Here is a 226129-nt window from a genome sequence, read left to right as displayed (position 1 = left end):
GTAGCACGCCGAGGACCTCGGGGGACGCGGCCCAGCCGCCGGAGAGGGCGACGGAGGCGACGATCGCCGTAGCCGGCGGGCACCGGCGGGCCACCGCGGACAGGACGAGCACCTGAGCAGCGTGCGCGACAGCCACCTGGCCGTGGGTCAGGCCCTGCTCGTGGACCAGGCGCTGGTAGGCGTGAGATCGGTGCGCCTGCGTCAGTGGCGCACCTGCGCTGGCTCGCCGCGTGAGCGTGACGAGTGCATCCGACACGTAGGGCGCGAGGGGGAGGATGGTCCTCAGACCGTCCTTCACCCCTCCGGTCGTCGCGGCAGCAGCGATCATCGACCCGATGAGATAGCTGCCCGAGTCCCCGAGGAAGAGGCGTGCGACGGGCGCGTTCCAGGGCAGGAAGCCCATGCTGACGCCGGCCACCAGCGTGCCATGGAGGGCGGTGCGCGGAGCAGCGGTCGCGTGCAGGCCCCAGGCGAGCCCGGTCAGGGCTGTCATCGCGTTGATGCCGTCCATGAAGTTCACGACGTTGACTGCGAGCACGTAGACCGGCGGACCTGCCAGGGTTGCCTGGGCACCGCATCCGCTCGCGACGAGCCCTGCGACGGCCTGGGCTCCGAGCCGGACGAAGGGTGGGACGTCGCCGAGGTCGTCGCCGAGACCCACCGCGGTCAGAGCCGCGACAGCGAGGATCTGACGCGCGCCCGGGGCTGCCGTGTCGCCGCGTGTCCTCGACAGGAGCAGACCGGCGGTGATCCCTGCGGCGCACGCCACGCCGCCTGCCCTGGGGACGGGCACGACGTGCGAGGAGCGGGAGTTCGGGTGGTCGAGCATGTCGGCCCGCACGAGAGCAGATCGGATCGGCAGCGCGGCTGCTGACGTCGTGACGGCCGCGACCGCACCGACGAGGCCAGCCGACCTGGCGCGACTCGAGATCATCGCCCCTGTCCGCGAGTCCAGCCCGCCGTCTGGTCGAGGACGACACCGGGCGGCTCCTCCATCCAGGTCCGCGCCTGCTCCGGGGTGGCCTGACGCAGACGCACGAGATGATCGCGGGCCATCGCCGGGGCGAGGACACGCGACACCCTCGGGTGGCCGGAGTCGAGGATGGCCTCGTCCTGTCCGAAGAGCTGCTCCCGGAGCTTCTCGCCGTCACGCAGACCGGTGTAGACGATGTCGATCCCGGTCCGCTCCGAGAGGCTGATGAGAGTTCTCGCCATCTCGTCGATCTTCGCCGGCGTGCCCATGTCGAGGACGAGCACGTCGCCGCGTCCGCCGAGTGCTGCCGCTTGCAGGACCAGCTGGCAGGCCTCGTCGACGAGCATGAAGTAGCGCTCGACGTCGGGGTGCGTGACCGTGACTGGCCCACCTCGCTCGATCTGGCTGGCGAAGACGCCGACGACCGAGCCCCGCGAGCCGAGGACGTTGCCGAAGCGCACGCTGACGAACGTGCCGCGTCCACGCCTGCCGTACGTGGAGGTGAGGCGCTCGGTCAGTCGCTTGCTGCGACCCAGGACGCTGGTGGGATCGGCCGCCTTGTCGGTCGAGATGTTGACGAAGGTGTCGACGTCGTGCTCACGTGCTGTCTCCAGGACGTTGAGCGTGCCGAGCACGTTCGTCTTCCACGCCTCGTCGAGAGAGCGCTCGAGGATCGACAGATGCTTGAGAGCGGCGGCGTGGAAGACGATCTCAGGCTGGTGAGCAGCGAAGACCTCGCGCAGTCGACCACGATCGCGGATGTCGGCGAGGACGACGTGATCACCCTCGAAGAGCCCGCGCCCGGTCATGCTCATCTGGGTCGCCTGCAGGGCGGTCTCATCACGGTCGAGCAGCACGAGAGCGGCGGGCGCGTATCGCTCGATCTGCCGGCACAGCTCGGAACCGATCGACCCTCCGGCCCCGGTGACGAGCACGCGCCTCCCCATGACGGTCCGGGCGACCGCTGCGGTGTCGAGCTCGACAGGGTGGCGACCGAGCAGGTCGCGCAGGTCGATGCTGCGCAGGTTACGGGTGCTGGGGCGGCCGACGATCTCCGACATCGGCGGGAGCACGAGGATGTCGAGCCCAGCCTCCTCGGCACGGTGCCTGAGGTCGACGAGCAGGTCGGGGGCGGCGCTCGGCACGGCGACGGCCAGCGTGGTCGCGCCCGCGCGGAAGGCGACCCCGGCGAGATCCTCGCGCCGACCACGGACCCTGACCCCGTCGATGCGCAGTCGCTTCTTGCGCGGGTCGTCGTCGAGGAGAGCGACCGGGAGGAGACCCTGGTCCGGGTCGCGGAGCATCGAGCGCACCAGCTGGTGCCCACCCTCGCCGGCTCCGAAGATGACGACCCTGCGCGAGTCGGGTGCATGATCGGCGGAGTCGAGCGAGCGGATGACGAAGCGGGCGCCGAACATGCCGACCAGCGCGATGGCGGCCGCGGTGACCGGGACCGTCCTGGGCACGAAAATCGGCTGCGCGAAGAAGTTGGCGACGAAGAGGACCGCCGCGACGAGCACGATCAGCTTCGTGAGGGCGTAGACCTCCTCGAACGAGCCGGACTGGTGGCGCACGAGGTACGGGCCGAGCACGAAGCCGAAGACCAGGTGGATGACTGCGGCGGCGAGCGCCGTGATGATGAGACGGTCGGTGTCGACCCGCCCGAGGTCGAAGTCGTAACGCAGGACGGTTGCCGAGACGATCGCCACCGACCAGATGCAGGTGTCCGTCACGACAGCCACGAGGCGTCGTCGGGGCCCTCTGCGGGCACGCGCACGAAGCGGGGCTGAATCAGGCACAGTCCGATCCTCCCCAGGTAGATGCTGTGCATATCGACCGGGAGTGATTGTGGCACACGTTGCAGAAGTGGTCTCCTGCTCAACGACTTTCGAGCAACCCCAAGAGGTACTGGCCGTAGCCGCTCTTGATCAGCGGCTCGGCGCGCTCGCGCAGACCGTCGTCGTCGATGTAGCCCATGCGCCAGGCGACCTCCTCGGGGCAGCCGACCTTCAGGCCTTGCCGGCCCTCCAGCGTGCGCACGTAGTTGCTCGCGTCGTTGAGCGAGTCGAAGCTGCCGGTGTCGAGCCACGCCGTGCCGCGGGGGAGGACCTCGACCTGCAGGCGACCCTCCTCCATGTACCCGCGGTTGAGGTCGGTGATCTCGAGCTCGCCACGCGCGCTCGGGCGCAGAGCGGCGGCACGGTCGACCACCCCTTCGTCGTAGAAGTACAGACCCGGCACCGCGAGGTCGCTCCGCGGACGGGTGGGCTTCTCCTCGAGGCTGATCGCCCTCCCTTCGCCGTCCACCTCGACGACGCCGTAGGCGGTCGGGTCGGCGACGCGGTAGCCGAAGATCGCAGCCCCGTCGATCTCGTGGTGGCGCCGTAGCTGGGTGCCCAGACCCGGCCCGTAGAAGATGTTGTCGCCGAGGACGAGGCCCGCCTTGCCACCGGCGAGGTGGTCGTGGCCGATGACGAAGGCCTGCGCGAGCCCGTCGGGGGAGGGCTGCTCCGCGTAGGTGAGGTTGATGCCCATCTGCGAGCCGTCGCCGAGCAGCCGGTGGAAGCCGTCGGCCTCGTGGGGGGTCGTGATGAGCAGGACGTCCTGGATCCCCGCGAGCATGAGCGTCGACAGCGGGTAGTAGACCATCGGCTTGTCGTAGACCGGCACGAGCTGCTTGCTCGTCCCGAGCGTGATCGGGTGCAGTCGCGAGCCGGTCCCCCCGGCCAGGATGATGCCGCGCATGACACCACCCTAGGTCGGGGGCGCCTATCGCAGGCTTACTTTCCTCAGCTCCTCACCCGCTGGGTAGAGCAGGTCGTCCCCGTCCACGACGAGCTGGGGCAGGGAGACCCCACTGTCCACGATGGTCTCTGACCGACCCGTCGCCGGGTCCACGGCGTAGATGCTGGTAGAGGTCTGCAGGTAGAGGGTCCCGCCGTGGATCACCAAGGCCGAGGAGTTGTACGTCAGCTCGTCTCGCTGTGGCTCGGTCGTGACGTCGACCCGCCTCTTCACCGCCCCGGTGAGGGGGTCCAGCTCGAAGAGAGTGCCGCCCTGAGCGGCCCAGACCGATCCAGACGGGTCGAAGACGACTGCTCCGAAAGCCTGTGCGCCCGGTGCAGGTGAGGTCTCCCAGATCTTGACCCCCCTAGCGGCGTCGTACGCGAAGACGGTCGCGCTGCTGGCAGAGGGCTGCGTCCCCAGACCTCCCCACCGTGACGTCCCACCGACGACGACGTCACCCATGGCCGACAGGCTCACCACTGACTGCTCGGGTACGACGTCTCGGACGAAGCGGACGGTTGCGTCGGACTCGATGATCCCGAGGCCACCACCGAGCACTCCGAACTTCGGGATTGTGCCGAAGAAGACACGGTCACCTCCAGTCGCCCACGCACGAGGTCTGTCCTGCTGAGCAGCGCCCCCGAGGTCTGCGATGACCTTTGGGTTCGTGCCGTCCACCCACTCACGGGTGCGGTCGTACTGGAAGACCTTAGCGCCGCTGTACGAACCCAGATATTGGTAGCGCCCGTGCGCCGCGGTGCCCTCGATCTCACCGATGATGCGAGCGCCGCCCTTGACGGGTCTCCGTGGAAACTGGCTCTTCGCGCCAGTGCGGAGGTTGACGATGGACAGGCTCCCTCCTCCGTACCCGCCGACGAAGATCCGGCCCGGGTCGCCGTTGGACACGGACTTGATCGTCATGGGCACAGGCAAGAGCGTGATCGGGTACGTGGTCGCCACCCCGGTCGAGGGATCGATGGAGGTGATCTCGTCGCGCCTGGGGTTGTAGACGAGGAGTCGGTCGCCTGTCGACCCACCCAGCGTCGTGTGAACCACGTGCGTGTCCCGCCCGCTGACATCAGCGGTTCGGTGGACAGGACGCGATTCACCCGACTGGGCGTCGACGGCGGTCATGCCGCCGCCGTTGACGTAGTAGAAGTCTCCCGAGCTGCCGACGGGGGATGGGGCCACGCGTGCATCATTCGACGGGACGGTCCAGGTGCGGCGCCACAGGTCGTACAGGCGGCGTTGCGGGGGCTGAGACAGGCCAGAAGTGGTCTTGCCAGCGGGGATCTCGACTGAGAGAAACCGTCCGAGCAGACGCATCTCCCCGATGATCCCGGTCTCGATCGGGTCCGGCAGCGGGATCTGCAAGCGATCAGCGGGGTCGTCGATCGAGATCCGGACGATCCCGGGTCTCGAAGGCCCGACCGCCACGTAGACGAAGCGGCCGTCTGCTACGACGCGGCGTGCGTACTGAGCGCTCGCTCTCACCTGACCGAGATTGGTGATCCGCGACGACTGAGGCTCCACACGCCAGAGCTCTGCGTGCGGGTAGCTCCCGCCCCATACGACGCCGTCGGTCCCCACTTCGAGGGTGAAGACGTTGCTTGCTCGGGGAGTCACCGGCCCCAGGTCGACAGCCGAGATCTGTCCGGGGGTGTAACGGTAGAGGTGCTCGGTGTTACCGCCTGCATATATGCGGCCCTGGCGGTCGACGACCAGCGCCTCGCCCGTCGACATCCCCGGTAACCCCACCGAGCTGTCGACGTGATTGCTCTCGACGTCGACGACCTGCAGGCGCGCAGGACTGCCCGAGACGACCACCGCGAGCTTGAGCCGCCCCTCGACGACGAGCGCTGCGCTCGTCTTGGTCTGCGGGACGGCGTCCACCGGGGTCTGCCATCCGTTGGCGATCACGGCAGTGGACTGCTGCATCGCGGGCCCAGTCGTTGATGCTCGTGACGCCCCGTAGGCCCCAAGTGCTACGACGACCGCTGCGGCGACTCCGAAGGTGGTTCGCCGTCGGGCGGAGCTGAGGCGCGCCACTACTCGATGCACGTCAATCTCCGTCGCTCGTAGTCCAGGCCCTGGAAGATGCTACGTGGACCACCACGCAGATGCGCCCTGCGTCCCGCGTGAAGGGGGAGGTCAGACCCGCTGGTCCTCGCGGGCCTCGTCGTCGCGGATGTCGCGGAAGTTGAGATAGCTGTAGACGAGCATCGCCGCGGCGATGACGCCGGAGGCGATGAGGGAGCCGCCGGTGCCCCAGCCGCCGGGGAGCCACCACTTGGCGTCGAGGGGCCACCACGACGGGACCGGGGGCTGCAGGCCCCACACGACGCCCGCGCCGACGAGGAAGACGATGAGCAGGCCCGACAGCGCGATCCGGCCCCAGCTCGAGACGCTGTCGGCCGCGGTGCGTAGGGCCGCCTTCTTCACCGGCTCGAGCCGGCGCTCCGCCCACTCGTACTGCGTCGCGAGCAGCGCCATGCCGGCGAAGAGGGCGAGCAGACCCGGGCCGGGCAGGAAGAGCGCGGCGATGCCGACGAGCACGAGCAGCCATCCGGCGATCTGGATGGCGACCTTCTTGATCACGGCCGGACCGGCCATCGTGAGCTCCTCGGGTGGGTGACGGGCTGGGGGGATCGTAAGCGCGTCAGCCGGAGATCAGGCCGTCACGCGCCCCGTCGTGCCTCGTCGAGCAGTCGGACGGCCCTCGGGCCGACCCCGTGCAGCGCGAGCAGCTCCTCGAGGTCCTCCGGGAGGTCGGCCTGGGAGCGGTAGCCCGCGTCGACGAGCGCCCCGGTCGCGGGCCGCCCGATGCGCACCCCGTCGAAGGTCGGTCCGCGGTCCTCGGTCATGCGCTCACGGTAGGACGGGCAGCCCTGCACCGCACGGGATCTGCCCGAAGCCCGGTGCGCGCACCTCGGGCACCCATACCCTGCAAGGCATGCACCGATTGCTCGTCACCGGGGGAGCCGGCTTCATCGGCAGCAACTTCGTCCACCACGTCGTCGCGACGACCGACGCCCACGTCACCGTCCTCGACAAGCTGACGTACGCCTCGAGCGAGGCCTCGCTCGCCGACCTGCCCGCAGACAGGGTGCGGCTCGTCGTCGGCGACATCGCCGAGGCCGAGACCGTCGACCCGCTCGTCGCCGAGGCCGACGCGGTCGTGCACTACGCCGCCGAGTCGCACAACGACAACTCGCTGGCCGACCCGTCCCCCTTCGTGCGGACCAACATCGTCGGCACGTACACGATCCTCGAGGCGGTGCGCCGCCACGGCACCCGGCTGCACCACGTCTCTACCGACGAGGTCTACGGCGACCTCGAGCTCGACGACCCGGCCCGCTTCACCGAGGCCACGCCCTACCAGCCGTCGAGCCCGTACTCCGCGACGAAGGCCGGCAGCGACCACCTCGTGCGCGCGTGGGTGCGCTCCTTCGGCATCCCCGCGACGATCTCGAACTGCTCGAACAACTACGGGCCGTGGCAGCACGTCGAGAAGTTCATCCCGCGCCAGATCACCAACCTGATCGACGGGGTCCGCCCGCGCCTCTACGGCGCCGGGGCGAACGTGCGCGACTGGATCCACGCCGACGACCACTCCAGCGCCGTGTGGACGATCCTCACGAACGGGGAGAGCGGCCGCACCTATCTCGTCGGCGCCGACGGGGAGCAGGACAACCTCACCGTCGTCCGCACGATCCTCGAGCTCATGGGGCGTGACCCCGACGACTTCGAGCACGTCACCGACCGGGCCGGGCACGACATGCGCTACGCCATCGACTCGACGCGGCTTCGCACCGAGCTCGGCTGGGAGCCGCGGTACGGCGACTTCCGCGAGGGGCTCGAGCGCACGGTGCAGTGGTACCGCGAGCACGAGGACTGGTGGCGCCCGCAGAAGGCGGCCACCGAGGCCACGTACGCGGCGAAGGGGCACTGACCGTGGCCGAGCTGAGCGTCGAGACCACCGCGATCCCGGGACTGCTCGTCCTGCGACTGCCCGTGCACGGGGACGCCCGCGGGTGGTTCAAGGAGTCGTGGCAGCGGGCGAAGATGACCGCGCTCGGGCTGCCGGACTTCGGGCCGGTGCAGCACAACGTCTCGTACAACGACAGCGCGGGCGCCACGCGTGGCATCCACGCCGAGCCGTGGGACAAGCTCGTCTCCGTCGTCACCGGGCGTGTCTTCGGCGCGTGGGTCGACCTGCGCGAGGGCGAGGGCTTCGGCACGACGGTGACCGTCGAGGTCGACCCGGGGGTCGCGGTCTTCGTGCCGCGTGGCGTCGGCAACTCCTACCAGGCGCTCGAGGACGGCACGGCGTACAGCTATCTCGTCAGCGCGCACTGGCAGCCCGGGCTCACCTACCCCGCGCTCGCGCTCGACGACCCCGATGCCGCGATCGCCTGGCCGATCCCGCTCGAGCGCGCGGAGATCAGCGACAAGGACCGGGGCAACCCGACCCTGGCGGGGGTCACCCCCTTCGCCCGGACCGCGCAGCGGGTGCTCGTCCTCGGGGCCCATGGCCAGGTGGGCCGTGCGCTGATGCGGGCGCTGCCGGACGCGCGCGGGCTGACCCGCGCCGAGCTCGACATCTCCGACCCGGCGGCGCTCGAGGCCTTCGACTGGTCGGGGGTCGACGTCGTCGTCAACGCCGCCGCGATGACCGCCGTCGACCACGCCGAGAGCGAGCCCGGCCGGCGCGAGGCGTGGGCCGCCAACGCGACCGCCGTCGCCCGGCTCGCCGCGCTCGCCGTACGCCACGACCTCACCCTCGTGCACGTCTCGAGCGACTACGTCTTCGACGGCACCGCCGAGGTGCACGACGAGGACGAAGGGCTGGCGCCGCTCGGCGTCTACGGGCAGAGCAAGGCCGCCGGCGACCTCGCGGTCTCTGTCGTCCCGCGCCACTACGTGCTGCGCACGTCGTGGGTCATCGGTGACGGGGCGAACTTCGTCGACACGATGGCCCGCCTGGCCGACGAAGGGGTGTCCCCCCGCGTCGTCGACGACCAGCACGGGCGGCTCACCTTCGCCGACGACCTCGCGGGGGCGGTCGCGCACCTGCTGGAGGTCGGGGCCCCTGCAGGGACGTACGACGTGACGAGCGGGGGAGCGAGCCGGTCGTGGGCCGACGTCGCGAAGGCGGTCTTCGAGCTGCGGGGGAGGTCCGGGTCCGACGTCACCGGCGTGAGCACGGCCGAGTACGCCGACGGCCGCCCCATGGCCCCCCGCCCCCGCCACAGCACCCTCTCGCTGGACAAGATCGCCGCCACCGGCTGGGAGCCGGTGGACCAGGACGAGAGGCTTCGAGCGCACCTCGCGCGGTAGGGGTGCGAAGGCCGCCAGGCCTGAGCCTCGAGGTCACCCTCGACCCTCGAGGTCGCCCCGCTCAGCCCTTGCGCTGCAGGCGGCGGGTGGCGCGGCGGGTGAGGGCTGCGCGGAGGGGGGCGACAAGGCGTCCCTCGGGCCTGCTCGAGCGCTCCGCGCTCCACGTGTGGCCGTCGCGGCAGATGTAGGTGGTCTTCTCGTGCTCGCCCTGGGCGTCGAAGCGGCGGTCGGTCACATCAGAGGCGCTGACCTGCCCGCAGCTCGGGCAGGGGGGTGCCTCTCGCTCGATCATGCTTACAAGTCTGCCACCATTCCTGAAATGCGCTGACTTACAGCGTAAACCGACGCATTTCAGGAGAAGCAGATGCAGAACGCGCTCGACCAGCTGTGGGTCGCCCTGGCCCTGTACGTCCCCAAGATCGTCCTCTTCCTCGTCATCCTCGTCATCGGGTGGATCGTGGCGAAGGTCCTCGGCAAGGCCGTCGACTCGATCCTCGAGCGCGTCGGCTTCGACCGCGCGGTCGAGCGGGGCGGCGTCAAGCGCGCCCTCGCGCGGTCGCAGTACGACGCCTCGTCGATCGTCGGCAAGGTCGTCTACTACACGCTCGTCCTCTTCGTGCTGCAGCTCGCCTTCGGGGTCTTCGGCCCCAACCCGATCAGCGACCTGCTCACGCGCGTCATCGCCTTCCTCCCGAGCGTCGTCGTGGCGATCGTCATCGTCGTCCTCGCCGCCGCGATCGCCACGGCGGTCCGCGAGCTCGTCGCCAACACCCTGGGCGGGCTGTCCTACGGCCGCGTCCTGGCCAACATCGCCGGCGCCTTCATCATCGGCCTCGGCATCATCGCGGCCCTCGACCAGGTCGGCATCGCCACGACGGTGACCATGCCGGTCCTCATCGCCGTCCTCGCGACCATCGGCGGCATCCTCGTCGTCGGTGTCGGCGGCGGGCTCATCAAGCCGATGCAGGCCCGCTGGGAGGGCTACCTCGGCACCGCCGAGCGCGAGGCGCAGAACATCAAGGACGAGGCGGCCAAGGCTCCCTCCGTCTCGCAGCAGGCCCACCAGGCCAAGGCCGCGGCGCAGGCCGCGGAGGCTCGTACCCGGCCGGCCGGCGGTGCCCAGCCGGCCGACGTCCCCTTCGACCGCGACCAGCGCTGAGCCGGCGCCCGTGGCCGTCGTGACCGGTGGATCACACCCCAAAGGAGGGGGTCCGCTCCACGGTCTGGACGTCCAGGGCGTCGTTACGTTTACGTTGTAAACCCATCGAACGACATGGAGGATCGCATGATTACTTCCGAGCAGGTTCGTACCCTCGCCACCGGCGGCGTCGTCGTCGACACGGCGGGCGACAAGGTCGGCAAGATCGGCCAGATCTACCTCGACGACTCGACCGGGCAGCCCGAGTGGGTCACCGCCAACACCGGTCTCTTCGGGACCAGCGAGACCTTCGTCCCCCTTCGCGGTGCCACCGTGCGCGGTGACGACGAGATCCAGGTGGCCTACGCCAAGGACGTCATCAAGGACGCTCCCCGCGTGGACGCCGACGGGCACCTCGACGCGGACGACGAGGCCGAGCTCTACCGCTACTACGGGATCTCCGACGACGGTGCCGAGGCTCCGGTGCAGGGCGGTCTGGACCGTGGCGGCGACCGCGACGACAGCCGTGACCGTGGCGTCCGCGGCGACGGCCACGACACGTCGGGTCCCAACACCGACGACGCGATGACCCGCTCCGAGGAGCGGCTCGACGTGCACACCGAGAAGGTGGCCGCGGGACGTGCCCGGCTGCGCAAGTACATCGTCACCGAGGACGTCACGACGACCGTGCCGGTGCAGCGCGAGGAGGTCCGCATCGAGCGCGAGCCGATCACCGACGCCAACCGCGGCGAGGCGCTCTCCGGTGGTGACCTCACCGAGGAGGAGCACGAGGTCACGCTCATGCAGGAGCGCGTCGTCGTCGACAAGGAGACGGTCCCCGTCGAGCGCGTCGCGCTCGGCACCGAGACCGTCACCGACGAGCAGCAGGTGAGCGAGCAGGTCCGCAAGGAGCAGATCGAGGCTGACCTGCCCGACGACGCCCAGCGCGGTCGTACCGACCGAGCCTGAGCACCCCCGTGTGAGCCCCCCCACGGCCCGTGGCCGTGGGGGGCTCGCGCAGCCCGACCACGAGAGGAGACGCACGATGAGCACGAGCATGGACGGCGGTGTGCCCGAGGGCAGCCGCGCACGACGCGCCGACGAGCACGGCCTCACCCGTCGGCACGACCCCAGGGCCGGCGAAGGGGGTCGGGACCGTCACGAAGCGACGGGCACGGCCGACCTGCGCGAGCGTCAGGAGCGCGCCTACGGAGGGATGAAGATCGGCGCCGCGTTCTTCGGGTGGCTCACCGCGGTCGGTCTGACCGTCCTGCTGGCCGCCGTGGTGGCCGCGACGGGGACCGCCATCGGCATGAGCACGAAGACCAGCGTCGACGAGGCTGTCGCCGACGCGAGCGGTGACCCGCAGGCGGTGGGCATCGCGGGCGTGGTGGCGACCCTGCTCATCCTGCTCGTCAGCTACTTCGCCGGCGGGTACGTCGCGGGCCGGATGTCACGCTTCGACGGGGCCCGGCAGGGTGTCGCCGTGTGGCTGTGGGCCGTCGTCGTCGCCGTCCTGGCGGCGGTGCTCGGCCTGGTGGCCGGCGACCGCTTCGACGCCCTGGCCCAGCTCGACGCGCTGCCGCGGATCCCGGTGGGGACGGGTGACGCCGTGACGACGGGGGTCATCGCGCTCGTCGTCGTCGCCGTGGTCACCCTCGTCGGCGCCGTGCTCGGCGGTCGCGCCGGCATGCGGTACCACCGCAAGATCGACGACACCGTGCTCGACGACATCGCGCTCGACGACTGAGGGGTTGGCCGCGCGGGTCAGCTGCGCAAGTGACGACGGGTCCGGCCTCCTGGGGTCGGGCCCGTCGACGCTGCGTGCGGCTACTGGGAGACGTGCATCTCGATGCGCTCGATGAGCGTCTCGAGGCCGATCTCGAACTCCTCCTTGGAGTGGTCCTCGCTCAGCGCCTCGCGCAGACGTGCGACGGTGGGGAAGTCGGCGAGGTCGAGCTCGGCGTCCCCCTCGGGGATCTGCGCACCCCCTTCGTCGAGTGGCTGGTCGACGGGAGAGGTCTCGGCGCCCTGGACCACCGACTCGAGCAGGAGGTGCCCGAGGAGGAAGCTGCTGAAGGAGCGGTAGGCGTGCACGGCGCCGCCCTCGGTGAAGCCGTGGCCGATGAGCGTGCGCAGGAAGTCCTCGACGAGGGAGAGGCTGCGCAGCGGCGGGCGCAGCCACGGGGCAGCCGGGTGCCGGGTGGCGACGAGGGGGAAGGCCAGGGGGTGATCGAGCGCGACCCGACGCACGACGTGGGCGAAGGTCTGCAGATAGCCCTGCCAGGTCTCGGAGAGCTCGGCGTCGAGGTCCTCCTCGAGGCCCCGGAGCAGCTCGGCGACGACGGCCTCGAGCAGGTCCTCACGGCCGGAGACGTGGCGGTAGAGGGACATCGCCTCGACCCCCAGCGCGCTGCCCAGCGATCGCATCGTCAACTTCTGGGCTCCCTCGGCGTCGATGTAGGCCAGGGCCGACCGCACGACGAGGTCTCGGCTCAGACGAGGCTTCGAGGACCCCTTCGCCGATGCGTCTGCTGCGCTCATGCACCTACCCCTGTCGCTGGCGAGCGGTTGGGTGGTGATCCTACGCGTCCGGGTCGATCGGTTTGCGGTCGGGCCGGGGGCCCCTGATGGTCGGCTTACAGTGTAAGCCGACCATTGTCAGGGGGGAAGCGACGCCCCGCTGACTCATCTGACCGCGCACTGACCTGGGCTGACGCACTCCTGACCAGACGATGGATCCCGATGGGGTGCAGGGGGATTGGGCTCGCTCCTAGCCTTCGAGCATGCGCCGAGCCCTCATCGCCACCGCCGCCGTCGCCGCGCTCACCGCGGTGGCCCCCACCGCCACGGCCGGGAACGCCCCGGCCCCCGAGCCCACCTCCGGCGCCCGCTCCGCGGGCATCACCGAGCCCGGTCAGGCCTACATGGGCTGGCGCGAGCGAGGCACCCCGCTCAAGGCCAGTCAGCTCGACACGAGCGCCGCGCGCGAGTCCGGGGTCACCGCGACCGTCAACGGCATCGACGTCTCGAACTGGCAGGGCCAGGTCGACTGGGCGGGGCAGTGGGCGGCGGGCAAGCGCTTCGCGTACGTCAAGGCCACGGAGGGCACGAGCTACAAGAGCCCGTCCTTCAACCACCAGTACACCGGCTCCTACACCCAGGGCTTCATCCGCGGCTCGTACCACTTCGCGCTGCCGGACCGCTCGAGCGGCACCGCCCAGGCGGACTGGTTCGTCAACAACGGCGGCGGCTGGTCGGCGGACGGCAAGACCCTCCCCGGTGCGCTCGACATGGAGTGGAACCCCTACGGCGCCACCTGCTTCGGCAAGACGCAGGCCGGCATGGTGACGTGGATCCAGGACTTCGTGAAGCGGTACAAGGCCCGCACCGGCCGCGCGCCGGTCATCTACACGAACACGAACTGGTGGAACCAGTGCGTCGGCCACGACACCCGCTTCGCCGCCGAGGTGCCGCTGTGGATCGCCCGGTACAGCACCGCCGCCGGCACCCTGCCGACCGGCTGGAGCTACTACACCTTCTGGCAGTACTCCGACACCCCCATCGACCAGAACGTCTTCAACGGCAGCCTCGACCGCCTCCGCGCGCTCGCGACCGGCTGACCCCTTCGTCCCCCTTCGCCTCCCCCTGACCGGGTCGAGGTGCTCGCGTGAGTCAGGGCTCGCTCGGGTACCTCGACCCGGCATCCACAGGCGAAGGGGGTACGCCCACGGCGTCCACAGCGTCCCGTCGACCACCCCACCGGGGCCTGGTCGGCGGGACGCTGCGGCGAGCGTCGCTGGTCGAGGTGCGACTGCCCGCCAGGGCGGGAGCCTCGAGACCACCGGCTGGACATGCAGCGCCCCCCGTCGCGCCGGGGCACGAAGGGGGTCGCAGCGGACCGGTCAGGCGATCCAGTCGCTCCAGCCATGGTGCAGGACGAGCCAGGCGATGAGTCCGTAGCCGGCCTGGCCGGGGTGGACGCCGTCGAGGCTGCTCGCCATGTCGGAGTCCCACTGCTCGTGGCCGGCGAGCGGCGCGAAGACGTCGACGAAGGGGACGCCGCGGCGCTCGCACACGTCGCGCTGCGCCTCGGTGATCTGCGTCAGCTGGGCGTCGACCTCCGCGTCGGCGGCGGGTGCCGGACCGACGACGAAGGGGGCGACGCCCCGGCTCGCGCACTCGTCGAGGATGTTCGCGAGGTTGAGCCGGTGACGCGCGAGAGAGACCCCGGTCTCGGCGTCGGCGCGACCGAAGGACACGACGAGACGACGGTCGCTCGCGCCCTCCCACCGCAGGGGCGCCTCGGTGAGCCAGCGCTGCGAGACGTCGCCCGAGGTCTGCCCGCCGACACCGAGGTTGTAGTGGGCGAGGTGGGCCCCGTCGAGGACCGTGCGGCCCATGACGCGACCCACCCAGCCCTGGGCCTTCGGGTCACCGACGCCGGCGACGAAGGAGTCGCCGATGAAGACGACGCTCACGCGCCGCTCTCCGTCGTCTCCGGGCGCGCTCGCGACGGCGGCGCTGGGGGTGAACTGCGGGTCGGTGCTCATGATGTCGCCAACCTACTCGTCGTCCAGCTCGTCGTCGTCGAGCCGCGCCAGCCACGAGGCCAGCCGCTCCACCGGCGTCTCGAACTCCGGGTGGAGGTCGACGAAGGTGCGCAGCTGGTCGCTGACCCACTCCAGGGTGACGGACTCGTCACCCCGGCGTGCGGTCAGCTCCTCGATCCCGCGGTCGGTGAAGTACACGCGGCCCCGATCAGCGGTCGAAGGCGGCCTGCATGAGCGCCGCCTGCTCCGCCGCGTGCTTCTTGGCCGTGCCGGCCGCGGGCGAGGCGCTCGCGGGACGGGCGACGACGCGCAGCGGGCGCTGCTCGCCGTGCTCGGCCAGGGCCTGCGGCAGGTTGAGCGCGAGGAAGGGCCAGCCGCCCATGTTCTGCGGCTCCTCCTGCACGATGACGACCTCGGCGTTCGGGTACTGCGCGAGCGCCTCGGCGAGCTCGGCGCCGGCGAGCGGGTAGAAGCGCTCGAGACGCAGGATCGCCGTCGCGTCGTCGCCGCGCTTCTTGCGCTCGGCCTCGAGGTCGTAGATGACCTTGCCGCTGGCGATGATGACGCGGTCGACCTTCTCGCCGGTGGGGCCGTCACGGTCGGGGAGCACCGGCTGGTAGCTGCCCTGCGTGAAGTCCTCCGGCACGCTGGCCGCGGCCTTGAGCCGCAGCATCGACTTCGGGGTGAAGACGATGAGCGGACGACGCGGCCGGCTGTACGCCTGACGACGCAGCAGGTGGAAGTAGCTCGCCGGCGTCGAGGGGTAGGCGACCGTCATGTTGTTCTGCGCGCACAGCGTGAGGAAGCGCTCGATGCGGGCGGACGAGTGGTCCGGCCCCTGGCCCTCGTAGCCGTGGGGGAGCAGCAGGACGACGGAGGAGTTCTGGCCCCACTTCTGCTCCGAGGAGGAGATGAACTCGTCGACGATCGTCGCCGCGCCGTTCCAGAAGTCGCCGAACTGCGCCTCCCACAGGACGAGGGCGTCGGGCCGCTCGACGGAGTAGCCGTACTCGAAGCCCATCGCCGCGAACTCGGAGAGCAGCGAGTCGTAGACCCAGAAGCGGGCCTGGCCGGCGCCGAGGTAGTTCAGCGGCGTCCACTCCTCCGCGGTGGCCTTGTCGATGAGGACCGCGTGCCGCTGCACGAAGGTGCCGCGGCGGCTGTCCTGACCGGTGAGGCGCACGGGGGTGCCGTCGAGGAGCAGCGAGCCGAAGGCGAGGAGCTCGCCGGTGGCCCAGTCGATGCCGCCCTTGTGCACGCTCTCGGCACGCTTGGCCATGGCCTGGGCGAGCTTCGGGTGCACGGTGAAGTCGCTCGGCGGGTTGGCGAAGATGTCGCCGATCGCGTGCAGGTCGGTCTCGGAGATCGCCGTCTCCGCAGCGGCGCGACGCGGGGCGTCGCTCGACTGCGAGGTCGGGCGCTCGAGACCGGCGTTGTCGTCGACCTCGGAGGAGGAGTCCTCGTCGCGCTCCTGGGCGGCGGGGGTGCCGGCCTTGAGGGCCTCCTTCGTCTCGACGAAGACGCGCTCGAGCTGGGCCTGGTAGTCCTTGAGCGCGGCGGCGGCCTCGTCGGAGGTGATGTCACCGCGACCGATGAGCGACTCGGTGTACAGCTTGCGCACCGAGCGCTTGGACTCGATGAGGTTGTACATGAGCGGCTGCGTCATCGAGGGGTCGTCGCCCTCGTTGTGACCGCGGCGGCGGTAGCAGACCATGTCGATGACGACGTCCTTGTGGAACGCCTGGCGGAAGGCGAAGGCGAGCTCGGCGACGCGCACGCACGCCTCCGGGTCGTCACCGTTGACGTGGAAGATCGGCGCCTGGATCATCCGGGCCACGTCGGTGGAGTACACCGAGGAGCGGCTCGAGGACGGCGCGGTGGTGAAGCCGACCTGGTTGTTGATGACGACGTGGATCGTGCCGCCCGTGCGGTAGCCGCGCAGCTGCGACTGCTGCAGGGTCTCGGCCACGACGCCCTGACCGGCGAAGGCCGCGTCGCCGTGGATGAGGATCGGCAGGACGGGGAAGTCCTCGCCACCGCGGTTGAGCCGGTCCTGCTTGGCGCGCACGATGCCCTCGAGCACCGGGTTGACCGCCTCGAGGTGGCTGGGGTTCGCGGCGAGGTAGACCTTGGTCTTCGAGCCGTCGTCGCCGGTGAACTCGCCCTCGGTGCCGAGGTGGTACTTGACGTCGCCGGAGCCCTGGACCGAGCGGGGGTCGAGCTGACCCTCGAACTCCCGGAAGATCTGGCCGTAGCTCTTGCCGGCGATGTTCGCCAGGACGTTGAGGCGCCCGCGGTGCGGCATGCCGATGCCGACCTCGTCGATGCCCTCGGTCGCGGCGTTGGACAGGATGCGGTCGAGCATCGCGATGACGGACTCGCCGCCCTCGAGCGAGAAGCGCTTCTGGCCGACGAACTTCGTCTGCAGGAAGGTCTCGAAGGCCTCGGCGGCGTTGAGCCGGCGCAGGATGCGCAGCTGCTCGTCGCTCGTCGCGCGCTTGTAGCCGACCTCGACGCGGTCCTGGATCCACTTGCGCTGCTCGGGGTCCTGGATGTGCATGTACTCGATGCCGGTGCTGCGGCAGTAGCTGTCGCGCAGGATCCCGAGGATCTTGCGCAGCTTGAGGAAGGACTCGCCGCCGAAGCCACCGGTGGCGAAGTTGCGCTCGAGGTCCCACAGGGTCAGGCCGTGGCTCGTGATGTCGAGGTCGGCGTGGCGACGCTGCTTGTACTCGAGCGGGTCGATGTCGGCCATGAGGTGGCCGCGCACGCGGTAGGCGTGGATGAGCTCCTGGACGCGGGCGACCTTGTTGATGTCGTCGTCGTGCGTGGCGGAGATGTCCTGGACCCAGCGCACCGGCTCGTAGGGGATGCGCAGGCTCTCGAAGATCTCGTCGTAGAAGCCGTGCTGCCCGAGGAGCAGCTGGTGGATGATCGCGAGGAACTCGCCGGAGCCGGCGCCCTGGATGATCCGGTGGTCGTACGTCGAGGTGAGGGTGAGCAGCTTGCTCACGGCGTTGCGCGCGATCGTCTCGGCGCTCGCGCCCTGCCACTCGGCGGGGTAGTCGAGCGCGCCGACGCCGATGATGGCGCCCTGGCCCTTCATGAGCCGCGGGATGGAGTGGACAGTGCCGATGCCGCCGGGGTTGGTCAGCGAGATCGTCGTGCCCTGGAAGTCCTCGACGGTGAGCTTGTTGTCGCGGGCCTTCTTCACGACGACCTCGTAGGCCGCCCAGAACTGGCTGAAGGTCATCGTCTCGGCGCCCTTGACAGAGGGCACGACGAGCGAGCGCGAGCCGTCCGGCTTGGGCAGGTCGATGGCGATGCCGAGGTTGACGTGCGCCGGGTTGACGAGGACCGGCTTGCCCTTCTCGTCGGTCGTGTAGCCGACGTTCATCGACGGCATCTTCGTCAGCGCCTTGACCATCGCGTACCCGATGAGGTGCGTGAAGGAGACCTTGCCGCCGCGGGCACGTCCGAGGTGGTTGTTGATGACGACGCGGTTGTCGATGAGCAGCTTCGCGGGGACCGCGCGCACCGAGGTCGCGACGGGCACCTCGAGCGAGGCCTCCATGTTGGAGACGACGCGGGCAGCGGCGCCGCGAAGGGGGACCGTCTCGTCCTCGCGCTGCGAGGGGGCCTCGACCGTGGGCTTGTCGGGGTCGCGCGGCGTGGGCGCCGCGGCCTCCTTGACGTCGGCGTTCTTCGCGCTGGCCGTCGGGCTCTTCGCGCTGGCCGTCGGGCTCTTCGCGGCGGGGGAGGCCTTGGGCTCGGAGGTGGCCGGCTCGGCCTTCTTCTCCGGGGCCTTGGCGGGTGCCTTGGCCGGAGCCTTCGCGGGTGCCTTGGCCTCCTGGGTCACCGGAGCCTTCGCCTCCTGCGCCGGGGCGGCGGGGGACTGGCCGTTGCCCCCCTTCGCCTCACCCGGTCGGTAGCTCTCGAAGTAGGACCACCACGCCTTGTCGACGAGGTTCTTGTCCTGCTTGTACTGCTCGAACAGCTCGTCGACGAGCCATTCGTTCGGACCGAAGTCGCTGAGGTTGGTGGGGCCATCAGGCTGGTCGGGCACGGCGGGTACGCCTCTTTCCACAGGTCGCGTCAGGTCAGCCCGCAGCCACGGGCCGCACCCGGCAAGCCTAACGCGAACGCCCCTCCAGGTCGGAGGGGCGTTCGCGCTTGGAGCAGGTCAGCTCAGGTGACGTCCTGGCGCGACGCGCGGAGCACGCCGAGACCGGCGAGGACGACCGCGTACGCGGTGAGCGTCAGGGCCCCGGCCCACCACGAGAGCGGCTCGGCCATACCCGGTCCGGAGACCGTCACCGGGTCGATCATCGCGTTCGTCGCCTGGCTCGGGAAGAACTTCACGACGTGCTCGTTGGCGAAGTCGTTGAAGGACAGCCCGAAGCCGACGAGAGGCTCGACGATCCACGCGGTGCCGATGCCGACGAGCAGCGCGGCGACCATGTTGGGGATGAGGATGCCGACGCCGAGCCCGATGAGCGCCCACAGGGCGAGGGCGAGCAGGCTGAGCGCGAGCGAGCGCAGGATCTCGACGTCGGGGAAGGGCTCGATGCCGCGCATGCTGAGGACGACGGCGCCGACGCTCACCGAGCCGAGGAGGCTGACGAGGCCGTAGCCGATGCCGATGACGACGAGGGCGAGGACCTTGCCGAGCAGGGCCTTCATCCGGCGCGGGGTGGCCAGGAAGGTGCCGGTGATCGTCTTGTGCCGGTACTCCGAGCCGATCTGCATGACGCCGATGGTCAGCAGGAGCAGGTAGCCGACGCCGAGACCCGCGGTGTACACGGTGTTGGCGACCTGGGCGTCGGTGCCGGTCATCACCGGAGCGCCGGTGCCCGGGTCGTCGATCGTGTAGACGACGGCGAAGAAGCCGGCGAAGACGGCGCCGGCGAGGAAGATGCCGAGGGCCATCGCCCACCACATCCGCGTCGTGCGCAGCTTGAGGATCTCCGAGCGGATGACGCTGATCATTCGTTCGCCCCTTCCTGACCGATGAGAGCGTCCTGCTCCATCGGGGCGTCCTGAGTCGAGTAGTTGCGGCTCGTGCCGTCGGTGAGCGCGAAGAAGAGCGACTCGAGGTCGCCGCTGCGGCTCGTCAGCTCCCACACCGGCAGGCCGGCGCGCAGGGCGACGTCGCCGATGAGGCGCAGGTCGTCGGTCTCGACGACGAGACCGCCGTCGGCGGGCTGCGCGGTGACGTCGGCGATGCGCAGCGCGCCGGCGAGCGCGTCGGCGTCGGAGGTGCGCACGAAACTCTTCGCCCCGCCCTGCACCTCTTCGAGCGTGCCGGAGCGCACGAGGCGACCGTTGGCGATGATGACGACGTCGTCGGCCGTCTGCTGGACCTCGCCGAGCATGTGGCTGCTCACGAGGACGGTGCGGCCCTCGCTGGCGAGGTGGCGCAGGAAGCCGCGCATCCAGCGGATGCCCTCGGGGTCGAGACCGTTGTTGGGCTCGTCGAGGAGGAGCACCTCGGGGTCGCCGATGAGGGCGCCGGCGAGACCGAGGCGCTGGCGCATGCCCATCGAGTAGCCGCCGGCCCGCTTGCGGGCGGCGGCGGGGATGCCGACGAGCTCGAGCAGCTCGTCGACCCGGGAGTCGGGGATGCCGGCCGTCGAGGCCATGACCCGCAGGTGGTCGCGGCCGCTGCGCCCCGGGTGGAAGGAGGTCGCCTCGAGGGCTGCACCGACCGTCGTCAGCGGGCTCGGCAGGTCGCGGTAGCGCGTGCCGCCGATCGTCGCCTGCCCGGCCGAGGGCTCGACGAGACCGAGCAGCATCCGCAGGGTCGTCGTCTTGCCCGCGCCGTTCGGCCCGAGGAAGCCCGTCACCCTCCCTGGTCTGACGTCGAAGCTCACGTCGTCGACGGCGGTGAAGCCCCCGAAACGCTTGGACAAGTTGCGCACCTCGATCGCGGTGCCGCGGTCGGCCATCCTGCTCTCCCTCTGGCGCACGCGCGCCGGGTCGTCACTACGGTCTCTCGGTCGAGACCCATCGAACCAGTGCCTCCTCACCCCGCACATCCACCCCAGGTCTGAGCCCCCCTCCCCCCGAGGGATGAGCCGTTGCCGGTGGAGGTGCAGGAGCTCTTGCTGGCCGAGGTGCGACGAAGGAGTTCTTGGTGGTTGAGGTGCGACGAAGGAGCCTCGAAACCACACAGCCGGGTTTCGAGGCTCAGGCCTGGCGGCCTTCGCACCTCAACCACCGAACGTCCCGCTGGTCGAGGTGCGGGGAGGAGCATTGCTGGTCGAGGTGCGACGGAGGAGCCTCGAGACCACGGCCCTTGTGGATGACTCACCGGCCGCGAGGCCGGCCTCTGCTGAGATCAGCCATGCCCCACGTCTACATGCTCCGCTGCGCCGACGGCAGCTACTACGTCGGCAGCACCCGCGACCTGCAGAAGCGTCTGCAGCAGCACGCGACCGGTCTGGGCAGCCGCTACACGAGCTCCCGCATGCCCGTCGAGCTCGTGTGGTCGCAGGAGACCGAGACGATCCCGCAGGCCTACGCCCTCGAGAAGCAGGTCCAGGGCTGGTCGCGAGCCAAGCGCGAGGCGCTGATCGCCGACCAGTGGGACGTCGTCGTCGAGAGATCACGGCGAAGGGGTGGCCGGCCCCCCGGTGGTTGAGGTGCGAAACCGCGCGGCGGTGGTCTCGAGGCTCGTCGCTGCGCTCCTCGCACCTCGACCAGCAAAGGGGGCGTTGGTGGTTGAGGTGCGAAGGCCGCCAGGCCTGAGCCTCGAAACCGCGCGGCGGTGGTCTCGAGGCTCGTCGCTGCGCTCCTCGCACCTCGACCAGCAAAGGATCCTGCACCTCGAAACCGCGCGTGGTCTCGAGGCTCCTTCGTCGCACCTCGACCAGCGAAGGCTCCTGCACCTCGACCAGCAACACCGCTCCTTGCACCTCGGCCAGCGAAGGCTCTCGCACCTCGGCCGGCGACGGCTTCCGCACCTCGACCGGCGGTGCGGACCGTAGGATCGCGACATCATGACGCCCTGGTTACTCCTGCTCCTCGGTGTGCTCCTCACGCTCGGCACGGCCCTCTTCGTCGCCGCAGAGTTCTCGCTCGTCGCCCTCGACCGCCCGACGGTCCAGCGGGCCGTCGACGCCGGTGACTCCCGGGCGCAGCCGGTGCTCATCTCCCTTCGCCGCCTCTCCACGCTCCTCGGTGCGTGCCAGGTCGGCATCACGATCACGACCCTCGTCCTCGGCTTCGTCGCCAACCCTGCGATCGGCGCGCTCATCACCCCGCTGCTCGAGGCCGCCGGGCTCGGCCCGCGCGGGGCGGCGAACACCGCGAGCGTCATCGCGCTGCTCCTCGCGACGGGCTTCTCGATGATCGTCGGCGAGATGGTGCCGAAGACTCTCGCCGTCTCGGCCCCGCTCGGCACGGCGAAGGTCGTCGCCACCCCGATGCGCGTCATCGCCACGCTCCTGCGCCCGATGCTCTTCGTGCTCAACGGCTCCGCGAACTGGGTGCTCCACCGCCTGGGCATCGAGCCGCAGGAGGAGCTCTCCGCGGCCCGCAGCCCCGCCGAGCTCGCCTCGCTCGTGCGAACCTCCGTCGAGGCCGGCACGCTCGACTCCGGCACCGCCCGACTCGTCACCCGCTCGCTCGGCTTCGGCGAGCAGACCGCCGCGGACGTCATGACCCCGCGCAACCGCGCGACCTCCATCGACCGCACCGCGAGCGCCGAGGAGCTCGTCGCGCTCGCCCGCGCGACCGGCCACTCCCGCTTCCCCGTCACCGGCGAGGACTGGGACGACGTCGACGGCGTCGTGCACGTGAAGAAGGCCATCGCCGTGCCGCACGAGAAGCGCGCGGCCGTGCCGATCTCCGCCCTCATGGTCGCGCCGGTCATGGTCCCCGAGACCCTGCGCCTCGACCCGCTGCTCCTCCAGCTGCGCGACGCCGGACTGCAGTTCGGCGTCGTCGTCGACGAGTACGGCGGCACCGCCGGTGTCGTCACCCTCGAGGACCTCGTCGAGGAGATCGTCGGCGAGGTGAGCGACGAGCACGACCGCAGCCAGACCACCGGCCGTCAGCTGCCCGACGGGTCCTGGACCGTGCCGGGCCTGTGGCGCCCCGACGAGGTGCGCGAGCGCTTCGGCGCCGAGGTGCCCGAGGGGTCCGCCTACGAGACCGTCGGCGGCTGGGTCATGCACGAGCTCGGCCGCGTGCCCTCGGTCGGCGACGTCGCCACCCTCGACGGGTGGCAGGTCACCGTCGTCGACATGGAGGCGCGCCGGGTCGACCGGCTGCGCTTCACCCCGACCTCGACCGACGACCAGGCCACGACCGAAGGGGGTGAGCGCGCGTGATCACCGTGATCATCACCGTCGTCCTGCTGCTGCTCAACGCCTTCTTCGTCGGCGCCGAGTTCGCCGCGATGTCCGCCCGGCGCAGCCAGCTCGAGCCGCTCGCCGACGCGGGGGACAAGCGGGCCGCGCTCGCCGTCGAGGCGCTCCAGCACACCGGCGTCATCCTCGCGACCTGCCAGCTCGGCATCACCGTGTGCTCGGTCCTCCTCGGTGCGATCTCCGAGGCGGCCCTGCACCACGCCCTCGAGCCCGTGATGATCCGCCTCGGCGTGCCCGAGGGGCTCACCGACGCGACCTCGCTCGTGCTGGCGATCCTCGTCGTCGTCTACCTCCACGTCGTCGTCGGCGAGATGGTGCCGAAGAACATCTCGATCTCCGGCCCCGAGCGGGCGGCCCGCTGGCTCGTGCCGCCGCTCGTCGTCGTCATGCGCCTCACCCGCCCGATCATCGCCGGCATGGACTGGCTCTCGAAGGCCCTCGTGCGGGCGATGGGCATCGAGCCCAAGGACGAGCTCGCCACCGCCTTCACCGTCGAGGAGGTGCAGACGATCGTCGAGGAGTCGCACCGCGAGGGCCTCGTCGAGACCGACAAGTACGGCCTCGTCGGCGCCGCGCTCGAGTTCTCCGACAAGGACGCCGCCGACGTCGGCATCCCCGTCGCCGACCTCGTCACCGTCCCCGTCGACGCGACGCCCGACGACATCGAGCGGCTCGTCGCCCGGCACGGCTTCTCGCGCTACCCGACGGTCGACGGCTCCGGCGAGCTGAGCGGCTACCTGCACCTCAAGGACGTCCTCTACGCCGACGACGTCCAGCGCTCTCAGCCCGTGCCGGTCAAGCGGGTCCGTCGCCTGGCGACCGTGCAGCGCGCCGACGAGGTCGAGGACGTGCTGCGCACGATGCAGCAGACCGGTGCCCACGTCGCCCGGGTCATCGGCGACGAGGGGGCCACCCTCGGCGTCGTCTTCCTCGAGGACGTCATCGAGGAGCTCGTCGGCGAGGTCACCGACTCCACCCAGCGCTGACCCCCCTTCGCCCGGCGCGGTCTCAGCCCGCGACGCCCGCTGCGGGTGCCCCGACGTCCGTGGCACCGTGCGCGGTGCCGCGAGCCAGGTCGTCTGCTCGCGGTGCACCGACGAGGGAGTGACGTGAGCACCACCAGCAGCACCACCTCCGGCGAGCTCGCCGGGGCGTCCGAGAAGAGCGGCTTCGGCACCCGCAAGGCCTTCATCTTCGCCGCCATCGGGTCGGCGGTCGGCCTGGGCAACATCTGGCGCTTCCCGTACGTGGCCTACGAAGGGGGCGGCGGCGCCTTCCTGGTGCCGTACCTCGTCGCGCTGCTGCTCGCCGGGATCCCCATGCTCTTCCTCGACTACGCGATGGGGCACCGCTACCGCGGGTCCGCGCCGCTGGCCTTCCGGCGGATCTCGAAGCGGGGCGAGTGGTTCGGCTGGTGGCAGGTGCTCATCACCGTCGTCATCGGCATCTACTACCCCGCGATCATCGCCTGGGCGATCCGCTACACCGGCTTCTCGGTCGACAAGGCGTGGGGGAGCGACCCCGAGGCCTTCCTCTTCGGCGACTTCCTCCGGGCCGCGGAGACCCCCGGGCCGACGCTCGACGTCGTGCCGGGGGTGCTCATCCCGATGGTCGTCGTGTGGGTCGTGACGCTCGGCGTGCTCGCCCTCGGCGTGCAGGCCGGCATCGGGCGGACCGCGATCATCTTCATCCCCGCGCTCGTCATCGCCTTCGCGATCCTCGTCGTCGTCGCGCTGACGCTGCCGGGCGCGAGCGTCGGGCTCAACGCCCTCTTCAGCCCCGACTGGTCTGCGCTCGCCGAGCCCGGGGTATGGGTGAGCGCCTTCGGGCAGATCTTCTTCAGCCTGTCGGTGGGCTTCGGCATCATGATCACGTACGCGAGCTACGTCGGTCGCAAGACCGATCTCACCGGGTCCGGGGCGGTCGTCGCCTTCTCGAACTCGAGCTTCGAGCTGCTCGCCGGTGTCGGCGTCTTCGCCGTCCTCGGCTTCCTCGCGAGCAGCTCGGGCCAGCCGGTCGACGAGGTCGTCGCGCAGGGCATCGGGCTGGCCTTCGTCGCCTTCCCGGCGATCCTCAACGAGGCGCCCGCGGGCGTGCTCCTCGGCGTGCTCTTCTTCGGCTCGCTCGTCGTCGCCGGGCTCACCTCGCTCATCTCGATCGTCGAGGTCGGCATCAGCGCGATCCGTGACAAGACCGGCGCCGGCCGTGTCGCGGCGACCATGATCATCGGCCTGCCGATGGCCGTCGTCTCCTGCGTGCTGCTCGGCACGACCGGCGGGCTGTACGTGCTCGACACGGTCGACAACTTCATCAACAGCTTCGGCATCCTGCTCGTCGCCGCGCTGTCGATGCTCGCCATCGGGTGGGTGTGGCGCCGGCTGCGCCCGCTCGCCGACCACATGAACGTCCACAGCTCGATCCGGCTCGGCGCCTGGTGGCGGGTGCTCGTCGCCGTCCTCGTGCCCCTCGTCCTCGTCGTCATGCTCGTCCTCGAGCTCGTCGACAACATCGAGACGCCCTACGAGGGCTACCCGAGCTCGCTGCTGTGGACCTTCGGGTGGGGCCTCGTCATCGCGCTGCCCGTCATCGCGCTCCTGCTCGCGCGGCTGCCGTGGCAGCGGGGGATCGAGCTCGACGACCCGGGCAGCGACCAGCTCGCCGACGACCACGCCGACACGACCGGGGGTGCCCGATGACGACGACCGCGATCCTCATGATGCTGCTGGCCATGGGCACGATCTGGGGCGGCCTGGTCGTCTCGGTGATCTGGCTCGTGCGAAGCGACCGCCGGGTCGCCGCCCGCGAGGCGGCGCGCGCCGGTGGGACCGGGGCGGGGACCACGCGCGGGGAGGGCTGACCCCCTTCGCTGCCACCCAACCCCGCTAGACCCCCGGCTGCCACGCCGTACTGGTCGTGATCACGACCACTACGGCGTGGTAGCCCGCGTCGTCGGTGGGCGGGTCGGACCGCCGCGAAGGGGACGACCTGCCAGCGGGTCGGACGTGCTGGCGGGGTCCGTGCCGGGTGACTCCGCCGTTGCCCCGTACGTACGGGGCAGGGCTCTAGTCACGCGAAGAGGTGGAGGAGCAGCGCCCCAGGCCCGGCGATCTCGTCGCGGTCGGTGCTCGGTGCCCCCGTCGGCGCTCTCGCTGCGTTCGAGGCGCCTGTTGCTTCTGCCATGGGCTCCGCTCGGCGCCCGCGGAGCGGGCTGCCGATCGGTGCCCCCGGCAGGATTCGAACCTGCGGCCCCTGGTACCGGAAACCAGTGCTCTATCCCCTGAGCTACGGAGGCGTGCGCCCGACGGTGCGGGCGCCGGTGCAGGTTAGCACCGCGCGGGCCGGGGCCTCGCATCCGCACCACCGGGGCACCCGGCCGTGCTGGACACCCGCCCGGGCCCCGCGCCACGGCTCCTAGACTCCTGCGGGTGACCCCCGAAGAGCTCGCCACCGCGATCCGTCATGCCCTGACCGCTGCCGTCGACGCCGGTGACCTCGCCGTCGACGTCCCCGACGTCGTGCGCGTCGAGCGACCCAAGGCCAAGGGCCACGGCGACTGGAGCACCAACGTCGCGATGCAGCTGGCGAAGGGGGCCGGTCGGCCCCCGCGCGACGTCGCGACCGTCATCGCCGACCACCTCGGCCGCGCGGACGGCGTCGCCGAGGTCGAGGTCGCCGGTCCCGGCTTCCTCAACATCACCCTCGACGCCGCGAGCGCCGGCGAGCTGGCCCGCACCGTCGTCGAGGCCGGTGACACCTTCGGCCACGGCACGAGCGAGTCCGGGCGCACGATCAACCTCGAGTTCATCTCGGCCAACCCGACCGGCCCGCTGCACATCGGCCACACCCGCTGGGCCGCGCTCGGTGACGCGATGCGCCGTCTGCTCCAGGCCACCGGCGCCGACGTCACGGCCGAGTACTACATCAACGACGCGGGCGCGCAGATGGACAAGTTCGGCGCCTCCGTCCTCGCGAGCATGCGCGGCGAGCCCACCCCCGAGGGGGGCTACCCCGGCGCCTACGTCGACGACCTCGCCGCGACCGTGCGCGAGCAGCGCCCTGACGCCGCCGACCTGCCCGACGACGAGGCCCTGCCGCTCGTGCGCTCGCTGGCCTACCAGGCCCAGCTGCGCGACATCCAGCAGACCCTCGCCGACTTCGGCGTGCACTTCGACGTGTGGTTCTCCGAGGCCGAGCTGCACGACGGCGGGGCCGTCGACGGTGCGGTCGCCCGGCTGCGCGAGCAGGGCCACGTCTACGACGAGGGCGGCGCCGTCTGGCTGCGCACCACTGACTTCGGCGACGACAAGGACCGCGTCCTCATCCGCGCCGACGGCATCCCGACGTACTTCGCCGCCGACGCCGCGTACTACCTCAGCAAGAAGGACCGCGGCTACGACGAGAAGATCTACCTCCTCGGCGCGGATCACCACGGCTACATCGGGCGGCTCAAGGCCATCGCGGCGTGCGCGGGCGACGACCCGCAGCACAACATCGAGGTCAAGATCGGCCAGCTCGTCAACCTCGGCGGCGCGAAGCTGTCCAAGCGCGCCGGCAACATCATCGAGCTGCGCGACCTCGTGTCGTGGATCGGCGCCGACGCCGTGCGCTACAACCTCGAGCGCTACCCGGCCGACAGCCCCCTCTCGCTCGACGGCGAGGAGCTGCGCAAGCAGACCAACGACAACCCGGTCTTCTACGTGCAGTACGCCCACGCCCGCACGGCCAACGTCACGCGCCTGGCGATCGAGGACGGCGTGCTGCGCGAGGAGGGCTTCGCCCCCGAGCTGCTCGTCGACCCGACCGAGGCCGCGCTCCTGGCGATCATTGGCGACTTCCCCCGCGTCGTCGCCCAGGCGGCCGAGCTGCTCGAGCCGCACCGCGTCTCGCGCTACCTCGAGGACCTCGCCACCCGCTACCACAAGTGGTACGACACCTGCCGCGTGCGCCCCCTTCGCGACGAGGAGGTCACCGACACCCACCGCACCCGGCTGTGGCTCAACGACGCCACCCGCCAGGTGCTCGCCAACGGCCTGACCCTGCTCGGGGTCTCCGCACCGGACCGGATGTGACGTCATGGCTCTGAACATGCGCGCCCACGAGGCCGGCGCCCTCCACGCCGAGGGCTACGGCGCCGCCCCGCACTGGCTGCCCTACCCCAACGACGTCATGGAGCTGCTCCCGCAGCTGTGGTCGAAGGGGGTCACCCGCGGTGACGACGGCGTCCTCGCCGTCGCGGGGGTGCCCGTCACGCAGATCGCCCGCGACTTCGGCACGGCGGCCTACGTCGTCGACGAGGACGACTTCCGCGCCCGGGCCCGCGCCTTCGCCGAGGACTTCACCCGCCCCTTCGTCGCCGTCTGCGGCGGGGCCGACGTCTACTACGCGGGCAAGGCCTTCTTGTGCTCCGCCGTCGCGCGGTGGGTCATGGAGGAGGGGCTGAGCCTCGACGTGTGCAGCGGCGGCGAGCTCGCCGTCGCCCAGCGCGTCGGCTTCCCGCCCGAGCGGCTCGCGCTGCACGGCAACAACAAGAGCCTCGCCGAGATCCGCCAGGCCCTGTCCTACGGCGTCGGGCGCATCGTCCTGGACTCCCTCGAGGAGGTCGAGCGGGTCGCGCAGGTCGCCACCGAGCTCGGCGTCGTCGCCCCCGTCATGGTGCGCGTCACCGTCGGCGTCGAGGCGCACACCCACGAGTTCATCGCCACCGCCCACGAGGACCAGAAGTTCGGCTTCTCCCTCGCCTCCGGCTCCGCCGCCGAGGCGATCGAGGCCGTCCTCGCGCACGACGGCGTGCTCGACCTGCGCGGCGTGCACAGCCACATCGGCAGCCAGATCTTCGACGTCTCCGGCTTCGAGATCGCCGCCCGCCGCCTCGTCGGGCTGCACGTCGCCGTCCTGCAGGAGCACGGGCTGCACATGCCCGAGATGGACCTCGGCGGCGGCTACGGCATCGCCTACACCTCGGAGCACGACCCGATGACCCCGGCGCACCTCGGCGCCGACATGGCGGCCGTCTGCGACCGCGAGATGCGCGTGCTCGACGAGCTCGTCGAGGGCGACGCCCCCGCACCTCGCCCGCGCATCTCCATCGAGCCCGGCCGCGCCATCGCCGGCCCGAGCACCCTCTCGCTGTACGAGGTCGGCACCGTCAAGCAGGTGCAGGTCACCGGCGACGCCGTGCGCACCTACGTCAGCGTCGACGGCGGCATGAGCGACAACGTGCGCACCGCCCTCTACGGCGCCGACTACTCGTGCACGCTCGCCGGCCGCAGCTCCGAGGCCGCGCCCGCCGTGACCCGTGTCGTCGGCCGGCACTGCGAGAGCGGTGACATCGTCGTCATGGACGAGTACCTGCCGGCCGACGTCGGCCCCGGCGACCTGCTCGCGGTGCCCGGCACCGGCGCGTACTGCCGCAGCCTGTCGAGCCAGTACAACCACACCCCTCGTCCGCCGGTGATCGCGGTGCGGGACGGCCGGGCACGGGTGATCGTGCGTCGCGAGACTGTCGAGGACATCCTCGCGCTGGACGTCGACGAGTGATGGACCAAGGAGGAGCTGGCATGGACAGCGACAAGACCCCGATCCGGGTCGCCCTGCTCGGGTGCGGCACCGTGGGCGGCGCCGTGGCCCAGAAGCTCACCGGCAACGCCGCCGAGCTGGCGGCCCGCGTCGGACGCCCGATCGAGCTCGTCGGCATCGCCGTGCGGCGCGCCGGGCGCGACCGCAGCGAGCTCGGGCTCGACCCCGCGCTCTTCACCACCGACGCCGAGGGCCTGGTGACCCGCGCCGACATCGTCGTCGAGGTCATCGGCGGCATCGACCCCGCCCGCGGGCTCATCCTGCGCGCGATGGAGCACGGCGCGAGCGTCGTCACCGCCAACAAGGCGCTCCTCGCCGAGGACGGCCCGACGCTCTACGCCGCCGCCGACGCGGCCGGCGTCGACCTCTACTACGAGGCTGCCGTCGCCGGGGCGATCCCGATCCTGCGGCCGATCCACGAGTCGCTGGCCGGCGACGACGTGCGCCGCGTCATCGGCATCGTCAACGGCACGACGAACTTCGTCCTCGACGCCATGGACACGACCGGCGCGGGCTTCGGCGAGACCGTCGAGCGCGCCCAGGCCCTCGGCTACGCCGAGGCCGACCCGACCGCCGACGTCGAGGGCTTCGACGCCGCGGCGAAGGCCGCGATCCTCGCCTCCCTCGCCTTCCACACCCGCGTCTCGAGCGCCGACGTCTACCGCGAGGGCATCACCGACGTCACCGCGAGCGACATCCGCGCCGCCCGCGAGATGGGCTGCGTCGTCAAGCTCCTCGCCATCTGCGAGCGCACGAGCGAAGACGGCGGCACCGAGGGCATCTCGGTGCGCGTGCACCCGGCGATGATCCCGCGCACGCACCCGCTCGCCGCCGTCCGCGAGGCGTACAACGCCGTCTTCGTCGGCGCGGACGCCGCGGGCGAGCTGATGTTCTACGGCCAGGGCGCCGGTGGCGACCCGACGGCCAGCGCGGTCCTCGGCGACGTCGTCGCCGTCGCCCGCCACCACGTCTCCGGCGGCCGCGGCCCGGGCGAGATCGCCTACGCCGACCTGCCGGTCCTGCCCATGGGCAGCGCCCTCACGCGCTACCACATCAGCCTCGACGTGGCCGACCGCCCGGGCGTGCTCGCCGTGGTCGCCCAGGCCTTCGCCGAGCACGACGTCTCCATCGAGACCGTGCGCCAGCAGGTCGTCGTCGACGAGGACGGCGAGCCCGGGGGAGAGCCCACCTCTCACGCCCAGCTCATCGTCGTCACCCACATGGCGCCCGACGCCGCGCTCGCCGCGACCGTCGACGCCCTCGCCGCCCTCCCCGCTGTCGGCGATGTCACCTCGGTCATGCGGGTCGAAGGGAGCTAGCGCCGTGGCGCACCAGTGGCGCGGGGTCATCCGCGAGTACGCCGACCGTCTGCCGATGCTCACGGGGGCGCCGGTCGTCACCCTGCACGAGGGCGGCACCCCGCTCATCGAGGCCGAGCAGCTCTCCGAGCGCGTCGGCGCCCGTGTGCTCGTCAAGTACGAGGGCCTCAACCCCACCGGCTCCTTCAAGGACCGCGGCATGACGACCGCGATGTCGATGGCGGCGAAGTCCGGGGCAAAGGCCGTCATCTGCGCCTCGACCGGCAACACGAGCGCCTCCGCGGCCGCGTACGCGACGAAGGCCGGCATGACGTGCGCCGTCCTCGTGCCCGAGGGCAAGATCGCCATGGGCAAGCTGAGCCAGGCCATCGCGCATGGCGCGACCCTGCTCCAGGTCGACGGCAACTTCGACGGCTGCCTCGACGTCGCGCGCAAGCTCGCCGAGACCTACCCCGTCGAGCTCGTCAACTCCGTCAACCCCGCGCGCATCGAGGGCCAGAAGACCGCCTCCTTCGAGATCGTCGACGCGCTCGGCGACGCCCCGGACATCCACGTCCTGCCCGTCGGCAACGCCGGCAACATCACCGCGTACTGGCGCGGCTACCGCGAGTACGCCGAGCCGACCGAGGGCGTCTCCGGCGAGCTCGCCCCCGTCGCGACGCGCACCCCGGCGATGTGGGGCTTCCAGGCCGCCGGCGCCGCACCCCTCGTCCACGGCCACCCCGTCGACGACCCGGAGACCATCGCGACGGCGATCCGCATCGGCAACCCCGCGTCGTGGCACCAGGCCGTGCAGGCCCGCGACGACAGCGGCGGTCTCATCGACTCCGTCACCGACGACGAGATCCTCCAGGCGCACCGGCTGCTGTCCTCGACCGAGGGCATCTTCGTCGAGCCCGCGAGCGCGGCGAGCGTCGCCGGCCTGCTCAAGCAGCACGCCGCCGGCGCCGTCCCCCCGGGCGCGACGATCGTGTGCACCGTCACCGGCCACGGTCTCAAGGACCCGCAGTGGGCCCTGCGCACCGCCGACGGCGACGAGGTCGAGCCGGTCCGGGTGACCGCGGAGGCCTTCGAGGTCGCCCGCGCCCTCGGTCTCGACGGGTGAGCACCCCCGCGATGAGCACCGTGGGGACGAGCACCGCCGACGCCGCGGCCGGTGCGTGGCGCGAGCCGCGGGCGGGCGCGAGCGTCACCGTCCGCGTGCCCGCCTCGAGCGCCAACCTCGGCCCGGGCTTCGACAGCGTCGGCATCGCGCTCGGCGTCTGGGACGAGTGCACGGTCACCGTGACCGAGCAGCCCGGCGTCGTCGTCGAGGTGAGCGGCGAAGGGGAGGGGGCCGTCCCCCTCGACGCGTCGCACCTCGTCGTGCGCAGCCTCGCGGCGACAACCGCGCACCTCGGTCTGCCGACCCCGGCCGGACTGCACCTGCGCTGCACCAACGCCGTGCCGCACAGCCGCGGGCTGGGCTCCTCCGCCACGGCCATCGTCACCGGCGCCCTCGCGGCCGCCGCCCTGTGCTGCCCGCAGGCCACCCCCTTCGACGACGCGGCGGACCCCGACGTCCGCGCGCGGCTGCTCGACGTCGTCAACCAGGTCGCGAGCGCCCTCGAGGGTCACCCCGACAACGCCTCCGCGAGCGTCTACGGGGGAGCGACGGTGTCGGTGATGACGCCCGGTGACGCCGGGCCGCTCACCGCGACGACGCGGCTGCCCCTGCACGACGACGTCGCCGTCCTCGTGTGCGTGCCGAGCACCCGGCTGAGCACGGCCCTCGCACGCAGCGTGCTGCCGGAGTCGGTCTCGCTGTCGACCGCCGCGCAGAGCACCGCCCGCGGGGCCCTGCTCGTCCACGCGCTGACCAACGACCCGTCCGCGTTCATGGCGGGCACGGTCGACGTGCTCCACCAGGAGCACCGCCGCGCGAGCTATCCCGCGGCGATGTCGCTCGTCGACGAGCTGCGGGCGCACGGCCACGCCGGCGTCATCTCCGGGGCCGGACCGTCGGTCCTCGTGCTCACGACGAGCACCCGGGTCGAGCAGGCCCGCGTCGTCGCGCAGAGCACGCCCGGCTGGCGCGTGCTGTCCCCAGATGTGCCGGATGACGGGTGCGCCGTCGTCACGGTGATACATTGAAGCCAGTTCCACGAGCCCCGGCGCCTCCCGTGCGCTGAGCTGGGCGGAGCTTCTCACCACCTGCAGGTTCGCCCGGTCCTCGGGCGCGCAGCGGTGGCACTCCTTGAGACCCCGCACTTGACGGGGCGCACCTGGCCTGCCCCTGAGCAGGCACGAGCGAGGGGAAAGGATCCTTCGTGACCGACACCATCACCGGCGAGCCCGGCGCCACCGCCGAGCAGCCCCCGCGCCGATCCGGCGCCCTGAGCGCGATGCGCCTGGCCCAGCTCCAGCAGCTCGCGAGCAGCATGGGCATCTCCGGCACCGCGAAGATGCGCAAGAGCGACCTCGTCGCCGCCATCAAGACCAAGCAGTCCGGCTCCGGCTCGGCCCCCCAGGCCCCCGCGGCCGAGCAGGGCGAGACCCCCGCCGAGGCGAAGGGGGAGCGCGCCGAGCCGCGCCGCCGCCGCGCCGAGCGTCCCGAGGGCTCCGGCCAGGGCGCCGACAGCGCCCCCCAGGCCCGCGACGAGCAGCCGGCCCGCGAGGAGCAGACCCGCGAGCGTGCGCAGGGCGAGGACTCCCGCGGCGGCCGCGAGCAGCGCGAGAGCCGTCGCGACGACAGCCAGCAGGGCGAGCAGCGCGAGCAGCGTCGCGACCGCCAGCAGGGCGACCGCCAGGGCAACGACTCCCGCGGCGACCGCCAGCAGGGTGGCAACGACCGCCAGCAGGGTGACCGCCAGCAGGGCGGCAACGACTCCCGCGGCGACCGCCAGCAGGGCGGCAACGACCGCCAGCAGGGTGGCAACGACTCCCGCGGCGAGCGTCGTGACGACCGACAGGGCTCCCGCGACCAGGGCGGCGCGCAGGGCAACCGCGACCGTCAGCAGGGCAACAACGGCCCCCGTGACGACGACGAGGAGGGCGGCCGCCGCCGCCGCAACCGCGGGCGCAACCGCGGTCGCGACAAGCGCCGCGGCGGTGCCGGTGGCGGTCAGGACCAGGAGGAGGTGCAGGTCCACGACGACGACGTGCTCGTCCCGGCGGCCGGCATCCTCGACGTCCTCGACAACTACGCCTTCGTGCGCACGAGCGGCTACCTGCCCGGCAGCAACGACGTCTACGTCCCGCTCGGCATGGTCAAGCGCCATGGCCTGCGCAAGGGCGACGCCGTGACCGGCAAGGTCCGCACGAGCACCGACGGCGAGGGCATGCACACGGTCGGCGGCAAGAACAACCGCCAGAAGTACAACCCGCTCGTCAGCCTCGACACCGTCAACGGCATGACGCCCGACGACGCGCGCCGTCGTCCGGAGTTCGGCAAGCTCACGCCGCTCTACCCGCAGGAGCGCCTGCGCCTCGAGACCGAGCACAACGTCCTCACGACGCGGATGATCGACCTCGTCGCCCCCATCGGCAAGGGCCAGCGCGGGCTCATCGTCGCCCCGGCCAAGGCCGGCAAGACGATGGTCATGCAGTCCATCGCCAACGCGATCACGACGAACAACCCCGAGTGCCACCTCATGGTCGTCCTCGTCGACGAGCGTCCCGAGGAGGTCACCGACATGCAGCGGGCCGTCAAGGGCGAGGTCATCTCCTCGACCTTCGACCGCCCGGCCGACGACCACACGACGGTCGCCGAGCTGGCCATCGAGCGGGCCAAGCGCCTCGTCGAGATGGGCCACGACGTCGTCGTGCTGCTCGACTCGATCACCAAGCTCGGTCGCGCCTACAACCTCGCGGCCCCCGCGAGCGGGCGCATCCTCTCCGGTGGTGTCGACTCGGCCGCGCTCTACCCGCCGAAGAAGTTCTTCGGCGCCGCGCGCAACATCGAGGACGGCGGCTCGCTGACCATCCTCGCGACGGCGCTCGTCGAGACCGGCTCGCGCATGGACGAGGTGATCTTCGAGGAGTTCAAGGGCACCGGCAACATGGAGCTCAAGCTCGACCGTGGGCTGGCCAACCGCCGCATCTTCCCCGCCGTCGACATCAACGCCTCGGGCACGCGGCGCGAGGAGATCCTCCTCGCCCCCGAGGAGCTCAAGATCATGTGGAAGCTGCGTCGCGTCCTCGCGGCCCTCGACCAGCAGCAGGGCGTCGAGCTCCTCATCGACCGGCTGAAGAAGACCAAGACGAACTACGAGTTCCTCGTCCAGGTCTCGCAGAACAGCTCGATCAAGATGGACGACGACGAGATGGCCTGACCCGGGCCGACCCGACCCGGGTCTCGCCGGACGAAGGGGGGACCGTCACCGCGAGGTGGCGGTCCCCCTTCGCGTCCCGGCGCGTCGTGGTCGTCCGGTCGAGGGCGCACGGTTCGGCAGGTACGATCGCCGCATCCATCGCCCGACGCCACACCAGATCCGGGGAGCTCAGCACATGGCGGAGCAGACGGTCGTCGTCGCCGACGACGACGACGACATCCGCGACCTCGTCGCCTTCAAGCTCGAGAACGCCGGGTACGAGGTGATCTCCGTTGCGGACGGCGACTCCGCCTGGGACCGCGTGCGCGAGGTGCGCCCGACCCTGGCCGTCCTCGACGTCATGATGCCGGGCATGTCGGGTCTGGACGTGCTGCGCGAGATCCGCGCCGACGAGAGCCTGGCCGAGACGAAGGTCATCCTCCTCACCGCCCGCTCCCGCGACGTCGACGTCGACGCGGGCTTCAGCTCCGGGGCCGACGACTACCTCACCAAGCCCTTCAGCCCGCGTGAGCTCGTCCACCGGGTGAGCTCGCTGCTCGCCCGCGGCTGACATGCCCGACCTCGTCGTCAGCGCCTGGGTGCTGCGGCTCTCGCTGTGGATCATGGCCGTCACGGCCGTGCTGCTCGCCCTGACCATCGTCCTCGCCCGGATCCAGCGCCGCCGCAAGGCCGCGCGCGACCGCCGCCAGATCGACCCGATCCGCCGCGACGTCCTCACCATCGCCTCCGGCGACGACGAGGACGGCAGCTCCGTCCAGCGGCTGCTCTCCGTGCCGCTCAGCGGTCTCGACGCGGTCGACGGCTACCTCGTCTCCCTCCTGTCGAAGGTCCGCGGCGCACCGGCCCAGCAGCTCGTCGGCCTGCTCCAGCGCCACGGCGTCGTGCGCCGGGCCCGCGACGGTCTCGCCTCGTCCTCCGGGACCCGCCGTGCCCGCTCTGCGTGGGCGATCGGGCTCATGCGCGTCGAGGGGGAGGCCCGCTCCGTCGCGCCCCTGCTCCAGGACAGCGACCGCGGCGCGGCCGTGACCGCCGCCCGCGCGCTCGGCATGCTGCGCGAGGACGTCGCCGCCGGACCCTTGCTGCGCTCGGTCAAGCCCGCCCGCCGCGGCCGCGGCGCGCTACCCGCCTGGGTGGTCACCGAGGCCCTGGCCCAGCTCGGCCCGGGCACCGCCGACACCGTCGGCGCCGCCCTGCTCAGCGACGACCCGACGACCCGCGCCGTCGCCGCGCGCGCGATCGGCGTCGCCCAGCACGTCTCGCAGCGCGAGTCCCTGCGCTCGCTGCTCGCCACCGAGGAGGACCAGACCGTGCTCGCCGCCGTCGCCGAGGCCCTGGGCCGCGTGGGCCGACCCGACGACATCCCGTCGCTCGTCGACCTCGCCGCACCCGGCCACCACCAGACGGTGCGGCTCTCCGCCGTCCGCGCCCTCTCCGAGCTCGGCGGGCGCGCCTCCGTGGCCGCGCTCGCGGACCTGCTCTCCGACGAGGACGCCCGTGTCGGCGAGCTCGCCGCGCAGTCGCTCGTCGACCTCGACAGCCCCGGGATCGCCGCCCTCCACGAGGTCGCCGAGCGCACCTCGCCCGAGGACGACGTCACCCGCGCCGCGACGAGCTACGGCATGGCCCTGCTCGAGCTGCGCGCCGGCTCCGGGACCGGTGGTCGCTGATGGACTGGCTGGAACCCCTTCGCCCGGTCGTCGAGACGATCTTCTCCGTCATCGCGCTGCCGGTCCTCGTCTACTTCCTCATCATCAACACGAGCTATCTCGTGCTCGTCGTCATGTCGAGCCTGGAGTTCCGCCGCTCGATGCGCCAGCTGCCGTACGCGGGCCGCGAGGAGCTCGTCGGCTCCGGCCTCGTGCCCGGCGTCTCCGTCGTCGCCGCGATGCACAACGAGGAGATGGGCATCCGCCTCGCCGTGCAGTCGATGCTCGCGCTGCACTACCCGCGCCACGAGGTCATCGTCATCGACGACGGCAGCACGGACGACGGCTTCGAGGTGCTGCGCGAGACCTTCGACCTCGTCGAGATCCCGCGGCGCATGCCCGGCGACATCACCGTGCGCGAGCAGCCGACCTCGGTGCACGTGCCGCGCAACGGCCGGACCCGCCTGACCGTCGTCCGCAAGGCCAACTCCGGTCGCTCGGACTCGATGAACGTCGGCATCAACTACGCCTCGCAAGACCTCGTCGTCTTCGTCGACTCGGACTCGATCCTCGACCCCGACGCGCTGCTGTCGGTCGTCAAGCCCTTCGCCGACGACCCGGTGCGCATGGTCGCCGCGGGCGGCGTCATCCGCGCGGTCAACGGCTGCCTCGTGCGAGGAGGTCGTGTCACCGAGGTGCGGATGCCGAAGAACTGGTTGGCCCGGATCCAGGTCGTCGAGTACCTGCGCGCCTTCCACCTCGGCCGCTCCGGCTGGTCCCGCCTGAAGTCGCTCATCCTCATCAGCGGGGCCTTCGGCATCTTCCGCCGCGACGTGCTCGTCGAGGTCGGCGGGCTCGACCCGAGCAGCATCGGCGAGGACTTCGAGCTCGTGCTGCGCGTGCACAAGCACCTGCGCCGGCAGAAGCGCGACTACCGCGTGCAGTTCATCAACGAGCCGATCTGCTGGACCGAGGTCCCCGAGTCGGCGAAGGTCCTGCGCAAGCAGCGTGCCCGCTGGCACCGCGGGCTGTGGGAGACGCTGTGGGCCTACCGCGGCATGCTCTTCAACCCGCGCTACGGCCGGGTCGGCATGATCGCGCTGCCGTACTACTGGCTCTTCGAGCTCATCGCCCCGGCGCTCGAGCTCTTCGGGCTCGTCCTCGTCGTCCTCGGCACGCTGCTCGGGGTCATCGACGTCTCGTACTTCCTGCTCTTCATGGCCGTCGCGTACGTCTACGCCGCGCTCGTCACGCTCGCCGCGATGACCGTCGAGGAGCTGAGCTTCCACAAGTACCCGCGCTGGCGCGACCTCGCGAGCACGCTCGCGGCCGCGGTCGTCGAGAACGTCGGGTACCGGCAGGCCACGGCCGTGTGGCGCATCGAGGGCTGGGTGCAGAGCCTCACCGGTCGCAAGCAGGTGTGGGGCACGATGACCCGCACCGGCTTCGACACCGGTGAGGGCAAGGGCTGATGAGCCCCCAGCACACCGTCGCGCGGGTCCTCGAGCGCCTCGTGCTCCTCCTGTCGTGCGTCATCCTCGCGATCTCGGCCCTGTCGGCCGGTGCGGTCGTCTACATCCGGCACGAGGTGACGACGACGGCCACCCGCTTCACCCCGCTCATCGACGGCTCGAGCCGGATGCGCGTCGCGATCACCGACGCCCAGTCGGAGTACCGCGGCTACCTGCTGACGAAGGACCGGATGTACCTCGAGCGCTACCGCGCCGACCGCGAGGAGTTCCGCCGGGAGACCGCGGAGTTCCGCGAGCTCGCCGGCGGCCAGGTGGGGGCCGAGGCGATGGACGAGCTCGTCGACGCGGGGGACCGGTGGTTCGCCGCCGTCGACGTGCAGGTGACGCGTGTCGCCGACGGCCGCGAGGGCGACATCTCGAGCACGGCGGCCACCTTCGACCGCGTCGAGGTCGCCCACGACGACCTCGTCGAGGAGGTGAGCGCGGCCCGCGAGGGGCGTCGCGACCGCTACCGCGCGGCCATGAGCATCTCGCTCGTCGCGATCATCCTCGCCAGCCTCGTCGCGCTCAGCGCGACCCTGCGCCAGAGCTGGAAGGTGCGGCGCTACCTCATCTCCCCCCTTCGCTCCCTGTACAGCACCGTCGTCAACCACGAGGCCGGCGCCGTCGCCGCCCGCGCCGACACGACCCGCGGCGCCCAGGAGGTCCGGGCCGTCGCGACCGCCTTCAACTCCCTCGCCGAGGTCAACGACTCGATGCGCCGCGAGCGCGAGCGACAGCTCGACCTCTACCGGCTCACCAGCCGGGTCGTCGGGCAGCTCTCCCGGCGCGACGACGAGGCCGACGGCACGTGGGACGACGCCTGCCGCGAGCTCTCGGCGCGGCTCGGCGTCGACGCGACGACGATCTACGAGATCGAGGGCGACGAGATCGTCACCGCCGGCAGCTACCGCTCGCCGTCGGCCGACTTCACCCCGCTGCTCGTCGACATCTCCGTGCCGTCGCTGCGCGAGATGCTCGCGGACGTCCCCGCCCTCTTCGGCCACACGCCGGACGAGATCTTCGCCCTCTTCCCCGACCGGCTCGCCGGCACCGCCGACCTCCACGGGGTGCGGGCCTGGGCGCTGCACCCGCTCGTCGTCTCCGGCGAGGTCGTCGGCATCCTGTCGATCGCCGCGATGCGCGAGCACCACTGGGAGGCCTCGGAGGAGCAGGCCATCCGGCGCGTCGCCGAGTACGCCGGGCACGCACTCGCCGAGCGGCGCGTCGTCGCCGAGCTCTCCGCGCTCGACGCGCAGAAGTCCGACTTCGTCGCGACGACGAGCCACGAGCTGCGCACCCCGCTCACCTCGATCGCCGGCTACCTCGAGCTCATCGAGGACGGCGACTTCGGGCCGCTGCAGCCCCGTCAGGCCCACGCGCTCGAGGTCATCTCGCGCAACGTCTCGCGGCTGCGCCTGCTCATCGACGAGCTGCTCCTGCTCAACCGTCTCGACAGCGGCGCCGCGGGCGCCGAGCGCCGGGTCCTCGACATGCGTCTGCTCGTCACCTCCGTCGGCGAGTCGATGAAGCCGGTCGCCGACGCCGCGGGCGTCGAGCTCGTCGTGAGCACCGGTACGCACTCGCAGCCGGTCGAGGTCGAGCGCGACCAGGTCGAGCGGGCCATCGGCAACCTCACGAGCAACGGCGTGAAGTTCACGCCGCGCGGTGGTCGCGTCGAGCTGCGCATCGAGGCCGACGACGCCTGGGTGCGCGTCATCTGCCGCGACACCGGCATGGGCATCCCCGAGGAGGACCAGGCCCACCTCTTCCAACGCTTCTACCGGGCGAGCAACGCCCGCGAGCAGCAGGTGCAGGGCACCGGGCTGGGCCTGGTCATCGTCGAGACGATCGCCCGCATGCACGGCGGCGACGTCGAGCTCACGTCGAGCGTCGGCGTCGGCACGACGGTGACGGTCATCCTGCCTCGGGCGGGCTCTGCTCACGCGTCAGCCGAGCCCTCATCTCCGGGAACTGTGACGCGGTGAAGCCCAACGCCTCGTACATCGGGGCGCCCTCGGCGGTCGCGTTGAGCGTGACGACGTCGACCCGCGTGGACTGCACGAACCAGTCGAGGACCCCCTCGACGCAGGCCTGCGAGAGCCCACGACGACGGTGGCTCGGGAAGGTCGCGACGTTCGTCAGCAGCCCGCCGACGTCACCGGGACGCGTGGGGGAGGGCATGAGGTCGACGACCTGGCCCATGGCGCACGAGACGACGGCGCCCCCGACGTCGGCGACGACGACGGCGACCCCGGCGTCGTCGAGGTGCAGCTGCAGCCACCGGGCGGCGTCGGCGCGCCACCGGGGGTCGTAGAGGTCCTCGTCCGGGGTGCCCATGGCCTCGAACATGAGGATGCGCAGCTCGATGACCGAGCCGATGTCGGCGGCGGTCGCGGCCCGCACGACCGAGCCCTCCACCGGCCCGGGGCGCTCCTCGAGGGCGGGTCGGCGGTCACGGCGCAGCGGTCGTCGAGCCATGCCCGCATGATGCCGCACCCGTCCGAGCGGCCGTCGGGGCGGTCGGGGAATGCCGCGCGGGCGGGCGCGGTTATGGACCACGTCAGATCCTCTGGCAGAATCACCCGTTGGACCGGTTCACGGCTGGCGCCTCGAGCGCAGGACCTGCACCGCACGCATCCCAGATGCGGTGGGCCCGCCGACCCGGATGAGATCCAAGGAGATCACGTGAAGAAGGACATCCACCCCAGCTACGCGGAGACCACGGTCTCCTGCACCTGCGGCAACGAGTTCACGACGCGCAGCACCGCCGACGGCGGCCGCATCCGCGTCGAGGTCTGCAGCGCCTGCCACCCGTTCTACACGGGCAAGCAGAAGCTCATGGACTCCGGCGGCCGCGTCGCCCGCTTCCAGAAGCGTTACGGCCAGACCGCCGCGAAGTAACGCCTCCGACGCGCCGGTCAGCGATCACGCTGGCCGGCGCGTCGTCGTCTGCGCACCCCTGTCGTCCACCTCCCGGAGGTCCCTGCCGTGCTCGACCCGTCGTCCTCTGGGCAGAGCCTCGTCGACGAGCACGCGGCCCTCGAGGCCCAGCTCGGCGACCCGGAGGTCGTCGGCGACCCCGAGCGGCTGCGCGAGATCAACTCGCGCTACGCCCGGCTCGGCCCGGTCGTCGCCGCGCACGCCGAGTGGGTCGGCGCGGGCGAGGACCTCGAGGCCGCCCGTGAGCTCGCGCAGGAGGACCCCTCCTTCGCCGAGGAGCTCCCCGCGCTCGCCGAGCGGCTCGAGCAGGCCGAGGACCGGCTGCGCCGGCTGCTCATCCCGCGTGACCCCGACGACGACCGCGACGTCATCCTCGAGGTCAAGGCGGGCGAAGGGGGAGCCGAGTCGGCCCTCTTCGCCGGAGACCTCCTGCGGATGTACCTCCGCCACGCGGAGAAGCACGGCTGGCGCACCGAGATCCTCGACTCCACCGAGTCCGACCTCGGCGGCTACAAGGACGTGCAGGTCGCGATCAGCTCGCGCGGCACGCCGGCGCCGGGGGAGGCCCCGTGGGCCCGCCTCAAGTACGAAGGGGGAGTCCACCGCGTCCAGCGCGTCCCCGTCACCGAGAGCCAGGGGCGCATCCACACCTCCGCCGCCGGTGTGTGGGTCATGCCCGACGTCGGCGACGTCGTGACGGTCGACATCGCGGCGAACGACCTCAAGATCGACGTGTACCGCTCGAGCGGCCCCGGTGGCCAGAGCGTCAACACGACCGACTCCGCCGTGCGGATCACCCACCTGCCCACCGGCCTGGTCGTCTCGTGCCAGAACGAGAAGTCGCAGCTGCAGAACAAGGAGTCGGCGATGCGCGTGCTGCGCGCCCGCCTGCATCAGCTGGCGGTCGACGAGGCCGCGGCCGAGGCGGCCGACGCCCGGCGCAGCCAGGTGCGCACCGTGGACCGCTCCGAGCGGATCCGCACCTACAACTTCCCGGAGAACCGGATCTCCGACCACCGCACCGGCTTCAAGGCGCACAACCTCGACAGCGTCCTCGACGGCGACCTCGACGCCGTCGTCGACTCCGCGGTCGCGGCCGACGAGGCCGCCCAGCTCGCCGCCCTCGACGGATGAGCCGTCCGCTGCGCGACGTCGTGCGCGCGGCCGAGGCCGAGCTCGCCGCGGCGGGCATCTCCTCCGCCCGCACCGACGCGGTCCTGCTCCTCGCCCACGTCCTCGACGTGAGGCGCGGCGAGGTCGAGCGCCGGCTGCTCCTGGGCTCCGACCTCGACGCCGGCGCGGGCGAGCGTCTGGAGGGGCTCGTCGCCGAGCGCGCCCGCCGGGTGCCGCTGCAGCACCTCACGGGGGTCGCACCCTTCCGTCACCTCGAGCTCGCGGTCGGCCCCGGGGTCTTCGTGCCCCGGCCCGAGACCGAGCTCGCCGTCGACCTCGTCCTCGCCGAGCTCTCCCGTCGGGAGGGCGAAGGGGGAGCCGCCCCCGTCGTCGTCGACCTGTGCACCGGGTCGGGCGCGCTCGCGCTCGCGGTGGCCGACGAGGCCCCCGGGGCGCAGGTCGTCGCGGTGGAGCTGAGCCCAGAGGCCGTGGCGTGGGCCCGGCACAACGTCGAGCGCACTGGGCTCCCGGTGCGCGTCGTCGAGGGCGACGCGTCCGCCGACCCGCGGTCGATCGACGAGGTCGCCGACCTCGTCGGCGCTGTCGACGTCGTCGTGAGCAACCCGCCGTACATCCCCGACGGTGCCGTGCCGGTCGACCCGGAGGTCGCCGAGCACGACCCGGGCATCGCGCTCTACGGGCGCAGCGCGGACGGACTCGCCGTGCCGGTCGCCGTCGCCGCGAGCGCGGCCGTGCTGCTGCGCCCCGGCGGGCTGCTCGTCATGGAGCACGCCGACACCCAGGGCGAGAGCCTGCCGCGCGCGATCGCGGCGACCGGGCTGTGGTCAGAGGTCGACGACGTCGAGGACCTCACCGGTCGGCCCCGGATGACGCGGGCCCGTCGTCTGCCCTGACCTGCCCGCAGACGCAACGAGGCCCCGCCGGCAGGGAGTTCGGCGGGGCCTCGTGGGGTCGCCCTCGCTCAGACGCGAGCGAGGATCCAGATGAGCAGCGCGATGATCGCGAGCACGCCGACGATGGTCCAGATGGTCCCGGAACCACGCATGAAGATCTCCTCTCGATGGGTGACGGGGGCGTCACGTGGCCCGAACCTAGAGGGTCGGCCGCGTCCGTGGGGCGAAGGGGGGAGGGGGCATCTGGGCGACGCCCCATAGGGTGTGGCCCATGAGCCCCGTCGTCGACGCCACCTCGCCGGACAGCCGCGAGGACGCCATCACGACGACCGCTGACGCGGTGCGCGCCGGAGAGGTCGTCGTCATCCCCACCGACACCGTCTACGGCATCGGCTGCGACGCCTTCTCGGCGGAGGCGGTCCAGGCCGTCCTCGACGCCAAGGGTCGCGGTCGTGACATGCCGCCGCCGGTCCTCGTGCCCGACCAGCGCACCCTCGACGGCCTGGCACGCGACGTGCCGGCCTGGGTCCGCGACCTCGTCGAGGCCGAGTGGCCCGGGCCGCTCACCGTCGTCGTGCACGCCCAGCCCTCCCTGCACTGGGACCTCGGCGAGACCCGCGGCACCGTCGCCCTGCGCATGCCCGACGACGAGCTGGCGCTCGCCGTCCTCGCCGAGGTCGGACCGATGGCCGTGACGAGCGCGAACCGCACCGGCGAGCCGCCGGCCCGCACCGCGGTCGAGGCCGCCTCGCAGCTCGGGGCGTCGGTCGCCGTCTACCTCGACGGCGGGCCCCGTCCCAGCGGCGAGCCGTCGACGATCGTCGACTGCACCGGCGACGAGCCGGTCATCCTGCGCAGCGGGGCGCTGCCGGCCTCGCGGGTGCGCCAGGTCTTCGCCGACGCCCAGCCGGCCGAGCCGCCCCCGCCGTCCGCCTCCGTGGACGACACCTCCCCGACCCATCTCGACACCAGCGACACCGACAGCGACACCGCAGAGAGCGAAGGACCCACGCGATGACCGACGACACCTTCTACGGCTCCGACTTCGGGGGCCTGCGCGCCTTCGACCCCGAGATCGCCGACGTGCTCCTCTCCGAGCTCGCCCGGATCCGCTCGGGCCTGCAGCTCATCGCCAGCGAGAACCTCTCGAGCCCCGAGGTGCTCACCGCGCTCGGCTCGACGCTGTCGAACAAGTACGCCGAGGGCTACCCGGGCCGGCGCTACTACGGCGGCTGCAGCGAGGTCGACAAGGCCGAGCAGCTCGCGATCGACCGGTGCAAGGCGCTCTTCGACGCCGACCACGCCAACGTCCAGGCGCACTCCGGTGCCAGCGCGAACCAGGCCGTCTACGGCGCCTTCCTCAAGCCCGGCGAGAAGATCCTCGCGATGTCGCTGCCCCACGGCGGCCACCTCACCCACGGCACGAAGGTCTCCTTCTCCGGCAAGTGGTTCGACGCCGTCCACTACGGCGTGCACCCCGAGACCGAGGACGTCGACTACGACGAGATGGAGCGCCTGGCCAAGGAGCACCGCCCGAAGGTCATCTGCGCCGGCGGCTCGGCCATCCCGCGCCTCATCGACTTCGAGCGGATCCGCGCCATCGCAGACGAGGTCGGCGCGATCTTCTGGGTCGACGCGGCCCACTTCATCGGTCTCGTGGCCGGCAAGGCGATCCCCAGCCCCGTCCCCTTCGCCGATGTCGTGACCTTCACGACCCACAAGGTCCTGCGCGGCCCCCGCTCAGGCGCTCTCGTCTGCAAGGCCGAGCACGCGGCGGCGCTCGACAAGGCGATCTTCCCGATGATGCAGGGCGGGCCGCAGATGCACACGATCGCGGCCAAGGCCGTGAACTTCAAGGAGTGCGCGAGCCCGGAGTACGCCGACTACACCCGGCGCGTCATCACCAACTCCCAGGCGCTCGCGGCCGGTCTGGCCGAGCGCGGCATCCGCCCGACGACCGGTGGCACGGACACGCACCTCGCGCTGCTCGACCTCCAGGGCGTGGGCGTCACGGGCAAGGACGCCGAGGCGCGCGCCGACGCGGCCGGGATCGTGCTCAACAAGAACGCCATCCCCAACGACCCGCAGAAGCCGGGCATCGCCTCGGGCGTGCGCGTCGGCACCCCGTGCGTCACGACGCAGGGCATGGGCGAGGCCGAGATGGCGACCATCGCCGAGCTCATCCACGTCGCCGTCACCCAGGGCGACGCCGACCCCGAGCACGCCGTGAGCCAGCAGGTGCGCGCAGGCGTCGACGAGCTCGTCACCGCCTTCCCCGCCTACCCTCGCTGAGCTGGGCCCGACCGGGCCCGCGGCTGACCACATCACGAGTGACGACGGAGGCGGCGCGTGCGTGAGTACCTGCTCGTCGTCCTCGTGGCGCTGGCGACGACCTACCTCTGCGTGCCCGCCATGCGGGCGATCGCGGTGCGGACCGGGGCCTACACCCCGGTCCGCAGCCGCGACGTGCACACCGTGCCGATCCCTCGCCTCGGGGGAGTGGCGATCCTCATGGGGTACGCCGCCGCGACGTTGCTCGCGTGGCGCCTGCCCTTCCTCTCACAGGTCTTCGAGACGCGAGAGCTCGTCGGGGTGCTCGCCGCCGGGGCGGTCGTCTGCCTCGTCGGCGCGATCGACGACGTCCGCGACCTCGACCCGGCGACGAAGCTGGGCGGTCAGCTCCTCGCCGCCGGGATCATGGCCTTCTCGGGGGTGCAGTTCTTCTCGTTGCCGCTCGGGGTCGTCACGGTCCTGCCGGCGCCGATCCTCGTCATCCTGACGATCTTCGTCGTCGTCCTCGCGACGAACGCGGTGAACTTCATCGACGGGCTCGACGGGCTCGCCGCGGGGACGGTCGCGATCGCGGCGGGGTCGTTCTTCGTCTACAGCTACATCATCTCGGCGTCGTACAACCCGCCGAACGTCTTCAGCTCGGCGACCTTCATCTCCGCCGCGATGCTCGGGTGCTGCCTGGGCTTCCTGCCGCACAACTTCTTCCCTGCCCGGCTCTTCATGGGCGACAGCGGGGCGCTCCTGCTGGGGCTGCTCCTCGCTGCGGCGACGATCAGCACGACCGGTGCGGTCAACCCGAACCAGGTGAGCGACAACCCGGTCGCGGCGACGATCCTGCCGCTGCTCGTGCCGATCGCGATCATGCTGCTGCCGCTGCTCGACGTGCTCTTCGCCGTCGTGCGCCGCACCGCTCGGGGCCAGAGCCCCTTCCACCCCGACGCCCAGCACCTGCACCACCGCATGCTGCGGATCGGCCACGGCCACCGCCGCGCGGTGCTCCTGCTGTGGTGGTGGGCCTTCGTCGTCGCCGCCGGCTCGGTGAGCTTCGTCGTCGTCCAGCCCGCTGAGCTCGCGGCGGCCGGGGTCCTCGCCCTGCTCGCCGTCGCCGTCGTCCTCACCGCGTGGCTCCCGCGCTTCTCCCGCCCCGGCCACCGCCCGAAGACCTTCGACCGCCACGGCCGCCGCCTCGACGCCTGACCGCCCCTGGCTGGTCGAGGTGCGAGCGTCAGCGAGCCCCGAGACCCTCGTCGCTGGTCGAGGTGCGACGAAGGAGCCTCGAGACCACAAACCCCTCGTTGGTGGTCGAGGTGCGACGAAGGAGCCTCGAGACCACGTCGCTGCTCGGGAAGTTGGCAGATGCTCGTGCTGCAACCGGTGCTGGTGCCAATTTCTCGGGGGCGGGTGGTCTCGAGGCTCAGGCCCGGGGGGCCTTCGCACCTCGACCAGCGCAAGGGCGTTGGTGGTCGAGGTGCGAGCGTCAGCGAGCCCTGAGACGACCCGTGTGCTCGGAAAGTTGGCAGATGCTCGTGCTGCAACCGGTGCTGGTGCCAACTTCTCGGGGGATGCGTGGTGCCGAGGCTTGGGGGGTGGGGGGCTTCGTGCCTCGACCGCCCGAAGGGGTGGGACGGCGGCCGCTCGTCGCGCTCGAGTCGCGGGGTCGGAGGCGCTTGTGATAACTTTCACAAGCGCCGACGACGGGCCGTGAGGGCCCGCTCGAGCCTCGACCAGATCCCGTGCCGAAGGACGCCATGACCGCCACGCGCACCACCCGCGAGCCCATCACGGGCATGCTTCGCGGTGTCGTGATCGCAGGCGTCGCCGGGTGCGTCGCCGCGCCGGTCATCGGGTGGCTCGCCGCGGGGGAGAGGGCCGGCTGGTCCGCCGTCGCCGGAGCCGCGACCGCCTCCGTCATCATGCTCGTCGGCCTCGTCGCGATGCGCCTCATCATGTCGGGAGACCCGGGCGCGACGATGGCCGGAGCCCTCGTCGTGTACATCGGTCAGCTCATCATCCTCGTCGCCGTCCTGCTCGCCGTGAGGGACCAGGAATGGCTCCACAGCGCGGGTTTCGCCGCCGCCACGGTCGCCCAGACCGTCGTGCTGCAGGCCGGCCAGATCGCCGGGTACGCCCGTGCTCGCCACGAGATCTACCCCGGAGGGGCGCGATGAGCCCCCGCCGCCACAAGACCGACACCCCTGCACCGCGCCTCGTCACCCGGCGCGAAGGGGTGGCCCCGGACGCACACCGCTGGTCCACCGAGACCGAGGGGCCGAGCCCCACCGCCCAGGCGGACGCGCTCGGCGCGACCGTCCTCGCCTACCTGGTCACCGGACCCGTGCTCTTCGGCGGCGCCGGGTGGCTGCTCGACCGATGGCTCGGCACGTCGCTGATCGTCGCGGTGGGCGTCGTGGTCGGGATGGGGCTGTCGCTCTACGTCATCTGGCTCCGGTACGGTACGTCTCAGGCACCCACGAGCGGCGGCGATACCGCGCTGCCCGGAGCCAAGCCACACAACGAGGAGAACCCGTGATCCTGACTGCGCCCGCGCACATCGCCGCGCTCGCGCCCATGGCCGCCGGCGAGGGCGAGGGCTACACGGCCCCCACGCCGGAGATCTTCTGGCAGCCCCTCTTCGAGGTCGGCGGTCTGACCGTCACCAACCAGATGGCCTGGGCCGCGATCGTCACCGGCGTGCTGTCCTTCGTGATGATCGCGCTGAGCCGCCGCGCGGCTGTCGTGCCCTCCAAGGGCCAGTGGATGCTCGAGGGCTTCTACAACCTCCCGCGCAACTCGGTCGCCCGCGACATGATCGGCACCAAGGAGTTCCGCCGCTTCGTGCCGCTCCTCGCGACGCTCTTCACGATGATCCTCTTCTACAACCTCATGGGGATCTTCCCGCTCGCGATGAACCCCGTCACGGGCAAGATCGGCTTCCCGATCGCCCTGACGCTCGTCGTCTACGTCGTCTACCACTGGATCGGCTTCCAGCGGATGGGCTTCGTCGGCTACTTCAAGCACATGGTGCCCCCGGGCCTGCCGGGCTGGATCGCCCCGGTGATCCTCGTCCTCGAGCTCGTCACCTACTTCATCACCCGGCCGCTCACGCTCGCGCTGCGACTCTTCGGCAACATGTTCGCCGGGCACATGCTCATCTACCTCTTCGTCACCGCGGGCGCGTACTTCCTGCTCGAGTCCGACGGTGCGCTCATGAAGGCGCTGTCCCTGCCGACCTTCCTCATGGCCGGCGTGATGATGCTCTTCGAGGCCCTGGTGCAGTTCCTCCAGGCGTTCGTCTTCACCCTGCTCGCCGCGAGCTACATCGCCGGCGCCCTCGCCGACGACCACTGATCGACGGCGCTACGAAGCTGCACCACCGCACAACCGAATAGCACCCCACAACTTCCCGGCGCCGCGTCGCCGGGGGAACCACAGAAACGGAAGAGGAAAAAGACTCATGGAAATCACCGGCTCCCTCTCGCTCATCGGTTACGGCCTGTCCGCGATCGGCCCGGCCATCGCCGTCGGCCTGATCTTCGCCGCGTACATCAACGGTGTCGCCCGCCAGCCCGAGGCCCGCAACCTCCTCCAGCCGATCGCCATCCTCGGCTTCGCGCTCGCCGAGGCCCTCGCGATCTTCGGTCTGGTTCTCGCGTTCGTCCTCTGACCTCGGTCAGACACCTCGTCAGAACCAGCTCGACGTCCCCTAGGAGTACTCCGTGCACATCACGGCAACCGCAACGTCGGTCGTGAGCCTCGCGACGGCGGGTGGAGAAGGCGAGACCATGCCTCTCATCCCGCACCTCGAGGAGCTCATCTTCGGGCTGATCATGTTCGCGATCCTGTACTGGGTCGTCGCGAAGAAGGTCGCCCCGAACCTCGAGAAGGCCTACGAAGAGCGCCACGCTGCCATCGAGGGTGGCATCGCCCAGGCCGAGAACGCCCAGGCCGAGGCCGAGGCGGCCAAGGCCCAGTACGAGGCCCAGCTCGCCGACGCCCGTGCCGAGGCCGCGAAGATCCGCGAGGACGCGCGTGCCGAGGGTGCGAGCATCGTCGCCGAGATGCGTCAGCAGGCTCAGGACGAGGCTGCCCGCATCACCGAGTCCGCTCACAAGCAGATCGACGCGGAGCGCCAGCAGGCGTCGGTGTCGCTGCGTGGCGAGGTCGGCCGGATGTCCACCGACCTCGCGGGTCGCATCGTCGGTCACGAGCTGAGCGACTCCGCGTCGCGCCAGTCGATCATCGACCGCTTCCTCGCCGAGCTCGAGTCGGGTCAGGTCCAGCCGGAGAAGGTCGGCGCCTCCTCGACGCCGACGCAGGGCACGCTCGACGTCGACGGTCAGGGTTCCTGATGCGCGGCAGCTCGCGCGGAGCCGTCCGGCAGGGACGGGCGGCCTTCGACGCCGCCCTGCCCACGGTGGCCGACAAGGCCGTCCTCGCCGACGAGCTCTTCGCGGTCACCGCGCTGCTCGACGAGAACGCCACCCTGCGCCGTGCCCTGGCCGATCCCTCTCGCGAGGGCTCGGACAAGGCCGCGCTGGCGCAGCGCCTCCTCGCGGGCAAGGTGTCCGAGGCCGCGTCGAGCATCGTCTCGGCGCTCGTCGCAGGGCGCTGGTCTGAGGAGCGCGACCTGTCCGACACCACCGAGCGGCTGGCCGTCGAGGCCTCGCTCGTCGGTGCCGAGCAGGAGGGCCGGATCGACACGGTGGAGGACGAGCTCTTCCGCTTCGAGCGGGTCGTCGCCGCCAGCCCCGAGCTGCGCGACACCCTGACCAACCGGCAGGGCGACGCCGCCGGCAAGGCAGAGGTCGTCTCGACCCTGCTGCGCGACAAGGCTGCGCCGGAGAGCGTGCGGCTCGCGCGTCAGGCGGTGCTCGCCCCGCGCGGGCGTCGCTTCGACACCGTGCTCGACACCTACCTGCGGTACGCGGCAGCCCGTCGCGAGCAGCTCACCGCGGTCGTCACGACCGCGGCGCCGCTCACGACGGAGCAGACCGGTCGCCTCGCGTCCGCGCTGCAGCGCATCTACAGCAAGCCGATCCTCGTCCAGCAGCTCATCGAGCCGGACGTCATCGGCGGCATCCGGGTCCAGGTCGGCGACGAGGTCGTCGACGGGACCGTCCTGCGGCGTCTCGACGAGGCCCGCCGCCACCTGGCCGGCGGCTGAGCCCCCTTCGGGCTCGACCGACGCACCCACCACCCCACGCACCACACACCGACCGCCGGCCCACCACAGCCGGCACCCGAGGAGAAGAGACAGATGACGGAGCTCTCGATCCGTCCGGAGGAGATCCGGGACGCCCTGGACGGCTACGTCCAGTCCTACAACCCGGGCGCGGCCTCCCGTGAAGAGGTCGGCCGCGTCACCGACGCCGGTGACGGCATCGCCCACGTCGAGGGCCTGCCCTCGGCGATGACCAACGAGCTGCTCGAGTTCGAGGACGGCACCCTCGGCATCGCGCTCAACCTCGACGTGCACGAGATCGGTGTCGTCGTCCTCGGTGACTTCGCGAAGATCGAGGAGGGCCAGGAGGTCAAGCGGACCGGCGAGGTCCTCTCGGTCCCCGTCGGCGACTCCTTCCTCGGCCGCGTCGTCAATCCCCTCGGTCAGCCCATCGACGGTCTCGGCGAGATCACCAGCGAGGAGCGCCGCGCGCTCGAGCTGCAGGCGCCGACCGTCGTCCAGCGCAAGTCGGTGCACCAGCCGCTGCAGACCGGCCTGAAGGCCGTCGACGCGATGACCCCGATCGGCCGTGGCCAGCGTCAGCTGATCATCGGTGACCGCCAGACCGGCAAGACCACGGTCGCGGTCGACACGATCATCAACCAGAAGCAGTTCTGGGAGACCGGCGACCCGGAGAAGCAGGTCCGCTGCATCTACGTCGCCATCGGCCAGAAGGGCTCGACGATCGCCGCGGTCAAGGGCACCCTCGAGGAGGCCGGTGCGATGGAGTACACGACCATCGTCGCGGCCCCCGCGTCCGACGCCGCCGGCTTCAAGTACCTCGCCCCCTTCACCGGCTCGGCCATCGGCCAGCACTGGATGTACCAGGGCAAGCACGTCCTCATCGTCTTCGACGACCTGTCCAAGCAGGCCGAGGCCTACCGCTCCATGTCGCTGCTGCTGCGCCGCCCGCCGGGCCGCGAGGCCTACCCGGGCGACGTCTTCTACCTGCACTCGCGTCTGCTCGAGCGGTGCGCGAAGCTCTCCGACGAGCTCGGTGCGGGCTCGATGACTGGTCTGCCGATCATCGAGACGAAGGCGGGCGACGTCTCGGCGTACATCCCGACCAACGTCATCTCGATCACCGACGGCCAGATCTACCTCCAGGCCGACCTCTTCAACTCCAACGTCCGCCCGGCCATCGACGTGGGCGTCTCCGTCTCCCGCGTCGGCGGTGCCGCGCAGATCAAGGCGATGAAGTCGGTCTCGGGTCGTCTCAAGCTCGACCTCGCCCAGTACCGCGCTCTCGAGGCCTTCGCGATGTTCGCCTCCGACCTCGACCCCGCGAGCAAGCAGCAGCTCGCCCGCGGCGCGCGTCTCGTCGAGCTGCTCAAGCAGAAGCAGGCCGACCCGCTGCCCGTCGAGCAGCAGGTCGTCTCGATCTGGGCCGGCACCACCGGTCAGCTCGACAGCATCCCGGTCGAGGACGTCCAGCGCTTCGAGGCCGACTTCCTCGACCACCTGCGTCGCACGAAGCAGGAGCTGCTCGACGCGATCCGCGAGACCGGCAAGTTCGAGGACTCGACCGAGTCCGCGCTCCAGTCCGAGATCGACTCCTTCAAGGCTGGCTTCCAGCCCCGGGGCGACGCGGGCACCACGGTCGAGAGCTCCGAGGACGGCGACGACGCCCTCGACTCCGACCAGGAGCAGATCGTCCGCCAGAAGCGCTGACCACGAGGTCCGGGCGAGCACCGCTCGCCCGGACCGGTCAGCCGGCCGCACCCGCGGCCACCCCCACAGACATCCCCTTCGCGACAAGACCCAGAGAGGCGGCAACGTATGGGAGCGCAGATCCGGGAGTACCGGCAGCGCATCCGGTCCGTCAGCGCGACCAAGAAGATCACGCGGGCCATGGAGCTCATGGCGGCCTCCCGCGTCGTCAAGGCGCAGCAGGCCGTGCGTGCATCCACGCCGTACGCCCGCGCGCTGACCCGCGCGGCCTCGGCCGTGGCGACCTTCTCCGACGAGGAGCACGCGCTCACCAGCGAGGCCGAGCAGGTCCGTCGGGCCGCCGTGCTCATCATCTCCGCGGACCGTGGCCTCGCCGGTGGCTACAACGCCAATGTGCTCAAGGAGAGCGAGCGCCTCGTCGCCCGTCTCCAGGACGAGGGCAAGGAGGTCGTCCCCTACCTCGTGGGCCGTCGCTCGGTGAACTTCTACAGCTTCCGCAAGCGCGAGTTCGCGGCGCAGTGGACCGGCTTCTCCGAGAAGCCGACCTTCGAGGACGCCCGCGAGATCGGCAGCCGCCTCGTCGAGGACTTCGTCAAGGACACCGAGGGCGAAGGGGGAGTGGACGAGGTCCACGTCGTCTTCACCCGCTTCGTCTCGATGGTCGCGCAGGAGCCCGAGGTCATCCGGCTGCTGCCCCTCGAGGTCGTCGACGGCGTCGAGGAGCCCGAGGAGTCGGAGATCTTCCCGCTCTACGAGTTCGAGCCGAGCGTGGACGAGCTGCTCGACGCGCTGCTGCCGAAGTACGTCAACGCGCGGATCTTCAACTGCCTCCTCCAGGCGGCCGCCTCCGAGCTCGCGGCGCGTCAGCGCGCGATGAAGTCGGCGACCGACAACGCCGAGGAGCTCATCAAGATGTACACCCGTCTGGCGAACCAGGCCCGCCAGGCTGAGATCACGCAAGAGATTTCCGAGATCGTCGGCGGCGCGAGCGCCCTCGCCGAGTCCAAGTAAGAAGGACAGGTAATGACTGCCACCATCGAGTCCACCCAGGACACCCCCCAGGCCGGCGGCGTCGGCCGGATCTCCCGCATCATCGGCCCCGTCGTCGACGTCGAGTTCCCGGCTGACGCGATGCCCGAGCAGTACAACCTGCTCACCAGCGAGATCGCGAGCACCGGACAGGGCAGCGAGAGCCGCACGATCAACCTCGAGGTCGCCCAGCACATCGGCGACAACATGGTCCGCGCGATCTCCCTGCAGCCCACCGACGGCCTCGTCCGCGGCACCCAGGTCCAGGACACCGGCGGCCCCATCACGGTGCCCGTCGGCGACGTCACGCTCGGCAGGGTCTTCAACACCACCGGCGCGGTGATGAACCTCGCCGAGGGCGAGACCCTCGACGTGCAGGAGCGCTGGGGCATCCACCGCAACGCCCCGGCCTTCGACCAGCTCGAGTCCAAGACGACGATGTTCGAGACGGGCATCAAGGTCATCGACCTGCTCACCCCGTACGTCCAGGGTGGCAAGATCGGCCTCTTCGGTGGTGCGGGCGTCGGCAAGACCGTCCTCATCCAGGAGATGATCGCCCGTGTCGCCCGCGACCACGGTGGTGTCTCCGTCTTCGCCGGTGTCGGCGAGCGCACCCGTGAGGGCAACGACCTCATGGTCGAGATGGAGGAGGCCGGCGTCCTCGGCCAGACCGCGCTGGTCTTCGGCCAGATGGACGAGCCGCCGGGCACGCGTCTGCGCGTCGCCCTGTCGGCGCTGACGATGGCGGAGTACTTCCGCGACGTCCAGAAGCAGGACGTGCTCCTCTTCATCGACAACATCTTCCGCTTCACGCAGGCCGGCTCCGAGGTCTCGACCCTCCTGGGTCGCATGCCCTCGGCCGTGGGCTACCAGCCCACCCTCGCCGACGAGATGGGTGTGCTCCAGGAGCGCATCACCTCGACGCGTGGTCACTCGATCACCTCGATGCAGGCCATCTACGTGCCCGCGGACGACTACACCGACCCGGCCCCGGCGACGACCTTCGCGCACCTCGACGCGACGACCGAGCTCTCCCGTGAGATCGCCTCGCTCGGCATCTACCCGGCCGTGGACCCGCTCACCTCGACGAGCCGGATCCTCGACCGCCGCTACATCACCGCCGAGCACTACGACACCGCGGTGCGCGTGAAGTCGATCCTCCAGCGCAACAAGGAGCTGCAGGACATCATCGCGATCCTCGGCATCGACGAGCTCTCCGAGGAGGACAAGATCCTCGTCAACCGGGCTCGCCGGATCCAGCGCTTCCTGTCGCAGAACACCTACGTCGCGAAGCAGTTCACCGGCATCGAGGGCTCGACGGTCTCCCTGGCGGACACCATCGAGGCCTTCACGAAGATCTGCGACGGCGAGTACGACCACGTCGGCGAGCAGGCCTTCTTCATGTGCGGTGGCCTCGACGACGTCGAGCGCCAGTGGGCGGAGATCCAGAAGAACCTCTGACCTCGCAGCACCGGTCAGCCAGAGCCCGTCCCCGACCTCGTCGAGGGCGGGCTCTCGCCGTGCCCGGCGCCAGATAGGATCACGCGCATGAGCATGCCTCCGCCGCCTTCCGGTCAGCCGCACGGATACCCGCAGGGACAGGGTCCCGGCCAGGGCCAGGGCCAGACGCCCGGCCAGGGCTACGGCTCCGCGCCGTCCTACCAGGCTCCCGGCGGTCCCGGTGGCGACGCCTCGCGCAGCCAGTACTACGTCTCGGCCATGGGCCAGGAGTACGGCCCGATGGGCTACCAGGACCTCGCCGGCATGGCGATGTCGGGCCAGCTCAAGGGCGACGCCCCGGTGCGCACCTCGCCGCAGGGCCAGTGGTTCCAGGCCAAGCAGGTGCCCGGGCTCTTCAGCAGCCGCGAGTGGATGACGACGCTGCTCCTGTCGATCTTCGTCGGTGGCTTCGGGGTCGACCGCTTCTACCTCGGGCAGACCGGTCTCGGCGTCCTCAAGCTCCTCACGTGCGGCGGGCTGGGCATCTGGTCTCTCGTCGACGTCATCCTCGTCGCCACCCGCAAGATGGTCGACGCCGACGGACGCCCGCTGCCGTGACCCACGCACCCGTGGGCGGACCGCCCCAGAACCCCCCGGGGCCTCCCGCCCCGCAGGGGCCGGTCCATCTCGCCCGCGGGTACAGCCTGAGCGCGCGCGCCACCGCGATCGCGCTCGGCGCCGTCGGCGCGGTCGGCATCGGCATCGCCGCCCTGTGGCCGGTCGGCGACGTCGACTCGGGCCGGCCCTCGTGCGTCTTCCGCCTCCTCTTCGGCATGCCGTGCCCCGGGTGCGGCATGACCCGTGCGTGGGTCCACGTCGCCCACGGCGACGTGGCGGGGGCCTTCTGGTACAACCCCTTCGGCCTGCTGCTCATGGCGATGGCGGCCTTCGCCGCGCTCTACGTCGCGTACGCGCTCGTGCGTCGCCGACCGCCCGAGCGGATGCTCGGCTGGATCTCGGCCAAGCCCGCGGTCGTGCTCTTCGGGCTGTGGATCGGCTGGTCGGTCTTCCGCGTGTGGAGCATCTCGCAGGGCCACGACACCTGGTCCGTCGTCGTCGCCTGAGACCGGTCGGGCGCACCCACGGGGCGCCGGTACGATAGACCCTGGACAACCCTCCCGACCCCGAAGGACTCCCACGTGAGCGCCCTGAACGTTGAGCTCGTCGCCGCCGACCGCAAGGTCTGGTCCGGCGAGGCCCGCATGGTCCGAGCCCGCAGCATCGACGGCGAGATCGGCATCATGCCGGGTCACACGCCCCTCCTCGGCGTCCTCGTCGAGGGTGACGTCGTCATCACGACCGAGGGCGGTGAGCGCACCGCGAGCGTCGACGGCGGCTTCCTCTCGGTCGACCACGACACGGTGACGATCGTCGCCGAGACCGTCTCCACGACGACTCGTTGATCTGACGACGTCGTGAGCGCGCTCCAGGTCGCCGAGCTGGTCCTGGGCCTCGCGCTGCTCCTCGTCGTCCTCCTCTTCGCAGGACTCGTCCTGCGCCGCCGGGCCATCTCCGGCGGCTACCCCCTGGCGCTCGCCGCGGTCAGCCGCGACGGGCGCCGGTGGCGTCTGGGCCTGCTGCGTCTGGGGCCCCAGACCCTCTCGTGGTACCCCGTCGTCTCGACCCGGCGCCGGCCCGGGCTCGAGTGGGACCGCGCCCACCTCGAGCTGTCGACCCCCGCCGAGGAGCGCGTCACCATCCCGGGTCTCGTCGGTGCGCTGCGCGTCGACGTCGGCGACCACACGACGAGCGAGCCCACGCCCCTCGCCGTCGAGCGCGGCATCTACATGGCCATGCGCTCGTGGCTGGAGTCCTCGCCCCCCGGGCGCGACGTCAACGTCGCCTGACCCGCTCGGGCTCCTGCGACCGGCCGCCGCCGGGTTGCCACAGCACGTCGCCGCCGGCGTCGAGGTTGGCCACCCGGGCGAGCACGAAGAGCAGGTCCGACAGGCGGTTGAGGTAGGTCACCGCGACGAGGTTGATCCCGCCGCTGCCCCGACCCTCGCCCGGCTCGGTGCCGTGCTCCTCGACCGCGGCCCAGGCCGAGCGCTCGGCGCGCCGCACGACCGTCGTCGCGACGTGGAGGTGGGCCGAGGCGACGCTGCCGCCGGGCAGGATGAATGAGCGCAGCGGCTCGAGCCGTTCGAGATAGGTGTCGCAGTCCGCCTCGAGCTCGTCGACCCACTGCTGCAGGACCCGCAGGGGCGGGTGCTCCGGGTCGGTGGCGAGCGGGGTCGAGAGGTCGGCGCCGCAGTCGAAGAGGTCGTTCTGCACGCGCAGGAGGGTCGCGTGCACGTCCTGCGGCAGCTCGCCCGACGCCAGCGCGACGCCGATCGCGGCGTTCGCCTCGTTGGTGTCGGCGTACGCGGCCAGGCGCGGGTCGGTCTTGCGCGTGCGACCGAAGTCGCCGAGCGCCGTCGTGCCGTCGTCGCCGGTGCGCGTGTAGATCTTCGTCAGGTGGACCATGTCGCCATCGTCGCAGAGCGCGCGACGGTCGACGGCGGCGATGTGACCCATGGGTCGTGACCCGATCGTGACGGCGAGGTGCCAACCGATCGGGCTGCTCACGCGTCATAGTTCGTGACAGGCGCCGCGGGGGCGGCGCCGGCAGGGAGCATGATGAGCAGCATCGCCAGCCTCGTCCCGGTCGGGGGCGGCAGCAGCCGTGTCCGGGTGCAGGTCCCGCTCTCGCGCGCGACGGCACCCGACGTGCGCGACGAGCTCGCCAGCCTCATCCGCAGCGGAGAGGGCCCGATCCTGCTCGACATGAGTGCCTCCGGGGTCCTCGACCCCGCCGGGATGGCCACCCTCGTCGCCGCCCACGTCCGCGCGGCCGAGCACGGTCGCCGGCTGCGCGTCGTCGGCGCCGACGAGCGCACCCGCCGCCTCCTGCTGCGGGCCGGCCGACGCCGGATCATCCTCGAGCAGACGGCCGCCGAGCGGCCTGTCGTGCCGGCCCGACGTCGGGCCGCCGCGGTCTGATGAAGCCGGGCTCGCCCCCTTCGGTGTGGTGCCTTTCACCGTCGGGAGGTCTGCCCACGCGCAAGCCGCGCCGGTAGTTTCGCGACATGCCTGACGCCACCGACGTGCCCACCCCCGCGGCCGCCCCCGCGCGACCCGAGCGGGACCGGCCGTGGGTGATGCGCACCTACGCCGGTCACTCCTCGGCCGCCGCCTCCAACGCCCTGTACCGGCGCAACCTCGCGAAGGGGCAGACCGGGCTCTCCGTCGCCTTCGACCTCCCGACGCAGACCGGCTACGACCCCGACCACGTCCTCGCCCGCGGCGAGGTGGGCAAGGTCGGGGTGCCGATCTCGCACATCGGCGACATGCGTCAGCTCTTCGAGGAGATCCCCCTGGGGGAGATGAACACCTCGATGACGATCAACGCCGTCGCGATGTACCTCCTCGCGATGTACCAGGTCGCCGCCGAGGAGCAGGCCGAGGCGAGCGGGGAGGACCCGGCCGACGTCGTCGCCCGGCTCGCCGGCACGACGCAGAACGACATCATCAAGGAGTACCTGAGCCGGGGGACCTACGTCTTCCCGCCCGGGCCCTCGATGCGGCTCATCACCGACATGGTCAACTACACGGTCACGACGATCCCGAAGTGGAACCCGATCAACATCTGCAGCTACCACCTGCAGGAGGCGGGGGCCACCCCGGTGCAGGAGATCGCCTACGCGATGAGCACGGCGATCGCCGTGCTCGACGCCGTGAGGGACTCCGGCGTCGTCGCCCCCGAGGACTTCGGCACGGTCGTCGCCCGGATCTCCTTCTTCGTCAACGCCGGGGTGCGCTTCGTCGAGGAGATGTGCAAGATGCGCGCCTTCGTCCAGCTGTGGGACGAGCTGACGCGCGAGCGCTACGGCGTCGAGGACGCCCGGCAGCGCCGCTTCCGCTACGGGGTCCAGGTCAACAGCCTGGGCCTGACCGAGGCCCAGCCCGAGAACAACGTCCAGCGCATCCTGCTCGAGATGCTCGCCGTCACCCTGAGCAAGGACGCCCGTGCGCGGGCGGTGCAGCTGCCCGCGTGGAACGAGGCGCTCGGTCTGCCGCGCCCGTGGGACCAGCAGTGGTCGCTGCGCATGCAGCAGGTGCTCGCCTACGAGACCGACCTGCTCGAGCACGAGGACCTCTTCACCGGCTCGCGCGTCGTCGAGGGCAAGGTCGCCGAGCTCGTCGAGGGGGCGCGCGCCGAGATGGCCCGGGTCGCCGAGCTGGGCGGGGCCGTCGCGGCCGTCGAGTCGGGCTACATGAAGTCGGCCCTCGTGGCCAGCCACGCGCTGCGTCGCCAGCGCATCGAGGACGGGCAGGAGGTCGTCGTCGGGGTCAACCGCTTCGAGAGCACCGAGCCGAACCCCCTGACCGCCGACCTCGACAGCGCGATCCAGACCGTCGACGCCGGGGTCGAGGCCGCGGCCGCGCAGGCCGTGCGCAGCTGGCGCGAGGAGCGTGACGCCGACGCCGAGCGCGGCCCGCGTGCCGCGGCCGCCCTGGAGCGCCTGCGGGCGGCGGCGGGCACGGAGGAGAACCTCATGGAGGCCTCGCTCGAGTGCGCCCGCGCCGGCATCACCGTCGGCGAGTGGGCCCAGGCCCTGCGCGACGTCTTCGGCGAGTTCCGCGCGCCGACCGGTGTCTCTGGGTCCGTCGGCGCGGCCGACGGCGGCAGCGCCGAGCTCGTCGCGGTGCGCGAGGCGGTGCGGGGCACCGAGGCCGAGCTCGGCGAGCGGCTGCGCATCCTCGTCGGCAAGCCCGGGCTCGACGGCCACTCCAACGGCGCCGAGCAGATCGCGGTGCGCGCCCGGGACGCCGGCTTCGAGGTCATCTACCAGGGCATCCGGCTCACGCCCGAGCAGATCGTCTCGGCGGCGGTCGCCGAGGACGTCCACCTCGTCGGCATCTCGATCCTCTCGGGCTCGCACATGGAGCTCGTCCCCGACGTCCTCGACGGCCTGCGGGACGCCGGCGCGGGCGACATCCCCGTCATCGTCGGCGGCATCATCCCCGAGTCCGACGCCGCCGCGCTCAAGGCCCTCGGCGTCGCCGAGGTCTTCACCCCCAAGGACTTCGGGCTCAACGAGATCATGGCCCGCTTCGTCGAGGTGATCCGCACCTCGCGCGAGCTGCCGGCGGGGCAGGCCCAGCCGGTCTGAGGTCAGGCGAGCGAAGGGGGAGGCGGGCGCCTCCCCCTTCGTGCGTCTGCGGACCGGCTCAGCCGTCGATCGTCGACATGTCGCCGTAGCGGTCGCCGGCGACGGCGTCGCGCGGCACGGCGCGCTCGAGCGCCTGCAGGTCGTCGTCGGTGAGCTCGACGGCGGTGGCCGCGAGATTCTCCTCGAGGTAGCGCACCCGCTTCGTGCCGGGGATGGGGGCGACGTCGTCGCCCTGCGCGAGGACCCAGGCGAGGGCGAGCTGGCCGGGGGTGCACCCCTTCGCCTGCGCGATCTCGCGGACCCGCTCGACGAGGGCGAGGTTGGTCTCGCGCGCCTCGCCCTGGAATCGCGGGAAGTACGCGCTCGTGCGGCTGTCGCCCTGGCCGGGCTCGGGCAGGGCGCCGGTGAGCATCCCGCGGCCGAGCGGCGAGTACGGCACGAGGCCGATGCCGAGCTCGCGCAGGGTCGGCAGGATCTCGTCCTCGAGGTCGCGGGTGAAGAGCGAGTACTCGGTCTGCAGGGCGGTCACGGGGTGGGTCGCGTGCGCCCGGCGGATGGTCTCGGGCGAGGCCTCGGACAGGCCGATGCGGCGCACCTTGCCGGCCGCGACGAGCTCGGCCATGGCGCCGACGGTCTCCTCGATCGGCACGGTGGGGTCGACCCGGTGCTGGTAGTAGAGGTCGATGTGGTCGACACCGAGCCGCTCGAGGCTGGCGTCGCACGCCTGGCGCACGTAGTCGGGGGAGCCGTCGATGCCCAGGCGCGCGCCGTCCTCGCCGCGCTTATTGCCGAACTTCGTCGCGAGGACGACCTCGTCGCGGCGCCCGGCGAGGGCGCGCCCGACGAGACGCTCGTTGGTGAAGGGCCCGTACATGTCGGCGGTGTCGAAGAAGGTGACGCCGAGGTCGAGCGCGCGGTGGATCGTCTCGATGCCGCCCTGCTCGTCGGGGGTGCCGTAGAACTCGCTCATGCCCATGCACCCGAGACCGAGGGCGGAGACCTCGAGGTCGGTGCCGTGGGCGGCCGAGCCGAGGGTGCGGCGGGCCAGGGGAGCGGTGGGGGTGTGCTCTGTGGTCATCCCCCTACGGTGCTCCCGTCCACCCGGGCGGCGTCAAGGGTGCGTCGAAGGTGGGGCGAGGGTGGGGCGGGGTGGGCTGGGCGGCTCCGCGGTCTCGACGCGACGGCACCCGGGCAGCGCCGCGCCCCGCCGTCCCGGGCGGGGACGACGGGGCGCGGCGGACGGGCTCAGGCGCCGAGGGCCTTGGTGATCTCCCGGTTGAAGGCCGGCAGGTCGTCGGGGTTGCGGCTGGAGATGAGGTTGCCGTCGACGACGACCTCCTCGTCGACCCACTGGCCACCGGCGTTGGTGATGTCGGTGCGCAGGCTCGGCCAGGACGTGATGCGGCGCCCGTCGAGCACACCGGCCTCGACGAGGGTCCACGGGCCGTGGCAGATGACGGCGACGGGCTTGCCCGAGGTGACGAAGTCGCGGATGAAGCCCACGGCCGCCTCCTCGGTGCGCAGGGCGTCGGGGTTGGCGACGCCGCCGGGCAGGACGAGCGCGTCGAAGTCGTCGACCGAGACCGCGTCGAAGGTCTGGTCGACGGGGAAGGTGTCGGCCGCCGTGAGGTGGTTGAAGCCCTGGACCTCACCGGACTCGACGGAGACGAGCACCGGCTGCGCGCCGGCGTCCTTGACGGCCTGCCACGGCTCGGTGAGCTCGACCTGCTCGATGCCCTCGGCGGCGACCGCGAAGGCCACCTTCTTCTGGTCAGCCATGTCGGCTCCTTCTTCGCTGGACGATCAGGGGGTGCAGCCACTGTAGGCAGACGAGAGCGCCTCGTAGGGTGCGGAGATGGCGCTCTTCTGCCCGGCGACGGTGCTCCTCGCGACGTGGGTCGCCGGCGACGTCGCGACGGTGTCCGCCCAGGTCAGCGGCGAGCGCGTCGCGGTGGTCCTCCACGGCCCGGCGGCCGACGGCGCGGGGGCGGCCCGGCTCGCCGAGGCCCTCGACGTGGGGGTCGAGCGCCTGCCTGCGCTCGACCCGGGAGCCCTCGGCGAGGTCGCCGACCGCTACCGCGGCGAGTGCGTCCTCGCGCTCGCCGGACCGGGCGAGGTCGCCTCGGTCGTCGGTGAGGAGCCGGCGGGCGAAGGGGTGGTCGCCCGCCTCGAGGTCGACGAGGACGGGATCACCCGGGTGCCGTGGCCTCGCCCGTCGTGACGGTCGGTGGGGTCGGCGCGAGCGGCCGTCAGAAGAGGCGGTGCTCGCTGGAGTCGATGCCGCGCAGCGCGTCGTAGTCGAGGACGACGCAGCGGATCCCGCGGTCCTCGGCGAGGGTGCGCGCCTGGGGCTTGATCGACTGGGCCGCGAAGATGCCGGTGACGGGGCGCAGGGCCGGGTCGCGGTTCATCAGCTCGAGGTAGCGGGTGAGCTGCTCGACGCCGTCGATCTCGCCGCGCCGCTTGATCTCCACGGCCACGTGGCCGCCTGCGGCGTCGCGGCACAGGATGTCGACGGGTCCGATGGCGGTCATGTGCTCGCGCCGGGTGAGCGTCCAGCCCTCGCCGAGAGTGGTGATGTGCTCGGCGAGCAGCTTCTGCAGGTGGGCCTCGACGCCGTCCTTGACGAGCCCGGGGTCGACGCCGAGGGCGTGCGAGCTGTCGTGGTGGACCTCGTGGATCTTCACCCGCAGCCGGTCCTCCGACTTCGCGTGCTGGACCACCCAGACGAGGCGCACCCCTTCGGCCGCCTCGGTCTCGTCCGGCTCGACCTCGGCCATCGCGCACGGCGGCGACATCCAGTTGAGCGGCTTGTAGGAGCCGCCGTCGCTGTGCACGAGGACGGATCCGTCGGCCTTGACGAGGAGCAGCCGGTCGGCCAGGGGCAGGTGCGCCGACAGGCGCCCGTCGTAGTCGACGCTGCAGGTCGCGATCACGAGTCTCACGGCCGACCACCCTACGTGCCGTGACGAAGGCCTCAGGTGGGGACCGTCACGCGGTCAAGGGCTGTCGGCAGGAGCGCCGGGTCCACAACACTTCCGTCATGTCAGCAACTGCCAGCCGCACGATCGCGGACACCCTCGTCTACCCCTACCTCAACCACGCCGTGGCCATGTACGAGGAGGGCTACGCCTCCCGCGAGGACATCGACGCCGGCATGCGCTTCGGCTGCGGTCTGCCGCGCGGCCCGCTCGCCGTCGTCGACGAGCTCGGGCTGGACCGGGTGCGCGACGCGCTCGCCGAGCTCTACGCGCAGACCGGCGACGTGCGTCACCAGCCCCGCCCCGTCCTCGACGCGCTCGTCGCGCAGGGCCGCACCGGTCGCGCGGCCGGCGCGGGCTTCTACACGTACGCCGCCCCCGGCTCCGACGAGGTCGTGCCCGACGAGAGCACCCCGGCACCCGCCGGGTCCGACGAGCACGTGCGCACCGTCGAGACGGTCGGCGTCGTCGGCTCCGGCACGATGGCGACCGGCATCGTCCAGGTCTTCGCCCAGGCCGGGTACCCGGTGACCTACGTCGCCCGGACGCAGGACAAGGTCGACGCGGTGCGCTCCTCGATCTCGCGGGCGCTGGACCGGTCGGTCGAGAAGGGGCGCACGACGCGCGAGGAGGCCGACGCGGTGCTCGGACGCCTCACGGGGGCGACGAGCCGCGACGCGCTCGCCGACGCCGACCTCGTCGTCGAGGCGATCGCCGAGGACATCGACGTCAAGACCGAGCTCTTCATCGACCTCGACCGGGTCTGCCGGGACGGGGCCATCCTCGCGACGACGACCTCATCGTTGCCGGTGGCCGACCTCGCCGCGGTGACGAGCCGCCCGCAGGACGTCGTCGGGATGCACTTCTTCAACCCGGCCCCGGTCATGCGACTCGTCGAGGTCGTGCGCACCGACCAGACCGCGCAGGACGTCCTCGACACCGTGCGCACGCTCTGCGCCCGCACGCGCAAGGTGCCGGTCTCGTGCGCCGACCGCTCGGGCTTCATCGTCAACGCGCTGCTCTTCCCCTACCTCAACGACGCGGTGCGGGCGCTCGAGGAGGGGCACGGCAGCGCCGAGGACATCGACGCCGCCGTCGTGGCCGAGCACGAGTACCCCATGGGCCCCTTCGCGCTGCTCGACGTCGTGGGTCTCGACGTCTCGTTGGCGATCCAGCGCGAGCTGCTCGCGGAGTTCGGCCACCCGGGTCTCGTGCCTGCTCAACGCCTCGTCGAGCACGTCGAGGCGGGCCGGCTGGGCCGCAAGACGGGCTCGGGATTCCTCACCTACGTGAAGTAGCTCGAATCTCTGCGGCTACCCGACACGATGTGCCAATCTGTCAGGTGTGAGGCCGAGGGCGCGAGCTCTCGGCCGCGGTGAGCCCCCACCCCTGGCCCGAGGTCAGCGTCTGGACGAGCCTGCCGACGCGGACCTCCGGGGGGAGGACACGAGGCCCGCACCTGCGACGCAGGTGCGGGCCTCATCCGCGTCCTGACGCATGATGGTCGGGTGCCCAGAGCCAACCGTCGCCGCCGTGAGGAGCCCTTGCCCCTGCCCGGCGCCGTGCACCGCGGCGGGCCGCAGCGGGTCACCTGGCTCGGGCGGGCATGGCTCGTGCGCCCGTTGTCGGGCCACAGCTCGACCCGCGCCTACCGCTGCCCGGAGTGCCACCACGAGATCGCCCCGGGCACCCCGCACGTCGTCGTCTGGCCCGATGACGCCCTCGGCTCGGTCGACGACCGCCGCCACTGGCACACCGTGTGCTGGCGCGCCCGCCGCGGCGGCTGACCACCCCTTCGCCCCCCGGGTCTGCAAAACCCTGCTGGCTGCCTCTCGACGTGCCAGCAGGGTGTCGAGACGCTGCTGGCACGCCGAAGGGCTGCTGGCAGGGTTTCGTACCCCACCGTGGCGAAGGGGGAGGAGGGGGCCTCAGGCGGCGCGGGCGGCGCGCAGGAGCTCTTCGCTGACCTCCCACAGCCGGGCGGCGACCTCGGGGTCGAGGGCGTGGGGGAGCACCCCGCTCAGCCCCTGGAGCTCCTCGACGACCTCGGCCTCCTGGCAGTCCTCGAAGTAGCGCCCCCCGACGCCGTCGAGCAGCGGGGAGGTCGCGACGAAGACCGAGGTGGCCGCGCCCTGCTCGGTGGTCTTCGTCCGGAAGGCCCCGGCTGCCTCGGCCTGCGCCGCCTGCTCCCGCGCCGCGGCCAGCCGCTCGGGCGACCAGTGGCGCTGCAGCGGGGTCCAGATCCCGCCGGGCATGAGCGCGTTGGCGGTGATGCCCTCGTGCGCCCACCGGCGCGTGGCCTCGACGGCGAAGAGGACGTTGGCGGTCTTGGACTGCCCGTAGGCCAGCCCCGGGTCGTACGGCCGCCGCTCGAAGAAGAGGTCGTCGAGCACGACGGGCGAGGCGGCGTGGCCGCTGGAGGAGACGACGACGACCCGGGCCTGGCCGACCTCGGCGGCCCCGGCCGCGAGCGCGTCGTGCAGACCGGTGGCGAGGGCGAGGTGGCCGAGGTGGTTCGTGCCGAGCTGGAGCTCGAAGCCCTGCGCCGTCGTGCCCTGCGGGGTGTCCATGACCCCGGCGTTGGCGACGAGCAGGTGCAGCGGCCCCGACCAGGCGGCCACGAGCGCGTCGACGCTCGCGATATCGGCAAGGTCGAGCGGTACGACCGAGGGCGCGGGGCGGCCGCTGCTCTCGGCGATGTCGGCGGCGACCCGCTCCCCGGCCTCCACGTCGCGCACGGCGAGCGTCACCTGCGCCCCGGCATGGGCGAGAGCGCGTGCGGTCTCGACACCGATGCCGGACGCGGCGCCGGTGACGACCGCCCGCCGCCCGGTGAGGTCGACGTCGGCGACGACCTCGAGCGCGGTGGAGCGGTCGTCGAAGGGGCTGCGGATGCGCGTCATGGCGTCACGCTAGCCGCGGCGGTCGTGCCGGGACGCCGACGCGAAGGGGGGCGCACCCGCCCGGGTGCACCCCCCTTCGCCCTCGGTCCGGTCAGACCCGGTCGCCCCGCTCAGACGTCCCGGAAGGCGTTGATCTGGCTCTCGAAGCGAGCCCGCTTCTCCGGGTTGCTCACGCCGAGACCGGCCTCCGGGGCGAGCGTGAGGACGCCGACCTTGCCCTGGTGGAGGTTGTGGTGCACGTCGAGGGCGGCCTGGCCGACCTGCTCGAGCGGGTAGGTCTTCGACAGCGTCGGGTGGATGAGACCGCGGTTGATGAGCTCGTTGGCCTCCCACGACTCGCGGTAGTTCGCGAAGTGGCTGGAGATGATGCTCTTGAGGTTCATCCACAGGTAGCGGTTGTCGTACTCGTGCATGTAGCCCGACGTCGACGCGCAGGTGACGATCTTGCCGCCCTTGCGCGCGACGTAGACGCTCGCGCCGAAGGTCTCGCGGCCCGGGTGCTCGAAGACGACGTCGACGTCGTGCCCGCCGGTGAGCTCGCGGATCTTCTTGCCCAGGCGCTGCCACTCCTTCGGGTCCTGCGTCGTGCCGGCCTCGTCCCAGAAGCGGTAGCCCTCGGCCCGCCGGTCGATGATGAGCTCGGCGCCCATGCGGCGGCAGATCTCGGCCTTGTCGGGCGAGGAGACGACGCAGATCGGCTCGGCGCCGGCGGCCAGCGCCATCTGGGTGGCGTAGGAGCCCAGACCGCCCGAGGCGCCCCAGATGAGCACGCGGTCGCCGAGCTTGAGGGCGGCGCCGTTCTTGGAGATCAGCTGGCGGTAGGCGGTGGAGTTCACCAGGCCGGGGGCCGCCGCCTCCTCCCACGTGAGGTGGTCCGGCTTGGGCATGAGCTGGTTGGCCTTGACGATCGCCAGCTCGGCGAGCCCGCCGAAGTTGGTCTCGAAGCCCCAGATCCGCTGCTGCGGGTCCATCATCGTGTCGTCGTGGCCCTCGGGGTCCTCGAGCTCGACGGACAGGCAGTGCGCGACGACCTCCTGACCCGTGCGCCAGCGGCTCACGTGGCTCCCGGTGCGCAGGACGACGCCGGCGAGGTCAGAGCCGACGACGTGGTGGTCGCGGTCGTGCCGCTTCGACCACTCGTTGAGCCGGCCGTAGCGCTCGAGGAAGCCGAAGGTCGACACCGGCTCGAAGATCGAGGTCCACACGGTGTTGTAGTTGATCGCGCTCGCCATGACGGCGACGAGCGCCTCGTCCGGGGCGAGCTCGGGGATCTCGACCTCGTCGATGTGCAGCGACTTGCGGGGGTCCTTGTCGCGGCTGTCGAGCCCGGCGAACATCTCGACCTCGGACTTGCGCACGGTCGCGCCCCGGTAGGTCGTCGGTACCGCGAGACCCGCGTAGGTCTCCTCGCTGCGGTCGCCGGTCAGGATCGCGTCGCGGATCGCGTCGATCGACATGTGTGCTCCTCGGCCTCTCGGTCGGTCGGGGTGGACGGCGCCCGGCGGGCGCCTGGTGGTCAAGGTAGCCAGCGAAGAGGGAGCCACGGCGGCGGTGAGAGACCGGTCACGCGGTGACCTGGCTCTCACCGTCGTGCCGTGAGAGGCAGTGCCGTCGGCGCTGCCCGGCGGTGCTGCCCCGGGGGCGTCTACGGTGCTGGGACCGCCACCCCCTTCGAGGAGCCGACATGCCCGACACCCCCGACCCGACCCCGCGCCGCACCGCCCTGGTGACCGGCGCCTCGCGCGGCATCGGGCGCGCCGTCGCCGTCGCGCTGGCCGGTCGCGGCGACCGGGTCGCCGTGCACTTCGGCTCCGACCGGTCTGCCGGGCAGGAGACGATCGAGATGCTCGCGGGGGAGGGGCACGTCCTCGTCGGGGGCGACCTCACCGACGACGCCGTCGCCCAGCGGGTCGTGGGCGAGGCGGTCGACGCGCTCGGGCACCTCGACGTGCTCGTCAACAACGCCGCGGTCGCCCCGAGCGCCGCGAGCCACCACCGGGTCGACGACGTCGACTTCGAGACGTGGCAGCGCGCGTGGCGGGCGATGGTCGACGTCGACCTCCTCGCACCGGCGGCGGTCACCTATCTCGTCGCCCGCTCGATGATCGCGACCGGGACCGCGGGGGCGGTCGTCACCATCGGGTCGCGCGGGGCCTACCGCGGCGAGCCCGACCACCCGGCGTACGGGGCGGCGAAGGCGGGTCTGCACGCCATGGGGCAGTCGCTCGCCCTCGCGCTCGCCCCCCACGGCATCAGCGTGGCGACGGTGGCCCCGGGCTTCGTCGCCACCGAGCGCCAGGACGAGACGCTCGCCGGACCGCGGGGCGACGCGGTCCGTGCTCAGAGCCCCTTCGGCCGGGTGGCGACCCCGCTGGAGGTCGCCGAGGCGGTCCTCTACCTCACCTCGCCCCAGGCGCAGTGGGCCTCGGGCGCGGTGCTCGACCTCAACGGGGCGTCCCACCTGCGCCCCTGAGGCCCGGCCGCCGACGACGTGCCGGTGACGGCACTCCCTTCGCACCACGCCCGTGACATCGGGCCGCGACCGGGGAACCCCCGCGCCCCCGGGTCATTGCCCGGGTGCGCGAGGGTTTCCCGGGGCCGGGCTGGCAAGCCGGCGCCGGTGTCTCGTCAGTGAGGGGTGGCGGCGGGCTCGACGAGCTCGACGAGGATGCCGCGGGCGTCCTTGGGGTGGATGAAGTTGACCCGGCTGTCGCTCGTGCCCCGCTTCGGGGTGTCGTAGAGCAGGCGCAGGCCACGCTCGCGCAGGGTCGCGCACACGGCGTCGATGTCCTCGACCCGGTAGGCGAGCTGCTGGATCCCCTGGCCGTTGCGGTCGAGGAACTTCGCGATCGTCGAGGTCTCGTCGAGCGGCGCGAGGAGCTGGATGCACGAGCCGGAGGCGCCGACGCGCATCATCGCCTCGCGCACGCCCTGCTCCTCGTTGACCTCCTCGTGGGCCAGCTCCATGCCGTAGGTGTCCCGGTAGAAGGCGATGGCGTCGTCGAGGTCGGGCACCGCGACACCGACGTGGTCGATGTGGGTGAAGAGGTCGCCGTGCGGCTGGGGGCTGGTGCTGGGCGTCATGGGCGGAGCATAGGAGCGCCGGCGCGGGGCTGTCTGTGACCTGCCACCCAGCGGCCGCGACGCCGTCGGCGGGCGTGGCTAGAGTGCCTGGCAGTCGACGTCGACGTCGGCGACCCCACGAACCCCTCTGGAGGGCCTGGCATGTCTGACCGTCCCGTCTCCGTCATCGTCGCGGGAGCTCGCACCCCGATGGGCCGCATGAGCGGCTCGCTCAAGGGCTTCTCCGGCTCCGACCTCGGGGGCTTCGCGATCGCGGGCGCGCTCGAGCGCTCGGGCGTCTCGCCGCAGGACGTCGACTACGTGATCATGGGCCAGGTGCTCACCGCCGGCGAGGGCCAGATCCCCGCACGGCAGGCGGCCGTCAAGGCCGGCATCCCCATGACCGTGCCGGCGCTCACCGTCAACAAGGTCTGCCTGTCCGGCATCGACGCCATCGCGCTCGCCGACCAGCTCATCCGCGCCGGTGAGTTCGACGTCGTCGTCGCCGGCGGCCAGGAGTCGATGACCAACGCCCCGCACCTGCTGCCCAAGTCGCGCGACGGCATCAAGTACGGCGACGCGACCCTGCAGGACTCCATGGCCTACGACGGCCTCTACGACGTCCTCACCGGCCAGGCGATGGGCTCGCTCACCGAGACCGGCAACAGCTCGGGCGAGCAGCTCTCCCGCGAGGAACAGGACGCCTTCGCCGCGCGCAGCCACCAGGCCGCCGCGAAGGCGTGGGCCGAGGGCCGGCTCGCCGAGGAGGTCGTGCCGGTCGAGGTGCCCCAGCGCAAGGGCGACCCGGTCGTCTTCGCCCAGGACGAGGGCATCCGCGCCGACACCACCACCGAGAGCCTGGGCCGGCTGCGTCCCGCCTTCGCCAAGGACGGCACGATCACCGCCGGCTCGGCCTCGCAGATCTCCGACGGGGCCTGCGCGGTCGTCGTCATGAGCAAGGCGAAGGCGGAGGAGCTGGGTCTGGACTACCTCGCCGAGATCGGGGCGCACGGCGTCGTCGCCGGCCCCGACTCGAGCCTGCAGGCGCAGCCCGCGAACGCCATCGAGGCGGCCTGCGCGAAGGAGGGCATCAGCCCCGCCGACCTCCAGCTCGTCGAGATCAACGAGGCCTTCGCCGCCGTCGGCATCGCGTCGACGAGGCATCTGGGCATCGACCCCGAGATCGTCAACGTCAACGGCGGCGCGATCGCGATGGGGCACCCGCTCGGCATGTCCGGCGCCCGCGTCGTGCTGACCCTCGCCCACGAGCTCAAGCGCCGCGGCGGCGGTGTCGGTGCGGCTGCTCTGTGCGGTGGCGGCGGCCAGGGCGACGCGCTCGTCCTGCGGGTGCCCAGCGCCTGATCGTGCCCCGACCCGTCGACGTCCCCTCTCTCGTCGCGTCGGCGAGGGAGGGGACCGCGCGTGCCGTCGCGCGGCTCATCTCTCTCGTCGAGGACGAGCACCCGGCACTGCCCGAGATCGTCGCGGCGCTCGCGCCGCACGTCGGGGGAGCCCATGTCGTCGGGCTCACCGGTGCGCCCGGGGTCGGCAAGTCGACGACGACGAGCGCTCTCGTCTCGGTCCTGCGGGCGGCGGGGCGCCGGGTGGCGGTGCTCGCCGTCGACCCCAGCTCGCCCTTCTCCGGGGGAGCCCTGCTCGGCGACCGCATCCGGATGAGCGAGCACGCGGGTGACGACGGCGTCTTCATCCGCTCCATGGCCAGCCGCGGCCACCTCGGGGGTCTGTCGGCGACGGCCCCCTCGGCGATCCGCGTGCTCGACGCCGCCGGCTTCGACGTCGTCCTCCTCGAGACCGTCGGCGTCGGCCAGTCGGAGGTCGAGGTCGCCCGGCTCGCCGACACCTCGGTCGTCGTCCTCGCCCCGGGCATGGGCGACGGGATCCAGGCGGCCAAGGCCGGCATCCTCGAGATCGGCGAGGTCTTCGTCGTCAACAAGTCCGACCGGTCAGGCGCCGACGACACCGTGCGCGACCTGCGTCGGATGGTCAGCCTCGGCGACCGCACCGAGCCGCACCTGTGGCGTCCGCCGGTCGTGCGGGCCGTCGCCCTCGACGGCGCGGGCATGGGCGAGATCGTCGAGGCGGTCGACGCCCACCTCGCGTGGTCGCGCGAGCACGGCGGGCTCGAGGCGCGCCGTCGGCGGCGCACGGTCGACGAGATCGAGGCGCTCGCCCTCGCGGGGCTGCGTCGCCGCTTCGCCGGCGACGCCGGTGAGGACCGGCTCGACACGCTTGCCCAGGAGGTCCTCGACGGCGGGCTCGACCCCTTCGCCGCCGCGGACCGCCTGCTCGAGCAGGCGGGGCTCAGCTCGTCGAGATCGTGAGCCCGTCGTAGTCGGTGCCCTCGGGCACCGTCGACAGGCAGCTCGCCGTCGCCGACTCGCCGGGCTGGACCGAGCTCGTCGTGCACAGCGCGTCCTCGACCTCGGTGCCGCCCTTCGTGAAGTTGACGTAGAAGAAGTAGGTCTGCGCGGTCGACGTCGTGTTGGTGACCTCGATGCCCGAGGGCTCGAGGCCGAGCGCGTTGGACGTGATCTCCCAGCCCGAGGCGATGCTGCCGTCCGAGATCGTCACGGCCTGCCCCTCGGTCACCGGGGTGCCCGCGCTGCCGCTCGAGGACGAGGAGCTGTAGCTCTCGATCGCTCGGTCGGCCTGGTAGGCGGCGAAGCCGAAGAAGCCGAGCACGCCGCAGCAGCACAGGAGGACGACGGCACCGATCCCGCCGAGGACCCACCACAGGGTGTTGTCCTTCTTCGGGGCCCCGTAGGGCGACGGTGCGGCGCCCGGGTACCCGGGCTGCTGGTAGGACATGGTGCTCCCCTTGCTCGTGATGCTGACGGGGACAATCTAGGCCCCCGGCCCGGGGCCTGCGCGGGTGCCACGACGGGGCGGGGAAGGGGACGTGGGGCCACCGACGGCGCCGACCCACCTATCGTGGGGTCGGTGAGCGTCAAGACCACCGAGCCCGGACCGGGCCTCGTCGCCGGGCGGTACCGCACCGAGCGGCCCGTCGGGCGCGGCGGGATGGGCGTCGTGTGGCTGGCCCGCGACGAGCGGCTCGGCCGGCACGTGGCGATCAAGCAGCTCGGCGCCTTCCCCGGCGAGACCGACGACCGCACGAGCCGCGCGATGCGCGAGGCGAGGCACGCGGCCGCGCTCAACCACCCCAACGTCGTCGCCGTCTACGACGTCGTCCAGCACGACGGCGCCCCGTGGCTCGTCATGGAGTACGTCGACGGGCCGACCCTCGCCCAGGCGGTGCGCGCCCGGGGGCCGCTGCGACCGCGAGGCGCGGCCGATCTCGGCGCCCAGCTCGCCGCCGCCCTCGTCGCCGCGCACGCGGCGGGCGTCGTGCACCGCGACATCAAGCCCGCGAACGTCCTCATCGGCGACCGGCGCCCCAAGCTCGCCGACTTCGGCACCGCCCGGGCCGGCGCCGACGACCAGCTGACGAGCACCGGCATGGTGACGGGCACGCCGACGTACATGGCCCCCGAGGTGGCCGACGGGCACGAGCCGAGCGAGGCGAGCGACCTGTGGGCCCTCGGCGCGACGATCTACTTCGCCGTGGAGGGGCACGACGCGTACCGCTCGCAGGGCAACCCGCTGGCGACCCTGCGTCACATCGCGACCAACCCGCCCGAGCCGGCGACCTCTGCGGGGCCCCTGGCCCCCGTGCTCGAACGGCTCCTCGACCGCGACCCCGCGAGGCGGGGGAGCGCGGCGCAGGCCCGGGCCGACCTCCAGCGCGTCGCCGAGGGTCAGGGCGTCCCGGCGTCCTCGGCGCCCACGGCCGCGATGCGGCCGGTGGCTCCCCCTTCGCCGCCGTCGACCTCGACCCCGCCCTCCCGGGCGTCCGCGCCGCCCACCCGCTCTCACCTGCGCCAGGCGCGGCCGGCGCCGGTCCCGCCGCACCGCGGCGCGCACCGCTCGCCGCGGCGCCGGTGGGTGCCCTGGCTCGCCGTGGGTGGCGTCCTGCTCCTCCTCGCCGCCGGTCTGGCCCTCCTCGCGGGCCGCGACGACGGGGCCGGCGGGCTCCGCGACGGCGCGGGGGCGGCGTCGAGCTCGGTCGGCGGCGGGAGCACCGCGCAGCCCGCGGGCGACGCCCCGGCCTTCCCCGAGGACGAGGTGCGCACCTTCGTCACCGACCACTACTCCCGGCTGTCCTCGGACCCCCGTGCCACCTGGCGCTCGCTCACGCCGCAGATGCAGCAGGCCGCGGGCGGCGAGGCGGCCTACGTCGAGCTGTGGTCCGGCTTCTCCTCGACGAGCGCCTCGCAGGTCGAGGTCGACGAGGGCACCGGAGAGGTGAGCTTCACCCTCACCCGCGAGCACGACGGGACCCAGACGATGAGCGGTCAGAGCATCACGCTCGTGCGCGAGGACGGGGCCCTGAAGATCGACTCCGCCGGCTGACTGCCGGCTGAGAATCTCTTTACGATTTTGTGACCTTCGGCGATCTTTGCCACCCTGGATGGTCAGGCCGTCCCTCCGGCGGCCGTCGTCGAGCTGAAGGAAGCACATCGTGCACCGACCTATCACCCGTGCCCTAGGGACCGCCGTCGCGGTGCTCGGGCTCGTCTGCGCGCTCGTCGGCGGGTGGTTCGTGACCCAGCTCGGGACGTCCGGGACGGCCACCTTCACGGCCGCCCCCGGCGACTCGACGCTCGTCCTGCCGCCCGACGTGCTCAACCGCACGGACTCCGACGTCACCGTCCGCGCGACCGCCGACGGCGACGCCCCCGTGTGGATGGGCCTGGCCCGTCCCTCGGACGTCGACTCGGTGATGCAGGACGCGAAGGCCGCCCGCGCGCAGGGCGTCTCCGTCACGGGCTGGGAGCTCGAGACGACGACGAGCGGCTCCGGCAGCGCCGACCCGCAGACCTACGACCTGTGGCAGGGCGAGACCCGCGGCACGGGACAGGCCCAGCTGACGGTCACCCAGGACGCCGCGCCCCAGACGCTCGTCGTCACGGCGGGCGAGGACGCCCAGCTGAGCGAGGTGTCGATGACCGTCACCGACAGCGGCTGGTCCACCCGTGCGATCGTCCTGCTCGTCGTCGGCCTCGTGCTGCTCGTCGGGGGCGTCTACCTCGCCCTCCGCGGCGGGCGTGGCCCGCGCGCCGGCGGCCCGGTCGAGGACGGCCCCCAGAACGCCGAGACCGACGGGGCCGTCGAGACCGACGAGACGCAGGTGCTCGGCACGGCCGACGCGACGGCCACCCCTGACACGACCGACGAGACCGGGACGCCCGCACAGCCGGCAGACCCGACGACGAAGGAGACCCGATGACCCCCCGCCGCACCCGTCTGGCCGCCCTGGCCCTGGCCACCCCGCTCGCGCTGGGCGGCTGCTCCTCGCTCGCCGGCCTGCACGACGCCCCCGCCGAGGACACCCAGGGCCAGTCGATCTCCGACTCCGCCGGCGCGCAGGTCACCCAGCGGGTGCTCGGCGAGGTCGGCGTCGCGCTCGACGCCGAGGGCAAGGGCAGCGCGAAGGACCGCAAGACCGTGCTCACCGGCCCGGCCCTCGAGGCGGCCGACGCGAAGGTCGACGTCGAGCAGGTCGAGGGAGAGGGCGCGGCCCTGGCCCCCTCCGCCGAGCCGACCGTCATCGCCGTGAGCAAGGGGACGTCCTGGCCGCGCACGATCCTCGCGACCTCCCAGCAGGACGAGGAGCAGCACCTCCACGTGCTCGTCGCCGACAGCCCGCGCTCGCAGTACCGCCTCTACGCCTCGGTGCCGATGGCGGCGGGGGCTACCGTGCCCGCGCTCGCCGAGAGCGACGGCGCGGTCGAGGTGCCGACGAAGGTCGGCACGAACGACCTCCAGCCCGTCGCCCGGTGGGCGAAGGCCGTGTCCTACCCCGCGCCGAAGAGCGACCCGAAGGGCGTCGCCGTCGACGACCCCTTCTCGAGCGCGCTGCGCACGAACGCCGCGAAGCAGGCCAAGCGGCTCGGCGACCTCGCGAGCTACAAGGTCTCGCACCAGCCCTCCTCGGACGGGATGGTCTTCCCGCTCGCCGACGGCGGAACGCTGACGATCACGACGCTCACCCGCACGGACACCATCTCTGCCGGCGAGGACGCCAAGGAGCTCACCCTGCCCGACGAGCTCACCGACCTCGTCGGCGAGGACACCGTCGGTGACCGGCTGAGCGTGCAGCACCTCGAGACGGTGGCCGTCGTCGCGCCGAAGGGGGGCGACGTCACTGTCGTCGGCGCCTCCGAGCAGCTCTCCTCGGCCAAGGGATCCTGACCCCGGGGCCGTCTGCGAAGATCGGGGCATGACCGAACCGCACTCCTCGCTCCGCGGCGCCGTCGACCTCGGCGCCCTTGGCCAGCCCGCTCCCGCCCCTGCTGCAGGGGGTGGCGCCGGACCGACCGGGGCGGGTGGCGCGGGCGGTGCGGCCGCCGGGGGCGACCCCTTCGCCTCGCCGGTCGTCGTCGTCGGTGACGACGCGAGCTTCAACCAGCTCGTCCAGCGCTCGGTCAGCGTGCCCGCGCTCGCCGTCCTGTGGTCCTCGCAGAGCCCGCAGAGCCGCGCCGCGCTCGACGTCGTCGTGCCGGCCGCCGAGCGGCTGCAGGGTCGGGTGCAGGTCGTGAGCATCGACCTCGCCACCAACCCCGGCATCCTCCAGGCGCTGCGCCCGCCGCAGATGCCGATCACCATCGGGCTGCTCCAGGGCCAGGCGATCCCGCTCTTCCCGGACGTGCCGAGCGCGGAGGACCTCGACCGGGTGCTCGCCGAGTTCCTCCAGCTGGCCGTCAAGCAGGGCGTCACCGGTCGTGTCGAGGTCGGTGACCTCGTGGCCGAGCAGGTCGAGGAGGAGCTCTCGCCGCTGCACGTCGAGGCGTACGACGCCGTCGAGCGCGGTGACCTCGCGGCGGCGGCGGCAGCCTTCGAGCAGGCGCTGACTCAGAACCCGTCCGACGAGGACGCGCGCCTCGGCCTGGCTCAGGTCTCGCTCATGGCCCGCACCCAGGGCGTCGACCTCCAGCAGGCCCGCGAGGCCGCGGCCGCCGACCCCACCGACGTCGACGCGGCGATCATGGTCGCCGACCTGGACGTCCTCGGCGGGCACGTCGAGGACGCCTTCGCCCGCCTCGTCGACGTCGTGCGCGCGACGCAGGAGGACGAGCGCGCGCGCGCCAAGGCCCACCTGCTCGACCTCTTCGAGGTCGTCGGCGCCCAGGACGAGCGCGTCCGCCGCGGCCGCACCGCCCTCATGAGCGCCCTCTTCTGAGCGGCCTGCTCACTGTCCCGCCCAGGGCGGGAAGGTTCGACCTCGGGAAGGAACATTTCCTTCCCAACGTCACATGTTCCCGCCCTGGGCGGGAAAGTTGGGACTGCGGCCGTGACCTCGCCTTGACATCACCGTGACCTCTCCGTGACCATTGACGACGGCCGGCGCGGCCTGGATCCCCCTTCGCGGGTGGGTCGTGGGGGCGCCGTGCGCACAGCCCTCGGGTGATCCCGGGGGCTGCGTCGCGGTCCGGCCCGGCCGTGTCCCCGTGAGAAACGACCCCCTGTGCGCCATCTCAGCAAGACCTCCGCCATGCTCGCCGCCGTCGCCCTGGCTGCCACCGGCACCGCCGTGAGCGAGGTGCTCGCCCCCTCGAGCGCCTCCGCCAGCGACATCACGACCTCGCGCTCGAACATCTGGCAGTCCTACGTGCTCGCCAACAGCCGTGTCGGCGACACCCCGTACCGCTACGGCGGCACCTCGCTGTGGACGGGCGCGGACTGCTCCGGCTTCACCCAGACGGTCTACGACAAGCGCTCCGGGGCCAACCTGCCCCGCACCGCCGAGCAGCAGCGCCGCTCCGTGCGCGCGATCTCGAAGCGCTGGGCCCGCCCCGGTGACCTCGTCTTCTTCGGCGCCCCGGCGTACCACATGGGCATCTACGCGGGGAACGGCTACGTCGTCGACGCCTCCCGCTCCGGCTCCACGGTCAAGAAGCGCAAGATCTGGACCTCCGACGTGCGCTACGGCACGCTCCGCGCCTCCTGAGCGCACCCCGCCCACGACGAAGGGGGTGACCCGGCACCTGGCCGGGTCACCCCCTTCGTCATGCTCTCGGCGGGCCGCTCAGGCGCCGCCGACGCCGCCGATCGGCGGGTCCGGGGCCGGGCGGGGCGCCGGGGCGGCCGCCGGAGCCGGCGCAGCAGCGGTCTCGACGGAGCTCGCGACGGCCTCCTCGTCCTCGGCGTCCGAGGACGCGGCGACCGGGCGGAGGTAGATCGCGCTGAGCCGTGAGATGCGCACCTCGACCGAGCAGGGCTGGCCCTGCCACGGGTGCTCCTGCGCGGTGAGGACGACCCCGCCCTGGCTCGGCGAGCTGTGCTCGTCGAAGCCGGCGGTGTCGAGGACGACCTCCCAGTCGCCGCCGCGCGGCAGGCCGAGCCGGACGACCTCGCGGTCGGCGCCGCCGAAGTTCACCGCGACGGCGAGGACGTCACCGGTGCGGTCCCGCTCGCCGAAGCGCAGGAAGGACAGCGTGTTGCCGCCGTTGTCGTCGGCGTCCAGCCACTCGAAGCCTGCCGGCTCGGTGTCGAGCGCCCACATCGCGGTGCCGGCCGTGTACGTGGCGTTGAGCTCCTTGACGAGGTTGTGCACCCGGTAGTGCGACGCGTGGTCGAGCAGGTGCCACTCGAGCGAGCGTCCGTCGGCCCACTCGCTCGTCTGCGCGAACTCGATGCCCATGAAGAGCAGCTGCTTGCCGGGGTGGGCCCACATGTAGGCGAGGAAGGCGCGCAGCGTCGCGAGCTGGTCGTAGTCGCTGCCGGGGATCTTGCGGGGCAGCGAGCCCTTGCCGTGGACGACCTCGTCGTGGCTGATCGGCAGCAGGTAGCTCTCCGCGTACGTGTACATCATCGCGAAGGTCAGCAGGTTGTGGTGGTACTGCCGGTTGACCGGCTCCTCGCCGAGGTAGCGCAGCGAGTCGTTCATCCACCCCATGTTCCACTTGAGGCCGAAGCCGAGACCGCCCTGGTCGGTGGAGCGGGTGACGCCCGGCCAGGCCGTCGACTCCTCGGCGATGGTGATGACGCCGGGGACCCGCTTGTAGGCCGTCGCGTTGGCCTCCTGGAGCAGCCCGATCGCCTCGAGGTTCTCGCGGCCGCCGTGGGCGTTGGGCACCCACTCGCCGTCCTTGCGGCTGTAGTCGAGGTAGAGCATCGAGGCGACGCCGTCGACGCGCAGCCCGTCGACGTGGAACTCCTCGAGCCAGTACAGCGCGTTGGCGACGAGGAAGTTGCGCACCTCGAGCCGGCCGAAGTCGAAGACGTAGCTGCCCCAGTCCGGCTGCCAGCCCTTGCGCGGGTCGGGGTGCTCGTAGAGCGGCAGGCCGTCGAAGCGCACGAGCGCCCACTCGTCGGTGGCGAAGTGCCCCGGGACCCAGTCGAGGATGACCCCGATGCCGGCCTGGTGCAGCGCGTCGACGAGGTAGCGGAAGTCGTCGGGGGAGCCGAAGCGCGAGTTGGGCGCGTAGTAGCTCGTCACGTGGTAGCCCCACGACGGCGGGTACGGGTGGTCCATGACGGGCAGCAGCTCGACGTGGGTGAAGCCGAGATCGGCGACGTAGTTGACGAGGTGCTCGGCCAGCTCGCGATAGCTGAGCCCCTGGCGCCACGAGCCGAGGTGCACCTCGTAGATGCTCATCGGCCCGGTGTGCGGGTTGCGCTCGGCCCGCTGCGTCAACCACTCCTCGTCCTGCCACGTGTACGTGCTCTCGGTGACCACCGAGCTCGTCGCCGGGGCGACCTCGGCCAGCCGGGCCATCGGGTCGGCCTTGTGGCGCAGGACGTCGTCGGCGCCACGGATCGCGAACTTGTAGAGGTCGCCCGGGGCCATGCCCGGCACGAAGAGCTCCCACACGCCCGAGCTGCCGAGCGCGCGCATCGGGTGCGCCGTCTCGTTCCAGCCGTTGACGTCGCCGACGAGGCTGACCGCCTTGGCCCGCGGCGCCCACACGGCGAAGCTCACCCCTTCGACCTCGCCGAGCGGCCCGGAGTAGCGGCGCACGTGCGCGCCGAGGACGGTCCACAGCTCCTCGTGGCGGCCCTCGCCGACGAGGTGGAGGTCGAGGTCGCCGAGCGTCGGCGCGAAGCGGTACGGGTCGTCCTGCTCGACCTCGTGACCGCCCCACGTCGTGAGCACGCGGTAGTCCATCGTGCGCTCGGCGTCGGCGCGCGTGCCGGCGAAGATGCCGTGGTCCTCGTGCTCGAGGTCGATCTCGACGCCGTCCTCGAAGCGGACCCGCACGCGCTCGGCGAGGGGGCGCAGGACGCGGACCTGCAGGCCCTCGTCGAGCAGGTGCTGGCCGAGCACGTCGTGGGGCTGGCTGTGCCGCCCGTGCGCGAGCGCCCACAGGGCGCCGGGCAGGGCGGACTCGGGGATCGGGGTCACACGTCCTCCTGGAGGAGTCGGGTCACGGCTCGCACGGGGATCGCAAGCCAGGTCGGTCGGTTGCGCGCCTCGTAGACGACCTCGTAGAGGGCCTTGTCGAGGGTGAGCGCGGTGAGGACGGCGGCGTCGTCGCGGGCGTCGTGCCCGGCCTCGGCGTAGCCCTCGAGGAAGGCGCGGGAGGTCTCGGCCACCCAGGCCGCCGCTTCGGCGTCGGGCAGCCCGCTGGAGGCGCCCGCGTAGTCGATCGAGCGCAGCATGCCCGCGACGTCGCGAAGGGGGGCGTCGAGGGCGTTGCGCTCGGCGAGGGGGCGCAGCGGCTCGCCCTCGAAGTCGATGACGACCCACCCGCGGTCGGGCACGTGGAGCACCTGGCCGAGGTGGTAGTCGCCATGGATGCGCTGCATCGCCGGCCAGCGAGCGGCCCGGGCCCGGGTGAAGACGTCGCGGAAGGCCGGCTCGTGCTCGGCGAGGGCCGGCACCTCGCCGAGGGCGAGGGAGGCCCGGCGGCGCATGCCGGAGACCTGCGCGGCGACGAGATCGTCGTCGGCCGGCCGGGTCGGCAGCACCCGGGCGAGGGTGTGGTGGATGTCGGCCGTGACGACCCCGAGGGCGCGGGCCTCTTCGGCGAAGGGGGTGCCCGAGCTCGCCCGCTCGAGCGCCACCCGCCACGCGTCCCGGCTGCCGCGCAGGTACTCCTGGGCGACGGCGAGGTGGCCGAGGTGGGTCTGCCCGTCGGCGTCCCGCCACGCGCCGGCGACGTGGCCGACGGTCGCGGGGACGTACGGGCAGTTCGCCGCGCCGAGCGCGCCCTGGAGGGTGACGTCGGGGTTGTCGCCGGGGGAGAGGGTGCGGAAGATCTTGACGATGACCGGCTCGGCGCCGGTCTCGACGACGACCGAGGTGTTCGACTGCTCGCCGCGCAGGACCGAGCTGGTCACGACCTCGGGATCGCTCGTCCACGCCGGGTGCGGCGCCCCGGCGACGTCGGGCCTCGGGGTGTCGGAGACCGAGCCCTCCTGCGCCTGGGCCCGGCCCCGCACGAGGGCGAGCAGCTGGGAGACGTAGACCGGGTCGTGGGGGGCGTCGTAGACCCACCGGTGCCCGAGGACGGGGTGGTCGAGCTCGCCGACGAGGGCGTCGTCGGCCCCCGGCAGCGGGGCGCCGCGGTAGGTGAGGGGCACCTGGTAGGTGACGCCCGGCCCGCCGTCGGCGCCGGAGAGGTCCTCGTAGACGAGGGTCTCGATGCCGACCTCGCCGGCCGGGTCGTCGAGGCGCCACGAGTCGAGCCGGCGCAGCCGGGGGGTGCGCCCCTTCGCCTGGTACCAGCGCTGGGCGCCGACCCAGGCGAGGACGAGGTCGTCCTTGCCGGGGGTGAGGGTGACGTCGTGGACGGTGGCCATCAGCGCCCCCGCACCGCGAGGACGTGGACCGGCTCGCCGTCGGCGCCCAGGCGCACGAAGGCGTCCTGGCCCCACTCCCACACCGCGCCGGTCACGAGGTCCTCGACCTCGAAGCGCTCCCAGCCCTCCATGCCGAGCGCGCCCATGTCGAGGCGCACCGTGGACTCGCGGGTGCTGTGCGGGTCGAGGTTGGCCACGACGAGCACCGTGTCGGTGCTCCCGTCGGGCAGGGCCCGCGACTTGCTGAAGGCGAGGAAGTTCTCGTCGTCGACGTGGTGGCGGCGGTAGTTGCGCAGCAGCCGCAGCGACGGGTGGTCGCGCCGGATCCGGTTGAGCATCGTCAGCCACCCGGCGAGCGACTGCCCCTCGCGCGGTCCGCCGGGCTCGTAGTCCGACCAGCGCCGGTCCTTGTACTGGTACTTCTCGTTGTCGATCTGCTCCTCGGCGCCGGGGCGCGCGACGTGCTCCATGAGCTCGTAGCCGGCGTAGATGCCCCACGTCGGCACGAGGGTCGCGGCGAGCGCCGCGCGGACCTTCCACGCCGCCGGGCCGCCGAACTGCATGTACGGCGTGAGGATGTCGTGGGTCGTCGGCCAGAAGCTCGGGCGCATGTACGCCGCGGACTCGCCGGAGAGCTCGGTGAGGTACTCGTCGAGCTCGTAGGCGCTGTTGCGCCACGCGTAGTACGTGTAGCTCTGCTGGAAGCCGACCTTGGCGAGGGTGTGCATCATCGCCGGCTTGGTGAAGGCCTCGGAGAGCCAGATGATCTCCGGGTGGTCCTGGGCGACGTCGGCGATGAGCCACTGCCAGAACTCGACGGCCTTCGTGTGCGGGTTGTCGACGCGGAAGAGGGTGACGCCGTGGTCGACCCACACCTGGATGACCCGGCGCACCTCGGCGTAGATGCCCGCCGGGTCGTTGTCGAAGTTCACCGGGTAGATGTCCTGGTACTTCTTCGGCGGGTTCTCCGCGTAGGCGATGGTGCCGTCGGCGCGCGTCGTGAACCACTCGGGGTGCTCGGTGACCCACGGGTGGTCCGGCGAGCACTGCAGGGCGATGTCGAGGGCGACCTCGAGCCCCACCTCGCGGGCTCGGGCGACGAAGGCGTCGAAGTCCTCGAAGGTGCCCAGGTCGGGGTGGATCGCGTCGTGCCCTCCGTCGGGGGAGCCGATGGCGTAGGGCGAGCCCGGGTCCTCCGGACCGGCGTCGAGGGTGTTGTTCGGGCCCTTGCGCGCCGTCGTGCCGATGGGGTGGATCGGGGTGAGGTAGACGACGTCGAAGCCCATGCCCGCGATCGCCGGCAGCCGCTCGGCGGCGGTGCGCAGGGTCCCCGAGACCCAGCGCCCGGTCTCCTCGTCGAGGTAGGCGCCCTCGCTGCGGGGGAAGATCTCGTACCAGCCACCGGCGAGGGCGAGCTCGCGCTCGACGAGCAGGGGCAGGTCGTCGCTGGCGGTCACGAGCTCACGTAGGGGGAGCGTCACCTCGAGCTCGGTGCGCAGCTCGGGCGTCGACGCGGCGTGGAGCCGGGCACGCGGGCTGTGGTCGCCGGGGGCGGTGAGCGCCTCGAGGGCGTCGCGGACGAGCTGGCGACCGCCGGGGGAGCGGCCCGGCACGTCGAGGGCGCGCTCGAGGACGAGGACGCCCTCGGCGAGCATGAGCTCCTCGTCGACGCCGGCGTCGATCTTCACCGTCGCGTCGTGCAGCCACGTGCCCCAGGGGTCGGACCAGCCCTCGACCCGATAGCTCCACCAGCCGGGGCGGTCGGCGCTCACCTCGCGCAGCCAGTGGCTCAGGCCCGGGTTGACGCACGTCATCGGCAGCACGCTCTCGGCGCCGTCGGGGTCGGTGAGCACGACGCTCGCCGCGACGGCGTCGTGGCCCTCGCGGAAGACGGTCGCAGTGACGTCGAAGGGTTCGTCGACGACCGACTTCGCGGGTCGGTCGCCGTGGTCGACGCACGGGCGCACGTCGAGCACGGGGATGCGCCCGAGCGGCACCTGGGGCGCCTGGCTGCGTGGCACGCGCAGGCGCGAGGTCGTGGCGGGCGTGGGGTCGGGTGCGGCGTCGGTCCTCACCGTCGCGACGCTACCGGCCCGGTGGGAGCACGGACGAGGGAAGGGGCAGGTGCATCGCCGTGACCTGCAAGGTCACGTCATCGTTTGCAAGAACCTGGCGAAGGGGGAGCCCGTGCGCTTACCCTTGGGGTGTGAAGGCCATCCGTCGTTTCAGCGTCCGTACCGTCCTGCCCGAGCCGATCGCCGCCCTGGGCGAGATCGCGACCAACTTGCGGTGGAGCTGGTACAGCCCGGCCCGCGAGCTGTTCGCGAGCATCGACCCCGCGCGCTGGGACAGCGTGCGCCGCGACCCGGTCCGGCTGCTCTCCGCCCTCAGCCCGGCCGAGCTCCGCGCGCTCGCCGAGGACCCCGCCTTCGTCCAGCGGGTCCAGGAGGCCAAGGCCGACCTCGACCGCTACCTCGGGTCGCGCCAGTGGTACCAGGAGTACGCCGAGCGCACCGAGGGCGCGCCGAGCGCCATCGCCTACTTCAGCCCGGAGTACGGCATCACCGAGGTGCTGCCGCAGTACTCCGGTGGTCTGGGCATCCTCGCCGGCGACCACCTCAAGGCCGCGAGCGACCTCGGCGTGCCGATCGTCGGCGTCGGGCTCTTCTACAAGACCGGCTACTTCAAGCAGTCCCTCAACGCCGACGGCTGGCAGCGCGAGGACTACCCCGTGCTCGACCCGCAGGGCCTGCCGCTCTCGCTCCTGCGCGAGGACGACGGCACCCCCGTGACGATCACCCTGGCGATGCCGCACGGCCGCGAGCTGCACGCCCACGTGTGGCGCGCCCAGGTCGGCCGCGTGCCCCTCCTCCTGCTCGACAGCGACGTCCAGGGCAACGACGACGCGATGCGCCAGGTGACCAACCGGCTCTACGGCGGCGGCGGCGAGCAGCGCCTGCAGCAGGAGATGCTCCTGGGCATCGGCGGCGTCCGCGCCCTGCGCGCCTGGTCGCGGCTCACCGGCGCCCCCGCGCCCGAGGTCTTCCACACGAACGAGGGCCACGCCGGCTTCCTCGGCGTCGAGCGGATCAGCGAGCTCACCCAGCAGGGCTCGATGACCTTCGACGAGGCGATGGAGGCGACGAAGTCCGGCACGGTCTTCACCACGCACACCCCCGTCCCCGCGGGCATCGACCGCTTCGACGCCTCGCTCGTCGAGCTCTACCTCGGTGGCGAGCAGGCCCTGCCGGGCGTGCCGACCGAGCGTCTCCTCGAGCTGGGCGCCGAGACCTACGAGGGCGGCAGCCGCGGCGTCTTCAACATGGCAGTCATGGGCCTGCGCATGGCCGAGCGCGCCAACGGCGTCTCGCAGCTGCACGGCGTCGTCTCTCGCGAGATGTTCGACGGGCTGTGGCCGGGCTTCGACGACGTCGAGGTGCCGATCACCTCGATCACCAACGGCGTCCACGCGCCGACCTGGGTCGACGACCGGGTCTTCGACCTCGCCCGCGAGCACATCGGCGGCGCCGACCTCGAGACGGGCGACCGCTGGTCCGAGATCGGCGCGATCCCCGGTGACCGCGTCTGGGCGACGAAGCGCGAGATGCGCCAGCAGCTCGTCGACGAGGCCCGCCGCCGGCTGCGCTCGAGCTGGCTCAAGCGCGGCGCGAGCGAGGCCGAGCTCGGGTGGACCACCTCGGTGCTCGACCCCGACGTGCTGACGATCGGCTTCGCCCGACGCGTGCCGACGTACAAGCGCCTCACGCTCATGCTGCGCGACCCGCAGCGGCTCAAGGCCCTGCTCACCCACCCCGAGCGCCCGATCCAGCTCGTCATCGCCGGCAAGTCCCACCCCGCCGACGAGACGGGCAAGCAGCTCATCCAGCAGATGGTCCGCTTCGCCGACGACCCCGAGGTCCGCGACCGCATCGTCTTCCTGCCCAACTACGACATCGCGATGGCCAAGGACCTCTACCCGGGCTGCGACGTCTGGCTCAACAACCCGCTGCGCCCCTTCGAGGCCTGCGGCACGTCGGGCATGAAGGCCGCGCTCAACGGCGGTCTCAACCTATCGATCCTCGACGGCTGGTGGGACGAGTGGTTCGACGGCGAGAACGGCTGGGCGATCCCGACGGCCGACGGCGTCGAGGACCCCGACCGTCGTGACGACATCGAGGCCGCCGCGCTCTATGACCTCGTCGAGAAGCACGTCGCCCCGATCTTCTACGACCGCGACGAGCAGGGCCTGCCCGTGCGCTGGCTGGAGATGCTGCGCCACACGCTGAGCACCCTCGGCCCGAAGGTCCTCGCCACCCGCATGGTCCGCGACTACACCGAGCGGCTCTACACGCCGACGGCTCGTGGCAACGCCGCCGTGAGCGCCGACGGCCATGCCGGCGCGCGTGACCTCGCCGCCTACAAGGGCAAGGTGCGCGGTGCCTGGCCGAAGCTGAGCGTCGACCACGTCGAGGCCAGCGGCCTGTCCGACGACCCGCAGGTCGGCGAGACCCTCCACGTCGACGCCTACGTCTCGCTCGACGGGCTCGACCCGCAGGACGTCGACGTCCAGGTCGTCACCGGCACCGCGGCCATCGCCACGGACGACATCTCGGACTGGACCGCGAGCTCGTTGTCCTTCGTCGAGCGCTACGACAACGGCACGGCGAAGTACGCCGGGTCGGTCGCCATCGAGACCACCGGCCAGTTCGGCTACACCGTGCGCGTGCTGCCCACGCACGAGCACATGGCCTTCCAGTCCTCGATGGGTCTCGTGACCAACGCCTGACCCCCCCCCTCGCCGAGGTATGGCAGATCGGCCCCGGATCCGCGGATCCGGGGCCGATCGCCATACCTCGGCGGTGGTCCGGGGCGGCATCATCGGGTCATGGACCCCGCACGCAGCGCTGCCGCCCTCGAGCACGAGATGGCCCGGATCGAGGCGCTCCTGCGCGACGCGTCTGCGCACGACTGGAGCCGGTCGCTGACGACCTGCCCGCGGTGGGAGCTCGCCGACCTCGTCGGGCACCTCGGCGGCGTGCACCGCTGGGTCGTCGGCGCGGTCCGCGAGGGCCACGGGCGCACGGAGAGCACGCCACCGCCGGCGGAGGGGCTGGCCGGGTGGTTCGACGAGGGCGCCCGCGAGCTGCGCGAGACGATCGCCGGCGACCCGGCGAGACCTGCGTGGACCTTCGAGCGGGGTGACCGCACCGTCGGCTTCTGGCAGCGGCGGCAGGTGCACGAGCACACCGTGCACCGGGTCGACGTCGAGCTCGCGCTCGTCGGCGAGACGAGCCCGGTCCCCGTCGACGTGGCCGCGGACGGCGTGGCCGAGGTCGTCGAGGTCTTCGTGCCCCGGAGGCTGGCGAAGGGGTGGCTCGACCCGATCCCCGCGGCGGTCCGGCTCGTCGCCACCGACGCCCCGGTCGAGGTCGTCATCGGCGACGGCGACCCGGTCGCCCAGGTGAGCGCCCCCGCCGCCGACCTCTACCTCGCGCTGTGGCAGCGCGTCTCCCTCGACGACGAGCGCACGACGTACGCGGGCGACGAGGTCGTCGCCCGCGAGGTGCTGAGGATGCCCCTCACGCCGTAGCGAGGGCATGGGCGGTGGTCCTCGGTGGTCTCGAGGCTCGCTGGCGCTCGCACCTCGACCAGCAAAGGGCGCTGGCGCTCGCGCCTCACCAGCGACGGGTCAGGCGGGGGTGGCGACGTAGAGGCGGATGCTCGCGGCGGTGACGTCCACCCCTTCGCCCGCGGGCACGTGCACCCGCTCGCCCGCGTCGGGGCGCTCCCAGGCCGAGTCCCACCACAGCTCGAAGCCCGACACGCCCGGCGGGGCGGGCAGGACGACGCGGCCGTCGTGCCCGGCGCCGTGCAGCACGACGAGCGCGGACCGGTGCCCGAGCGGAGCGCCGTCGAGGTGCATCTGGAGGACCCGGCGCGAGGACTCGCCCCACTGGTGGGTCATCGCCGACCCGTGCTCGTCGTACCAGCCGACGTCGCTCGCCCCGTGGTCGTCGAGCGGGCTCCCCGTGTAGTGGCGGCGATGCCGCAGGGTCGCCAGCTCGTGACGCCAGCCGCTGAGGGCGCGGGTCGTCGCGAGCAGGTCCTCCTGCTCCGCCCCGAGCTCCCAGTCCAGCCACGTGAGCGGCCTGTCCTGGCAGTACGGGTTGTTGTTGCCCTGCGTCGTGCGGCCGATCTCGTCGCCCGCGGCGATCATCGGCACCCCGGTCGACAGCAGGAGGGTGGCCAGAAGGTTGCGCCGCGAGCGCCGGCGCAGCGCGAGCACCTCGGGGTCGTCGGTCGACCCCTCGACCCCGTGGTTCCACGACCGGTTGTGGTCGCTGCCGTCGCGCCCGTCCTCGCCGTTGGCCTCGTTGTGCTTGACGTCGTACGCGGTGAGGTCGGCGAGGGTGAAGCCGTCGTGCGCGGTGACGAAGCCGATCGAGCTCGCCGGGCCGCGCTCGCCGCTGCCGAAGAGGTCGCGCGAGCCGGCGAGCCGGGTCGCGATCTCGCGCACCCCGTGGGTGCTCGAGCCCTGGCGCGCGCCGCGCGCGACCGCGAGGTCGGAGAGCCAGAACTCCCGAGCCGCGTCGCGGTACCGGTCGTTCCACTCCGAGAGCGGCGGGGGCATCTGCCCCGTGCGCCACCCGTGCGGCCCGACGTCCCACGGCTCAGCGATGAGGTGCACGCCGCTGAGCACCGGGTCGGTTCGCAGCGCGGTGAGGAAGGGGTGGCCCGGGTCGTAGTCGTCGTGGGTGCCGCGGGCGAGCGCGACGGCGAGGTCGAAGCGGAAGCCGTCGACCCCGCACTGCGTCACCCAGTAGCGAAGGGAGTCGAGCACCATCCGCTGCGTCGTCGCGTCGCGCAGGTCGAGGGTGTTGCCGCACCCCGTGACGTCGACGTCACGGCCGCGCTCGTCGAGCCGGTAGGACGTGCGCCCGGCGAGACCCCGCCAGGACAGCGTCGCGCCCTGCACCGACTGCTCCGCCGTGTGGTTGTAGACGACGTCGAGGATGACCTCGATGCCCGCGGCGTGGAGCATCTTCACCATGCCCTTGAGCTCGTCGAGCGCGCCCTGCGGGTCCGTGGTCGACGCGTACGGCAGGTGCGGCGCGAAGAAGCCCAGGGTGTTGTAGCCCCAGTGGTTGACCAGCCCCCGGGCGAGCACCTCGGGCTCGGAGACGAAGTGGTGCACCGGCAGCAGCTCGACCGCCGTGACGCCGAGCGAGAGCAGGTGCTCGACGCACGCGGGGTGCGCCATGCCGGCGTAGGTGCCGCGGAGGTGCTCGGGCACCCCGGGCATCGTGGCGGTCATCTCGCGCACGTGCACCTCGTAGACGACGCTGTCGGCGAGCTCGCGACGTGGTCGGGGGTGCTCGCCCCAGTCGAAGCGCTCGTCGACGACGACCCCGAGCGGGGCGACGCCCGCGGAGTCGAGATCGCTGCGGACGGCGATGTCGGCGCGGCCGTCATCGCCGACGACATGGCCGAAGAGCGCGGGCGGGTAGGCGTCGAGCACCCGGTCGACCATCCGCGCGTAGGGGTCGAGCAGCACCTTCGCCGGGTTGTGCCGGTGGCCCGCCTCCGGCTCCCACGGCCCGTCCACCCGGTACCCGTAGCGCTCGCCGGCGCCCACCCCGTCGACCCGGCCGGACCACCAGCCGCGCCGCCGCTGGACGAGCCGCACCTGACGCTCCTGCGCGGGGTCTCCGCTGGGCCCGAAGAGGCACAGCGTCACCGCCGTGGCGAAGGGGGCGTGCACCGCCACCTCGAGCCCGCCGGCGACGAGGTGAGCCCCCGGCACCGGGGCGTGGTCGAGCGGGGTGGCGTCTCGACGCGGGGCTGCTGCCGCGACGTCGTCGAGGCGGGTGTGCGGCGGCATGGTCGCAACTGTAGGCAGTAGGTACGTTGGGGGGCATGAGCGATCCCACCGCACTGCCGAACTTCACCCCCAGCACCGGCGGCCCCGCCCAGGGCGGCGACGACGCCCCCGCCGAGGCCCCCCTTCGCGACCGTGTCAACGAGGCCCTCACCGAGCTCGGTGTCGAGTCCCGCATCGACGACGACGGTGACGTCGCCTTCGCCTTCGAGGACCAGCAGCTCTTCGTGCGCTGCGCCGACGACGAGTCCAACGTCCTGCGCGTCTTCGGCCAGTGGTCCCTCGAGGACCCGGTGCCCGCCGACGAGCTCGAGCGCCTCAAGATCAGCAACGACGTCAACGTCGCCTTCAACCTCGTCAAGGCCGCTGTCGCCAACGACACCCTCCTCGTGACGAGCGAGCACATCCTGCCCCGCGGCGCCGACGTGCGCGGGCTGCTCGGCATCGCCGTGCCCCTCGTCATCCAGGGCGTGCAGCTGTGGCACCAGCGCGCGACCGGCCAGGTCCCCGGCATGCAGCCGGGCGAGGGCGAGCCGGGCGCCGACGCCGCGGCCCCCGCCCCGGGCGAGGGCGAGCTGCCCCGGTGAGCGACTTCGTCACCCTCGAGGTCGAGGGCGGCATCGGGGTCATCCGGATCGACCGCCCGAAGATGAACCCGCTCAACGCCCAGGTGCAGCGCGAGCTCGTCGCCGCGGCCGAGGAGGCGACAGAGCGCTCCGACGTGCGCGCCGTCATCCTCTACGGCGGGGAGCGGGTCTTCGCCGCCGGCGCCGACATCAAGGAGATGCAGACGATGTCCTACACGGACATGGTCGACCACTCCCAGGCGCTGCAGGACTTCACCCGCAAGCTCGCTGGCATCCCCAAGCCGACCGTCGCCGCGATCGCCGGCTTCGCGCTCGGCGCGGGCTACGAGGTCGCGCTGTGCGCGGACTTCCGGGTGGCGAAGGTCGGGACGAAGGTCGGCCAGCCCGAGATCCTCCTCGGGGTCATCCCCGGGGCCGGGGGCACCCAGCGTCTCGCCCGCCTCGTCGGGCCGGCCAAGGCCAAGGACCTCGTCTTCTCGGGCCGCTTCGTCGACGCCGAAGAGGCGCTGGCGATGGGCCTCGTCGACCGGGTCGTCGAGGGCGACGTGCTCGAGGCGGCCAAGGAGATGGTGGCGCCCTACGTCACCGGCCCGGCGTACGCCCTGCGCGCCGCGAAGCAGGCCATCGACGCCGGTCTCGAGGTCGACCTGCAGACCGGGCTGGAGATCGAGCGGATGCTCTTCGCCGGGCTCTTCGCGACGAAGGACCGCACGACCGGCATGCGCTCCTTCGTCGAGGACGGCCCGGGCAAGGCGACCTTCGAGGGCGCCTGATGCAGCAGCCGGCGAGCGCGCAGGACGTGGAGCGCGCCTGGGAGGACAACACCCTCGCCCAGGTGCTCTACCACGACTGGGAGGCGCAGACCTACGACGAGAAGTGGTCGATCAGCTTCGACGAGCGGTGCACCGCCGTCGTGCGCGACCGCTTCGAGCGGGTCGTGCGTGGCCGGCGGCTGCCGGGCGAGGAGGTGCCCTACGGGCGCGCTCTCGAGCTCGGCGCCGGCACCGGCTTCTTCTCCTTGAACCTCGTGCTCGCCGGCCTCCTGCGGGAGGTCCACGTCACCGACCTCTCGCCCGGCATGGTCGAGGTGGCGCAGGAGAACGCGCGCCGGCTCGGTCTCGAGGCGCATGGCCGGGTGGCCGACGCCGGCTCGCTGCCCTACGACGACGACAGCTTCGACCTCGTCGTCGGTCACGCCGTGCTCCACCACATCCCCGACGTCGAGGCGACGCTGCGCGAGGTGCTGCGCGTGCTGCGCCCCGGCGGGCGCTTCGTCATCGCGGGGGAGCCGACCCGGATCGGCCACCGGTACGCCCGCGCGCTCGGTCGGGCGACGTGGGAGGTCGCGACCCGGGTCGCCGCGCTGCCGCCGCTGCGCGCCCGCTGGGCCCGACCGCAGGCCGAGCTCGACGAGTCCTCGCGCGCGGCCGCCCTCGAGGCGGTCGTCGACCTGCACACCTTCGACCCCGACGAGCTCGCCGAGACCGCCCGCCGGGCCGGGGCGGAGCACGTGGGCACCGCGACCGAGGAGCTCGCCTCGGCCGTCTTCGGCTGGCCCGTGCGGACCTTCGAGTGCGCGGTGCGCGAGGACGCGCTCGGGCTGCGCTGGGCGATCTTCGCCTACCGCGGCTGGCAGCGCCTCATGCGCGTCGACGACGTGCTCGCGCGGGTCGTGCCGCAGCGCTTCTTCTACAACGTCGGCGTCACCGGCGTGAAGCCGCGGTGAGCCTCGTCGCGCGGCTGCGCCGCCCGCCCCTCGCGGCGGGGGAGCACTGGGGCGCCGCGCGCTGGGTCGCCTGGGTCGTGAGCAACCGCGCGTGGACCCACCACCACCTCCTGGGATACCTGCGGATGATCCGCGCCCGCGCGGCCAACCCCGGTCTCGTCTTCGAGGGCCCGTGCTTCATCGGCCCGGACGTGCGCTTCGAGGTCCGGCCCGGCTTCGGACGGCTCGTCGTCGGCCCCTTCGTCCACATCGGGCCCCACTCCCGCCTGCGCGCCCACGAGGGCACCCTGCGCATCGGCGCGAAGACGGTCATCGGCACCCGCAACACCATCAACACCTGGCTCGACATCGAGATCGGCAGCTCGTGCCTCTTCGCCGACGACGTCTACGTCTGCGACTTCGACCACCGCACCGACTCGCTCGAGATCCCGATCAAGGACCAGGGCATCGTCAAGTCGCCCGTGCGCATCGGTGACGACGTGTGGGTCGCGACGAAGTGCGTCGTCCTGCGCGGCACCGACGTCGGCGACCAGAGCGTCCTCGCGGCCGGCACGATCGCCCGCGCGAGCTATCCCGCCCGCTCGGTCGTCGTCGGCGTCCCCGGACGTGTCGTGCGCACCCGGGGCGAGGACCCGGCCGCGCCGACGACGGGGTGAGCCGCCCCCTTCGTGCGTGGACGTGTGGTGAGGGTCATGGCGCCTCGATGGCCGCGTGGCGCGGGCAGAGGGATACCGTCGGGGGGAGTCGGCCTGCACCCGACCCGGGGCACACCCAGGGGCGAGGCGGGGCCGGCGGACACCAGACCCACACGAGGAAGAGGACGAGCCAGCGATGAACATCGTCGTCTGCGTCAAGTACGTGCCGGACGCACAGTCCGACCGCACGTTCACCGAGGACCACACCACCGATCGTGACGGTGTCGACGGGCTCCTCTCCGAGCTCGACGAGTACGCCGTCGAGGAGGCCCTGAAGATCGTCGAGGCCACCGGCGAGGGCGAGATCACCGTCCTCACCATCGGCCCCGAGGCGGCCGCCGACGCCGTGAAGAAGTCGCTGCAGATGGGTGTCGACAAGGGCGTGCACGTCCTCGACGACGCGATCGCCGGCTCGGACGCTCCCGCGACCTCGCTCGTGCTCGCCGAGGCGATCACCAAGCTCGGCACCCCCGACCTCGTGCTCACCGGCATGGCGTCGACGGACGGCACGATGTCGGTCGTCCCGGCGATGCTCGCCGAGCGTCTCGGCCTGCCGCAGGTCACCTACGCCTCCGAGCTCACCGTCTCCGAGGGCACCGTGACGATCCGCCGCGACGGCGACACCGCGAGCGAGACCATCGAGTCCTCGCTGCCGGCGCTCGTCTCGGTCACCGACCAGATCAACGAGCCGCGCTACCCCTCCTTCAAGGGGATCATGGCGGCCAAGAAGAAGCCGGTCGAGACGTGGAGCCTCGCCGACCTCGGCGTCGACGCCGGTCAGGTCGGCCAGGCCAACGCGTGGACCGAGGTCCTCGAGACCACGAAGCGTCCCCCGCGCGAGCAGGGCGAGATCGTCACCGACGAGGGCGAGGGCGGCAGCAAGCTGGCCGACTTCCTCGCCGCGCAGAAGTTCGTCTGAGCCGCGCCCAGGACCAGGAGGAAAGACACAACCATGGCTGAAGTACTCGTGCTCGTCGACCACGCCCAGGGCGTGGTGAAGAAGCCCGCCGCCGAGATGCTGACGATCGCCCGCCGCCTCGGCGAGCCGACCGCCGTCTTCATCGGCCCCGGCGCCGAGACCGCGAAGGACCTGCTCGCCCGCTACGGCGCGGAGAAGATCATCTCCGTCTCCGACCCCGCCGTCGGGGAGTACCTCGTGGCCCCCCAGGCCGAGGTGCTCGCCCAGATCGTCGAGGCCAGCAAGCCCGTCGCCGTGCTCATCCCGAGCAACGCCGCCGGCAAGGAGGTCGCCGCGCGTCTGGCCGTCAAGACCGGCTCCGGTCTCATCACCGACGCCGTCGACGTCCAGGCCGGCGAGAGCGGCCCCGTCACGACGCAGTCCGTCTTCGCGGGCAGCTACAGCGTGAAGTCCCGGGTCACCCAGGGCGCCGCGATCATCACCGTCAAGCCCAACTCCGCCACCCCGGAGCAGGCCGCCGGCGCCGGCGCCTTCGAGGAGCTCACCCCGCAGATCTCCGACGCCGCCAAGGCCGCGAAGATCACCGCGTCCGAGCCGAAGAAGGCCTCCGGTCGTCCCGAGCTCACCGAGGCGGCCATCGTCGTCTCCGGTGGCCGTGGCACCGGCGGTGACTTCGCCCCGGTCGAGGCCTTCGCCGACAGCCTCGGCGCCGCGGTCGGCGCCTCGCGCGCCGCGGTCGACGCCGGCTGGTACCCCCACACCAGCCAAGTCGGTCAGACCGGCAAGCAGGTCAGCCCGCAGCTGTACGTCGCGGCCGGCATCTCCGGTGCCATCCAGCACCGCGCCGGCATGCAGACGAGCAAGACGATCGTCGCCGTCAACAAGGACGAGGAGGCGCCGATCTTCGAGCTCGTCGACTTCGGCGTCGTCGGCGACCTCTTCCAGGTGCTCCCGCAGGCCACCGAGGCGGTCAAGGGCAAGAAGGGCTGACACCCCCTTCGCCCGCACGCGCAGCTCGCCCCCCGGCCGACCGGCCGGGGGGCGACGTGCGTCACGGCGCGTTATCGAAATGTGACTTCGCGCCCGGGTCTCGCTACTGTGGTGGTACCCCGGCTCGCCAGAGCCGGGTCTGCTCTGCCCCCGAAGCGAAGGTCTGCCCCCTGTGACCCAGCCTCCCAAGCACGCGGCGCGTCACGGTGCCCCTGCCCGGCGCTCCCTCTCGCGCACGCTGCCCCGCGGCGCGGCCCTGAAGTCCGCCGCCTGCGTCGGTCTCGTCGTCGGCGCCTCCGCCCTCGTCGCCGCGCCGACCGCGACCGGTGCGGCCTCCGCCGAGCCCACCCCCGACGCCTCCGCGTCCTCGCGGGCCAGCTCGATGCTCGAGGGCCGCGGTGACGACGCCGCGCAGCGCAGCACCGCTCGCGTCGCCCTCGCCGTCCCGACCGACCTGCCCGCCCCCGTGCTGCAGAGCGCGATGTCGGCCGGCGACCTCGACGTGGGTGCGGTGAAGAAGCCCGAGCCCAAGCCGGTCCCGAAGCCGGAGCCCCAGCCCGTGGTCGAGCAGGAGACCCCGGAGCCGGTCGAGCAGACCGAGGAGGCTCAGCCCGATCCGCAGGAGCAGGAGGCTCCCGAGCCCGAGGCGACGCCCGAGGAGACGACTGAGGCCCCCGCGCCCGCCGGTGGCCTCGACACGACGAGCTACCTCGCGCAGGCCCAGGCCGTCGGCCTCGGCCCGAACGCCCAGGCGGTCTACTCCGCGGTCCGCTCGCAGTACCCCCACCTGACGAACATCGGCGGCTACCGCGCCGGCGACCCCGGCGACCACGGCACCGGCAACGCCGTCGACGTCATGTGCGGCTCGGCCGACGGCGACGCCGTCGCGGCCTTCGTGCAGCAGCACGCGAGCGAGCTCAACGTGAAGTACGTCATCTGGAAGCAGCGGATCTGGATGCCCGGCGGCTCGTGGAAGCCGATGGAGGACCGGGGCGACCCGACCCAGAACCACTTCGACCACGTGCACATCTCGGTGGGCTGACCCAGCCCCCGCACGACCCCGGGCGGGACCACCCGCCCGGGGTCTCGCACGTCCGGCAGGGCATGATCCTCCTCGAACCGTCCCCACCCCACAGGAGCACCACACATGGACTGGCTGCAGGCGATCGTCCTCGGCGTCGTGCAGGGGCTCACCGAGTTCCTGCCCATCAGCTCGAGCGCGCACCAGTCGATCGTCGGGCGCTTCTTCGGCGAGGACCCGGGCTCGGCCTTCACGGCGATCACCCAGCTCGGCACGGAGGCGGCGGTCCTCGTCTACTTCCGCAAGGACATCGCCGGGATCATCCGGTCGTGGTGCCTCGCCGTCGCGGGCAAGCTCCCGCACAGCGACCCGCAGGCGCGCCTGGGGTGGATGGTCATCCTCGGCTCGATCCCCATCGGCCTGCTCGGCATCGCGCTCAAGGACGTCATCACCGGTCCGGCGCGCAACCTGTGGATCACCGCGACGATGCTGCTCGTCTTCGCGCTCGTCATCGACGTCGCCGACCGCCGGGCGAAGCAGGACCGCCAGCTCGAGCAGCTGACCGTCCGGCACGGCCTGTACTACGGCCTGTGGCAGGCGCTGGCGCTCGTCCCGGGCGTCTCGCGCTCGGGCGGCACGATCGCCGGTGGTCTCTTCATGGGCTACACCCGTGAGGCCGCCGCCCGCTACTCCTTCCTCCTCGCGATCCCCGCGGTGCTGCTCTCGGGCTTCCAGCAGCTCTTCGACATCGCGGACGAGCCGGTCGAGCCGGCGTGGGGCCCGATCGCCGTCGCGACGGTCATCTCCTTCGTCATCGGCTACGCGGTCATCGCCTGGCTGCTGCGCTACATCTCCACCCACACCTTCCGCCCCTTCGTCATCTACCGGATCGGGCTCGCCCTCGTCCTCTTCGTCCTCCTGGGCACCGGCGTCATCGCCGCCTGACCGAGGGCGAAGGGGGATCCGCCCCGGCGGGACGGGCGGGCCGTCCCCACAGGTGGGCGGCCTAGACTCGACGGCGATGAGCACCTACCTCGACCACGCGGCGACCACCCCGATCCGCCCGGTCGCCCGGGACGCCGTCCTCGCGCAGATGGCTCGCGTCGGCAACCCCTCGAGCCTGCACTCCGCCGGCCGCGCGGCCCGGCGCGTCCTCGAGGAGTCGCGCGAGGCGGTCGCCGACGCCCTCGGTGCCCGTCCGTCCGAGGTGATCTTCACCTCCGGCGGCACCGAGTCCGACAACATCGCCCTGCTCGGCTCCTACCTCGCCGCGCGCCAGGCCGACCCCGCCCGCGACCGCGTCGTGCTGTCCGGGATGGAGCACCACGCGGTGCTCGACGCGGCGACCCACCTCGCCGACACCTCCGGGGCGCGGCTGGCCTTCGTCGAGCCGGGGGAGTGCGGCACGATCGAGGTCGACGCCGTGCGCGCCGCCGTCGAGGAGGACCCGGCCTCTGTCGCCGTCGTCAGCGTCATGTGGGCCAACAACGAGGTCGGCACGGTCCAGGACGTCGCCGCGATGGCCCGGCTGTGCCACGAGCACGCCATCCCCTTCCACACCGACGCGGTGCAGGTCGCGGGCCACCTGCCCGTCGACTTCGCCGCGGTCGAGGCGGACACGCTCGCCGTGAGCGGGCACAAGTTCGGCGGGCCGACCGGGGTGGGTGTGCTGCTCGCCCGGCGCGACGCCCGGCTCGTCCCGACGAGCCACGGCGGGGGCCAGGAGCGCTCGCTGCGCAGCGGCACGGTCGCCGTCGCGGGCATCGCCGGCCTCGCCGCCGCCCTCACCGAGGCGGTCGGCGAGATCGAGACCGAGGCCGCCCGGGTCGCCGCGCTGCGCGACCGCTTCCTCACCCGCGCCCGCGAGATCGACCCGAGCATCCGCGTCTCCGGCTGCTGGGAGGTCGGCGACATCACCCGTCGTCTGCCCGGCAACGCCCACATCACCATCCCCGGCTGCGACGGCGACTCGTTGCTGTACCTGCTCGACGCCGCCGGCGTCGAGGTCTCGACCGGCTCGGCCTGCCAGGCCGGCGTGCCGCAGCCCAGCCACGTGCTGCTCGCCATGGGCCGCAGCGAGGAGGAGACCCGCGGCTCGCTGCGCGTCTCGCTCGGGTGGACCTCGACCGAGGCCGACGTCGACGCCGCGCTCTCCGCGCTGCCCGACGCCGTCGACCGTGCCCGCCGCGCCAGCGGCGCTGCCTGATCGCCATGCGTGTCGTCGCCGCCATGAGCGGTGGGGTGGACTCCGCCGTCGCCGCCGCCCGGATGCTCGACGAGGGCCACGACGTCGTCGGCGTCCACCTCGCGCTGTCGCGCAGCGCCGCGACGCTGCGCGAGGGCGCGCGCGGGTGCTGCACGATCGAGGACTCCGGCGACGCCCGCCGGGTGGCTGACCGGCTCGGCATCCCCTTCTACGTGTGGGACATGGCCGGGGCCTTCCAGCGCGACGTCATGGACGACTTCGTCGCCGAGTACGAGGCCGGGCGCACGCCCAACCCCTGCCTGCGGTGCAACGAGAAGATCAAGTTCGCCGCGCTCCTCGACAAGGCGCTCGCCCTCGGCTTCGACGCCGTCGCGACGGGGCACTACGCGCAGGTCGAGCAGGGTCAAGCAGGCCGCGAGCTGCACCGCGCCGTCGACCCGGCCAAGGACCAGAGCTACGTCCTCGGGGTCCTCGACGCCGAGCAGCTGGCCCGCTCCTTCTTCCCGCTCGGGCGCTCGACGAAGCCGCAGGTGCGCGAGGAGGCGCAAGAGCGAGGCTTCTCCGTCGCCCGCAAGCCCGACAGCCACGACATCTGCTTCATCAGCGACGGCGACACCCGCGGCTGGCTCGCGGGCCGGCTCGGGGAGCGGCCCGGCGAGGTCGTCGACGAGCGCTCGGGCGAGGTCGTCGGCGCCCACACGGGCGCCTACGGCTTCACCGTCGGTCAGCGACGGGGGCTCGGCCTCGAGCGCAGCAGCCTCGACGGCGAGCCGCGCTTCGTCACCCGGGTCGACGCCTCGAGCAACCGCGTCTTCATCGGCACCTCCGACCTGCTCGGCGTGCGCCAGGTCGTCGGCACCCAGCCGCGCTGGTGCGGTCCCGCGCCGACCGGCGAGGTGCGAGTCGGTGCGCAGCTGCGCGCCCACGGAGAGGAGATCCCGGCCCGCGCCCGCCTCGAGGGCGGAGACGGCTCCGGCCCTCGCCTTGAGGACGGAGACGGCTCTGGCCCTCGCCTCGTCGTGGACCTCGACGAGGCCGTGCGCGGCATCGCGCCGGGCCAGTCGGTCGTGCTCTACGAGGGCACTCGTGTCGTCGGCTCGGCGACCATCGCGTCCACCGCCCGCTGACCGCGCACACCCCCTCCGGGACCGCCGCCGCGTCATCACCGCGTGCGTCCTTCTACGTGCGCCGGTGGAAGTGGATCGTCGCGGTGTCGTCGGGTGCGCGGTGGGTGGTGTGCTGCCAGTCGGGTCCGTCGATCATGCGGTGGTGGTAGCCGCACAGGGGGATGGCGTTGAGCAGGTCGGTCTGGCCGCCGTCTCGCCAGGCGAAGAGGTGGTGGATCTCGGTCCACGCGAAGGGGCGTTCGCACCCGTGGGCGGCGCAGGTGTCGTAGCGCAGGGACAGGGCGAGGGCTTGGGCTTCGGTGAAGAGGCGCTTCTGGCGGGCGAGGTCGAGAGGTTGTGAGGGTCCGCCGAGGACGACGGGGATGATCCCGGCGGCGCAGGCCATGCGGCGGATGGTGCCGGCGTCGAGGTGGTCGCCGGCGTCGGTGCTCCCGGCTCGGTGGAGCTGGCCGGTGAGGTCGTCGAGTCGGGTGGTGACCAGGAGGGTGGCGGCGACCTTGCGGGAGAGGTGGTCGGTGGGGATGCGGGTGAGGAGGTCGGCGAAGGCCAGGCCGCGGCGGTGCTGCCAGTCGAGCTCGTCGACGCGGGTGTCGCCGGTGAGGCGGGCGAGGTCGCTGGGCTCGGTGATCACGGTGTCCGAGCCGGGCTGGGTGCGGCGTCGGGGTGCGGTCATCGCGTCGATGACCTTGCCAAGGATGGCACCGGCGGCCCAGGGGACGGTGAAGTGCCCGGTCATGGTGCCGTCGTGGTTGTCGCGGATCCAGAAGGCCGACTCGTCGCGGGCGTGCGCCTCTTGCGCGGCAAGGATTTCGTCCTCGTGGGCGTCGACGACGTCCTCGTCGGGTTCGACGGCTTCGAGGACGCGGCGTGCGGCGATCCGTAGCTTGGCCGGTGCCCGGTTGACCGCGAGGAGGAGGAGCTCGGCCTCACAGGTGTGGCGCTGCTCCTGGGTGAGCCCTTCGGGCAGGTCTGCCATCGCGGTGGTGATGACGCGGGCGTGGTCGGCGCTGATCCGCCCGTCGTCGAGGGCAGCGGCGGTCTGCGCGAGCTCAGCCTGCGGCTGTGCGGGTGCCGTGGTGGTGGCGTCGGCGCCGACAAGGGTCAGGGTGGGGGAGTCGCACCCGGGGTCGGGCTCTATGGTACTGGGTGCGGTGAGCGCGGTGGCGAGTCGGACGTCGCGTGAGGCGGGACGACGGTCGCTGTTGGTGCTCTGGGCGACCCAGGCTCCGGTGTCGGTGTGCCCGGTGCGCTCGGCGACCCGCATGGTGTCGGCGCGGGCGACGAGGCGTAGCCGGGCGGCTTCGACGCGTCGGGCCAGGCGTTCGACCTCGACGAGATCAGCACGCAGCGCCCGCCCGGCGGTCCGCTGATCGGCGGCGATCGCCTCTTGCAGGCTGTCGATGACGGCGTGGGCCTGGTCGAGCAGGGCTGGCACGCGGCTCTGGCCCGGGGTGCCCGGGTCCAGGAGCTGCGGCATCGTCGCCATGACCCCATGCTATCGAACAGGTGTTCGACAGGCCAGGTCTTTGTCGGTGAACGGTCAGCAAGGGTTTCGAGGCTCCGGGCCTGGCGGCCCTCGCGCCTCGACCGCCGATGGCGCGTCACCTCGACCTCCAGCTGTCGGGTGGCCTCGAGGCTCGGGCCTGGCGGCCCTCGCACCTCGACCACCGACGGCCCCGTGGTCTCGAGGCTCGGGCCTGGCAGCCCTCGCACCTCGACCACCAGTTGCGCCCCCCTCGACCATCAGCCCTCACAAGGCTGACGGGGGGTGGTGCCACGATGGCGGGGTGGACATGGACTTCGAGGCGGAGGTCGTCGAGTGGCGGGGGCCGGCGCCCTACGTCTTCGCGGTGATGCCGGCCGGGCAGGCGCAGGAGGTGGCCGACGTCGCGCGAGACCTCACCTACGGCTGGGGGTGCATCCCGGTGTCGGGCCGGGTGGGGGACACCGACTTCACCACCTCGCTCTTCCCCCGTGAGGGCGGCTACTACGTGCCCATCAAGGTCGCGGTCCAGCGCGCCGAGGGGGTGGGCGTCGGCGACACCGTGCGGCTGCGGCTCACCCTGGGAGCGACGCCGGTGCGATGATGCCCGGCGTGACCTCGACGAGCCCCGACCTGCCCATGACGACCCGGGTGAGCGGCGTCGGCAGCTGGCCGGGCGAGAGCCCCCGCGAGGCCGTCCGGACCGTGCACGACCTCCTCGGCGACGGCGTGCCCCACCTGCCCGAGCTCCCCGGCCGCGGGGTCGGGGCCGAGATGATCGGCCGCGCGGCATCGCTCCTCGAGGGCTTGCACGTCGAGACCCAGCCCTTCGGCTGGCGGCTCGTCGACCGCCCCGGCCGCGACGAGGGCCGGGCCGCGGCCTACCTGCGCCACGACCTCGACGAGCTCGCCGAGGCCTACGACGGCTGGCAGGGCCCGCTCAAGCTCCAGGTCAGCGGTCCGTGGACCCTCGCCGCCACCCTCGAGCTCACCCGTGGCGAGCGCGTCGTCAGCGACCACGGCGCGCGTCGCGACCTCACCGAGTCGCTCGCCGAGGGCCTGCGCACGCACGTCGCCGAGGTCGCCCGGCTCCTCCCCGGCGCCGACCTGGTCGTCCAGGTCGACGAGCCCGCGGTGCCCGCGGTGCTCGAGGGGCGGCTGCCGACGCAGTCCGGGTACGGGCGGCTGCGTGCCGTCGACCGCTCGGAGGTGCGCGACTCCCTTCGCGTCGTCCTCGACGCCGCCGGCGACCACCGCACCGTCGTCCACTGCTGCGCCGCAGAGGTCCCCGTCGCGCTCCTTCACGAGGCCGGTGCCGACGGGCTCTCGCTCGACACGACCCTCCTCGACGGCTCGCGCTGGGAGCAGCTCGCCGCGGCCGTCGAAGGGGGAGCGCACCTGTGGGCAGGAGCGGTGCGGGTCGGCGCCGACTGGCGCAGCGCCCACGACCGGCTCACCGGGGCCTGGGGGCGGATCGGTCTGACGACGGCGAGCCTCGCCGGCGTCGTCGTCACCCCGACGTGCGGTCTGGCCGGGGCCACCCCGACGTCCGCCGTCGCGACCCTGCGCACCGCGAAGGACCTCGCCGAGGCCCTGGCCGAGAGCGGCCGGTGACGCAGACCGGGTCCCCGGGGCGACCCCCCTTCGCCCGGCGCCTCTGGCGCACGTGGTGGCAGATGACCCGGTGGATGGTCGGGCTCTTCGTCGTCGTGGGGCTCGGGATGATGGTCTTCATGGGGGACTGGCGGCACCACGCGCTCGGTCTCACCGACCGGCGCGAGGTGACGGTCACCCACGTCACGGCGAACACCGACCGGTGCGCGAAGAACGACGTCGGTGACCGCGTGGACGTCAGGTGGACCGACGACGACGGCCGGACCCGCACGGGCTGGTGGGTCGCCTGCCGCGGGGACGGCCGCGTCGAGACCGGTGACCGGCGCGAGCTCTGGGTCGCACCCGGTCGCCGGGGCTACGACTACTCGACGTGGTCGCTGTGGACCCAGCTGCCCAAGGCCGCCCTCCTCGCGAGCTCGATCCTCACGGCCGTCGTCCTGTGGAACGAGCGACGCCGCCGGCGCTAGCCGAAGGGCATCCACCCGGGGAGCCCCGCGTCGCCCGCGTTGCTCAGGATCAGCAGCCCGACGATCGCGAGCACCCAGGCCACGGTCTCGCCGGACGTGCGCTCCATCCACGCGGCCACGCGCCGCAGCACCGGCTCGAGACGTCGCCCGAGCCCCAGCCGCAGACCGAGCAGGAGCAGCGCCGGGAGCACCATGACGACGCAGTACCCGGCGAGCACGAGCGCCCGCTCGGCCGCGCCGACGGGCGCGCTCGTGACGATCCCGATGCCGGCGAGGTAGGGGATCATCGACGCCGCCTCGATCGCGGCCGCGGCGACGGCCAGACCGACGAGGGCCCCCGTGCCGCCGCGCTGCCCGTCGACACCCATCGCCCGGTCGCGCCAGCGGTGCACCCGCCGGCTCGTCGTGCCGCCCCCGTCGCCGTTCTTCCTCGTCGGCATGAGGATGCCGGTCGCGAGCAGCAGCACGCCGACGGCCACCTGGACGCGGGTGCCGGTCGTCGTCGAGAGCCACTGCCCGAGGTCGCCGGCCACGGTGAGCAGCCCGGTCGCCAGCGCCACCCCGAGGACCCAGTAGAAGCCCGCGACCGTGCCGAGGAAGACGAGCACCCGGCCAGGGCGCACCCGGCCCGGCGCGAGCATGAACCACAGCGGGATGAGCAGGGTGCCGAAGCTCGTCGAGTCGACGAGGGCGAGCACGGCGAGGGTGAGCAGCTGGGGCAGGTCCATGGCAGCCACCGTGACCCGCGCGACGTGTCGCGCACATCGGCCGAAGGGGGAGCAGCCGCGGCCGCGGCGTCCGCCTTTCGGATGACGCCCGGTGCCGGGCCCCATGATTCGATGACGTCGTGACGACGCAGCGCAGGGCCGAGGCGATTGGTCTCGACCTGCGCGGCGCAGCGCTCATGGCGCTCCTCGGCACGGTCCTCGTCGCCATCGACCTCGTCGACATCTGGGGCCAGGGCACGCGCGGCCCGAGCGGGCGCTGGTGGCACCTCGTGCCCCTGATCCTGCTGTGCGCGGTCATGGTGTGGCGCAGGGTGCGGCCCCTCACCTGCCTCGCCCTGGGCGTCGTCGTCTTCGCCGTCGAGACGGCGTACGGCGGCAGCATCGGCTCGCTCCTCGTCATCATCGAGCTCGTCTACGCCGCCGGGCTGCACGGCCGGGGCCGCGCCGTCGTCTCCCTCGACTGGGCCATCGGCATCGGTGTCGCCGCGAGCGGCCTCGCGGTCTGGGCGCTCACCGGCGACCTGCAGGACGGCGTGCTCACCGCGCTCACCGTCTTCGCCGTCTTCGGCACGTCCTTCTGGTGGGGGCGCTCGAGCCGCCGCTCCCTCGACCTCCTCGCCGCGCAGCGCCGGCAGGCCCAGGACGAGGCACGGCTCGCCGAGCTGCGCGCCCGCGAGGAGCGCCGGGGCGAGCGCGAGCAGATGGCCCGCGACCTCCACGACGCGCTGTCCGGCAGCCTCGCGGCGATCACCATCCACGCCGAGGCCGGGCTGCACGACGAGAGGTCGCAGCGGCGCGCCCTCGAGGTCGTCCGCGCCACCTCGAAGGACGCGGTCCGCGAGCTCCAGTCGATGCTCGCCGTCCTGCGACCGGACGTGCCGATGACCGTCTCGCCCTCCCTGGCCGACCTCCCCGCGCTCGTCGAGCACTCCCGGTCGCGGGGCATCGAGGTCGCCCTGCACCTCGACCCCGACCCGCTGCCCGAGCTGCCCGCCCCCACCGGCCAGGCGCTCTACCGGGTGCTCCAGGAGGCCCTGCACAACGTCGCCCGCCATGCCGCCTCCCCGCGAGCCGAGGTCGCCGTCGCGGTGCAGGACGACCTCGTCCTCACCGTCGTCTCGCCGCTGCCCCCGGGGCCGGACCGCGCCGAGCCGGGCCTGGGCCTCGGGCTGCTCTCGATGCGCGAGCGCGTCGAGGCGCTCGGCGGCCACCTCGAGGCCGGCCCGTCCGGGGACTCGTGGCGCGTGCGCGCCGCCGTGCCCCTCCACCGTGTGAGCACCCACGAGACGAGCACCCATGAGGCGAGCGCCCACGAGACGAGCACCCGCACGCCGGGCACCCAGGAGAGCACCGCATGACGACCGTCCTCATCGCCGACGACCACGCGACCGTGCGCTCCGGGCTGCGCCTGCTCCTCGAGGCGCACGGGCTCGACGTCGTCGGCGAGGCGGGCGACGGCCGGGTCGCGGTCGAGCAGGCCCGCGCCCTGCGGCCCGACGTCACGCTCATGGACGTGCGGATGCCCGGTGTCGACGGCATCGCCGCGACCCGCGAGATCGTCGAGCAGTCGTTGTCTCGGGTGCTCGTGCTCACGAGCTTCGAGATCGACGAGCACGTGTCCGGCGCGCTGCGAGCGGGGGCCGACGGCTACCTGCTCAAGACGGTCGACGCCGGCCCGCTCGTCGACGCCGTCGAGCGCGTCGCGGCCGGCGAGGCGGTCCTCGCGCCCGAGGTCACCCGGCACGTCATCGCCGGCTTCGCGGCGGCTCCCGAACCCTCGCCGCCGGCCGAGGAGGTCGAGGGGGGCTCCCCCTTCGCCCTCACGCCCCGCGAGGTCGACGTGCTGCGTGCGCTCGCCCAGGGTCTGTCGAACGCCCAGATCTCCACCGCGCTGCACATCTCGGAGGCGACGACGAAGACCCACGTGTCGCGCGTCCTCGCCAAGCTGGGCTGCGCGTCACGGGTGCAGGCGGCGATCCTCGCCCGCGAGCGCGGTCTGGCCTAGACCGTCGCGCGGCTGCGCAGCCGGATGTCGGCGCAGGCCTCGCAGGTCTCCTCGGGGATGACGCCGAGGCGCATGAGGTGACCGAAGGCCCAGCACCCGGCGCAGAAGCCGGCGGCCGACTCGAGCAGCGCGAAGACCGTGAGCACGCCGAGCAGCACCGCGGCGGCGGTCGTCAGCCCCAGCCCCAGCGCGAGCACGGCGGCGGTCGTCGAGACCACCGCGCCGATGCCCTGGGCGAAGCGCTTGGGCGGCCCGGAGGTGAGGACCGGCTCGCCCAGGCGGGGTGCGGCGACCCGCATCGCGACCCAGCCGAGCGGGCTGAGCCGAGGCCCGGCGAGGACCCGGCCGAGGAAGCCCAGCGCGAGCGGCACCGTGATCCACCACCACCCGGTGACGAGGACGAGGGCGCTCGTCGCGGCGACGACCGCCGCGACGGTCCGGGCCGCCTTCTCGTTGACGGGGTTGGGGAAGACGAAGAAGCTCACCGACAGATCATAACGTCGGGTTATGGGAGCCATAAGCACGAAGGGGGTGGCCTGGGCCACCCCCTTCGTCACGTCACGACCACCGGGTCGCGACGCGGATCACTCCGCGGGCGCCTCGACCGAGCGGCGCAGGATCTTGCCAGTGGGCCCCTTCGGCAGCTCGTCGAGCTGCCAGATGCGGCGGGGGTACTTGTACGCGGCGATCCGCTCCTTGACGTAGGCCTGGACCTCCTCGAGCGTCGTCGTCGACTCCGGCGCGAGCGCGACGGCCGCGCCGATCTCCTCGCCCATGAGCTCGTCGGGCACGCCGACGACGGCGCACTCGACGACGTCCGGGTGCGAGTAGAGGACCTCCTCGACCTCGCGCGGGTAGACGTTCATCCCGCCGCGGATGATGAGGTCCTTCTTGCGGTCGACGATGGTGAAGTAGCCCTCGTCGTCGACCGTCGCGAGGTCACCGCTGCGGAGCCAGCCGTCGGGGATCGCCGTCGCGGTCTCCTCGGGCTTGCCCCAGTAGCCCTTCATGATGTTGTCGCCGCGGATCGCGATCTCGCCGACCCCGCCGCCCGGCGGCACGTCGTTGCCGTCGGCGTCGACGAGCTTCATCTCGCAGCCGGGGATGGCCCGCCCGATGGTGCCGGGCTTCGTCGGGGCGTCGGGCATGTTGAAGGACGCGACCGGCGAGGTCTCCGACAGGCCGTAGCCCTCGAGGATCTGGGTGTCGAAGGCCTCCTCGAAGCGGCGCATCGTGTCCTCGGGCAGCGCCGAGCCGCCCGAGACGCAGGTGCGCAGGCTCGAGGTGTCGGTCGTCTGCGCCGACGGGTGGCCCAGCATCGCCCCGTACATCGTCGGCACGCCCTCGAAGATCGTCACGCGGTCGCGCTGGACGACCTCGAGCGCCTTCGCCGGGTCGAAGCGGGGGATCAGGGTGAGCGTCGCGCCCGACCGCACGGCGGCGTTGAGCCCGCACGTGAGGCCGAAGACGTGGAAGAGCGGCAGGCAGCCCATGATGACGTCGTCGGAGGTCATCTCCATGATGTTCTCGGCGGAGCGCTGCGCGTTGAGGTCGAGGTTGCGGTGGGTGAGCTCGGCCCCCTTCGGGCGCCCGGTCGTGCCCGAGGTGTAGAGGATGACCGCCGTGTCCTGGGGGTCGCGCTCCGTCGGCTCGGCGATCGGGTCCGCGGGGGAGAGGTCCTCCTCCGAGGGGCCGAGCGGGCCGGAGCGGATGACACGGGTGCTCAGGTCCTGCGCGCCGCTCACCGCCTCGTCGACGAAGTCGCCCCAGACGAAGGCGAGCTTCGCGCCCGAGTCGGAGAAGAAGTACTCGATCTCGCCGGACTTGAGCAGCGGGTTCATCGGCACGACGGTGCCGCCGGCGAGGAGCGTGCCGTAGAAGAGCACGGGGAAGGCCGGCACGTTGGGGAGGATGAGCGCCACCCGGTCACCGGGCTCGACGCCGGCGGCCCGGATCGCCCCGGCGGCCTTCGCGGCGAGGCCGTGCAGCTGGCTCCACGTCAGCTCGGCGTCGTCGAGCCGGATGGCCACCTCGTCCGGGTGCTTCTGGGCGGTCGCGACGAGGTTGCTCGCCAGGTTCGTCATCGGTGACTCCTCGGTAGGTCGGCGGGAGCCCCCATGATCACCCGCCGAGCCCCTCAGCGGAAGAGCGGGTCCGGGGGTTGTCCGGCGAAGGGGGGTCCGCCGGTCAGGAGACCCGTGCGTCTCGAACCTCCACGGCGGGCACCCCGACGAGCGCGCCGATCGCCTCGGCGGCGGTGCGCGGGTCGGACGAGGTCATGAGGACGGCGACGGCGAGACGCTGGCGTCGCGGCATCTCGTGGCCGGTCCAGGGCGCCGGCTCGCGTGCGGGGAGAGCGGTCGGCCGGGCGAGGAGCAGCCCGACCTCGGGGTCGGGCCCCGCGCTCAGCGCGGGCCACCCCTTCGTCTCGCCGGGAGGGCCGACCTGCCCGTGTCGGACCTCGGCGACGTCCTCGACCGGGACCACGAGGGCGTCGGTGAGGAAGGCGGGTGAGGTGATGACGAGGTCGTCGCCCACCTTCTCGACGGTCGTGGGGTTCGTCCGGGCGCGCCACGCGGCGGCGAGGAGGTTGCCCGCGGGGGTGGCGAGCGCCGCGAAGACGGCCACCTGGACGAAGGCGCCGACGCCGGGCGAGCGGGTCGTGAGGAAGGCCCGCAGGATCATGACGACGCAGACGAGCAGCCAGAGGGCGGCGAGACCCCAGCGCAGGGCCGCCCGCCCGGTCTCCGGACGCCCGAGGTCGACCCGGGCGTCGTGCGTGCGGGGCGTCTCGTCCATGGCGACATCGTCGCACTGCCCGCGTCGCGCTGTCGGTGCGGTGCGGCAGGATTGGCGGGTGAGCGAGATCCCCGAGACCTCCGGCGACGCCGCCGCCGAGCACACCCCGGAGACCCCGGACCAGGTGCCCGACGCCCTGCGCGAGGAGTGGAGCGAGCTGGCCGACCAGGCGACGGCGGCGCAGTTCGCCTACCACGTGCGCGACGCGCCGACGATCAGCGACGGCGAGTACGACCGGCTCATCCGGCGGCTGCAGGAGATCGAGGAGGCGCACCCCTCGCTGCGCACCCCCGAGAGCCCGACGCAGCGTGTCGGCGGGGCGATCTTCTCCACCGACTTCACCGCCGTCGACCACCTCGAGCGCATGCTCAGCCTCGACAACGCCGTCAGCGCGCAGGAGATGCAGGAGTGGGCCGCCCGCGTCGAGCGCGAGGTCGGCTCGGACGTGCACTACCTGTGCGAGCTGAAGATCGACGGCCTGGCCGTGAACCTCCTCTACGAAGGGGGGCGCCTCACCCGGGCGCTCACCCGCGGCGACGGGCGCACCGGCGAGGACGTGACGATGAACGTGCGGACCATCGCCGACGTCCCCGAGCGCCTCGAGGGCGGCGACGCCCCGGTGCCCGACCTCGTCGAGATCCGCGGCGAGGTCTTCTTCCCGCTCGAGGGCTTCGCCGAGCTCAACGCCGGGCTCGTCGAGGCGGGCAAGGCCCCCTTCGCCAACCCGCGCAACTCCGCCGCCGGCTCGCTGCGGCAGAAGGACCCGCGGGTCACCGCGTCGCGGCCGCTGCACATGCTCGTCCACGGCACGGGCCGGCGCGAGGGCTTCGAGATCGACAGCCAGAGCCACGCGTACGAGCTCATGCAGGCGTGGGGCCTGCCGACCTCGACGCACTACCGGGTGCTCGGCTCGATGGACGAGGTCACCGACTTCATCGCCGAGGTCGAGCGGCGTCGGCACGACTACGAGCACGAGATCGACGGGGTCGTCGTCAAGGTCGACGAGATCGCGCTGCAGCGGCGGCTCGGCTCGACGTCGCGCGCGCCCCGCTGGGCCATCGCGTACAAGTACGCGCCCGAGGAGGTCAACACCCGCCTGCTCGACATCCAGGTCAACGTCGGCCGGACCGGGCGGGTCACCCCCTTCGGCGTCATGGAGCCGGTGACCGTCGCCGGGTCCACGGTCTCGATGGCCACCCTGCACAACGCGCACGAGGTGCGCCGCAAGGGCGTGCTCATCGGCGACACCGTCGTCCTGCGCAAGGCCGGCGACGTCATCCCCGAGATCCTCGGCCCGGTGGCCGAGCTGCGCGACGGCAGCGAGCGCGAGTTCGAGATGCCGACGCACTGCCCGTCCTGCGGCACGCGCCTCGCCCCGCAGAAGGAGGGCGACAAGGACATCCGCTGCCCCAACGCGCGGTCCTGCCCCAGCCAGCTGCGCGAGCGGCTCTTCAGCCTCGCCGGGCGCGGGGCGCTCGACATCGAGGCGCTCGGCTGGGAGGGCGCGATCAGCCTGCTCGACGCCGGGGTCCTCGCCGACGAGTCGACCCTCTTCGACCTCACCGACGAGGACGTCGCCCGGGTGCCGCTCTACACACGGGCGGCCAAGAAGTCCGACCCGCCCGAGGCGGTCGTCGACGGGCGCGTGCTGTCGGCCAACGGCGCGCGGCTCGCCGCCAACCTCGAGCAGGCCAAGCAGCAGCCGCTGTGGCGCGTGCTCGTCGCCCTGTCGATCCGCCACGTCGGTCCGACCGCGGCGCGCGCGCTCGCCCAGCACTTCGGGTCGATGAGCGCCATCCGCGAGGCCAGCGAGGAGCAGCTCGCGGCCGTCGACGGCGTCGGCCCGACGATCGCCGACTCGGTGCGTGAGTGGTTCGACGGGCCGGGTGCCTCGTGGCACGGCCAGATCGTCGACCGCTGGGCGGCGGCCGGGGTGCGGATGGAGGACGAGCGCGACGAGTCCACGCCGCGCACGCTCGAGGGCCTCACCGTCGTCGTCACCGGCTCGCTCGAGGGCTTCAGCCGCGACGAGACGAAGGAGGCGATCCTCTCCCGTGGGGGCAAGGCGTCGGGCTCGGTGAGCAAGAAGACCGACTGGGTCGTCGTCGGCGAGAACGCCGGGTCGAAGGCGACGAAGGCCGAGGACCTCGGGCTGCGCATCCTCGACGAGGAGCAGTTCCGCGAGCTGCTCGAGACGGGCACGGTCGCGGCCTTCGCCACCGAGGACAGCCGCGAGGACGAGGGCGAAGGAGACGTGGAGCAGGACGAGAGCTCGGCGGGGGAGCAGTGAGCGGCGTGACCCGCGAGAGCGTCCAGTGGTACGTCGACACGGCCCTGGTGAAGATGCTCGGCCGGGCCGAGGACCTCGGTGACGAGCTGCTGAGCACCCGCCCCGACGTCGAGGGGGCCAACAGCGTCTACGCGCTCGTCGTCCACTGCTGCGGGGTCATGGAGCGCTGGGGCGGCGAGGCCATCGCGGGGCGCACCATCAGCCGTGACCGCGCGAGCGAGTTCACCGCCACCGGCACGCTCGCCCAGCTCGAGGAGCTCGTCGCCGCCCAGCGTCGACGCTGGGTCGACGACCTCGGCGGCTTCGAGCCCGAGGCGGCCCCCCGCGGGCCCGCCCCGCGCGACGACGGCGACCCCGAGGTCATCACCCAGGAGTTCGTCGCGCTGCACGTCGTCGAGGAGCTCTTCCAGCACCTCGGCCACGTCGACCTCACCGTCGACCTGCTGCGGTCCTGACCTGCTGCCGGCCCGCCGGCTGGCGGGGTCGACGACGCCCGGGCTGTCCCCCCTTCGCCCACGACGTGCGAGAGCCGCGCCGTCTGGTGCGACGACGCGGCTCTCGGGGTCTGGAGGGGGAGGGTCAGCCGAGCGAGGCGATGGCCGCGTCGTAGTCGGGCTCCTGGCCGATCTCGGGGACGAGCTGGCTGTGCAGGACGGTGCCGTCCGCGTCGAGCACGACGACCGCGCGGGCGAGCAGCCCGGCCATCGGGCCGTCGGTGAGGGTCACGCCGTAGTCCTCGCCGAAGGAGGAGCGGAAGGCCGAGCCCATCTTCACCTTGTCGATGCCCTCGGCGCCGCAGAAGCGGGCCTGCGCGAAGGGGAGGTCCTTGCTGACGTTGACGACCGTGGTGTCGGTGAGGTCGACGGCGCGCTCGTTGAAGGTGCGCACGCTCTGCGCGCAGATGCCGGTGTCGACGCTCGGGAAGATGTTGAGCACGACGCGGCCGGTGAGGTCGCCGGAGGTGAGCGGCGCGAGGCCCTCGCCGACGAGCTCGAAGGCCGGGGCCTTCGTGCGGGCGGCGGGGAGCTCGCCGACGGTCGTGACGCGGTTGCCCTTGAGTGCGGTGTTAGCCATGAGCCCAGCCAACCCCACGACGAGCCCTGATGTCACGCCGGGGTCCGCCTGGCGGCACCGGGCGGGTCAGAGCGGTCCAGGGCCCACGACGTGCTCGCCGTGCCCGTCGGCCCGCAGCCGCTCCCGCAGACGCTGCGCCGCCGACTCGAAGCGGTCGTCGGGCACATCACGCATCGGCGAGTGCGGCTCGACGTCCGCGGGCGACCACGCGGGCCACACGTGCACGTGGAGGTGCGGCACGAGGAAGCCCTCGAGGAGCATCCCGACCCGCGGCGCCTCCCACTCGGCCTGCTGCGCCCGACCGACGGCCATCGCCACCCGCTGGAGGTGGGCCCAGGTCTGCTCGTCGGCGTCGGTCCACTGCTCGAGCTCGGCGCGCGGCACGACCATGCAGTGCCCGTCGGTGAGCGGCTCGATGGTGAGCATGACGACGCACACGTCGTCGGCCCACACGAAGCGCCCGGGGATCTCGCCGGCGATGATCTGGCTGAAGAGCGTGGCCATGGCGCCACCCTAGGGGCCTACGGTGGGGTCATGCCCCAGGTGAGCGCCGACGTCCACGTGCCCGTCCCGCCCGAGCTGGCCTTCGCGGTCTCGCAGACCCACGGCGCGATCCGCCGTGGGTGGGACCCCTTCATCCGCGAGCAGCACTTCCTCGACGGGGCGCAGCACCCGGCGACCGGCGTGCGGACCTTCACCCGGTCGGCCTTCCTCGGCCCGATCAGCCCGACGATGGTCAGCGAGTACGTGTCGTGGCGCCCGCCGACGTCGGTCGGGATGACGATGGTGAGCGGCCCGCCCTTCTTCTCCCGCTTCGGCGGGGGGTGGCGCTTCACGCCCGAGGGTGACGGCACCCGCGCGGTGTGGAAGTACACCTACGACGTCGTCGGCCCGCCGTGGTTCCGCCGCATCGGCGTGACGACCGGGCAGTGGCTCCTCGGGCGCGAGATCCGCAAGCGGATCGACGCCTTCGCCGCCGCGTGCCGCGACGAGCAGGTCGTCTTCGTCGCGCGCGCCGACCTCGAGGCCCGCGCGGCGCTCGAGGCGCAGGAGAGCGCGAAGGGGGAGTCGCGTGCCTGACCCGATGCGCGTCGCCGGCGTCCAGCTCGTCGCGTCGCACGACGTCGAGGACAACCTCGCGCAGGTCGTCGACGGCGTGCGGCGAGCGGCCGAGGCCGGGGCACGTCTCGTCGTCTTCCCCGAGGCGACGATGGCGCCCTTCAGCCGGCGGCTCGACACCGCCGCGGAGCCGCTCGACGGCCCCTTCGCCGACGGGGTGCGCCGGGCCGCGGCCGACCACGGCGTCGTCGCGGTCGTCGGGCTCTTCACCCCTGCCGACGACGTCGAGGTCGACGGCCAGGTGCGGCACCGGGTGCACAACACGCTCCTGCTCACCGGCGCCGGGGTCGAGGAGGCGAGCTATCGCAAGATCCACCTCTTCGACGCCTTCGACTCCCGCGAGTCCGACACCGTCGCCGCGGGCGACGCGGTCGTCACGGCGCAGGTCGACGGCTGGACCGTCGGGCTGGCGACGTGCTTCGACGTCCGCTTCGCCGACCACTTCACCGAGCTCGGCCGGCGGGGCAGCGAGCTCGTCGTCCTGCCGGCGTCGTGGGGCGACGGCCCCGGCAAGGCCGACCAGTGGGACCTGCTCACCCAGGCCCGCGCCCACGACGCGCAGGCCTGGCTCCTCGGCGTCGGCCAGGCCTGGACCCCGCAGTCCGGCGACGGCCCCTTCGGCATCGGGCGCTCGGTCCTCGCCGACCCGACCGGCGCGGTCCGCTCCCGGCTCGACGCCGCCCCGGGGATGCTCGTCGCCGATCTCGACCCCGCCCCGGTCGCCGCCACCCGCCGTCGCGTCCCCATCCTCTGACCGCCTGCGTCCACCGGGAAGCCCAGCGGTGACCGGGCAACCCTTCGTGGGCCGAGGTATGTCTCGGTCGGCCCGGGGTTGCCCGGTCACGACCGGGCTGCCCGGTCGCGGCACGGCGAAGGGGGCCGCGGCCTCGTCGTCCCGGCCCCGGGTCGCAGGCCGCCGGGAGGTGGACGGGCCACGCGCAGCGGTCCGTAGACTGGCCGCCATGTCCGACCTCACCCGCGACGACGTCGCCCACCTCGCCTCCCTGGCCCGGATCGAGCTCGAGCCGCAGGAGCTGGACCGGCTCGTCAGCGACCTCGACACCGTGCTCAGCCACGTCGCGCAGGTGCAGCAGGCGCCCACCGAGGGCGTCGAGCCGATGAGCCACCCGATGCCGCTCGTCAACGTCACCCGCCCCGACGAGGTCCGCCCCTCCCTCACGCCGGAGCAGGCGCTCGCCGCCGCCCCGCTGGCCGAGGAGCAGCGCTTCTCCGTCCCGCGCATCCTCGCCGAGGACTGAGCGCCGCCGACGGGGGCGGCCACGCCCCCTTCGCACCCCGAGCCCGCCGCGACACCCGCCCCGAAGGACCGAACTTGAGCGACATCACCCGGCTGACCGCCGCCGCCCTGGCCGACTCCCTCGCCTCCGGAGAGATCTCCTCCGTCGAGGCGACCCGCGCCCACCTCGACCGCATCGACGCCGTCGACGAGTCGGTGCACGCCTACCTCCACGTCGCCGGCGCGGTGGCGATGGAGCAGGCCCAGCAGGTCGACGACCGCCGGGCGAAGGGGGAGTCCCTCCACCGTCTCGCCGGCGTCCCGATCGCGGTCAAGGACGTCATGACGACGATCGGCATGCCGACGACGTGCGGCAGCCGGATGCTCAAGGGCTGGGAGCCGCCGTACGACGCGACCGTCGTGCGCCGACTCAAGGACGCGGGCCTGCCGATCCTCGGCAAGACGAACATGGACGAGTTCGCGATGGGCTCGTCCACCGAGCACTCCGCGTACGGCGTCACCCGCAACCCCTGGGACCTCGAGCGCGTGCCCGGCGGGTCCGGCGGCGGCTCGAGCGCCGTCGTCGCCTCCTTCCAGGCGCCGCTCGCGACGGGCACCGACACCGGTGGCTCGATCCGCCAGCCGGCCGCCGTCACCGGCAGCGTCGGGGTCAAGCCGACGTACGGAGGGGTCTCGCGCTACGGCCTCGTCGCGCTCGCCTCCTCGCTCGACCAGGCCGGCCCGTGCGCCCGCACCGTCCTCGACACCGCGCTGCTCCACGAGGTCATGGCCGGTCACGACCCGATGGACTCGACGTCGATCGACGCCCCGGTGCCCGCGGTCGTCGCTGCCGCCGAGCACGCCGACGTCTCCGGCATGCGCATCGGCATCATCCGCGAGCTCACCGGCGAGGGCTTCCAGCCCGGCGTCCAGGCCCGCTTCGACGAGGCCGTCCAGCACCTCGTCGACGCCGGGGCCGAGGTCGTCGAGGTCTCGTGCCCGAGCTTCACCTACGCGCTCGCCGCCTACTACCTCATCCTCCCGAGCGAGGCGAGCAGCAACCTCGCGAAGTTCGACGCCATGCGCTACGGCCTGCGCGTCGGCCCGAAGGGGGTCCAGGCCCCCTCCGCCGAGCAGGTCATGGCGGCCAGCCGTGACGCCGGCTTCGGCGACGAGGTCAAGCGCCGCATCATCCTGGGCACCTACGCCCTGTCCTCGGGCTACTACGACGCGTACTACGGCAGCGCCCAGAAGGTGCGCCGCCTCATCGCCGACGACTTCGCGAAGGCCTTCGAGAGCGCCGACGTCCTCGTCAGCCCCACCGCCCCGACGACGGCCTTCCGCTTCGGCGAGAAGACCGACGACCCGATGGCGATGTACCGCGGCGACATCGCGACGATCCCCGCCAACCTCGCCGGTCTGCCGGGCATGTCCCTGCCGAGCGGCCTGGCCGACGAGGACGGCCTGCCCGCCGGTCTGCAGGTGCTCGCGCCCGCCATGGCCGACGACCGCCTGTACTCCGTCGGCGCCGCGCTCGAGCAGCGTCTCGTCGCGCAGTGGGGCGGCCACCTCCTCGACCGCGCCCCGGCCCTGACCGGCACGACCACCACCCAGGGAGCCTGAGATGAGCACCACCCGCGCCGACGCCGTCCTCGGCTACGACGAGGCCCTCGGCGTCTACGACCCGGTCATGGGCCTCGAGGTCCACGTCGAGCTCGGCACCGCGACGAAGATGTTCTGCGGCTGCGCGACGACCTTCGGCGCCGAGCCCAACACCCAGGTCTGCCCGGTCTGCCTCGGCCTGCCCGGCGCCCTGCCGGTCGTCAACGCCACGGCCGTCGAGTCGGCGATCCGGATCGGTCTGGCGCTGCACTGCTCCATCGCGCCGTGGAGCCGCTTCGCCCGGAAGAACTACTTCTACCCGGACATGCCGAAGAACTTCCAGACCTCGCAGTACGACGAGCCGATCTGCTTCGACGGCTACCTCGACGTCGAGCTCGACGGCGGCGAGGTCTACCGCGTCGAGATCGAGCGTGCGCACATGGAGGAGGACACCGGCAAGAGCTGGCACGTCGGCGGCTCCACCGGTCGCATCCACGGTGCCGAGTACTCGCTCGTCGACTACAACCGCGCCGGTATCCCCCTCATCGAGATCGTCACCAAGCCGCTCGTCGGTGCGGGGGAGCGCGCGCCCGAGGTGGCCCGCGCCTACGTCGCCGCGCTGCGCGACCTCCTGCGCGCCCTCGACGTCTCGGACGTGAAGATGGAGCAGGGCTCGATGCGCTGCGACGTCAACCTCTCGCTGCGCGCGAAGGCCGGCGACGACGCCCGCTCGACCGAGCAGCTCGCCGTGCCGCTCGGCACCCGCTCGGAGACCAAGAACGTCAACTCGCTGCGCTCCGTCGAGCGCGCCGTGCGCTACGAGATCTGCCGCCACGCGGCGGTGCTCGAGTCCGGCGGCTCGATCGTGCAGGAGACGCGTCACTGGCACGAGGACACCGGCATGACGACCTCGGGCCGCGAGAAGTCCGACGCCGAGGACTACCGCTACTTCCCCGAGCCCGACCTCGTGCCCGTCGCCCCCGACGACGCGTGGGTCGAGCAGCTGCGCGGCACCCTGCCCGAGCCGCCGGCCCAGCGCCGCAAGCGCCTGCAGGAGCAGTGGGGCTACTCCGACCTCGAGATGCGCGACGTCCTCAACGCCGGCGCGCTCGAGATCGTCGAGGCGACCGTCGCGGCGGGTGCGACCCCGCAGGCGGCCCGCAAGTGGTGGCTCGGCGAGCCGTCCCGCCGGGCCAACGGCGAGGGGGTCGACCTCGTGACCTACGCCGGTCAGGTCGGTCTGCTCCCGGCGCACGTCGCCGAGCTCGAGTCGCTCGTCGCCTCCGGTCGCCTCAACGACAAGATGGCCCGACAGGTCCTCGAGGGCGTCCTCGACGGCGAAGGGGGACCGACCCAGGTCGCCGACGCCCGGGGCCTCGAGCTCGTCCAGGACGACGGTGCGCTCGAGGCGGCCGTCGACACCGTCATCGCCGCCAACCCCGACATCGCCGACAAGATCCGCGCCGGCAAGGTGCAGGCCGCCGGCGCGCTCATCGGCCAGGTGATGAAGGAGATGCGCGGCCAGGCCGACGCGGGCCGGGCCCGCGAGATCATCCTCTCCCGCCTCGGCGCCTGAGCGACGCAGCGCCCGAAGGGGGCCGCCCGGGATCACCCGGGCGGCCCCCTTCGCGCGTCCTCGCGGTCAGGCCGGTCCGTAGCCGCCGATGTAGCCCTCCTGCTTCGCGCCGGTGAGGATCGGGCGGCCGGACAACGAGCCGGAGACGGTCGCCTCGCGCCAGAAGGAGTAGAAGGTCCCGTCGCCGTCGTCGGTCACCGGTCCGCTGGCGTAGAGGGTGAAGTCCGGCTCGATCGGCCAGCGATCGGTGCCGCGGCGCCCGACGATGAGGCCCTCCTGCTTCGCAGAGAGGCCGGTCGAGCTGACCCGGCCGACCTTCTGCCGCTCGAAGTTCTCGAAGGTCATCGTCTGACGGTGCACGCACCGCGACGACGCCCACGTCGGGCTGACGCTCGCGCCGGCCGGGCAGTAGTAGGAGCGCATCGACCCGCTGACGACGCCGTTGTCCGTCGTCAGCTTGACCTGGTGGCGGTTGCCCCGGATCGGCGGGCCGAACTCGTTCTGAAAGCCCCCGCCGAGCACGACCCAGCTCGTCGCGTAGCGGTGGTCGGTCGTCGGGGTGATGTCGCGCCCGGCGCCCCGCGGGTCCGGGGCGGCGCTGCTCGGCACGGCGCTCGCCGCGGCGAGGAGGGCCGCCCCTGCGAGGACGGCCGCGGAGCGGGCGAGATGACGCTGTCGGTGCATGATGGGTCCCTGCTCTCGTGCTCGTCGGCGCCGACGGCTCCAGCGCCGTCCTCATAGGGACCCACCACAGGCCCGCGCTGTCCATGAGCAGAAGTACTCAACCTAGACTCGCCGCCATGGTGACCGTCTCCTTCCCCGACCAGTTCTGGCTCGACGACGTCGGCCCGGTCGACGGGATCACGCCCGTCGTCTGGGACCCGGAGGGCCCGGTGCCCGACGAGGACGTCGAGGTCTTCGTCGCGCCGTACATGGGCGGCGCGCGCAGCGTCGAGCCGGTCGCGCAGAAGCCGTCGGTCCGCCTCGTCCAGCTCTTCTCCGCCGGGTACGAGGACGTCCTTCCCGTCCTGCCGAAGGGGGTGGCGCTGGCCAACGGCGCGGGGGTCCACGACGACTCGACCGCGGAGCTCGCCGTGGGTCTGGCCCTGGCCTCCCTGCGCGGCATCGACGACGCGGCCCGCGACATGACGAGCGGCAGCTGGACCGCCCACCGCCGCGAGCGCCGCTCGCTCGCCGACAGCCGGGTCCTGCTCCTCGGCTACGGCTCGATCGGCCGCGCGATCACCCGGCGGCTCGCCCCCTTCGAGGTCTCGGTCACCGCGGTGGCCTCTCGGGCCCGCGCCGGCGACGAGCTCGTCGACAGCGTGCACGGCGTCGACGAGCTGCCCGAGCTGCTGCCGCAGCACGACGTCGTCGTCGTCATCGTGCCGCTGACCGACGCCACGGCGGGCCTGCTCGGTGATGAGCTGCTCGGCGCGCTGCCCGACGGCGCCCTCGTCGTCAACGTCGCCCGCGGGCCCGTCCTCGACACCGACGCGGTGCTGCGCCAGGCGGGGAGGATCTCCTTCGCGCTCGACGTCACCGACCCCGAGCCGCTGCCCGCCGACCACCCGCTGTGGTCCGCGCCGGGCGTGCTCGTCACGCCGCACGTCGGCGGGATGAGCACCGCCTTCCGGCCCCGCGGGGTGCGTCTGCTGCGCGAGCAGCTGCGCGCTCTCGGCGCCGGTGAGGACCCGATCAACGTCGTGGGGCACGGCTGACCCTGGCGAGCAGGCCCCGATGAGAGTTGACTAGCGCCATGACACGGGCAGCGGAGTCCAAGACGATCGTGCTGGTGCGTCACGCCGAGGCGGCCGCTGCCCCGCCAGGAGGCCAGGACGCCGAGCGGGCCCTCACCGAGCAGGGGCAGGAGCGCGCCGAGGACTTCGGGCGCTGGCTGCGGGCGCACGGCATGGGGTGCGACGAGGTCATCACCTCGCCTGCCGCCCGCGCCCGGCAGACCGTCGAGGCGATCGCCTGCGGCGGCTGCTCCGAGGCCGAGGTGCAGGTCGAGCGGCGGCTCTACGAGGGCGAGGTCGACGACGTCCTGCAGGTGCTGCGCGAGTCGACACCGGACGCCGAGCTCGTCCTCGTCGTCGGTCACGCGCCGACCGTGCCGGCCGCGGTGAGCCTGCTCGCCGACGGCGAGGGCGCCGACGCGGCGCACGAGGCGCTCTCGCTCGGCTTCCCTCCCGGTGCTGCGGCGGTGCTGCGCTACCAGGGGCAGTGGAGCGACCTCAGCTTCGGCGCGGCCTCGCTCGAGGACTTCCGCACCCCGTGACGAGCGGGGAGTGCTCCCCGTCGTCGCCGGGTCCCCCAGCCGATAGCCTCCGTGTGCGGCGACCGGCCGCACCACGTCACAGGGGAAGAAAGTGAACATGAAGACGATGATCCGGGGCGCTGCTGTCGCCCTCGCCGCCGTGGGCCTGACCGCCGCGACCGCCCTGCCCTCCACCTCGGCGCCGAGCGACGAGAGCCGCCGCGTCTACTACGGCGCGATCGCGATGAACACCCGCACGCTCGACGTCGGCTACATCAACGACTACGGCAGCTCGACCCTGGCGAAGCAGTACGCGCTCAACCGTTGCAAGAAGAACACGCAATACTCGAGCAACGACGGCTACTGCAAGAACATCGTCGCCGTCCGCAACGGCTGCGCCGCCGTCGCGGTGAAGTACGACAGCAAGAACCGTCCGGTCCGCTACGGCTACGGCACCGACTTCGCGAAGTGGCCTGCCGTCCGCGAGGCCCAGCGCCAGGCCCAGGGCAGCTCCTCTGCCGGCACGGTCAAGACCCGCATTTACCTGTGCACGACGCGCTACTACTGAGCAACGCATCGACACCACGGTCTGCGTGACCTGACGAGCAGCGGCGGTCGACCTCACGGTCGGCCGTCGCTGCTGTACGTGGCGGGTCAGCCGGCGTCGAGCTCGAGGTGACGCCACGTCGAGGTGACGTGCATCCCGATGTGCTCGTAGAGGCCGAGCGCCCCGGTGCGCGAGTCGGTCGACAGCTGCCCGACGGGCAGCCCGCGCTCCCGGCCGGCCGCGTAGGCCGCCCCGAGCAGCGCCGCGCCGAGCCCGCGCCCGCGGTGCTCCCGGTCGACGGCGAGCTCGTGGACGAAGGCGACGTCGCCCTCGGCCCCGGTGACGATCGCGACGCCGACCACCTGGCCGGACCCGTCGCGCGCCACCTGCAGGTGCCACGGCGCGGCGTCGTCACGCTCGACGAAGAACGCGCTCCAGTCCTCGTAGCCGACCGGCCGGCGCCCCTCCCACTCGCCGAAGGCGGTCTCGACGACCCGGTGCACGTCGGGCAGCTCCTCGGCCCGGGCCAGCCCGAGCTCGTAGCCGCTCGGCGCACCCGTCGGCACCGGGCTGTCGGCGGGCAGCTCGAGGATCCACGCGTCGTAGGTCGCGCGCCCGCCCGCGTCGACGAGGAGCTCCTCGGCGGTGCTGCCGACGGGCACGCTCTGCCCGTGGGTGGTGCCGCCGTCGCGCGCCGCCGTGCGACGGGCCCAGGCGAGCAGGGCGGTCCCGATGCCCTGACCGCGGTGGTCGGGGTGCACGGCGAGCAGGCCGGTGTCGCTCGGCCGCAGGAAGCCCCCGGCGACGAGCGTCTCGTCGCGGTAGACCCCGATCGAGCGGCGCGCGAGGTCGAGGCTCGGCCCGCGCCACTCGGCCGAGACGTCCGCGTCCTCGATGAGCGCCTCGCCGGCGTCGAGCGCCTCGGTCGCCCGGACGAGCGTGACGAAGGGGGAGACGTCCGCCGCGGTGAAGGGGCGGGCGGCGAGGCCCTCGGGCAGGTCGACGTCGAGGGTGGGGGAGGCGTCCATCCCCGAAGGCTGGCGCACCCGCCCGCCCCTGTCACCCGGTTATCGGTCCCCCTTCGCCTCCACTTGTCCACGATGTGGTCCCCTCTGTCTCGAAGTTTGACACCGCGGCGAGGCCGGGAGGACAGTGCTCCCGTGGCCATCACCCTCGTACTTCACCGGCGCGCTGCCTGAGCGACTCGCTCGACCGCAGCGCGCGCCCTTCATGTCCTCGCCCCAGGACTGGAGGGTTTTTTCATGGGGCGGATGATGGTCCGGACCGACACGAGAAGTGGAGCCAAGCCGTGAGCGACAGCGCGACCCAGTCGTCGACGCCGCCTGCACCCAGCCCGGCGAGCATCGCTCGTCAGGCGCAGGCCGCGCACCCCCCTGCCCCCGTCCCGGTGACGGGCGCCCAGAGCCTCGTGCTCTCGCTCGAGTCGGTCGGTGCGGAGGTCGTCTTCGGCATCCCCGGCGGTGCGATCCTCCCGGCCTACGACCCGCTCATGGACTCGGTGAAGGTCCGCCACATCCTCGTGCGCCACGAGCAGGGCGCCGGCCACGCCGCCGAGGGCTACGCGACTGCGACCGGCAAGGTCGGCGTGTGCATGGCCACCTCCGGCCCGGGCGCGACGAACCTCGTCACGGCCATCGCCGACGCCTACATGGACTCCGTGCCGATGGTCGCCATCACCGGTCAGGTGGCCTCGGCCGCGATCGGGACGGACGCCTTCCAGGAGGCCGACATCCGCGGCATCACCATGCCGATCACCAAGCACAACTACCTCGTGACCGACGCCGCGGAGATCCCGCGCGTCATCGCCGAGGCCTTCCACGTCGCGAGCACCGGCCGACCCGGCCCGGTCCTCGTCGACATCGCCAAGGACGCCCTGCAGGCCCGCACCACCTTCGCCTGGCCCCCGCAGGTCGACCTGCCCGGCTACCACCCGGTGACCAAGCCGCACGCGAAGCAGATCCGCGAGGCGGCCAAGCTCATCGCGGCCAGCCGTCAGCCCGTGCTCTACGTCGGCGGCGGCGTCATCCGCGCCGGGGCCCACGAGGAGCTCGCCGCGCTCGTCGAGGCGACCGGCATCCCCGTCGTCACGACCCTCATGGCGCGCGGCGCCTTCCCCGACCAGCACCCGCTGCACCTCGGCATGCCGGGCATGCACGGGTCGGTCGCCGCGGTGACCGCGCTCCAGCGCTCCGACCTGCTCATCACCCTCGGTGCCCGCTTCGACGACCGGGTCACCGGCCAGCTGAGCTCCTTCGCCCCGGACGCGAAGGTCATCCACGCCGACATCGACCCGGCCGAGATCGGCAAGAACCGCATCGCCGACGTCCCGATCGTCGGTGACGCGAAGGCGATCATCGCCGAGCTCACCGCCGCCGTCGCCGCCTCCGACGCCCCCCGCCCCGACCTGTCGGGCTGGGTGCGCCGCACCCAGGGCTGGGCACGCAGCTACCCGGTCGGCTACACCCCGAGCGAGGACCCGGGCGCCCTCGCCCCCCAGCTCGTCATCGAGACGATCGGGCGCATCGCCGGCCCCGAGGCCGTCTACGCCGCGGGCGTGGGCCAGCACCAGATGTGGGCCGCTCAGTTCATCGACTACGAGCGCCCCGGCAGCTGGCTCAACTCCGGCGGCGCCGGGACGATGGGCTACTCCGTGCCGGCCGCCATGGGCGCGAAGGTCGGCCAGCCCGACCGCGTCGTGTGGGCGATCGACGGCGACGGCTGCTTCCAGATGACCAACCAGGAGCTCGCGACCTGCGTCATCAACGACATCCCGATCAAGGTCGCGATCATCAACAACTCGAGCCTGGGCATGGTCCGGCAGTGGCAGTCGCTCTTCTACGACAAGCGTTACTCCAACACCGACCTGCACACCTCGGTCGGCAGCCGGGTGCCCGACTTCGTCAAGCTCGCCGACGCCTACGGGTGCGTCGGGCTGCGCTGCGAGCGCCCGGAGGACGTCGAGGAGACGATCCGCCAGGCGATGGCGATCAACGACCGCCCGGTCGTCGTCGACTTCGTCGTCGAGCGCGACGCGATGGTGTGGCCGATGGTGCCCGCCGGGGTGAGCAACGACGCGATCCAGATCGCCCGCGACGCCGCGCCCCAGTGGGACCGCGAGGACTCCGACGCCGTCGAGCAGTCGACCGACGCCGACCACAGCAGCCAGACCGCCGCCGACCAGGACGCGTGAGGAGCCGAGCATGAGCAGCAAGCACACCCTGTCGGTCCTCGTCCAGGACAAGCCCGGCGTCCTCGCCCGCATCTCCGCGCTCTTCTCGCGGCGCGGCTTCAACATCGACAGCCTCGCCGTCGGTCCGACCGAGCAGCCCGACGTGTCGCGGATGACCGTCGTCGTCGAGGTCGAGCAGCTGCCGCTGGAGCAGGTGACCAAGCAGCTCAACAAGCTCGTCGAGGTGCTCAAGGTCGTCGAGCTCGACCCGCTCGCCTCCGTCGACCGCGAGCTGCTCCTCGTCAAGGTCCGCGCGGACGCGAGCAGCCGCAGCGCGATCCTCGAGACCACCCAGCTCTTCAAGGCGCGCATCCTCGACGTCACCGCCGACGCCCTGACCATCGAGTCGACGGGCAACGCCGAGAAGCACCGCGCGATGCTCGAGATCCTCGACCCGTACGGCGTCAAGGAGATCGTCAAGTCCGGCATGGTCGCCATCGGCCGTGGCGGACGCTCGATCACCGACCGCGGCGGGCGGCACTGATCATCAGACGGCACTGACCGACGGGCATCGCCGGCCCATCGGGTGGCGGGCCCCGCCCGTCACCCGCACCCCAGACCGAACCACACCGAAGCTGAAGGAGAGGCCCACCAATGGCCGAGATGTACTACGACGACGACGCGGACCTGTCGATCATCCAGGGGCGCAAGGTGGCCGTCATCGGCTACGGCTCGCAGGGCCACGCCCACGCGCTCAACCTGCGCGACTCCGGCGTCGACGTCCGCGTCGGCCTCCAGGAGGGCAGCAAGAGCCGCGCGAAGGCGCAGGACGAGGGCCTGCGGGTCGTCACCCCGGCCGAGGCGGTGGAGGAGGCCGACGTCATCGTCATCCTCACCCCCGACCAGGTGCAGCGTCACGTCTACGCGCAGGACATCGAGCCGGGCCTGACCGAGGGCGACGCCCTCGTCTTCGGCCACGGCTTCAACATCCGCTTCGGCTACATCCAGCCGCCGAAGGGGGTCGACGTCATCCTCGTCGCGCCCAAGGCACCGGGCCACACCGTGCGTCGTGAGTACGTCGCCGGCCGCGGCATCCCCGACATCATCGCCGTCGAGCAGGACGCCTCGGGCAGCGCCTGGGACCTCGCGAAGTCCTACGCCAAGGGCATCGGCGGCACCCGCGCCGGCGTCATCAAGACGACCTTCACCGAGGAGACCGAGACCGACCTCTTCGGCGAGCAGGCCGTGCTGTGCGGTGGCATGAGCCACCTCGTGCAGGCCGGCTTCGAGACCCTCACCGAGGCGGGCTACCAGCCGGAGATCGCCTACTTCGAGGTGCTCCACGAGCTCAAGCTCATCGTCGACCTCATGTGGGAGGGCGGCATCGCCAAGCAGCGCTGGTCGATCTCCGACACCGCCGAGTACGGCGACTACGTCTCGGGCCCGCGCGTCGTCGACGACCGGGTCAAGGAGTCGATGCGCGGCATCCTCGCCGACATCCAGGACGGCACCTTCGCCCAGCGCTTCATCGACGACCAGGACAAGGGTGCCGTCGAGTTCGCCCGCCTGCGCGAGCAGGAGGCCGGTCACCCCATCGAGGCCACCGGCAAGGACCTGCGCGCCCACTTCGCGTGGAAGCAGAGCGACGACGACTACACCGAGGGCTCGGCCGCGCGCTGACCCCCCTTCGGCGCCGCCGACGACGCCGGCTACCGCCCCGTACTGGTCGTGATGACGACCGGTACGGGGCGGTAGCGCGTCACGGGGGGAGTCAGCGGGGCTGCGCGGTGAGCCAGGTCGCGAAGGGGGTGCCGCCCACCTCGGCGTCCGCGCCGGCGAGGATGCCGCCCTGCGGCCCGAAGGCGCGCATCGTCGCCCCGAGGGGCGGCAGCGCGAGGAACCGGGGCGGGCGCCGCCCGTCGTGCGCGGCGAGCAGCCGCTCGACCTCGCCGAGGTCGAGCACGTCGGGACCGGCGAGGTCAGGGCCCGGCCGCGGGCCGTCCGGTGCCTCCCCGGTCGCCAGCTGCGCCATCCGCCGCCCGACCCACGACAGCTCCACGGGCTGCACCCGCATCCCGCGCACGCCGAGCGCGAGCGGCCCGAGGCGCAGCGCGCGCCCGATCTGGGCGGCGAAGGGGTGGAACTGCGTCGCCCGCACGACCGTCGCGGGCAGGCCGGAGGCGAGGACGAGCTCGTCGGCCGTGCGCTTGGCCCGGTAGTAGGGGTAGGGCACCCGCTCGCAGCCGACGATCGAGATCGTCACGACGTGCGGGGTGCCCGCCCGGCGGGCCGCGTCGAGCACCGCCTGCGTCCCGCCGACCGTCATCGAGCGCCACCGCCGCGGGCGCGTCGTGTCGGCGGTGTGGACCACCGCGTCCGCGCCCGAGAGGAGAGGGTCGAGACCGGTGCCGGCCTCGAGGTCGACGCCGGTGCGCCGGCTGGCGACGACGGCCTCGTGGCCGTCCTGCTCGAGGTGGTGGACGACCTGGCTGCCGAGGGCGCCGAGCCCTCCGGTGACGACGACGCGCATGCCCGTCAGCATGCCCGAGCCCACGACGTACCGTGGCCGGGTGGAGGAGATGATGCGCGACTGGCCCGTGGGCCTGGCCTTCGTCGTCCTCCTCGTCGCGGCCCTGGTGCGCGGGTCGGCCACCTACGCGATCGGTCGGGGCGCCCGCTCGGCGGCTGCGCGCCGCTCCGGCGCCGACCGGCCGGGGCCGACGATGGCCCGGGCCGAGCGTCTCGTGCGCCGGGTCGGCCCGCCCGCCGTGAGCCTGGGCTTCCTCACCGTCGGGCTGCAGAGCGCGATCAACCTCAGCGCGGGGGCGATGCGCATGCCGCTGTCCCGCTTCGCCCCGGCGCTCGTCGTCGGTGCGACCCTGTGGGCGACGGTCTACACGACGATCGGCTTCGCGGTCATCGAGGCAGCGCTCGGTCGGGGCTCGTGGTGGCTCCTCGGGGCCGTCGTCGTCGCGGTGGCCGTCGTGCTCGCCGGCCGTGCGCTGCGCCGCCGCGCTCGCTGACCGCGTCACGACGAGACGACCGTCACGTCCACCTGCTGGACACGGGGTCCACGACGTGGACATCGCAGGCGTAGCCTCGACGCAGGCGACGTGACCGGGCCGGCGGAGACCCCGCACATCCCACGTCCGCGCACCCCCACCGGGGACCGCGCCGTCGCCGCCCACGTACGCACCACCGTCAGGAGCACGTCATGAGTGACGAGGCCACGCAGGCGCGCCGCGCGCTGCAGGAGAGCATGGACCGCCGCGACCAGGGCAGCGACGACTGAGCCTGCCCCCCTCGCGACGACGCAGCCGCCACGGATCCCGTGGCGGCTGCGTCCGTCTCCGCCCGCTGGACGGGTCACCCCTTCGCCCGCTGGACGGGTCACCCCTTCGCCCGCTCGACGGGACACCCCTTCGCCCACCGCACCACGAGAACTAGGTTTGACGACATGCCCCAGCTGCGATCCCGCACCACGACCCACGGCCGCAACATGGCGGGAGCCCGCGCGCTGTGGCGCGCGACCGGCATGGGCGAGGGCGACTTCGGCAAGCCGATCGTCGCGATCGCCAACTCCTTCACCCAGTTCGTGCCCGGGCACGTGCACCTCAAGGACATGGGCCAGCTCGTCGCCGGCGCCATCACCGAGGCCGGGGGAGTGGGCAAGGAGTTCAACACCATCGCCGTCGACGACGGCATCGCCATGGGTCACGCCGGCATGCTCTACAGCCTGCCCAGCCGTGAGGTGATCGCCGACTCCGTCGAGTACATGGTCAACGCGCACTGCGCCGACGCCCTCGTGTGCATCAGCAACTGCGACAAGATCACGCCCGGCATGCTCCTCGCCGCGCTGCGGCTCAACATCCCGACGGTCTTCGTCTCCGGCGGCCCGATGGAGGCCGGCAAGGCCGTCATCGGCGAGGACGGCGAGGTCGCGACGCGTCTCGACCTCATCGACGCGATGATCAAGTCGGTCGACGACACCGTCTCCGACGAGGAGATCACCCAGATCGAGCAGTCCGCCTGCCCGACGTGCGGGTCGTGCTCGGGGATGTTCACCGCGAACTCGATGAACTGCCTCACCGAGGCGCTCGGGCTCTCGCTGCCGGGCAACGGCTCGACCCTGGCGACCTCCGCGGCCCGCCGCGAGCTCTTCCTGGACGCCGGTCGCCTCGTCGTCGACCTGTGCCGCGACTACTACGACGGCGACGACGAGTCGGTCCTGCCGCGCTCGATCGCCGGCAAGCCCGCCTTCGCCAACGCGATGCGCCTCGACATCGCCATGGGCGGCTCGACGAACACGATCCTGCACCTGCTCGCCGCGGCCCAGGAGGCGGGAGTCGACTTCGACCAGCACGACATCGACGCGCTGTCGCGGGTCACGCCGTGCCTGGTCAAGGTCGCCCCGAACAGCACCGACTACTACATGGAGGACGTGCACCGCGCCGGCGGCGTGAGCGCCATCCTCGGCGAGCTGCACCGCGGCGGCATGCTCGAGACCGAGGTCCGTGCGGTCCACTCGCCCTCGCTGGAGCAGTGGCTCTCCGACTGGGACATCCGCAGCGGGGCCGCGACGGCGAAGGCGACCGAGCTCTTCCACGCCGCCCCCGGTGGCGTGCGCACGACCGAGGCCTTCAGCTCGACGAACCGGTGGACGAGCCTGGACACCGACGGCGAGAGCGGGTGCATCCGCTCCGTCGAGCACGCCTTCACCAGCGAAGGGGGCCTGGCGGTCCTCCACGGCAACCTCGCCCCCGACGGGTGCATCGTCAAGACCGCGGGCGTCCCCGAGCACCAGTGGAGCTTCTCCGGGCCGGCGCGCGTCGCCGAGAGCCAGGAGGACGCCGTGTCGATGATCCTCTCCGGCGGCGTGCAGGCCGGCGACGTCGTCGTCGTGCGCTACGAGGGGCCGAAGGGGGGGCCGGGGATGCAGGAGATGCTCTACCCGACCTCGTACCTCAAGGGCGTGGGCCTGGGACCGAAGTGCGCGCTCATCACCGACGGTCGCTTCTCCGGGGGCTCCTCGGGCCTGTCCGTCGGCCACGTCTCTCCGGAGGCCGCTGCCGGCGGCGCCATCGGGCTGGTCCGCGACGGCGACGTCATCGAGTTCGACATCCCGAACCGCCGGGTCCAGCTGCTCGTCGACGACGAGGAGCTCGCCGCCCGGCGCGAGGAGCAGGACGCGAAGGGGTGGACCCCGGTCGACCGCGACCGCCCCGTCTCCCCGGCGCTGAAGATCTTCGCGAAGTTCGCCCAGTCCGCCGACAAGGGCGCCGCCCGCCTCGTCGACTGACCTCGTCCCGCCCCGATCGCGGGTCGAGGTGCGAGCAGCGAGCCTCGAGACCACCTGCACGCCCTCGCTGGTCGAGGTGCGAGCGCCAGCGAGCCTCGAGACCACCCGCCGCTCCGGCGCAGCAGGGCCCGCGGAGCCTTGGTCCTCCCTCCGCCTCGGGCGCTGCGCGCCCTCGGCTGCGGTCCGGTCCGCTTGATGCTCCGCGAGCCCTCCCGCGCCTGCGCTCCGTCCGTTCGCTGGTCGAGGTGCGAGCGCCAGCGAGCCTCGAGACCCACCCCTTCGCTGGGCGGGTGGTCTCGAGGCTCAGGTCTGGGCGGCCTTCGCACCTCGACCATCACGGCTCTTGCTGGACCGCTATGTGGGACACGGTGTCCACATCACGGGACTGCGTCGTAGCCTCGGGGGCATGACGCAGACGCAGGTGGACACCCCTTCGCAGGCCTCCTCGGGCACTCTCGACCTCGCGGTCATCGGGGGCGACGGGATCGGTCCGGAGGTCGTGACCGAGGCGCTCAAGGTGCTCTCCGCGACCGGCGTCGACGCGAGCACGACCGACTACGACCTCGGCGCGACCCGCTGGCATGCCACCGGCGAGACCCTCCCCGACTCGGTCGTCGAGGAGATTCGCGGGCACGACGCGATCCTGCTCGGCGCCATCGGCGACCCGAGCGTCCCCTCCGGCGTCCTCGAGCGCGGCGTGCTGCTGCCGCTGCGCTTCGCGCTCGACCACTACGTCAACCTGCGCCCGGCCAAGCTCTACCCCGGAGTGACGAGCCCCCTCGCCGACCACGTGACGAGCAAGGGCCTCGACTTCGTCGTCGTCCGTGAGGGTACCGAGGGCCCCTACGTCGGCAACGGCGGTGCGCTGCGCGTCGGCACGCCCCACGAGATCGCCACCGAGACGAGCGTCAACACGCGCTTCGGCGTCGAGCGGGTCGTGCGCGACGCCTTCGCCCGCGCGCAGGCGCGCCCGCGCAAGCACCTCACCCTCGTGCACAAGCACAACGTGCTCACCAACGCCGGTCACCTCTGGCGTCGCACGGTCGAGGAGGTCGGCGCCGAGTTCCCCGACGTCGAGACCGCTTACCAGCACGTCGACGCCGCGACGATCTTCCTCGCGACCGACCCGGCCCGCTTCGACGTCATCGTCACCGACAACCTCTTCGGCGACATCATCACCGACATCGCCGCGGCCGTCGCCGGCGGCATCGGCCTCGCCGCGAGCGGCAACATCAACCCCACCGGGGCCGCTCCGAGCATGTTCGAGCCGGTCCACGGGTCGGCGCCCGACATCGCCGGCCAGGGCATGGCCGACCCCACCGCCGCGATCCTCTCCGCTTCCCTCCTGCTCGCCCACGTCGGCCGCGCCGACGAGGCCGCGCGGGTCGAGGCGGCCGTCGCGGCCGACCTCGCCGAGCGTGGCGACCGAGTACGCAGCACGAGCGAGATCGGCGACGCCGTCGCCGCTCGTCTCTAGCCCGCGCCCCGTCACCCCCTTCGTCGACCGGGCTCCGCCCGACGTCGGTGCGGCGCCCTCACCCCCCGCCGCTAGTCTGCCCAGAGCAGACGCACACCCACGTCAGGAGCACCGATGACGCTGTCCTACACCCACGAGCAGCACCCGTCCCCCCGCAGCGACGCCGAGCGCGAGGCGATCCTCGCCGACCCCGGCTTCGGCAACCACTTCACCGACCACATGGTCACGGCGACGTGGACTCGTGACGGGGGCTGGCACGACGGTCGCGTCCACCCCTTCGGCCCCATCGCGATGAGCCCGGCCGCCGCGGTCCTGCACTACGCGCAGGAGGTCTTCGAGGGGATGAAGGCCTACCGCCACGAGGACGGGTCCGTGTGGACCTTCCGCCCCGAGGCCAACGCCGCGCGCATGGCGCGCTCGGCCCAGCGCCTGGCGCTGCCGACGCTGTCCGAGGAGGACTTCGTCGGCTCGCTGCGCGCCCTCGTCGACACCGACGAGGCGTGGGTCCCGGCCTACGGCACCGGCGAGACGAGCCTGTACCTGCGCCCCTTCATGTACGCCTCCGAGGCCTTCCTCGGCGTGCGCCCCGCCCACGAGGTCACCTACTCGGTCATCGCCTCCCCGGCCGGCGCGTACTTCACCGGTGGGCTCACGCCGGTCAAGCTCTGGGTCAGCGAGCACTACGCCCGTGCGGGCGAGGGCGGCACCGGCTCGGCGAAGTGCGGCGGCAACTACGCCTCCTCGCTCGCCGGTCAGCTCGAGGGCATCGACCACGGCTGCGACCAGGCGGTCTTCCTCGACTCCGCGACCCACACGTACATCGAAGAGCTCGGGGGGATGAACCTCTTCTTCGTCACCTCGGACGGGCGCCTGCGCACCCCGGCGCTCACGGGCTCGATCCTCGAGGGCATCACCCGCGACTCGATCCTCACCCTCGCCAAGGACCTCGACCTCCAGCCCGAGGAGGACCGGATCACCATCGAGGAGTGGAAGGACGGAGTCGCCTCCGGCGAGATCACCGAGATCTTCGCGTGCGGCACAGCCGCAGTCATCACGCCCGTCGGCGAGCTGCGGTGGGACGGCGGCTCGGCCGCCTCGACCGCGGGCGAAGGGGGCGGCGAGGTCACCCGGTCCATCCGCTCGCGCCTGCTCGACATCCAGTACGGCCGCGCCGAGGACACGCGCGGCTGGCTCACCCGGCTGGCCTGAGCCTCGCCCCGACCCCGCCGCTGACGTGACCCGCCGACCCCGCCTCGTCGCCACCGACCTCGACGGGACCCTGCTGCGCTCGGACGGGACGGTCTCCGACCGCTCCGTCCGGGCGCTGCGGGCGGTGGCGGCGGCGGGCGTCGAGACGGTGCTCGTCACCGCCCGTCCGCCCCGGTGGCTCGACGAGCTCGCCCACGTCGTCGGCGTGCGGGGGATCGCGGTGTGCGGCAACGGCGCCTTCCGCTACGACGTCGCCGAGCAGCGGGTCTTCGCCGAGCGCACGATCGAGCCCGAGCTGCTCGCCGAGGTCGTCGCCGACCTGCGGCGCGAGCTGCCGGGCACGGGCTTCGCGGCAGAGCGGGCCGGGGGTCTGGCGGCCGAGCGGATGTTCGCCGCGATCCACGACCACCCCGAGGACCTCGTGTGCACCCACCGCATCGAGGAGCTCGGCGACGAGCGCGCGGGCAAGCTGCTCGCCCGCAACCCGCACCTCACCGACGACGAGTTCCTCGTCGCGGCCGGTGAGGTCGTCGCCGACCGGCTCGTCCTCAGCTACTCGGGAGCGGGCGGGCTCGCCGAGATGTCCGCCCCCGGGGTGACGAAGGCGAGCGCGCTCAAGGCGTGGTGCGCCGAGCTCGAGATCGACGCCCATGACGTGTGGGCCTTCGGTGACATGCCGAACGACCTGCCGATGCTGCGCTTCGCCGGACGGGCCTTCGCCGTGGCGAACGCGCACCCCGCGGTTACCGCGCTCGCCGACGAGAGCGTCGCGAGCAACGACGACGACGGCGTGGCCGCCACCCTCGAGCGGCTTCTGCGCTGAGCGCACGAGACCCCTTGGTCCGGCGACTCCGGTGCTGCCCCGTACGCACGGGGCAGCGTCCTAGCCTGCCGACACGTGCCCACCATGCGGACCCCGGCGCGCGCCGTCGGCGTGGTGGTGCCATGGTGTGGGGGTGATGCCCGAGATGACGACGACCGCCACCGCGGTCCGACTTATTACCTAGGCGCGACGAGCCCCGCTCGTCGCGCAGACCTCCCGCACCCGGGGGGTCTTTTGCGTGTCTCGGGCGGAGCAGGGGAGTCCCCGAGACGGCGACCAGGACCAGGCCACACCCCCGGCCAGGACCCGGCGCGACGAGCGGGATCACCCCCTTCGCCCATCCCCGGGCGCCGACGGACCGAGGACAGATGAGCACCGACTTCCACGTCTACGACACGACGATGCGCGACGGCGCCCAGCAGGAGGGGATCAACCTCTCGGTCGCGGACAAGCTCGTCATCGCGCGGCACCTCGACGACCTCGGCGTCACCCATGTCGAAGGGGGATGGCCCGGGGCCAACCCGACCGACACCGAGTTCTTCGCCCGGGCCGCGACCGAGCTCGACCTGCGCACCGCGACGCTCGCCGCCTTCGGGTCGACCCGCAAGGCCGGGGGGTCCGCCGCGAGCGACCCGCAGGTGCAGGGCCTGCTCGACTCCGGCGCCCCCGTCATCACCCTCGTCGCGAAGTCGCACGTCGGCCACGTCGAGCGGGCGCTGCGTACGACGCGCGAGGAGAACCTCGCGATGATCACCGACACGGTGAGCCACCTCGTCGCGCAGGGCCGCACCGTCATGGTCGACACCGAGCACTTCTTCGACGGGTACCTGCTCGACCGTGAGTACGCGCTCGCCTGCGTGCGCGCGGCCTCCGACGCCGGGGCCGAGGTCGTCGCCCTGTGCGACACGAACGGCGGGATGCTGCCGGGCCAGGTGCACGACGCCGTCGCCGACGTCATCGCCAGCACGGGGGCACGTCTGGGCATCCACTGCCACAACGACACTGGGTGCGCGGTCGCGAACACGATGGCGGCGGTCGAGGCCGGCGCGACGCACGTGCAGGGCACCGTCAACGGCTACGGCGAGCGCACCGGCAACGCCGACCTCGTCACCGTCGTCGCGAACCTCCAGCTCAAGCTCGGCATGGACCTCGTCGAGCCCTACCGGCTCCAGGACGCCACGCGCATCGCGCACGCCATCAGCGAGGTGACGAACCACCCGCCCTTCTCGCGGCAGCCCTACGTCGGGGCGGGAGCCTTCGCGCACAAGGCGGGGCTGCACGCGAGCGCGATCAAGGTCGACCCCGACCTCTACCAGCACATCGAGCCCAAGGCCGTCGGCAACGACATGAGGATGCTCGTCTCCGACATGGCCGGGCGGGCGACCGTCGAGCTGAAGAGCCGGGAGATCGGCGTCGACCTCGACGGCGAGGACGAGACGCTCGCGCGCGTGCTGGCGCGGGTGAAGACGCTCGAGCAGCGCGGGTACACCTTCGACGCGGCGGACGCGAGCTTCGAGCTGCTGCTGCGCCGCGAGGTGGGGGCCGGTCCGACGCAGTACGCGCAGGTCGAGTCGTGGCGCGCGATCACCGACGTGCGCGGGGCCGACGTCGAGGCGCTGTCCGAGGCGACGGTCAAGGTGCACGCCGGTGGGCGGCGGATCGTCGCGACCGGCGAGGGCAACGGGCCCGTGAACGCGCTCGACGAGGCGCTGCGCCAGGCGCTCGTCGTCGTCTACCCCGAGATCGAGCAGCTCGAGCTCATCGACTACCGGGTGCGCATCCTCGACGCCGCGCACGGCACCGACGCGGTGACCCGTGTGCTCATCGAGACGAGCGACGGCACGACGTCCTGGACGACCATCGGCGTCGCCGCGAACATCGTCGAGGCGTCCTGGCAGGCGCTGCTCGACGGCATCACCTTCGGGCTCATGCGCGGGGGCGTCCCCGTCCGCTGAGGCCCGGGGTCGCGGGGGTCAGTGGTCTCGAGGCTCAGGCCCTGGCGGGCCCTCGCAGCTCGACCAGCAAAGGGCCCTCGCACCTCGACCAGCGACGAGCCCTGTCCGCTTGGGTGAGCGCGAATCGCCGCTACGCCGGGTGGGTAGCGGCGATTCGTGCTCACCGAGCGCCGGTCAGTGGCGCTCGACGTGACCGAAGCGGTGGCGGGTGCGGCTGATCGCCTGCTCGCGCACGAAGGTCAGCAGCTCGCGGCGGCCGTTCGCGAGGACGGGGCCGTCGATCACCGTGAGAGCGGTCGGCGCCAGCTCGGCGAGCGCCGCGGGCGTCGTGCCGACGACGCGCACCCGCCCGGCGGGACCGGCCTGCTGGACCGCCCCGGCGACGAAGTCCTCGTCGCTCGCCGTGACGACCTGCACGTGGCCGAGCGAGCCCGGCAGACGCAGGTCGGGGTGCGCCGACACGAGGACCGGCGTGCCGGTGAGGGTCGCGGCGGCGACGAGGCGCACGACCTCGGCGACCGACGCGTCGGCACCGGCGCGCACGACGACGCGCGGCACAGGGCGGTAGCGGAAGACGTTGCTCTCCACCGTGAGCCCGGTGCGGTCGTGCTCGACCCCGATCTCCTGCTCCCACGCGAGCGCGTCGCTGGCCAGGGCGGCGTCGAGCATGGCGCGACCGTCGGCGTCGACCCGGTCGCCGAGGACGTGGACGAGGCCGTCCACCGTGCGCTGCACGGCGGGGGAGACCTGCGCCCCCTTCGTCGGCAGGCCGTCCGGCGCCCACGTGCCGAGCTGGGCGACGTAGCTGGGGCCGCCGGCCTTGGCGCCCGGTCCGACCGAGCTGGACTTCCAGCCGCCGAAGCTCTGGCGCTCGACGATCGCGCCGGTGATGTGCCGGTTGACGTAGGCGTTGCCGACCTCGACCCGCTCGGTCCACTCCTGGACCTCCTGGGCGTCGAGGCTGTGGATGCCGCCGGTCAGGCCGTAGGCCGTCGCGTTCTGCAGCTCGAGGGCCTCGTCGAGCGAGTCCGCCCGCATGAGTCCGAGCACGGGACCGAAGACCTCGGTGAGGTGGAAGAAGGAGCCCGGCGCGACGCCGTCCTTCAGGCCCGGCGACCACAGCCGACCGGACTCGTCGAGCTGCGTGGGCTCGACCAGCCAGGTCTCGCCAGGCTCGAGCGTGGTGAGGGCCCGCAGGAGCTTGCCCTGGGGCGCCTCGATGACCGGGCCCATGCGCGTCGACAGGTCGACGGGGTAGCCGACCTTGATCGAGCGGACCGCGTCGACGAGCTGGCGGCGGAAGCGCTCCGAGCTCGCGACCGACCCGACGAGGATGCCGAGCGAGGCGGCGGAGCACTTCTGCCCGGCGTGCCCGAAGGCGGAGGAGACGAGGTCGGCGACCGCGAGGTCGAGGTCGGCCGACGGGGTGACGACGAGCGCGTTCTTGCCCGAGGTCTCGCCGTAGACGCGTGCGCCGCCCTCGCGGCCCGAGCGCCAGCCCGCGAAGAGCTCGGCGGTCTCGGACGCGCCCGTGAGCACGACGGTGTGGACGTCGCGGTGGGCGATGAGGTGCTGCCCGACCTCGTCCTCGTCGGTGCGCACGACCTGCAGCACGTCGGCGGGCACACCGGCGGCGTGGAGCGCCTCGACGGCGACCTCGACGCACCCGGGCGTCTGCGGCGCCGGCTTGATGACGACGGCCGACCCGGCGGCGAGCGCCGCGAGCACGCCGCCGATGGGGATGGCGACGGGGAAGTTCCACGGCGGGGTGACGAGCGTGACGGGCGACGGGGTGAACCGCGCCCCGTCCGTCATCGGCCCGTCCTCGAGCTCGAGGGCCCGGTCGGCGTAGTACGCGGCGAAGTCCGCGGCCTCGGAGATCTCCGGGTCGCCCTCGGCGGCGGTCTTGCCCGCCTCGGCGGCCATGACCGCGAGCAGCTGCTCGCGGCGGCCGTCGAGCTCACGGGCTGCCTGGCGCAGCACTGCGGCCCGCTCGGCGGCGGGACGCCCCGCCCAGCCGGCGTGCGCCCCCTTCGCCCGGTCGACGACCTCGTCGACGGCTTCGACGGAGGCGAGGTGCGGCGAGGTGAGGGTCGGGGCGCCCGCGGCGACGGCGCGCGCCGCCCACTCGCGGTTCACCGGCAGGGCCGGGTCGGAGTCGGGGGTGCCGTGGAAGGTCTCGCCGATCTCCGCGCGGCGCGCCACCCTGCGCGGGCCGACGGAGGTCGCCGGGATGTCGGTGATGCTGCGGCGGTAGCGCATCTCCTGGTCGGGCATCGCGGCCGGATCGCCCTCGGCGAAGAAGGCGTGGAGGAAGTTCTCCGGCGAGGCGTTCTCCTCGAGGCGGCGCACGAGGTAGGAGACCGCGGCGTCGAAGTCACGGGGGTCGACGACGGGGGTGTAGAGGATGACCGTGCCCACGGTGTCGCGCACCGCACGGGCCTGGCTCGGCGACATGCCCTGGAGCATCTCGACGTCGAGGGCCGCGCTCACGCCCCGGCGCTCGGCGAGCAGGTGGGCGCTCGCGACGTCGTAGAGGTTGTGGCTCGCGACGCCGATGCGCACGCCCGCCTCGACGGCGTCCTCGCGCAGGGCGCGCTCGACGCAGCGCAGGTAGTTGGCGTCGACCTCGGGCTTGCTGCCGTAGGGCGCCTGCTCCCAGTCGTGCAGCTGGGCCTCGACCTGCTCCATGGCGAGGTTCGCGCCCTTGACGAGCCGGATCTTGATCCCGGCGCCGCCGGCTGCGCGACGCCGACGGGCGAAGTCGATCAGCCGCTCCATCGCGGGCAGGGCGTCGGGCAGGTAGGCCTGCAGGACGATGCCCGCCTCGAGGTCGGCGAACTCGGGCTCGGAGAGCATCTGCTCGAAGACCTCGAGGGTGAGGTCGAGGTCGCGGTACTCCTCCATGTCGAGGTTGACGAACTTGCGCGGGCTCGACTGCGCGGCGACGCGGTAGAGCGGGCGCAGCCGCTCGAGGCAGCGCGCGACGGTGCCCTCGGTGTCCCACGTGACGATCTGGCTCACGAGCGAGGAGACCTTGATCGAGACGTAGTCGACGTCGGCGCGCTCGAGCAGCTGGCGGGTGCGCTCGGTGCGGGTCGCCGCCTCGTCCTCGCCGAGGACGGCCTCGCCGAGGAGGTTGATGTTGAGCCGGAAGCCCTCCTCGCGGGCGGCCGCGAGGTGCTTGCCGAGCGCGGGGTCGCGCGAGTCGACGAGGAGGTGGCCGACCATCTGGCGCATGCGGGCCCGGGCGACGGGCACGACGACACCGGGGGCGACGCGGGCCGCGAGGGCGCCGGCGCGCAGCAGGGTCTTGTCGACGGTGCCGAGGAAGGCGGCGTCGGAGGCGGAGAGGGAGGCGAGCTCCTTCGCGGCGACCGCGCGGTCCTCGGGGCGCACGACCTTGTCGACGAAGCGCACGGCGAGGTCGAGGCCGGCCTGGTCGGAGAGGAGGGAGGCCAGCTGACCGGTGGTCGCGGCCTCCTTCTTCGTCTGCCCCGCCTCGGTGGCGGCGGCCCAGCGGTCGGCGAGGGCGACGGCGTCGTCGGCCAGGGCGAGCAGCTCGGCGACGGCGCGGTCCGAGCCGTGCTCGGAGCCGGCGTCGGTGGCGGTCCGGGTCGTGGGAGGAGTCGTCATGCTCTCGACGGTAGGCCTGTCCAGGACGGCGTGCCATCATCACGTGTCTGACGATGCGTCCATCTCGTCAGACATCTGTCTGACGAGATGACCGAGCCGAGAGCGAAGGGGGACCCGCCCGTGGCCGACGTGCAGGACGTCGTCGACGAGGTCTCCGGCCTGCTCGAGGCGCCGGTCACGCTGGAGGACAGGCGCTTCCGCCTGCTCGCCTTCGCCGCTCAGCCCGACGCGGCCGACCCGGTGCGCACCGAGACGATCCTCGGGCGGGGCGCGAGCGCGCAGACCCGCGAGTGGTTCGAGGGCTTCGGCATCGCCCACGCCCGCGGGCCGGTGCGCATCCCCGCCAACCCCGAGCGCGGGACGCACCCCCGGCTCTGCCTGCCCGCCTGGGGGCGTGGGGTCGTGCAGGGCTACCTGTGGGCCATCGAGCCCGACGGGGTCCAGATCAACGCCGAGCGGGTGCACGAGGCCGAGGTGCTCGCCGAGCAGGCCGGCGAGATCATCGCCCGGCTCGTCGTCACCCGTCGCGAGACCGGACGTCTCGTCCACGAGCTGCTCGACGCGACCCGCTCCACCGAGGACGCCGCGGCCCGGTCCCTCGCGCACGACCTCGGCGTCGACCCGGCGACGCGGGCCGTCGTCGCGCTCGTCGCGCGCCGCGGGGGAGCGGTCGTGCCCGAGCACCTGCAGGGCTGGGGCGGTCTGCCCCGACGGGTCGGGGTCGCCGACCGGGACAGCCGCAGCGTGCTCGTCGTCCCCGTGCCGCAGGAGCGGGCCCGCGCCGAGGCGCAGACCGTCGTCGAGCAGGCGGTCCGCGCGGTCTCGCGCCACCTGCCCGCCGACGAGCTCGTCGTCGGCGTGGGCGACCCGGCGCCGCTCGCCGAGGCCACTCGGTCGTGGGAGCAGGCTCGTGCCGCGGTGGCGGCCGTCGGCCAGGGCTCGACCGGTCCGGTCAGCGCGTGGTGGTCCGACCTCGGCGTGCGCCGTCTGCTCGGCGGGCCGGCCGCGGCGGAGGTCGTCTCGGCCGCCCTCACCCCCGGCGTGCGCGCCCTGCTCGACGCCGGCGACCCCGACCTCGTGCGCACGGCGCGCACCTACCTCGACGCCGCCGGGTCGGTCGCGGTGACGGCGCGCACCCTCGGGCTGCACCGGCAGAGCGTCTACGCCCGGCTCTCACGGGTCGAGCGCGTCACCGGGCTCTCCCTCGCCGACGGCCGCGACCGCCTCGAGCTGCACCTCGGGCTCACCCTGGCAGGCTGAGGCGTCAGGCCGGCAGCGCCTCGAGCAGCCGTCGTCGCAGGGCGTCCGAGCGCACGGCGAAGTCGCGCTGGCGCCGCGCGTACTCCGCCCGCCCCGCGGGCGTCTCGACCGCTACGGCGTCGAGGCCGAACGTGCTGACGTCGTAGGGGCTGGCCTGCATGTCGAGCACACGGATCTCGCGGGCGAGGAGGAAGGCGTCGAGCGTCAGCGCGGAGGGCACGAGCGGCGCGAGCGTGAAGCACCACTTGTAGAGGTCCATCCCCGCATGCAGGCAGCCCGGCTGCTCCATCGCGACCTGCGCCTCGCGGGTCGGACGCAGCGCGTTGAGAGGTCGGGCCGGCTCGGTGAAGAAGCGGAACGCGTCGAAGTGGCTGCACCGCACCGTGGAGCGCTCGACGACCTCGTCGGTCGCGGCCTGGCCCAGACGCAGCGGCAGCTGCTCGTGCCGCTGCTCGCCGGGCGCGAGCCGGTAGACCATCGCCCACTCGTGCATCCCGAAGCAGCCGAGGTGCGCGGGCCGTCCGAGGGTCGCCGTGAGCAGGGCGCGCACGCGCTCGACGGACGCGCCCCGGCGCTCGAGCACCTCGTCGAGGTCGACCTGGGCGGCCCCGTCCTGCACGACGTAGCCCGTGCGCCCCTCGTACTCCGGCGCGTCCGCGAGCACGACCCCGTGCCCCGGGTGCCAGCGGCGCAGGTGACCGACGCGATGGCGGTAGTAGTCGAAGAGGAAGTCCTCGACGGGGTGCTTCTCGCCGCGCGCCCGGCGCTCGCGGTGCCCCGCCGTGAGGGCGTCGACGGCCTCCTCGTGGGACCGGGCCAGCGGGAGCCACTGCTCCCGCGGCACGAGGGTCGAAGGGGGAGCCGTCACCCCTCCAGGGTAGTTCCGTCGGAACGGCCTGCGGACCGCCCTGCCGCGGCTTAGGGTGAGGCACCGCCACCGCCGCCGACCTGCGAGGACGCGGCCGCCACCCCCTGTCAGATGGAGGACGCCATGCCGCGTCGTGCTCACCCCTTCGCCCGCTCCCGGACCACCGCCGCGCTCGTCGCGGCGGCCGCCGCCCTCGGTCTCGGAGCCGGGGCCGTCCAGGCGCTGCCGACCCACTCCGAGCGCGTGACCGGCGCGGCCGCCCCCGCGGCCCCGATCAACCCGCCCGGCCCGTACGGCTACTACATGAGCCTCGGCGACTCCCTCTCGATGGGCTACCAGCCGCAGACGAAGGACCAGCCGCGCGCCGGGTACAACGGCGCCGTCCTCAAGGCGGTCCGCGCGACGAACCGCAACACCGACATCCGCACCTTCGGCTGCAGCGGCGAGACGAGCACGACCTTCCTCAAGGGCGGGCGCTGCGACTACGGCGAGGGCAGCCAGATGGCGCGCGCCGAGGCCTTCATGAAGGGCCGCACGAACGTCCGCACCATCACCCTCAGCCTCGGGGGCAACGACGTCGTCCCCTGCGCCCGCTCGGGCTCGGTCGACGCCGAGTGCATCCAGAAGGCGACGACGACGCTGACGACCAACCTCGCCGAGATCGTGCGCCGGCTGCGCGCCGCCGCCCCGAACGCCCAGATCGTCGTGCTCGACAACTACGACGTCTTCCTCGGCGAGTGGGTCAAGGGTGCCGCCGGCCAGGAGACCGCCAAGCAGTCGCTCATCTTCTCGCACCTGCTCACCGGCGTCGTCTCCTTCGCCGCCTTCGAGGGCCGGGCCGACGTCGCAAAGGTCTCGACGTACTTCCACACGGACAGCTGGCGTCCCCGCAAGAGCGCGTCCTTCGGCACCCTCCCGCGCAACGTCTCGCTCATCTGCGACTGGACGTACTACTGCAGCCAGGGCGACATCCACCCCACGGACGAGGGCTACGCACGGATGGCCACGGCCGTCGTCGCCGAGCTGTGAGGGCCTCGAACTAGGGTGACCTCGTGCGCATCGCGAGGTACACCACAGGAGATGACCCGGTCTACGGCCTGGTCGACGGCGACGGGACGAAGATCGCCGAGGTCAGCGGCGACCCGCTCTACCAGCGGATCGAGCTGACCGGACGGACGACGACGGTCGAGGAGGTGCGGCTGCTCGCGCCCGTCATCCCGCGCAGCAAGATCATCGGGATCGGGCGCAACTACGCCGACCACGCCGCGGAGATGGGCAACGAGGTCCCGGCCGAGCCGATGATGTTCCTCGTGCCCAACACCGCGGTCGTCGGCCCGGGCGATCCCGTCGTCATCCCGCCGATCACGAAGGAGGTCTCCTTCGAGGGCGAGCTCGCCGTGATCATCGGGCGGATGTGCAAGGACATCGAGCCCGAGGAGGTGAAGAAGGTGATCTTCGGCTACACGATCGCCAACGACGTCACCGCGCGCGACCTCCAGCGCGGTGACGGGCAGTGGGCCCGGGCCAAGGGCCTGGACACCTTCTGCCCGCTCGGGCCGTGGATCGAGACCGACCTCGACCCGCAGTCCGTCGACATCGTCACCACGCTCGACGGCGAGGTGGCCCAGGACGGGCACAGCTCGGACATGGTGCACGGCGTCGCCGAGCTCGTCTCCTACGCGAGCAAGGCCTTCACCCTCCTGCCCGGCGACGTCATCCTCACCGGCACCCCCGCGGGTGTCGGCCGGGTGGTCGCCGGGCAGCGGGTCGAGGTCGAGATCGCCCAGATCGGGACCCTGTCCAACCCCTTCGTCGCCGCCGAGGACTGACGCGACAGGGGAGTCCTCCCCATCGCGCCCGCCCTCACCCCCTGGTTACGGTGCACGCGACCCCGGGGTGAGGAGCGGCGATGACGCTGACGCACGGCGCCGACGCCGCCGTCCTGCGCGAGATCAGCGCGCGGCTGACGGCGACGGCACGGCAGACGACGCAGGTGGGCGACAGCGGGCGGGCCCGGCTCGTCACCCTCCAGGGAGCCTGGGAGGGAGACGACCTCGAGCGCTTCGCGCACCGGTGGGCGCGCGCCCGAGGAGACCTCGAGCGGTGCTCGCAGATGCTCGACGCGCTCGCGGCAGAGCTGCAGCGCCAGGCCCAGGAGCAGCAGGACGCGAGCGGGCAGGTCGGCGGGGGAGCCGGCGGGTCCGCGGGCGGCTCCGTCGCCCCCTTCGGCGGTGGACGACTGCCCCAGGGGCCCGCGCCCCAGTCACCGCCCGGTGGGTCCACCTTCGACGACGACGTGCGCGGCACCGAGGGCCAGCCCGTCGACCGGGACCTGTGGGGCCTTGCCTTCTACGCCCAGGGCACGAGGCACCCGCTGCACGGCGTGCCCGTCATCGGCTACCAGCAGCCGGCGCTGCCCGAGGGGTACACCGAGGTCAGCGCCGCTGAGCTCACCGAGCTCGGGCTCGACCCCGCGCGCTTCGGCCCGGACTCGACCCCGCAGGCCTACGTCTTCCGCACCGAGGACGGCGGCTACGTCGTCGCCTTCCAGGGCAGCGTCGAGGGCGAGGACTGGGTGACCAACGGCCGGCAGGCCCTCGGAGCCGGCGACCCGCAGTACACGGCCGCGATGCAGCTCGGGCTCGACGTGCAGGCGGCGACCGGGGGAGAGGTCACCTTCACCGGGCACAGTCTCGGCGGCGGGCTCGCCGCCGCCGCCGGGCTCGCCACCGGCCAGCCCGCGGTGACCTTCGACGCCGCAGGGATCCACCCGACCACCGCCGCCGAGGCCGCAGCGATGCGCGCCGACGGCTCGACCGGCGCGAGCGTGCTCGCCGAGGCCGGCGCCGGGCAGATGCGGGCGTACAGCGTCTCCACCGACGGGCTCACCGGGCTGCAGCAGGCGACCGGTCTGCCCGACGCCCCGGGCACCCAGATCGTCCTCGACACCCCGCCGAGCCCGGAGCGTGACGTCGTCGTCGGCACGAGCGCCGGCATCGGCGGTCTCGTCGGCGGTCTCGTCGGGCTCGGCGACGGCGACCTCACCGACTGGCAGGAGGACGTCGGCGAGGGCGCGGCGGTCGGCGCCGGGCTCGGCGAGGGGGTGTGGGGCCACACGTGGGACCCGATGACCGACGCCCTCGCAGAGCGCTACCCCGACTGATCGGCGGACTCCCTAGACTCGGGGGATCATGACCGAGCAGACCCCCTCCGCGCCCAGCCGTCCCCGCCTCCGCGTCGCCCCGTCGCCCACCGGCGACCCGCACGTCGGCACGGCCTACATGGCCCTCTTCAACCTCGCCTTCGTCCGCCAGCAGGAGGGCTCCTTCGTCCTGCGGGTCGAGGACACCGACCGAGCGCGCTTCGACGCGACGAGCGAGGCCCAGCTCTACGACACCCTGAGCTGGCTGGGCCTGACGTGGGACGAGGGCCCGGACGTCGGCGGCCCGTACGCGCCCTACCGCCAGAGCGAGCGCCTCGACACCTACCGCCCGTACGTCGAGCGGCTCGTCGCCGACGGCCACGCCTACCACTGCTGGTGCTCCACAGAGCGCCTGTCGGCGATGCGCGAGCGCCAGCAGAAGCTCAAGCAGCCGACCGGCTACGACCGCATGTGCGTGGGCAAGACGCGCGAGGAGCGCGCCGAGCTCGAGGGCTTCACCGAGACCCCCGTCGTGCGCATGCTCGTGCCCGAGGACGCGCCGACGACCTTCGAGGACGTCATCCGCGGCACCGTGTCGGCGCCGCGCCCCGACGACCAGGTCATCCTCAAGGCCGACGGCTTCCCGACCTACCACCTCGCCGTCGTCGTCGACGACCACGAGATGGGCATCACGCACGTCGTGCGCGGCGAGGAGTGGATCTCCTCGACCCCCAAGCACGTGCTGCTCTACCGGTGGCTCGGCCTCACCCCGCCGAAGTTCGCCCACATGCCGCTGCTGCGCAACGAGAACAAGAGCAAGATCTCCAAGCGCAAGAACCCGTGGGCGCGCCTCACGTGGTTCCGCGAGCAGGGCTACCTGCCGGAGGCGGTCGTCAACTTCCTCGGCCTGCTGGCCTACCCGCCGGCGAAGGGGGAGGACGGCACCGACGTCGAGAAGTTCACCTTCACCGACTTCAGCCGCGACTTCGCGTGGAGCAAGGTCAACACGGTGGGGCCAATCTTCGACCTCAAGAAGCTCGACTGGCTCAACGGGCAGTACATCCGCGACCTCGACGTCGACGACCTCGCCGGCCGTCTGCTGCCCTACCTGCAGACCGCGGGCGTCCTCGGCGAGAACCCCTCGCTCGGCGAGCTGGCGCGCCTGCGCAGCATCACCGAGCTCATCTCGACGCGGATGGCGCTGCTGTCCGAGGCGCCCGCGCTCGTCGCGCCCTTCTACGTCGCCGACGACGAGCTCGAGATCGCCCAGGACGCCCGGGACGGGCTCAAGGACGACGCGCCCGCGGTGCTCGACGCGGCGATCACCGCGCTCGAGGGCCTGCACGTGCCGGACGGGGTGCTCTCGGCCGAGGCGCGCGAGGGCAACCAGTGGCACGCGGAGCAGATCGAGGCGGCGCTGCGCGCGGCGATCGTCGAGGGGATGGGGCTCAAGCCGCGTCTGGCCTTCGGCCCGCTGCGCACCGCCGTGTCGGGCCAGCGGATCAGCCCGCCGCTCTTCGAGTCGATGGAGATCCTCGGCCAGCACTCGACCCTGGCGCGTCTGCGTCGGCTGCGGGCTGAGCTCGGCTGAGCGCGATTTGGGACGAGCGGCCATCTTGGCTAGCATCATCCCTCGGTGCGCTGCTCGCGCGTGACTCGTCACGAAGGAGCGGTGGTACCCCCTTGGGGTATGGTGTAATTGGCAACACAGCTGATTCTGGTTCAGTCGTTCTAGGTTCGAGTCCTGGTACCCCAGCGCTGGTCGTCCCGCCTTCTGGCGAGACAGACGGATTCGGAGAATCCGAGCCCTTACGGGTAAGGTCTCCTTCGTTGTCCGAGCGGCTCACGCAGTCGCAGAGCAGCAATGGCCCCGTTGTGTAGTGGCCTAGCACGCCGCCCTCTCAAGGCGGTAGCGCGGGTTCGAATCCCGTCGGGGCTACATCGGTCGAAGACCCCCGCTCGTCAGAGCGGGGGTCTTCGTCGTCTCCGGGAAGGTCTGCGCACGTGGGGCAGTGAGTCGCCGCGCGACGACGACCCCCGCCTCCCCCCTTCGACTCACTCGCCCCCCTCGCCCCACCCCTTCGTGCCCCCCCTTCGCCGAGATATGGCGATCCGCCGTCAGATCGGGTGGATCTGCGGCGGATCTCCATACCTCGCGAAGGGGGAGGGCGGGCTACTCGGTGTCGCGGTCGGCCACCTCGGCGGCCTTCGCGTGGCGCTCGAGGACCTCGGTCAGCTTGTTGGCGCCGGCGATGACCGTCGCGGCGTGCAGCCGACCGGGCTGGCGCGACAGGCGCTCGATGGGCCCGGAGATCGACACGGCGGCGATGACGCGGCCGGAGGGGGAGCGCACGGGGGCGGAGACCGACGCGACGCCCGCCTCGCGCTCGCCGACGCTCTGCGCCCACCCGCGACGACGCACCTGCGAGAGCATCGTCGCGCTGAAGGCGGCGCCGTGGAGGCCGCGGTGCAGCCGGTCCGGCTCCTCCCACGCGAGGAGCACCTGCGCGGCAGAGCCGGCGAGCATGCTCAGGGTCGCGCCGACGGGGATCGAGTCGCGCAGACCGACCGGTCGCTCTGCGGCCGAGACGCACACGCGGTGCTCGCCCTGGCGGCGGAAGAGCTGGGCCGACTCGTTCGTGTGGTCGCGCAGGGCGCCGAGCACCGGGGCGGCCGCGACGAGGAGCTTGTCCTCGCCCGCCGAGGCGGCGAGCTCGCCCAGGCGCGGGCCGAGGATGAAGCGACCCTGCATGTCACGCCCGACGAGCCGGTGGTGCTCGAGCGCGACCGCGAGGCGGTGCGCGGTCGGGCGTGCCAGTCCGGTCGCCGTGACGAGCTGCGCGAGTGTCGAAGGGCCGGCCTCGAGGGCGCTCAGCACCACGGCGGCCTTGTCGAGAACGCCGACGCCACTTCCGTTGTCCATGTGCTGATACTGGCATCTCACCTCATGAGACGCAACCTCTGGGCCCCCGGAGCCGTGCGAACCTCGACAGGACGGACACGGCCGCCGGCGTCGTCGGCGACCGTCACGACACGCAGAGCAGGAGCAAGCGATGGGCAAGACCCTGGCCGAGAAGGTGTGGGACGCACACGTCGTGCGACGTGCCGAGGGCGAGCCGGACCTGCTCTACATCGACCTCCACCTGCTCCACGAGGTGACGAGCCCGCAGGCCTTCGAGGGGCTGCGTCTGGCCGGTCGCGGCGTCCGCCGTCCCGATCTCACCCTCGCCACCGAGGACCACAACGTGCCGACGACCCCGGGGCCGATCACCGACCCGGTGAGCCGCACCCAGGTCGAGACCCTGCGCAGCAACTGCGAGGAGTTCGGCGTCCGCCTCTTCCCCATGGGTGACGCGGAGCAGGGCATCGTCCACGTCGTCGGCCCGCAGCTGGGTCTCACCCAGCCCGGCATGACGGTGGTCTGCGGCGACAGCCACACCTCGACGCACGGGGCCTTCGGCGCGATCGCGCTCGGCATCGGCACGAGCGAGGTCGAGCACGTCCTCGCCACGCAGACCCTCTCGCTCAAGCCCTTCCGCACCATGGCGATCGAGGTCGCCGGCGAGCCGGCCCCCGGCGTCACCGCGAAGGACATCATCCTCGCCGTCATCGCCAAGATCGGCACCGGCGGCGGCCAGGGCTACGTCCTCGAGTACCGCGGCCCGGCCATCGAGGCCATGTCGATGGAGTCGCGGATGACCGTGTGCAACATGTCGATCGAGGCCGGTGCCCGCGCCGGGCTCATCGCGCCCGACGAGACGACCTTCGAGTACCTGCGCGAGCGCGAGCACGCGCCGAAGGGCCAGGACTGGGACGACGCCGTCGCCGCCTGGCGCGAGCTGCGCACCGACGACGACGCGACCTTCGACGCCGTCGTCGAGATCGACGCGGCGAGCCTGACCCCCTTCGTCACCTGGGGCACCAACCCCGGCCAGGGCGCGCCCCTCGGCGACGCCGTGCCCGACCCCGAGTCCTTCGGCGACGAGTCCGACCGGGTCGCCGCCGCCCGCGCCCTCGAGTACATGGGCCTTACCGCCGGCACGCCGCTGCGCGACATCGCCGTCGACACCGTCTTCGTCGGCTCGTGCACCAACGGCCGCATCGAGGACCTGCGGGCTGCCGCCGAGGTCGTGCGCGGGCGCAGCGTCGCCGACGGCGTGCGGATGCTCGTCGTGCCCGGCTCGGCGCGCGTGCGCCTCCAGGCCGAGGCCGAGGGCCTCGACGAGGTCTTCACGGCGGCCGGCGCCGAGTGGCGCCTGCCCGGCTGCTCGATGTGCCTGGGCATGAACCCCGACATCCTCGCCCCCGGCGAACGCAGCGCGTCGACGTCGAACCGCAACTTCGAGGGCCGTCAGGGCAAGGGCGGGCGCACCCACCTCGTGAGCCCGCTCGTCGCGGCCGCCACCGCCGTGCGCGGCACGCTGGCCAGCCCGGCCGACCTCGACCCCACCCCCGTCGGCGCCGGCGGCGCCAGCAGCGCGAGGAGCTGAGCAATGGAGAAGTTCACCACCCACACCGGGGTCGGCGTCCCGCTGCGCCGCAGCAACGTCGACACCGACCAGATCATCCCCGCCGTCTACCTCAAGCGCGTCTCCCGCACGGGTTTCGAGGACGGGCTCTTCGCCGCCTGGCGCGGTGACGAGACCTTCGTGCTCAACCAGCCGGCCTTCGCGCAGGGCTCGGTCCTCGTCGCGGGCGCGGACTTCGGCACGGGGTCCTCGCGCGAGCACGCCGTGTGGGCGCTCATGGACTACGGCTTCCGCGTCGTCATCTCCAGCCGCTTCGCCGACATCTTCCGTGGCAACTCCGGCAAGCAGGGCCTGCTCACCGCGATCGTCAGCCAGGACGACGTCGAGCTGCTGTGGAAGTACCTCGAGAACGAGCCCGGTGCGCAGATCACCGTCGACCTCACCGCCCGCACCGTGACGGCCGGCGAGGGCGTGTACCCCTTCGAGGTCGACGACTACACGCGGTGGCGTCTGCTCGAGGGCCTCGACGACATCGGGCTCACCCTCTCGCACGCCGAGGACATCGACGCCTTCGAGGCCGGCCGGCCCGCCTTCAAGCCCACGACCCAGCCGGTCTGAGACCCGGGCGAAGGGGGAACCCCCCTTCGCCTGGTGACGAATTCGCCCACCCAGTCTGCTCGTTGCCGCCTCGGCGGGTCGCCACGCGTTCTACCGTCGGGGGTGACCGGGCAACGTCGCCCGGTCGTCCACCTGCCGGGGACCCCGGCGCAGACGTACCTGTGGAGCGAACGTGAACAAGGCAGAACTCATCAAGTCGATCGAGGCCAGCCTCGGCAGCCGCAAGGCCGCCACCGACGCGCTGGACGCGGTGCTGGACGCCATCGTGCGCGAGGTGAGCAAGGGGGGCAAGGTCGCGATCACGGGATTCGGGACCTTCGAGAAGGCGGCGCGGGCCGCGCGGACGGGCCGCAACCCGCAGACCGGTGAGCCCGTGAAGATCCCGAAGACGTCGGTCCCGCGCTTCAAGGCGGCCACGAGCTTCAAGAGCTACGTCGCCAACCCGACCTCGCTGCCCAAGGCGGCTCCGGCCGTCGCGCGGGCTGCGGCCGGGACGGTCGCCTCCGCGGTCGACACCGCGGCGAAGGTCGCCGGCATCGGGGGAGGGGCCGCGGCGCGGCGCTCGTCCGCCGCCACGAGCTCGGCGTCGAAGAGCACGGGGTCGAAGAGCACGGCGCCGAAGAAGACGGCGTCGAAGAGCGCGGCCAAGAGCGCGCCCGCGAAGAAGAGCGCGGCAGCCAAGAGCGCGCCGGCGAAGAAGACGGCCGCCAAGAGCACGGCGTCGAAGAGCACGGCGTCGAAGAAGACGGCGTCCACGAGCACGGCGAAGAAGACCACGTCGAGCACGGCGAAGAAGACCCCCGCGAAGAAGACCTCGTCGAGCACGGCGAAGACGACGCCGGCGAAGAAGACCGCGAAGAAGAGCGCGAGCTGATCCCCCTTCGCCCGGACGCGCGCACGCCCACGACCCTCGGTCGTGGGCGTGCGGCGTCGTCAGTCGATCCGCTCGCCCTCGCCGATCCCGACGACCCACGCGCGGCTGACCTGGTCGTCTGCACCGAGCTCGACCGACAGCCGCTGACCGGGTCGCACGTGGATGAGGCCGCTGCCCGCGAAGGCCGAGAACGGCGCGCGCAGCCGGCGACCGGTGTCGGTGACGAGGACGACGCCGTCCGCGTCGTTCGAGAAAACCGTGGCCTGCATGGCCGCAACCCTAATCCTGGCTATGGTGACCGCAGCCCGACCGGACGTCGGTGGGCGGGACGACGAGGTCGAGCAGGAGGCGCCGTGGCCGAGCACCGCACGCAGGTGCCGTGGATGTACCGCCTCGTCGCCACCGTGCTGCGCCCGCTGCTGCGCGCGCTCACGCCGTACTCGGTGACCGGGCTGGAGCACGTGCCGAGGTCGGGCGGCTTCCTCGTGACGCCGAACCACATCTCCTACCTCGACCCCTTCCCGTGGGCGCACACGCTCTACGACGAGGGGATCGCGCCGACCTTCATGGCCAAGAGCGAGCTCTTCGAGTCGTGGTGGCTCGGGCCGATCATGCGCCAGGCCCGTCAGGTGCCGGTCTACCGCGAGCGGCACGACGCCGCGTCCGCGCTGCGCGACGCCGTCGCCGCGCTCGAGGAGGGCCGGTGCGTCGCGATCTACCCCGAGGGCACCCTGACCCGTGACCCCGACGAGTGGCCGATGCGCGGCAAGACCGGCGCGGCGCGGCTCGCGCTCGAGGCCCGCTGCCCCGTCATCCCCATCGCCCAGTGGGGGCCGCAGGCGATCCTGCCGCAGTACGCGAAGGTCCCGCGCCTGCTGCCGCGCCGCACGACCCACATCCGCTTCGGCCCGCCGGTCGACCTCAGCGACCTCTACGAGCGCGACCTCACGACGGTCGTCGTCATGGAGGCGACCGACCGGATCATGGCGGCGATCACCCACGAGGTGGAGCAGCTGCGCGGGGAGCGCGCGCCCGCGGTGCGCTTCGACCCCCAGGCCCACGGCATCGCGACGACCGGCGACTACCGCCACGCGCGCGGACGGCTCGACTCAGGAGGAGCAGCATGAGCAAGGTCGCGGTCTTCGGGGGCGGCAGCTGGGGCACCGCCTTCGCCACGGTGCTCGCCGACGGCGGCAACGACGTGAGCATCTGGGCCCGGCGCCCCGAGCTCGTCGCGCAGATCAACCGCGGGCGCAACGAGGACTACCTGCCCGACCACGAGCTGCCGCAGTCGATCTCGGCGACGACCGACCCGGCCGAGGCGGCCGACGGCGCGCAGGTCGTCGTGCTGTCCGTGCCGAGCCAGTCGCTGCGGGAGAACCTCGGGGCGTGGGGCGACGTGCTGAGCCAGGGCGTCGTCGTCTCGCTGATGAAGGGCGTCGAGCTCGGCACGACGAAGCGGATGAGCGAGGTCATCAGCGAGGTCGGGGGGGTGCCCACCGAGCGCATCGCCGTCGTCTCCGGGCCGAACCTCGCCCGCGAGATCGTCCAGCGCCAGCCGGCCGCGACCGTCGTCGCCTGCCCCGACCAGGGCGCGGCCGACCTCGTCGCCGCGGCCTGCGCGACGAGCTACTTCCGCCCGTACACCTCGACCGACCTCGTCGGCGCGGAGGTCGGCGGAGCGGTGAAGAACGTCATCGCGCTCGCCGTCGGCATGGCCGAGGGCATGGGCCTGGGCGACAACACGAAGTCCTCGATCATCACCCGCGGGCTGGCCGAGATGACGCGGCTCGGCGTCGCGCTCGGGGCCGACGCGCGGACCTTCGCCGGGCTCGCCGGCGTCGGCGACCTCATCGCGACGTGCATGTCGCCGCTGTCGCGCAACCACTCCTTCGGGGTGGGGCTGGGTCGCGGCATGAGCGTGGCCGAGGTGCAGGAGCACACGCGCCAGACGGCCGAAGGGGTGAAGTCGTGCTCCTCGATCCTCGACCTCGCCCGCGCCCACGGCGTCGACGTGCCGATCATCGAGCAGGTGAGCGCGTGCGTGCACGAGGGGACCTCGGTGCCCGACGTCGTCCACGCCCTGCTCTCCCGAGCCCGCAAGCCCGAGACCGACTGACCCCCCCTCGCCCCGTCACAGCTTTCCCGCCCAGGGCGGGAACATGCGACCTCGGGAAAGAAATGTTCTTGCCCGAGGTCGAGCTTTCCCGCCCTGGGCGGGAAAGCTGGGGCGCTCAGGCGAGGCGGAGCGCGGCGTCGAGGTCGCGCCAGAGGTCCTCGACGTCCTCGATGCCCACGGACAGCCGCACGAGGTCGACGGGGGTGGACTCGGGCTCGCCGGGCTGGCGGCGGCGCCGCTCGAGCTGGCTCTCGACCCCGCCGAGGCTCGTCGAGTGCGACCACAGGTGGGTGCCCGCGCAGACCCGCTCCGCGCCCTCGGCCCCGCCGACGGTCTCGACCGAGACGATCGCGCCGAGACCGGGGTAGCGCACACGGGTGACGGACGGGTGCTCGCGCAGGCGGGCGGCGAGCTCGACGGCGTTCTCGCAGGCGCGCTCGAGTCGGACGGCGAGGGTGCGCAGGCCGCGCAGGACGAGCCAGGCCTCCATCGGGCCGGGGATCGCCCCGCCGAGCAGGCGGTGGCGGGCCAGGCGGTCGCGCAGCGCACGGCCGCGCTCGTCGGTGCCGGTGATCGTCATGCCGAGGATGACGTCGGAGTGCCCGGAGAGGTACTTCGTCGCCGAGTGCACGCTGACGTCGGCGCCCAGGGCGAGCGGCTGCTGCAGCAGCGGGGTGGCGAAGGTGTTGTCGACCGCGACGACCGCCCCGGCCGCGCGGCCCGCCCGCGCGAGCCGCTCGACGTCGGCGAGGTCGAGCAGCGGGTTGGTCGGCGACTCGAGCCACAGCAGGTCGGCGCCGGGCAGGGCCGCCTCGACGGCCTCGGCGTCGGTGACGTCGACCCAGCGCACGGCGAGGCGCCCGGCCTCCTGCGCCTCGGTGAGGCTGACGACGACGCCGTTGTACGCGGCGAAGGGGGCCACGACGGTGCCGCCCGTCGGCACGAGCGAGAGGACGGCGGCCACCGCGGCCATCCCGGACGCGAAGGCGAGGGCGTCGCCCCCTTCGAGCGGTCCGACCGAGTCCTCGAGCGCGCTCCACGTCGGGTTGCCCGCGCGGGCGTAGTTGACGGGGCCGTCGGCCGCGTACGTCGAGGTGAAGACCGGCGGGACGGCGAGGGGGGCGCCCGGTGCCCGGTCGGGCCGGCCGAGGGCGACGACCTGCGTCGCCGGGGCGAAGGGGGAGCCGGCGTGGGTCGCGTGACCCTCGGCTCCGGTGGGCTGCTCGCTCGTCATGGGCGACACGGTATCCGCAGCGCGGGAGGGCGAGCCGGGCGCACTACAGTCGTGGACGATGACCACTCACGAGCCCCGCAAGCCCCGCGTCGCCGTCGTCTTCGGCGGCCGATCGTCCGAGCACGCCGTGTCGTGCGCGACGGCGGCGGGGGTGCTCTCGGCCATCGACCGCGAGCGCTACGACGTCGTCCCGATCGGGGTCTCCCGCGACGGGTCCTGGGTGCTCGTCGACGACGACCCGGAGCCCCTGCGTCTCGTGCCCGGGCACACCCCCGAGGTCGTCCACGCCGGCACGGAGGTCGCGCTGTCGACCTCGGTCGGCGACCGCACCCTCTCCGTGCACGCGCCGGGGCAGCCGCCCCAGGCCTTCGGCGAGGTCGACGTCGTCTTCCCCCTGCTCCACGGCCCGTACGGCGAGGACGGCACCCTCCAGGGGATGCTCGAGCTCGCCGACGTGCGCTACGTCGGGTCGGGCGTCCTCGCCTCCGCGGCGGGCATGGACAAGCACTACATGAAGGTCGTCTTCGCCGGCGCCGGGCTGCCCGTCGGCCCGTACACGGTGATCACCGACCGGCAGTGGCGTGCCGACCCCGCCGCCGCGATGGACGCGGTCGGCGCGCTGTCGTGGCCGGTCTTCGTCAAGCCGTGCCGCGCCGGGTCCTCGATGGGCGTGAGCCGGGTCGAGCGCCCCGAGGACCTCGAGGCGGCGATCGAGGCCGCCCGCGAGCACGACCTCAAGGTCATCGTCGAGGCCGGCATCGTCGGCCGAGAGATCGAGTGCGCGGTCCTCGAGGGGCACGGGCTCGACGCCCCGCGGACCTCGCTGCCCGGCGAGATCGTCGTCGAGTCCGGGCACGGGCACGACTTCTACGACTTCGAGGCCAAGTACCTCGACGAGTCCGCGGTGCGGCTGTCCTGCCCGGCGGAGCTGAGCGAGCAGGTGAGCGACGAGGTGCGCCGGCTCGCGGCCGAGGCCTTCGACGCGCTGGCGTGCGAGGGGCTCGCGCGGGTCGACTGCTTCGTCACCGACCGCGGCGAGGTCGTCATCAACGAGATCAACACGATGCCGGGCTTCACCCCCCACTCGATGTACCCGCGGATGTGGCAGGCGAGCGGCCTGGCCTACCCCGACCTCATCGACGAGCTCGTCCAGCTGGCCCTCGAGCGGCCCGTCGGGCTGCGCTGAGCGCTCAATCGCACTGCCGCCCGTTGGTGGGCAGCGCCTTCGCCGCGTCGGCGAAGGCCGGCAGGACGAGCGGGGCCTGACCGACCTCGTCGGGCACGAGCACCTCGATCGCGGGCGAGCGCCCGAAGGTCGTGAGCGCGGTCCCGTCGCTCAGCTCACGGGCCACCCAGTCGACGCCGTCGACGCTGATGCACTGCTCGGTGGTCGGCCCGAGGGCCGGCAGGCCGCAGCGGGCGATGACGGCGGGGTCGCCCCACGCGTGCACCGCGGTGCCGGCGGGGTCGGTGTCGCGCTCGTCCTCCCCGGCGACCTCGAGGGGCCAGCGGGTGCCGGCGTCGAGGCAGGCCGGGTCGTCGCCGCCGTCGGGGATCGCGACGTCGACGGGCCCGGTCCGGGTGAGGAGGACGCCGAGGGCCAGGCCCGCGGTGACGAGGACGACGAGCCCGGCGAGCAGAGGTCGCCGGTCGCGACCCGTGCGGTCGGGGCCGCTCACACGTGGACGATGGGGCAGGTGAGCGTCCGGGTGATGCCCGGGACCTGCTGGAGCTGCGCGAGGACGAGCCGGCCGAGGTCGGCCATCGTCTCGGCCTCGACGCGGGCGACGACGTCGTAGGGGCCGGTGACGTCGTGCGCCTCGACGACGCCGGTCAGCTTGGCGATGTCGGTGCACACGCGGGTGGAGACCCCCACCTCGGTCTGGATGAGGACGTACGCCTGGACCATGTCCCTCCCTGCTGCCCGTGCGGTGCGCGCGGCCGCTCCGGGCACCTGCGCCGACGGTAGCCGACGGCAGCGCTCTCGCGCCGGTCGGGTCGGTGAGATGGTGGCGGGGTGGACCACCCGACGCTGCGCCTGGCCGACCTCGACGAGGAGGCCGTGCTCGCCCGGCTGCTGCCGGTGCTCCTCCACGACGAGGCGCCGGGCGTGCCCGTCGGGCCCGGCGACGACGCCGCGGTCGTCGAGGCGCCGTCCGGGTCGGTCGTCGCGACGACCGACTCGATGGTCCTCGGTGTCGACTGGCGCGACGACTGGTCGAGTCCGCAGGACGTCGGGCACAAGCTCGTCGTGCAGAACGTCGCCGACGTCGCCGCGATGGGGGCGCGCCCGACGGGTCTGCTCCTCGCGCTCAGCGCGGACCCCGCCACCCCGGTGGAGTGGGTGCTCGGGCTGGCCGAAGGGGTGGCCGCCGCGGCCCGCGAGAGCGCCACCCCGGTGCTCGGCGGTGACCTGTCGGGAGCGGCCGCCGGCAGCGTGGTCCTCGCGATGACCGTCCTCGGGGACCTCGGCGGTCGGGCTCCCGTGCGGCGCAGCGGTGCCCGCGTCGGCGACGTCGTCGCCGTGTGCGGCACGCTCGGCCGGTCGGGGGCGGGGCTGCGGCTCTACCTCGACGCCGAGCTGGCCGCGGCGGCCGACAGGCAGGCCCCGGAGGCGGCCCACCGGCTGCGCTCCTCGCACCGCCGGCCGCACTGCCCGTGGCAGTCCGGGGCGGAGGCGGCGCGGGCGGGCGCGAGCGCCATGCTCGACGTCTCCGACGGGCTCGTGCGCGACGCCGGTCGCCTGGCCCGGGCGAGCGGCGTGAGCGTCGACCTCGACGGCGCCGCGCTCCGGGCTGAGACGCACGGCGACCTGCTCGACGTCCTCGGGGCCGAGGCGGCGCTGCGCGAGGTGCTCGGCGGGGGAGAGGAGCACGCGCTGCTCGCGTGCTTCGCCGACGCGTCCCGGCTGCCGACGACGGGCGCCCCGTGGCGCGTGGTCGGCCGCGTCGTCGAGCGATCGAGGGCGCCGGTCCTGCTCGACGGGGTGCCCCACGAGGTCGCTGGCTGGGACCACTTCGCCGGCTGATCCCCCTTCGCGCCGACGGGGATGCCGCAGACCGCGGCCGGGGCTGCGGGACCGGGCTGGATCCCCCTTCGCCGGTGCTCAGCACGACTTACCCCTGGTTTGCAGGAGTTTCTTACTCGTGCAGAGCGGGGGTTTATCGGGTGACCCGAGAAACCTGGGGCACGTGGGGCGAAGGGGCGAAGGGGCGACGGGGCGGGTGGGGCGACCAGGCGACGAGGCGGAGGGGACGACGAAGGCCGACCACCTCGAAGAGGTGATCGGCCCGTCAGGTGCTCAGCGGGTCAGCGCTTGACCTTGCCGGCCTTGAGGCAGGAGGTGCAGACGTTGAGACGCTTGGGGGTCTTGCCGGCGTCACCGACGAGAGCCTTGACGCGCTGGATGTTCGGGTTCCAGCGTCGCTTGGTGCGGCGGTGGGAGTGCGAGATGGAGTGCCCGAAGCTCGGGCCCTTGCCGCAGACGTCGCAGTTGGCAGCCACGGGTGTTCTCCTCGATCGATGATGCGTACGTGTCGGTGGTGCTGCCGGGGCCGCGTGATCACGAGGTGATCGGGCTCCAGGCAACCGGTCCAGCGTAGCCGAGCAGTGCGTGCGCGACCAAAACGGCTCCGGCGCACGGCACGCGGACCGCTGCGGATGGGGTCGCGGTGACGGTCCTCTCCGTTAGCGTACGAGAGTGCTGACCGCGATCGACGCCGCCGCCATGCGCCGCTGGGCGGTCGTCACCCGTGCCGCGCTCGCCGCGCGGCGGGCCGAGATCGACGCGCTCAACGTCTTCCCGGTGCCCGACGGCGACACGGGCACGAACATGTACCTCACCCTCGACCAGGCGCTCGACGCCGTGCGCGTCGACCACGAGGCCCGCGGGGTGCTCGGCGAGGTCGACCTGCCGGGCGAGGCCGCCGCGATGTCGCGGGCCGCGATGCTCTCCGCCCGCGGCAACTCCGGGGTGATCCTCAGCCAGCTCATCCGCGGCATCAGCGACGAGCTCTCCGGCGCCGGCACCGTGAGCGCCGACGCGCCCCTGCTCGCCCGCGCGCTGGTGGCCGCCGCCCGGCGTGCCCGCGAGAGCGTCGTGCGCCCCCAGGAGGGCACGATCCTCACCGTCGCCGACCGTGCCGCCGAGGCGGCCGCAGCCGCCGCCGCCGACGGCGCCGACCTGCCGACCCTCACCGAGCGCACGGTCCAGGCCACCCGCGACGCGCTGGCCGCGACCCCGTCGCAGCTGCCGGTCCTCGCCGCTGCCGGGGTCGTCGACGCCGGGGGCGCGGGCTACCTGCTCTTCCTCGAGGCGCTCGACCGCGTCGTGCGCGACCACACCCCGCTCGACCGCTACGAGGTCGACGACTTCACGATGAACCTCGACCTGCGCCGCCGGCCCGAGTGGTCCACGGGCGAAGGGGGAGCCGTCACCCGCCCCGTGCCCGCCGAGGCCGGTGGCCCCGCGGCGGCCGAGGGGCCGGCCTTCGAGGTGATGTACCTGCTCGACAGCGAGGACGAGCAGGCGCTGCACGACCTGCGGTGCGACCTCGACGCGCTCGGCGACAGCGTCGTGCTCAGCGGTGACGGCACGACGACGAAGGTCCACGTGCACACCGACGACATCGGCGCGGCCCTGCAGGCCGGGCTGGCCGTCGCCCCGCCCCGCGAGGTCCAGGTGACCCCGCTCGTCCACGCGATGCGCCCCCACCCCCGGGTCGGCCTGGCCGTCGTCGCGTGCGCCGCCGGGCCGGGCATCGCCGCGCTCGTGCGCGAGGTGGGTGCCTCGGTCGTCACCTCCGGGCCCGGTCGCCGGGCCTCGGCCGGCGAGCTGCTCGACGCGGTCCGCGAGACCCGCGCGGGCGACGTCATCCTCCTGCCGAACGACCGCGACACCGTGCTCGCCGCGAGGGCGTGCGCCCAGGCCGCCGGCCAGGAGGGGCAGCACGTGCACGTCGTCGAGTCGGGCACCGCCGTCCAGGGGCTCGCCGCGCTCGCGGTCTACGACCCCGGCGCTGACGCCCGCCACAACGAGATGACGATGACCCGGGCCGCCGCGGCGACCCGCCACGGCGCGGTGACGACCGCCGTCAAGGCCGGTCTGACGAGCGGCGGGCCGTGCGAGGTCGGCGACGCCCTCGGGGTCGTCGCCGGTGACATCGCCATCGTCGGCCAGGACCTGTGCGCCGTCGCCGCCGAGGTCGTCGCGCGGCTCGCCGGCTCTGGGGCCGACCTCGTCACCCTCGTCGTCGGCGAGGACGCCGACGACGAGCTCGTCGCCGCGGCGCGCGCGGCCGCCGAGGCGCTCGGTCATGGCGTCGAGGTCGAGGTCGTCGACGGCGGCCAGCCGGCCTACCCGCTCCTCGTCGGGGTCGAGTGAACCGGTGACCACCGAGGACACCCGCCTCAAGGGGCTCGTCGGCTCCGCCGCGAGCAAGCTCGAGAAGCACCGCGGCATCGTCACCGTCGGCGACCTGCTCGACTTCGCGCCCCGTCGCTACCGCACGACCGTCGCCGACCTCGGCGCGCCCGCCGTCGGCGACTACCTCGTCGCCGTCGCGACGGTGGAGTCGGCGACCACACGCTCGATGAAGTCGCGCCGCGGCAAGATGCTCGAGGCCGTCATCACCGACGGGCGCAGCCGCATGGACGTCACCTTCTTCTCGGCCTACGGCCACGAGAAGGAGCTCCAGGTCGGCCGCACGCTCCTCTTCGCCGGGCGGGTCGGCGAGTACCGCGGGCGGCGACAGCTGGCCCACCCCGCGTACTCGAGCATCGAGGCGCTCCACGCCCTCGGCGACCTCGCCGTCGACGAGGGCGGGCTCATCCCCATCTACCGGCACGTGCCCGGGGTGCAGTCGTGGGGCGTGTCCGCCGCGGTGCGCGTCGTCCTGCAGCACCTCGACGAGGTCGTCGACGCGGTGCCCGACGAGGTGCGTGAGCGCCGCGACCTGCTGGGCCGGCTCGAGGCCCTCACCGCGCTGCACGCACCGCACACCCTCGACGACGTCGAGCGGGCCCGCCACCGGCTGCGCTTCGAGGAGGCCTTCGTCCTGCAGTGCCTGCTCGGCATGCGCCGGGCCGAGCGGGCGGCAGAGGTCACGCGGGCCCGGCGCCCCGACGGGCGGCTCCTCGCCACCTTCGACGAGCGGCTCCCCTTCGAGCTCACGGCGGGCCAGCGCGAGGTGGGTGAGACCGTCCTGGCCGACCTCGCCGCCGACACCCCGATGCACCGCCTCCTCCAGGGCGAGGTCGGCTCGGGCAAGACCGTCGTCGCGCTGCGCGCGATGCTCGCCGCCGTCGACAGCGGTGGCCAGGCCGCGCTCCTCGCACCGACCGAGGTGCTCGCGGTGCAGCACGAGCGCACGATCCGCGCCATGCTCGGCGACCTCGCCGAGGCGGGGATGCTCGGCGGCGCCGAGGACGCGACCCGCGTGCAGCTGCTCACCGGGTCGATGAGCACCCAGGCCCGGCGCGAGGCGCTCATCCACATCGCGACGGGCGCCGCCGGCATCGTCGTCGGCACCCACGCCCTGCTCGAGGACGTCGTGACCTTCGACGACCTCGCGCTCGTCGTCGTCGACGAGCAGCACCGCTTCGGGGTCGAGCAGCGCGACGCGCTGCGGGCGAAGGGGGAGCACCCGCCGCACCTCCTCGTCATGACCGCGACCCCCATCCCGCGCACGGTCGCGATGACCGTCTTCGGCGACATGGCCACCTCGACGCTGCGCGAGCTGCCCCGCGGGCGCCAGCCGGTGACGACCCACGTCGTGCCCGCCGGCAACCCCCGCTGGGTGCAGCGGGTGTGGGAGCGCATCGCCGAGGAGGTCGCCGCCGGCCGTCAGGCCTTCGTCGTGTGCCCGCGCATCGGCGGCGACGACGACGTCGAGGAGGGCGTGGACCTGCTGAGCGAGGGGCCGGTCGGGGACGACGAGGCCGACGGCGAGCGCGTGCCGGACGACGACGCGCCCCGCCCGCTCGCCGACGTCTCCGGCACCCTCGAGCTGCTCGCCCAGGTGCCCGCCCTCGCCGGGGTGAGCACGGCGGCCCTCCACGGCCGGATGCGCCCGGAGGAGAAGGACGCGGTGATGTCGGCCTACGCCGCCGGCGAGATCGACGTGCTCGTCGCGACGACGGTCATCGAGGTCGGTGTCGACGTGCCGAACGCGAGCACGATGGTCGTCCTCGACGCCGACCGCTTCGGCATCTCCCAGCTGCACCAGCTGCGTGGCAGGATCGGGCGCGGCGGGCACCCCGGCGTGTGCCTGCTCGTCACCGGCTCCGACGCCGAGAGCGCGCAGGAGCGTCTGCAGGCCCTCGCCTCGACCTCCGACGGCTTCGAGCTCGCCCGGGTCGACCTCGCCCAGCGCCGCGAGGGCGACGTGCTCGGCACCGCCCAGTCCGGGGTCCGCTCGCAGCTGCGCCACCTGTCGCTGCTGCGCGACGAGGACCTCATCGAGGCCGCCCGCGAGGACGTCGAGGTCGTCCTCGCCGCCGACCCCGACCTCTCCGCGCACCCCGAGCTCGCCGCCGCCGTCGCCCGCTGGGCCGACGAGGAGCGCACCGCCTACCTCGAGAAGTCCTGACCTCCCCTTCGCCCGAGAGCCCTCGAGCGGGCCCCGTCGTCACCGGGGGAGAGGTCCGGGCGCGGACCGAGGTGGGAGCGCGCGCCGCGATGACCCATGATGGTGGCGTGACGCGCATCATCAGCGGCCAGGCCGGCGGGCGACGCCTGCGCACCCCTGCGGGTGGCGGGACCCGCCCGACGAGCGACCGCGTGCGCGAGGCGCTCTTCTCCGCGCTCGAGTCCCGCGACGCCGTCCAGGGCGCCCACGTCATGGACCTCTACGCCGGCTCCGGCGCCCTCGGGCTCGAGGCGGCCAGCCGCGGTGCCGCGAGCGTGCTCCTCGTCGAGTCCGACCGCGGGGCCATCGGGGTCATCCGCGCCAACATCGCCGACGTCGGCGCCGCCGGCGCACGGGTCCAGGCCGGCACCGTCGAGGCGGCGCTCGACCGCACCCCGACCCTCGCCTACGACCTCGTCCTCGCCGACCCGCCCTACGACGTCGACGAGGACTCCCTCGCCGCGGTGCTCGACCTCCTGCTCACCCGTGAGTGGCTCAGCCCCGACGCCCTCGTCGTCGTCGAGCGCTCGAGCCGCAGCCCCGAGCCGGCATGGCCCGCCGGGCTGACCCTCGAGGCGCGCAAGGACTACGGCGAGACCGTCCTCTGGTACGCCCGCACCTGGGCTGCCGATTACCAGATCTGAGCACCACGGACGTGGCCTGCCGGCCGCGCCACTTAGGTCCCCCTTGCGTGGACAGGCCCCGGCGCGAAGTCCCCGATCCGAGGCCGTCCGGCCTACGTTGACGGCATGGCTGATCACGACATCGCACGACCCACGTCCGGAGACATCGTCGAGCTCATCAAGGACGATCACCGCCGCTTCGAGGAGCTGCTGCGCGACCTGCGCGACGCCACCGCCGACCGCGACTCGGCCCGCGCCGCCTTCTCCGAGCTGCTCATCGCCCACTCGGAGGCCGAGGAGGAGCAGGTCTACCCGCGCCTGAAGTCCAAGAAGGTCATCGACGGCGAGGAGGAGGAGCACGGCGAGGAGGAGCACGCCGCCTGCAACGAGGAGCTCCTCCACCTCCTCCAGGCCAAGGGCACCGACACCCAGAAGTACGAGGACGCCGTCGAGAAGGTCGCGACCGCCCTCATGCACCACATCGGCGAGGAGGAACTGAGCATCCTCAACCCCGCCGCCACCGAGGCGAGCGAGGAGCTGCGCCAGCAGCTCGGCGTCGACTGGTGCACCCACCGCAACCGTCTCCTCGAGGAGGGCTGCGGCTCGCTCGAGCAGGTCGAGGCCCTCGTCAAGCGCGACTACGAGCAGGGCCTGCTGCCCAACGACGAGCAGCCCGAGGACGAGTGACCCGCCGCGGGGTGCGGCGGGGGCGGGCGGCACGGCCTCTGGCACAGTGACGCCATGACCTCAGCCGCGCCCCGCCGCGCTCTGTGCCCTGGCTCGTACGACCCCGTGACCGTCGGCCACGTCGACGTCGTGCGCCGGGCGGCCGGGCTCTTCGACGAGGTCGTCGTCGCCGTCCTGCACAACCCGGCCAAGCAGGGCACCTTCGCCGTCGAGGAGCGCATCGGCTTCATCGAGGCCCAGGTGGGCGACCTGCCGGGGGTCCGCGTCGAGGCCTTCGCCGACCGCCTGCTCGTCGACGTGTGCCTCGAGGTCGGCGCGAGCGCGATCCTCAAGGGGCTGCGCGGCGGCACCGACTACGACTACGAGCTGCCGATGGCGCGGATGAACGCGCACCTCACCGGCATCGAGACGGTCTTCCTGCCCGGGGACCCCGCGCTCGCGCACGTCTCGAGCTCGCTCGTCAAGGAGGTCGCCCGCTTCGGCGGCGACATCACCGGTCTGGTGAGCGACGAGGTGCGCGACGCGCTCCTGGAGCGCCAGGGCGGGCGGTGACCCTCCCTTCGCCACCGGTGCGACGGGGGACCCGCGACAGCGGGTTTGGGCGCGCGCGAGTGCTCCGGTACCGTTGGGCGTCGGTCCGCGTCACGACGTCGTGGACCGTCCCGAAGACATGTGTGGAGTCATGAAGCACCTCGACGCTGCCTCGCCGTTCGCCCTTGACGCCAAGGACGTCGGCCGCAGGCCAGGATCGATGAGCGAAGTGCGCCGCACGGTCGCGGCGCCGGACGACTTCGGCACCGACGTCCTGGCCGTCGCGCCCGGATCCCCGATGGACCTCGACGTCCGTCTGGAGTCGGTGCACGAGGGGATCCTCGTCACCGGGACGGTCGACGCCACCGCGACCGGGGCATGCGTACGGTGCCTGGACGACATCGACCTCCCGGTCGACGTCCGCTTCCAGGAGCTCTTCGTGTGGCCCGACCGGGCTCAGCACCACCGGCAGGTGGCTGCTGAGCTGGACGCCGACGAGGAGCACACGATCGAGGACGACGTCATCGACCTCGACCCGGTGCTCCGGGACGCAGTGCTGCCGTCGCTGCCGTTCCAGCCGGTGTGCCGGGAGGACTGCCCCGGGTTGTGCCCGCAGTGCGGAGCACGGCTCGAGGACGACCCGGACCACCAGCACGAGCTGATCGACCCCCGGTGGGCCTCCCTCGAGGCACTCCGTCCCCTGGCAGAAGGTGCCGGGGGAGACGACGAAGAGAAGAGGACCTGACGTGGCTGTCCCGAAGCGGAAGCTCTCGCGCTCCAACACCCGCTCGCGCCGCGCGAACTGGAAGGCGACGCCGGTCGCGCTGTCGACCTGCCCCCAGTGCAAGTCGCCCGCCCCGGCGCACCAGGCCTGCCCGGCCTGCGGCACCTACAAGGGTCGCTACTACGCGACGGCGGACCGCACCGAGCACCAGGGCTGAGCCCGCTCGCTGTGAGCGCACAGCGAGGCGAGACCGCGCAGCGGCCCGTCGAGGACCTGCTCGCTCTCCTTCAGGAGACCATCGAGGAGGTCGTCGACGAGCCGCTGCTCTCGCGTGCCCTGACGCACCGCTCCTACTCCTACGAGAACGGCTCGATCCCGCACAACGAGCGGCTCGAGTTCCTCGGGGACTCCGTCCTCGGGCTCGTCGTCACCGACCACCTGCACAACACGCACACCGAGATGGCCGAGGGCGACCTCGCCAAGCTGCGCTCCGCGGTGGTCAACATGCGTGCGCTCGCCGACGTCGCGCGCACCATCGGGCTCGGCGACTACGTCGCGCTCGGGCGTGGCGAGGAGGCGACCGGCGGGCGTGACAAGGACTCGATCCTCGCCGACACGCTCGAGGCCGTCATCGGCGCCATTTACCTCTCCGCGCCCCAGCCGCGCGGTCTCGACGCCGCCGGCCGGCTCGTGCACAGCCTGCTCGGACCGGTGATGCGCCGCAGCGCGACGCTCGGCGTCGCCCTGGACTGGAAGACCTCGCTGCAGGAGGCCGCCTCGGCCGCCGGCGCCGGGTCGGTCCACTACCGGGTGAGCGCGACCGGTCCCGACCACGAGAAGGTCTTCACCGCCGAGGTCCTCGTCGACGACGTCCCCCGGGGCAGCGGCACCGGCCGGGCGAAGAAGGTCGCCGAGCAGGAGGCCGCGCGCGCCGCGTGGACCGCGATCACCGAGTCGATGGCCGCCGCCGGCTCGAGCGCGCCCGACCCCGCCACCGCACCGGCCGACCGGGGTGCCTGAGCTCCCCGAGGTCGAGGTCGTCCGCCGCGGGCTGGCCGACCACGTCGTCGACCGCACGGTCGCGCAGGTCGAGCTGCGCGGCACCCGGGTGGCCCGGCGCCACCTGCCCGGGCCCGACGACCTCGTGCGTCAGCTCACCGGCAGCCGGATCACGGGCGCGCACCGCCGCGGCAAGTACCTGTGGCTCGCGAGCGCCCCGGGACCCCTCGAGCCACCGGACCACGGGCTCGTCGTCCACCTCGGCATGAGCGGCCAGATGCTCGTGAGCACCCCCGGCACGCCCGACCCGCGCCACCTCCACGCCCGGCTGGGCTTCGCCGACGACGGACCGGAGCTGCGCTTCGTCGACCAACGCACCTTCGGGGGGCTCGCGTGGTCACCCCTTCGCCCCGACGGGGTGCCCGAGGCGGTCGGCCACGTCGCGCTCGACCCATTCGACCCCGCCTTCGACGACCGGGCCGTCGCCCGCGAGATCAAGCGCCGCAGCAGCGGGATCAAGCGCGTGCTCCTCGACCAGCGGGTCGTCTCCGGCATCGGCAACATCTACGCCGACGAGGCGCTGTGGCGGGCCCGGATCCACGGCGAGCGCCCGGCGTCCTCGCTCACCAAGCCCGCGATCGAGCGTCTGCTCGGCCATGCCCGAGACGTCATGACCCAGGCCCTGGGCGAAGGGGGGACAAGCTTCGACGCCCTGTACGTCAACGTCAACGGCGCGTCCGGGTACTTCGACCGCAGGCTGGCGGCGTACGGCCAGGAGGGCCGGCCGTGCCCGAGGTGCGGCACGCTCATGCGGCGCGAGCAGTTCATGAACCGCAGCTCGACCTCGTGCCCGCGCTGCCAGCCCAGGCCCCGGCTGCCGCGAGCCTGACCGCGGTGTGCCCGACCACGGTGGCGGCCGGCCCCGTGGATCGAAGAAGGATCGTCACCTCGAGGTGACGATCCTTCTTCGAACCCGCGGTGCGCCCGACGCCCGTCAGGGCATCGGCAGCTCCTTGAGCCGCACCGGCTTGCCCGTGTGCTTCTCGGACAGGTCGGCGAAGGCCTGGCGGATGACCTTGCTGTAGACGTGCGCCCCGGACAGGGACGGGTGGATGCCGTCGGCCTGGAGCTGGGAGGGGTCCTTCGCCACCGCGGCGTCCCAGTCGGCGATCGCGACGTTGGGGTAGTCCTTTGCGATGGTCTCGAGTGTGTCGTTGTCGCCCTCGATGCGCGAGAGCCGGTCGGCGTGGAGGTTGACGAGGACGACCATGCGGTCCGGCCCGATCTCGTCGAGCAGCGCGCGCACGGTGCGCTCGTCGGTGCCGGCGTTGGTGCCGAAGGCGAGGACGACGGCCCGGCGCAGGGAGTCACCGGCCTGCTCGACCGCGCGCTGCCCGTCCGACCACTGCCGGTTGGACTTCGCGTCGATCTGCACGCCGGGGAAGTAGTAGCGCAGGGCGTGGACGCTGCCGACGGCCATCGAGTCGCCGAAGACGTCGATTTGCGAGCCCTTCGGCATCGTGAAGTCGGGGTTGCCCTCGTCGACCTGGTCCTCGGTGCTCGCCCGCGGCGCGGCGGCCTGCGCGGCGTTCTCCTCGAGGGTGGCCTGGGTGCTCGTCTTGTCGGGCGCGGTGAGCAGGACGACGGCGAGGACGAGCCCGCTGACGACGATGACGCCGGCGCCGACCTGGCGCGCCCGGGGCGTCGCCCAGTGCAGGCTGCGGCCGAGGGCCCGCAGCGCGCCGCCGAAGCCGAGCCGGCGCACCGGCGTCTCGACGAGGCGGAAGGACAGGTCGGCGATGGCGATCGTCACGAGGACCGCCCACGCCCGGGTCCACACGAACTCGCCCGTGCCGGCGGCGCTCGGCAGGTCCTGGCCGATGACGAGGATGACCGGCCAGTGCCACAGGTAGATGCCGTAGCTGCGGGTGCCGATCCAGCGCAGCGGCGCCAGCTCGAGGGTGGAGCGCAGCCGGCCGGGCCGGTCGACCGCGCCGAGCAGCAGGACCGCGGTCGCCAGCGAGGCGAGCGGGATGCCCAGGCGGAAGGTCCACGCCGAGCCCTCGTCGGCGAGTGCGAGCAGGGCGAGCAGGGCCAGGCCCGCGGCGACGAGGAGGTGGCGACGGTAGCGGTGCCACGTCGGGCTCGTCGTGCCGGCGCGGGTGGGCCCGGCCCACGACATCGCCATCGCGGCGCCGAGCATGAGCCCGACGAGGTGGGTGTCGGTGCCGTAGTAGACGCGGGTGACGAAGTCGGGGTCGTAGCGCACGGCCATGAGCACGGCGGAGACGACGCCGATGCCGAGGACCGCGGTGGCGATCGCCCCCCAGCTCAGGCCGAGGTGACGGCGCACGGCGAGCAGCGCGATCGTCGCCAGCGGCCACACGAGGTAGAACTGCTCCTCGACCGCGAGCGACCAGAAGTTCATGAAGAGCTGGGGGCTCGTCGAGTGGAAGTAGTCGCTGCCACCGGCGATCTCGAGCCAGTTCGTCGAGAAGGTGAGCGCCCCGAGCGCCTGGCGCCGGATGCCGACGAGCAGGTCGGCCTCGACGGTGCGGGCGATGAGGATGCACGCCGGCACGCACACGAGCAGGGCGGGCAGCAGCCGGCGGGCCCGTCGGGTCCAGAAGCCGCGCAGGTCGACGGTGCCGCTCTGCTCGCGCTCGCGCACGAGCAGGGTGGTGATGAGGAAGCCGGAGATGACGAAGAAGACGTCGACACCGAGGAAGCCGCCGGGCAGCCACGCGGGGTCGAGGTGGAAGAGGACGACGGCGACGATGGCCAGGGCCCGCAGCCCGTCGAGCCCGGCGAGATGCCCTCTCGGGGTGCGAGCGGGCAGCACGCCGTCGGGCAGGGGACGGGAGGTGTCCTGCGCCGGGGTCGTCGTCGGGATGGCTGCACCCACGAGGGGCACGCTATGGGCTGCCTGGGACAACCCTGGGGAGGCGCACCGTGGGCGCGCCGAGACCGCCTGCGGCGCTAGCGTCCTCGGCATGAGCGCCAGAGCGACCTTCTTCGTCCGCGGCCGGGTCCAGGGGGTGGGCTTCCGGTGGTGGACCCGGGCGCGCGCCCTCGAGCTCGGCCTCGTCGGTCACGCCCGCAACATGGACGACGGGCGGGTCGAGGTCGTCGCCGAGGGAGAGCCCGAGCAGCTCGATCGGCTCGAGGCCCTGCTGCGCGAGGCGCCGAGCACGACCCGCCGCCCGGGCCGGGTCGAGACCGTCGTGCGCCACGACGCCCCGGCGAAGGGGGACCGCACCGGCTTCGTCGAGCGGTAGCCCGGATCTGGGGGAGTGAGACGGGTTCGCGGGCGAGCGGCGGGAGCGCCTACGGTGCTGGGCGTGAGCCAGACCCCGCCCGAGCTGCACCGCCTGCGCCAGAGCATCGACAACGTCGACGCGGCGCTGGTCCACCTGCTCGCGGAGCGCTTCAAGGCCACGCAGCGGGTCGGGGTGCTCAAGGCCGAGCTCGGTCTGCCCGCCGCCGACCCGGGGCGCGAGGAGCGCCAGATCGAGCGGCTGCGCGCCCTGGCCGACGACGCCGGGCTCGACCCCCACTTCGCCGAGAAGTTCCTCAACTTCATCATCGCCGAGGTCATCCGCCACCACGAGGCGATCGCCGAGGGTGCCCCGGTCGCCCCGCCGCAGGAGCCCGACGCGCGCTGAGCCGCGCACGAAGGACCCGGGGGTCCCCCCTTCGCCCCGGTAGGGTGACGGCCGTCGGCCGCCGCGGCCGTGACCGCCTGCCCATCCGATTGCGAGCGTGACGTGTACGTCAAGAGCCTGACCCTCAAGGGCTTCAAGTCGTTCGCCTCCGCCACCCACCTCGGTCTCGAGCCGGGCATCACGTGCATCGTCGGGCCGAACGGCTCGGGCAAGTCCAACGTCGTCGACGCCCTCGCCTGGGTCATGGGCGAGCAGGGCGCGAAGAGCCTGCGCGGCGGCAAGATGGAGGACGTCATCTTCGCCGGCACGGCGGGCCGCGCGCCGCTCGGCCGCGCCGAGGTCTCGATGACCATCGACAACACCGACGGCGCGCTCCCGATCGACTACACCGAGGTGACGATCCGCCGCACGATGTTCCGCGGGGGCAGCTCGGAGTACGCCATCAACGGCACCTCGTGCCGGCTCCTCGACATCCAGGAGCTGCTCTCCGACTCCGGCATCGGGCGCGAGATGCACGTCATCGTCGGCCAGGGCCAGCTCGACGCGGTGCTGCGCGCGACCCCCGAGGAGCGCCGCGGCTTCATCGAGGAGGCCGCGGGGGTCCTCAAGCACCGCAAGCGCAAGGAGCGGGCGCTGCGCAAGCTCGAGACGATGGAGGTCAACCTCGCCCGGGTGGCCGACCTCACGACCGAGATCCGCCGTCAGCTCGGACCGCTCGGCCGGCAGGCCGAGGCCGCCCGCAAGGCCGCCGTCATCCAGACCGACGCCCGCGACGCCCGGCTGCGCCTCGTCGCCGACGACCTCGTGCAGATGACCTCGGCCCTGGAGCAGGAGGTCGCCGACGAGACGGCGATGCTGCGCCGCCGGGCCGCACTCGAGGAGGCGCTCGCGACCGCACGCGCCGAGATCGGGGAGCAGGAGGCGCTCGCCGCCCAGGCCGCCCCGCTGCTCGCCGACGCCTCGCGCCGCTTCGTCGGGCTGCGCTCGGTCGGCGACCGGCTCGAGTCCACGGCCTCTGTGGCCGCCGAGCGGGTGCGCCTGCTCGGCCAGGACGACGAGCACGAGAGCACGAGCGGGCGCGACCCCGAGCAGCTGCGCCGCCAGGCCGCCCAGGCCCGGGCCGACGAGGACGCCCTGCGCGCCGAGATCGACCAGATCACCCAGCGGCTCGCCGACGCCACCGCCGCCCGCGAGGCGGCGGAGGCCGCCCACAGCGCCGAGCAGGACCGGGTCCAGCGGCTCGTGCGTGCTGCCGCCGACCGCCGCGAGGGGCTGGCCCGGCTCACCGGCCAGGTCGGTGCCCGGCAGAGCAAGGTCGAGGCCGCCGAGGCCGAGGTCGGCCGGCTCGAAGGGGTCATCACCCGCGCCGAGGAGCGCGCGGCCGAGGCCGAGCAGGCCTTCCGCCAGCTCGAGTCCTCGATCGCCGATGCCGAGGGCAGCGAGGCCGGTCTCGACGAGGCCTTCGAGCGGGCGAGCGCCGCCCAGGACGCGGCCGAGGCCGAGGTCACCCGCTGGCAGGAGGCCGAGCGGGCCGCCGAGCGCGACCGGGGAGCGGCCCAGGCCCGGGTCGAGGCGCTCGAGCTGTCGCTGCGCCGCAAGGACGGTGCGCAGACCCTGCGCGACGCCGCGGGTCAGGGCGCCCCGACCATCCTCGGCTCGATCGCCGAGCTCATCACCGTCTCCGGCGGGCACGAGGCCTCGATCGCCGCCGCCCTCGGCTCGGCCTCGGAGGCCCTCGCCGTCGGGTCCGCCACCGACGCGGCCGCCGCCGTGCGCCGCCTGCGCGAGGAGGACGCCGGCCAGGTCTACCTCGTCGTCGGCGCCACCGCCGGCGTCGTCGACCGCTCCACCTGGCCGGACCTGCCCGCCTCGGCGACCTGGGCCATCGACGTCGTCGCCGCCCCCGACGAGGTCGCCCCGGCCGTCGCCCAGGTGCTCGACCGTGTCGCGCTCGTCGGCGAGGACGAGGACGCCATCGCGCTGTCCGAGCGGGGCGTCACCGCCGTGACGCGGGCCGGCGACGTCTTCGGGCCCGGCTTCGTGCGGGGCGGCTCCGCCTCGGCGCCGAGCCTCATCGAGGTGCAGTCCGCCCTCGACGAGGCTCGTACGGCCGTCGCCGACGCGACGTCGGCGGGGGAGCGCGCAGCCTTCGAGCTCGCGCGTGCCCGCGCCACCCTCGAGCGGGCGCGCGAGGCGAGCGACGCCGCGCTCGACGCCCTGCACGACAGCGACGCGCAGATGTCGGCCGTCGCCGAGCAGCTCGGCAGCCACGGCCAGACCGCCCGGGTCGCCCGGGCCGAGGCCGAGCGCACCCGGACCGCGATCGCCGCGCTGACGACGGGCCTCGAGTCCGACCGGGCCGAGCTCGCCGCCCTTCGCTCCCGGCTCGAGCAGGCGAGCGCCGAGCCCGCCGCCGACGAGGCCGAGCCGACGACCGACGACCGCGACCGCCTCGAGCTCGAGGCGAGCCGGGCCCGCACCGCCGAGACCGAGATCCGCCTCACCCTGCGCACGACGGAGGAGCGGGCGCACTCCCTGCACGGCCGCGCCGAGAGCCTCGAGGGCGCGGCGCGCAACGAGATCGCCGCCCGCGAGCGGCTGCGGGCCCGCCAGGAGCGCCGCCGTCGTGAGGCGAGCGTGGCCGCCGCCGTCCAGGACGCGGCCCGTCACGCGGCGACCCTCGTCGCCGCTGCCGTCGAGCGGGCCGCCGCCGCCCAGCAGCAGGCCGAGGCCGCCCGCGCCGAGCGCGACACCCGGCTGGCCCAGATGCGCACGGCGCTCGCCGCCCAGCAGGACGAGCTGCGCGAGCTCACCGACACGGTCCACCGCGACGAGGTCGCGCGCGCCCAGCAGACCGCGCGGATCGAGCAGCTGCAGCAGCGCGCCATCGAGGAGCTCGGGATCGACCCCGACGTGCTCATGGAGGAGTACGGCCCCCACCAGGGCGTGCCGCACGTGCCCTCGCCCGACGACGACCCGGACGCCGAGCCCCCGGCCCCGCGCCCGTACGTGCGCGAGGAGCAGGAGAAGCGCCTGCGTGCCGCCGAGCGCGGCCTCAAGGCCCTCGGGCGGGTCAACCCCCTCGCGCTCGAGGAGTTCGCCGCGCTCGAGGAGCGCCACACCTTCCTCACGACCCAGCTCGAGGACCTGCGCCAGAGCAAGAAGGACCTCCTCGACATCGTCGCCGAGGTCGACCAGCGGGTCGAGCAGGTCTTCGCGGAGGCCTTCCGCGACACCGCCGAGCAGTTCGAAGGGGTCTTCGGCCGCCTCTTCCCCGGGGGAGAGGGCCGGCTGACCCTCACCGACCCCTCGGACATGCTGACGACGGGCATCGAGGTCGAGGCGCGCCCCCCGGGCAAGAAGGTCAAGCGCCTGTCGCTGCTCTCCGGCGGGGAGCGCTCGCTCGTGGCCGTCGCGCTGCTCGTCTCGATCTTCAAGGCGCGGCCGAGCCCCTTCTACATCATGGACGAGGTCGAGGCCGCGCTCGACGACACCAACCTCGGGCGTCTCATCACCCTCTTCGAGGAGCTGCGCGACTCCAGCCAGCTCATCGTCATCACCCACCAGAAGAAGACGATGGAGGTCGCGGACGCCCTCTACGGCGTCTCGATGCGCGGCGACGGCATCACCACCGTCGTCAGCCAGCGCATCCGCGACGTCGCGTCCTAGGCACGACGCGAGCTCGACCCTGGACACGAGCACCCCTGCGGGGCGTGTCGATTCGTGCCCCGGGGCAGCGGTCGGCGACGATACGACCATGACTGCGATCGTCGTCGGCCTCCTCCTGTGCGTCGCCCTCTCGTTGGCGGTGCTCGGCGTCGTCCTCGTGCCGGCCCGCCGTGAGGGCCGTGACCTCCTCACCCCCCGCGGGGAGCGCGTCGTCGTGCGCGTGCGCGGCGGCGCCGACGCCGCCGCGAGCCGGACCTCCGCCGCGATCAGCGGCGCGACGGCCGGTCGCAAGCGCGACTGACGACCGTCCTCGCGGCGTGCGCCCACCCCCGGCGGGCGCGCCGGCGTCGGCGCTGCGTGCTTGACTGACGACGTGACGCAGACGCCGACCTTCGACCACCCGCTCGACCCGACGACCCGCCCGCAGGACGACCTCTACGGTCACGTCAACAACAGCTGGCTGAGCTCGGTCGAGATCCCCGCCGACAAGGGCCGCTACGGCGTCTTCGACGTGCTGCGCGAGCGCAGCGAGGAGGACGTGCGAGCCATCGTCGAGGAGGCGGCGGCCGACCCCGGCTCCGACCCCGACGCCCGGCTCATCGGCGGGCTCTTCTCCTCCTTCATGGACGAGGAGGCGGTCGAGGCCGCCGGGCTGGCCCCCCTTCGCCCCCGTCTCGACGAGGTCGACGCCGTCGACGACGCCCGCTCCCTGCTCGTCGCGACCGGGCGCCTCGGGCGGCTCGGCGTCGGCGGGCTGCTCGCCCCGATCGTCGCGACCGACGACGGCAACCCCGACGAGTACGTCGTCTACCTCGAGCAGTCGGGCCTCGGGCTGCCCGACGAGAGCTACTACCGCGACGAGCAGCACGCGGCCGTGCTGCGGGCCTACCGCGGCCACGTCGAGACCCTCCTGTCGCTCGCCGGCACGGCCGACGCCGGGTCGGTCGCCGACGCCGTGCTGCGTGTCGAGCACCGTCTCGCGACGGGCCACCTCGACCGCGTGAGCAACCGCGACGCCGTCGCGACGTACAACCCGATGACCGCCGACGAGCTGGCGCAGGCCGCCCCGTCCTTCGACTGGGCCGCGTGGGCGCAGGCGTGGGGCATGCCCGAGGGCGCGCTGGAGCGGGCGATCGCCCGGCAGCCCGACTACCTGCGCTCGCTGTCGGCCGCGCTCGACGAGGTCGACGTCGCCGACTGGCGGGCCTGGCTGCGCTGGCACGTCGTCCTCGCCTCCGCGCCGCACCTCGGCCGCGACCTCGTCGCGGCCCACTTCGACCTGGCCGGGCGCACCCTGTCGGGCATCCCCGAGCAGCGGGCCCGCTGGAAGCGCGGCGTCAGCCTGCTCGAGGGGGCGCTCGGCGACGTCGTCGGCAAGCTCTACGTCGAGCGGCACTACCCGCCGGAGAGCCAGGCGGCGATGGACGAGCTCGTCGAGCACCTCGTCGAGGCCTTCCGGCGCTCCTTCGCCTCGCTGTCGTGGATGAGCGAGGAGACGAAGGCGGAGGCCCTGGCCAAGCTCGAGTCCTTCACCCCGAAGGTCGGCGCCCCCGTGCGCTGGAAGGACTACTCCGCGCTGGAGCTGACCGGTGACCTGCTCACCGACGTCGGCCGGGCCAACGCCCTGGCCGCGGACCGCGAGATCGGCAAGCTCGGCGGCCCGGTGGACCGCGACGAGTGGTTCATGACCCCGCAGACGGTCAACGCGTACTACAACCCGGGGATGAACGAGATCGTCTTCCCCGCGGCGATCCTCCAGCCGCCCTTCTTCGACGCCGACGCCGACCCGGCGGTCAACTACGGCGGCATCGGGGCGGTCATCGGGCACGAGATCGGGCACGGCTTCGACGACTCGGGCGCGAGCTTCGACGGCACCGGCGCCCTGCGCGACTGGTGGACCCCGCAGGACAAGGAGGCCTTCACCGCGCTGGCCGACCGTCTGCGCGCGCAGTTCGACGGGCAGCGCAGCCGCACCGCGCCGGACCGGGCGGTCAACGGCGCTCTCACCGTCGGCGAGAACATCGGCGACATCGGGGGCCTGGCCATCGGTCACGCCGCCTACCGCATCGCGGTCGGCGAGGAGGCCGCGACGAGCGTGGGCGACGACGGCCTCACCGGTGACCAGCGCTTCTTCGTCAGCTGGGCGCGGGTGTGGTGCGGCGACGCCCGCCGCGAGGAGGCCGAGCGCCTGCTCGCCATCGACCCGCACGCCCCGCAGGACCTGCGCGGCAACGCGTGCCGCAACATCGACGCCTTCCACGAGGCCTTCGAGGTCGCCGAGGGCGACGGCATGTGGCTCGACCCGGCGGACCGCGTCCTCATCTTCTGATGCCTCCTCCCTCCCGCGGGCCGACGAGGTCCGCGGGAGGGCGAAGGGGGGCGGCCTCCCGCCCGGAAACTCGGTGTCGCGTCGTCGGTGGGCGGTCGTACGCTCAGGGACGCCATGACGACGCTCGACCTCGTCCCCCAGGGGACCACCGCACCGCCCACGACCACCCCGCCCCCGCGACGGCAGGTGACGTGGACGCGTCTGCGGCACCCGCTCGTCACGATCTCCTGGCTCGCCCTCGCGGGCTACGCCGCCGGTCAGGCGGCCGGGTCCGTCCTCGCCGGACGGCTCGCCGAGGACCCGAGCGCGGTGCTCGTCTCCTGGCTCGCGCTGTGCCTCGTCGGCGGGGCGGTGCTCGACACCGTCGGCCGGCTCGTGTGGGCCTACGTCGTCGACCGGGCCGAGGGCCGGCTGCGCGAGGACCTGCTCGACGCCGCGCTCGACCAGCCCCTGTCGGCGCTCTCCGACCAGGCGGTCGGCGAGGTGCTCGACCGGGTCGACGACGACACGCACGACGTCGGCACGCTCGTGCGCGAGCAGGTGTGGACCGCCCTGCGCGCGGTCTTCACCGCGATCCCCATGTGGGTCGTCGCTGCCCTCACGTGGTGGCCGGCGTGGGTCCTCTTCCCGGTCTGCGCCGTCGGGGCCTACGTCGTCATGCGCCCGCTCATGGCCGAGGTCGCCTCGCGCAAGGTCGTCGAGGAGATGGCCTGGACCGACCACGCGGCCGCGCTCGAGGAGGGCATCGCCGGGCGTGACGACCTGCGCACGAGCCTGGGGTCCCCCTTCGCCGTCCAGCGCCTGGCCCGGCTGTCGGCGGACGTCCACGCCCGCTTCCACGAGGTCATCCGGGTCGAGCGCTCGATGACCCTGCGCGCCATGCTCCTGCTCCACGGGCTGCTCGCGGCGATCGCCGTCGTCGGCATCGCCGTCGCCTCGCGCGGCGGGCTGTCCGTCGCGCAGCTCGTCACGCTCTTCCTCGTGACGACGAGCTTCGTGAGCATCGTCGGCCGGGTCGCCGAGCAGCTGCCCGACCTCCAGGCCGGTCTCGGCGCGGTCATCCGGCTGCGCCAGATGCTCGCCGTCGAGCCCGAGCCGCGTGGTGGTCTGCCGGTGCCGACCGAGCAGGTCGACCTCGACTTCGCCGACCTGCACTTCAGCTATCGCGAGGGGACCTTCGCGCTCGCCGGTGTCGACCTGCACGTGCCGGCCGGTCAGACCATCGCCCTCGTCGGGCGCACCGGCTCGGGCAAGTCGACGCTCGCCTCGCTCGTGTCACGGGCGGTCGACCCCGAGCCCGGCACCGTGCTGCTCGGCGGCGTCGACGTGCTCGACATCGACCTGCAGGAGCTGCGCCGAGCCGTCGGCGTCGTCACCCAGCGCACCGAGATCCTCGCCGGGACCCTCGCGCAGAACATCGCGCTCTTCGCCGACGTCGAGCGCGAGCGCGTCGAGCAGGTCGTCGCCGAGCTCGGGCTCGCCGAGTGGGTCGACGGGCTCGACGACGGCCTCGACACCGTCCTCGGGCCCGGGGGAGCGACGCTGTCGGCCGGGGAGGAGCAGCTCGTCGCCTTCGCCCGCCTGCTGCTGCGCGAGGTGCGCGTCGTCGTGCTCGACGAGGCCACGGCACGGATGGACCCCGTGACCGAGCAGCGGGTCGTCGCCGCCGCCGACCGGCTGCTGCGCCGGCGCACCGGCATCCTCGTGGCCCACCGACTGTCGACGATCTCGCGGGCCGACCTCGTCGCCGTGCTCGACCACGGACGGCTCGTCCAGCACGGCCCGCGGGTCGCGCTGGCGACCCAGGAGGGGCCCTTCCGCGAGCTGCTCCGCGCGGCGAGCACGGCCTCACCGGGCGCCCCCGAGCCCGTCTCCGGAGAGCCGGTCGGCCCGGCCGACGCGCCTGTCGTTGTGGCGCCGACCCTCGAGGGGTCACGGCGGCGGGTCGACCCGCCGCCGAGCCGCGACCCGGGCGACGGGCCGTCGCTGACGAAGGGGATCTGGCACGCCCTGCGCATCCGCCCCGGATGGGGGCTGCTCGCCGCCGGGCTCTTCCTCGGCTTCTCCCTCACCGGGTCGCTGGGTGCGCTCACCGGCTTCACGTGGGGGCACACCGTCCAGGCGCTGCGCGACGGCGAGCAGGTCACGCCGTGGCTCGTCGCGTGCGTCGTCGCGATCCTCGTCGGCCCGGTCCTCTTCGCCGTCGCCATCGGGCGCTACCCCCGCTGGTGGGTCGAGGTGCTGCTGCGCGTGCGCATGTCGGTGCTCGTGGGGCAGACCGCCGACCGACGGCTCGACCGCGTGCCCGCCGGCGAGATCGTGGCCCGCGCGATGGACGCCGACCGGTACGCGCGCTACGCCGACCGCTGGGTCGACCTCGTCAACGGCATGGCGATCGTCGTCATCACCGCGGTCTCGGCCCGCAGCCCGCTCGCCGGCCTCGTGCTCCTCGTCGTGCTCGTCGCCGCCGCCGGGGCCTCGGCCCTCGGCCGTCCGATCGCGGGGCGCTCGGCGGCCTACGCCTCGACGACCCGGGCGCAGTTCGGGCGGGTGCTCGTCTCGACGCTCGAGTCCGCGCGCACGGTCAAGCTCGCCGGGCAGGTGCCCGATCTGCGGCGCCACCTGCGCTCGGTCGACGGCGGTCGCGTCGACGCGGCGATCCGCGAGCACAGGGTCCGCGCGGTGCTCGACGGCGTCCCGATGCTCATGGTCCAGGCCGGTCTCGTCGTCACCTGGGCGGGCGTGCTCTGGGGCTGGTGGGGGCTGGCCACCGCCCTGCTCCTCGTCGGCGCGGTCGGCGGCTTCGACTGGTTCGGCCGGGTCGCGGGTGCGGTCGTCACCGAGGCCCCGGGCACCCGCGCCTGGCAGCAGGTGACGAGCCGCCTGGCCGGCGGGGCCGATCTCATGGACACGGCCCCGGGGGTCGATCTCGTCACCGGTGCGGCGCCCGCGCCGCCGGAGGTCGACCGGGTGCCGCTGCGCCGGCTCTCGCTCGTCGGGATGACGGCGGTGCACGAGGACGGCACCGTCGGCGTCGAGGACGTCGACCTCTCGGTGGGGGCCGGCGAGCTCGTGCTCCTCCTCGGCCAGGTCGGCTCCGGCAAGTCGAGCCTGCTGCGCGCGCTCGCGGGTCTCGTCGACCACCGCGGCGGCCTGTACTGGAACGGCCACGAGGTCGACGACCCGGAGGTCTTCCTGCGACCGGGCCAGGTGGCCTATGTCGCGCAGGTGCCCCGGGTGGTGTCGGGCACCTTCGCCGACAACGTCCAGCTGGGCTACGAGCGGCTCTTCGAGGCACCGGTGCAGGCGGCCCGTCTCGGTCCGGACGTCGCGACCGCGGGCGGGCCCCATGCCGCCGTCGGACACCGAGGGGTCCGGCTGTCCGGCGGGCAGGTCCAGCGTCTCGCGCTGGCCCGGGCGCTCGCGGCCGACACCGAGCTGCTGCTCGCCGACGACGTCTCGAGCGCGCTCGACGCGACGACCGAGGTCGAGCTGTGGCGCTCGCTGCGCGAGCGCTCGGTCACCGTCGTCGGGGCGACGTCGAAGCGGGCGGCGCTCGCTCAGGCCGACCGGGTCGTCGTGCTCGCCGACGGGCGGGTCGAGGCCAGCGGTCCGTGGGCGCAGCTCGAGGCCGACTTCGGTCACCTCGCTGGCTGACGCCGCGGGCTGCGAGGATGGGCGGCGTGATGGGTATCGACACTGTCCTTGAGTACGTCCTCGTCGCCGTCGGTCTGCTCGTCCTGCTCGGTGGGCTGCTCGTCGGCCTGCTGCGCGGGCGCGGTGGGTCCGACGGCGACCTGCCCGAGCAGCACCGGCCGCCGGAGCGGCCGAAGGGCACCACCGACCACCGCAGCGGCACGATCGTCCTCGACCGGCCGAGCGACAAGGCGACCGGGGCCCCCGAGGCACCGCAGCGCCCGACCGAGCGCGACACCCCCTCCGGTGCGACCGCCCCCGCGGAGCCCGCCGAGGCGACCGAGGTGACCCCGGCGGCGCCGAGCGCGCCCGCGCCACAGGCCCCGCAGAGGACCACCCCGGCGGGCCCCGCCCCCTCGGAGGCGACGAGCGCGCCGACCACCGGCCAGGACGAGCCGGACGTCTACGAGCGCGACGCCGACGTCGCGCCGATCACCGACGCGCCGCAGGCCCCGGAGTCGCCGGCCCCGGCGGCCGGGTCCGAGGCCCCGGCTGCCCAGGCCCCTCAGGCACCGCCTGCGGAGCCGGCCCAGGCGCCTGCCGCCGAGCCGGAGGCTCCCGCGGCCGAGCCCGCCCGGGCACCTGCCGCCGAGCCGGAGGTCCACCCGCTCGACGCGGTCGAGGCCGAGCCGGTCACCCCGGTCGACACCCCGGCCCCCACCCGTGACCGCATGCGCACCCTGCGCACCCGTCTGGCGACGTCGAACAACGCGATCGGCAAGACCCTGCTCGCCCTGCTCAGCAGCGGCTCGCTGTCGGAGGAGGACTGGGAGGACGTCGAGGACGTCCTGCTGCGCGCCGACCTCGGCATCGAGCCGACGACCGAGCTCGTCGACTCGCTGCGCGCCCACGTCGCCATCGACGGCACGACCGACCCCGAGGTGGCCAAGGACTGGCTCTACGCCGACCTGCTCCAGCTCGTCGACCCGAGCATGGACCGCGGGCTCGCCGCGAGCCGTGTCGACGGACGGCCCGCCTGCCTGCTCGTCGTCGGCGTCAACGGCACCGGCAAGACGACGACCGTCGGCAAGCTCGCGCGCGTGCTCGTCGCCAACGACCGCGACGTCGTGCTCGGCGCAGCCGACACCTTCCGCGCCGCAGCGGCCGACCAGCTCGAGACCTGGGGCGCGCGCGTCGGGGTCCCCGTGGTGCGCAGCGACCGCGACGGGGCCGACCCGGCCGCCGTCGCCTTCGACGCCGTGCGCGCCGGCGCCGAGATGGAGGCCGACTGCGTCGTCATCGACACCGCGGGCCGGCTCCACAACAAGGTCGGGCTCATGGACGAGCTCGGCAAGATCAAGCGGGTCGTCGAGAAGCAGCAGCCGGTCGACGAGGTGCTCCTCGTCATCGACGCGACGACGGGGCAGAACGGCCTGGCCCAGGCGAAGGTCTTCGCGCAGGCCGTCGACGTCACCGGTGTCGTGCTCACCAAGCTCGACGGCACCGCCAAGGGCGGCATCGTCGTCGCGGTCCAGCGCCAGCTCGGCGTCCCCGTCAAGCTCGTCGGTCTCGGCGAGGGTCCCGACGACCTCGCCCCCTTCGTCCCCGAGGCCTTCGTCGACGCCATCGTCGGCTGACCTCTCACGGCAGCACGAAGGGGGTGGGCGCTCGGCGCCCACCCCCTTCGTCGTCCCGTCCGGCCCGCGCCTGGCGTTACGTGCTCTTCTTCGTCTTCAGCTCGAAGCCGAGGTAGTAGCGGATGCTCGTGCCCGAGATCTGGGCCCACTCGACGGTCGCGGTGATCGTCGCCGTGCCGTCGCCGACGGGGTTCGGCGCCGTGCACGTCGCGGTCTTGTCCGCGATGAGGACGAGGGCAGAGGGGCAGTCGACCTCGGACTTCTTCAGCCCGATGCCCCCGAGGCCGCGGACGACCTCGGACTCGAGCTGCTCGGGCTTGAGGGTGTAGCGGCTGTCGGTGTTGGCTGTCGAGCCCGCCGGGGTCGGGGGCACGCTCGAGCTCGGCGCCGACGGCAGGGTCGAGCTCGTGCTCGACGGCTCCGGCTCCTGGGTCGGCTCCGGCTCCTGGGTCGGCTCGGGCTCCGGCGAGCTCGAGGTGTCCTCGCTGGGGGCGGTCGTGCTGCTCTGGGGCGCCACGGACGTCGTCTCGTCGTCGACCGGGCTGCTCGCGACGCCGAGAGCGACGAGCGCCGCGAAGCCGACGCAGCACGCGAGGACGAGGGCGGCGATGCCGCCGACGACCCACGCCCAGACCGGCACCCGACGGCGGCCGGAGGGCTGGCCCCCGGGCTGGCCGGGGTAGCCACCCGGACCGGGGTACCTGCCGGGGCCACCCGTGGGGGGACCGCCGTGGGGCGGGGGACCGGGGGGTCGCTGCCCGGGGCCGCCGGCCCCTGGACCGGGCGGCGGCGGTGGGATGCTCATGCGGGGCTCCTCAGGTCTGACGGACCCCTTCGGCCCGGTGCGTCATCATCGCCTCCCGCAGGCGTGGCACGACCGGTTAGCGCGCCCCCGCCCGCGACGGCCGGTCCGCCAGCGCCCTCAGCCGCTCTCCCGCTCGCAGCGCGCGGGGCGAGGTGGCGGCGTGGCGCAGCCGGCCACCGGCGTAGGGGACGCCGCCCCGGACGTGGCAGGCGAGCGCGAGCCACGAGGTCACGGCGCGCTCGCCCACCCACAGGGGCGCCCACCACGACGCGCTCGCCGGGTAGACCCGCCGGCCGCCGTCGACACGACGCCCGCGCTCGGCGAGAGCGACGACGGCCAGCACCCACACGACGTATCCCCGGGGGCGACGGGCCTGGAGCAGCGCCGCGGGCAGGATGGCCAGCTCTACGGCGAGCCGGGCGGGCTGCGCGCACGAGTCGTAGGCCTGACGCACCCGCTGCGAGCGGAAGTGCGCGGCGGTCGGCGGCAGCCGCGGCACGAAGAGGTCGCGCGCGATCTCGACCCGCCCGCCCCGGGCCGCGACGGTACGGATGAGCTCGAGGTTCTCGAAGAGCACGTCGCCGCGGTACCCCAGGACGGCGACGTCCCGTCGGACGACGACCGTGCCGGGGTAGTCGGTGCGCAGGGCTCGGTTGACGAGGGAGCGTGCGGTGTCCCACCGGGCGTGCCACGGCAGCGACGAGAAGACGTTCTGCGGGACGACGACGTCGGCACGCCGCAGCCGGGCGACGACCTCGGCGAGCTCGTCCGGTCCGTACCGGACGTCGTCGTCGGCCAGCACGACGACGGGGGAGCGTGCCGCGCGGATGCCGGTCATCACCCCGCCGACCTTGCCGTTCGCGGTCCTCGCCTGCGGGGGCACGTGGCGCACGATCGGCGACCACAGGCGGTGGTGCTCGTCGAAGAGCTCCGGCTCCGACCCGTCGACGACGACGACGTCGTCGACCCACCGGCGCAGCTGTGCGAGGTACGACGTCAGCTCGTCACGGCCGGACTGCGAGGCCGCCGCGTCCCACCGCAGCGGCAGCACGTAGTCGACGGCCACCACGGGTGCCTCAGCCGGCGGGTGGGACCCGGCAGGCCGGGGTGCCGCCGGGGAAGAGGTGGCGGTTGCGGGCGACCCACCGGTAGACGACGCCGGCGAGCGGGTTGACCCCCGGCAGGAGCAGCGCGGCGCCCGCGGGCCTCAGGACGGGCCTGGACGCGAGGAGCATCCGGGCGACGGCGTCCTGGGCGCTGCTCACCTCGCCGTCGGCGCCGACCCACTGCAGGGCCTCCTCGCACTGGTGCGCGGTGAGGCCGAGGGCCTCGAGGTCGAGCGCCTGCGAGGGCTCGACGTCGTAGGTGTCGTCAGACGGCCGCAGCCGCCGGGAGACGAGGCTCGCGGCACGCGTGCACATGCCGCAGTCGCCGTCGAAGATGAGCACCGGGGTCATGGCCCGATCCTCCCAGCCGGCGGTGCCGCCGTCCCCACCCGGGTGGGTGGACCGGGGCCGGCGACCCCCCTTCGCCGTCCCGCATCGTGGGACGCAGAGGTGTCGGTAACGCACCGCTTACGAAGGGGGACCATCCGCAACCTCGTCGAAACAATCGGCCGAGGGAGGCGAAACCTGCGCCGCGTTGGCTGCTCCGCATGAGTCCAGCACTGATGCCCCTCGCGGCGGAGCCACCGGCGATCGACCCCGCGGCGACCGCCTTCATGATCATCTGCGCGGCCCTGGTCCTCCTCATGACCCCGGGTCTCGCCCTCTTCTACGGCGGCATGACCCGCGCCAAGTCCGTCCTCAACATGATGATGATGAGCTTCGGCGCCATGGGCGTCGCCGGCGTCGTCTACGTCCTGTGGGGCTACTCGATGTCCTTCGGCGGTGCCGACGTCGCGGGCATCTTCGCCAATCCCTTCGACAAGTTCGGCCTGCGCGGCGTCGCGAGCACCGTCGAGGGCGTGACGACGACCGTGGGTGCCGACGGCATGCCGGTCATCGACGTCTTCGGCGCCGGCGTCTGGCTGCCGGAGGTCCTCTTCGCGGGCTTCCAGCTGACCTTCGCGATCATCACCGTCGCCCTCATCTCCGGCGCCATCGCCGACCGCGTGAAGTTCTCGACGTGGATGGTCTTCGTCGCGATCTGGCTCACCCTCGTCTACTTCCCGATCGCCCACATGGTGTGGGGCGGAGGCCTGCTCTCGGGCGCCGAGGGCGGCATCGCCGGTGCGATGTACGGGATCACCGACGGGGTGGCGAACGTCGCACCCATCGACTTCGCCGGTGGGACGGTCGTGCACATCAACGCCGGCATCGCCGGTCTCGTCCTCGCCCTCGTCGTCGGCAAGCGCCTCGGCTTCGGCAAGACCGCGATGCGCCCGCACAACGTGCCGCTCGTCATGATCGGCGCCGGGCTGCTGTGGTTCGGCTGGTTCGGCTTCAACGCCGGCTCCGAGCTCGCCGCGGACGGCCTCGCCTCGCTCGTGTGGGTCAACACCACCGCTGCGACCGCTGCGGCGATCCTCGGCTGGCTGCTCGTGGAGAAGATCCGCGACGGTCACGCCACCTCGATCGGCGCCGCCTCCGGTGTCGTCGCCGGTCTCGTCGCCATCACCCCGGCCTGCGGCTCGCTCTCGCCCGTCGGCTCGCTCGTCCTCGGCGCGGTCGCCGGTGGTCTCGCGGCCCTCGCCGTCGGCCTCAAGTACCGCTTCGGCTACGACGACTCCCTCGACGTCGTCGGCGTGCACCTCGTCGCCGGGCTCTGGGGCACCGTCGGCGCCGGCCTGCTCGCCACCGAGACCGGGCTCTTCTACGGCGGCGGCATCGACCAGACGGTCGTCCAGGTCGTCATCGCCCTGGCCAGCCTCGTCATCTCGGCGGTCCTCACCCTCGTCATCGCCCTCGCCCTCAAGGCGACGATGGGCTGGCGGGTCAGCGAGGACGACGAGGTCGCCGGCATCGACGCGGCGGAGCACGCCGAGTCCGGCTACGACCTCGTCGCCCGCGGCGGCCGCCTGGGCGTCAGCAGCGCCGGCGTCCAGCACGACGCGCGTCACCACGAGGAAGTCACCACCGAAGGAGCCAAGGCATGAAGCTCGTCACCGCCATCATCAAGCCCCACCAGCTCGACGAGGTGAAGGAGGCGCTCGAGGCCTACGGCATCACCGGCATGACGGTGAGCGAGGCGAGCGGCTACGGACGCCAGCGCGGGCACAGCGAGGTCTACCGCGGGGCGGAGTACACGGTCGACTTCGTGCCCAAGATCCGCCTCGAGGTCCTCGTCGAGGACATGGACGCCACCTCGGCGGTCGACGTCGTCGTCTCGACGAGCCGCACCGGCCGGATCGGCGACGGGAAGGTCTGGGTGACCACCGTCGACGAGGTCGTCCGGGTCCGCACGGGCGAGCGCGGCGTCGAGGCGCTCTGACGCCCGCCGGCCACGGCCGGCACCGCACCACGGCATCACCGCACGAGACCGCAGCGAGCACAGGAGCGTCATGACCTCGACGAGCACCGACCCCTCGGCGCCGCAGGACCTGCGAGCAGCTCGGCTCGACCTCGCCGGCACCCGGGACTTCGCCGTCCCGGGTGCCGGCGGGACGCGGCGGGCCGCCATCGCCGCCGCCACCGACCGGTGGCTCACCGGGGTCTTCGACGAGGCCGTGGGTGCCCGGCCCGGGCTCGCGCTGGCCGCGGTCGGCAGCCTCGGGCGGGCCGACTCCGGCCCGCTCAGCGATCTCGACCTCGTCCTCCTGCACGACGGGCGCAGCCACCGCGAGCGCGAGGTCGCCGTCCTCGCGGACCGCATCTGGTACCCCGTGTGGGACGCCGGGCTGCGCCTCGACCACAGCGTCCGGACGGCAGGGGAGTGCCGCTCGGTCGCGGCCGACGACCTCACCGCCGCCGTCGGCCTGCTCGACCTGCGTCTCGTGGCGGGCGACGCAGACCTCGTGTCGGGCGTCCGCTCGAGCGTCGCCCACGACTGGCGGGCCAACGCCCGCAAGCGGCTGCCCCAGCTCGTCGAGGCGACCGCCGCCCGGCACCTGCGCCACGGCGAGCTGGCCCAGTCGCAGGAGCCCGACCTCAAGGAGAGCCGCGGCGGGCTGCGTGACATCACCGTGCTGCGCGCCCTCACCCAGGCGTGGCTCACGGATCGCGACCGCGGTCGCCTCGACCAGGCCCACGCGCGCCTGCTCGACGTCCGCGACGCCGTGCACCTCACGACGGGGCGCGGTCGCGACCGGCTGCTGCGCGACGACGCCGACGCCGTCGCCGCCCTGCTCGGCCTGTCCGACAGCGACGAGCTCCTCACCGTCGTGTCGACCTCGGCCCGCACCATCGCCTACGCGCTCGACGGGGCCACCCGTCGGGCCGGCCAGTCGCAGCGCGCGCGCACCCTGCGCGTCGGGCCCCGCCGCCCGGCGATGGTGCCGCTCGGCTACGGGCTCTTCCGCCACGACGGCGAGGCCGTCCTCGGCTCCACCCAGCAGGTCGGCGTCGACGCGGAGCTGCCCCTGCGGGCCGCTGTCGTCGCCGCCCGGAACCGGCTGCCGCTGGCCCCCCAGACCCTCGCCAACCTCTCCCGGGCCCCTCGGCTGAGCACACCATGGCCGGACGGGGCCGTGCGCCAGCTCACCGAGCTGCTCGCCAGCGGCGCGGGCCTCGTGCCCACCTGGGAGGGGCTGGACCAGGCGGGCCTGGTCTCGCAGTGGCTCCCGGAGTGGGACGCCGTGCGCAGCCGCCCGCAGCGCAACGCCGTGCACCGGCACACCGTCGACCGCCACATCCTCGAGGCGGTGGCCCAGGCCGCCCGGCTCTCGCGCGACGTCCAACGCCCTGACCTGCTCCTCCTCGGCGCCCTCATGCACGACATCGGCAAGATCGCCGGCGCCAACGACCACAGCGTCGAGGGGGCGAAGATCGCCCGCGGCGCGATGCAGCGCCTCTCCCTGCCCCCGCAGGACGTCGCCCTCGTCGAGCTGCTCGTGCGCGAGCACCTCACCCTCATCGAGGTCGCGACCCGCCGAGACCTCGACGAGCCCGCGACCATCGACGCCGTCGTCGAGGTCGTCGACGGCCGGCTCGAGACCTTCGAGCTGCTGCGGGCACTCACCGTCGCCGACAGCCAGGCCACCGGCCCGAAGGCGTGGACCCAGTGGCGCGCCGACCTGCTCGGCACGCTCACCGACCGCGTCCGCGAGCGCCTGTCGGGGAGCCCGGTCGCCCCGCCGCAGGAGCAGGGTGCGGTCGACCTCCCGTCCGAGGCGCGCGACGCGATCGGGGTGGGTCACCCCTTCGTCACCGTGACGCAGGCACCGACCGGCTGGGTGGTCCACGTCTACGACCGCGACCGGCACGGGCTCTTCGCCGACACCGCGGGCGTCCTCGCCGCGCAGGGTCTCACCGTGCGCAGCGCACGGCTGGCGACCCAGGACGGCATCGCGGTCGACCAGTGGGTCGTCGAGTCGCCCGGCGGCGACGCGCCCGAGCCGCGCCGGCTCGCCGCGTCGCTCACCCGGCTCGCCGGGGGTGACCGGGGTGCCCTCGGGGCCCTCGCCCGCAGCCGCTCCACCCGGCCGGCCTTCCCATCGGCAGCCGGCGCCACCCGCGCCTTCGTCCTGCCCTCCGGCAGCGCCGCGGCGAGCGTGCTCGAGGTGCGCACCCAGGACCGGCCCGGTCTGCTGCACGACCTCGGCATGTGCCTGGCCCAGCAGGGCGTCGGCGTGCGCTCGGCGCACATCGCCACCCACGCGGGCCAGACGCTCGACACCTTCTACGTCACGCTGCCCGGCGGCGGGCCGCTCAGCCCGGCGAAGACGGCCCAGGTCCTGTCCGCCCTCATCGACGCCTGCGACCTCGACGACCGGCCGGTCGGCGGCTAGCGCGCGGGCGACTACCCTGGGCCCGTGTTCACCAGCCTGTCCGACCGCCTGACCGGGACCTTCGCGAACCTCCGCGGCAAGGGCCGCCTGTCCGAGTCCGACGTCAACAAGACGATCCGTGACATCCGGATGGCCCTCATCGACGCCGACGTCGCCCTGCCGGTCGTCAAGGAGTTCACCAGCGCCGTCCGCGAGCGGGCGACCGGTGCCGAGGTCAGCGGGGCGCTCAACCCCGCCCAGCAGGTCATCAAGATCGTCAACGAGGAGCTCGTCGGCATCCTCGGCGGCAACACCCGCGAGCTGACGCTGGCCAAGCGCCCGCCGACCGTCATCATGCTCGCCGGCCTCCAGGGCTCGGGCAAGACGACCTTCGCGGGCAAGCTCGGCGCGCGCCTCAAGGAGCAGGGGCACACCCCGATCCTCGTGGCCGCCGACCTCCAGCGGCCCAACGCCGTCACCCAGCTCGAGGTCGTCGCCGAGCGCGCCGGCGTCTCCGTCTTCGCGCCCGAGCGAGGCAACATCGGCGGCCACGACGCCGGTGCCGCCGGTGAGGGCACGCGCTCCTTCGGCGACCCGGTCTCGGTCGCCCGTGAGGGGATCGCGCACGCGCAGAGCCGCCAGCACGACGTCGTCATCGTCGACACCGCCGGTCGGCTGGCCGTGGACGCGGACCTCATGCAGCAGGCCGCCGACATCCGCACGGCGATCTCGCCCGACGAGGTCCTCTTCGTCATCGACGCGATGATCGGCCAGGCCGCGGTCGAGACCGCGCAGGCCTTCCAGCAGGGCGTCGACTTCACCGGTGTCGTGCTCTCGAAGCTCGACGGCGACGCCCGCGGCGGTGCCGCGCTGTCCGTGGCGCGCACGACCGGTCGCCCGATCATGTTCGCCTCCACCGGCGAGGGGGTGCGCGACCTCGAGGTCTTCCACCCCGACCGCATGGCCAGCCGCATCCTCGACATGGGCGACGTGCTCACCCTCATCGAGCAGGCCGAGCGCGCCTTCGACGCCGGTCAGGCCGAGGAGATGCAGCGCAAGTTCCTCGCGGCCGAGGACTTCACCTTCGACGACTTCCTCCAGCAGATGGCCGCGCTGAAGAAGATGGGCTCGCTGAAGTCGATGCTCAAGATGATGCCGGGCATGGGGCAGATGGCGGCCCAGCTCGACAACCTCGACGAGCGCGAGTTCGACCGCGTCGAGGCCATGGTGCGCTCGATGACCCCCTTCGAGCGCAACCACCCCAAGCAGATCAACGGCTCGCGCCGTGCCCGCATCGCCCGCGGCTCCGGCGTGCAGGTCTCCGAGGTCAACCAGCTGCTCGAGCGCTTCGGCGAGGCGCAGAAGATGATGAAGCAGCTCGCTCGCGGCGGCGGCATGCCCGGCATGCCGGGCCTGCCCGGGATGGGTGGCGGCAAGAAGGCGCGCCAGCCCAAGCAGGTGAAGAAGAAGGGCAAGTCCGGCAACCCCGCGAAGCGGGCCGAGCAGGAGCGTGCGGCGGCCGACCGGGCCGCCGGCAAGGGTCCGGCGGGCAGCGCGTTCGGTGCCGGGGGCGGCCCGGGAGCCGCGCCCGACCTCGACCCGAGCCAGCTGCCGAAGGGGTTCGAGAAGTTCCTCGGGCAGTGAGCGAGATGGCCAGCCCGGTGCTCCACCACGTCTCGAAGGGGGAGCACGGCCCCCGCGTCGCCTTCTTCCACGGACTCTTCGGTCAGGGCCGCAACTGGGGGACGATCGCCAAGGCGATCGGCGACATCGCCCGCCCGACCCTCGTCGACATGCCCGATCACGGGCGCTCGGGCTGGAGCGAGCGCTTCGACTACGTCCGTGCGGCCGACACCGTCGCCGACACCCTGACGTCCATCGCCGACGACGAGCCGTGGGTCGTCGTCGGGCACTCGATGGGCGGCAAGATCGCCATGCTCCTCGCGCTGCGCCACCCCGAGCTCGTCGAGCGGCTGTGCGTCGTCGACGTCTCGCCGGTCGCGTACCGCGAGGGACGCGAGTTCGAGGGCTTCGTCCGCGCGATGCGGGCGATGGACCTGCGCAGCACGGCCAGCCGAGAGGACGCCGACGCCGCGCTCGTCGAGGCGGCACCGGACCCCGGGGTGCGCGCCTTCCTGCTGCAGAACCTGCGTCGGGAGGGCCAGGGCTGGCGCTGGCAGATGAATCTCGAGGTCCTCGGCGACGCGATCCCGGCGCTGCGCGGCTGGCCGGCCGAGGCCGTCGAGGGACGCACCTACGACGGGTCGGTGCTGTGGGTGGCCGGCGCCGAGTCGGCCTACGTCCGCGACGAGATGGGACCGGCGATGCGGGGGTACTTCCCGCGCACCCGTCTGCTCACCATCAAGTCCGCCGGGCACTGGGTGCACTCGGAGCAGCCCGAGATCTTCGTGCAGGCGCTGCGCCGCTTCCTCACGGCCTGACGGCCCCGCCCCGCGCGGCGGGCCGGTGACGGCGCGGATAGTGTCGAGGTCCGCTACCGAAGGGGACATGACGTGCACCTGGACCGCACCGCCCACGCCGAGGACCTCGCCGACTTCGTCGAGGCGTCGCCGTCGAGCCACCACGCCGCCGCCGAGGTGGCCCGCCGGCTGCAGGAGTCCGGCTTCACGGCGCTCGTCGAGAGCGAGGCCTGGCCGAGCGCGGCCGGGCGCTATCTCGTCGTGCGCGACGGCGCCGTCATCGCGTGGGTCGTCCCGGCCTCGGTGACCGCGACGACGCCGGTGCGGGTCTTCGGCGCCCACTCCGACTCCCCAGGCCTCGTCCTCAAGCCCCAGCCCAGCACCGGCGCCCACGGCTGGCTGCAGGCCGGTGTCGAGGTCTACGGAGGGCCCCTGCTCAACTCCTGGCTGGACCGCGAGCTGCGCCTGGCCGGGCGGCTCGTCCTCGACGACGGCTCGAGCGTGCTCGCCGACTCCGGGCCGCTGCTGCGCCTGCCCCAGCTGGCGATCCACCTCGACCGCGACGTCAACGAGGGCCTCGCCCTGGACCGCCAGCGTCAGACCCAGCCGGTCTGGGGCCTCGGTGCGGCGGCCTCGGCCGACCTCGTCGGCGAGATCGCGTCGACCTCGGGCGTCGACGCCGCCCGCGTGCGGGGCTTCGACCTCGTGACCGCCGACGCGGCCCGGGGTCGCATCTTCGGGCAGGACGACGTCTTCTTCGCCTCCGGCCGTCTCGACGACCTCGCGAGCGTCCACGCCGGCGTCGTCGCGCTCGGCGAGGTCGCCGGGGCCGACGCGGACCACGTCGCCGTCCTCGCTGTCTTCGACCACGAGGAGGTCGGCTCGGCGAGCCGCTCGGGAGCGGCCGGTCCCTTCCTCGAGGACGTCCTCGCCCGGATCGGCATCGCCCTCGGTGCGAGCCCCGAGGAGCGCCTGCGCGCGACGGCCGCGTCGTGGTGCGTCTCGAGCGACGTCGGGCACTCGGTGCACCCGAACTACCCCGAGAAGCACGACCCGGTCGTGCGTCCGGTGCTCGGCTCCGGCCCGATCCTCAAGGTCAACGCGAACCAGCGCTACACGACCGACGGCCCCGGGACCGCCGCCTGGCACGGGTGGTGCGCGCAGGCGGGGGTGACCTCGCAGACCTTCGTCTCGAACAACTCCGTGCCGTGCGGGTCCACGATCGGCCCGATCACCGCGACTCGGCTGGGCATCCGCACCCTCGACGTCGGGATCCCCCTGCTGTCGATGCACTCGGCGCGCGAGCTCGCCGGCACGAGCGACCTCGTCGACCTCACCCTCGCCGCGGCAGCCTTCCTCGGCGGCGACGGCCGCTCGTCCGCGGCGCGCTGAGACCGACGATGACGACGCTGCACGTCACCGGACGGGTCCTGCTCGACGAGCACGAGGTGGTCGACGAGCTGTGGGTCGTCGGGGGACGCGTCACCTTCACCGCCCCGACGACGTCAGGGCCGTGGGAGCACGTCGAGGGCTGGGTCGTGCCCGGCTTCGTCGACGCGCACTGCCACGTCGGGCTCGACCGGCACGGCGTCGTCGACGAGGAGACGACGGAGCAGCAGGCGCTCGCCGACCGTGACGCCGGCACCCTGCTCATCCGGGACGCCGGGTCGGCCGCCGACACGCGGTGGGTGGACGAGCGCGACGACCTGCCGAAGATCATCCGGGCCGGGCGGCACATCGCCCGGACCCGGCGGTACATCCGCAACTACGCGTGGGAGGTCGAGCCCGAGCAGCTCGTCTCGCGGGTGCGGGCCGAGGCCCGCGCCGGCGACGGCTGGGTCAAGCTCGTCGGCGACTGGATCGACCGTGAGGTCGGCGACCTCACGCCGTGCTGGCCCGTCGACGTGCTCACCGAGGCGATCGCCGCCGCGCACGAGGAGGGGGCGCGGGTGACCGCTCACTGCTTCGGCGAGCAGTCCCTCCACGACTTCGCCGCGGCGGGCACCGACTGCATCGAGCACGCGACCGGTCTCGACGACGAGAGCATCGCCGCCTTCGCCCGGCAGGGCATCACGGTGGTGCCGACGCTCGTCAACATCGAGACCTTCCCCGCCATCGCCGAGCCGGCCCGCGAGAAGTTCCCCGACTACCACCGGCACATGCTCGACCTGCACCGTCGTCGCCTGCAGACCGTCGCGTCCGCGCACGAGGCGGGGATCCCGGTCATGGTCGGCACGGACGCGGGTGGCTCCATCGCGCACGGCCTCGCGGCGCAGGAGATGCAGTTGCTCACTCAGGCCGGCATGACGCACACCCAGGCCCTGTCGGCGGGCACCTGGGCCGCACGCCGCTGGCTCGGCCGCCCGGCGATCGCCGAGGGCGAGGACGCCGACCTCGTCGTCCTCTCCGCCGACCCGCGCGAGGACGTCCGCGCCTGCGCCACGCCCCGTCACGTCGTGCTGCGGGGCGCCACCGTCGGCTGAGCGGTCGGCGGGGGAGTCCCCGCCTCCCTCCCCTTCGCACGCGCCATCTGGCGGATGAGCGCGAATCGCCGCTACGCCGATGACGTAGCGGCGATTCACGCTCATCCGACGTGGGGGAGGGATCAGGCGGGGGAGCCGACCCGCTCGCGCTCGTCCTCGTGCGGGCCCTGGGCCTGCTCGGCGGCCCGCTCGCGACGGTGCTCCTTCGTGCTCCACGCGACCGCGCCGATCCAGGCGGCCCACACGAGGCCGTAGACGACCCACTTCACGGTGCTGTCGAGGGCGAAGCCGTCCTTGCCCATGAGGGTGCGGGCGTTGGTGAGGACGATGAGACCGCCGACGAGGCTGCCGAGGATGCGCGGGGGCACGACGCGCACGATGTACGCGGCGATGGGGGCGGCGATCGCGCCGCCGACGAGCAGGACGATGACCCAGGACCACTCGATGCCCTGCGAGCCGAGCGCGAAGAGGAAGCCCAGGCTCGCGGCGAGGGCGACGAGGAACTCGCTGGTGTCGATCGAGCCGATGGTCTTGCGGGGCTCGATGCGGCCGCTCGCGAGCAGCGCCGGGGTGCCGACCGGGCCCCAGCCGCCGCCACCGGTCGCGTCGACGAAGCCGGCGAAGAGGCCGAGCGGGCCGAGGAAGCGCTTGCGCAGCGGCTGGCCGAGGCGGTCCTTGCGCAGACCCTTGACGGTGAAGCGGACGAGGACGTAGAGGCCGAGGACGAGGAGGATCCCGCTCATGACCGGCTTCGCGGTGCCGGTGTCGAGCGAGGACAGGAAGGTCGCGCCGGCGAAGGCGCCGACGGCGCCGGGGATGCCGATCTTGGCGACGACGCCCCAGTCGACGTTGCCGAAACGCCAGTGCGAGGCGCCGGAGAAGAGCGTGGTGCCGATCTCGGCGAGGTGGACGGTGGCCGAGGCCGCGGCCGGGTTGGTCCCGATCGCGAGCAGCAGCGTCGTCGTCGTGACGCCGTAGGCCATGCCGAGCGACCCGTCGACGAGCTGGGCGAGGAAGCCGACGACGGCCAGGAGGACGAGCTTGCGCATCGCTGGGGGACTCTCTGTGGGGGAGGACGAGCGGGGCGGGATGGGGCGTCGTCGTGACGTCCGTGGCGACCCGGCGCTCGGCCGGGCGTATCTCCCACCCGACCAGTGGGAGTTGATCAGAACGTCGCGTTATGAGTCAAGTAACGCGGTGTTATGTCTCAGCGAGTGGTCCTCCTGGCCCCCGCCCGACCGGCGATACTGGGCCCATGGACATCTCCGCGCGGTCGGACTACGCGGTGCGCGCGCTGCTCAGCCTCGTCGCCGCGCAGGACGGTCGGCCGGTCTCGGTCGAGCAGCTGAGCGGCGAGCAGGAGCTGCCACGCAAGTTCCTCGAGGCCATCGTCGCCGACCTGCGCCGGGCCGGCCTCGTGACGAGCCGGCGGGGCGCCGCCGGCGGCTACCTCCTCGCCCGGCCGGCCGACGAGATCTCCGTCGGTGACGTCATCCGCGCCGTCGACGGCCCGCTCGCGGAGATCCGGGGCCAGCGCCCCCAGGACCTCGTCTACACCGGGTCGGCGCAGCGCCTGCCCGTCGTGTGGGTCGCCCTGCGCGCCGCCCTGCGCGACGTGCTCGACGACACGTCCCTTGCGGCCATCGCCTCCGGCGAGCTGCCCGCCCTCGTCCAGGACCTCGCCTCGCGGCCCGACGCGATGCACAACAGGTAGGACGAGCGGTGCCCTACCTGCCCCCTCACGACGAGGTCACCGATCTCGCGGTGCTCGCCCCCTTCGTCGCCCGTCACCCGCTCGCCGCGCTCGTGACGCACGACGGCACGACCCCCGACGTCGACCTCGTGCCGCTCCTGCTCCTCGACGACGCCGACGGTCGCCGTCTCGTCGGGCACGTCGCCCGGGCCAACCCGCTGTGGCGTCCCGGTCGGCAGGAGGGGCCGGTCATGGCGACCTTCGGCCCGGCCGAGCACTACGTCTCGCCGACCTGGTACCCGAGCAAGGCCGTGGACCACCGCGTCGTCCCGACGTGGAACTACCTCGTCGTCCACGGGTGGGGCGAGCTCGTCGTCCACGACGACCCTCGCTGGGTGCGCGGTGTCCTCGCCCGGCTCACCACGGCCATGGAGTCCGGCCGGGAGCGGCCGTGGCGCATGGGCATGGCCCCGGCCGACTACCTCGACGCGCGCCTGAGCGACGTCGTCGGCGTCGAGATCCCGCTCACCCGCCTCGTCGGCCGCTTCAAGGTCTCGGCCGCGCGCTCCGACGCGGACCGTCTCGGCGTGCACGACGGCATCGCGGGGGAGGGCGGCGGACGGGCCGTCGAGGACCTCCTGGCGGCGATGTCCGACCCACCGCAGCGCGCTGCGGCGCCTCGCGACGATTCGTGACGCGGGCCGCGCTCTGGCAGACTGGGTCCAGTACACCTTCCGCCGGCAGCCGCCGGCGGATGTCTACCCTGGGCGCCGGCTCCCCGCACCGACTCATCTCGTGCGGTCTCGCCGCGCCCTCAAGCATGACAGGAGACCACTCACGTGGCCGTCAAGATCCGTCTGAAGCGCATGGGCAAGATCCGCGCGCCGTTCTACCGCGTCGTCGTCATGGACTCGCGCACCAAGCGCGATGGCCGGGCCATCGAGGAGATCGGCAAGTACCACCCCACCGAGGAGCCCTCGCTCATCGACATCGACATGGAGCGCGCTGCCTACTGGGTGGCCAACGGTGCGCAGCCGACCGAGGCCGTCGCGCGCCTGCTCGAGGTCGTCGAGAGCGGCAACCTCAAGGTCAAGGACGCCAAGACCCCCAAGAAGGACCTGTACGAGGCTGCCCTCGCCGCGTCCGGCTCGGAGGAGGAGCAGCACAAGGCCGTCACCGCCAAGAAGAAGGCGGACAAGAAGGCCGCTGACGAGGCTGCCTCCGCCAAGGCCGCCGAGGAGGCTGCCGCCGCGGAGACCGCTGCCGAGGCCCCGGCCGAGGCCGACGCCGAGACCAAGCAGGACTGACCGTGCTCGACGAGGCGCTGGAGCACCTGGTCACCGGGATCGTCGACCACAAGGACGAGGTCGTCGTGCGCCAGAAGGACCTGCGTCGCGGCACCGTCCTCGAGGTCCGGGTCCACCCGGACGACCTCGGTCGCGTCATCGGCCGCTCCGGCCGCACCGCCACCGCCCTGCGCACCGTGCTCGGTGCGCTCTCGGGTGGCGAGAGCGTCCGGATCGACATCGTCGACACCGACCGCGAGGGCTGAGCCCGAGCGTCACGAAGGGGGCCCGCACCACCGGTGCGGGCCCCCTTCGTCGTCCCCGGGCGGGACGGGCTCAGAAGAGCCCGGTGAACTGGTGGAAGCCGCGGGGGCGTGCGACCGGCGCGAAGGGGTAGGGCGACGCGACGCTCGCCCGGCCCCGGTAGACGAGCAGGTCGTAGGGCCAGCGGCTGCTCACCGCCGCGATGTCGGGCACCCCGTCACGGGTGAGGTCGCCGAGCGCGGTGACGTCGAGGTGCGTGTGCCAGCCCGTCCCGACCCGCGAGCGGTAGCTCACGGTGCCGTCGGGGTTCGTCGCGTAGAGGCGCAGCAGGCCCGAGGTCTTGTCGACGGTGAGCAGGTCGGCGCGCCCGTCGCGGGTGAGGTCGCCGGGACCGATGACGCGGGAGAAGCGGTTCCAGCCCAGGGCCAGACGGGTCTTGCCGGTGAGGACCGCGCTCGTGCCCGAGGGGGTCACCGTGAAGTGGAAGAGCTGGCCGCCGGGGGTGATGGCCAGGACGTCGGGACGCCCGTCGCCGGTGAGGTCGCCGGGCGAGACGAGCTGGGCGTAGGTGTTCCAGTCCTCGGAGCCGGCGACGAGCACGGGCGGCAGGGTGCCCTTGCCGGTCCCGCGGTGCAGGTGCAGCTCGCCGGTGGCGGCGACCCGGGCGAGGACGTCCTGGCGGCCGTCGCCGTCGGCGTCGAGCCGCAGCAGGCCGTTGTAGGCGGACCAGCCGGAGCCGAAGGTGCTCGGGTTGACGAGCGTCCCGGCCGAGCTGCCGCGGTAGATCGTGATGGCGCCGCCGTTGCGCGACGGGGTGTAGCCCAGGACGTCGGGCCGCCCGTCGCCGGTGAAGTCGCCGGAGCCGGAGATGCTCTGCGCGCTCATCGGCTGGGGCTTCTTCGCGCTGCCGAAGGTGAGGGTGCCGTAGTACGTCGTGAGGATCGAGCGGTGCTCGCGCCCGAGACGCCGGGCGCAGTCCTGGCTGCCCCACTGCGACATCCGCACGCCGTTCGCGGCCTTGCCGCACGTGTCGCGGCTCGAGACGTCGTAGCAGTTCATGTTCGCGCAGAACTGCGAGAGGAAGATCTCGCCCCCGCGGTGCATGTACTGGGACCACGTGGCGTCGACCGCGGCGTCGGTGCGGGGGTGCGCCGAGCCGGGGACGTAGAGCTGGTCGGCGACGGTGTCCTTGACGTCGTAGCACGTGCCCTGGTGGACGTAGGTCGTGCTCTTGCGGTGCAGCACCTGGTGCCACGCGAAGGTCTTGGCCGCCATGGCGCCGGCCTCGAGCGAGCGCGAGTCCCACGAGGGGATCCACTCGCGCGGCAGGACGTCCTTGACGTAGCGCTTGAAGTCGACGACGTCGACGCGGCCGAGCTTCGTGCGGTAGACCCGGATCGTCTTGGGCGGCACCGTCTGCGAGGTGTACCCGGTGCAGCTCGGCAGCACGGAGCGGGTCGTCGTCTGGGGCTGCGGGCTCACCGGCGTGCGGGCGCTCGCGCCGGACGCGGGCGCGAGGGTCAGCGCGACGAGCGCGGCGAGCACGAGGGCGAGTGCGGGACGCAGGGGGCGTCGGCGCATGGCGCGCATGGGGGTCTCCTCGGCGGGGGGACAGGAGGGGGCGAAGGGGGGCCGCCCGGGACGAGGATGGCGTACCGCGGCCGGGCAGGTCTGCCCCGGGCAGGTCACGATTCGGTGGCGTCCGGCGAGCCGCCGCGGGCGAAGTACCGTGGGGCGCATGAGCACCGGTCACGTCGTCGCCCGTATCGGCAAGCCGCACGCGCTGCGCGGCGAGGTGACCGTGCAGCTGCACACCGACGAGCCCGAGGTGCGACTCGTGCCCGGCGCGGTCCTCACGACGCGGGCGCAGCCGGGCTCCGGCGTGCCCCGTCAGCTGACGATCGCGACGACCCGTGTGCACCGCGGGATCTGGCTCATCGGCTTCGAGGGCATCCCCGACCGCACCGGCGCGGAGTCCCTGCGCGGCACCCGCCTCGTCCTCGACGACGACGCCGTCCTCGCGCCCGCCGACGACGAGGACGACGAGGGCTGGTACGAGGAAGAGCTCGTCGGGCTCGAGGTCCGCGACACCGCGGGCGTCGTCCTCGGCACGGTCGCCGCGCTCGAGCTCGGCACCGCGCAGGACCGTCTCGTCGTCGACCTCGCCGACGGCGGGCGCACGCTCGTCCCCTTCGTCGAGGAGATCGTGCCGACCGTCGACCCCGAGGCCGGCCTCGTCGTGCTCGACGCGCCCCCCGGGCTGCTCGAGCTGGGCCGGGAGGGCTGATGAGGCTCGACGTCGTCTCGATCTTCCCCGACTACCTCGCGCCGCTCGACCTCTCGCTCATCGGCAAGGCGCGCCGCGACGGTCTCGTCGACCTGCGGGTGCACGACCTGCGCGACTTCACCCACGACCGCCACCGCACCGTCGACGACACCCCGTACGGCGGGGGAGCGGGCATGGTGATGAAGCCCCAGCCCTGGAGCGAGGCGCTCGACCACGTCCTCGGCACGGCCGACGACGCGAGCGGCCCGGCCCCGGTCCTCGTCGTCCCCGGCCCGGGCGGCCAGCCCTTCGACCAGGCGACGGCGCGCGAGCTCGCGCAAGCCCCGTGGCTCGCCTTCGCGTGCGGGCGCTACGAGGGCATCGACGAGCGCGTCTACGAGTGGGCGGCGCAGCGCATGGAGGTGCGTGTCCTCTCCCTCGGCGACTACGTCCTCAACGGCGGCGAGGTCGCCGTCCTCGCGATGACCGAGGCCGTCGTGCGGCTGCTGCCGGGCGTCGTCGGCAACGCCGAGTCGCTCCTCGAGGAGAGCCACGAAGGGGGTCTGCTCGAGTACCCGATCTACACCAAGCCCTCGGTGTGGCAGGACGGCGACGGGGTGACCCGGGCCGTGCCCGACGTCCTGCTGTCGGGCGACCACGCCCGGATCGCGGCGTGGCGCCACGAGCAGCGCCTCGAGCGCACCGCCGCCCGCCGGCCCGACCTGCTCGCCGCCGCGGCGACGGCCGGCGCGCTCGCCGATCTCGACGCCTCCGTCGCGACGCCGGCCGACGCCCCGGAGATCGCGGTCGTCCAGCGGGCCTGCTGGGCGCAGATGGTCGCCGTGCCGCAGCACTGGTGGGGCGCGCCGGCCGAGAGCGCGCAGGACGTGCGCGACGGGCTCGCGCACTGGGACACCCACGTCTTCCGCAGCGAGGGGCGCCTCGTCGCGTCCGTGCGCGTGCGCCGCGACCCCACCGACCCGGCGGTGTGGCAGATCGGACGGCTCATGGTCGTCCCCGACCTCCAGGGCCGTGGGATCGGGCGCCAGCTGCTCGCCCACGCAGAGTCGCTCGCGCCGCCGGACGTCACGACCTACTGGCTCAACACCGCGACCGAGGTGCCCCACCTCATGCGGATGTACAAGAAGGCCGGGTATCGCCCCGTCGGCCCCGGCGAGGGGCCGGGGACGACCGACCTCACGAAGAGGCGGGCGGCCGCCCCTTCGCCCTGACCGCCCCCTTTCGCCGAGGTATGGCAGACGGTCCTCGGATGGGCGATCGGGGGCGCAGATCTCCATACCTCGGCGAAGGGGAGGGGCCGGGCGAGGGGCGGGCACCCCTTCGCGCTGACCGCGCCGATTTCAGCTCTGCGCGGGTGCTCTGGCACCATGGACCACTGCGCCCGAGTGCTCTGCCCCTGCCACAGGGGGAGTGCGGCCACCAGGTCGGCACGCGGCGGACGGGCGCCGCACCATCTCCAGACACATCATGTGCGGGCGGCCTGTGGCGCTCGCGGGAAGCAGAGCATCATGCAGCGTTTCGACGCGATCGACCAGGCCTCCATCAAGGCCGACATCCCCGACTTCCGCGCCGGTGACACCGTCAAGGTGCACGTCAAGGTCATCGAGGGCAACCGCTCCCGTATCCAGGTCTTCCAGGGCGTCGTCATCCGTCGCCACGGCGGCGGCGTCGGCGAGACCTTCACCGCCCGCAAGATCTCCTTCGGCGTCGGCGTGGAGCGCACCTTCCCGCTGCACTCCCCGAACATCGACAAGATCGAGGTCGCGACCCGCGGCGACGTGCGCCGCGCGAAGCTGTACTACCTGCGCGGTCTGCGCGGCAAGGCGGCCCGTATCCGCGAGCGTCGCGACACCCCGGCCAGCTGATCGCCGGGCCGCTGCCAGGTGCAGCGCCTACGCTGAGGCCTCGATGAGCCACGAGACCGACGAGACGACCCCCACCGCCCAGCGGGAGGGGGTCGTCCCGCGTCGTGGGCGCCGCCTGCTCCTCCAGCTCGGGCTGGCCGTCCTGCTCGTCTTCCTCGTGCGCGGGATCGTCGCGCAGTCCTACTTCGTGCCGACCGCCTCGATGGAGCCGACGATCCAGGTCGGCGACCGCGTGGTCGTGAGCAAGATCCACGGAGAGCTCGAGCCGGGAGACCTCGTCGTCCTCGACGGCACCGGCAGGCTCGCGCCGGCGGACCGCTCGGCCTTCGTCTCCGACGGTCTGATCGGACGCACCCTGGCCTCCGTCGCGTCGACCTTCGGGATCGACCTCGGCGAGCAGGACTACCTCAAGCGGGTGGGCGCGGTCGGCGGGCAGCGCCTGTCGTGCACGCCCGAGGGCGGGCTCGTCCGCGACGGCGAGCCGGTCGCCGAGCCCTACCTGCCGGCGGGCGAGCGGTCGTGCACCGACCCCTTCGACGTCGAGGTCCCGCAGGGCCGGATCTTCGTCCTCGGCGACAACCGCGCCCGCTCGGCGGACTCGCGGTCGCTGCTCGGCAAGCCCGGCGGCGGGATGATCCGCACCGACGACGTCGTCGGCACCGTCGTGTGGCGGTACTGGCCGCTGTCGGCGCTCGGGTCCCCGTGACCTGCGCCGATGCCCGACCCCGACGACGGTGCACCGGACGGCTCGCGATGTGCGGGCCCGGCGCGCCGTCGGTGATACTGGCCGTGCCAGGCGTCCTGCCGCCGGCCGGACGAGCAAGGAGACCACGTGGGTACTGACGCCGACTCGGCACGCGCCGAGGCGAAGGACGAGACGCCGGAGGGCGAGCGACGACCCGGTGTCGGCGCCCGCATCGGCGGCGCCGTGCGCGAGCTGGTCATCGTCCTCGCGATGGCCCTCACCCTGTCTTTCGTCGTCAAGACCTTCCTGCTCCAGGCCTTCTACATCCCCAGCGAGTCGATGGAGGACACCCTCCTCGTCGGGGACCGGGTCGTCGTCTCGAAGCTCACGCCGGGCCCCTTCGACCTCCAGCGCGGTGACGTCGTCGTCTTCGGCGACCCGGGCGACTGGCTCAACGAGACGCCTCCCGTCAACCACGGGGCCGCGCTCAACGCGGTGCGCGACACGATGACCTTCGTCGGGCTGCTCCCCGACACCTCCGAGGGGCACCTCATCAAGCGCGTCGTCGGGCTGCCCGGCGACCGCGTCCAGTGCTGTGGCAGCGACGGCAAGCTCATGGTCAACGGCGCGACGATCGACGAGGCGAGCTATCTCAAGCCCGGGTCGAGCCCGAGCAGCGTCGACTTCGACATCACCGTGCCCGAGGGCAAGGTGTGGGTCATGGGTGACAACCGCGACGACAGCTCGGACTCGCGCTTCCACGACCCGAGCGGCACGGGTCGCGACGGCGCCGTGCCCATCGACCTCGTCGTCGGGCGTGCGCGCTTCACCGTGTGGCCGCTCGACCGCGCGTCGAGCCTGTCGAACCACTCCGAGGTCTTCGCCGACGTGCCGCGGACCCGCGCCGCGGCCGGCCCCGGCGGCCAGGTCGTCGCCGCGCGGTGATCGCGTGAGCGCTCCCGCCCGGCTGCCCGCCCGCCGCACGAAGGGGGGCCGCCCCACCTCGACCAAGCCCAGCCTGCGCGTCGAGCGCGACCTGCAGCGGCAGGGCTTCCGCGTGCTCGCGGGCATGGACGAGGTCGGCCGGGGCGCGCTCGCCGGGCCGGTGAGCGTCGGGGTGGTCGTCGTCGACGAGACCGTGGGCTCCGCCCCCCAGGGGGTGCGCGACTCCAAGCTCATGACGGCTGCCGCCCGCGAGCAGATCGTGCCGCGGCTGCAGCGGTGGGCGGTCGCGAGCGCGGTGGGCCACGCGAGCGCCGCCGAGATCGACGAGATCGGCATCATGGCGGCGCTGCGGCTCGCCGGGTGCCGGGCCCTCGCCGCCCTCGACGTCGTGCCCGACCTCGTCATCCTCGACGGCAACCACGACTGGCTCACCGCCCCCGAGGAGGTCGGGCTCTTCGCCGAGCTGTCCGAGGGACCCGCGACGCCGCCGGTGACGACGATGATCAAGGCCGACCTCGCGTGCTCGTCCGTCGCGGCGGCGAGCGTGCTCGCCAAGGTCGAGCGCGACACGCAGATGGTGGCGCTGGCGCAGGAGCACCCGCAGTACGGGTGGGCCGAGAACAAGGGCTACTCGGCGAGCGCGCACATGGACGCCCTCGCCGCGCACGGCCCGTGCGTGCTGCACCGCCGCTCCTGGAGCCTGCCGGGCGTCGGGCATGATGACCAGGTGCCCGCACCCGACCCTGAGCAGGTGAGCTCATGAGCGCCGAGGACCTCGAGAAGTACGAGACCGAGATGGAGCTCGCGCTCTACCGCGAGTACCGCGACGTCGTGCACCTCTTCAGCCACGTCGTCGAGACCGACCGCCGCTTCTACCTCGCGAACTCCGTGCAGGTCGACGTCCGCGGCGAGGGTGCCGAGGTGTACTTCGAGGTGACGATGGAGGACGCGTGGGTGTGGGACATCTACCGTCCCGCCCGCTTCGCCAAGCACGTCCGTGTCGTCACCTTCAAGGACGTCAACGTCGAGGAGCTCGCCAAGAGCGACCTCGAGGTGCCGAAGACCGGCTTCTGAGAGGTCCGGGTCCTTCGGCGCCGGAGGGCCGCCGGGGCCTCGGTCGGGGAGGTCGGTCGGGGAGGTCGGTCGGCGCCGTGTGGTGAGGGCCGGCCGGGAAACCTCGGCGAGACCGGGACACCCCTGCCTGACCTGGTCATGACCCGGTCTTCCACCGGTTTCCCGGGCGCGGGCAGATGTCCCGGTCGCGGGCGGGTGTCCCGGACCGCACCGGGGACCCTGCCGTCCGAAGGGGGGTGAGCCCGGACCTAGCCGTCCGAAGGGGGAGCCCGGACTCGTCGTCCACAGGCTGCTCGTCGCCGCGGTCGTCGTCCACAGGGGAGCGCCCACCCCTTCGTGACGGGGGAGCGCCGCCGTTGACTGGCGGCGGAGGTGGTCGAGATGACCGAGATCCCGACGGATCGACGGCAGGTGGGGGCCGAGGGCGAGCGGGTGGCCGAGCGCTACCTCGTCGCGCGGGGCATGGAGGTGGTCGACCGCAACTGGCGGTGCCCCGCCGGTGAGGTCGACCTCGTGCTGCGCGACGGCGACGAGCTCGTCGTGTGCGAGGTCAAGACGCGGCGCAGCACGCGCTTCGGGCAGCCGGTCGAGGCGATCACCCGCGCGAAGCTCGCCCGCCTGCGCCGGCTCGCCGGGTGCTGGCTCGAGGCCCACGAGGTGCCGACGCGGCGGGTGCGGCTCGACGTCGTCGCGCTGCTGCGCCACCCGGACGGCACGTACGCCGTGACCCACGTGCGAGGGGCCGGCGCATGAGCATCGCCGTGACCCGGGCCGTCGCCCTGCGCGGCATCGCCGGCCATGTCGTCGACGTCGAGTGCCACATCGGCCACGGGCTGCCGTGCTTCGAGCTCGGCGGTCTGCCGGACACGGCGCTGCGCCAGGCCCCGCAGCGGGTCCGGGCGGCCGCGCTGTCGGCGGGCTGCTCGCTCAACGCGCGCCAGCTCACCGTCAACCTCTCGCCGGCCGCGATCCCCAAGCACGGCACCGGCTTCGACCTCGCCATCGCGGTGGCCGCACTGGCGGCGGCCGAGGCCATGCCCGCCGACGCGGTCCGGCCGGTCGTGCACGTCGCCGAGCTCGGTCTCGACGGCCGGCTGCGCCACGTCACGGGGGTCCTGCCCGCGGTCCTCGCGGCGCGCGAGGCCGGCTGCCGCCACGTCGTCGTGGCGCCCGAGGACGTCGTCGAGGCACGGCTCGTCGACGGGGTGCGCATCTCGACGGCGCAGCGCCTGGGCGATCTCGTCGGTGCGTACCGGGCGCTGCGCGGTGGGTCCTGGCTCCCCGAGGCGGACGAGCCGGTCTCGCAGGCAGCGAGGGCGCCGGGCCGCACGCTGGACCTCGCCGACGTCAGCGGGCAGCACGAGGCCCGCGCCGCGCTGACCCTCGCAGCTGCCGGAGGGCACCACCTCATGCTCACGGGGCCGCCCGGATCGGGCAAGACGATGCTCGCCGAGCGCCTCGTGACGATCCTCCCGCCGCTCACGTCGGCCCAGGCCCTCGAGACCCTGGCGGTGCGCTCGCTCGTCGGGGCGGTGCTGCCGGGCCGTCTCGACCTGTCGCCCCCCTTCGTCGCCCCGCACCACTCGGCCTCCACCGCGGCCCTCGTCGGCGGCGGCTCGGGCGCGGTGCTGCCCGGCGCGGTCTCGCAGGCCCACCACGGCGTGCTCTTCCTCGATGAGGCGGCGGAGTTCGCCGGCTCGGTCCTCCAGGCCCTGCGTCAGCCGCTGGAGTCGGGCCAGGTCGTCGTCGCCCGGGCGCGCGAGCGGGTCACCTACCCGGCGCGCGTCCAGCTCGTCCTCGCGGCCAACCCCTGCCCGTGCGGCGAGGGCTACGGCAAGGCGCTCGCCTGCCGCTGCCGCCCGACGGAGCGTCGGGCGTACGCCGCCCGGCTCAGCGGTCCGCTCATGGACCGCGTCGACATCCAGGTGCAGGTGCCGAAGGTGAGCCTGGCCGACCTCAGCGAGGTGCCGCCCGACACGAGCGCCGAGATCGCTGCGCGGGTGCAGGTCGCCCGTGACGCGCAGCGGGCTCGCTGGCAGCGGCACGGATGGACGCTCAACTCGCAGGTGCCCGGCCCGGTCCTGCGACGGGCACCGTGGCGGCTGCCGCGCGGGGTCACCGCGACCCTCGACCGCGCGCTCGAGCTCGGGCAGATCACCGGCCGCGGCTACGACCGGGTGCTGCGCCTGGCGTGGACGAGCGCCGACCTCTTCGGGCGTGAGGTGCCGACCTCGTCCGACGTCGGCCTGGCGCTCATGTACCGCACCCAGGGCGCGGTGGCGGCATGAGCGCCCCGCTGCGTGCACCTGGCCCGGGCGAGCAGCGGGTCGCCCACGACATGGTGGGCACCGACGAGCGGCGGGCCCGGCTCGCCTGGGCCGCCGTGCTCGAGATCGGGCAGGAGCGGGCGTCGCACGACCCGCCCGCGCTCTGCCGCTCGATCCGGGAGCACGGCCACGTCGGGGCGTGGCACCGACTGGTCGCCGGCGAGCTACGCGGTGCGGACGGCGCCAGGGCACGGGTGCTCCAGACCGACGTCGACGCCGAGCTCTCGCGGGTCGAGCGCGTGGGCGCGCGGGTCGTCGTGCCCGGTGACGACGAGTGGCCCGACGGCCTCGCCGACGAGCGGGTCGAGCCTCATGTGCTGTACCTGCGCGGGACCGACCACCTCCGTCACGTCGCCGCGCGTGCGGTGGGGGTCGTGGGGTCGAGGGCGAGCACCGGCTACGGCGAGGCGGTCGCGCGCGACCTCGGCGCCGGGCTGTCGTCCCGGGGGTGGGGCGTCGTGTCGGGCGCAGCCTTCGGGATCGACGCCGCCGCGCACCTCGGCGCGCTGGCAGTCGGCGGGCCGGGGGTCGCCGTCCTCGCGTGCGGGCCGGACCAGGTCTACCCCCAGGCGCACCGCCGCCTCGTCGACGAGATCGCGCAGACGGGCGTCGTCGTCACGGAGCAGCCCGTCGGGCGGGTCGCCCGCCGGCACCGCTTCCTCACCCGCAACCGGCTCATCGCCGCGCTGTCGCGCTGCGTCGTCGTCGTAGAGGCCGGCCCGAGATCGGGCTCGCTCAACACCGCCGGCTGGGCCGAGGCGCTGGGTCGCCCGGTCGGTGCCGTACCGGGCCCGGTGACCTCGATGTCCTCCGCCGGGTGCCACGAGCGGATCTCGCGGGGCGAGGCCCACCTCGTCACCGACGCCGAGGACGTGCTGCGGCTCGCGGCGCCGATCGGGGACCCCGACGTGCTGGCGCGCGAGGACGTCGGCGCGCTCGGTCCGGCGCGGGACGCCGACGTGCTGACCCAGCACCAGCGCCAGGTCTACGACGTGCTCGCGCCACGACGCGAGTCCAGCGTCGGGCACATCGCGACCGAGCTCGCGCTGCCCGTCACCGAGGTGATCACCCAGCTCGCCGCGCTGCAGCTCGAGGGCTTCGCCGCGCAGGGCGAGTCGGGGTGGGTGCGGCGGCACCCGGCGGGGTCGCCGCACCGGTAGGGCCGCCGTCCGGGGGCGTCCCCCTCCGCCCCCGGCCGGTCCGCGTCCTCATCGACCTCTCATCCCGCTCCGATGGGATGGACGCTCGAGACGGAGGGGGCGTCATGGGCCGAACGGCACGGCAGGTCTACGGGCGCGCCCGGGCGGCGGCCGCGTCCGTGGCACGGCTGCGCCCCGGCCAGGGTGCGCCGCCCGCCATCGAGCACCGCGACCGGGTCGACTCCGCGCTCCTGCTCGTCGCCCGTCTCGAGCTCGACGAGCCCGCCGTGCCGGACGGGGGGACGCATCGCGACTTCCTTCGGGGCGAGCGCTTCGTCGCATGCCCGCGCCTGCCCGCGGGAGCAACCCACATGCTGCCCACTCCATGGCGGCTCTCGTGGGGATCGGAGGTGGCCGGTCATGACCTCCGCAGGTCACGAGCCGCGGTCGCGGCCGACGCCGTCGTGCTCGCCAAGCACGACGACCCACGCGCGGGGCTGAAGCTGCGCTCGGCCTACGTCGACGACGCGCGGGTGGTCGGTGTCGTGCCGGACGTCCCGGGCCGGGCGAGCACCGCTCTGCGAGTCGCGACCTCGCACGCCGTCGTCGGCCGGTACGCGCCCTACCTCATCCCGCCGCTCCTGGCGATGGGTGACCTCCCAGCCGGGTCCGGGCGCTACTTCGTCGAGGGCTGGGTGACTGGTCGGCCGCTCATGTCTCCCCGACGGCTGGGGGAGGCCGTAGGTCCGTTGTGCGACGCCCTCACGCAGGTGCACGCGGGGTACGGCACGAGTGCCCTGCCGCTCAGCCGGGCGCCGGGCGCGGTGACGGCGGGCCAGTGGGCCGTCGTGAGGGCTCTCGGCCTCGTCCCGGACGCCGTCGCGGCCCGGGTGGCCGATCTCGTCGAGCGGGACGTGCGCGTGCGCTGCTCGTGGACCCATGGCGACACGGTGTCCTCCAACGTCCTGAGCTCCGGTGACGAGCATGTGCTCGTCGACTGGGAGAACGCCGGCTTCGCGCCGGTGATGAGCGACGCGGCCAAGCTGCACCTCTTCGCCCACGACGGGCCGCGGGCGCTCGCCGACCTCCTCGAGGTCTTCGGTCGGCACCGGCACGGTGCGACGTGCACCGCGGGCGAGGAGCTCGCCCTCAGCCACGCGCGGCTGCTCGCGGCTTACCCGGCCCGACGCAGACGGCTCCACGGCCACCCACGCGCCGAGGCGTACGAGCTCCAGGTGCGGCGAGGGGCCCTGCGACTCGCCGAGGCGCTCGCCGCCTGAGCACGACGGCGGGTGCGAGGTGCGACCGTGGGGGAGTGAGCACACCGACGGCACCGGCCTGGGCGCAGCGTCATCTCGACGACTTCGTCGGGCATCTCGCCGCGGAGCGCGACCGTTCCGAGCACACGGTGCGCGCCTATCGCGGCGACGTCGGGGCCTGCCTGGCCTGGTGCGCCGAGCACGGCGGCACCGGCTCCCTGCGCGAGATCACGCTCGCGGACCTGCGCTCGTGGCTCGGCGAGATGTCGCAGCAGGGGGTCGCCCGCAGCACCCTGGCCCGGCGCGCGGCGGCGGTGCGCACCTTCTTCGGATGGGCGCGACGAACCGGTCTCGTCGACACCGACCCGGCCCTGCGCCTGGCGAGCCCGCGCCGTGAGCGCACCCTGCCCGACCTGCTCACCGCGACGAGCGCCGGCGAGCTCCTCGACGTCGCCGAGGTCGCCGCCGACGACGACGACCCCGTGCACCGGCGCAACCGCGCCGTCCTCGAGCTGCTCTACGCGACGGGGATCCGGGTCGGCGAGCTCGTCGGGCTCGACGTCGACGACCTCGACGCCGACCGACAGGTCGTGCGCGTGCTCGGCAAGGGGCGCAAGGAGCGGGTCGTGCCCTACGGCGCGCCGGCCGCCCGCGCCCTCGAGGAGTGGCTGCGCGACGGCCGACCCCGCCTGGCGGTGCCCACCTCGGGGCCCGCGCTCTTCCTCGGCCGTCGGGGCCGCAGGGTCGACCCGCGTCAGGTGCGCACCGTCGTCCACGACCTGCTGCGGCACGTCCCCGACGCCCCCGACCTCGGCCCCCACGGGCTGCGCCACAGCGCGGCCACCCACCTCCTCGACGGCGGCGCCGACCTGAGGATGGTCCAGGAGCTGCTCGGCCACGCCTCGCTCGCGACGACCCAGATCTACACGCACGTCTCGGCCGAGCGGCTGCGGCGCTCCTACGACCAGGCACACCCCCGGGCCTGAGGGTCACGGCGCCGAGAGCGAGGCGACCGGCCTCAGCCCCTCGGCACCGGTAGGAGGATCACCCGCACCCCGCCGAAGAAGGGGCGCGGGTCGAGGTAGTCACGCCCTCGCAGGGCGCCGACGTGCAGGCAGGTCGACGGGGCGCAGTGACCGGGCTCGGGGCTCAGCGTGCCCAGTCGCTGACCGCGGCCGACGCGATCGCCCGTCTCCACCGCCGGGGCCACCGGCTCGTAGGTGCTGCGCACCCCGTCGGCGTGGGTCACGGTGACCGTGCCGCGCCCCGCCACCCGGCCGCGGTGGGTGACCACGCCGTCGGCCGTCGCCCGGACGGGCTCCCCGGTGGACCCGGCGAGGTCGATGCCGCGGTGACCCGGCCCCCACCGAGACGTCGGGGCCTCGAAGGGGGCGACGACCTCGGGCCGCGGGCGCAGCGGCCAGGCCCAGCGGGCCCCCTTCGCGCTCGTCTCGACCTCGCTGCCCGGCGTGCTCTCGACCGCACGCGGCGGGGTGGCCGTCGGGGGAGAGGTGACGGCGGCGGCACCCGCGAGGGCGACGACGGCGAGAGCGGCAGCGGGCACGGCGGCGGAGACCATGGGGCCACCGTCCCGCCCGCAGGTCGGCGACGGCACCCAGCAGGGGCGGGTGTGGACGACAGCCCCGCGCCCCGTGCCCCTGTGGATCAGGCGCGCAGCCGGGCCGTGCCCTCGCGGATCCTGTCCTCGCTCTTGCAGAAGGCGAAGCGCACGAGGCTCTCGACGCCGGCGGGGCTCTCGCAGAAGGCGCTCACCGGCACGGCGGCGACGCCGAGCCGCTGCGGGATCTCCAGGCACCAGGCCATCGCGTCGCTCACCCCGATCGGCGCCGCGTCGGCGACGACGAAGTAGCCCCCCTGCGGCACGAGCGGCTCCAGGCCGGCGGCGCGCAGGCCGTCGACGAGCAGGTCCCGGCGGCGGCCGAGCTCGCGCGTCAGAGGGTCGACGAGCTCGCCGATGCGCCCGAGGCCCTCCGCGACGGCCGGCTGGTAGGCCGCACCGCCGGAGAAGGTCAGCCACTGGCTCGTGCTGGCGACGACCTCGACGAGCTCGGGGGCGCCGCTCGCCCAGCCGACCTTCCACCCCGTGACCGAGAAGGTCTTGCCGGCCGAGGAGATCGTGATCGTGCGCTCCCACATGCCCGGCAGGCTCGCCATCGGCACGTGCTGCACCCCGTCGAAGGTCATGTGCTCGTACACCTCGTCGGTGACGACGACCGCGTCGTGCCGGCGCGCCTGCTCCGCGACGAGCTCGAGCTCGGCCGGCGTGAAGACCTTGCCCGTCGGGTTGTGCGGGCTGTTGAGCAGGATGACCGCCGTCCGCGGGCCGCAGGCGGCGGCGAGCGCGTCGGCGTCCACCGCGAGGTCCGGGGCGCGAAGGGGGACCCGCCGCAGCGTGCCCCCGGCGAGGTCGACGAGGGCTGCGTACGCGTCGTACGCGGGCTCGAAGGTGACGACCTCGTCACCGGGCTCGACGAGCCCGAGGACGCTCGCGGCGAGCGCCCCCGTCGCACCGGTCGTCACGGCGACGCCCGTCGCCGGGTCGACCGGCAGGTCGTAGTGCTCGCGCTGGTGGCGGGCGACCGCCTCGCGCAGCTCGGGCACGCCGCGCGAGGGCGGGTACTGGTTGTGCCCTGCGGCCAGCGCCGCGCGCGCCGCCTCGACGACGGCCTGTGGCGCCGGGTCGTCAGGGAAGCCCTGCCCGAGGTTGACCGCGCCGTGCTGGAGCGCCAGGCCGGACATCGTCGCGAAGACGGACTCTCCGTGCGGGCGCAGCCGCCGCACGAGCCGCTCGCTCATGACCGGACCTCGCCGTCGGCCCCCGAGCCCAGACCGGCCAGGCCCGAGTCGACGGCGGTCGCGGCGAGGGTGAGCAGGAGCCGGTCGCGCGGGTCGTCGAGGGAGAGGCCGGTGAGCTCCTCGACCCGCTTGACGCGGTAGATGACGGTGTTGCGGTGGCACACGAGGTCCTCCGCCGCGTACGTCGCGGAGCCTCCGTGGCGCAGCACGGCGACGAGGGTCTCGAGCAGCACCTCGCGGGTCACGCCGTGGACCGACAGCAACGGACCCAGCGTGCCCTCGACGAGCTGGGTCGTCAGCGACGGGCTGGCCGCGAGGAGCGCCTCGGGGAGGCGCTCGGAGATGTCGACGACGGCGTCGCTGCCCCGGGGGAGCGACACGGCGGCGGCGAGGGCGCTGTCCTGGGCGGCGAGGACCCCGGAGAGCCCGTCGCGGCAGGTCGCCGACCCGACGCGCCCCCGGACGGTGCGCTCGAGCACCTTGCGCACGCGGGTCCCGTCGTCAGGGCTCGGCACGAGACCGAGGACGTGGGCGCCCTGGCGGCGCCAGTGCGAGAGGTACCCGGCGTCCTGCAGGCGCTCGCGCACGAGGTCGGGCGTCGAGGGCCCGTCCGCGGGCGGGAGCCAGACGAGGACGAGAAGGGCGGAGTCGTGGTCGAGGCCGAGCACCGAGCGCGCCCGGGCGGCGAAGTCGGCCTCGGCGCCACGACCTTGGCTCAGCCCCTCGAGGACCTCGGCGACCCGGGCCGGGTCACGCTGATCGCGGGCCAGCTCCTCGCGTCGGTAGCTGTCGCGCAGCACCGTCCCCTGCACGTCGAGGGTCGACCACAGCAGCCGTCCGGCCCGCATGAGCGCCCGGTCGGGCACGTCGAGGCGGTGGCCGGCCTCGAGCAGGGCCTCCCACATGAGGCGGCTGCCGATCATGTACGTCGTGAGGACGATCTCCATCGGCACGCCCTGCTGGGCCCGGCGCCGACCGGTCTCGCGCCACAGGTCGATGGCCCGGCGCTGGGCCGGGCGCTGGTCGGCGAGGCGCTCGATCCCGGCGCGCACGTGGTCGCGGATGCTCGCCCGCAGCTCGGCGGCGCGGCCGGGCTCGTCGAGCCCGTAGCCGAGGTCACCGCCGTCGAGCAGCTGAGCCGCGACGGCCTCGGCGATGTGATCGGCCCGTGATCGCAGCGCGTCGAAGGCGGGGGCGAGGACCTCGCGCTCGGCGCTCGTCAGCAGCACCGTGCCGTCGCCCTGCTCCGCGGCCTGGTCCGGCCCGGGTCGGTGGCTGGTCTGCGTCATGACCCCAGCATGTCAGTCTCCTGCCGCCGACCGTCGACGACAACGGGCGCAGGGCACTGGGTGTCTTGTGCGGTGCGCCCATAGCGCCGGAGCGCTGCGCACGTCAGGGTCGCTGCAACCTCACAGCGACGTGAGGTCGTCGTCGAGGAGGACTCGTGCCCACCCCTGTCATGACTGAGCCCGTGCTCGAGATGGACGCCATCACCGTCCGCTTCGGGGGCGTGGTCGCCCTCTCGGACGTCAGCCTCGACGTCCGCCCCCGCGAGGTCCTCGGGGTCATCGGGCCCAACGGCGCCGGCAAGACCACCCTCTTCAACGTCGCCTGCGGGTTCGTCACCCCGACGCAGGGCCGGCTGACCTTCGAGGGCGCCGACGTCACCGGGTGGGGACCGAGCTCGCTCGTCGAGCGCGGCGTCGCCCGCTCGCTGCAGGGCCTGGGTCTCTTCGACCGTCTCAGCGTCCTCGACAACGTCCTCGTCGGCGCCGACGTGCACTCGCGCGCCGGCTTCTTCTCCTCGCTGCTGGCCCTGCCGCGCGGGGCCCGTGACGAGCAGGCGCTCGTCGAGCGCTCGATGGACGTCCTCGAGCGGCTGGGCATCCGCGATCGCGCCGCCTCGGTCGTCGGGGGGCTGCCCTACCCCCTTCGCAAGCGGGTCGCCCTGGCCCGCGCCCTCGTCGCCGAGCCCCGTCTGCTCCTCCTCGACGAGCCGGCCTCCGGTCTGTCCGAGGGGGAGATGAGCGAGCTCGGAGACATCATCCGCGACCTCGCCGGCGACGTCTGCGTCATGCTCGTCGAGCACCACATGGACCTCGTCATGCGCGTGTGCGACCGGCTCACGGTCCTCGACTTCGGGCGCACCATCGCGACCGGCACGCCCGAGGAGGTCCGCGACGACCCGGACGTCCTCGAGGCCTACCTCGGCGGCGCCGTCGACGACGGGCCCGCGCAGACGACGGGGGGCCACGGTGCTTGAGCTCGTCGGAGTCACCAGCCGCTACGGCCCGGTGACCGCGCTCCACGACGTCGACCTCGTCGCCGAGGCCGGGCGGATCACCGCCGTCCTCGGGGCCAACGGCGCCGGCAAGACGACCCTGCTGCGGACGATCTCGGGTCTGCACCGCGCGGACAAGGGGACCATCCGATTCGACGGCCGCGACATCACCCGCCTGTCGACCGACGCGATGACCCGCGCCGGGATGGCGCACGTGCCCGAGGGGCGCGGCGTCATCACCGAGCTCACCGTCCGCGAGAACCTGCGCCTGGGTCAGCTCGGCCGATCACGCTCGGGGACCGCGATGAGCATCGACGACGTCGTCGACCTCTTCCCCGTCCTCGGCGACCGCTCCGCGGCCCTCGCGCACACCCTCTCCGGCGGCGAGCGCCAGATGCTCGTCATCGGGCGCGCCCTGCTCGCCACCCCCCGGATGCTCCTGCTCGACGAGCCGAGCCTGGGGCTCGCGCCGCGCATCGTCACCCAGATCTTCGGGATCGTCCGTCAGCTCGTCGAGTCGCAGGGCCTCACCGTCCTGCTCGTCGAGCAGAACGCCCGCAGCGCGCTGTCCATCGCCGACGTCGGCGTCGTCCTCAACCTCGGGCGGGTGGTGGCCCAGGACAGCGCGGCCGTGCTGTCCGCCGACGAGGGCCTGCGCCATGCCTACCTCGGCTACTGAGAAGGAGATGCCGTGCAGCTGATCAACACCGTCCTCGGAGGCCTGTCCGTCGGGGTCGTCTACGCGGCCTTCGCCCTGGCCCTCGTGCTCATCTGGCAGTCGACGCGCATCGTCAACTTCGCCCAGGCGCCGATGGCCATGGTGACGACCTTCATCGCCCTGACGCTCATCGACGCGGGCGCGAGCTACTGGGTGGGCTTCGCCGTGGCGCTCGCCGCCGGCTTCGTCCTCGGCGCGCTCGTCGAGCGGCTCGTCATCCGCTACGTCGACCACGACAACCACATCAACCCGGTGATCCTCACCCTCGGTCTCTTCATCGTGCTGCACGCGCTCGCGGCGGTGATCTTCGGCAGCAGCTTCACCTCCTTCCCCGCCCCCTTCGGGCTCTCCGGGGTGCAGGTCGGCGGCACGACGCTCGCCCTCACGCCCTTCAGCATCTTCAGCGTCCTGTGCGTCCTCGCGGTCATGGCGCTGCTGCGGCTGCTCTTCCTCAAGACCGACCTCGGCCTGACGATGCGTGCCGCGGCCTTCAACCAGGAGGTCGCCCGCATCCTCGGCGTCCGGGTGACGCGCACGCTCACCCTCGGCTGGGCCCTCGCCTCGCTCGTCGGCTCGCTGTCCGGTCTGCTCATCGCCGGCGGCGGTCTCGTCCACCCGTCCTACATGGACGGCGTCGTCGTCTACGGCTTCGTCGCCGCCGTCCTCGGCGGGCTCGACAGCGCCGGGGGAGCGGTCGTCGGCGGCCTGCTCATGGGGGTGACGCTCTCGCTCGTCAGCGGCTACCTCGGCTCCGGCCTCGTACCCCTCGCGGCGCTCGTCGTCCTCGTCGTCGTGCTGCTCGTCAAGCCCGGCGGTCTCTTCTCCACCTCGGTCGAGCGGGCCGTCTGATGCGCCGCCTGCTCGCCTCGCCGCTCCTGCGCCGGGCCCTCGCCTCGCTCGCCGTCCTCGTCGTCGCCGTCTTCGTCATCGACCTCCTCTCGGGCTACCGGCAGGGCCAGGTCGCCTCGGTCGCCTACTTCGCCGTCGCAGCCGGTGGCCTCACGCTGCTCATCGGCGTCAACGGCCAGCTCTCGCTCGGGCACGGCGCCTTCATGGCGATCGGGGCCTACACGACGGCCCTGCTCCTCCAGGAGGGCCGAGAGCTGCCGGTCCTCGTCCTGCTCGTCGCCGCCGTGCTCGTGACGATGCTCGTCGGCCTCGTCGTCGGCATCGCCGCCGCCCGGCTCCACGGCCCCTACGTCGCCGGTGCCACCCTCGCCCTGGCGATCGCGGTGCCCTCGCTGGCCATCCACTTCCGCGAGGCGCTCGGCGGCGAGCCGGGCCTGCGGGTGTCGACGCCGGACGTGCCGCAGGTCGCCGACGACGCGATCTTCTTCCTCACCGGCACCGACGTCGAGCCGACGCAGTGGCTCGCGACGATCTCGGTCACCTGCCTCGTCCTCACCTTCTTCCTCCTGCGCAACCTCAGCCAGTCGCGGGTGGGACGGCGGTGGCGGGCGGTGCGCGACGACCCGGTCGCCGCCCAGCTCGCCGGCATCGACCTCGGGCGCAACCGCGTCCTGTGCTTCGTCGTCAGCACCGCGTGCGCCGGTCTCGCGGGCGGCCTCATGGCGCTCGTCACCCGGATCGCGGCGCCGAGCGGCTTCACCCTCACGCTCTCGCTGTCGCTGCTCATGGCCGTCGTCCTCGGCGGTCTCGGGACCCTCACCGGGGCCCTGCTCGGCGCGGTCCTGCTCACCCTCCTGCCGACCGTCGTCACCAACCTCGGCTCGAGCGCCGGGCTGTCGGACCTGCAGTCCGCCGAGCTCGCCCCGCTCGTCCTCGGGCTGACGACCATGGTCGTCGTCCTGCTCGCCCCGTCCGGTCTCGTGGGGTCGCTGCTGCGGCTGCGCGCCCGGAGCCGGGTCACCCGTCCGACCCCGTCCGTCACCTCTCACCCCACCCCTGGAGGCACATCATGAAGCGCATCTCCCTCAGGGCGGCGGTCGCCGCGAGCACCGCAGCCCTCGTCCTTGCCGGATGCGGTGCCGGAGGGCGCGACGGCGACTCCGGCGGCGGATCCGCAGAGGAGGCCGGCGACACGACCGGCATCACCGACACGACGATCAAGATCGGCACCCACCAGCCGCTCACCGGCGTCGCTGCCCCGGGCTACTCCGAGATCAACACCGGCTTCAAGTCCTACCTCGACTACGTCAACGAGGCGGGCGGCATCCACGGCCGCACCATCGAGTACTCGGTCAAGGACGACGCGTACAACCCGACGAACACCTCGAAGGTCGTCGACGAGCTCGTCCTCAAGGACGAGGTCTTCGCGGTCGTCGGCGGGCTCGGCACCCCGACCCACAGCGCGGTCGTCGACTTCCTCAACCAGGAGAAGGTCCCCGACCTGCTCGTCTCCTCGGGCGCCCAGCTGTGGGGCAACGACCCCAAGGAGCGCCCGATGACGTTCGGCTGGCAGCCGGACTACGAGATCGAGGGCAAGATCATGGGGCAGTACATCAAGGAGAAGATGCCCGACGCGAAGGTCGGCCTCTTCCTCCAGGCCGACGAGCTCGGCGCGGACGGCGAGAAGGGTCTGCGGATGTACATCGACGACCAGATCGTCGAGCGCACCGAGTACGCGTCGGGCAACACCGACATCGGCCCCCAGATCTCCAAGCTCAAGGAGTCCGGCGCCGACCTCGTCATCGGCTTCAACACCCCGAGCTACACCGCGCTCAGCCAGCTCGCCGCGATGAAGCTCAACTACAAGCCCAAGTGGATGTACACGAACGTCGGCTCGGACGCGAAGCTCGTCGGCGACCTGCTCTCGACCTTCTCCAAGGGCAAGGTGACCGACGGCAGCAGCACCCTCGACGGGATGATGACGACCGAGTACATCCCGGGTCTGGACACCCCCGACAGCCCGTGGGTGAAGCTGTGGCAGAAGGTCTGGGACGAGCACGGCGCGAAGGGGGAGCTGACGAACTACCGGATCTACGGCATGTCGCAGGCCTACGCCTTCGTCTCGGCGCTGCAGGCCTCCGGCAAGGACCTCACCCGTGAGCGCGTCGTCGAGGTCATCGAGAAGGACGGCGCGACGTGGCCCGGCCCGGGCCTGGCGCCCTTCCGCTGGTCGGCGGACAGCCACCTCGGCATGTCGGGCATGGCGGTCTCGCAGGTCAAGGGCGAGGACTACGAGAACCTCACCGAGGTCCTCGTCACCGACATCGGCGACGCCGAGATCACCCCGGCCGACAAGGCCGTCGCCGAGGACGCACCGCCGGAGAGCGGCATCCCGGACGTGCCCGAGACGGAGTGACCGCGACGCGGTGACACCACGAGCACCTGCGCGAAGGGGGGCGGCCCGGCCGCCCCCCTTCGTCGTGCCCCGCGGTCGTGCAGGCGGGCCGCTGCCGACGATTTCGGGCGGGGGCACCCCCCGGCGTACGATGAGGGGCACATCCGGTCTGTCCGGATGAATTCGCGCGTCTTCTCGCCCGTGACGAGATCCATCTCCGAACGGGGGCGCACCACGGCAGTCCCGAGCGATCGGGCGGGGTGCGTACGCAGGCGCCAGGACACAACTGACAACCACGAGCACAGGAGGACACGGCATGGCCGTCGTCACCATGCGCCAGCTCCTCGAGAGCGGCGTCCACTTCGGGCATCAGACCCGACGCTGGAACCCCAAGATGAAGCGCTTCATCATGACCGAGCGCAACGGCATCTACATCATCGACCTCCAGCAGTCGCTGACCTACATCAACGACGCCTACGAGTTCGTCAAGCAGACCGTCGCCCACGGCGGCACCATCCTCTTCGTCGGCACGAAGAAGCAGGCCCAGGAGCCCATCGCCGAGCAGGCGACGCGCGTCGGGATGCCCTACGTCAACCACCGCTGGCTCGGTGGCATGCTGACCAACTTCCAGACGATCTCCAAGCGCCTCACGCGCCTGAAGGAGCTCGAGGAGATCGACCTCGACACCGTCGCCGGCTCGGGCTACACGAAGAAGGAGCTCCTCCTCTTCCAGCGCGAGAAGGACAAGCTCGAGAAGACCCTCGGCGGCATCCGCTCGATGAGCAAGGTCCCCTCCGCGGTCTGGATCGTCGACACGAAGAAGGAGCACCTCGCCGTCGACGAGGCGCGCAAGCTCGGCCTGCCGGTCATCGCGATCCTCGACACGAACTGCGACCCGGACGAGGTCGACTACAAGATCCCGGGCAACGACGACGCGATCCGCTCCGTCACGCTGCTGACCCGCGTCGTCGCCGACGCCGTCGCCGAGGGCCTCATGGCCCGCTCCGGTGGCCGCTCTGGTGCGACCGAGGGCCAGGCCGACTCCGAGCCGATGGCCGAGTGGGAGCGCGAGCTGCTCGCCGGTGACACCGAGGCCGCCGCCCCGGCCGCCGAGGCGCCGGCCGCCGAGGCCCCCGCCGCCGAGGCCCCCGCCGCCGACGCCGCCCCGGCCGAGGCCCCCGCTGCCGACGCCGCCCCGGCCGAGGCCCCCGCTGCCGACGCCGCCCCGGCTGCCGACGCGTCGACCGAGGCCTGAGCCACCACCCCCATCACGACCGAAGGAGTGCACCACACTCATGGCGAACTACACCGCCGCTGACATCAAGGCGCTGCGCGAGTCCACCGGCGCGGGCATGCTCGACGTCAAGAAGGCGCTCGACGAGGCCGACGGCGACACCGGCAAGGCCACGGAGATCCTGCGCGTCAAGGGCCTCAAGGGCGTGACGAAGCGCGAGGGTCGCACGACCTCCAACGGCCTCGTCGCCGCTCAGGCGGGCTCCGGCGTCGGCACCCTCGTCGAGGTCCTGTGCGAGACCGACTTCGTCGCCAAGGGCGAGAAGTTCGGCGCCCTCGCCGACCAGGTCCTCCAGGCCGCGGTCGAGTCCGAGGCGTCCTCCGCCGACGAGCTGCTCACGGCGACCGTCGACGGCAAGACCGTCAAGGACCTCCTCGACGAGTCCAACGCCACCATCGGCGAGAAGATCGAGGTCAAGCGGGTCGCCCGCGTCGAGGCCCCGACCGTCGCGGCCTACCTGCACAAGACGAGCCCCGACCTGCCCGCGCAGATCGGTGTCCTCGTCGGCGCGCAGGGCGGCGACGAGCAGGTCGCGCGCGACGTGGCCATGCACATCGCGGCCTTCAGCCCGAGCGTCCTCACCCGCGACGAGATCGACGCCTCGACCGTCGAGAACGAGCGTCGCATCGCCGAGGAGACGGCCAAGGAGGAGGGCAAGCCCGAGGCTGCCCTGCCCAAGATCGTCGAGGGTCGGGTCAACGGCTACTTCAAGGAGAACGTCCTCCTCGAGCAGCCCTTCGCCAAGGACGCCAAGAAGACCGTCGGCAAGGTCCTCGACGAGGCAGGTGCGCAGGCCACGGCCTTCGCGCGCTTCCGCGTCGGCGCCTGAGCCAGGCACCGACGAAGGGGGCGTCCACCCATCGGGTGGGCGCCCCCTTCGTCATGCCCGGGGACGGCCTGGCTCAGCCGGCTCGGCGCGGGTGGGTCCACGGCGAGAAGAGCCGCGTGACGAAGGGGAGGAAGACGTAGGTCATCCACGGGATCGCGACGGCACAGGTGAGCAGCACGCGTCCCCATCCGGGCCAGCCCGAGGTCGGACCGGCGAGCGCGTAGGTGAGCACGACGCTCGTGGGGAAGAAGGCGCAGAAGATGACGACCATCTGCTTCCACCGCGGCGGTGCGGCGACCGTGTCGGCGACCTCGATCTCGGTCGGCTCGTCGAACCAGCCCTCGATGCCCGTGCGGTGCTCGACCCGGGTGGCGCGCACGAGCCGGGCCCCGGCGCCGAGCCACTGGGTGCGCTCGCGTGAGCCCTCCCACCGGCGCAGGCTCTCCGCGGAGTCGAAGCGGTAGAGCATGTGCCACTCGTGCGAGCCGGCGGAGGGGCGCACCCAGCCCGAGCCGAGGAAGCCCGGGAAGCGCTGGGCCATCGTCGTGCCCGCGTCGGCCCAGGCCTGCATGAGGATCTCGTCCTGGGGGTCGACCTGACGGGTGATGGCGACGGTCACCGGGTGCGAAGGGGGAGTGCTCACGCCCAGATCATGCCGTCGCCACGGCGAGGTCACCGCATCGGGCGACCGGACGGGCGACGGCGATCAGGACGCGTGGCGCTGGCCGGCGATCGTGCAGCGCACGAGCCAGGCGACCTGGGCAGCGGTGCGCTGCGGGGTGTCGGTGGGGTGCATGACGTGCGAGAGGAGCGTGCGCACGACGACGTCGACGAGGGTCTCGACCTGCTCCGGGGCGAGGTGGTCGTCCTCGAGGCCGACCATGCCGACGACGACGTCGCGGGTGGTCGAGATGAGCAGCGCGGGCTCGGTCCGGAGGAGCGGCAGGACCGCGGTGTCGGCCCCGTGGGAGGAGCACACGAGGCGGCGCAGCAGCGGGCTCTCGTCGGCGAGCTCGAGGACGGCACGCACCCCGGCCTCGACGGCGGCGGGCAGGTCGCCCTGATGGCGGCCGAAGGAGTCACGAGCCCGGCTGAGGAGGGCGCGCATCTCGGCGACGAGCACGGCGCGACCCAGGTCGTCCTTCGTGCCGATCTCCGCGTGCACCGTCTGACGGCTCACCCCGACGTCCTTCGCCAGCCGGCTCATCGTCAGCCGTGGCCACCCGTGCGCCGCGGTCCGCTCGGCCGCGGCGACGACGATCCGGTCCCGCAGCGTCTCTGGCACATGGTGAGTGTACGAATGATCCTGTGCCGCAGCGACTTCAGGGGTGCGAAGGGGGCGTGCGCCCGCGCATGGCGTCCCGAGGTCTGCGTCGTGTGCAAGGATCGCTGTCGGCCAGACCGCTGCGTCCCGTGAGGGCCGTGCACCACCCGAGGAGATCGTCCGTGACCGACACGACCCCCGCCCGTCCCTACCGCAGGGTCCTCCTCAAGCTCTCGGGCGAGGTCTTCGGCGGCGGCAAGGTCGGGCTCGCGCCCGATGTCGTCCGCGCGATCGCCGAGCAGATCGCGGCCGCGGTGCGCGAAGGGGTCCAGGTCGCCATCGTCATCGGCGGCGGCAACTTCTTCCGCGGGGCCCAGCTGCAGGAGCAGGGCATGGACCGCACGCGGGCCGACTACATGGGCATGCTCGGCACGGTGATGAACTGCCTCGCGCTGCAGGACTTCCTCGAGAAGGCCGGCATCGACACCCGGGTGCAGACGGCCATCACCATGGGCCAGGTCGCCGAGCCCTACATCCCGCGCCGGGCGATCCGCCACCTCGAGAAGGGCCGCGTCGTGATCTTCGGCGCCGGCGCCGGCATGCCCTTCTTCTCCACCGACACCGTGAGCGCCCAGCGCGCCCTCGAGATCGGCGCGGACGCGGTGCTCATGTCCAAGAGCGGCGTCGACGGCGTCTACGACTCCGACCCGCGCACCAACCCCGGGGCGACGAAGTACGACCACGTCACCTATGCCGATGCGCTGCGCGACGGGCTCAAGGTCGTCGACGCCGCGGCCTTCAGCCTCTGCGCCGAGAACGGCCTGCCGATGGTCGTCTTCGGCATGGAGGGCGAGGGCAACGTCACCCGCGGCCTGCTCGGCGAGCACATCGGGACGCTCGTCCATCCCTGATCTGGGAGACTGGCACCGACGACGTGACGTCGCGGCGCCACCACGCACGAGGTGCCGCCCGGCGGCACCCCAGACCACCGGCGCACAGCCGCGAGCAGAAGGAGCCGCAGGATGATCGAGGACGCCCTCCTTGAGGCCGAGGAGAAGATGGACAAGGCCGTGGAGGTCGCGAAGGACAACTTCGCCGGCATCCGCACCGGCCGGGTCAACCCCGGTCTCTTCAGCAAGGTGACGGTCGACTACTACGGGGCCCCGACGCCCTTGCAGCAGCTGGCCTCCTTCGCCACCCCCGAGGCACGCACGCTGCTCATCACCCCCTTCGACAAGGGCTCGATGGGCGCCATCGAGGCCGCCCTGCGCGACAGCGACATCGGCGCCAACCCGAGCAACGACGGCCAGGTCATCCGGATCGTCATGCCCGAGCTCACCGCCGAGCGCCGCCGCGAGTACATCAAGCTCGCGCACACCCAGGGCGAGGACGCGAAGGTCTCCATCCGCCACGTGCGCCGTGCCGCCAAGGACACGATCGACAAGCTCGTCAAGGACGGCGAGGTCGGCGAGGACGACGGCAACCGGGGCGAGAAGGAGCTCGACGCGCTCACCAAGCGCTACACCGAGACCGTCGACTCGCTGCTGAAGTCCAAGGAAGCCGAGCTCTCCGAGGTCTGACCCCGCTGGAGAGAGGCGCTCATGGACCAGATCGGGCCGGTCGAGGCACCCGTCGTCGAGGACCCGCCGCAGCGGCGGGCCGAGAGGCGTACCCAGCCGCCGAAGCCGACGAGCCGCGCGGGTCGTGACCTGCCGGCCGCGGTCGGCGTCGGCGTGCTCCTCGGGGCGGTCGTCGCCGCGGGCCTCTTCGTGCGGCGCGAGATCTTCGTCGGCATCGTCGCGCTGGCGATGATCATCGCCGTGTGGGAGCTGCGCCAGGCGCTCGCCGAGCGCTCGATCTACATGCCGCTCGTGCCCGTGGGCATCGGCGCGGTGAGCATGACGGTCGCGGCCTACCTGCGCGGTCCGGAGGCGCTCGTCCTCGCGACGACGCTCTCGCTCGTCGCGGTCGTCGTCTGGCGGGTCGCCGACGGGCTCGACGGCGCCCTGCGCGACGTCTCGGCCGGGGCCTTCACCCTGCTCTACCCGTGCTTCCTCGCGGGCTTCGCCGCCCTCATGGTGGCCGAGCCCGAGGGGCAGTGGCGCATCCTCGCCTTCATCCTCATCACCGTCTTCTCCGACATCGGCGGCTACGCCGTCGGCGTCGTCTTCGGCAAGCACCCGATGGCGCCCGCGCTGTCGCCGAAGAAGTCGTGGGAGGGCTTCGCCGGCTCGGCGCTCACGTGCTCGCTCGTCGGCGCGATCACCATCCCGCTGACCTTCGAGACGGGGCAGTGGTGGCACGGCGCGCTGCTCGGCCTCGTCGTCGCCCCCGTCGCGACGATCGGCGACCTCGTCGAGTCGAGCATCAAGCGCGACCTGCGGATCAAGGACATGTCCAACATCCTCCCCGGCCATGGCGGGCTCATGGACCGGCTCGACTCCCTCGCGCTCGTGGCCCCCGTGGTCTGGGCCGCCCTGCGACTGATCTCCCCGGTGAGCTGATGACCGACCTGCCCGACCCCAGCACCCGCCGACCGGTCCCCGGTCAGCTGACGATGACGGCCCCGCGCCGCGGCAAGCCGCCGCGCCACTGGGCCGACCTCGCCGTCGACGAGCGGGCCGACGCCGTGCGCGAGCTCGGCCTGCCGGCCTTCCGCGCGAAGCAGCTCTCGACGCACTACTACGTGCACCACACCGACGACGCCGCGGCGATGACCGACCTGCCCAAGGACGGCCGCGACGAGCTCGTCGCCGCCCTCATGCCGACCCTGCTCACCCCGGTGCGCTCGATCACCGCCGACCAGGGCGCGACGATCAAGTCGGTCTACCGGCTGCACGACGGCGCCCTCGTCGAGTCGGTCCTCATGCGCTACCCCCGCCGGGCGACGATCTGCATCTCGAGCCAGGCCGGCTGCGGCATGAACTGCCCCTTCTGCGCGACCGGCCAGGAGGGCCTGACCCGCAACATGTCGGCGGCCGAGATCGTCGACCAGGTCGTCGCGGCCAACCGTGTCCTGCGCGAGGCCGGCCCGGTCGCCGCGAGCGGCGGGGTCGAGCTCGGCGCCGAGGCGGGTGAGACCGAGGCCCCCGCCGACGGGGGCCGCGGCTCGCAACGTGTCACCAACGTCGTCTTCATGGGCATGGGCGAGGCGCTGGCCAACTACAAGGCGGCCATCGGCGCGATCCGCCGGATGACCGACCCCGCCCCGCACGGCCTGGGCATGAGCGCCCGCTCGCTGACGATGAGCAGCGTCGGTCTCGTGCCCGGCATCGACCGCCTGGCCGCCGAGGGCATCCCGGTGACCCTCGCCCTGTCGCTCCACGCCCCCGACGACGAGCTGCGCGACGAGCTCGTGCCGATCAACACGCGCTACAAGGTCGACGAGGCCATCGACGCCGCGTACCGCTACTTCCAGGCCACCGGTCGCCGGGTCTCCATCGAGTACGCGCTCATCCGCGACATCAACGACCAGGCCTGGCGCGCCGACCTCCTCGGCGAGAAGCTCACCGCCCGCGGCAAGGGCTGGGTGCACATCAACCCGATCCCGCTCAACCCCACCCCGGGCTCGAAGTGGACCGCCTCGCGCCGCGGTGTCGAGCAGCAGTTCGTCGAGCGGCTGCGCGCCCACGGCATCCCGACGACGGTCCGTGACACCCGCGGCAGCGACATCGACGGCGCCTGCGGCCAGCTCGCCGCCGCCACCGCCTGACCGCCCTCCCTTCGCCCCACCCCCCTTCGCCCTCGCCCCCTCGCCGAGGTATGGCGATGTGCACCTCATGAGCCTGCTGAGGGAGCAATCCTCCATACCTCGGCGAAGGGGGAGTCAGCCGGCGAGCAGCGCGGCTGCCTCCTCGACCGTGCCGACGACATGGGTGCTCGCCCCGAGGCCGCGCTGCGCGCCGAGCGCCCGCAGCGCCGGCAGCACGGGGATGGTGCGCTCCCAGTGGGTCTCGTCGACGAGGACCAGCGGGGGCACGGGCACGCCCTCGGCGGCGTAGTACAGCGGGGTCACGGCCTGGAAGATCTCCTGCACCGTGCCCGCCGCGCCCGGCAGCACGACGAGACCCGCGGTGCACCGCGAGAGCAGGGCGTCCTCCCGCAGCGCGTTGGAGAAGTACTTCGCGACCCCCTGGCCGAAGACGTTCGGCGGCTCGTGGCCGTAGAACCACGTCGGCACGCCGACGGAGCGGACCGGTCCCTCGTCGTGGAGGCCCTCGCGCACCTCGAGCGCGAGCGCGGCCCAGGCCTGGACGTCCGGCCGGAAGGACGGCACGGCGGCCAGCGCCTCGAGAGCCGCGTCGAGCGCGGGGACGTCGGGGGCGAGGGCGCCGAGGTTGGCCGCCTCCATCGCCCCAGGGCCGCCGCCGGTGAGCACGACGTCCCCGGCGCGGGCGAGCAGGTGGCCCAGCCGCGATGCGCCCGCGTACTCCGTCGTGCCGCGCAGCAGCGCGTGACCGCCCATGACGCCGACGACGCGGCGCCCGTCGAGCACCTCGGTCAGCGCGTCGGAGACCGAGTCGTCGTGGATCGCCCGCACGAGCGTGACGAAGACGTCGTGCGCCTGGTCGGCCTCGCGGCTCCACGCGTAGGCGAGCGCGTCGGGGGTGCTCGCGTAGCCCCGGTCGAGCATCCCGTCGTAGAGCTCCTCGGGCCGGTAGAGCGTCGCGCGGTAGGGGTTGACCGGGCACGTCGGGTCGGTGGGGAAGACGAGGGCGCCGTGCAGGCGCAGGTGGTGCGCGAGCCGGTCCGAGACCTCGCCCCCGAGGACGACGAGCCCGGCGAGGTCCTCACGGGCGAGCAGGTCCGCCTCGTACGGGCCGAGGTCGACGTCCTGGATCCGCGCGCCGTGCAGCGAGACACCCGCGGACAGGACGGCGCGAAGGGCGACCGGCCGGGTGATCTCGCGGTGGGCCGGGTGGGGGCGCACCTCGTCGCTGGCGACCTGCGGGCGGTGCTCGGTGGTCATGCCCGGCAGCGTCGCACAGCCTCGCTCACCGACCGGGCGGGTGGACCCCCTTCGCCGCCGTGAGCGCCGCCCACTCGGGGGCGAGGAGCGACATGACGTGCTCGTCGTGGCGCTCGCCGTCGAGGACGACGCTCTCGCGCAGGGTGCCCTCGTGGACGAAGCCGAGCGACTCGTAGACGTGGCGGGCGCGCGGGTTGTGGCTGATGACGTGCAGGCTCACCCGGTGCAGCCCGACGCGCTCGAAGGCGTGGGCGAGCGTCAGCCGCATCGCCTCGGTGCCGAGCCCGCGCCCGCGACCCTGCGGTCCGAGGACGACGCGGATGTTGGCGGTCGCCGCGGCGGGGTCGAGCTCGTTGAGGACGACCTCGCCGACGAGCCGCCCGCTCGCGCGGTCCTCGACGCCGAGGTCGAGCCGGTCGTCCTGGTCCTCGCGGCTGCCGTACCAGGCGCGGAGCCCGTCGAGGTCGAAGGGGGAGGTGTCGGTGCTCGAGACGACGCTCCCCGTGAGCACCTGCACCTCGGGGTCGGCGAGCACCTCGTGCATCGCCTCGGCGTCGCTCTCGACCAGCGGGCGCAGACGGACGAGCTCGCCCTCGAGGACGGGGGTGCGGCTGAGCGCGCCGAGGTCGAGGATCATCCGACGTCCTCGTCGCGGCGGCGGTAGGTGAGGAGCACGACGTCGCCGGGCAGCCGCTCGACGTCGGCGAGGCGCCAGGCCCGTCCCGCGTAGCCGAGCCGGGCGAGGGGCACGCCCTCGCCGAGCAGGACGGGGTTGACCTTGAGCTGCAGCTCGTCGACGAGGTCGACGAGCTGCCCCGCGAGGTCGCCGCCGCCGCACAGCCAGATGTCGCGACCCGGCGCCGACCGCAGCGCCGCGACGTGCGCGACGACGTCGCCCTCGACCCGTGTGACGCTCGGGTCGTCGGGCAGCTCGCGGTGGGTGACGACGTGCTGGTCGAGGTGCGGGTAGGCGCTCGTCAGCCCCGCGTCGAGCGCCGGCTGGTGGGTCCGCGCGCCCATGACGACGGTGTCGAAGCGGCGCGCCTCGCCCGTGACGCCGAGCGGCTCGCGCAGGTGCGCCGGGCAGGTCTCGGGGTAGCGCTCGAAGAGCTCGGCGAGCAGCTGCGGGTCGAGCGCGAAGTCGTCGACCTCGCCCCGCGGACCGGCGACGAAGCCGTCGAGCGAGGTCGCGACGTAGTAGACGAGATCACGCACGGGCGTCCTCCTGGTGGTGGTCGAGCCGGCGGCGCAGGTCGCGCTCCTGCTCGTCGGTGAGCCCGCACGCGCGGGGGGTGGTGCGGGTCTGCTCATGCGCGAGGGCACGGGCGAGGGTCTGGCGAAGGGGGCGGGTGACGAGCCCGGCGGCACGCGCTCGCGAGCTGTCGAGCGTGGAGAAGAAGCGCCACTCGGGGTCGTCGACCCACAGCGGCAGCGAGGGGGTGCCCGCCCACGCCTCGACGCCCGCATCGTCGAGGACCTCGGCCGGCACCGGTCGCAGCGCCGCGTCGCTGCCGGCGACCTCGCGGGCGAGGTCGAGCAGGTCGCCGAGGCGGTGCGTCGGTCCGGTCGCGTTGAGTGCGCCGTGGACCTGCTCCTGCGCGCACGTCACGAGCCAGTCGGCGAGGTCGTCGACGTCGACGACCGCGACCGGGTGGTCGAGGTCGGGCGGCACGAGGACGTCGGCCCCGGTCGGGTGCGCGAGCCGCCACGGGTAGTAGCCCAGTCGGCCGGAGTCGTCGCCGGGGCCGCAGATGAGCCCGGCGCGCACGGCGGTCCAGCTCGCCGTCGTCGCCACGGCCTGCTCGCAGGCGACCTTCGCCTCGCCGTACCGGCTCATGTCGGGCATGACGTCGTCGGCGAGGGGGTCGAGCAGCGGGCCGTGCTCGTCCTGCTCGAGGTGGTCGAAGCGGGCGTAGACGTTCGCCGAGGAGACGAGGACCCAGTGGTCGGCGGTGAGCTCGGCGACGGCCCGGCGCACCTGCCCGGGCTGGCGCGAGACGTCGACGACGGCGTCCCACCGCTGCCCGCGCAGCGGCGCGAGGCCGTCCGGGTCGTTGCGGTCGACGACGACGAGGCCGGCTCCGTCGGCTACCGGCGCGCTGCCCCGCGCGGCGCAGACGACCTCGTGCCCGCGCTCGAGGGCGGCGCGGCTCACGGCCCGCCCGAGGAAGGCCGTCCCACCGAGCACGAGGATCCGCATGCGCCGATCCAACCCCGCGGCCGGGCCCGGGGCAACGGGTTATGCGCAGGGCGGAGGGGGTCAGGTCGTCAGCGCGAGGGCGAGGGTCGTCGCCGGCACGACGACGACCACGCAGAGCAGACCGCCGGCGGCCAGGCGCCACGGCCGCCAGGTCACACCGGCGGCGCGGCACCGGTCGAGCCAGAGCAGCGTCGCCAGCGAGGCCCACGGGGTGACGAGCGGGCCCGCGTTCGCGCCGACGAGGACGGCGAGCAGACGGGCCGGCTCGCCCTGGGCGGCCGGCTCGAGGGCGAGGTAGCCCGGCAGGTTGTTGACGGCGTTGGCGGTGAGCGCGCTGACCCCGGCGACCTGGAGCAGGTCGCCGGCGCCGGTGCCCCGGCCGGCGAGGTCGACGAGCGGGTCGAGCAGGCCCGCGCGGTGGGCACCGGTCACGGCGACCATGAGCAGGCTGAAGCCGACGGTCATCGCCCACGGCAGGCGCAGCGTGCGGACGGTCCCGGGCGCGCGCACCGCCGTGACCCCCGCGAGGACGAGCGCGGCGAGACCGGCGACGAGCCACGGCGCAGCCCCGAGCGCGAAGGCCGGCCCGATGACGAGGCAGGTCGTCGCGGCGACCCGGAGCAGGACGCGGTCGTGCGTGGCCGCCGGCGGGTCGACGACGTAGCGCGCCGAGAGCTCGCGCCGGTGCAGGAGCGCGACGAGGGCGAGGGTGAGCACGACGGCGACGAGCGCCGGCGCCGCGGCGAGCCGGACGTACCCGCCGTGGTCGACGCCCATCTGCTCCAGGCGGGGCAGGGCGAGGAGGTTGGTGAGGTTCGAGACCGGCAGCAGGAGCGAGCCGGTGTTGGCCACCCACAAGGTCGTCAGCGCGAAGGCCCGCGGCGCCGCACCCACCTGCCGGGCGATCGTCAGCCCGACCGAGGTGAGCAGCACGGCGGTCGTGTCGAGCGAGAGGAAGACGGTGCACGCGACGGCGAGCGCGGAGAAGCCGAGCCACAGCAGCCACATCCGGTGCCGGCCCAGCCGCGCCATCGCGTGACCAGCGACGTCGAAGACGCCCGCGCGGTCGCTCAGCTCGGCGACGGCCGAGATCGCGAGGAGGAAGGCGGCGACGGGCAGGGCCCGGCCCAGCGCCTCGGTGACGACGTCGAGCACGCTCAGTGCCCGGTGAGCCGGTCGAGCACCGGGGCGATCCGCGCGGGCGAGCCGGTGCGCCGCTCCTCGTGGTCGGCGAGCACGGCCGCGCGCAGACCGGCGTTGACGCCCAGCCAGCGCAGCGGCTCGGGCTCCCAGTCGGGGGAGCGGTGGCCCACCCACGGCAGCTCGGTGCGCGAGGTCGTCGCCCCGGTGACGAGCTCGGCGAGGGTGCGCCCCGCGAGATGGCTCGTCGCGACCCCGTCGCCGACGTACCCGCCGGCCCAGCCGATCCGCGCCGCCCGGTCGTAGCCGACGGACGGGTGCCAGTCGCGGGGGATGGCGAGCGGCCCGCCCCACGCGTGGGTGAAGTCGAGCTCGACCTGCGGCAGGAGCTGGCGAAGGGTGGTCCGCAGGGCCGCGAAGACCGCGTCGTCGTGGTCGAAGGAGGGGCGGATCCGCGAGCCGTAGTGGTAGGGCGCCCCCCGCCCGCCGAAGGCGATCCGGTCGTCGACGGTGCGCTGGCCGTAGACGACGAGGTGCCCGTGGTCGGCGAAGACCTCGCGGTCGGCCAGACCGACCTCGTCCCACTGCTGCGACGTGAGCGGCGCGGTGGCGACCATGAGCGAGTAGACGGGCGCGAGCCGTCGACGCAGCCGGGGCAGCGTCGCCGTCCACGCCTCGGTGGCGCGCACGACGGTCCCGGCCGACAGCTCGCGCCCGTCGTCGAGCAGCAGCCGGTGCGTGCGCCCCTCGCGCACGACGTCGGCCACCCGCGCCTGCTCGACGACGACGCCGCCGCGCCGGCGCACGGCCGCGGCCAGCCCGTCGGCGAGACGGCGGGGGTGGACCCGGGCGCAGTGCGGGCTCGCGGTCGCGCCGAGCACGGTGCGACCGGGCCGGTCGGCCGCGGCGAGCCGCTCGAGCGCCTCGTCACGCTCGAGCCAGCGGGTGCCGCCGCCCCACCGGGCGTCGGCCGCCACCTCCGAGCGGGCGCGCGCCTCCTGGGCCCGGCCCCGGGCGAGGACGAGGGTGCCGCCGCGCACGTAGCCGGCGTCCACCCCTTCGTCCGCTGTCGTGCGACCGATCTCCTCGACGCTCTCGCGCAGCGCGGCGAGCATCGCGTGGGCGGCCGGTGCCCCGTGACGGGCCGCGAGGGCGTCGCCGGAGACGGGGAAGAGCGCGCTCACCCAGCCGCCGTTGCGCCCGCTCGCGCCGAAGCCGACGTGCTCGGCCTCGAGGACGACGACCTCGATGCCGGGCTGCTCGCGCAGCAGGTGGTACGCGGTCCACAGACCCGTGTACCCGCCGCCGACGACCGCGACGTCGGCGCGCGCGGGCAGCTCGGGCGGGGTCGGGCTCGGCGCCGCGTCGTCCCACCACAGGGGGTGGACCACGGGGCTAGAGCAGCTTCTCGCCGGCGACGAGCACCGAGCGCAGCCGCTGCTCGATGTCGTCGAACTCGGCCGGCCCGATGGTGAGCGGCGGGCTGAGCTGGATGACGGGGTCGCCCCGGTCGTCGGCTCGGCAGTACAGGCCCGCCTCGAAGAGCGCCTTCGAGAGGTAGCCGCGCAGCAGGCGCT

213 protein-coding genes, 3 tRNA genes and 1 pseudogene (2 of these 217 running past the window's edge) are annotated in these 226129 nt (G+C 73.1%); 154 read left to right on the top strand and 63 right to left on the bottom strand.

The genetic code is table 11. From position 1 onward, the window contains the following. A protein-coding gene (locus ABIB53_RS02850) for an SGNH/GDSL hydrolase family protein (RefSeq protein WP_354587039.1) crosses the window boundary here: on the top strand, positions 1-4 show its 3' end. The gene continues 1124 nt to the left of window position 1, outside the view; only the last 4 of its 1128 coding nucleotides appear in the window; its start codon lies off the left edge, out of view; it ends in the stop codon at positions 2-4. Between the two features lie 312 nt (positions 5-316). On the opposite strand, the pseudogene ABIB53_RS02845 reads toward ABIB53_RS02850, so the two are convergent. From ABIB53_RS02845 to ABIB53_RS02820, 6 genes and pseudogenes are all read right to left on the bottom strand, one after another. Further along, positions 317-829, bottom strand: a pseudogene (locus tag ABIB53_RS02845) (MraY family glycosyltransferase); the annotation flags it as partial. 101 nt (positions 830-930) lie between these two features. Then, positions 931-2715 (bottom strand): polysaccharide biosynthesis protein, encoded by a 1785-nt coding sequence (locus ABIB53_RS02840; protein WP_354587038.1) that lies wholly within the window; start codon positions 2713-2715, stop codon positions 931-933. Between the two features lie 136 nt (positions 2716-2851). After that, entirely contained in the window at positions 2852-3718 is an 867-nt protein-coding gene (gene rfbA / locus ABIB53_RS02835) for a glucose-1-phosphate thymidylyltransferase RfbA (RefSeq protein WP_354587036.1), read from the bottom strand. Positions 3719-3742: 24 nt separating this feature from the next. After that, on the bottom strand, positions 3743-5680 hold the full coding sequence (locus ABIB53_RS02830) for a hypothetical protein (protein ID WP_354587035.1): 1938 nt from the start codon (positions 5678-5680) through the stop codon (positions 3743-3745). A gap of 231 nt (positions 5681-5911) precedes the next feature. Then, a complete protein-coding gene (locus ABIB53_RS02825) occupies positions 5912-6373 on the bottom strand; it encodes a PGPGW domain-containing protein (protein WP_354587034.1) in 462 nt (153 codons plus the stop codon). Between the two features lie 65 nt (positions 6374-6438). Beyond that, positions 6439-6624 carry a helix-hairpin-helix domain-containing protein gene (locus tag ABIB53_RS02820; RefSeq protein WP_354587033.1) on the bottom strand — a complete coding sequence of 62 codons (186 nt, stop codon included), beginning with the start codon at positions 6622-6624 and terminating at the stop codon, positions 6439-6441. Between the two features lie 89 nt (positions 6625-6713). On the opposite strand from ABIB53_RS02820, the gene rfbB reads away from it, so the two are divergent. Continuing rightward, positions 6714-7712 (top strand): dTDP-glucose 4,6-dehydratase, encoded by a 999-nt coding sequence (rfbB, locus tag ABIB53_RS02815; protein WP_354587031.1) that lies wholly within the window; start codon positions 6714-6716, stop codon positions 7710-7712. A 2-nt stretch (positions 7713-7714) separates the two neighbouring features. Continuing rightward, positions 7715-9100, top strand: a complete 1386-nt coding sequence (locus ABIB53_RS02810; protein ID WP_354587029.1) for a sugar nucleotide-binding protein — start codon at positions 7715-7717, stop codon at positions 9098-9100. Between the two features lie 61 nt (positions 9101-9161). Here the strand turns inward: ABIB53_RS02810 and ABIB53_RS02805 are convergent, their stop codons facing one another. Continuing rightward, positions 9162-9392 carry a hypothetical protein gene (locus ABIB53_RS02805; protein WP_354587028.1) on the bottom strand — a complete coding sequence of 77 codons (231 nt, stop codon included), beginning with the start codon at positions 9390-9392 and terminating at the stop codon, positions 9162-9164. A 72-nt stretch (positions 9393-9464) separates the two neighbouring features. On the opposite strand from ABIB53_RS02805, the gene ABIB53_RS02800 reads away from it, so the two are divergent. The 3 genes from ABIB53_RS02800 (at position 9465) to ABIB53_RS02790 (ending at position 11988) form a co-directional block, all read left to right on the top strand. Next, entirely contained in the window at positions 9465-10259 is a 795-nt protein-coding gene (locus ABIB53_RS02800) for a mechanosensitive ion channel family protein (RefSeq protein WP_354587027.1), read from the top strand. A 126-nt stretch (positions 10260-10385) separates the two neighbouring features. Beyond that, the gene (locus ABIB53_RS02795; RefSeq protein ID WP_354587026.1) at positions 10386-11207 is read left to right on the top strand and encodes a DUF2382 domain-containing protein; all 822 of its coding nucleotides are present in this window, start codon (positions 10386-10388) and stop codon (positions 11205-11207) included. Positions 11208-11283: 76 nt separating this feature from the next. After that, a complete protein-coding gene (locus ABIB53_RS02790) occupies positions 11284-11988 on the top strand; it encodes a hypothetical protein (RefSeq protein WP_354587024.1) in 705 nt (234 codons plus the stop codon). A gap of 80 nt (positions 11989-12068) precedes the next feature. Here the strand turns inward: ABIB53_RS02790 and ABIB53_RS02785 are convergent, their stop codons facing one another. Further along, entirely contained in the window at positions 12069-12782 is a 714-nt protein-coding gene (locus tag ABIB53_RS02785) for a TetR/AcrR family transcriptional regulator C-terminal domain-containing protein (protein WP_354587023.1), read from the bottom strand. Positions 12783-13024: 242 nt separating this feature from the next. Between ABIB53_RS02785 and ABIB53_RS02780 the strand changes: the two genes are divergently transcribed. Beyond that, positions 13025-13861, top strand: coding sequence for a lysozyme (locus tag ABIB53_RS02780; RefSeq protein ID WP_229299293.1), 837 nt, complete (start codon positions 13025-13027; stop codon positions 13859-13861). Positions 13862-14143: 282 nt separating this feature from the next. Here the strand turns inward: ABIB53_RS02780 and ABIB53_RS02775 are convergent, their stop codons facing one another. The 5 genes from ABIB53_RS02775 to ABIB53_RS02755 form a co-directional block, all read right to left on the bottom strand. Next, entirely contained in the window at positions 14144-14791 is a 648-nt protein-coding gene (locus tag ABIB53_RS02775; RefSeq protein WP_123092069.1) for a GDSL-type esterase/lipase family protein, read from the bottom strand. A gap of 12 nt (positions 14792-14803) precedes the next feature. After that, positions 14804-14989, bottom strand: a complete 186-nt coding sequence (locus tag ABIB53_RS02770) for a DUF6104 family protein (RefSeq protein ID WP_068277920.1) — start codon at positions 14987-14989, stop codon at positions 14804-14806. A 10-nt stretch (positions 14990-14999) separates the two neighbouring features. Beyond that, positions 15000-18857, bottom strand: a complete 3858-nt coding sequence (locus ABIB53_RS02765) for a multifunctional oxoglutarate decarboxylase/oxoglutarate dehydrogenase thiamine pyrophosphate-binding subunit/dihydrolipoyllysine-residue succinyltransferase subunit (RefSeq protein ID WP_354587022.1) — start codon at positions 18855-18857, stop codon at positions 15000-15002. A 122-nt stretch (positions 18858-18979) separates the two neighbouring features. Next, on the bottom strand, positions 18980-19780 hold the full coding sequence (locus ABIB53_RS02760; RefSeq protein ID WP_354587021.1) for an ABC transporter permease: 801 nt from the start codon (positions 19778-19780) through the stop codon (positions 18980-18982). Next, entirely contained in the window at positions 19777-20739 is a 963-nt protein-coding gene (locus ABIB53_RS02755; RefSeq protein WP_191564870.1) for an ABC transporter ATP-binding protein, read from the bottom strand. The genes ABIB53_RS02760 and ABIB53_RS02755 overlap by 4 nt, the downstream gene beginning before the upstream one ends. Positions 20740-21137: 398 nt before the next feature. On the opposite strand from ABIB53_RS02755, the gene ABIB53_RS02750 reads away from it, so the two are divergent. From ABIB53_RS02750 to ABIB53_RS02730, 5 genes are all read left to right on the top strand, one after another. After that, positions 21138-21434: a GIY-YIG nuclease family protein gene (locus ABIB53_RS02750; protein WP_354587020.1), complete on the top strand. Its 297-nt coding sequence runs from the start codon at positions 21138-21140 to the stop codon at positions 21432-21434. Positions 21435-21792: 358 nt separating this feature from the next. Then, positions 21793-23127, top strand: coding sequence for a hemolysin family protein (locus ABIB53_RS02745; RefSeq protein ID WP_123092065.1), 1335 nt, complete (start codon positions 21793-21795; stop codon positions 23125-23127). Further along, on the top strand, positions 23124-24152 hold the full coding sequence (locus ABIB53_RS02740) for a hemolysin family protein (RefSeq protein ID WP_123092064.1): 1029 nt from the start codon (positions 23124-23126) through the stop codon (positions 24150-24152). Before ABIB53_RS02745 ends, ABIB53_RS02740 begins: the two co-directional genes overlap by 4 nt. 123 nt (positions 24153-24275) lie before the next feature. After that, complete coding sequence (locus tag ABIB53_RS02735; protein ID WP_354587018.1) at positions 24276-25862, top strand: sodium-dependent transporter; 1587 nt, start codon at positions 24276-24278, stop codon at positions 25860-25862. Next, positions 25859-26023: a methionine/alanine import family NSS transporter small subunit gene (locus ABIB53_RS02730; protein ID WP_123092062.1), complete on the top strand. Its 165-nt coding sequence runs from the start codon at positions 25859-25861 to the stop codon at positions 26021-26023. Before ABIB53_RS02735 ends, ABIB53_RS02730 begins: the two co-directional genes overlap by 4 nt. Before the next feature lie 362 nt (positions 26024-26385). Here ABIB53_RS02730 and ABIB53_RS02725 read toward each other — a convergent pair. Next, a tRNA-Arg gene (locus ABIB53_RS02725) sits at positions 26386-26458 on the bottom strand. Between the two features lie 133 nt (positions 26459-26591). Between ABIB53_RS02725 and argS the strand changes: the two genes are divergently transcribed. The 10 genes from argS to ABIB53_RS02675 all read left to right on the top strand — a co-directional run bounded on the left by argS (position 26592) and on the right by ABIB53_RS02675 (position 40519). Continuing rightward, positions 26592-28235 (top strand): arginine--tRNA ligase, encoded by a 1644-nt coding sequence (gene argS / locus ABIB53_RS02720; RefSeq protein WP_068277896.1) that lies wholly within the window; start codon positions 26592-26594, stop codon positions 28233-28235. Between the two features lie 16 nt (positions 28236-28251). Then, positions 28252-29703 carry a diaminopimelate decarboxylase gene (lysA, locus tag ABIB53_RS02715; RefSeq protein ID WP_354587361.1) on the top strand — a complete coding sequence of 484 codons (1452 nt, stop codon included), beginning with the start codon at positions 28252-28254 and terminating at the stop codon, positions 29701-29703. Between the two features lie 20 nt (positions 29704-29723). Then, positions 29724-31061 carry a homoserine dehydrogenase gene (locus ABIB53_RS02710; RefSeq protein ID WP_354587017.1) on the top strand — a complete coding sequence of 446 codons (1338 nt, stop codon included), beginning with the start codon at positions 29724-29726 and terminating at the stop codon, positions 31059-31061. A 4-nt stretch (positions 31062-31065) separates the two neighbouring features. Beyond that, entirely contained in the window at positions 31066-32166 is a 1101-nt protein-coding gene (thrC, locus tag ABIB53_RS02705; protein ID WP_123092059.1) for a threonine synthase, read from the top strand. A gap of 11 nt (positions 32167-32177) precedes the next feature. Then, a complete protein-coding gene (gene thrB, locus ABIB53_RS02700; protein ID WP_354587016.1) occupies positions 32178-33194 on the top strand; it encodes a homoserine kinase in 1017 nt (338 codons plus the stop codon). Positions 33195-33370: 176 nt separating this feature from the next. Continuing rightward, on the top strand, positions 33371-35374 hold the full coding sequence (gene rho / locus ABIB53_RS02695; protein WP_502914618.1) for a transcription termination factor Rho: 2004 nt from the start codon (positions 33371-33373) through the stop codon (positions 35372-35374). Positions 35375-35549: 175 nt separating this feature from the next. Continuing rightward, positions 35550-35924, top strand: a complete 375-nt coding sequence (locus ABIB53_RS02690; protein WP_201467442.1) for a response regulator transcription factor — start codon at positions 35550-35552, stop codon at positions 35922-35924. 1 nt (position 35925) lies between these two features. Then, positions 35926-37041: a HEAT repeat domain-containing protein gene (locus tag ABIB53_RS02685; RefSeq protein ID WP_354587015.1), complete on the top strand. Its 1116-nt coding sequence runs from the start codon at positions 35926-35928 to the stop codon at positions 37039-37041. Then, positions 37041-38492, top strand: a complete 1452-nt coding sequence (locus ABIB53_RS02680) for a glycosyltransferase family 2 protein (RefSeq protein ID WP_354587014.1) — start codon at positions 37041-37043, stop codon at positions 38490-38492. The genes ABIB53_RS02685 and ABIB53_RS02680 overlap by 1 nt, the downstream gene beginning before the upstream one ends. Further along, positions 38492-40519: an ATP-binding protein gene (locus tag ABIB53_RS02675; protein WP_354587013.1), complete on the top strand. Its 2028-nt coding sequence runs from the start codon at positions 38492-38494 to the stop codon at positions 40517-40519. The genes ABIB53_RS02680 and ABIB53_RS02675 overlap by 1 nt, the downstream gene beginning before the upstream one ends. Here ABIB53_RS02675 and ABIB53_RS02670 read toward each other — a convergent pair. Then, complete coding sequence (locus ABIB53_RS02670; RefSeq protein ID WP_354587012.1) at positions 40449-41012, bottom strand: GNAT family N-acetyltransferase; 564 nt, start codon at positions 41010-41012, stop codon at positions 40449-40451. The two genes, ABIB53_RS02675 and ABIB53_RS02670, sit on opposite strands and share 71 nt — an antisense overlap. A 207-nt stretch (positions 41013-41219) precedes the next feature. Here ABIB53_RS02670 and rpmE point away from each other — a divergent pair, with 207 nt between their 5' ends. The 19 genes from rpmE (at position 41220) to ABIB53_RS02575 (ending at position 57061) form a co-directional block, all read left to right on the top strand. Next, positions 41220-41435, top strand: coding sequence for a 50S ribosomal protein L31 (gene rpmE / locus ABIB53_RS02665; protein ID WP_068277874.1), 216 nt, complete (start codon positions 41220-41222; stop codon positions 41433-41435). Positions 41436-41522: 87 nt separating this feature from the next. Further along, on the top strand, positions 41523-42608 hold the full coding sequence (gene prfA, locus ABIB53_RS02660) for a peptide chain release factor 1 (RefSeq protein ID WP_123092052.1): 1086 nt from the start codon (positions 41523-41525) through the stop codon (positions 42606-42608). Continuing rightward, positions 42605-43501: a peptide chain release factor N(5)-glutamine methyltransferase gene (gene prmC / locus ABIB53_RS02655; protein ID WP_354587011.1), complete on the top strand. Its 897-nt coding sequence runs from the start codon at positions 42605-42607 to the stop codon at positions 43499-43501. Before prfA ends, prmC begins: the two co-directional genes overlap by 4 nt. Positions 43502-43772: 271 nt before the next feature. Further along, complete coding sequence (locus ABIB53_RS02650) at positions 43773-44519, top strand: L-threonylcarbamoyladenylate synthase (RefSeq protein ID WP_354587010.1); 747 nt, start codon at positions 43773-43775, stop codon at positions 44517-44519. Then, positions 44516-45793, top strand: a complete 1278-nt coding sequence (glyA, locus tag ABIB53_RS02645) for a serine hydroxymethyltransferase (protein WP_354587009.1) — start codon at positions 44516-44518, stop codon at positions 45791-45793. Before ABIB53_RS02650 ends, glyA begins: the two co-directional genes overlap by 4 nt. A gap of 57 nt (positions 45794-45850) precedes the next feature. Continuing rightward, positions 45851-46990, top strand: coding sequence for an MraY family glycosyltransferase (locus ABIB53_RS02640; RefSeq protein ID WP_354587008.1), 1140 nt, complete (start codon positions 45851-45853; stop codon positions 46988-46990). A 551-nt stretch (positions 46991-47541) separates the two neighbouring features. Continuing rightward, positions 47542-47961, top strand: a complete 420-nt coding sequence (locus ABIB53_RS02635) for a Cg1360 family ATP-synthase-associated protein (RefSeq protein ID WP_201467434.1) — start codon at positions 47542-47544, stop codon at positions 47959-47961. Beyond that, positions 47958-48323 (top strand): AtpZ/AtpI family protein, encoded by a 366-nt coding sequence (locus ABIB53_RS02630; RefSeq protein ID WP_191563862.1) that lies wholly within the window; start codon positions 47958-47960, stop codon positions 48321-48323. The genes ABIB53_RS02635 and ABIB53_RS02630 overlap by 4 nt, the downstream gene beginning before the upstream one ends. Further along, positions 48320-49141 (top strand): F0F1 ATP synthase subunit A, encoded by an 822-nt coding sequence (gene atpB, locus ABIB53_RS02625; protein WP_354587006.1) that lies wholly within the window; start codon positions 48320-48322, stop codon positions 49139-49141. The genes ABIB53_RS02630 and atpB overlap by 4 nt, the downstream gene beginning before the upstream one ends. Before the next feature lie 106 nt (positions 49142-49247). After that, entirely contained in the window at positions 49248-49457 is a 210-nt protein-coding gene (locus ABIB53_RS02620) for an ATP synthase F0 subunit C (protein ID WP_191563861.1), read from the top strand. A 52-nt stretch (positions 49458-49509) separates the two neighbouring features. Then, entirely contained in the window at positions 49510-50142 is a 633-nt protein-coding gene (locus ABIB53_RS02615; protein WP_123092045.1) for a F0F1 ATP synthase subunit B, read from the top strand. Then, the gene (locus ABIB53_RS02610) at positions 50142-50957 is read left to right on the top strand and encodes a F0F1 ATP synthase subunit delta (protein ID WP_354587005.1); all 816 of its coding nucleotides are present in this window, start codon (positions 50142-50144) and stop codon (positions 50955-50957) included. Before ABIB53_RS02615 ends, ABIB53_RS02610 begins: the two co-directional genes overlap by 1 nt. Positions 50958-51050: 93 nt before the next feature. Continuing rightward, positions 51051-52685, top strand: coding sequence for a F0F1 ATP synthase subunit alpha (gene atpA, locus ABIB53_RS02605; protein ID WP_201467431.1), 1635 nt, complete (start codon positions 51051-51053; stop codon positions 52683-52685). A 108-nt stretch (positions 52686-52793) separates the two neighbouring features. Next, a complete protein-coding gene (locus tag ABIB53_RS02600; protein WP_123092042.1) occupies positions 52794-53696 on the top strand; it encodes a F0F1 ATP synthase subunit gamma in 903 nt (300 codons plus the stop codon). 12 nt (positions 53697-53708) lie between these two features. Then, positions 53709-55175, top strand: coding sequence for a F0F1 ATP synthase subunit beta (gene atpD, locus ABIB53_RS02595; RefSeq protein WP_201467430.1), 1467 nt, complete (start codon positions 53709-53711; stop codon positions 55173-55175). Positions 55176-55262: 87 nt separating this feature from the next. After that, a complete protein-coding gene (locus ABIB53_RS02590) occupies positions 55263-55772 on the top strand; it encodes an NINE protein (protein WP_354587004.1) in 510 nt (169 codons plus the stop codon). Further along, on the top strand, positions 55769-56278 hold the full coding sequence (locus ABIB53_RS02585; protein ID WP_123092039.1) for a DUF2752 domain-containing protein: 510 nt from the start codon (positions 55769-55771) through the stop codon (positions 56276-56278). The genes ABIB53_RS02590 and ABIB53_RS02585 overlap by 4 nt, the downstream gene beginning before the upstream one ends. Before the next feature lie 75 nt (positions 56279-56353). Next, entirely contained in the window at positions 56354-56617 is a 264-nt protein-coding gene (locus tag ABIB53_RS02580; RefSeq protein WP_068277824.1) for a F0F1 ATP synthase subunit epsilon, read from the top strand. Positions 56618-56629: 12 nt separating this feature from the next. Further along, positions 56630-57061: a DUF2550 family protein gene (locus ABIB53_RS02575; protein ID WP_354587003.1), complete on the top strand. Its 432-nt coding sequence runs from the start codon at positions 56630-56632 to the stop codon at positions 57059-57061. Here the strand turns inward: ABIB53_RS02575 and ABIB53_RS02570 are convergent. Continuing rightward, complete coding sequence (locus ABIB53_RS02570) at positions 57048-57680, bottom strand: cob(I)yrinic acid a,c-diamide adenosyltransferase (protein ID WP_354587359.1); 633 nt, start codon at positions 57678-57680, stop codon at positions 57048-57050. The genes ABIB53_RS02575 and ABIB53_RS02570 overlap by 14 nt on opposite strands. Positions 57681-57833: 153 nt before the next feature. On the opposite strand from ABIB53_RS02570, the gene ABIB53_RS02565 reads away from it, so the two are divergent. Both ABIB53_RS02565 and ABIB53_RS02560 read left to right on the top strand, forming a co-directional pair. Further along, positions 57834-58196, top strand: a complete 363-nt coding sequence (locus tag ABIB53_RS02565; RefSeq protein WP_191681584.1) for an STAS domain-containing protein — start codon at positions 57834-57836, stop codon at positions 58194-58196. 86 nt (positions 58197-58282) lie between these two features. Further along, positions 58283-60370 carry an ethylmalonyl-CoA mutase gene (locus ABIB53_RS02560; protein ID WP_502914617.1) on the top strand — a complete coding sequence of 696 codons (2088 nt, stop codon included), beginning with the start codon at positions 58283-58285 and terminating at the stop codon, positions 60368-60370. Between the two features lie 58 nt (positions 60371-60428). Here ABIB53_RS02560 and ABIB53_RS02555 read toward each other — a convergent pair whose 3' ends face one another. Continuing rightward, on the bottom strand, positions 60429-61448 hold the full coding sequence (locus ABIB53_RS02555; RefSeq protein ID WP_354587002.1) for an aldo/keto reductase: 1020 nt from the start codon (positions 61446-61448) through the stop codon (positions 60429-60431). Between the two features lie 167 nt (positions 61449-61615). Continuing rightward, complete coding sequence (locus ABIB53_RS02550; RefSeq protein WP_068277800.1) at positions 61616-62149, bottom strand: type 1 glutamine amidotransferase domain-containing protein; 534 nt, start codon at positions 62147-62149, stop codon at positions 61616-61618. 76 nt (positions 62150-62225) lie between these two features. Between ABIB53_RS02550 and ABIB53_RS02545 the strand changes: the two genes are divergently transcribed. Beyond that, complete coding sequence (locus ABIB53_RS02545; protein ID WP_201467422.1) at positions 62226-62591, top strand: hypothetical protein; 366 nt, start codon at positions 62226-62228, stop codon at positions 62589-62591. Between the two features lie 28 nt (positions 62592-62619). On the opposite strand, the gene nucS is transcribed toward ABIB53_RS02545, so the two are convergent. Continuing rightward, complete coding sequence (gene nucS / locus ABIB53_RS02540; protein ID WP_068277795.1) at positions 62620-63315, bottom strand: endonuclease NucS; 696 nt, start codon at positions 63313-63315, stop codon at positions 62620-62622. A gap of 98 nt (positions 63316-63413) precedes the next feature. Between nucS and ABIB53_RS02535 the strand changes: the two genes are divergently transcribed. Further along, a complete protein-coding gene (locus tag ABIB53_RS02535) occupies positions 63414-64649 on the top strand; it encodes a 3-hydroxyacyl-CoA dehydrogenase family protein (protein ID WP_354587001.1) in 1236 nt (411 codons plus the stop codon). Positions 64650-64859: 210 nt separating this feature from the next. Beyond that, positions 64860-65138, top strand: a complete 279-nt coding sequence (locus ABIB53_RS02530; RefSeq protein ID WP_191682363.1) for an Rv1322 family protein — start codon at positions 64860-64862, stop codon at positions 65136-65138. A gap of 141 nt (positions 65139-65279) precedes the next feature. Here the strand turns inward: ABIB53_RS02530 and ABIB53_RS02525 are convergent, their stop codons facing one another. Then, entirely contained in the window at positions 65280-66254 is a 975-nt protein-coding gene (locus ABIB53_RS02525; RefSeq protein ID WP_354587000.1) for an SDR family NAD(P)-dependent oxidoreductase, read from the bottom strand. Between the two features lie 110 nt (positions 66255-66364). Further along, positions 66365-67705, bottom strand: coding sequence for a crotonyl-CoA carboxylase/reductase (ccrA, locus tag ABIB53_RS02520; RefSeq protein WP_083969113.1), 1341 nt, complete (start codon positions 67703-67705; stop codon positions 66365-66367). Between the two features lie 233 nt (positions 67706-67938). Here ccrA and ABIB53_RS02515 point away from each other — a divergent pair, with 233 nt between their 5' ends. Next, a complete protein-coding gene (locus tag ABIB53_RS02515; protein ID WP_354586999.1) occupies positions 67939-68727 on the top strand; it encodes an SDR family NAD(P)-dependent oxidoreductase in 789 nt (262 codons plus the stop codon). 155 nt (positions 68728-68882) lie between these two features. Here the strand turns inward: ABIB53_RS02515 and mce are convergent, their stop codons facing one another. After that, positions 68883-69338 carry a methylmalonyl-CoA epimerase gene (gene mce / locus ABIB53_RS02510; RefSeq protein WP_068277777.1) on the bottom strand — a complete coding sequence of 152 codons (456 nt, stop codon included), beginning with the start codon at positions 69336-69338 and terminating at the stop codon, positions 68883-68885. Positions 69339-69479: 141 nt separating this feature from the next. On the opposite strand from mce, the gene ABIB53_RS02505 reads away from it, so the two are divergent. Both ABIB53_RS02505 and meaB read left to right on the top strand, forming a co-directional pair. After that, positions 69480-70679 carry an acetyl-CoA C-acetyltransferase gene (locus ABIB53_RS02505; RefSeq protein ID WP_354586998.1) on the top strand — a complete coding sequence of 400 codons (1200 nt, stop codon included), beginning with the start codon at positions 69480-69482 and terminating at the stop codon, positions 70677-70679. A gap of 2 nt (positions 70680-70681) precedes the next feature. After that, positions 70682-71659, top strand: a complete 978-nt coding sequence (gene meaB, locus ABIB53_RS02500) for a methylmalonyl Co-A mutase-associated GTPase MeaB (protein ID WP_354586997.1) — start codon at positions 70682-70684, stop codon at positions 71657-71659. Here the strand turns inward: meaB and ABIB53_RS02495 are convergent. Beyond that, positions 71640-72146: a hypothetical protein gene (locus tag ABIB53_RS02495; RefSeq protein WP_354586996.1), complete on the bottom strand. Its 507-nt coding sequence runs from the start codon at positions 72144-72146 to the stop codon at positions 71640-71642. The two genes, meaB and ABIB53_RS02495, sit on opposite strands and share 20 nt — an antisense overlap. Positions 72147-72278: 132 nt before the next feature. Here ABIB53_RS02495 and ABIB53_RS02490 point away from each other — a divergent pair, with 132 nt between their 5' ends. The 5 genes from ABIB53_RS02490 (at position 72279) to ABIB53_RS02470 (ending at position 77349) form a co-directional block, all read left to right on the top strand. Next, positions 72279-73751 carry a serine/threonine-protein kinase gene (locus tag ABIB53_RS02490; protein ID WP_354586994.1) on the top strand — a complete coding sequence of 491 codons (1473 nt, stop codon included), beginning with the start codon at positions 72279-72281 and terminating at the stop codon, positions 73749-73751. A 109-nt stretch (positions 73752-73860) separates the two neighbouring features. Then, positions 73861-74628, top strand: a complete 768-nt coding sequence (locus ABIB53_RS02485) for a hypothetical protein (RefSeq protein WP_354586993.1) — start codon at positions 73861-73863, stop codon at positions 74626-74628. Next, a complete protein-coding gene (locus ABIB53_RS02480; RefSeq protein ID WP_354586992.1) occupies positions 74625-75593 on the top strand; it encodes a hypothetical protein in 969 nt (322 codons plus the stop codon). The genes ABIB53_RS02485 and ABIB53_RS02480 overlap by 4 nt, the downstream gene beginning before the upstream one ends. A gap of 28 nt (positions 75594-75621) precedes the next feature. Next, positions 75622-76581 (top strand): tetratricopeptide repeat protein, encoded by a 960-nt coding sequence (locus tag ABIB53_RS02475; protein ID WP_354586991.1) that lies wholly within the window; start codon positions 75622-75624, stop codon positions 76579-76581. A 285-nt stretch (positions 76582-76866) separates the two neighbouring features. Further along, positions 76867-77349, top strand: coding sequence for a C40 family peptidase (locus ABIB53_RS02470; protein ID WP_354586990.1), 483 nt, complete (start codon positions 76867-76869; stop codon positions 77347-77349). Positions 77350-77427: 78 nt separating this feature from the next. Here ABIB53_RS02470 and glgB read toward each other — a convergent pair whose 3' ends face one another. Genes glgB through ABIB53_RS02455 form a run of 3 tightly spaced genes read right to left on the bottom strand, consistent with a single transcriptional unit; the run spans position 77428 to position 83221 of the window. Then, a complete protein-coding gene (gene glgB / locus ABIB53_RS02465) occupies positions 77428-79746 on the bottom strand; it encodes a 1,4-alpha-glucan branching protein GlgB (protein WP_354586989.1) in 2319 nt (772 codons plus the stop codon). After that, a complete protein-coding gene (locus ABIB53_RS02460; protein WP_354586988.1) occupies positions 79743-81146 on the bottom strand; it encodes a maltokinase N-terminal cap-like domain-containing protein in 1404 nt (467 codons plus the stop codon). The genes glgB and ABIB53_RS02460 overlap by 4 nt, the downstream gene beginning before the upstream one ends. Beyond that, positions 81146-83221 carry an alpha-1,4-glucan--maltose-1-phosphate maltosyltransferase gene (locus ABIB53_RS02455; RefSeq protein WP_502914616.1) on the bottom strand — a complete coding sequence of 692 codons (2076 nt, stop codon included), beginning with the start codon at positions 83219-83221 and terminating at the stop codon, positions 81146-81148. The genes ABIB53_RS02460 and ABIB53_RS02455 overlap by 1 nt, the downstream gene beginning before the upstream one ends. Before the next feature lie 131 nt (positions 83222-83352). On the opposite strand from ABIB53_RS02455, the gene glgP reads away from it, so the two are divergent. Then, positions 83353-85932 (top strand): alpha-glucan family phosphorylase, encoded by a 2580-nt coding sequence (gene glgP, locus ABIB53_RS02450; protein WP_354586986.1) that lies wholly within the window; start codon positions 83353-83355, stop codon positions 85930-85932. A 99-nt stretch (positions 85933-86031) separates the two neighbouring features. Continuing rightward, a complete protein-coding gene (locus ABIB53_RS02445; RefSeq protein ID WP_354586985.1) occupies positions 86032-86736 on the top strand; it encodes a maleylpyruvate isomerase family mycothiol-dependent enzyme in 705 nt (234 codons plus the stop codon). A 99-nt stretch (positions 86737-86835) separates the two neighbouring features. Here the strand turns inward: ABIB53_RS02445 and glgX are convergent, their stop codons facing one another. Continuing rightward, positions 86836-89028, bottom strand: a complete 2193-nt coding sequence (gene glgX, locus ABIB53_RS02440; RefSeq protein WP_354586984.1) for a glycogen debranching protein GlgX — start codon at positions 89026-89028, stop codon at positions 86836-86838. A gap of 35 nt (positions 89029-89063) precedes the next feature. Between glgX and ABIB53_RS02435 the strand changes: the two genes are divergently transcribed. The 10 genes from ABIB53_RS02435 (at position 89064) to mnmA (ending at position 98296) form a co-directional block, all read left to right on the top strand. Next, on the top strand, positions 89064-89612 hold the full coding sequence (locus ABIB53_RS02435) for a T3SS (YopN, CesT) and YbjN peptide-binding chaperone 1 (protein ID WP_068277741.1): 549 nt from the start codon (positions 89064-89066) through the stop codon (positions 89610-89612). After that, on the top strand, positions 89609-90385 hold the full coding sequence (locus tag ABIB53_RS02430; RefSeq protein ID WP_068277739.1) for an enoyl-CoA hydratase/isomerase family protein: 777 nt from the start codon (positions 89609-89611) through the stop codon (positions 90383-90385). The genes ABIB53_RS02435 and ABIB53_RS02430 overlap by 4 nt, the downstream gene beginning before the upstream one ends. Then, the gene (locus tag ABIB53_RS02425; RefSeq protein WP_229299252.1) at positions 90385-91338 is read left to right on the top strand and encodes a class I SAM-dependent methyltransferase; all 954 of its coding nucleotides are present in this window, start codon (positions 90385-90387) and stop codon (positions 91336-91338) included. Before ABIB53_RS02430 ends, ABIB53_RS02425 begins: the two co-directional genes overlap by 1 nt. Beyond that, a complete protein-coding gene (locus tag ABIB53_RS02420) occupies positions 91335-91994 on the top strand; it encodes an acyltransferase (protein ID WP_354586983.1) in 660 nt (219 codons plus the stop codon). Before ABIB53_RS02425 ends, ABIB53_RS02420 begins: the two co-directional genes overlap by 4 nt. A gap of 175 nt (positions 91995-92169) precedes the next feature. After that, complete coding sequence (locus ABIB53_RS02415; RefSeq protein ID WP_068277733.1) at positions 92170-92952, top strand: electron transfer flavoprotein subunit beta/FixA family protein; 783 nt, start codon at positions 92170-92172, stop codon at positions 92950-92952. 33 nt (positions 92953-92985) lie between these two features. Beyond that, positions 92986-93942 carry an electron transfer flavoprotein subunit alpha/FixB family protein gene (locus tag ABIB53_RS02410; protein ID WP_191563216.1) on the top strand — a complete coding sequence of 319 codons (957 nt, stop codon included), beginning with the start codon at positions 92986-92988 and terminating at the stop codon, positions 93940-93942. Between the two features lie 172 nt (positions 93943-94114). Further along, positions 94115-94984, top strand: a complete 870-nt coding sequence (locus ABIB53_RS02405) for a VldE C-terminal domain-containing protein (protein WP_354586981.1) — start codon at positions 94115-94117, stop codon at positions 94982-94984. 105 nt (positions 94985-95089) lie between these two features. Continuing rightward, positions 95090-95908, top strand: a complete 819-nt coding sequence (locus tag ABIB53_RS02400) for an undecaprenyl-diphosphate phosphatase (RefSeq protein ID WP_123092013.1) — start codon at positions 95090-95092, stop codon at positions 95906-95908. A gap of 76 nt (positions 95909-95984) precedes the next feature. Continuing rightward, positions 95985-97169, top strand: coding sequence for a cysteine desulfurase family protein (locus tag ABIB53_RS02395; RefSeq protein WP_354586980.1), 1185 nt, complete (start codon positions 95985-95987; stop codon positions 97167-97169). Between the two features lie 5 nt (positions 97170-97174). After that, positions 97175-98296, top strand: a complete 1122-nt coding sequence (mnmA, locus tag ABIB53_RS02390; RefSeq protein WP_354586979.1) for a tRNA 2-thiouridine(34) synthase MnmA — start codon at positions 97175-97177, stop codon at positions 98294-98296. 52 nt (positions 98297-98348) lie between these two features. Here mnmA and ABIB53_RS02385 read toward each other — a convergent pair whose 3' ends face one another. Next, positions 98349-99782, bottom strand: a complete 1434-nt coding sequence (locus ABIB53_RS02385) for an HNH endonuclease signature motif containing protein (protein WP_354586978.1) — start codon at positions 99780-99782, stop codon at positions 98349-98351. 307 nt (positions 99783-100089) lie between these two features. Here ABIB53_RS02385 and ABIB53_RS02380 point away from each other — a divergent pair, with 307 nt between their 5' ends. From ABIB53_RS02380 to ABIB53_RS02370, 3 genes are read left to right on the top strand one after another with little or no spacing between them, the layout of a single operon-like run. Then, positions 100090-100383 carry a DUF1905 domain-containing protein gene (locus tag ABIB53_RS02380; RefSeq protein WP_354587356.1) on the top strand — a complete coding sequence of 98 codons (294 nt, stop codon included), beginning with the start codon at positions 100090-100092 and terminating at the stop codon, positions 100381-100383. Positions 100384-100391: 8 nt separating this feature from the next. Beyond that, positions 100392-101393 carry a uroporphyrinogen decarboxylase/cobalamine-independent methonine synthase family protein gene (locus tag ABIB53_RS02375; RefSeq protein ID WP_354586977.1) on the top strand — a complete coding sequence of 334 codons (1002 nt, stop codon included), beginning with the start codon at positions 100392-100394 and terminating at the stop codon, positions 101391-101393. Beyond that, entirely contained in the window at positions 101390-101860 is a 471-nt protein-coding gene (locus ABIB53_RS02370) for a hypothetical protein (protein ID WP_354586976.1), read from the top strand. Before ABIB53_RS02375 ends, ABIB53_RS02370 begins: the two co-directional genes overlap by 4 nt. Here the strand turns inward: ABIB53_RS02370 and ABIB53_RS02365 are convergent. Beyond that, positions 101857-102588, bottom strand: coding sequence for a GAP family protein (locus ABIB53_RS02365; protein ID WP_354586975.1), 732 nt, complete (start codon positions 102586-102588; stop codon positions 101857-101859). The two genes, ABIB53_RS02370 and ABIB53_RS02365, sit on opposite strands and share 4 nt — an antisense overlap. A 119-nt stretch (positions 102589-102707) precedes the next feature. Here ABIB53_RS02365 and ABIB53_RS02360 point away from each other — a divergent pair, with 119 nt between their 5' ends. Continuing rightward, positions 102708-103946: a sensor histidine kinase gene (locus ABIB53_RS02360; protein ID WP_354586974.1), complete on the top strand. Its 1239-nt coding sequence runs from the start codon at positions 102708-102710 to the stop codon at positions 103944-103946. Continuing rightward, entirely contained in the window at positions 103943-104593 is a 651-nt protein-coding gene (locus ABIB53_RS02355) for a response regulator (protein WP_354586973.1), read from the top strand. The genes ABIB53_RS02360 and ABIB53_RS02355 overlap by 4 nt, the downstream gene beginning before the upstream one ends. On the opposite strand, the gene ABIB53_RS02350 is transcribed toward ABIB53_RS02355, so the two are convergent. The 3 genes from ABIB53_RS02350 to ABIB53_RS02340 form a co-directional block, all read right to left on the bottom strand. Further along, positions 104590-105078, bottom strand: a complete 489-nt coding sequence (locus ABIB53_RS02350) for a DUF4395 domain-containing protein (protein WP_354586971.1) — start codon at positions 105076-105078, stop codon at positions 104590-104592. The two genes, ABIB53_RS02355 and ABIB53_RS02350, sit on opposite strands and share 4 nt — an antisense overlap. Positions 105079-105177: 99 nt before the next feature. Further along, positions 105178-106677 carry a long-chain-fatty-acid--CoA ligase gene (locus ABIB53_RS02345; RefSeq protein WP_354586970.1) on the bottom strand — a complete coding sequence of 500 codons (1500 nt, stop codon included), beginning with the start codon at positions 106675-106677 and terminating at the stop codon, positions 105178-105180. Between the two features lie 103 nt (positions 106678-106780). Further along, positions 106781-107392, bottom strand: a complete 612-nt coding sequence (locus ABIB53_RS02340) for a hypothetical protein (RefSeq protein WP_354586969.1) — start codon at positions 107390-107392, stop codon at positions 106781-106783. A 58-nt stretch (positions 107393-107450) separates the two neighbouring features. Between ABIB53_RS02340 and ligA the strand changes: the two genes are divergently transcribed. Together ligA and ABIB53_RS02330 are read left to right on the top strand one after the other, a co-directional pair. Then, complete coding sequence (gene ligA / locus ABIB53_RS02335) at positions 107451-109682, top strand: NAD-dependent DNA ligase LigA (RefSeq protein WP_502914615.1); 2232 nt, start codon at positions 107451-107453, stop codon at positions 109680-109682. A gap of 5 nt (positions 109683-109687) precedes the next feature. Further along, entirely contained in the window at positions 109688-110137 is a 450-nt protein-coding gene (locus tag ABIB53_RS02330; RefSeq protein ID WP_354586968.1) for a mycothiol transferase, read from the top strand. A 124-nt stretch (positions 110138-110261) separates the two neighbouring features. Here ABIB53_RS02330 and tpx read toward each other — a convergent pair whose 3' ends face one another. Together tpx and ABIB53_RS02320 are read right to left on the bottom strand one after the other, a co-directional pair. Beyond that, on the bottom strand, positions 110262-110756 hold the full coding sequence (gene tpx / locus ABIB53_RS02325; protein ID WP_068274468.1) for a thiol peroxidase: 495 nt from the start codon (positions 110754-110756) through the stop codon (positions 110262-110264). Positions 110757-110822: 66 nt separating this feature from the next. Further along, positions 110823-111260, bottom strand: a complete 438-nt coding sequence (locus tag ABIB53_RS02320) for an HIT family protein (protein ID WP_068274472.1) — start codon at positions 111258-111260, stop codon at positions 110823-110825. A 30-nt stretch (positions 111261-111290) separates the two neighbouring features. Here ABIB53_RS02320 and ABIB53_RS02315 point away from each other — a divergent pair, with 30 nt between their 5' ends. The 5 genes from ABIB53_RS02315 (at position 111291) to gatB (ending at position 116290) form a co-directional block, all read left to right on the top strand. Beyond that, positions 111291-111836: an SRPBCC family protein gene (locus ABIB53_RS02315; protein WP_354586967.1), complete on the top strand. Its 546-nt coding sequence runs from the start codon at positions 111291-111293 to the stop codon at positions 111834-111836. Next, entirely contained in the window at positions 111829-112629 is an 801-nt protein-coding gene (locus ABIB53_RS02310) for a carbon-nitrogen hydrolase family protein (RefSeq protein WP_354586966.1), read from the top strand. The genes ABIB53_RS02315 and ABIB53_RS02310 overlap by 8 nt, the downstream gene beginning before the upstream one ends. Before the next feature lie 208 nt (positions 112630-112837). Continuing rightward, positions 112838-113134 carry an Asp-tRNA(Asn)/Glu-tRNA(Gln) amidotransferase subunit GatC gene (gene gatC / locus ABIB53_RS02305; RefSeq protein WP_354586965.1) on the top strand — a complete coding sequence of 99 codons (297 nt, stop codon included), beginning with the start codon at positions 112838-112840 and terminating at the stop codon, positions 113132-113134. 74 nt (positions 113135-113208) lie between these two features. After that, a complete protein-coding gene (gene gatA, locus ABIB53_RS02300; protein WP_354586963.1) occupies positions 113209-114735 on the top strand; it encodes an Asp-tRNA(Asn)/Glu-tRNA(Gln) amidotransferase subunit GatA in 1527 nt (508 codons plus the stop codon). Position 114736: 1 nt separating this feature from the next. Then, positions 114737-116290, top strand: a complete 1554-nt coding sequence (gatB, locus tag ABIB53_RS02295; protein ID WP_354586962.1) for an Asp-tRNA(Asn)/Glu-tRNA(Gln) amidotransferase subunit GatB — start codon at positions 114737-114739, stop codon at positions 116288-116290. 66 nt (positions 116291-116356) lie between these two features. Here the strand turns inward: gatB and ABIB53_RS02290 are convergent, their stop codons facing one another. Further along, the gene (locus tag ABIB53_RS02290; protein ID WP_123093319.1) at positions 116357-116974 is read right to left on the bottom strand and encodes a hypothetical protein; all 618 of its coding nucleotides are present in this window, start codon (positions 116972-116974) and stop codon (positions 116357-116359) included. Positions 116975-117090: 116 nt separating this feature from the next. On the opposite strand from ABIB53_RS02290, the gene ABIB53_RS02285 reads away from it, so the two are divergent. From ABIB53_RS02285 to ABIB53_RS02275, 3 genes are all read left to right on the top strand, one after another. After that, positions 117091-118011: a 2-hydroxyacid dehydrogenase gene (locus tag ABIB53_RS02285; protein ID WP_354586961.1), complete on the top strand. Its 921-nt coding sequence runs from the start codon at positions 117091-117093 to the stop codon at positions 118009-118011. A 38-nt stretch (positions 118012-118049) separates the two neighbouring features. Continuing rightward, complete coding sequence (locus tag ABIB53_RS02280) at positions 118050-118571, top strand: SixA phosphatase family protein (RefSeq protein WP_354586960.1); 522 nt, start codon at positions 118050-118052, stop codon at positions 118569-118571. A gap of 97 nt (positions 118572-118668) precedes the next feature. Then, positions 118669-119118 (top strand): DUF4189 domain-containing protein, encoded by a 450-nt coding sequence (locus ABIB53_RS02275; RefSeq protein WP_123093316.1) that lies wholly within the window; start codon positions 118669-118671, stop codon positions 119116-119118. An 86-nt stretch (positions 119119-119204) separates the two neighbouring features. Here the strand turns inward: ABIB53_RS02275 and ABIB53_RS02270 are convergent, their stop codons facing one another. Then, positions 119205-120125, bottom strand: a complete 921-nt coding sequence (locus ABIB53_RS02270) for a GNAT family N-acetyltransferase (protein ID WP_354586959.1) — start codon at positions 120123-120125, stop codon at positions 119205-119207. A 281-nt stretch (positions 120126-120406) separates the two neighbouring features. Between ABIB53_RS02270 and ABIB53_RS02265 the strand changes: the two genes are divergently transcribed. From ABIB53_RS02265 to ilvC, 3 genes are all read left to right on the top strand, one after another. Next, entirely contained in the window at positions 120407-122308 is a 1902-nt protein-coding gene (locus tag ABIB53_RS02265) for an acetolactate synthase large subunit (RefSeq protein ID WP_502914614.1), read from the top strand. Positions 122309-122318: 10 nt separating this feature from the next. Beyond that, on the top strand, positions 122319-122831 hold the full coding sequence (gene ilvN / locus ABIB53_RS02260) for an acetolactate synthase small subunit (protein WP_068274490.1): 513 nt from the start codon (positions 122319-122321) through the stop codon (positions 122829-122831). A 110-nt stretch (positions 122832-122941) separates the two neighbouring features. After that, a complete protein-coding gene (gene ilvC, locus ABIB53_RS02255; RefSeq protein WP_068274492.1) occupies positions 122942-123967 on the top strand; it encodes a ketol-acid reductoisomerase in 1026 nt (341 codons plus the stop codon). 91 nt (positions 123968-124058) lie between these two features. On the opposite strand, the gene ABIB53_RS02250 is transcribed toward ilvC, so the two are convergent. Next, a complete protein-coding gene (locus tag ABIB53_RS02250; protein WP_354586957.1) occupies positions 124059-124817 on the bottom strand; it encodes an SDR family oxidoreductase in 759 nt (252 codons plus the stop codon). Between ABIB53_RS02250 and ABIB53_RS02245 the strand changes: the two genes are divergently transcribed. The 6 genes from ABIB53_RS02245 (at position 124816) to cimA (ending at position 133050) form a co-directional block, all read left to right on the top strand. Next, positions 124816-125310 carry a DedA family protein gene (locus ABIB53_RS02245; protein WP_224766977.1) on the top strand — a complete coding sequence of 165 codons (495 nt, stop codon included), beginning with the start codon at positions 124816-124818 and terminating at the stop codon, positions 125308-125310. The two genes, ABIB53_RS02250 and ABIB53_RS02245, sit on opposite strands and share 2 nt — an antisense overlap. A 434-nt stretch (positions 125311-125744) precedes the next feature. Next, positions 125745-127586 carry a dihydroxy-acid dehydratase gene (gene ilvD / locus ABIB53_RS02240; protein WP_354586956.1) on the top strand — a complete coding sequence of 614 codons (1842 nt, stop codon included), beginning with the start codon at positions 125745-125747 and terminating at the stop codon, positions 127584-127586. Positions 127587-127992: 406 nt separating this feature from the next. Then, complete coding sequence (locus tag ABIB53_RS02235) at positions 127993-129063, top strand: 3-isopropylmalate dehydrogenase (RefSeq protein WP_354586955.1); 1071 nt, start codon at positions 127993-127995, stop codon at positions 129061-129063. A gap of 114 nt (positions 129064-129177) precedes the next feature. Beyond that, a complete protein-coding gene (locus ABIB53_RS02230) occupies positions 129178-130272 on the top strand; it encodes a branched-chain amino acid aminotransferase (RefSeq protein ID WP_354586954.1) in 1095 nt (364 codons plus the stop codon). Positions 130273-130297: 25 nt separating this feature from the next. Beyond that, the gene (locus ABIB53_RS02225; RefSeq protein WP_354586953.1) at positions 130298-131095 is read left to right on the top strand and encodes an HAD family hydrolase; all 798 of its coding nucleotides are present in this window, start codon (positions 130298-130300) and stop codon (positions 131093-131095) included. Positions 131096-131463: 368 nt separating this feature from the next. After that, positions 131464-133050 (top strand): citramalate synthase, encoded by a 1587-nt coding sequence (cimA, locus tag ABIB53_RS02220; RefSeq protein WP_123093307.1) that lies wholly within the window; start codon positions 131464-131466, stop codon positions 133048-133050. Between the two features lie 174 nt (positions 133051-133224). On the opposite strand, the gene ABIB53_RS02215 is transcribed toward cimA, so the two are convergent. Further along, positions 133225-136686 carry a bifunctional proline dehydrogenase/L-glutamate gamma-semialdehyde dehydrogenase gene (locus tag ABIB53_RS02215; protein WP_354586951.1) on the bottom strand — a complete coding sequence of 1154 codons (3462 nt, stop codon included), beginning with the start codon at positions 136684-136686 and terminating at the stop codon, positions 133225-133227. Positions 136687-136773: 87 nt separating this feature from the next. On the opposite strand from ABIB53_RS02215, the gene ABIB53_RS02210 reads away from it, so the two are divergent. After that, entirely contained in the window at positions 136774-137946 is a 1173-nt protein-coding gene (locus ABIB53_RS02210) for a PucR family transcriptional regulator (RefSeq protein ID WP_354586949.1), read from the top strand. Positions 137947-137950: 4 nt separating this feature from the next. Here the strand turns inward: ABIB53_RS02210 and ABIB53_RS02205 are convergent, their stop codons facing one another. Continuing rightward, entirely contained in the window at positions 137951-138814 is an 864-nt protein-coding gene (locus ABIB53_RS02205) for a 3-methyladenine DNA glycosylase (RefSeq protein WP_354586948.1), read from the bottom strand. 123 nt (positions 138815-138937) lie between these two features. Here ABIB53_RS02205 and ABIB53_RS02200 point away from each other — a divergent pair, with 123 nt between their 5' ends. From ABIB53_RS02200 to ABIB53_RS02175, 6 genes are all read left to right on the top strand, one after another. Further along, on the top strand, positions 138938-139843 hold the full coding sequence (locus ABIB53_RS02200; protein ID WP_191564468.1) for an SGNH/GDSL hydrolase family protein: 906 nt from the start codon (positions 138938-138940) through the stop codon (positions 139841-139843). Between the two features lie 23 nt (positions 139844-139866). Next, positions 139867-140643 carry a fumarylacetoacetate hydrolase family protein gene (locus ABIB53_RS02195; protein ID WP_123093302.1) on the top strand — a complete coding sequence of 259 codons (777 nt, stop codon included), beginning with the start codon at positions 139867-139869 and terminating at the stop codon, positions 140641-140643. A gap of 80 nt (positions 140644-140723) precedes the next feature. Further along, positions 140724-141977, top strand: coding sequence for a Tle-like phospholipase domain-containing protein (locus ABIB53_RS02190; protein WP_354586947.1), 1254 nt, complete (start codon positions 140724-140726; stop codon positions 141975-141977). A gap of 28 nt (positions 141978-142005) precedes the next feature. Further along, positions 142006-143547: a glutamate--tRNA ligase gene (gene gltX, locus ABIB53_RS02185; RefSeq protein WP_354586946.1), complete on the top strand. Its 1542-nt coding sequence runs from the start codon at positions 142006-142008 to the stop codon at positions 143545-143547. 93 nt (positions 143548-143640) lie between these two features. Beyond that, positions 143641-143712 (top strand) — tRNA-Gln (locus tag ABIB53_RS02180). A gap of 110 nt (positions 143713-143822) precedes the next feature. After that, positions 143823-143895 (top strand) — tRNA-Glu (locus ABIB53_RS02175). 234 nt (positions 143896-144129) lie between these two features. Here the strand turns inward: ABIB53_RS02175 and ABIB53_RS02170 are convergent. After that, complete coding sequence (locus tag ABIB53_RS02170) at positions 144130-144879, bottom strand: IclR family transcriptional regulator (RefSeq protein WP_068274529.1); 750 nt, start codon at positions 144877-144879, stop codon at positions 144130-144132. A 130-nt stretch (positions 144880-145009) separates the two neighbouring features. Here ABIB53_RS02170 and leuC point away from each other — a divergent pair, with 130 nt between their 5' ends. The 3 genes from leuC to ABIB53_RS02155 all read left to right on the top strand — a co-directional run bounded on the left by leuC (position 145010) and on the right by ABIB53_RS02155 (position 147917). After that, the gene (gene leuC, locus ABIB53_RS02165) at positions 145010-146446 is read left to right on the top strand and encodes a 3-isopropylmalate dehydratase large subunit (protein WP_354586945.1); all 1437 of its coding nucleotides are present in this window, start codon (positions 145010-145012) and stop codon (positions 146444-146446) included. 3 nt (positions 146447-146449) lie between these two features. After that, positions 146450-147043, top strand: a complete 594-nt coding sequence (gene leuD, locus ABIB53_RS02160) for a 3-isopropylmalate dehydratase small subunit (RefSeq protein ID WP_201467374.1) — start codon at positions 146450-146452, stop codon at positions 147041-147043. A gap of 172 nt (positions 147044-147215) precedes the next feature. Then, complete coding sequence (locus ABIB53_RS02155) at positions 147216-147917, top strand: HU family DNA-binding protein (protein ID WP_354586944.1); 702 nt, start codon at positions 147216-147218, stop codon at positions 147915-147917. A gap of 59 nt (positions 147918-147976) precedes the next feature. On the opposite strand, the gene ABIB53_RS02150 is transcribed toward ABIB53_RS02155, so the two are convergent. Further along, complete coding sequence (locus tag ABIB53_RS02150; RefSeq protein ID WP_201467372.1) at positions 147977-148186, bottom strand: hypothetical protein; 210 nt, start codon at positions 148184-148186, stop codon at positions 147977-147979. Between the two features lie 84 nt (positions 148187-148270). On the opposite strand from ABIB53_RS02150, the gene ABIB53_RS02145 reads away from it, so the two are divergent. Both ABIB53_RS02145 and ABIB53_RS02140 read left to right on the top strand, forming a co-directional pair. After that, positions 148271-149044, top strand: coding sequence for a lysophospholipid acyltransferase family protein (locus tag ABIB53_RS02145; RefSeq protein ID WP_354586943.1), 774 nt, complete (start codon positions 148271-148273; stop codon positions 149042-149044). Further along, positions 149041-150036: an NAD(P)H-dependent glycerol-3-phosphate dehydrogenase gene (locus tag ABIB53_RS02140; RefSeq protein ID WP_229299226.1), complete on the top strand. Its 996-nt coding sequence runs from the start codon at positions 149041-149043 to the stop codon at positions 150034-150036. The genes ABIB53_RS02145 and ABIB53_RS02140 overlap by 4 nt, the downstream gene beginning before the upstream one ends. A 115-nt stretch (positions 150037-150151) precedes the next feature. Here ABIB53_RS02140 and ABIB53_RS02135 read toward each other — a convergent pair whose 3' ends face one another. Further along, positions 150152-151270 (bottom strand): trans-sulfuration enzyme family protein, encoded by a 1119-nt coding sequence (locus tag ABIB53_RS02135; RefSeq protein WP_354586942.1) that lies wholly within the window; start codon positions 151268-151270, stop codon positions 150152-150154. Between the two features lie 58 nt (positions 151271-151328). Here ABIB53_RS02135 and ABIB53_RS02130 point away from each other — a divergent pair, with 58 nt between their 5' ends. Further along, positions 151329-152456 (top strand): D-alanine--D-alanine ligase family protein, encoded by a 1128-nt coding sequence (locus ABIB53_RS02130; RefSeq protein WP_123093292.1) that lies wholly within the window; start codon positions 151329-151331, stop codon positions 152454-152456. 4 nt (positions 152457-152460) lie between these two features. Here ABIB53_RS02130 and ABIB53_RS02125 read toward each other — a convergent pair whose 3' ends face one another. Beyond that, a complete protein-coding gene (locus tag ABIB53_RS02125; protein ID WP_224767050.1) occupies positions 152461-152949 on the bottom strand; it encodes a DUF3515 family protein in 489 nt (162 codons plus the stop codon). Beyond that, on the bottom strand, positions 152946-153179 hold the full coding sequence (locus ABIB53_RS02120; protein ID WP_191565014.1) for an Lrp/AsnC family transcriptional regulator: 234 nt from the start codon (positions 153177-153179) through the stop codon (positions 152946-152948). Before ABIB53_RS02120 ends, ABIB53_RS02125 begins: the two co-directional genes overlap by 4 nt. A gap of 108 nt (positions 153180-153287) precedes the next feature. Here ABIB53_RS02120 and thiL point away from each other — a divergent pair, with 108 nt between their 5' ends. Continuing rightward, entirely contained in the window at positions 153288-154298 is a 1011-nt protein-coding gene (gene thiL / locus ABIB53_RS02115; protein ID WP_354586941.1) for a thiamine-phosphate kinase, read from the top strand. Positions 154299-154579: 281 nt separating this feature from the next. On the opposite strand, the gene rpmB is transcribed toward thiL, so the two are convergent. Then, positions 154580-154774, bottom strand: coding sequence for a 50S ribosomal protein L28 (rpmB, locus tag ABIB53_RS02110; protein ID WP_068274554.1), 195 nt, complete (start codon positions 154772-154774; stop codon positions 154580-154582). A gap of 196 nt (positions 154775-154970) precedes the next feature. Here rpmB and ABIB53_RS02105 point away from each other — a divergent pair, with 196 nt between their 5' ends. From ABIB53_RS02105 to mutM, 9 genes are all read left to right on the top strand, one after another. After that, positions 154971-156653, top strand: a complete 1683-nt coding sequence (locus ABIB53_RS02105; protein ID WP_354586940.1) for a DAK2 domain-containing protein — start codon at positions 154971-154973, stop codon at positions 156651-156653. A gap of 4 nt (positions 156654-156657) precedes the next feature. After that, entirely contained in the window at positions 156658-158859 is a 2202-nt protein-coding gene (locus tag ABIB53_RS02100) for an ATP-dependent DNA helicase RecG (protein ID WP_354586939.1), read from the top strand. A 107-nt stretch (positions 158860-158966) separates the two neighbouring features. Continuing rightward, positions 158967-159542 (top strand): 16S rRNA (guanine(966)-N(2))-methyltransferase RsmD, encoded by a 576-nt coding sequence (rsmD, locus tag ABIB53_RS02095; protein WP_354586938.1) that lies wholly within the window; start codon positions 158967-158969, stop codon positions 159540-159542. Between the two features lie 105 nt (positions 159543-159647). After that, positions 159648-160208 carry a hemerythrin domain-containing protein gene (locus ABIB53_RS02090; protein ID WP_354586937.1) on the top strand — a complete coding sequence of 187 codons (561 nt, stop codon included), beginning with the start codon at positions 159648-159650 and terminating at the stop codon, positions 160206-160208. 54 nt (positions 160209-160262) lie between these two features. Further along, positions 160263-160760, top strand: a complete 498-nt coding sequence (gene coaD / locus ABIB53_RS02085; protein WP_354586935.1) for a pantetheine-phosphate adenylyltransferase — start codon at positions 160263-160265, stop codon at positions 160758-160760. Between the two features lie 130 nt (positions 160761-160890). After that, complete coding sequence (locus ABIB53_RS02080) at positions 160891-161484, top strand: YceD family protein (RefSeq protein WP_068274569.1); 594 nt, start codon at positions 160891-160893, stop codon at positions 161482-161484. A 1-nt stretch (position 161485) separates the two neighbouring features. Further along, complete coding sequence (rpmF, locus tag ABIB53_RS02075; protein WP_068274571.1) at positions 161486-161680, top strand: 50S ribosomal protein L32; 195 nt, start codon at positions 161486-161488, stop codon at positions 161678-161680. Between the two features lie 11 nt (positions 161681-161691). Continuing rightward, positions 161692-162483 carry a ribonuclease III gene (gene rnc / locus ABIB53_RS02070; RefSeq protein WP_354586934.1) on the top strand — a complete coding sequence of 264 codons (792 nt, stop codon included), beginning with the start codon at positions 161692-161694 and terminating at the stop codon, positions 162481-162483. After that, a complete protein-coding gene (mutM, locus tag ABIB53_RS02065) occupies positions 162476-163351 on the top strand; it encodes a bifunctional DNA-formamidopyrimidine glycosylase/DNA-(apurinic or apyrimidinic site) lyase (protein ID WP_354586933.1) in 876 nt (291 codons plus the stop codon). Before rnc ends, mutM begins: the two co-directional genes overlap by 8 nt. Positions 163352-163456: 105 nt before the next feature. Here the strand turns inward: mutM and ABIB53_RS02060 are convergent, their stop codons facing one another. Further along, positions 163457-165367 (bottom strand): acyltransferase family protein, encoded by a 1911-nt coding sequence (locus ABIB53_RS02060; protein ID WP_354586932.1) that lies wholly within the window; start codon positions 165365-165367, stop codon positions 163457-163459. An 88-nt stretch (positions 165368-165455) separates the two neighbouring features. On the opposite strand from ABIB53_RS02060, the gene ABIB53_RS02055 reads away from it, so the two are divergent. The 7 genes from ABIB53_RS02055 (at position 165456) to ftsY (ending at position 177398) form a co-directional block, all read left to right on the top strand. Next, complete coding sequence (locus ABIB53_RS02055) at positions 165456-165740, top strand: acylphosphatase (RefSeq protein ID WP_229299219.1); 285 nt, start codon at positions 165456-165458, stop codon at positions 165738-165740. A gap of 63 nt (positions 165741-165803) precedes the next feature. Continuing rightward, complete coding sequence (locus tag ABIB53_RS02050) at positions 165804-166127, top strand: chorismate mutase (RefSeq protein WP_229299218.1); 324 nt, start codon at positions 165804-165806, stop codon at positions 166125-166127. A gap of 102 nt (positions 166128-166229) precedes the next feature. Continuing rightward, positions 166230-169796, top strand: a complete 3567-nt coding sequence (gene smc, locus ABIB53_RS02045) for a chromosome segregation protein SMC (RefSeq protein WP_354586931.1) — start codon at positions 166230-166232, stop codon at positions 169794-169796. 88 nt (positions 169797-169884) lie between these two features. Then, positions 169885-170097 carry a hypothetical protein gene (locus ABIB53_RS02040; protein WP_123093283.1) on the top strand — a complete coding sequence of 71 codons (213 nt, stop codon included), beginning with the start codon at positions 169885-169887 and terminating at the stop codon, positions 170095-170097. Positions 170098-170169: 72 nt separating this feature from the next. After that, entirely contained in the window at positions 170170-172125 is a 1956-nt protein-coding gene (locus ABIB53_RS02035; RefSeq protein ID WP_354586930.1) for a M13 family metallopeptidase, read from the top strand. A gap of 114 nt (positions 172126-172239) precedes the next feature. After that, positions 172240-175782 (top strand): ATP-binding cassette domain-containing protein, encoded by a 3543-nt coding sequence (locus tag ABIB53_RS02030; protein WP_354586928.1) that lies wholly within the window; start codon positions 172240-172242, stop codon positions 175780-175782. A gap of 470 nt (positions 175783-176252) precedes the next feature. After that, a complete protein-coding gene (gene ftsY, locus ABIB53_RS02025) occupies positions 176253-177398 on the top strand; it encodes a signal recognition particle-docking protein FtsY (RefSeq protein WP_354587352.1) in 1146 nt (381 codons plus the stop codon). Between the two features lie 76 nt (positions 177399-177474). Here ftsY and ABIB53_RS02020 read toward each other — a convergent pair whose 3' ends face one another. The 3 genes from ABIB53_RS02020 to ABIB53_RS02010 form a co-directional block, all read right to left on the bottom strand. Next, entirely contained in the window at positions 177475-178203 is a 729-nt protein-coding gene (locus ABIB53_RS02020; protein ID WP_354586927.1) for a hypothetical protein, read from the bottom strand. Between the two features lie 76 nt (positions 178204-178279). After that, positions 178280-179269 (bottom strand): glycosyltransferase family 2 protein, encoded by a 990-nt coding sequence (locus tag ABIB53_RS02015; protein WP_354586926.1) that lies wholly within the window; start codon positions 179267-179269, stop codon positions 178280-178282. 10 nt (positions 179270-179279) lie between these two features. After that, the gene (locus tag ABIB53_RS02010) at positions 179280-179660 is read right to left on the bottom strand and encodes a thiol-disulfide oxidoreductase DCC family protein (protein ID WP_354586925.1); all 381 of its coding nucleotides are present in this window, start codon (positions 179658-179660) and stop codon (positions 179280-179282) included. A 197-nt stretch (positions 179661-179857) separates the two neighbouring features. Here ABIB53_RS02010 and ABIB53_RS02005 point away from each other — a divergent pair, with 197 nt between their 5' ends. From ABIB53_RS02005 to ABIB53_RS01975, 7 genes are all read left to right on the top strand, one after another. Next, on the top strand, positions 179858-181300 hold the full coding sequence (locus tag ABIB53_RS02005; RefSeq protein ID WP_123093277.1) for an ammonium transporter: 1443 nt from the start codon (positions 179858-179860) through the stop codon (positions 181298-181300). After that, a complete protein-coding gene (locus tag ABIB53_RS02000) occupies positions 181297-181635 on the top strand; it encodes a P-II family nitrogen regulator (protein WP_068274613.1) in 339 nt (112 codons plus the stop codon). The genes ABIB53_RS02005 and ABIB53_RS02000 overlap by 4 nt, the downstream gene beginning before the upstream one ends. Positions 181636-181705: 70 nt before the next feature. Further along, a complete protein-coding gene (locus tag ABIB53_RS01995; RefSeq protein WP_354586924.1) occupies positions 181706-184090 on the top strand; it encodes a [protein-PII] uridylyltransferase in 2385 nt (794 codons plus the stop codon). Between the two features lie 24 nt (positions 184091-184114). Next, a complete protein-coding gene (ffh, locus tag ABIB53_RS01990) occupies positions 184115-185713 on the top strand; it encodes a signal recognition particle protein (RefSeq protein WP_123093275.1) in 1599 nt (532 codons plus the stop codon). Positions 185714-185718: 5 nt separating this feature from the next. Beyond that, on the top strand, positions 185719-186510 hold the full coding sequence (locus ABIB53_RS01985) for an alpha/beta fold hydrolase (protein ID WP_354587351.1): 792 nt from the start codon (positions 185719-185721) through the stop codon (positions 186508-186510). 78 nt (positions 186511-186588) lie between these two features. Beyond that, complete coding sequence (locus ABIB53_RS01980) at positions 186589-187881, top strand: M18 family aminopeptidase (protein WP_502914625.1); 1293 nt, start codon at positions 186589-186591, stop codon at positions 187879-187881. 8 nt (positions 187882-187889) lie between these two features. Then, positions 187890-188972: an amidohydrolase family protein gene (locus ABIB53_RS01975; protein ID WP_354586922.1), complete on the top strand. Its 1083-nt coding sequence runs from the start codon at positions 187890-187892 to the stop codon at positions 188970-188972. Positions 188973-189094: 122 nt separating this feature from the next. On the opposite strand, the gene ABIB53_RS01970 is transcribed toward ABIB53_RS01975, so the two are convergent. Continuing rightward, entirely contained in the window at positions 189095-190021 is a 927-nt protein-coding gene (locus tag ABIB53_RS01970) for a sulfite exporter TauE/SafE family protein (protein WP_354586921.1), read from the bottom strand. A 206-nt stretch (positions 190022-190227) separates the two neighbouring features. On the opposite strand from ABIB53_RS01970, the gene ABIB53_RS01965 reads away from it, so the two are divergent. The 4 genes from ABIB53_RS01965 (at position 190228) to ABIB53_RS01950 (ending at position 192217) form a co-directional block, all read left to right on the top strand. Next, positions 190228-190686, top strand: coding sequence for an RrF2 family transcriptional regulator (locus ABIB53_RS01965; RefSeq protein WP_123093271.1), 459 nt, complete (start codon positions 190228-190230; stop codon positions 190684-190686). Between the two features lie 8 nt (positions 190687-190694). Continuing rightward, a complete protein-coding gene (locus ABIB53_RS01960; RefSeq protein WP_229299207.1) occupies positions 190695-191360 on the top strand; it encodes an FMN-binding negative transcriptional regulator in 666 nt (221 codons plus the stop codon). Positions 191361-191504: 144 nt separating this feature from the next. Continuing rightward, on the top strand, positions 191505-191972 hold the full coding sequence (gene rpsP / locus ABIB53_RS01955; protein ID WP_068274639.1) for a 30S ribosomal protein S16: 468 nt from the start codon (positions 191505-191507) through the stop codon (positions 191970-191972). Positions 191973-191974: 2 nt separating this feature from the next. Beyond that, on the top strand, positions 191975-192217 hold the full coding sequence (locus ABIB53_RS01950; protein ID WP_068274642.1) for an RNA-binding protein: 243 nt from the start codon (positions 191975-191977) through the stop codon (positions 192215-192217). Between the two features lie 70 nt (positions 192218-192287). Here the strand turns inward: ABIB53_RS01950 and ABIB53_RS01945 are convergent, their stop codons facing one another. Next, on the bottom strand, positions 192288-193805 hold the full coding sequence (locus ABIB53_RS01945; protein ID WP_354586919.1) for an FG-GAP-like repeat-containing protein: 1518 nt from the start codon (positions 193803-193805) through the stop codon (positions 192288-192290). A gap of 148 nt (positions 193806-193953) precedes the next feature. Between ABIB53_RS01945 and rimM the strand changes: the two genes are divergently transcribed. From rimM to ABIB53_RS01885, 12 genes are all read left to right on the top strand, one after another. Further along, a complete protein-coding gene (gene rimM / locus ABIB53_RS01940; protein ID WP_354586918.1) occupies positions 193954-194502 on the top strand; it encodes a ribosome maturation factor RimM in 549 nt (182 codons plus the stop codon). Next, positions 194502-195713 (top strand): tRNA (guanosine(37)-N1)-methyltransferase TrmD, encoded by a 1212-nt coding sequence (gene trmD / locus ABIB53_RS01935; RefSeq protein WP_354586917.1) that lies wholly within the window; start codon positions 194502-194504, stop codon positions 195711-195713. The genes rimM and trmD overlap by 1 nt, the downstream gene beginning before the upstream one ends. A gap of 297 nt (positions 195714-196010) precedes the next feature. Further along, complete coding sequence (gene rplS, locus ABIB53_RS01930) at positions 196011-196367, top strand: 50S ribosomal protein L19 (RefSeq protein WP_123093266.1); 357 nt, start codon at positions 196011-196013, stop codon at positions 196365-196367. Between the two features lie 43 nt (positions 196368-196410). Further along, a complete protein-coding gene (lepB, locus tag ABIB53_RS01925) occupies positions 196411-197073 on the top strand; it encodes a signal peptidase I (protein WP_354586915.1) in 663 nt (220 codons plus the stop codon). Between the two features lie 126 nt (positions 197074-197199). Then, entirely contained in the window at positions 197200-197997 is a 798-nt protein-coding gene (lepB, locus tag ABIB53_RS01920; RefSeq protein WP_354586914.1) for a signal peptidase I, read from the top strand. 4 nt (positions 197998-198001) lie between these two features. Beyond that, positions 198002-198760, top strand: coding sequence for a ribonuclease HII (rnhB, locus tag ABIB53_RS01915; protein WP_354586913.1), 759 nt, complete (start codon positions 198002-198004; stop codon positions 198758-198760). Then, positions 198757-199071 carry a DUF2469 domain-containing protein gene (locus ABIB53_RS01910; protein ID WP_068274666.1) on the top strand — a complete coding sequence of 105 codons (315 nt, stop codon included), beginning with the start codon at positions 198757-198759 and terminating at the stop codon, positions 199069-199071. Before rnhB ends, ABIB53_RS01910 begins: the two co-directional genes overlap by 4 nt. Positions 199072-199452: 381 nt before the next feature. Beyond that, positions 199453-199824: a YraN family protein gene (locus ABIB53_RS01905; RefSeq protein WP_354586911.1), complete on the top strand. Its 372-nt coding sequence runs from the start codon at positions 199453-199455 to the stop codon at positions 199822-199824. Further along, positions 199821-201359, top strand: coding sequence for a YifB family Mg chelatase-like AAA ATPase (locus tag ABIB53_RS01900; RefSeq protein WP_354586910.1), 1539 nt, complete (start codon positions 199821-199823; stop codon positions 201357-201359). Before ABIB53_RS01905 ends, ABIB53_RS01900 begins: the two co-directional genes overlap by 4 nt. Continuing rightward, positions 201356-202558: a DNA-processing protein DprA gene (gene dprA / locus ABIB53_RS01895; RefSeq protein ID WP_354586909.1), complete on the top strand. Its 1203-nt coding sequence runs from the start codon at positions 201356-201358 to the stop codon at positions 202556-202558. The genes ABIB53_RS01900 and dprA overlap by 4 nt, the downstream gene beginning before the upstream one ends. A 104-nt stretch (positions 202559-202662) precedes the next feature. Further along, positions 202663-203817 carry a phosphotransferase gene (locus ABIB53_RS01890; RefSeq protein ID WP_354586908.1) on the top strand — a complete coding sequence of 385 codons (1155 nt, stop codon included), beginning with the start codon at positions 202663-202665 and terminating at the stop codon, positions 203815-203817. A 35-nt stretch (positions 203818-203852) separates the two neighbouring features. Beyond that, entirely contained in the window at positions 203853-204782 is a 930-nt protein-coding gene (locus tag ABIB53_RS01885) for a tyrosine recombinase XerC (RefSeq protein ID WP_123093262.1), read from the top strand. 32 nt (positions 204783-204814) lie between these two features. Here ABIB53_RS01885 and ABIB53_RS01880 read toward each other — a convergent pair whose 3' ends face one another. The 3 genes from ABIB53_RS01880 to ABIB53_RS01870 form a co-directional block, all read right to left on the bottom strand. Continuing rightward, positions 204815-205375 (bottom strand): M23 family metallopeptidase, encoded by a 561-nt coding sequence (locus ABIB53_RS01880; protein ID WP_354586907.1) that lies wholly within the window; start codon positions 205373-205375, stop codon positions 204815-204817. 86 nt (positions 205376-205461) lie between these two features. Then, the gene (locus ABIB53_RS01875) at positions 205462-206613 is read right to left on the bottom strand and encodes an aminotransferase class I/II-fold pyridoxal phosphate-dependent enzyme (protein ID WP_354586906.1); all 1152 of its coding nucleotides are present in this window, start codon (positions 206611-206613) and stop codon (positions 205462-205464) included. After that, the gene (locus ABIB53_RS01870) at positions 206610-207902 is read right to left on the bottom strand and encodes a PucR family transcriptional regulator (RefSeq protein ID WP_354586905.1); all 1293 of its coding nucleotides are present in this window, start codon (positions 207900-207902) and stop codon (positions 206610-206612) included. The genes ABIB53_RS01875 and ABIB53_RS01870 overlap by 4 nt, the downstream gene beginning before the upstream one ends. Before the next feature lie 155 nt (positions 207903-208057). On the opposite strand from ABIB53_RS01870, the gene ABIB53_RS01865 reads away from it, so the two are divergent. From ABIB53_RS01865 to tsf, 7 genes are all read left to right on the top strand, one after another. Next, the gene (locus tag ABIB53_RS01865; protein ID WP_224766986.1) at positions 208058-208876 is read left to right on the top strand and encodes an ABC transporter ATP-binding protein; all 819 of its coding nucleotides are present in this window, start codon (positions 208058-208060) and stop codon (positions 208874-208876) included. Then, positions 208869-209573, top strand: a complete 705-nt coding sequence (locus ABIB53_RS01860; RefSeq protein ID WP_123093258.1) for an ABC transporter ATP-binding protein — start codon at positions 208869-208871, stop codon at positions 209571-209573. The genes ABIB53_RS01865 and ABIB53_RS01860 overlap by 8 nt, the downstream gene beginning before the upstream one ends. 12 nt (positions 209574-209585) lie before the next feature. After that, positions 209586-210461, top strand: a complete 876-nt coding sequence (locus ABIB53_RS01855) for a branched-chain amino acid ABC transporter permease (protein WP_123093257.1) — start codon at positions 209586-209588, stop codon at positions 210459-210461. Beyond that, positions 210461-211534 carry a branched-chain amino acid ABC transporter permease gene (locus ABIB53_RS01850; protein WP_123093256.1) on the top strand — a complete coding sequence of 358 codons (1074 nt, stop codon included), beginning with the start codon at positions 210461-210463 and terminating at the stop codon, positions 211532-211534. The genes ABIB53_RS01855 and ABIB53_RS01850 overlap by 1 nt, the downstream gene beginning before the upstream one ends. After that, positions 211531-212877, top strand: coding sequence for an ABC transporter substrate-binding protein (locus ABIB53_RS01845; protein WP_354586903.1), 1347 nt, complete (start codon positions 211531-211533; stop codon positions 212875-212877). The genes ABIB53_RS01850 and ABIB53_RS01845 overlap by 4 nt, the downstream gene beginning before the upstream one ends. Before the next feature lie 295 nt (positions 212878-213172). Then, positions 213173-214111, top strand: coding sequence for a 30S ribosomal protein S2 (gene rpsB, locus ABIB53_RS01840; protein WP_354586901.1), 939 nt, complete (start codon positions 213173-213175; stop codon positions 214109-214111). A 40-nt stretch (positions 214112-214151) separates the two neighbouring features. Beyond that, entirely contained in the window at positions 214152-214979 is an 828-nt protein-coding gene (tsf, locus tag ABIB53_RS01835) for a translation elongation factor Ts (protein WP_354586900.1), read from the top strand. Positions 214980-215052: 73 nt separating this feature from the next. Here tsf and ABIB53_RS01830 read toward each other — a convergent pair whose 3' ends face one another. Continuing rightward, entirely contained in the window at positions 215053-215622 is a 570-nt protein-coding gene (locus tag ABIB53_RS01830; protein ID WP_236572075.1) for an antibiotic biosynthesis monooxygenase, read from the bottom strand. 63 nt (positions 215623-215685) lie between these two features. Next, positions 215686-216264: a TetR/AcrR family transcriptional regulator gene (locus ABIB53_RS01825; protein WP_354586899.1), complete on the bottom strand. Its 579-nt coding sequence runs from the start codon at positions 216262-216264 to the stop codon at positions 215686-215688. A 161-nt stretch (positions 216265-216425) separates the two neighbouring features. Between ABIB53_RS01825 and pyrH the strand changes: the two genes are divergently transcribed. The 4 genes from pyrH (at position 216426) to rlmN (ending at position 219955) form a co-directional block, all read left to right on the top strand. After that, a complete protein-coding gene (gene pyrH, locus ABIB53_RS01820; protein ID WP_068274708.1) occupies positions 216426-217154 on the top strand; it encodes a UMP kinase in 729 nt (242 codons plus the stop codon). Positions 217155-217265: 111 nt separating this feature from the next. Further along, positions 217266-217823 carry a ribosome recycling factor gene (gene frr / locus ABIB53_RS01815; protein ID WP_068274711.1) on the top strand — a complete coding sequence of 186 codons (558 nt, stop codon included), beginning with the start codon at positions 217266-217268 and terminating at the stop codon, positions 217821-217823. Positions 217824-217844: 21 nt separating this feature from the next. Continuing rightward, complete coding sequence (locus ABIB53_RS01810) at positions 217845-218747, top strand: phosphatidate cytidylyltransferase (RefSeq protein WP_201467333.1); 903 nt, start codon at positions 217845-217847, stop codon at positions 218745-218747. Further along, positions 218747-219955, top strand: coding sequence for a 23S rRNA (adenine(2503)-C(2))-methyltransferase RlmN (rlmN, locus tag ABIB53_RS01805; RefSeq protein ID WP_354586898.1), 1209 nt, complete (start codon positions 218747-218749; stop codon positions 219953-219955). Before ABIB53_RS01810 ends, rlmN begins: the two co-directional genes overlap by 1 nt. A 114-nt stretch (positions 219956-220069) precedes the next feature. On the opposite strand, the gene ABIB53_RS01800 is transcribed toward rlmN, so the two are convergent. The 7 genes in view from ABIB53_RS01800 to ABIB53_RS01770 are tightly spaced (at most 60 nt apart) and all read right to left on the bottom strand, a layout consistent with a single transcriptional unit that may run on beyond the window. After that, positions 220070-221212, bottom strand: coding sequence for an LOG family protein (locus ABIB53_RS01800; RefSeq protein ID WP_354586897.1), 1143 nt, complete (start codon positions 221210-221212; stop codon positions 220070-220072). Between the two features lie 25 nt (positions 221213-221237). After that, positions 221238-221849, bottom strand: a complete 612-nt coding sequence (locus tag ABIB53_RS01795; RefSeq protein WP_354586895.1) for a GNAT family N-acetyltransferase — start codon at positions 221847-221849, stop codon at positions 221238-221240. Then, entirely contained in the window at positions 221846-222427 is a 582-nt protein-coding gene (locus tag ABIB53_RS01790) for a dihydrofolate reductase family protein (protein WP_354586894.1), read from the bottom strand. The genes ABIB53_RS01795 and ABIB53_RS01790 overlap by 4 nt, the downstream gene beginning before the upstream one ends. Continuing rightward, complete coding sequence (locus ABIB53_RS01785; protein ID WP_354586893.1) at positions 222420-223412, bottom strand: NAD-dependent epimerase/dehydratase family protein; 993 nt, start codon at positions 223410-223412, stop codon at positions 222420-222422. The genes ABIB53_RS01790 and ABIB53_RS01785 overlap by 8 nt, the downstream gene beginning before the upstream one ends. Positions 223413-223472: 60 nt before the next feature. Then, the gene (locus ABIB53_RS01780) at positions 223473-224567 is read right to left on the bottom strand and encodes an SLC13 family permease (RefSeq protein ID WP_354586892.1); all 1095 of its coding nucleotides are present in this window, start codon (positions 224565-224567) and stop codon (positions 223473-223475) included. A 2-nt stretch (positions 224568-224569) separates the two neighbouring features. Then, the gene (locus ABIB53_RS01775; RefSeq protein ID WP_354586890.1) at positions 224570-225943 is read right to left on the bottom strand and encodes an NAD(P)/FAD-dependent oxidoreductase; all 1374 of its coding nucleotides are present in this window, start codon (positions 225941-225943) and stop codon (positions 224570-224572) included. Positions 225944-225947: 4 nt separating this feature from the next. Continuing rightward, positions 225948-226129, bottom strand: partial view of an aspartate aminotransferase family protein gene (locus ABIB53_RS01770; RefSeq protein ID WP_191563104.1) — the final stretch only. 1225 nt of this gene lie beyond the right edge of the window; only the last 182 of its 1407 coding nucleotides appear in the window; its start codon lies beyond the right edge, outside the window; it ends in the stop codon at positions 225948-225950.

This window comes from Janibacter sp. UYMM211 (genome assembly GCF_040547045.1).
GTDB classification, from domain to species: domain Bacteria; phylum Actinomycetota; class Actinomycetes; order Actinomycetales; family Dermatophilaceae; genus Marihabitans; species Marihabitans melonis.
This window is presented reverse-complemented; position numbering and strand designations above follow the sequence as displayed.

What these genes read in the sequence shown, in the direction of transcription:
- rfbA (WP_354587036.1), bottom strand. Translation starts at nt 3,718, where the DNA reads ATGCGCGGCATCATCCTGGCCGGGGGGACCGGCTCGCGACTGCACCCG.
- ABIB53_RS02825 (WP_354587034.1), bottom strand. Translation starts at nt 6,373, where the DNA reads ATGGCCGGTCCGGCCGTGATCAAGAAGGTCGCCATCCAGATCGCCGGA.
- ABIB53_RS02820 (WP_354587033.1), bottom strand. Translation starts at nt 6,624, where the DNA reads ATGACCGAGGACCGCGGACCGACCTTCGACGGGGTGCGCATCGGGCGG.
- rfbB (WP_354587031.1), top strand. Translation starts at nt 6,714, where the DNA reads ATGCACCGATTGCTCGTCACCGGGGGAGCCGGCTTCATCGGCAGCAAC.
- ABIB53_RS02805 (WP_354587028.1), bottom strand. Translation starts at nt 9,392, where the DNA reads ATGATCGAGCGAGAGGCACCCCCCTGCCCGAGCTGCGGGCAGGTCAGC.
- ABIB53_RS02800 (WP_354587027.1), top strand. Translation starts at nt 9,465, where the DNA reads ATGCAGAACGCGCTCGACCAGCTGTGGGTCGCCCTGGCCCTGTACGTC.
- ABIB53_RS02795 (WP_354587026.1), top strand. Translation starts at nt 10,386, where the DNA reads ATGATTACTTCCGAGCAGGTTCGTACCCTCGCCACCGGCGGCGTCGTC.
- ABIB53_RS02790 (WP_354587024.1), top strand. Translation starts at nt 11,284, where the DNA reads ATGAGCACGAGCATGGACGGCGGTGTGCCCGAGGGCAGCCGCGCACGA.
- ABIB53_RS02785 (WP_354587023.1), bottom strand. Translation starts at nt 12,782, where the DNA reads ATGAGCGCAGCAGACGCATCGGCGAAGGGGTCCTCGAAGCCTCGTCTG.
- ABIB53_RS02780 (WP_229299293.1), top strand. Translation starts at nt 13,025, where the DNA reads ATGCGCCGAGCCCTCATCGCCACCGCCGCCGTCGCCGCGCTCACCGCG.
- ABIB53_RS02775 (WP_123092069.1), bottom strand. Translation starts at nt 14,791, where the DNA reads ATGAGCACCGACCCGCAGTTCACCCCCAGCGCCGCCGTCGCGAGCGCG.
- ABIB53_RS02760 (WP_354587021.1), bottom strand. Translation starts at nt 19,780, where the DNA reads ATGATCAGCGTCATCCGCTCGGAGATCCTCAAGCTGCGCACGACGCGG.
- ABIB53_RS02755 (WP_191564870.1), bottom strand. Translation starts at nt 20,739, where the DNA reads ATGGCCGACCGCGGCACCGCGATCGAGGTGCGCAACTTGTCCAAGCGT.
- ABIB53_RS02750 (WP_354587020.1), top strand. Translation starts at nt 21,138, where the DNA reads ATGCCCCACGTCTACATGCTCCGCTGCGCCGACGGCAGCTACTACGTC.
- ABIB53_RS02745 (WP_123092065.1), top strand. Translation starts at nt 21,793, where the DNA reads ATGACGCCCTGGTTACTCCTGCTCCTCGGTGTGCTCCTCACGCTCGGC.
- ABIB53_RS02730 (WP_123092062.1), top strand. Translation starts at nt 25,859, where the DNA reads ATGACGACGACCGCGATCCTCATGATGCTGCTGGCCATGGGCACGATC.
- lysA (WP_354587361.1), top strand. Translation starts at nt 28,252, where the DNA reads ATGCGCGCCCACGAGGCCGGCGCCCTCCACGCCGAGGGCTACGGCGCC.
- ABIB53_RS02710 (WP_354587017.1), top strand. Translation starts at nt 29,724, where the DNA reads ATGGACAGCGACAAGACCCCGATCCGGGTCGCCCTGCTCGGGTGCGGC.
- thrB (WP_354587016.1), top strand. Translation starts at nt 32,178, where the DNA reads ATGAGCACCGTGGGGACGAGCACCGCCGACGCCGCGGCCGGTGCGTGG.
- ABIB53_RS02690 (WP_201467442.1), top strand. Translation starts at nt 35,550, where the DNA reads ATGGCGGAGCAGACGGTCGTCGTCGCCGACGACGACGACGACATCCGC.
- ABIB53_RS02685 (WP_354587015.1), top strand. Translation starts at nt 35,926, where the DNA reads ATGCCCGACCTCGTCGTCAGCGCCTGGGTGCTGCGGCTCTCGCTGTGG.
- ABIB53_RS02680 (WP_354587014.1), top strand. Translation starts at nt 37,041, where the DNA reads ATGGACTGGCTGGAACCCCTTCGCCCGGTCGTCGAGACGATCTTCTCC.
- ABIB53_RS02675 (WP_354587013.1), top strand. Translation starts at nt 38,492, where the DNA reads ATGAGCCCCCAGCACACCGTCGCGCGGGTCCTCGAGCGCCTCGTGCTC.
- ABIB53_RS02670 (WP_354587012.1), bottom strand. Translation starts at nt 41,012, where the DNA reads ATGGCTCGACGACCGCTGCGCCGTGACCGCCGACCCGCCCTCGAGGAG.
- prmC (WP_354587011.1), top strand. Translation starts at nt 42,605, where the DNA reads ATGAGCCGTCCGCTGCGCGACGTCGTGCGCGCGGCCGAGGCCGAGCTC.
- ABIB53_RS02650 (WP_354587010.1), top strand. Translation starts at nt 43,773, where the DNA reads ATGAGCCCCGTCGTCGACGCCACCTCGCCGGACAGCCGCGAGGACGCC.
- glyA (WP_354587009.1), top strand. Translation starts at nt 44,516, where the DNA reads ATGACCGACGACACCTTCTACGGCTCCGACTTCGGGGGCCTGCGCGCC.
- ABIB53_RS02635 (WP_201467434.1), top strand. Translation starts at nt 47,542, where the DNA reads ATGACCGCCACGCGCACCACCCGCGAGCCCATCACGGGCATGCTTCGC.
- ABIB53_RS02630 (WP_191563862.1), top strand. Translation starts at nt 47,958, where the DNA reads ATGAGCCCCCGCCGCCACAAGACCGACACCCCTGCACCGCGCCTCGTC.
- ABIB53_RS02620 (WP_191563861.1), top strand. Translation starts at nt 49,248, where the DNA reads ATGGAAATCACCGGCTCCCTCTCGCTCATCGGTTACGGCCTGTCCGCG.
- ABIB53_RS02610 (WP_354587005.1), top strand. Translation starts at nt 50,142, where the DNA reads ATGCGCGGCAGCTCGCGCGGAGCCGTCCGGCAGGGACGGGCGGCCTTC.
- atpA (WP_201467431.1), top strand. Translation starts at nt 51,051, where the DNA reads ATGACGGAGCTCTCGATCCGTCCGGAGGAGATCCGGGACGCCCTGGAC.
- ABIB53_RS02600 (WP_123092042.1), top strand. Translation starts at nt 52,794, where the DNA reads ATGGGAGCGCAGATCCGGGAGTACCGGCAGCGCATCCGGTCCGTCAGC.
- atpD (WP_201467430.1), top strand. Translation starts at nt 53,709, where the DNA reads ATGACTGCCACCATCGAGTCCACCCAGGACACCCCCCAGGCCGGCGGC.
- ABIB53_RS02590 (WP_354587004.1), top strand. Translation starts at nt 55,263, where the DNA reads ATGAGCATGCCTCCGCCGCCTTCCGGTCAGCCGCACGGATACCCGCAG.
- ABIB53_RS02570 (WP_354587359.1), bottom strand. Translation starts at nt 57,680, where the DNA reads ATGGTCCACCTGACGAAGATCTACACGCGCACCGGCGACGACGGCACG.
- ABIB53_RS02565 (WP_191681584.1), top strand. Translation starts at nt 57,834, where the DNA reads ATGAGCAGCATCGCCAGCCTCGTCCCGGTCGGGGGCGGCAGCAGCCGT.
- ABIB53_RS02560 (WP_502914617.1), top strand. Translation starts at nt 58,283, where the DNA reads ATGCCTGACGCCACCGACGTGCCCACCCCCGCGGCCGCCCCCGCGCGA.
- ABIB53_RS02555 (WP_354587002.1), bottom strand. Translation starts at nt 61,448, where the DNA reads ATGACCACAGAGCACACCCCCACCGCTCCCCTGGCCCGCCGCACCCTC.
- ABIB53_RS02550 (WP_068277800.1), bottom strand. Translation starts at nt 62,149, where the DNA reads ATGGCTGACCAGAAGAAGGTGGCCTTCGCGGTCGCCGCCGAGGGCATC.
- ABIB53_RS02545 (WP_201467422.1), top strand. Translation starts at nt 62,226, where the DNA reads ATGGCGCTCTTCTGCCCGGCGACGGTGCTCCTCGCGACGTGGGTCGCC.
- ABIB53_RS02535 (WP_354587001.1), top strand. Translation starts at nt 63,414, where the DNA reads ATGTCAGCAACTGCCAGCCGCACGATCGCGGACACCCTCGTCTACCCC.
- ABIB53_RS02525 (WP_354587000.1), bottom strand. Translation starts at nt 66,254, where the DNA reads ATGACGCGCATCCGCAGCCCCTTCGACGACCGCTCCACCGCGCTCGAG.
- ABIB53_RS02515 (WP_354586999.1), top strand. Translation starts at nt 67,939, where the DNA reads ATGCCCGACACCCCCGACCCGACCCCGCGCCGCACCGCCCTGGTGACC.
- mce (WP_068277777.1), bottom strand. Translation starts at nt 69,338, where the DNA reads ATGACGCCCAGCACCAGCCCCCAGCCGCACGGCGACCTCTTCACCCAC.
- ABIB53_RS02505 (WP_354586998.1), top strand. Translation starts at nt 69,480, where the DNA reads ATGTCTGACCGTCCCGTCTCCGTCATCGTCGCGGGAGCTCGCACCCCG.
- ABIB53_RS02495 (WP_354586996.1), bottom strand. Translation starts at nt 72,146, where the DNA reads ATGTCCTACCAGCAGCCCGGGTACCCGGGCGCCGCACCGTCGCCCTAC.
- ABIB53_RS02480 (WP_354586992.1), top strand. Translation starts at nt 74,625, where the DNA reads ATGACCCCCCGCCGCACCCGTCTGGCCGCCCTGGCCCTGGCCACCCCG.
- ABIB53_RS02475 (WP_354586991.1), top strand. Translation starts at nt 75,622, where the DNA reads ATGACCGAACCGCACTCCTCGCTCCGCGGCGCCGTCGACCTCGGCGCC.
- ABIB53_RS02460 (WP_354586988.1), bottom strand. Translation starts at nt 81,146, where the DNA reads ATGGCCACCGTCCACGACGTCACCCTCACCCCCGGCAAGGACGACCTC.
- ABIB53_RS02445 (WP_354586985.1), top strand. Translation starts at nt 86,032, where the DNA reads ATGGACCCCGCACGCAGCGCTGCCGCCCTCGAGCACGAGATGGCCCGG.
- glgX (WP_354586984.1), bottom strand. Translation starts at nt 89,028, where the DNA reads ATGCCGCCGCACACCCGCCTCGACGACGTCGCGGCAGCAGCCCCGCGT.
- ABIB53_RS02435 (WP_068277741.1), top strand. Translation starts at nt 89,064, where the DNA reads ATGAGCGATCCCACCGCACTGCCGAACTTCACCCCCAGCACCGGCGGC.
- ABIB53_RS02425 (WP_229299252.1), top strand. Translation starts at nt 90,385, where the DNA reads ATGCAGCAGCCGGCGAGCGCGCAGGACGTGGAGCGCGCCTGGGAGGAC.
- ABIB53_RS02415 (WP_068277733.1), top strand. Translation starts at nt 92,170, where the DNA reads ATGAACATCGTCGTCTGCGTCAAGTACGTGCCGGACGCACAGTCCGAC.
- ABIB53_RS02410 (WP_191563216.1), top strand. Translation starts at nt 92,986, where the DNA reads ATGGCTGAAGTACTCGTGCTCGTCGACCACGCCCAGGGCGTGGTGAAG.
- ABIB53_RS02400 (WP_123092013.1), top strand. Translation starts at nt 95,090, where the DNA reads ATGGACTGGCTGCAGGCGATCGTCCTCGGCGTCGTGCAGGGGCTCACC.
- ABIB53_RS02395 (WP_354586980.1), top strand. Translation starts at nt 95,985, where the DNA reads ATGAGCACCTACCTCGACCACGCGGCGACCACCCCGATCCGCCCGGTC.
- mnmA (WP_354586979.1), top strand. Translation starts at nt 97,175, where the DNA reads ATGCGTGTCGTCGCCGCCATGAGCGGTGGGGTGGACTCCGCCGTCGCC.
- ABIB53_RS02385 (WP_354586978.1), bottom strand. Translation starts at nt 99,782, where the DNA reads ATGGCGACGATGCCGCAGCTCCTGGACCCGGGCACCCCGGGCCAGAGC.
- ABIB53_RS02380 (WP_354587356.1), top strand. Translation starts at nt 100,090, where the DNA reads ATGGACTTCGAGGCGGAGGTCGTCGAGTGGCGGGGGCCGGCGCCCTAC.
- ABIB53_RS02365 (WP_354586975.1), bottom strand. Translation starts at nt 102,588, where the DNA reads ATGGACCTGCCCCAGCTGCTCACCCTCGCCGTGCTCGCCCTCGTCGAC.
- ABIB53_RS02355 (WP_354586973.1), top strand. Translation starts at nt 103,943, where the DNA reads ATGACGACCGTCCTCATCGCCGACGACCACGCGACCGTGCGCTCCGGG.
- ABIB53_RS02345 (WP_354586970.1), bottom strand. Translation starts at nt 106,677, where the DNA reads ATGACGAACCTGGCGAGCAACCTCGTCGCGACCGCCCAGAAGCACCCG.
- ABIB53_RS02340 (WP_354586969.1), bottom strand. Translation starts at nt 107,392, where the DNA reads ATGGACGAGACGCCCCGCACGCACGACGCCCGGGTCGACCTCGGGCGT.
- tpx (WP_068274468.1), bottom strand. Translation starts at nt 110,756, where the DNA reads ATGGCTAACACCGCACTCAAGGGCAACCGCGTCACGACCGTCGGCGAG.
- ABIB53_RS02320 (WP_068274472.1), bottom strand. Translation starts at nt 111,260, where the DNA reads ATGGCCACGCTCTTCAGCCAGATCATCGCCGGCGAGATCCCCGGGCGC.
- ABIB53_RS02315 (WP_354586967.1), top strand. Translation starts at nt 111,291, where the DNA reads ATGCCCCAGGTGAGCGCCGACGTCCACGTGCCCGTCCCGCCCGAGCTG.
- gatC (WP_354586965.1), top strand. Translation starts at nt 112,838, where the DNA reads ATGTCCGACCTCACCCGCGACGACGTCGCCCACCTCGCCTCCCTGGCC.
- gatB (WP_354586962.1), top strand. Translation starts at nt 114,737, where the DNA reads ATGAGCACCACCCGCGCCGACGCCGTCCTCGGCTACGACGAGGCCCTC.
- ABIB53_RS02290 (WP_123093319.1), bottom strand. Translation starts at nt 116,974, where the DNA reads ATGCACCGACAGCGTCATCTCGCCCGCTCCGCGGCCGTCCTCGCAGGG.
- ABIB53_RS02285 (WP_354586961.1), top strand. Translation starts at nt 117,091, where the DNA reads ATGGTGACCGTCTCCTTCCCCGACCAGTTCTGGCTCGACGACGTCGGC.
- ABIB53_RS02280 (WP_354586960.1), top strand. Translation starts at nt 118,050, where the DNA reads ATGACACGGGCAGCGGAGTCCAAGACGATCGTGCTGGTGCGTCACGCC.
- ABIB53_RS02275 (WP_123093316.1), top strand. Translation starts at nt 118,669, where the DNA reads ATGAAGACGATGATCCGGGGCGCTGCTGTCGCCCTCGCCGCCGTGGGC.
- ABIB53_RS02270 (WP_354586959.1), bottom strand. Translation starts at nt 120,125, where the DNA reads ATGGACGCCTCCCCCACCCTCGACGTCGACCTGCCCGAGGGCCTCGCC.
- ilvN (WP_068274490.1), top strand. Translation starts at nt 122,319, where the DNA reads ATGAGCAGCAAGCACACCCTGTCGGTCCTCGTCCAGGACAAGCCCGGC.
- ilvC (WP_068274492.1), top strand. Translation starts at nt 122,942, where the DNA reads ATGGCCGAGATGTACTACGACGACGACGCGGACCTGTCGATCATCCAG.
- ABIB53_RS02245 (WP_224766977.1), top strand. Translation starts at nt 124,816, where the DNA reads ATGCCCGTCAGCATGCCCGAGCCCACGACGTACCGTGGCCGGGTGGAG.
- ABIB53_RS02250 (WP_354586957.1), bottom strand. Translation starts at nt 124,817, where the DNA reads ATGCGCGTCGTCGTCACCGGAGGGCTCGGCGCCCTCGGCAGCCAGGTC.
- ilvD (WP_354586956.1), top strand. Translation starts at nt 125,745, where the DNA reads ATGCCCCAGCTGCGATCCCGCACCACGACCCACGGCCGCAACATGGCG.
- ABIB53_RS02235 (WP_354586955.1), top strand. Translation starts at nt 127,993, where the DNA reads ATGACGCAGACGCAGGTGGACACCCCTTCGCAGGCCTCCTCGGGCACT.
- ABIB53_RS02230 (WP_354586954.1), top strand. Translation starts at nt 129,178, where the DNA reads ATGACGCTGTCCTACACCCACGAGCAGCACCCGTCCCCCCGCAGCGAC.
- cimA (WP_123093307.1), top strand. Translation starts at nt 131,464, where the DNA reads ATGAGCACCGACTTCCACGTCTACGACACGACGATGCGCGACGGCGCC.
- ABIB53_RS02215 (WP_354586951.1), bottom strand. Translation starts at nt 136,686, where the DNA reads ATGACGACTCCTCCCACGACCCGGACCGCCACCGACGCCGGCTCCGAG.
- ABIB53_RS02210 (WP_354586949.1), top strand. Translation starts at nt 136,774, where the DNA reads ATGACCGAGCCGAGAGCGAAGGGGGACCCGCCCGTGGCCGACGTGCAG.
- ABIB53_RS02200 (WP_191564468.1), top strand. Translation starts at nt 138,938, where the DNA reads ATGCCGCGTCGTGCTCACCCCTTCGCCCGCTCCCGGACCACCGCCGCG.
- ABIB53_RS02190 (WP_354586947.1), top strand. Translation starts at nt 140,724, where the DNA reads ATGACGCTGACGCACGGCGCCGACGCCGCCGTCCTGCGCGAGATCAGC.
- gltX (WP_354586946.1), top strand. Translation starts at nt 142,006, where the DNA reads ATGACCGAGCAGACCCCCTCCGCGCCCAGCCGTCCCCGCCTCCGCGTC.
- ABIB53_RS02170 (WP_068274529.1), bottom strand. Translation starts at nt 144,879, where the DNA reads ATGGACAACGGAAGTGGCGTCGGCGTTCTCGACAAGGCCGCCGTGGTG.
- leuC (WP_354586945.1), top strand. Translation starts at nt 145,010, where the DNA reads ATGGGCAAGACCCTGGCCGAGAAGGTGTGGGACGCACACGTCGTGCGA.
- leuD (WP_201467374.1), top strand. Translation starts at nt 146,450, where the DNA reads ATGGAGAAGTTCACCACCCACACCGGGGTCGGCGTCCCGCTGCGCCGC.
- ABIB53_RS02150 (WP_201467372.1), bottom strand. Translation starts at nt 148,186, where the DNA reads ATGCAGGCCACGGTTTTCTCGAACGACGCGGACGGCGTCGTCCTCGTC.
- ABIB53_RS02140 (WP_229299226.1), top strand. Translation starts at nt 149,041, where the DNA reads ATGAGCAAGGTCGCGGTCTTCGGGGGCGGCAGCTGGGGCACCGCCTTC.
- ABIB53_RS02135 (WP_354586942.1), bottom strand. Translation starts at nt 151,270, where the DNA reads ATGACGAGCGAGCAGCCCACCGGAGCCGAGGGTCACGCGACCCACGCC.
- ABIB53_RS02130 (WP_123093292.1), top strand. Translation starts at nt 151,329, where the DNA reads ATGACCACTCACGAGCCCCGCAAGCCCCGCGTCGCCGTCGTCTTCGGC.
- ABIB53_RS02120 (WP_191565014.1), bottom strand. Translation starts at nt 153,179, where the DNA reads ATGGTCCAGGCGTACGTCCTCATCCAGACCGAGGTGGGGGTCTCCACC.
- ABIB53_RS02090 (WP_354586937.1), top strand. Translation starts at nt 159,648, where the DNA reads ATGGCTGATCACGACATCGCACGACCCACGTCCGGAGACATCGTCGAG.
- coaD (WP_354586935.1), top strand. Translation starts at nt 160,263, where the DNA reads ATGACCTCAGCCGCGCCCCGCCGCGCTCTGTGCCCTGGCTCGTACGAC.
- ABIB53_RS02080 (WP_068274569.1), top strand. Translation starts at nt 160,891, where the DNA reads ATGAAGCACCTCGACGCTGCCTCGCCGTTCGCCCTTGACGCCAAGGAC.
- ABIB53_RS02055 (WP_229299219.1), top strand. Translation starts at nt 165,456, where the DNA reads ATGAGCGCCAGAGCGACCTTCTTCGTCCGCGGCCGGGTCCAGGGGGTG.
- ABIB53_RS02040 (WP_123093283.1), top strand. Translation starts at nt 169,885, where the DNA reads ATGACTGCGATCGTCGTCGGCCTCCTCCTGTGCGTCGCCCTCTCGTTG.
- ABIB53_RS02030 (WP_354586928.1), top strand. Translation starts at nt 172,240, where the DNA reads ATGACGACGCTCGACCTCGTCCCCCAGGGGACCACCGCACCGCCCACG.
- ABIB53_RS02020 (WP_354586927.1), bottom strand. Translation starts at nt 178,203, where the DNA reads ATGAGCATCCCACCGCCGCCGCCCGGTCCAGGGGCCGGCGGCCCCGGG.
- ABIB53_RS02010 (WP_354586925.1), bottom strand. Translation starts at nt 179,660, where the DNA reads ATGACCCCGGTGCTCATCTTCGACGGCGACTGCGGCATGTGCACGCGT.
- ABIB53_RS02005 (WP_123093277.1), top strand. Translation starts at nt 179,858, where the DNA reads ATGAGTCCAGCACTGATGCCCCTCGCGGCGGAGCCACCGGCGATCGAC.
- ABIB53_RS02000 (WP_068274613.1), top strand. Translation starts at nt 181,297, where the DNA reads ATGAAGCTCGTCACCGCCATCATCAAGCCCCACCAGCTCGACGAGGTG.
- ABIB53_RS01995 (WP_354586924.1), top strand. Translation starts at nt 181,706, where the DNA reads ATGACCTCGACGAGCACCGACCCCTCGGCGCCGCAGGACCTGCGAGCA.
- ABIB53_RS01985 (WP_354587351.1), top strand. Translation starts at nt 185,719, where the DNA reads ATGGCCAGCCCGGTGCTCCACCACGTCTCGAAGGGGGAGCACGGCCCC.
- ABIB53_RS01975 (WP_354586922.1), top strand. Translation starts at nt 187,890, where the DNA reads ATGACGACGCTGCACGTCACCGGACGGGTCCTGCTCGACGAGCACGAG.
- ABIB53_RS01970 (WP_354586921.1), bottom strand. Translation starts at nt 190,021, where the DNA reads ATGCGCAAGCTCGTCCTCCTGGCCGTCGTCGGCTTCCTCGCCCAGCTC.
- ABIB53_RS01965 (WP_123093271.1), top strand. Translation starts at nt 190,228, where the DNA reads ATGGACATCTCCGCGCGGTCGGACTACGCGGTGCGCGCGCTGCTCAGC.
- ABIB53_RS01945 (WP_354586919.1), bottom strand. Translation starts at nt 193,805, where the DNA reads ATGCGCGCCATGCGCCGACGCCCCCTGCGTCCCGCACTCGCCCTCGTG.
- rimM (WP_354586918.1), top strand. Translation starts at nt 193,954, where the DNA reads ATGAGCACCGGTCACGTCGTCGCCCGTATCGGCAAGCCGCACGCGCTG.
- trmD (WP_354586917.1), top strand. Translation starts at nt 194,502, where the DNA reads ATGAGGCTCGACGTCGTCTCGATCTTCCCCGACTACCTCGCGCCGCTC.
- rplS (WP_123093266.1), top strand. Translation starts at nt 196,011, where the DNA reads ATGCAGCGTTTCGACGCGATCGACCAGGCCTCCATCAAGGCCGACATC.
- lepB (WP_354586915.1), top strand. Translation starts at nt 196,411, where the DNA reads ATGAGCCACGAGACCGACGAGACGACCCCCACCGCCCAGCGGGAGGGG.
- ABIB53_RS01910 (WP_068274666.1), top strand. Translation starts at nt 198,757, where the DNA reads ATGAGCGCCGAGGACCTCGAGAAGTACGAGACCGAGATGGAGCTCGCG.
- ABIB53_RS01905 (WP_354586911.1), top strand. Translation starts at nt 199,453, where the DNA reads ATGACCGAGATCCCGACGGATCGACGGCAGGTGGGGGCCGAGGGCGAG.
- ABIB53_RS01900 (WP_354586910.1), top strand. Translation starts at nt 199,821, where the DNA reads ATGAGCATCGCCGTGACCCGGGCCGTCGCCCTGCGCGGCATCGCCGGC.
- dprA (WP_354586909.1), top strand. Translation starts at nt 201,356, where the DNA reads ATGAGCGCCCCGCTGCGTGCACCTGGCCCGGGCGAGCAGCGGGTCGCC.
- ABIB53_RS01890 (WP_354586908.1), top strand. Translation starts at nt 202,663, where the DNA reads ATGGGCCGAACGGCACGGCAGGTCTACGGGCGCGCCCGGGCGGCGGCC.
- ABIB53_RS01880 (WP_354586907.1), bottom strand. Translation starts at nt 205,375, where the DNA reads ATGGTCTCCGCCGCCGTGCCCGCTGCCGCTCTCGCCGTCGTCGCCCTC.
- ABIB53_RS01875 (WP_354586906.1), bottom strand. Translation starts at nt 206,613, where the DNA reads ATGAGCGAGCGGCTCGTGCGGCGGCTGCGCCCGCACGGAGAGTCCGTC.
- ABIB53_RS01870 (WP_354586905.1), bottom strand. Translation starts at nt 207,902, where the DNA reads ATGACGCAGACCAGCCACCGACCCGGGCCGGACCAGGCCGCGGAGCAG.
- ABIB53_RS01850 (WP_123093256.1), top strand. Translation starts at nt 210,461, where the DNA reads ATGCGCCGCCTGCTCGCCTCGCCGCTCCTGCGCCGGGCCCTCGCCTCG.
- ABIB53_RS01845 (WP_354586903.1), top strand. Translation starts at nt 211,531, where the DNA reads ATGAAGCGCATCTCCCTCAGGGCGGCGGTCGCCGCGAGCACCGCAGCC.
- rpsB (WP_354586901.1), top strand. Translation starts at nt 213,173, where the DNA reads ATGGCCGTCGTCACCATGCGCCAGCTCCTCGAGAGCGGCGTCCACTTC.
- tsf (WP_354586900.1), top strand. Translation starts at nt 214,152, where the DNA reads ATGGCGAACTACACCGCCGCTGACATCAAGGCGCTGCGCGAGTCCACC.
- frr (WP_068274711.1), top strand. Translation starts at nt 217,266, where the DNA reads ATGATCGAGGACGCCCTCCTTGAGGCCGAGGAGAAGATGGACAAGGCC.
- ABIB53_RS01810 (WP_201467333.1), top strand. Translation starts at nt 217,845, where the DNA reads ATGGACCAGATCGGGCCGGTCGAGGCACCCGTCGTCGAGGACCCGCCG.
- rlmN (WP_354586898.1), top strand. Translation starts at nt 218,747, where the DNA reads ATGACCGACCTGCCCGACCCCAGCACCCGCCGACCGGTCCCCGGTCAG.
- ABIB53_RS01800 (WP_354586897.1), bottom strand. Translation starts at nt 221,212, where the DNA reads ATGACCACCGAGCACCGCCCGCAGGTCGCCAGCGACGAGGTGCGCCCC.
- ABIB53_RS01795 (WP_354586895.1), bottom strand. Translation starts at nt 221,849, where the DNA reads ATGATCCTCGACCTCGGCGCGCTCAGCCGCACCCCCGTCCTCGAGGGC.
- ABIB53_RS01785 (WP_354586893.1), bottom strand. Translation starts at nt 223,412, where the DNA reads ATGCGGATCCTCGTGCTCGGTGGGACGGCCTTCCTCGGGCGGGCCGTG.